The sequence below is a fragment of the Bradyrhizobium sp. 1 genome (assembly GCF_023073315.1).
Taxonomy (GTDB): Bacteria; Pseudomonadota; Alphaproteobacteria; order Rhizobiales; family Xanthobacteraceae; genus Bradyrhizobium.
In genome coordinates this window covers 1-226,579 of sequence record NZ_JADPJH010000014.1, presented here as the reverse complement: position 1 = coordinate 226,579, position 226,579 = coordinate 1, and the positions used below count along the sequence as shown (strand labels likewise).

Annotated in this window: 214 protein-coding genes, 1 tRNA gene, 4 pseudogenes and 1 riboswitch (1 of these 220 cut by a window edge); of the genes and pseudogenes, 142 read left to right on the top strand and 77 right to left on the bottom strand. The window is 64.1% G+C overall.

Annotated elements, in window-relative coordinates:
• The 5 genes from IVB29_RS09670 to IVB29_RS09650 all read right to left on the bottom strand — a co-directional run.
• Positions 1–207: the 5' portion of an HU family DNA-binding protein gene (locus IVB29_RS09670; RefSeq protein WP_247503169.1), read on the bottom strand. It extends 108 nt beyond the left edge of the window; the window shows 207 of its 315 coding nt (coding positions 1–207); the start codon lies at positions 205–207; the stop codon falls past the left edge of the window.
• A gap of 198 nt (positions 208–405) precedes the next feature.
• Positions 406–482, bottom strand: a tRNA-Asp gene (locus IVB29_RS09665).
• Between the two features lie 183 nt (positions 483–665).
• Positions 666–2,171, bottom strand: coding sequence for a caspase family protein (locus IVB29_RS09660; protein WP_247503168.1), 1,506 nt, complete (start codon positions 2,169–2,171; stop codon positions 666–668).
• A 15-nt stretch (positions 2,172–2,186) separates the two neighbouring features.
• On the bottom strand, positions 2,187–4,433 hold the full coding sequence (locus tag IVB29_RS09655; RefSeq protein ID WP_247503167.1) for a caspase family protein: 2,247 nt from the start codon (positions 4,431–4,433) through the stop codon (positions 2,187–2,189).
• A gap of 564 nt (positions 4,434–4,997) precedes the next feature.
• A complete protein-coding gene (locus IVB29_RS09650; protein WP_247503166.1) occupies positions 4,998–6,092 on the bottom strand; it encodes a helix-turn-helix transcriptional regulator in 1,095 nt (364 codons plus the stop codon).
• A 279-nt stretch (positions 6,093–6,371) separates the two neighbouring features.
• On the opposite strand from IVB29_RS09650, the gene IVB29_RS09645 reads away from it, so the two are divergent.
• Positions 6,372–7,496 carry an autotransporter outer membrane beta-barrel domain-containing protein gene (locus IVB29_RS09645; RefSeq protein ID WP_247503165.1) on the top strand — a complete coding sequence of 375 codons (1,125 nt, stop codon included), beginning with the start codon at positions 6,372–6,374 and terminating at the stop codon, positions 7,494–7,496.
• Between the two features lie 147 nt (positions 7,497–7,643).
• Here the strand turns inward: IVB29_RS09645 and IVB29_RS09640 are convergent, their stop codons facing one another.
• From IVB29_RS09640 to IVB29_RS09630, 3 genes are all read right to left on the bottom strand, one after another.
• Positions 7,644–7,847, bottom strand: a complete 204-nt coding sequence (locus IVB29_RS09640) for a hypothetical protein (protein WP_247503164.1) — start codon at positions 7,845–7,847, stop codon at positions 7,644–7,646.
• Positions 7,848–7,990: 143 nt separating this feature from the next.
• Positions 7,991–9,283 carry an MFS transporter gene (locus IVB29_RS09635; protein ID WP_247503163.1) on the bottom strand — a complete coding sequence of 431 codons (1,293 nt, stop codon included), beginning with the start codon at positions 9,281–9,283 and terminating at the stop codon, positions 7,991–7,993.
• A 61-nt stretch (positions 9,284–9,344) separates the two neighbouring features.
• Entirely contained in the window at positions 9,345–10,535 is a 1,191-nt protein-coding gene (locus tag IVB29_RS09630; RefSeq protein ID WP_247503162.1) for an aromatic ring-hydroxylating dioxygenase subunit alpha, read from the bottom strand.
• Between the two features lie 182 nt (positions 10,536–10,717).
• Between IVB29_RS09630 and IVB29_RS09625 the strand changes: the two genes are divergently transcribed.
• The 26 genes from IVB29_RS09625 (at position 10,718) to mtnK (ending at position 35,847) form a co-directional block, all read left to right on the top strand.
• The gene (locus IVB29_RS09625) at positions 10,718–11,233 is read left to right on the top strand and encodes a MarR family transcriptional regulator (protein WP_247503161.1); all 516 of its coding nucleotides are present in this window, start codon (positions 10,718–10,720) and stop codon (positions 11,231–11,233) included.
• Positions 11,234–11,421: 188 nt separating this feature from the next.
• The gene (locus tag IVB29_RS09620; protein WP_247503160.1) at positions 11,422–13,686 is read left to right on the top strand and encodes a TonB-dependent siderophore receptor; all 2,265 of its coding nucleotides are present in this window, start codon (positions 11,422–11,424) and stop codon (positions 13,684–13,686) included.
• Positions 13,687–13,709: 23 nt separating this feature from the next.
• Positions 13,710–14,846 (top strand): PepSY-associated TM helix domain-containing protein, encoded by a 1,137-nt coding sequence (locus IVB29_RS09615; protein WP_247503159.1) that lies wholly within the window; start codon positions 13,710–13,712, stop codon positions 14,844–14,846.
• Entirely contained in the window at positions 14,846–15,055 is a 210-nt protein-coding gene (locus tag IVB29_RS09610; protein ID WP_247503158.1) for a hypothetical protein, read from the top strand. Before IVB29_RS09615 ends, IVB29_RS09610 begins: the two co-directional genes overlap by 1 nt.
• A 268-nt stretch (positions 15,056–15,323) precedes the next feature.
• On the top strand, positions 15,324–15,689 hold the full coding sequence (locus IVB29_RS09605; protein ID WP_007603535.1) for an NADH-quinone oxidoreductase subunit A: 366 nt from the start codon (positions 15,324–15,326) through the stop codon (positions 15,687–15,689).
• Positions 15,680–16,267 (top strand): NADH-quinone oxidoreductase subunit B, encoded by a 588-nt coding sequence (locus IVB29_RS09600; RefSeq protein ID WP_164988143.1) that lies wholly within the window; start codon positions 15,680–15,682, stop codon positions 16,265–16,267. The genes IVB29_RS09605 and IVB29_RS09600 overlap by 10 nt, the downstream gene beginning before the upstream one ends.
• 11 nt (positions 16,268–16,278) lie before the next feature.
• On the top strand, positions 16,279–16,893 hold the full coding sequence (locus IVB29_RS09595; RefSeq protein ID WP_247503157.1) for an NADH-quinone oxidoreductase subunit C: 615 nt from the start codon (positions 16,279–16,281) through the stop codon (positions 16,891–16,893).
• A gap of 2 nt (positions 16,894–16,895) precedes the next feature.
• Positions 16,896–18,092, top strand: coding sequence for an NADH-quinone oxidoreductase subunit D (locus IVB29_RS09590; RefSeq protein ID WP_247503156.1), 1,197 nt, complete (start codon positions 16,896–16,898; stop codon positions 18,090–18,092).
• Positions 18,092–19,054 (top strand): FkbM family methyltransferase, encoded by a 963-nt coding sequence (locus IVB29_RS09585; protein ID WP_247503155.1) that lies wholly within the window; start codon positions 18,092–18,094, stop codon positions 19,052–19,054. The genes IVB29_RS09590 and IVB29_RS09585 overlap by 1 nt, the downstream gene beginning before the upstream one ends.
• Before the next feature lie 10 nt (positions 19,055–19,064).
• The gene (gene nuoE, locus IVB29_RS09580; RefSeq protein ID WP_247503154.1) at positions 19,065–19,676 is read left to right on the top strand and encodes an NADH-quinone oxidoreductase subunit NuoE; all 612 of its coding nucleotides are present in this window, start codon (positions 19,065–19,067) and stop codon (positions 19,674–19,676) included.
• Complete coding sequence (locus IVB29_RS09575) at positions 19,676–19,882, top strand: hypothetical protein (protein ID WP_247503153.1); 207 nt, start codon at positions 19,676–19,678, stop codon at positions 19,880–19,882. Before nuoE ends, IVB29_RS09575 begins: the two co-directional genes overlap by 1 nt.
• Before the next feature lie 15 nt (positions 19,883–19,897).
• A complete protein-coding gene (gene nuoF, locus IVB29_RS09570; protein WP_247503152.1) occupies positions 19,898–21,223 on the top strand; it encodes an NADH-quinone oxidoreductase subunit NuoF in 1,326 nt (441 codons plus the stop codon).
• Positions 21,224–21,228: 5 nt separating this feature from the next.
• Positions 21,229–23,304 (top strand): NADH-quinone oxidoreductase subunit NuoG, encoded by a 2,076-nt coding sequence (gene nuoG, locus IVB29_RS09565; RefSeq protein ID WP_247503151.1) that lies wholly within the window; start codon positions 21,229–21,231, stop codon positions 23,302–23,304.
• Between the two features lie 4 nt (positions 23,305–23,308).
• Positions 23,309–24,376 (top strand): NADH-quinone oxidoreductase subunit NuoH, encoded by a 1,068-nt coding sequence (gene nuoH, locus IVB29_RS09560; protein ID WP_247503150.1) that lies wholly within the window; start codon positions 23,309–23,311, stop codon positions 24,374–24,376.
• 14 nt (positions 24,377–24,390) lie between these two features.
• A complete protein-coding gene (gene nuoI, locus IVB29_RS09555) occupies positions 24,391–24,879 on the top strand; it encodes an NADH-quinone oxidoreductase subunit NuoI (RefSeq protein WP_027529879.1) in 489 nt (162 codons plus the stop codon).
• A 9-nt stretch (positions 24,880–24,888) separates the two neighbouring features.
• Positions 24,889–25,527, top strand: a complete 639-nt coding sequence (locus tag IVB29_RS09550) for an NADH-quinone oxidoreductase subunit J (RefSeq protein WP_247503149.1) — start codon at positions 24,889–24,891, stop codon at positions 25,525–25,527.
• A complete protein-coding gene (gene nuoK, locus IVB29_RS09545) occupies positions 25,524–25,832 on the top strand; it encodes an NADH-quinone oxidoreductase subunit NuoK (protein ID WP_247503148.1) in 309 nt (102 codons plus the stop codon). The genes IVB29_RS09550 and nuoK overlap by 4 nt, the downstream gene beginning before the upstream one ends.
• An 8-nt stretch (positions 25,833–25,840) precedes the next feature.
• Positions 25,841–27,946: an NADH-quinone oxidoreductase subunit L gene (nuoL, locus tag IVB29_RS09540; protein ID WP_247503147.1), complete on the top strand. Its 2,106-nt coding sequence runs from the start codon at positions 25,841–25,843 to the stop codon at positions 27,944–27,946.
• Positions 27,947–29,455: an NADH-quinone oxidoreductase subunit M gene (locus IVB29_RS09535; RefSeq protein WP_247503146.1), complete on the top strand. Its 1,509-nt coding sequence runs from the start codon at positions 27,947–27,949 to the stop codon at positions 29,453–29,455.
• Positions 29,456–29,477: 22 nt separating this feature from the next.
• On the top strand, positions 29,478–30,914 hold the full coding sequence (nuoN, locus tag IVB29_RS09530) for an NADH-quinone oxidoreductase subunit NuoN (protein WP_247503145.1): 1,437 nt from the start codon (positions 29,478–29,480) through the stop codon (positions 30,912–30,914).
• Between the two features lies 1 nt (position 30,915).
• A complete protein-coding gene (locus IVB29_RS09525) occupies positions 30,916–31,722 on the top strand; it encodes a biotin--[acetyl-CoA-carboxylase] ligase (RefSeq protein ID WP_247503144.1) in 807 nt (268 codons plus the stop codon).
• A complete protein-coding gene (locus IVB29_RS09520) occupies positions 31,722–33,392 on the top strand; it encodes a ribonuclease J (protein WP_247503143.1) in 1,671 nt (556 codons plus the stop codon). The genes IVB29_RS09525 and IVB29_RS09520 overlap by 1 nt, the downstream gene beginning before the upstream one ends.
• Before the next feature lie 50 nt (positions 33,393–33,442).
• Complete coding sequence (mce, locus tag IVB29_RS09515; RefSeq protein ID WP_247503142.1) at positions 33,443–33,847, top strand: methylmalonyl-CoA epimerase; 405 nt, start codon at positions 33,443–33,445, stop codon at positions 33,845–33,847.
• A gap of 9 nt (positions 33,848–33,856) precedes the next feature.
• Complete coding sequence (locus IVB29_RS09510; RefSeq protein WP_247503141.1) at positions 33,857–34,132, top strand: DUF1467 family protein; 276 nt, start codon at positions 33,857–33,859, stop codon at positions 34,130–34,132.
• A gap of 46 nt (positions 34,133–34,178) precedes the next feature.
• Positions 34,179–34,526: a hypothetical protein gene (locus IVB29_RS09505; RefSeq protein ID WP_247503140.1), complete on the top strand. Its 348-nt coding sequence runs from the start codon at positions 34,179–34,181 to the stop codon at positions 34,524–34,526.
• 31 nt (positions 34,527–34,557) lie between these two features.
• On the top strand, positions 34,558–35,847 hold the full coding sequence (gene mtnK / locus IVB29_RS09500) for an S-methyl-5-thioribose kinase (RefSeq protein ID WP_247503139.1): 1,290 nt from the start codon (positions 34,558–34,560) through the stop codon (positions 35,845–35,847).
• A 117-nt stretch (positions 35,848–35,964) separates the two neighbouring features.
• On the opposite strand, the gene IVB29_RS09495 is transcribed toward mtnK, so the two are convergent.
• Positions 35,965–36,342: a hypothetical protein gene (locus IVB29_RS09495; RefSeq protein ID WP_247503138.1), complete on the bottom strand. Its 378-nt coding sequence runs from the start codon at positions 36,340–36,342 to the stop codon at positions 35,965–35,967.
• 205 nt (positions 36,343–36,547) lie between these two features.
• Here IVB29_RS09495 and IVB29_RS09490 point away from each other — a divergent pair, with 205 nt between their 5' ends.
• The 5 genes from IVB29_RS09490 to IVB29_RS09470 are packed head-to-tail and all read left to right on the top strand — an operon-like array spanning position 36,548 to position 41,985.
• On the top strand, positions 36,548–38,137 hold the full coding sequence (locus tag IVB29_RS09490; protein WP_247503137.1) for an ABC transporter substrate-binding protein: 1,590 nt from the start codon (positions 36,548–36,550) through the stop codon (positions 38,135–38,137).
• A 60-nt stretch (positions 38,138–38,197) separates the two neighbouring features.
• On the top strand, positions 38,198–39,121 hold the full coding sequence (locus tag IVB29_RS09485; RefSeq protein WP_247503136.1) for an ABC transporter permease: 924 nt from the start codon (positions 38,198–38,200) through the stop codon (positions 39,119–39,121).
• A complete protein-coding gene (locus IVB29_RS09480; RefSeq protein ID WP_247503135.1) occupies positions 39,118–39,939 on the top strand; it encodes an ABC transporter permease in 822 nt (273 codons plus the stop codon). The genes IVB29_RS09485 and IVB29_RS09480 overlap by 4 nt, the downstream gene beginning before the upstream one ends.
• Positions 39,936–40,916 (top strand): ABC transporter ATP-binding protein, encoded by a 981-nt coding sequence (locus IVB29_RS09475; RefSeq protein ID WP_247503134.1) that lies wholly within the window; start codon positions 39,936–39,938, stop codon positions 40,914–40,916. Before IVB29_RS09480 ends, IVB29_RS09475 begins: the two co-directional genes overlap by 4 nt.
• Positions 40,909–41,985 carry an oligopeptide/dipeptide ABC transporter ATP-binding protein gene (locus IVB29_RS09470; protein WP_276576849.1) on the top strand — a complete coding sequence of 359 codons (1,077 nt, stop codon included), beginning with the start codon at positions 40,909–40,911 and terminating at the stop codon, positions 41,983–41,985. The genes IVB29_RS09475 and IVB29_RS09470 overlap by 8 nt, the downstream gene beginning before the upstream one ends.
• Here the strand turns inward: IVB29_RS09470 and IVB29_RS09465 are convergent, their stop codons facing one another.
• From IVB29_RS09465 to IVB29_RS09435, 7 genes and pseudogenes are all read right to left on the bottom strand, one after another.
• Positions 41,986–42,558, bottom strand: a complete 573-nt coding sequence (locus IVB29_RS09465; protein WP_247503133.1) for a hypothetical protein — start codon at positions 42,556–42,558, stop codon at positions 41,986–41,988.
• 13 nt (positions 42,559–42,571) lie between these two features.
• Positions 42,572–42,790: a hypothetical protein gene (locus IVB29_RS09460; protein ID WP_247503132.1), complete on the bottom strand. Its 219-nt coding sequence runs from the start codon at positions 42,788–42,790 to the stop codon at positions 42,572–42,574.
• 53 nt (positions 42,791–42,843) lie between these two features.
• Positions 42,844–43,164, bottom strand: a pseudogene (locus IVB29_RS09455) (LysR family transcriptional regulator); the annotation flags it as partial.
• A gap of 164 nt (positions 43,165–43,328) precedes the next feature.
• Positions 43,329–44,357: an ABC transporter permease gene (locus IVB29_RS09450; RefSeq protein ID WP_247503131.1), complete on the bottom strand. Its 1,029-nt coding sequence runs from the start codon at positions 44,355–44,357 to the stop codon at positions 43,329–43,331.
• A gap of 12 nt (positions 44,358–44,369) precedes the next feature.
• On the bottom strand, positions 44,370–45,872 hold the full coding sequence (locus tag IVB29_RS09445; RefSeq protein ID WP_247503130.1) for a sugar ABC transporter ATP-binding protein: 1,503 nt from the start codon (positions 45,870–45,872) through the stop codon (positions 44,370–44,372).
• Positions 45,873–45,878: 6 nt separating this feature from the next.
• Positions 45,879–46,901: a sugar ABC transporter substrate-binding protein gene (locus IVB29_RS09440; protein WP_247503129.1), complete on the bottom strand. Its 1,023-nt coding sequence runs from the start codon at positions 46,899–46,901 to the stop codon at positions 45,879–45,881.
• A 138-nt stretch (positions 46,902–47,039) separates the two neighbouring features.
• On the bottom strand, positions 47,040–47,444 hold the full coding sequence (locus IVB29_RS09435; protein WP_247503128.1) for a globin: 405 nt from the start codon (positions 47,442–47,444) through the stop codon (positions 47,040–47,042).
• A gap of 470 nt (positions 47,445–47,914) precedes the next feature.
• On the opposite strand from IVB29_RS09435, the gene IVB29_RS09430 reads away from it, so the two are divergent.
• The 10 genes from IVB29_RS09430 to IVB29_RS09385 all read left to right on the top strand — a co-directional run bounded on the left by IVB29_RS09430 (position 47,915) and on the right by IVB29_RS09385 (position 58,717).
• A complete protein-coding gene (locus IVB29_RS09430; protein ID WP_247503127.1) occupies positions 47,915–48,301 on the top strand; it encodes a DUF2946 family protein in 387 nt (128 codons plus the stop codon).
• Between the two features lie 84 nt (positions 48,302–48,385).
• Positions 48,386–50,788 carry a TonB-dependent receptor gene (locus IVB29_RS09425; RefSeq protein WP_247503126.1) on the top strand — a complete coding sequence of 801 codons (2,403 nt, stop codon included), beginning with the start codon at positions 48,386–48,388 and terminating at the stop codon, positions 50,786–50,788.
• 26 nt (positions 50,789–50,814) lie between these two features.
• Positions 50,815–52,026, top strand: a complete 1,212-nt coding sequence (locus IVB29_RS09420; protein ID WP_247503125.1) for a sialidase family protein — start codon at positions 50,815–50,817, stop codon at positions 52,024–52,026.
• A complete protein-coding gene (locus tag IVB29_RS09415; protein ID WP_247503124.1) occupies positions 52,023–52,520 on the top strand; it encodes a TlpA disulfide reductase family protein in 498 nt (165 codons plus the stop codon). The genes IVB29_RS09420 and IVB29_RS09415 overlap by 4 nt, the downstream gene beginning before the upstream one ends.
• A gap of 28 nt (positions 52,521–52,548) precedes the next feature.
• Positions 52,549–53,073 (top strand): copper chaperone PCu(A)C, encoded by a 525-nt coding sequence (locus IVB29_RS09410; protein WP_247503123.1) that lies wholly within the window; start codon positions 52,549–52,551, stop codon positions 53,071–53,073.
• A 31-nt stretch (positions 53,074–53,104) separates the two neighbouring features.
• Entirely contained in the window at positions 53,105–53,623 is a 519-nt protein-coding gene (locus IVB29_RS09405; RefSeq protein ID WP_247503122.1) for a YcnI family protein, read from the top strand.
• Entirely contained in the window at positions 53,623–55,185 is a 1,563-nt protein-coding gene (locus IVB29_RS09400) for a CopD family protein (protein ID WP_247503121.1), read from the top strand. The genes IVB29_RS09405 and IVB29_RS09400 overlap by 1 nt, the downstream gene beginning before the upstream one ends.
• Before the next feature lie 147 nt (positions 55,186–55,332).
• Positions 55,333–56,652 (top strand): proline--tRNA ligase, encoded by a 1,320-nt coding sequence (gene proS / locus IVB29_RS09395; RefSeq protein WP_247503120.1) that lies wholly within the window; start codon positions 55,333–55,335, stop codon positions 56,650–56,652.
• Between the two features lie 72 nt (positions 56,653–56,724).
• Positions 56,725–58,005: a lipoprotein-releasing ABC transporter permease subunit gene (locus IVB29_RS09390; RefSeq protein ID WP_247503119.1), complete on the top strand. Its 1,281-nt coding sequence runs from the start codon at positions 56,725–56,727 to the stop codon at positions 58,003–58,005.
• 7 nt (positions 58,006–58,012) lie between these two features.
• The gene (locus IVB29_RS09385) at positions 58,013–58,717 is read left to right on the top strand and encodes an ABC transporter ATP-binding protein (protein WP_247503118.1); all 705 of its coding nucleotides are present in this window, start codon (positions 58,013–58,015) and stop codon (positions 58,715–58,717) included.
• 128 nt (positions 58,718–58,845) lie between these two features.
• Here the strand turns inward: IVB29_RS09385 and IVB29_RS09380 are convergent, their stop codons facing one another.
• Positions 58,846–59,925, bottom strand: coding sequence for a zinc-binding alcohol dehydrogenase family protein (locus IVB29_RS09380; RefSeq protein WP_247503117.1), 1,080 nt, complete (start codon positions 59,923–59,925; stop codon positions 58,846–58,848).
• 109 nt (positions 59,926–60,034) lie between these two features.
• Between IVB29_RS09380 and IVB29_RS09375 the strand changes: the two genes are divergently transcribed.
• A complete protein-coding gene (locus tag IVB29_RS09375; protein ID WP_247503116.1) occupies positions 60,035–60,808 on the top strand; it encodes a helix-turn-helix transcriptional regulator in 774 nt (257 codons plus the stop codon).
• 26 nt (positions 60,809–60,834) lie between these two features.
• Here the strand turns inward: IVB29_RS09375 and IVB29_RS09370 are convergent, their stop codons facing one another.
• Genes IVB29_RS09370 through IVB29_RS09360 form a run of 3 tightly spaced genes read right to left on the bottom strand, consistent with a single transcriptional unit; the run spans position 60,835 to position 64,186 of the window.
• The gene (locus tag IVB29_RS09370; protein WP_247503115.1) at positions 60,835–62,061 is read right to left on the bottom strand and encodes a cyclopropane-fatty-acyl-phospholipid synthase family protein; all 1,227 of its coding nucleotides are present in this window, start codon (positions 62,059–62,061) and stop codon (positions 60,835–60,837) included.
• Positions 62,058–62,846 (bottom strand): DUF1365 family protein, encoded by a 789-nt coding sequence (locus tag IVB29_RS09365; RefSeq protein ID WP_247503114.1) that lies wholly within the window; start codon positions 62,844–62,846, stop codon positions 62,058–62,060. The genes IVB29_RS09370 and IVB29_RS09365 overlap by 4 nt, the downstream gene beginning before the upstream one ends.
• The gene (locus IVB29_RS09360; RefSeq protein WP_247503113.1) at positions 62,843–64,186 is read right to left on the bottom strand and encodes an NAD(P)/FAD-dependent oxidoreductase; all 1,344 of its coding nucleotides are present in this window, start codon (positions 64,184–64,186) and stop codon (positions 62,843–62,845) included. Before IVB29_RS09360 ends, IVB29_RS09365 begins: the two co-directional genes overlap by 4 nt.
• A gap of 130 nt (positions 64,187–64,316) precedes the next feature.
• Between IVB29_RS09360 and IVB29_RS09355 the strand changes: the two genes are divergently transcribed.
• From IVB29_RS09355 to IVB29_RS09340, 4 genes are read left to right on the top strand one after another with little or no spacing between them, the layout of a single operon-like run.
• On the top strand, positions 64,317–64,985 hold the full coding sequence (locus IVB29_RS09355) for a sigma-70 family RNA polymerase sigma factor (RefSeq protein ID WP_247503112.1): 669 nt from the start codon (positions 64,317–64,319) through the stop codon (positions 64,983–64,985).
• Positions 64,982–65,614, top strand: a complete 633-nt coding sequence (locus IVB29_RS09350; RefSeq protein WP_247503111.1) for a ChrR family anti-sigma-E factor — start codon at positions 64,982–64,984, stop codon at positions 65,612–65,614. Before IVB29_RS09355 ends, IVB29_RS09350 begins: the two co-directional genes overlap by 4 nt.
• A 28-nt stretch (positions 65,615–65,642) precedes the next feature.
• Positions 65,643–66,455 (top strand): DUF1295 domain-containing protein, encoded by an 813-nt coding sequence (locus tag IVB29_RS09345; protein ID WP_247503110.1) that lies wholly within the window; start codon positions 65,643–65,645, stop codon positions 66,453–66,455.
• Position 66,456: 1 nt separating this feature from the next.
• Positions 66,457–67,491, top strand: a complete 1,035-nt coding sequence (locus IVB29_RS09340; RefSeq protein ID WP_247503109.1) for a cyclopropane-fatty-acyl-phospholipid synthase family protein — start codon at positions 66,457–66,459, stop codon at positions 67,489–67,491.
• A gap of 4 nt (positions 67,492–67,495) precedes the next feature.
• Here IVB29_RS09340 and IVB29_RS09335 read toward each other — a convergent pair whose 3' ends face one another.
• Both IVB29_RS09335 and IVB29_RS09330 read right to left on the bottom strand, forming a co-directional pair.
• Complete coding sequence (locus IVB29_RS09335) at positions 67,496–67,924, bottom strand: DUF2177 family protein (RefSeq protein WP_346731273.1); 429 nt, start codon at positions 67,922–67,924, stop codon at positions 67,496–67,498.
• A 167-nt stretch (positions 67,925–68,091) separates the two neighbouring features.
• On the bottom strand, positions 68,092–69,597 hold the full coding sequence (locus IVB29_RS09330; RefSeq protein WP_247503108.1) for a CYTH and CHAD domain-containing protein: 1,506 nt from the start codon (positions 69,595–69,597) through the stop codon (positions 68,092–68,094).
• Positions 69,598–69,767: 170 nt separating this feature from the next.
• Between IVB29_RS09330 and IVB29_RS09325 the strand changes: the two genes are divergently transcribed.
• Entirely contained in the window at positions 69,768–69,905 is a 138-nt protein-coding gene (locus IVB29_RS09325) for a hypothetical protein (RefSeq protein WP_247503107.1), read from the top strand.
• Positions 69,906–70,045: 140 nt separating this feature from the next.
• Here IVB29_RS09325 and IVB29_RS09320 read toward each other — a convergent pair whose 3' ends face one another.
• Positions 70,046–70,423, bottom strand: coding sequence for a response regulator (locus IVB29_RS09320; protein ID WP_247503106.1), 378 nt, complete (start codon positions 70,421–70,423; stop codon positions 70,046–70,048).
• A gap of 549 nt (positions 70,424–70,972) precedes the next feature.
• Between IVB29_RS09320 and IVB29_RS09315 the strand changes: the two genes are divergently transcribed.
• Positions 70,973–71,590 (top strand): Crp/Fnr family transcriptional regulator, encoded by a 618-nt coding sequence (locus IVB29_RS09315; RefSeq protein WP_247503105.1) that lies wholly within the window; start codon positions 70,973–70,975, stop codon positions 71,588–71,590.
• A 779-nt stretch (positions 71,591–72,369) separates the two neighbouring features.
• Here IVB29_RS09315 and IVB29_RS09310 read toward each other — a convergent pair.
• The 3 genes from IVB29_RS09310 to IVB29_RS09300 form a co-directional block, all read right to left on the bottom strand.
• Positions 72,370–73,230, bottom strand: a complete 861-nt coding sequence (locus tag IVB29_RS09310) for an EamA family transporter (RefSeq protein ID WP_247503104.1) — start codon at positions 73,228–73,230, stop codon at positions 72,370–72,372.
• Positions 73,231–73,300: 70 nt separating this feature from the next.
• Positions 73,301–73,861 (bottom strand): TetR/AcrR family transcriptional regulator, encoded by a 561-nt coding sequence (locus tag IVB29_RS09305; protein ID WP_247503103.1) that lies wholly within the window; start codon positions 73,859–73,861, stop codon positions 73,301–73,303.
• 109 nt (positions 73,862–73,970) lie between these two features.
• The gene (locus IVB29_RS09300; RefSeq protein WP_247503102.1) at positions 73,971–75,233 is read right to left on the bottom strand and encodes a hypothetical protein; all 1,263 of its coding nucleotides are present in this window, start codon (positions 75,231–75,233) and stop codon (positions 73,971–73,973) included.
• Positions 75,234–75,329: 96 nt separating this feature from the next.
• Between IVB29_RS09300 and IVB29_RS09295 the strand changes: the two genes are divergently transcribed.
• Together IVB29_RS09295 and map are read left to right on the top strand one after the other, a co-directional pair.
• The gene (locus IVB29_RS09295) at positions 75,330–76,163 is read left to right on the top strand and encodes a transglutaminase-like domain-containing protein (protein WP_247503101.1); all 834 of its coding nucleotides are present in this window, start codon (positions 75,330–75,332) and stop codon (positions 76,161–76,163) included.
• 150 nt (positions 76,164–76,313) lie between these two features.
• Positions 76,314–77,063 carry a type I methionyl aminopeptidase gene (map, locus tag IVB29_RS09290; RefSeq protein WP_247503100.1) on the top strand — a complete coding sequence of 250 codons (750 nt, stop codon included), beginning with the start codon at positions 76,314–76,316 and terminating at the stop codon, positions 77,061–77,063.
• Positions 77,064–77,124: 61 nt separating this feature from the next.
• Here the strand turns inward: map and IVB29_RS09285 are convergent, their stop codons facing one another.
• Positions 77,125–78,420, bottom strand: coding sequence for an MFS transporter (locus IVB29_RS09285; protein WP_247503099.1), 1,296 nt, complete (start codon positions 78,418–78,420; stop codon positions 77,125–77,127).
• Between the two features lie 407 nt (positions 78,421–78,827).
• Between IVB29_RS09285 and IVB29_RS09280 the strand changes: the two genes are divergently transcribed.
• From IVB29_RS09280 to IVB29_RS09260, 5 genes are all read left to right on the top strand, one after another.
• Positions 78,828–79,619: an AraC family transcriptional regulator gene (locus tag IVB29_RS09280; RefSeq protein WP_247503098.1), complete on the top strand. Its 792-nt coding sequence runs from the start codon at positions 78,828–78,830 to the stop codon at positions 79,617–79,619.
• 146 nt (positions 79,620–79,765) lie between these two features.
• Positions 79,766–80,632, top strand: coding sequence for an alpha/beta hydrolase (locus IVB29_RS09275; protein WP_247503097.1), 867 nt, complete (start codon positions 79,766–79,768; stop codon positions 80,630–80,632).
• Positions 80,633–80,663: 31 nt separating this feature from the next.
• A complete protein-coding gene (locus tag IVB29_RS09270) occupies positions 80,664–81,200 on the top strand; it encodes a hypothetical protein (RefSeq protein ID WP_247503096.1) in 537 nt (178 codons plus the stop codon).
• Between the two features lie 153 nt (positions 81,201–81,353).
• Positions 81,354–81,800, top strand: coding sequence for a hypothetical protein (locus tag IVB29_RS09265; RefSeq protein ID WP_346731272.1), 447 nt, complete (start codon positions 81,354–81,356; stop codon positions 81,798–81,800).
• Between the two features lie 2 nt (positions 81,801–81,802).
• The gene (locus IVB29_RS09260) at positions 81,803–82,210 is read left to right on the top strand and encodes an MAPEG family protein (protein WP_247503095.1); all 408 of its coding nucleotides are present in this window, start codon (positions 81,803–81,805) and stop codon (positions 82,208–82,210) included.
• Here IVB29_RS09260 and IVB29_RS09255 read toward each other — a convergent pair.
• Positions 82,207–82,467, bottom strand: a complete 261-nt coding sequence (locus IVB29_RS09255) for a DUF3551 domain-containing protein (protein ID WP_247503094.1) — start codon at positions 82,465–82,467, stop codon at positions 82,207–82,209. The genes IVB29_RS09260 and IVB29_RS09255 overlap by 4 nt on opposite strands.
• Before the next feature lies 1 nt (position 82,468).
• Positions 82,469–82,789 (bottom strand): DUF3551 domain-containing protein, encoded by a 321-nt coding sequence (locus IVB29_RS09250; RefSeq protein ID WP_247503093.1) that lies wholly within the window; start codon positions 82,787–82,789, stop codon positions 82,469–82,471.
• Between the two features lie 255 nt (positions 82,790–83,044).
• Here IVB29_RS09250 and IVB29_RS09245 point away from each other — a divergent pair, with 255 nt between their 5' ends.
• From IVB29_RS09245 to lpxB, 19 genes are all read left to right on the top strand, one after another.
• Complete coding sequence (locus IVB29_RS09245) at positions 83,045–83,764, top strand: outer membrane beta-barrel protein (protein ID WP_247503092.1); 720 nt, start codon at positions 83,045–83,047, stop codon at positions 83,762–83,764.
• Positions 83,765–84,224: 460 nt separating this feature from the next.
• Positions 84,225–87,728, top strand: coding sequence for a DNA polymerase III subunit alpha (gene dnaE / locus IVB29_RS09240; protein WP_247503091.1), 3,504 nt, complete (start codon positions 84,225–84,227; stop codon positions 87,726–87,728).
• 117 nt (positions 87,729–87,845) lie between these two features.
• The gene (locus tag IVB29_RS09235; RefSeq protein WP_247503090.1) at positions 87,846–88,367 is read left to right on the top strand and encodes a DUF2846 domain-containing protein; all 522 of its coding nucleotides are present in this window, start codon (positions 87,846–87,848) and stop codon (positions 88,365–88,367) included.
• Positions 88,368–88,444: 77 nt separating this feature from the next.
• The gene (locus IVB29_RS09230) at positions 88,445–89,185 is read left to right on the top strand and encodes a carbonic anhydrase (RefSeq protein WP_247503089.1); all 741 of its coding nucleotides are present in this window, start codon (positions 88,445–88,447) and stop codon (positions 89,183–89,185) included.
• A 184-nt stretch (positions 89,186–89,369) separates the two neighbouring features.
• On the top strand, positions 89,370–91,832 hold the full coding sequence (locus IVB29_RS09225) for a caspase family protein (RefSeq protein ID WP_247503088.1): 2,463 nt from the start codon (positions 89,370–89,372) through the stop codon (positions 91,830–91,832).
• A 210-nt stretch (positions 91,833–92,042) separates the two neighbouring features.
• Positions 92,043–93,032 carry a 30S ribosomal protein S2 gene (locus IVB29_RS09220; RefSeq protein WP_247503087.1) on the top strand — a complete coding sequence of 330 codons (990 nt, stop codon included), beginning with the start codon at positions 92,043–92,045 and terminating at the stop codon, positions 93,030–93,032.
• A 135-nt stretch (positions 93,033–93,167) separates the two neighbouring features.
• Positions 93,168–94,091: a translation elongation factor Ts gene (tsf, locus tag IVB29_RS09215; protein WP_247503086.1), complete on the top strand. Its 924-nt coding sequence runs from the start codon at positions 93,168–93,170 to the stop codon at positions 94,089–94,091.
• Between the two features lie 60 nt (positions 94,092–94,151).
• On the top strand, positions 94,152–94,868 hold the full coding sequence (pyrH, locus tag IVB29_RS09210) for a UMP kinase (protein WP_247503085.1): 717 nt from the start codon (positions 94,152–94,154) through the stop codon (positions 94,866–94,868).
• Between the two features lie 68 nt (positions 94,869–94,936).
• Entirely contained in the window at positions 94,937–95,500 is a 564-nt protein-coding gene (gene frr / locus IVB29_RS09205; RefSeq protein ID WP_247503520.1) for a ribosome recycling factor, read from the top strand.
• A gap of 96 nt (positions 95,501–95,596) precedes the next feature.
• Positions 95,597–96,355: an isoprenyl transferase gene (locus tag IVB29_RS09200; RefSeq protein WP_247503084.1), complete on the top strand. Its 759-nt coding sequence runs from the start codon at positions 95,597–95,599 to the stop codon at positions 96,353–96,355.
• Complete coding sequence (locus IVB29_RS09195; protein ID WP_247503083.1) at positions 96,352–97,194, top strand: phosphatidate cytidylyltransferase; 843 nt, start codon at positions 96,352–96,354, stop codon at positions 97,192–97,194. Before IVB29_RS09200 ends, IVB29_RS09195 begins: the two co-directional genes overlap by 4 nt.
• Positions 97,195–97,198: 4 nt before the next feature.
• Positions 97,199–98,422, top strand: a complete 1,224-nt coding sequence (gene dxr / locus IVB29_RS09190; protein WP_247503082.1) for a 1-deoxy-D-xylulose-5-phosphate reductoisomerase — start codon at positions 97,199–97,201, stop codon at positions 98,420–98,422.
• 44 nt (positions 98,423–98,466) lie between these two features.
• Positions 98,467–99,618, top strand: coding sequence for an RIP metalloprotease RseP (gene rseP / locus IVB29_RS09185; protein WP_247503081.1), 1,152 nt, complete (start codon positions 98,467–98,469; stop codon positions 99,616–99,618).
• Between the two features lie 175 nt (positions 99,619–99,793).
• Complete coding sequence (bamA, locus tag IVB29_RS09180) at positions 99,794–102,334, top strand: outer membrane protein assembly factor BamA (protein WP_247503080.1); 2,541 nt, start codon at positions 99,794–99,796, stop codon at positions 102,332–102,334.
• 136 nt (positions 102,335–102,470) lie between these two features.
• Positions 102,471–103,538 carry a UDP-3-O-(3-hydroxymyristoyl)glucosamine N-acyltransferase gene (gene lpxD, locus IVB29_RS09175; RefSeq protein ID WP_247503079.1) on the top strand — a complete coding sequence of 356 codons (1,068 nt, stop codon included), beginning with the start codon at positions 102,471–102,473 and terminating at the stop codon, positions 103,536–103,538.
• Positions 103,535–103,996, top strand: coding sequence for a 3-hydroxyacyl-ACP dehydratase FabZ (gene fabZ / locus IVB29_RS09170; RefSeq protein ID WP_247503078.1), 462 nt, complete (start codon positions 103,535–103,537; stop codon positions 103,994–103,996). Before lpxD ends, fabZ begins: the two co-directional genes overlap by 4 nt.
• A 169-nt stretch (positions 103,997–104,165) precedes the next feature.
• The gene (gene lpxA / locus IVB29_RS09165) at positions 104,166–104,957 is read left to right on the top strand and encodes an acyl-ACP--UDP-N-acetylglucosamine O-acyltransferase (protein WP_247503077.1); all 792 of its coding nucleotides are present in this window, start codon (positions 104,166–104,168) and stop codon (positions 104,955–104,957) included.
• A gap of 19 nt (positions 104,958–104,976) precedes the next feature.
• Entirely contained in the window at positions 104,977–105,834 is an 858-nt protein-coding gene (gene lpxI / locus IVB29_RS09160) for a UDP-2,3-diacylglucosamine diphosphatase LpxI (RefSeq protein ID WP_247503519.1), read from the top strand.
• Positions 105,831–107,009 (top strand): lipid-A-disaccharide synthase, encoded by a 1,179-nt coding sequence (gene lpxB, locus IVB29_RS09155; RefSeq protein ID WP_247503076.1) that lies wholly within the window; start codon positions 105,831–105,833, stop codon positions 107,007–107,009. Before lpxI ends, lpxB begins: the two co-directional genes overlap by 4 nt.
• Before the next feature lie 56 nt (positions 107,010–107,065).
• Here the strand turns inward: lpxB and IVB29_RS09150 are convergent, their stop codons facing one another.
• The 6 genes from IVB29_RS09150 to IVB29_RS09125 are packed head-to-tail and all read right to left on the bottom strand — an operon-like array spanning position 107,066 to position 113,243.
• Positions 107,066–107,830, bottom strand: coding sequence for an SDR family oxidoreductase (locus IVB29_RS09150; RefSeq protein ID WP_247503075.1), 765 nt, complete (start codon positions 107,828–107,830; stop codon positions 107,066–107,068).
• Complete coding sequence (gene ugpC / locus IVB29_RS09145) at positions 107,827–108,942, bottom strand: sn-glycerol-3-phosphate ABC transporter ATP-binding protein UgpC (protein ID WP_247503074.1); 1,116 nt, start codon at positions 108,940–108,942, stop codon at positions 107,827–107,829. Before ugpC ends, IVB29_RS09150 begins: the two co-directional genes overlap by 4 nt.
• Before the next feature lie 10 nt (positions 108,943–108,952).
• Positions 108,953–109,810, bottom strand: a complete 858-nt coding sequence (locus IVB29_RS09140) for a carbohydrate ABC transporter permease (protein WP_247503073.1) — start codon at positions 109,808–109,810, stop codon at positions 108,953–108,955.
• The gene (locus IVB29_RS09135) at positions 109,803–110,723 is read right to left on the bottom strand and encodes a sugar ABC transporter permease (RefSeq protein WP_247503072.1); all 921 of its coding nucleotides are present in this window, start codon (positions 110,721–110,723) and stop codon (positions 109,803–109,805) included. Before IVB29_RS09135 ends, IVB29_RS09140 begins: the two co-directional genes overlap by 8 nt.
• Positions 110,720–112,006, bottom strand: coding sequence for an ABC transporter substrate-binding protein (locus IVB29_RS09130; protein WP_247503071.1), 1,287 nt, complete (start codon positions 112,004–112,006; stop codon positions 110,720–110,722). The genes IVB29_RS09135 and IVB29_RS09130 overlap by 4 nt, the downstream gene beginning before the upstream one ends.
• Before the next feature lie 58 nt (positions 112,007–112,064).
• Positions 112,065–113,243, bottom strand: a complete 1,179-nt coding sequence (locus IVB29_RS09125; protein WP_247503518.1) for an ROK family transcriptional regulator — start codon at positions 113,241–113,243, stop codon at positions 112,065–112,067.
• 246 nt (positions 113,244–113,489) lie between these two features.
• Here IVB29_RS09125 and IVB29_RS09120 point away from each other — a divergent pair, with 246 nt between their 5' ends.
• Positions 113,490–113,657, top strand: coding sequence for a nuclear transport factor 2 family protein (locus IVB29_RS09120; RefSeq protein ID WP_346731278.1), 168 nt, complete (start codon positions 113,490–113,492; stop codon positions 113,655–113,657).
• A gap of 71 nt (positions 113,658–113,728) precedes the next feature.
• Here the strand turns inward: IVB29_RS09120 and gltA are convergent, their stop codons facing one another.
• Positions 113,729–115,033, bottom strand: coding sequence for a citrate synthase (gene gltA / locus IVB29_RS09115; RefSeq protein ID WP_247503069.1), 1,305 nt, complete (start codon positions 115,031–115,033; stop codon positions 113,729–113,731).
• A gap of 180 nt (positions 115,034–115,213) precedes the next feature.
• Positions 115,214–116,644 (bottom strand): glutamate--tRNA ligase, encoded by a 1,431-nt coding sequence (gene gltX, locus IVB29_RS09110; protein WP_247503068.1) that lies wholly within the window; start codon positions 116,642–116,644, stop codon positions 115,214–115,216.
• A 155-nt stretch (positions 116,645–116,799) separates the two neighbouring features.
• Between gltX and IVB29_RS09105 the strand changes: the two genes are divergently transcribed.
• The 4 genes and pseudogenes from IVB29_RS09105 to IVB29_RS09090 all read left to right on the top strand — a co-directional run bounded on the left by IVB29_RS09105 (position 116,800) and on the right by IVB29_RS09090 (position 121,618).
• Complete coding sequence (locus IVB29_RS09105; RefSeq protein WP_247503067.1) at positions 116,800–118,476, top strand: glutamine--tRNA ligase/YqeY domain fusion protein; 1,677 nt, start codon at positions 116,800–116,802, stop codon at positions 118,474–118,476.
• 22 nt (positions 118,477–118,498) lie between these two features.
• Positions 118,499–118,885 carry an SgcJ/EcaC family oxidoreductase gene (locus IVB29_RS09100; RefSeq protein WP_247503066.1) on the top strand — a complete coding sequence of 129 codons (387 nt, stop codon included), beginning with the start codon at positions 118,499–118,501 and terminating at the stop codon, positions 118,883–118,885.
• A 124-nt stretch (positions 118,886–119,009) separates the two neighbouring features.
• A complete protein-coding gene (locus IVB29_RS09095; RefSeq protein ID WP_015685840.1) occupies positions 119,010–119,243 on the top strand; it encodes a DUF2171 domain-containing protein in 234 nt (77 codons plus the stop codon).
• Positions 119,244–119,338: 95 nt separating this feature from the next.
• Positions 119,339–121,618 (top strand): annotated as a pseudogene (locus IVB29_RS09090) (ComEC/Rec2 family competence protein).
• A 9-nt stretch (positions 121,619–121,627) separates the two neighbouring features.
• Here the strand turns inward: IVB29_RS09090 and IVB29_RS09085 are convergent.
• The 8 genes from IVB29_RS09085 to IVB29_RS09050 form a co-directional block, all read right to left on the bottom strand.
• Positions 121,628–122,575 (bottom strand): GAF domain-containing protein, encoded by a 948-nt coding sequence (locus IVB29_RS09085; RefSeq protein ID WP_247503065.1) that lies wholly within the window; start codon positions 122,573–122,575, stop codon positions 121,628–121,630.
• A 235-nt stretch (positions 122,576–122,810) separates the two neighbouring features.
• On the bottom strand, positions 122,811–123,245 hold the full coding sequence (locus IVB29_RS09080) for a hypothetical protein (RefSeq protein ID WP_247503064.1): 435 nt from the start codon (positions 123,243–123,245) through the stop codon (positions 122,811–122,813).
• Positions 123,246–123,437: 192 nt separating this feature from the next.
• Entirely contained in the window at positions 123,438–123,641 is a 204-nt protein-coding gene (locus IVB29_RS09075) for a hypothetical protein (RefSeq protein ID WP_247503063.1), read from the bottom strand.
• A gap of 185 nt (positions 123,642–123,826) precedes the next feature.
• The gene (gene lexA, locus IVB29_RS09070) at positions 123,827–124,528 is read right to left on the bottom strand and encodes a transcriptional repressor LexA (protein ID WP_247503517.1); all 702 of its coding nucleotides are present in this window, start codon (positions 124,526–124,528) and stop codon (positions 123,827–123,829) included.
• Between the two features lie 176 nt (positions 124,529–124,704).
• A complete protein-coding gene (gene glp / locus IVB29_RS09065; protein ID WP_247503062.1) occupies positions 124,705–125,916 on the bottom strand; it encodes a gephyrin-like molybdotransferase Glp in 1,212 nt (403 codons plus the stop codon).
• Between the two features lie 227 nt (positions 125,917–126,143).
• On the bottom strand, positions 126,144–126,293 hold the full coding sequence (locus tag IVB29_RS09060; protein ID WP_247503061.1) for a hypothetical protein: 150 nt from the start codon (positions 126,291–126,293) through the stop codon (positions 126,144–126,146).
• Between the two features lie 186 nt (positions 126,294–126,479).
• Entirely contained in the window at positions 126,480–127,103 is a 624-nt protein-coding gene (locus IVB29_RS09055) for an HAD family phosphatase (RefSeq protein ID WP_247503060.1), read from the bottom strand.
• A gap of 14 nt (positions 127,104–127,117) precedes the next feature.
• Entirely contained in the window at positions 127,118–128,251 is a 1,134-nt protein-coding gene (locus IVB29_RS09050) for an alpha-hydroxy acid oxidase (protein WP_247503059.1), read from the bottom strand.
• A gap of 294 nt (positions 128,252–128,545) precedes the next feature.
• Between IVB29_RS09050 and IVB29_RS09045 the strand changes: the two genes are divergently transcribed.
• Positions 128,546–129,883: a S41 family peptidase gene (locus IVB29_RS09045; RefSeq protein WP_247503058.1), complete on the top strand. Its 1,338-nt coding sequence runs from the start codon at positions 128,546–128,548 to the stop codon at positions 129,881–129,883.
• A gap of 75 nt (positions 129,884–129,958) precedes the next feature.
• Here the strand turns inward: IVB29_RS09045 and IVB29_RS09040 are convergent, their stop codons facing one another.
• Positions 129,959–130,714, bottom strand: a complete 756-nt coding sequence (locus tag IVB29_RS09040; RefSeq protein ID WP_247503057.1) for an SDR family NAD(P)-dependent oxidoreductase — start codon at positions 130,712–130,714, stop codon at positions 129,959–129,961.
• A gap of 313 nt (positions 130,715–131,027) precedes the next feature.
• The gene (locus tag IVB29_RS09035; protein WP_247503516.1) at positions 131,028–133,748 is read right to left on the bottom strand and encodes an EAL domain-containing protein; all 2,721 of its coding nucleotides are present in this window, start codon (positions 133,746–133,748) and stop codon (positions 131,028–131,030) included.
• Positions 133,749–134,059: 311 nt separating this feature from the next.
• Between IVB29_RS09035 and IVB29_RS09030 the strand changes: the two genes are divergently transcribed.
• Positions 134,060–134,224: a Flp family type IVb pilin gene (locus IVB29_RS09030; protein ID WP_247503056.1), complete on the top strand. Its 165-nt coding sequence runs from the start codon at positions 134,060–134,062 to the stop codon at positions 134,222–134,224.
• Between the two features lie 105 nt (positions 134,225–134,329).
• Here the strand turns inward: IVB29_RS09030 and moaC are convergent, their stop codons facing one another.
• From moaC to IVB29_RS09010, 4 genes are read right to left on the bottom strand one after another with little or no spacing between them, the layout of a single operon-like run.
• Entirely contained in the window at positions 134,330–134,842 is a 513-nt protein-coding gene (gene moaC / locus IVB29_RS09025; protein ID WP_247503055.1) for a cyclic pyranopterin monophosphate synthase MoaC, read from the bottom strand.
• The gene (gene trpC, locus IVB29_RS09020) at positions 134,842–135,660 is read right to left on the bottom strand and encodes an indole-3-glycerol phosphate synthase TrpC (RefSeq protein WP_247503054.1); all 819 of its coding nucleotides are present in this window, start codon (positions 135,658–135,660) and stop codon (positions 134,842–134,844) included. Before trpC ends, moaC begins: the two co-directional genes overlap by 1 nt.
• 7 nt (positions 135,661–135,667) lie before the next feature.
• Complete coding sequence (gene trpD / locus IVB29_RS09015; protein WP_247503053.1) at positions 135,668–136,681, bottom strand: anthranilate phosphoribosyltransferase; 1,014 nt, start codon at positions 136,679–136,681, stop codon at positions 135,668–135,670.
• A gap of 14 nt (positions 136,682–136,695) precedes the next feature.
• Positions 136,696–138,594 (bottom strand): peptidylprolyl isomerase, encoded by a 1,899-nt coding sequence (locus IVB29_RS09010; RefSeq protein WP_247503052.1) that lies wholly within the window; start codon positions 138,592–138,594, stop codon positions 136,696–136,698.
• Positions 138,595–138,865: 271 nt separating this feature from the next.
• Here IVB29_RS09010 and tpiA point away from each other — a divergent pair, with 271 nt between their 5' ends.
• The 3 genes from tpiA (at position 138,866) to IVB29_RS08995 (ending at position 141,944) form a co-directional block, all read left to right on the top strand.
• The gene (gene tpiA / locus IVB29_RS09005) at positions 138,866–139,621 is read left to right on the top strand and encodes a triose-phosphate isomerase (RefSeq protein ID WP_247503051.1); all 756 of its coding nucleotides are present in this window, start codon (positions 138,866–138,868) and stop codon (positions 139,619–139,621) included.
• A gap of 138 nt (positions 139,622–139,759) precedes the next feature.
• Entirely contained in the window at positions 139,760–140,146 is a 387-nt protein-coding gene (gene secG / locus IVB29_RS09000; RefSeq protein ID WP_247503050.1) for a preprotein translocase subunit SecG, read from the top strand.
• 166 nt (positions 140,147–140,312) lie between these two features.
• Entirely contained in the window at positions 140,313–141,944 is a 1,632-nt protein-coding gene (locus IVB29_RS08995) for a CTP synthase (RefSeq protein ID WP_247503049.1), read from the top strand.
• Between the two features lie 5 nt (positions 141,945–141,949).
• Here the strand turns inward: IVB29_RS08995 and IVB29_RS08990 are convergent, their stop codons facing one another.
• The 3 genes from IVB29_RS08990 to IVB29_RS08980 form a co-directional block, all read right to left on the bottom strand.
• Positions 141,950–142,600, bottom strand: coding sequence for an rRNA adenine N-6-methyltransferase family protein (locus tag IVB29_RS08990; RefSeq protein WP_247503048.1), 651 nt, complete (start codon positions 142,598–142,600; stop codon positions 141,950–141,952).
• Positions 142,601–142,706: 106 nt separating this feature from the next.
• The gene (locus tag IVB29_RS08985; protein ID WP_247503047.1) at positions 142,707–144,083 is read right to left on the bottom strand and encodes a HAMP domain-containing sensor histidine kinase; all 1,377 of its coding nucleotides are present in this window, start codon (positions 144,081–144,083) and stop codon (positions 142,707–142,709) included.
• Positions 144,080–144,754 carry a response regulator transcription factor gene (locus IVB29_RS08980; protein WP_247503046.1) on the bottom strand — a complete coding sequence of 225 codons (675 nt, stop codon included), beginning with the start codon at positions 144,752–144,754 and terminating at the stop codon, positions 144,080–144,082. Before IVB29_RS08980 ends, IVB29_RS08985 begins: the two co-directional genes overlap by 4 nt.
• A gap of 194 nt (positions 144,755–144,948) precedes the next feature.
• Here IVB29_RS08980 and IVB29_RS08975 point away from each other — a divergent pair, with 194 nt between their 5' ends.
• The 5 genes from IVB29_RS08975 to glsA all read left to right on the top strand — a co-directional run bounded on the left by IVB29_RS08975 (position 144,949) and on the right by glsA (position 151,727).
• Entirely contained in the window at positions 144,949–145,275 is a 327-nt protein-coding gene (locus IVB29_RS08975) for an NIPSNAP family protein (protein WP_247503045.1), read from the top strand.
• 124 nt (positions 145,276–145,399) lie between these two features.
• A complete protein-coding gene (kdsA, locus tag IVB29_RS08970) occupies positions 145,400–146,263 on the top strand; it encodes a 3-deoxy-8-phosphooctulonate synthase (protein ID WP_247503044.1) in 864 nt (287 codons plus the stop codon).
• Positions 146,263–147,474, top strand: a complete 1,212-nt coding sequence (locus IVB29_RS08965; RefSeq protein WP_247503043.1) for an MFS transporter — start codon at positions 146,263–146,265, stop codon at positions 147,472–147,474. The genes kdsA and IVB29_RS08965 overlap by 1 nt, the downstream gene beginning before the upstream one ends.
• Before the next feature lie 141 nt (positions 147,475–147,615).
• Positions 147,616–149,709, top strand: a complete 2,094-nt coding sequence (locus tag IVB29_RS08960) for a methyl-accepting chemotaxis protein (protein ID WP_247503042.1) — start codon at positions 147,616–147,618, stop codon at positions 149,707–149,709.
• Between the two features lie 143 nt (positions 149,710–149,852).
• Entirely contained in the window at positions 149,853–151,727 is a 1,875-nt protein-coding gene (gene glsA, locus IVB29_RS08955; protein ID WP_247503041.1) for a glutaminase A, read from the top strand.
• A 34-nt stretch (positions 151,728–151,761) separates the two neighbouring features.
• On the opposite strand, the gene IVB29_RS08950 is transcribed toward glsA, so the two are convergent.
• Entirely contained in the window at positions 151,762–152,544 is a 783-nt protein-coding gene (locus IVB29_RS08950; protein ID WP_247503040.1) for a substrate-binding domain-containing protein, read from the bottom strand.
• Positions 152,545–152,560: 16 nt separating this feature from the next.
• Complete coding sequence (queF, locus tag IVB29_RS08945) at positions 152,561–153,049, bottom strand: preQ(1) synthase (protein WP_247503039.1); 489 nt, start codon at positions 153,047–153,049, stop codon at positions 152,561–152,563.
• 125 nt (positions 153,050–153,174) lie between these two features.
• On the opposite strand from queF, the gene eno reads away from it, so the two are divergent.
• From eno to IVB29_RS08875, 14 genes are all read left to right on the top strand, one after another.
• Positions 153,175–154,458 (top strand): phosphopyruvate hydratase, encoded by a 1,284-nt coding sequence (gene eno, locus IVB29_RS08940; RefSeq protein ID WP_247503038.1) that lies wholly within the window; start codon positions 153,175–153,177, stop codon positions 154,456–154,458.
• A 34-nt stretch (positions 154,459–154,492) separates the two neighbouring features.
• Positions 154,493–155,626, top strand: a complete 1,134-nt coding sequence (locus tag IVB29_RS08935) for a zinc-binding dehydrogenase (RefSeq protein WP_247503037.1) — start codon at positions 154,493–154,495, stop codon at positions 155,624–155,626.
• A 119-nt stretch (positions 155,627–155,745) separates the two neighbouring features.
• Positions 155,746–156,744 carry an MBL fold metallo-hydrolase gene (locus IVB29_RS08930; protein ID WP_247503036.1) on the top strand — a complete coding sequence of 333 codons (999 nt, stop codon included), beginning with the start codon at positions 155,746–155,748 and terminating at the stop codon, positions 156,742–156,744.
• Positions 156,745–157,109: 365 nt separating this feature from the next.
• Positions 157,110–157,661, top strand: coding sequence for an NAD(P)H-dependent oxidoreductase (locus tag IVB29_RS08925; RefSeq protein WP_247503035.1), 552 nt, complete (start codon positions 157,110–157,112; stop codon positions 157,659–157,661).
• Between the two features lie 237 nt (positions 157,662–157,898).
• Positions 157,899–158,216, top strand: a complete 318-nt coding sequence (locus IVB29_RS08920; protein ID WP_247503034.1) for a septum formation initiator family protein — start codon at positions 157,899–157,901, stop codon at positions 158,214–158,216.
• A 138-nt stretch (positions 158,217–158,354) separates the two neighbouring features.
• On the top strand, positions 158,355–159,743 hold the full coding sequence (locus tag IVB29_RS08915) for a glycerophosphodiester phosphodiesterase family protein (protein ID WP_247503033.1): 1,389 nt from the start codon (positions 158,355–158,357) through the stop codon (positions 159,741–159,743).
• A gap of 254 nt (positions 159,744–159,997) precedes the next feature.
• Complete coding sequence (pdhA, locus tag IVB29_RS08910; RefSeq protein ID WP_247503032.1) at positions 159,998–161,020, top strand: pyruvate dehydrogenase (acetyl-transferring) E1 component subunit alpha; 1,023 nt, start codon at positions 159,998–160,000, stop codon at positions 161,018–161,020.
• Positions 161,021–161,049: 29 nt separating this feature from the next.
• A complete protein-coding gene (locus IVB29_RS08905; protein ID WP_247503031.1) occupies positions 161,050–162,450 on the top strand; it encodes a pyruvate dehydrogenase complex E1 component subunit beta in 1,401 nt (466 codons plus the stop codon).
• 3 nt (positions 162,451–162,453) lie between these two features.
• The gene (locus tag IVB29_RS08900; protein WP_247503030.1) at positions 162,454–162,756 is read left to right on the top strand and encodes a DUF5076 domain-containing protein; all 303 of its coding nucleotides are present in this window, start codon (positions 162,454–162,456) and stop codon (positions 162,754–162,756) included.
• A 2-nt stretch (positions 162,757–162,758) separates the two neighbouring features.
• On the top strand, positions 162,759–163,211 hold the full coding sequence (locus IVB29_RS08895; protein ID WP_092028708.1) for a nucleoside deaminase: 453 nt from the start codon (positions 162,759–162,761) through the stop codon (positions 163,209–163,211).
• 62 nt (positions 163,212–163,273) lie between these two features.
• Positions 163,274–164,620 carry a pyruvate dehydrogenase complex dihydrolipoamide acetyltransferase gene (locus tag IVB29_RS08890; RefSeq protein ID WP_247503029.1) on the top strand — a complete coding sequence of 449 codons (1,347 nt, stop codon included), beginning with the start codon at positions 163,274–163,276 and terminating at the stop codon, positions 164,618–164,620.
• A 133-nt stretch (positions 164,621–164,753) separates the two neighbouring features.
• Positions 164,754–166,172 carry a dihydrolipoyl dehydrogenase gene (gene lpdA, locus IVB29_RS08885; RefSeq protein ID WP_247503028.1) on the top strand — a complete coding sequence of 473 codons (1,419 nt, stop codon included), beginning with the start codon at positions 164,754–164,756 and terminating at the stop codon, positions 166,170–166,172.
• A 138-nt stretch (positions 166,173–166,310) separates the two neighbouring features.
• Positions 166,311–167,552 carry a threonine synthase gene (locus IVB29_RS08880; protein ID WP_247503027.1) on the top strand — a complete coding sequence of 414 codons (1,242 nt, stop codon included), beginning with the start codon at positions 166,311–166,313 and terminating at the stop codon, positions 167,550–167,552.
• Between the two features lie 87 nt (positions 167,553–167,639).
• Entirely contained in the window at positions 167,640–168,611 is a 972-nt protein-coding gene (locus tag IVB29_RS08875; RefSeq protein ID WP_247503026.1) for a tripartite tricarboxylate transporter substrate binding protein BugD, read from the top strand.
• Positions 168,612–168,720: 109 nt separating this feature from the next.
• Here the strand turns inward: IVB29_RS08875 and IVB29_RS08870 are convergent, their stop codons facing one another.
• Positions 168,721–170,898, bottom strand: a complete 2,178-nt coding sequence (locus IVB29_RS08870; RefSeq protein ID WP_247503025.1) for a lytic transglycosylase domain-containing protein — start codon at positions 170,896–170,898, stop codon at positions 168,721–168,723.
• A 336-nt stretch (positions 170,899–171,234) separates the two neighbouring features.
• Here IVB29_RS08870 and IVB29_RS08865 point away from each other — a divergent pair, with 336 nt between their 5' ends.
• Positions 171,235–172,971: an adenylate/guanylate cyclase domain-containing protein gene (locus tag IVB29_RS08865; RefSeq protein ID WP_247503024.1), complete on the top strand. Its 1,737-nt coding sequence runs from the start codon at positions 171,235–171,237 to the stop codon at positions 172,969–172,971.
• Between the two features lie 42 nt (positions 172,972–173,013).
• Here the strand turns inward: IVB29_RS08865 and IVB29_RS08860 are convergent, their stop codons facing one another.
• Positions 173,014–175,146: a TonB-dependent receptor gene (locus IVB29_RS08860; protein WP_346731271.1), complete on the bottom strand. Its 2,133-nt coding sequence runs from the start codon at positions 175,144–175,146 to the stop codon at positions 173,014–173,016.
• A 413-nt stretch (positions 175,147–175,559) separates the two neighbouring features.
• A riboswitch (cobalamin riboswitch) is annotated at positions 175,560–175,768 on the bottom strand.
• Positions 175,769–175,932: 164 nt separating this feature from the next.
• Here IVB29_RS08860 and IVB29_RS08855 point away from each other — a divergent pair.
• From IVB29_RS08855 to IVB29_RS08835, 5 genes are all read left to right on the top strand, one after another.
• Positions 175,933–176,109, top strand: coding sequence for a hypothetical protein (locus IVB29_RS08855; RefSeq protein ID WP_247503022.1), 177 nt, complete (start codon positions 175,933–175,935; stop codon positions 176,107–176,109).
• A gap of 237 nt (positions 176,110–176,346) precedes the next feature.
• The gene (locus tag IVB29_RS08850; RefSeq protein WP_247503021.1) at positions 176,347–176,559 is read left to right on the top strand and encodes a hypothetical protein; all 213 of its coding nucleotides are present in this window, start codon (positions 176,347–176,349) and stop codon (positions 176,557–176,559) included.
• 113 nt (positions 176,560–176,672) lie between these two features.
• The gene (locus tag IVB29_RS08845; RefSeq protein ID WP_247503020.1) at positions 176,673–176,930 is read left to right on the top strand and encodes a hypothetical protein; all 258 of its coding nucleotides are present in this window, start codon (positions 176,673–176,675) and stop codon (positions 176,928–176,930) included.
• A gap of 78 nt (positions 176,931–177,008) precedes the next feature.
• Positions 177,009–177,230 (top strand): hypothetical protein, encoded by a 222-nt coding sequence (locus IVB29_RS08840; RefSeq protein WP_247503019.1) that lies wholly within the window; start codon positions 177,009–177,011, stop codon positions 177,228–177,230.
• Positions 177,231–177,310: 80 nt separating this feature from the next.
• Positions 177,311–177,892 carry a hypothetical protein gene (locus tag IVB29_RS08835; RefSeq protein WP_247503018.1) on the top strand — a complete coding sequence of 194 codons (582 nt, stop codon included), beginning with the start codon at positions 177,311–177,313 and terminating at the stop codon, positions 177,890–177,892.
• A 25-nt stretch (positions 177,893–177,917) separates the two neighbouring features.
• Here IVB29_RS08835 and IVB29_RS08830 read toward each other — a convergent pair whose 3' ends face one another.
• Both IVB29_RS08830 and IVB29_RS08825 read right to left on the bottom strand, forming a co-directional pair.
• Positions 177,918–178,139, bottom strand: coding sequence for a hypothetical protein (locus IVB29_RS08830; RefSeq protein WP_247503017.1), 222 nt, complete (start codon positions 178,137–178,139; stop codon positions 177,918–177,920).
• Positions 178,139–178,579, bottom strand: a complete 441-nt coding sequence (locus IVB29_RS08825) for a hypothetical protein (RefSeq protein WP_247503016.1) — start codon at positions 178,577–178,579, stop codon at positions 178,139–178,141. Before IVB29_RS08825 ends, IVB29_RS08830 begins: the two co-directional genes overlap by 1 nt.
• A gap of 85 nt (positions 178,580–178,664) precedes the next feature.
• On the opposite strand from IVB29_RS08825, the gene IVB29_RS08820 reads away from it, so the two are divergent.
• The 3 genes from IVB29_RS08820 to IVB29_RS08810 all read left to right on the top strand — a co-directional run bounded on the left by IVB29_RS08820 (position 178,665) and on the right by IVB29_RS08810 (position 182,042).
• Positions 178,665–179,051 (top strand): MerR family transcriptional regulator, encoded by a 387-nt coding sequence (locus IVB29_RS08820; RefSeq protein WP_247503015.1) that lies wholly within the window; start codon positions 178,665–178,667, stop codon positions 179,049–179,051.
• Positions 179,052–179,509: 458 nt separating this feature from the next.
• Positions 179,510–181,234: a dihydroxy-acid dehydratase gene (ilvD, locus tag IVB29_RS08815; protein ID WP_247503014.1), complete on the top strand. Its 1,725-nt coding sequence runs from the start codon at positions 179,510–179,512 to the stop codon at positions 181,232–181,234.
• Complete coding sequence (locus IVB29_RS08810) at positions 181,221–182,042, top strand: tetratricopeptide repeat protein (protein WP_247503013.1); 822 nt, start codon at positions 181,221–181,223, stop codon at positions 182,040–182,042. The genes ilvD and IVB29_RS08810 overlap by 14 nt, the downstream gene beginning before the upstream one ends.
• Before the next feature lie 66 nt (positions 182,043–182,108).
• On the opposite strand, the gene xth is transcribed toward IVB29_RS08810, so the two are convergent.
• The gene (gene xth, locus IVB29_RS08805; RefSeq protein WP_247503012.1) at positions 182,109–182,906 is read right to left on the bottom strand and encodes an exodeoxyribonuclease III; all 798 of its coding nucleotides are present in this window, start codon (positions 182,904–182,906) and stop codon (positions 182,109–182,111) included.
• A 134-nt stretch (positions 182,907–183,040) separates the two neighbouring features.
• Between xth and IVB29_RS08800 the strand changes: the two genes are divergently transcribed.
• Positions 183,041–185,371: an ATP-binding protein gene (locus IVB29_RS08800; RefSeq protein ID WP_247503011.1), complete on the top strand. Its 2,331-nt coding sequence runs from the start codon at positions 183,041–183,043 to the stop codon at positions 185,369–185,371.
• Positions 185,372–185,450: 79 nt separating this feature from the next.
• Positions 185,451–185,906, top strand: a pseudogene (locus IVB29_RS08795) (DUF4272 domain-containing protein); the annotation flags it as partial.
• A gap of 109 nt (positions 185,907–186,015) precedes the next feature.
• On the opposite strand, the gene erpA reads toward IVB29_RS08795, so the two are convergent.
• Entirely contained in the window at positions 186,016–186,345 is a 330-nt protein-coding gene (gene erpA / locus IVB29_RS08790) for an iron-sulfur cluster insertion protein ErpA (protein ID WP_247503010.1), read from the bottom strand.
• Positions 186,346–186,467: 122 nt separating this feature from the next.
• Between erpA and IVB29_RS08785 the strand changes: the two genes are divergently transcribed.
• The 11 genes from IVB29_RS08785 (at position 186,468) to IVB29_RS08735 (ending at position 197,601) form a co-directional block, all read left to right on the top strand.
• Positions 186,468–187,664: a deoxyguanosinetriphosphate triphosphohydrolase gene (locus IVB29_RS08785; protein ID WP_247503009.1), complete on the top strand. Its 1,197-nt coding sequence runs from the start codon at positions 186,468–186,470 to the stop codon at positions 187,662–187,664.
• Positions 187,665–187,673: 9 nt separating this feature from the next.
• A complete protein-coding gene (gene argS, locus IVB29_RS08780) occupies positions 187,674–189,464 on the top strand; it encodes an arginine--tRNA ligase (protein WP_247503008.1) in 1,791 nt (596 codons plus the stop codon).
• Positions 189,465–189,604: 140 nt separating this feature from the next.
• Positions 189,605–191,143, top strand: a complete 1,539-nt coding sequence (locus IVB29_RS08775) for an SPOR domain-containing protein (RefSeq protein WP_247503007.1) — start codon at positions 189,605–189,607, stop codon at positions 191,141–191,143.
• 52 nt (positions 191,144–191,195) lie between these two features.
• Entirely contained in the window at positions 191,196–192,224 is a 1,029-nt protein-coding gene (nagZ, locus tag IVB29_RS08770) for a beta-N-acetylhexosaminidase (RefSeq protein ID WP_247503006.1), read from the top strand.
• On the top strand, positions 192,221–193,060 hold the full coding sequence (locus IVB29_RS08765) for a ScpA family protein (RefSeq protein WP_092028687.1): 840 nt from the start codon (positions 192,221–192,223) through the stop codon (positions 193,058–193,060). Before nagZ ends, IVB29_RS08765 begins: the two co-directional genes overlap by 4 nt.
• 21 nt (positions 193,061–193,081) lie before the next feature.
• A complete protein-coding gene (gene scpB / locus IVB29_RS08760; RefSeq protein ID WP_247503005.1) occupies positions 193,082–193,843 on the top strand; it encodes an SMC-Scp complex subunit ScpB in 762 nt (253 codons plus the stop codon).
• 167 nt (positions 193,844–194,010) lie between these two features.
• Positions 194,011–194,247: a twin-arginine translocase TatA/TatE family subunit gene (locus IVB29_RS08755; RefSeq protein ID WP_092028685.1), complete on the top strand. Its 237-nt coding sequence runs from the start codon at positions 194,011–194,013 to the stop codon at positions 194,245–194,247.
• Positions 194,248–194,335: 88 nt separating this feature from the next.
• The gene (tatB, locus tag IVB29_RS08750) at positions 194,336–194,854 is read left to right on the top strand and encodes a Sec-independent protein translocase protein TatB (protein ID WP_247503004.1); all 519 of its coding nucleotides are present in this window, start codon (positions 194,336–194,338) and stop codon (positions 194,852–194,854) included.
• Complete coding sequence (gene tatC, locus IVB29_RS08745; protein ID WP_247503003.1) at positions 194,851–195,663, top strand: twin-arginine translocase subunit TatC; 813 nt, start codon at positions 194,851–194,853, stop codon at positions 195,661–195,663. Before tatB ends, tatC begins: the two co-directional genes overlap by 4 nt.
• A 137-nt stretch (positions 195,664–195,800) precedes the next feature.
• Complete coding sequence (serS, locus tag IVB29_RS08740) at positions 195,801–197,132, top strand: serine--tRNA ligase (protein WP_247503002.1); 1,332 nt, start codon at positions 195,801–195,803, stop codon at positions 197,130–197,132.
• Positions 197,133–197,226: 94 nt separating this feature from the next.
• Entirely contained in the window at positions 197,227–197,601 is a 375-nt protein-coding gene (locus IVB29_RS08735; protein WP_247503001.1) for a hypothetical protein, read from the top strand.
• Here the strand turns inward: IVB29_RS08735 and IVB29_RS08730 are convergent.
• Positions 197,598–198,323, bottom strand: coding sequence for a hypothetical protein (locus IVB29_RS08730; RefSeq protein ID WP_247503000.1), 726 nt, complete (start codon positions 198,321–198,323; stop codon positions 197,598–197,600). The two genes, IVB29_RS08735 and IVB29_RS08730, sit on opposite strands and share 4 nt — an antisense overlap.
• A gap of 170 nt (positions 198,324–198,493) precedes the next feature.
• Between IVB29_RS08730 and surE the strand changes: the two genes are divergently transcribed.
• On the top strand, positions 198,494–199,261 hold the full coding sequence (gene surE / locus IVB29_RS08725; protein ID WP_247502999.1) for a 5'/3'-nucleotidase SurE: 768 nt from the start codon (positions 198,494–198,496) through the stop codon (positions 199,259–199,261).
• Between the two features lie 20 nt (positions 199,262–199,281).
• Here the strand turns inward: surE and IVB29_RS08720 are convergent, their stop codons facing one another.
• Positions 199,282–199,653, bottom strand: coding sequence for a response regulator (locus IVB29_RS08720; RefSeq protein ID WP_247502998.1), 372 nt, complete (start codon positions 199,651–199,653; stop codon positions 199,282–199,284).
• Positions 199,654–199,893: 240 nt separating this feature from the next.
• Between IVB29_RS08720 and IVB29_RS08715 the strand changes: the two genes are divergently transcribed.
• A complete protein-coding gene (locus IVB29_RS08715) occupies positions 199,894–200,544 on the top strand; it encodes a protein-L-isoaspartate(D-aspartate) O-methyltransferase (RefSeq protein ID WP_247502997.1) in 651 nt (216 codons plus the stop codon).
• Positions 200,545–200,653: 109 nt separating this feature from the next.
• A complete protein-coding gene (locus IVB29_RS08710; protein ID WP_247502996.1) occupies positions 200,654–202,039 on the top strand; it encodes a LysM peptidoglycan-binding domain-containing M23 family metallopeptidase in 1,386 nt (461 codons plus the stop codon).
• 180 nt (positions 202,040–202,219) lie between these two features.
• On the opposite strand, the gene IVB29_RS08705 is transcribed toward IVB29_RS08710, so the two are convergent.
• A complete protein-coding gene (locus IVB29_RS08705; RefSeq protein ID WP_247502995.1) occupies positions 202,220–203,212 on the bottom strand; it encodes an ATP-binding protein in 993 nt (330 codons plus the stop codon).
• Positions 203,213–203,394: 182 nt separating this feature from the next.
• Between IVB29_RS08705 and yajC the strand changes: the two genes are divergently transcribed.
• The 6 genes from yajC to IVB29_RS08675 all read left to right on the top strand — a co-directional run bounded on the left by yajC (position 203,395) and on the right by IVB29_RS08675 (position 209,049).
• Positions 203,395–203,772 carry a preprotein translocase subunit YajC gene (gene yajC, locus IVB29_RS08700; protein WP_247502994.1) on the top strand — a complete coding sequence of 126 codons (378 nt, stop codon included), beginning with the start codon at positions 203,395–203,397 and terminating at the stop codon, positions 203,770–203,772.
• Positions 203,773–203,819: 47 nt separating this feature from the next.
• The gene (secD, locus tag IVB29_RS08695; RefSeq protein ID WP_247502993.1) at positions 203,820–205,424 is read left to right on the top strand and encodes a protein translocase subunit SecD; all 1,605 of its coding nucleotides are present in this window, start codon (positions 203,820–203,822) and stop codon (positions 205,422–205,424) included.
• Between the two features lie 10 nt (positions 205,425–205,434).
• Positions 205,435–206,454 (top strand): protein translocase subunit SecF, encoded by a 1,020-nt coding sequence (gene secF / locus IVB29_RS08690; RefSeq protein ID WP_247502992.1) that lies wholly within the window; start codon positions 205,435–205,437, stop codon positions 206,452–206,454.
• A 61-nt stretch (positions 206,455–206,515) separates the two neighbouring features.
• Positions 206,516–206,899, top strand: a complete 384-nt coding sequence (locus IVB29_RS08685) for an MTH938/NDUFAF3 family protein (protein ID WP_247502991.1) — start codon at positions 206,516–206,518, stop codon at positions 206,897–206,899.
• Positions 206,896–207,759 carry a phytoene/squalene synthase family protein gene (locus tag IVB29_RS08680; protein ID WP_247502990.1) on the top strand — a complete coding sequence of 288 codons (864 nt, stop codon included), beginning with the start codon at positions 206,896–206,898 and terminating at the stop codon, positions 207,757–207,759. The genes IVB29_RS08685 and IVB29_RS08680 overlap by 4 nt, the downstream gene beginning before the upstream one ends.
• 45 nt (positions 207,760–207,804) lie before the next feature.
• Complete coding sequence (locus IVB29_RS08675) at positions 207,805–209,049, top strand: threonine ammonia-lyase (protein ID WP_247502989.1); 1,245 nt, start codon at positions 207,805–207,807, stop codon at positions 209,047–209,049.
• A 13-nt stretch (positions 209,050–209,062) separates the two neighbouring features.
• Here the strand turns inward: IVB29_RS08675 and IVB29_RS08670 are convergent, their stop codons facing one another.
• The 5 genes from IVB29_RS08670 to IVB29_RS08650 form a co-directional block, all read right to left on the bottom strand.
• Complete coding sequence (locus IVB29_RS08670; protein WP_247502988.1) at positions 209,063–210,241, bottom strand: aminotransferase class V-fold PLP-dependent enzyme; 1,179 nt, start codon at positions 210,239–210,241, stop codon at positions 209,063–209,065.
• 76 nt (positions 210,242–210,317) lie between these two features.
• On the bottom strand, positions 210,318–210,890 hold the full coding sequence (locus tag IVB29_RS08665; RefSeq protein ID WP_247503514.1) for a CAP domain-containing protein: 573 nt from the start codon (positions 210,888–210,890) through the stop codon (positions 210,318–210,320).
• Between the two features lie 75 nt (positions 210,891–210,965).
• Positions 210,966–212,060, bottom strand: coding sequence for a serine/threonine protein kinase (locus IVB29_RS08660; RefSeq protein ID WP_247502987.1), 1,095 nt, complete (start codon positions 212,058–212,060; stop codon positions 210,966–210,968).
• Entirely contained in the window at positions 212,060–213,487 is a 1,428-nt protein-coding gene (gene trmFO, locus IVB29_RS08655) for a methylenetetrahydrofolate--tRNA-(uracil(54)-C(5))-methyltransferase (FADH(2)-oxidizing) TrmFO (protein ID WP_247502986.1), read from the bottom strand. The genes IVB29_RS08660 and trmFO overlap by 1 nt, the downstream gene beginning before the upstream one ends.
• 126 nt (positions 213,488–213,613) lie before the next feature.
• Positions 213,614–213,766, bottom strand: coding sequence for a DUF1127 domain-containing protein (locus IVB29_RS08650; RefSeq protein ID WP_092028666.1), 153 nt, complete (start codon positions 213,764–213,766; stop codon positions 213,614–213,616).
• 642 nt (positions 213,767–214,408) lie between these two features.
• Here IVB29_RS08650 and IVB29_RS08645 point away from each other — a divergent pair.
• Positions 214,409–214,816, top strand: coding sequence for a hypothetical protein (locus IVB29_RS08645; RefSeq protein ID WP_247502985.1), 408 nt, complete (start codon positions 214,409–214,411; stop codon positions 214,814–214,816).
• Positions 214,817–214,914: 98 nt separating this feature from the next.
• Here the strand turns inward: IVB29_RS08645 and IVB29_RS08640 are convergent, their stop codons facing one another.
• Together IVB29_RS08640 and IVB29_RS08635 are read right to left on the bottom strand one after the other, a co-directional pair.
• Positions 214,915–215,739, bottom strand: coding sequence for a lytic murein transglycosylase (locus IVB29_RS08640; protein WP_247502984.1), 825 nt, complete (start codon positions 215,737–215,739; stop codon positions 214,915–214,917).
• A gap of 134 nt (positions 215,740–215,873) precedes the next feature.
• Complete coding sequence (locus tag IVB29_RS08635) at positions 215,874–216,782, bottom strand: DUF2189 domain-containing protein (protein ID WP_247502983.1); 909 nt, start codon at positions 216,780–216,782, stop codon at positions 215,874–215,876.
• A gap of 335 nt (positions 216,783–217,117) precedes the next feature.
• Between IVB29_RS08635 and IVB29_RS08630 the strand changes: the two genes are divergently transcribed.
• Positions 217,118–217,516 (top strand): DUF3597 domain-containing protein, encoded by a 399-nt coding sequence (locus tag IVB29_RS08630; RefSeq protein WP_247502982.1) that lies wholly within the window; start codon positions 217,118–217,120, stop codon positions 217,514–217,516.
• A gap of 52 nt (positions 217,517–217,568) precedes the next feature.
• Here the strand turns inward: IVB29_RS08630 and IVB29_RS08625 are convergent, their stop codons facing one another.
• The gene (locus tag IVB29_RS08625; RefSeq protein ID WP_092028662.1) at positions 217,569–217,844 is read right to left on the bottom strand and encodes a GNAT family N-acetyltransferase; all 276 of its coding nucleotides are present in this window, start codon (positions 217,842–217,844) and stop codon (positions 217,569–217,571) included.
• Positions 217,845–217,948: 104 nt separating this feature from the next.
• On the opposite strand from IVB29_RS08625, the gene IVB29_RS08620 reads away from it, so the two are divergent.
• Positions 217,949–218,878, top strand: a complete 930-nt coding sequence (locus tag IVB29_RS08620) for a tetratricopeptide repeat protein (RefSeq protein ID WP_247502981.1) — start codon at positions 217,949–217,951, stop codon at positions 218,876–218,878.
• Positions 218,879–218,951: 73 nt separating this feature from the next.
• Here IVB29_RS08620 and IVB29_RS08615 read toward each other — a convergent pair whose 3' ends face one another.
• The 3 genes from IVB29_RS08615 to IVB29_RS08605 form a co-directional block, all read right to left on the bottom strand.
• On the bottom strand, positions 218,952–219,227 hold the full coding sequence (locus IVB29_RS08615) for a GNAT family N-acetyltransferase (protein ID WP_247502980.1): 276 nt from the start codon (positions 219,225–219,227) through the stop codon (positions 218,952–218,954).
• 11 nt (positions 219,228–219,238) lie between these two features.
• Complete coding sequence (locus tag IVB29_RS08610) at positions 219,239–219,754, bottom strand: DUF3828 domain-containing protein (RefSeq protein WP_247502979.1); 516 nt, start codon at positions 219,752–219,754, stop codon at positions 219,239–219,241.
• Between the two features lie 92 nt (positions 219,755–219,846).
• Complete coding sequence (locus IVB29_RS08605) at positions 219,847–220,206, bottom strand: hypothetical protein (RefSeq protein ID WP_346731277.1); 360 nt, start codon at positions 220,204–220,206, stop codon at positions 219,847–219,849.
• Between the two features lie 94 nt (positions 220,207–220,300).
• On the opposite strand from IVB29_RS08605, the gene IVB29_RS08600 reads away from it, so the two are divergent.
• From IVB29_RS08600 to IVB29_RS08590, 3 genes are all read left to right on the top strand, one after another.
• Positions 220,301–220,498, top strand: a complete 198-nt coding sequence (locus tag IVB29_RS08600; protein ID WP_247502977.1) for a hypothetical protein — start codon at positions 220,301–220,303, stop codon at positions 220,496–220,498.
• A 165-nt stretch (positions 220,499–220,663) separates the two neighbouring features.
• Positions 220,664–222,271 (top strand): acyl-CoA synthetase, encoded by a 1,608-nt coding sequence (locus IVB29_RS08595; protein WP_247502976.1) that lies wholly within the window; start codon positions 220,664–220,666, stop codon positions 222,269–222,271.
• A gap of 9 nt (positions 222,272–222,280) precedes the next feature.
• On the top strand, positions 222,281–223,141 hold the full coding sequence (locus IVB29_RS08590; protein ID WP_247502975.1) for a DUF296 domain-containing protein: 861 nt from the start codon (positions 222,281–222,283) through the stop codon (positions 223,139–223,141).
• A gap of 16 nt (positions 223,142–223,157) precedes the next feature.
• Here the strand turns inward: IVB29_RS08590 and IVB29_RS08585 are convergent, their stop codons facing one another.
• Positions 223,158–225,230, bottom strand: a complete 2,073-nt coding sequence (locus IVB29_RS08585) for a DUF1217 domain-containing protein (RefSeq protein ID WP_247502974.1) — start codon at positions 225,228–225,230, stop codon at positions 223,158–223,160.
• A 273-nt stretch (positions 225,231–225,503) separates the two neighbouring features.
• Between IVB29_RS08585 and IVB29_RS08580 the strand changes: the two are divergent.
• A pseudogene (locus IVB29_RS08580) lies at positions 225,504–226,270 on the top strand (AAA family ATPase).
• Positions 226,271–226,579 lie beyond the last annotated feature (309 nt).

Below are 226,579 nucleotides of genomic sequence, written 5' to 3'. Positions count from 1 at the left end.
CTTGCGGACCTGGAGGATGCCCAAGCCCACGATCCGGACCCGGTCGCCCTTCTTCAGGTGCTTGGTGATCAAATCGACCATGTCGGTCAGGACTGCCTCGGCATGCTTCTTGGAGAGATCCTGGCTCTCTGCAATGTCGGCGGCGAGGTGCTTGAGCGTGATGGTGGCGGGAGCGGGTGCCTTCTTCGCCGAATCCTTCTTAGCCATGTGTGGCCTCCTCAATGACAGGGACGCCCCGGAAAAATCGGGAAAGCATGGGGATCCCTCTAAGTCCTGGCAGGCCTAGACGATTCGGGCGTGGGCTGACTATGCCGCGGATCGGGCCCAACAAACGTCATCAATGGCCGGCGCAAATACGCAGGACCTTGAGAAGTTCGGGCTAAGACTATGAAGGGATTGCCAAAATGGCGCGAGAGACGGGGCTCGAACCCGCGACCTCCGGCGTGACAGGCCGGCGCTCTAACCAACTGAGCTACTCCCGCGTGGTTCGCTCAAAGCGCGCGGAACGAGGGGGGACTTAAAGGCGGGGCTGGGTGAAGTCAAGGACGTTGCGCTTCGCCGGGATATCTCGGCTAAGCATTGCTCTGGAAAACGAAAAAGGCCCGGCCAATGGTTGCTGCCGGCGGCGATCTCGAAGCCGTCGCGCCCGTTCGCCCGGTACCATGCTATTTTGGCCTGGCATCTCCGATATGGGCAAGTATGCGCCTTGCGTCCGCACTTCCGGCCTCCGCCGCTTTGGCCAGGAGTCGCCTTGCCGCGGCAAGGTCTTGCCGTCCGCCGATACCGTTGGCGTTGCATCGGGCGAGATTGACCATGGCCTCCAGCGCACCCATGGTTGCGCTCTTTTCGTAAAAGGCGCGGGCCTGTTTCAGGTTCTGTGGGATCCCCAGTCCTTTCTCGGCAAGCTCGCCCATCTTGTTGATGGCGGCCGGATCGCCGAGATCGGCCGCGCGCTTGTAGAGCGCATAGGCCTTTGCGGGATCGCCGGCCGCATCTATTCCACGCTCTTGCTGCATGCCGAGACTGAAGATCGCCGGGGCGATCTTCTTCTCGGCTGCCATCTCGTAATAGAATCGCGCGCGCGCGGGGTCTTTCTCGACGCCATTGCCGCTGTCGTACATCCAGCCTAGTTCGTAGATCGCGCGCGCGTTGCCGAGTTCGGACGCCGTCCTGTAGCTCGCCAAGGCCCCGGTGAAGTCACGCGCGGCGAAGAGCGAACGTCCGAGCTGGTAGTGCAACTGATCGGCTCCGGGAGACTGATTGACTGCATCCGAGCAGGCCGCAGCCGCCTCCGCCGCCTTTGTAGCCTCGCGCACGTCATCCTGGCCGGCAGTGTGTTTCCTTGCGTCCGCCAACGCGGAGGCGAGGCTGTCGCAGCGCCGCGCCACCGTGGGATCGGCCTGCACGATGGCGGCCTGCTTGACCGGATTGAGATAGATTCTGTCCTTGGAGAGCTGGCCATACATGTATGGCGTTTGCTTCTGCTGCGTTGCCGCCCGCACGTCGTCGCGGATGTTGCGAAACACGAAGTTGATCTCGAGATCGGCCTGAGGGAGATATTTCAGCAGCGCCGCAGCGAACACACTGTTGCGGCCTTCGCCTTCTTCCGCGGTCCGGCCCGGCTCTGTCGGAAAGAACACCAGCGTGTTGCGGCTCGGCGCGCCTGCGGGAGCGGCGACGCGATCGCCGCCATTGCGGCCGTCGGGTTTGGCCGGGAAGGGATTTTCCCTCATGGCATCCAGGATCACCAGCCCGAGCCGACGGGCGCGGGCGGCTCCCGCGATCGCTATGGGCAACGGAATCGTATCGGGGCGGGATGATGGTACCGGGAGCCCCGCGTCGACCGGGATTAAATGGCCGCCGACGCCGGCGGCTGCGCTGTACCCCGCAAAATAGAAAATCGAAATGTCGGCCCCTGCGGACTTTTCGGTGAACGCGCGGATCCCCGTCCGCAGATCCTCGGCCGTCGCATCTTTTCGCAGATCAACGTCGAACCCGAGGCCGACCAGGGTGGTCGCGATGTCGTCGGCATCGTTGACAGGCGAGACGATCCGCGGCGCATTGAGGTAGTTGGAGTTTCCGACGACAAGGGCGACGCGGCCGCCGGCGGCCTTTGCATCCGTTCCAAGGAGAATTGCGGCGACGGCAATGAGCAGACCCGGCAGGCGCAAGGCGAGTCTCGTCCCTTAGTTGAGTTCTGACGCGGAATGTCGGGCGATCCAGTCGTGGTAGGTGAGGAATTCGAGACCGAGCCGGCCGTAGTCGACCTGCAGGTATCCATCCGGTGCTGGCGAAACCGCCGCAGGCAGGCGCTGTGCCACGTCCTGCGCCATCACGCCGACATAGTACGTTGCATCACCCTTGTATCTGTAGCGATAGAGACGAAGGCCGCTGCCGGTCCGGCCCAGTGCGGTGATGTCCTCCTTGAGGCGAACATCGGAGGGGATCGGGATGCGGCTGACGGCATTCGAAGCGGCCGCGGATGCTGCCCTGCTGGCCGCACTCGAGGCTGCGCTCGATGCCGACCTGCTGGCCGCGTTTGAAGCCGCGGAGGAGGCGGCTCTGCTGGCCGCCGATGAGGCGGCCTGCGAAGCAGCCCGGCTGGCGGCGCTCGATGCCGCGGTTGCTGCAGCGTTGCTGACCGCGGTCGAAACGGCATTGCTGACCACGTTGCCGACCACATTGCTGACCACCCCGCTCACCACATTGCCGACGTTCTGGTTCACGCGGGCAACCACGCGCCGATATTCGCGATTGCGAACCTTCTCCTGTTCCGAGCGGGTGTAAGCCGACACCAACAGGCCTCGCTTGCGCGCCTCGGTCACCGCATTGAGCATGCATCCCTTGGGATTGCCCTTGGAGCGGCAGAGCTGGAACTGAAGCTGGACGTAGTCCGGGTATTTCTTGATGGACCTGGCGCAAGCCCCGGCATCGCCGTCGAAGCAGGAGTTCACGTCGCCATCCTGTGCGGTGCTTAGCATCAATTCGGTGGAATTGACGGGGCGCAGCGTAAGGTCGCTTCCCGGCGGCAGGCGATTGCGACGCATGCTTGGATAGCGATCGGCAAACCGGCCGACCACGCTCTGATCATGCGACTCCTTCAGGACATCCCACGCTTTCTCGACCGACCCCGAGTTGCTGGTGGTCGTATCGGCTGAAGCGAGTTGATAGCTCGGCGGCGGCGGGCCGGGCATCTCGATCGGTCCACCGGCCTGACCAGGCCTGGCTGATTTGTCGAGCGAGGCTAAGGTGACGCGGGCGTTCTCCACATGCTCGCCGTACGGATAGAGGTCCAGATAGGCACGGTAGGCCGCAAGCGATTTCTGCCGCTCGACGATCGTCCATGCGTTTGCTTCGGCTGACGTCAGCTGCGCAATGCGCTCGTTGATCTCGGCCGTATGCGAACCGGCCGGAAACTGTTCGGCGAACCGGCGCAGCGTTGCGATCTCGTTGGTCGAGCGGACGAACTCCCAGGCGACCTGCTCGGCATCTGCCCCGCCATCGCTCGTTGCGGTGGCGGCATCGCCATTGAGATAGATGTCTCCCTTTGGAAGGGTCCCGTAGATTGCGGGTTCCTGGGTCCCGGTCTCCTTCCAGACTTCGTCGTGAACGATCCGGAAGAGATAGTTGATCTCGAGCTGAGGCGTTTCGACGTGGCGCAACAGCGAACCGGAGTAGGGGCTGTTGCGTCCTGAGCCGTCGCTGGCGGTCGTGCCGGCGGCGGCCGCGAATGCAACGAGCACGTTGTCGTTGACCTCGACGGGAGCGAGTCCGCGCGCGCCGGCGGAGGCCAGCGTCGGGGCGCCTGATGCGCGGGAGACCGGCTCGGCCGCTCCCTTTGCCGGCGGGGATCGCGCAGAGAGCGCGCGTCCGGCGGCTGCGACCTTGGTCGTCTCGAAGGGGTCGTTGCGGCAGGCGTCGAGCACCACGAGCCCAATGACCTTCGGTATCACCGAAATATCGATCAGGGTCTCCAGATTGATCGCCTCGGCGTAGACATCGATCTCGGATTTGATCTGAGCGTCCACCGGAATCAGCCAATTCTTTCCGTCGATCTCGACGCCATGGCCCGCGAAGAAGATCACAGCCTTGTCAGCCGTCTTTGCGGCGTTGCCAAACTCGATCAGGGCCTGGCGAAAGTGGTTGTAGTCGAGGTCGGCGAGGTGTTTGACGTTGTATCCGAGCCGCCCCAGCGACGTGGCCATGTCGGCCGCATCGTTGGCCGGATTGATCAGTTTCGGCGCCTTGCGGTAGTCGTTGTTGCCGACCACCAGCGCGATCTTCTCTCCGGCCACGGCCTGCGAGTGCACTGCGCCAGGGATCGAGAGGGTCGCAAGCCCGAAGAGAGCAATGCGCCGCACGAAGCTCAGGCAATGGGAAATGTCACGCCGTTTTCCACGGGCGCGGATTCCGAAACGACCAATTTCAAACATCAAGATCTCGGAAGTCGAAAAATACCAATCGGCGCACGAGCCAACCCCAACGGCTCATTCTATCGCAATATGAGGTGGGTGACGACATCAAAGGCGTTTCCACGACGGTTCTGTGAACCAATGCCGGTCTCGCTTTGACGAAGGAGCGGGCCATAAGCAGTGAAACCAATTGCGCTGCGGCCGGGTTGACGTGAGTAGCCTCGGCCGGACCAAATGTTTCGGAGAAGTCAAATTGACGCAATTATCTCGGCCCCTTCGCACGCTTGTTCTGGCCTTCGGGCTGCTTTTGACGTTGTCCGGCGCAGCCCGCTGCGACGACCCTGCCGAAGCGTCGCGGGAGTCCATCATTCAGGGCGTTCGGGACGACGTGCGGCGGCACATTCGGGAGAAGGCGATGCGCGAAGAGGCCGCGCGCTCTCAAAGAGCCGAGGTCAACCAAGCAATCACTCGTCGTGCCGCGAAGAAGCGAAGTAGGCTCGGACCGGGCGATAGCGAACTACGATCGCCCCAAAACTAGTCTGTTTGGCATCAGCCGTCTTCACCCAACTGGGTGAATGGTGCCCTCTAAATAATACCGTTCAGGAGGGTCGAAAGCACGGCTACGAGCTCGGCTTGTCGATGTACGCCCAGTTTCGCAAAAATGCTCTTGAGCTGCGTTCTCGACGTCTCCTTCGAGATGTTCAGCCGCTCGGCGACCGTGTCCAGCGATTCGCCCGTCGATAGTAGAATAGCCAGGCGCGCCTCTGCGCCGCTCAGCTTGTAGACCGAGCGGAGTGTGGTCTCGGTCGGGTTCTTTCTGGCATCGGGATCGACAAGAATGATGATGGCCTGGCAATCGGCGAAGGCATTGCTCACCGCACGCTGCAGCCGCGATGGATAAGCCAGCAGCGGTCCCCGCTCTTTTCGTGGCAGAGGCACGGGGAAGTGCAATCCCGCCTCAGGCTGGTTCAAGATTCGAGCAAGCGCTCGATCAAGGCCGGGGAATGACACCTCTGGGTCGTGGACGAGTTTCCCGTTCTTGAGGCGGATTTCGCCCGACAGGAGTTGCTCGGCAGATGCGTTGGCCTCGAATATCTTGCCGTAGCGGTCGACAAGGACCGCCGCCGTGCTGCTTGCTGCAAAAGCTTCCAGAGCTCCGGCGGTTGTGGCTTCGCCCAGGATCCGGGCCGTGGCCGCGCCCGTGCCAAGCGATCTGGACAGCTTCGCAAGTTCATTTTTTTCCGCGGCAGAGAAGGGACCCTGATCGATCGTTCGCTGGATCGATAGACACCAGATGTCGTCGTCGAAGAAAATTCCGACGCCGGCAAACCAACGCAACCCGTGCGGCGCCAAGAACTCTTGATAGTAGGGATGAGAGGCAATGGTTTCTGGACTGAAGATGTCGAGATCGTCGACCACGCCAGATCTTTGCATCAGCGGCACGCCGCGGTTCCGCTCGTCGCGAAGGTGCCACCCGTCCCGGACGAAGCTGTCGAATGCACCGGACATCGAATCCGTGAAAGGTAACGTGCGAAGAACGCCGCCCTTGACGGGGAGCAGCACCGCCCCGTGGCTGTGGGTCGTCGAGACGGTTGTTTCCAGGGCCTTCTTCCAGGCGGCGGGGTTTACGGCAGCTTCTCCGAAGCCGCGCTCAACGGCACTCAAATCCCATTGCGGCATGCAAACTGATCTCAAAATTCGTGTGGAATGAAAATTCGAAAACTACAGGTAGTTTATCCGTTTTCGACCGGCGAAGTGTGTCCCAGAGCACACGCCCCATCTTTGATCCCGATGAATGTTGCAAATAAGCAACAGGTGGAAACAGATGGTTAAGAATCACCCAATTGGGTCAAGACGCCTAGCCTACGCGCAAATAGCTTTGCGGCATGGCGTCTCGCAGGATTGATCCATCCCGGGACAGGCTGAGCCAAATTCGGATTGGGGGCATATTGAAATATCATGAAGCTAGGATTTTTCCGTCACGGCTTTGCCGTTGCTTTGCTTGCTGTTCTTTCTTTGTTTGCGGTCCGGCCTGCAGCGGCCCAGTCGGGCCCCAATATTCCGCAGGAAGTCATCAACAATGTCATCCAGAACATCATCCAGAATGTTCGTGACCAGATTCAGCACCGCAGGGTCATTGCCCCTCCGGGAACGCTGCGTTTCAGCGGCGAGGAGGCGAACTTCGATAACCGCGATCCCTTCGCTTCGAAGGGTGTAAGCAATCCGTTCAGCGCACTGGCCTACGCCAAGGCTCCGCCGCTTGCGGCACCGCCCCCGGCAGCCTGGCTCTACGGCGTGAACCTGGTCGGCAGCGGCGACAGGGCGCAATCCACCGGGGTCGATGTCAGCGTTGCGACGGTGACCGGCGCGGTCGATGTGACCAAGATCGGCATCTTCACCGCGACCGACGCGTTGACCTTCATCGGCACGGGGTCGCATTCATGGGCGCACAGCTTCTCCAGTCTCGGAGGCGCAGCGACCATTACTGATGGCTCCATTCCATCAACCTCCGGCACCCTGTCCTACATCAACGGCGGTTTCTCGGCTGACTTCACGACCCTCGCAAGCTGGACCCACAACACCACCAACGTGGCCGTTGTTGGCGTGGCCGGCGACGCCAGCGGCTTGGCCTACACTCTGAATGGTCAGTACCGCTTCGACTTCCCCTACACGGTGTGGATCGAGCCGACGGCTGGCGTGACCTATTCGGAGAGCTACACGGGCAATTTCGGCACCAAGACCGGCGACTCGACGGAAGTCCACGGCGGTGCGCGCGCAGGCTTTGAGACGAAGTGGTTGGGCTACACAGTCCAGCCGTCGATCTCGGGCCAGTATTATGAGATCGTCGACGCAAGCGGCGCCGCCGGCGCGGTTGTCGTCGGGGGCGTTCCCTTCGGAGGTACGGTCGGCACGTACGGCGTCCGTGGCTCAGGCAAGATCAACGTGCTGTGGACACCGCAGTTGTCGTCCTACCTCGAGGTACATGGCAGCAGCATCACCGCACCGAAGACGGGCCTTCCCGCGGTCGGCGGCGCTGGAACCTCGATCGTGGGTACGCAAGCGGGCCTTCGCTACACCTGGTAGCGCGCTTCGAGGTCTTTGAGACGTCTGGAGATGCCCGCCATGCCCGGCGGGCATCTGTCGCGTTTGGAAGGGCGGTCCGCGGTCGCCAACTGCAAAACGAAAAAGGCCGCCCGGCGGCGGCCTCTGGTCAACCCGAAACTGGGCGTATCAGCGTATCTCCGACGTGCCCGCGCTGGTCACCGCCACCGGCTTGCCGGCCTTGATGATGTGGGTCGACTGCGCGGTCTGGCTGTAATCGGCACCGGTGCGGGCTGCGATCCCGAAGGCGGCCACTGCGATGCCGGCCACCAGCGCCACCACCACGATCTTCAGGTGGGTACCACGGTCTGCTGAGTGAATTGAGTGGTTCATCCGAGCCTCCCGACGGGCTTTGGCGCCGTCTGTAGGCTCATGTCTTAAGGACCATCTGTTTCCGGATGGTTTCGCGGGTTCCGCAAAATGGTTTCATTTCTACGCGTGGTTGGTTGCGCCGGGCTTGCCTCGCCGCGACGGGCTCAGGCGGCCCGGCCGATATCATCCCGGATCGAGCGGGCGGCCCAGACGAACAGCAGGGCGCCCAGCGTCGTCGTGACCGCCGCCGACAGCAAGGAATAGCGCACGGCATCCGCGCCGTAAGCGCCCTTCAGGGCGTCGTTGACGACACCCACGGCAAGCGGGCCGACGCCCTGGCCGAAGCAGGTGGCGGTGAGTGCGATCAGCGCGGAGGCCAGCGCCCGCATGCTGGGCTTCGCCACCGTTTGCGCGATCGCAAAAATCGGCCCGAGATGGAAGCCGACCAGGAACGAGGTCAGCGCCAGCATGGCGACCATCATCTTGAAGTCCTGCGTCAGCATGCACAGCGCGAACACCGGACCGGCCAGCCCTGAGGTGATCGCAGGCGCCCACAGCTTCCAACGGTCGTCGCGGCGGCTGATCTGCGCCACCACGATGCCGCCGAGCAGGGTGCCGGCCATGCCGGCGAGCCCCTTGAAGGTGCCGGCATAGGTGCCGATCTCGGCGCTCGACAGATGATGCACGCGGGCCAGAAATGGCGGGATCCACGCCGCCGTCGCGTAATTGGTGTAGGTCGTGAGACAAAAGCCGATCAGGACGATGATGAAGCTCTGCTGCGAGGCGAGGAACCGCAGCGTCGGGCCGAGCGGTTCGGGCACGAAGCTCTCCTGCATCGCGCCGCGCTTCGGCTCGGAGACCGTCAGCCACAGCACGATTGCGAGCAGGATGCCCGGCAGGCCCGCGACATAGAACGCCATCCGCCAGCCATAGTGCTGGTTGACGTAGCCGCCGATGAAATAGCCGAGGAAGACGCCGAGATAGGTGCCGATTGCGTAGATACCAAGCGCGCGCGGGCGCTCGTTCTTGGCGAAGAGATCGGCAACGATCGACTGCGAGGCCGGCGAGCCCGCGGATTCGCCGATGCCGACGCCGATGCGCGCCAGTGCCAGCGAGGTCACGCTCGAAGCCGCGCCGCACAGCGCCGTCATCGCGCTCCAGAACGCAAGGGCGGCGGCGACGATGTTGCGCCGGTTGAGCCGGTCGGCGACGCGCGCGATGGGAATGCCGAGCAGGGAGTAGAACAGCGCGAAGCCGAAGCCTGCGAGCAGGCCCATCATGGTGTCGCTGAGTTGAAACTCTTTCTTGATCGGCTCGATCAGGACGTTGAAGATCGTGCGGTCGAGGAAGTTCAGCGCGTAGATGATCGTGAGCAGGCCCAGCACGTAATAGCGCCGCGCCGACGGCTTTTCCGCCGCAGTCGCTTGCACCGACATCTGTGACGTCACGTCGACCATCGCATCCCCCAATTTGTCTTTGTTATCGTTGTCGGTCCAGCCCTTATTGGAGCTGGTCGCTTCACGCGTCGCGGATGTAATTCCCCGCTTCGAATTCGACTGGAGCCGCGCTTGCGTCGAACGAGACGCCGGCAGGATCGCGATCCGCTTCCATCGCTTCCAATTGCTCGCTCAGCATGCGCCGGATCATCAGGATGCCGCGATCGCTCTGGCCGAAATGCTCCTCGGAATGAACCGTTACCTCGCCCTGGCCGACCTGGGCTTCGTAATCGCCCGGAAACTGCTGGTGCTCTTGCTCCGTCATGTCCCACCAGAATTTTCCGTTGAACTTCGAGCGCATGCGGCCGATGTCGCCGGAATTTTTCACGCGGCCGGCGACGTAGATGCGGAACGACGTATCGTCGATCGGCAGCGTCCAGCCGATCGACTCGACGCGGGCGAATTGCGCCACGCGCGGGTTCGGCACGACGCGCAGGGTGGGGAGGGCCGCTTCGGTGACGCGATAAAACACACGGCCGTCATCCTGCTTGCGGATCGAGCGCACGGCGATGCCGCGCGGCGTCTTGTCGAAGGTCACCTCCGGCATCGAGGCCATCATGTTGGTGAATTGCGGCCCCGAGAACGAGCCATGCAGCACCGGCACGTGATAGGGATCGACCACGTTCTCGAAATGCTGCAGCCAGTTGCAGGGGATGATGGCTGGCCCGCCGCCGCCGATCGAGGAATCGTCGGCTTCGACGAATTCGCCGTCGTCCATGTTTTCCAGGCACTCGTAAGCCGGCAGCACCGGGCGTTTCTCGGCCGGGCCCATATAGGCGAAGATCAGCCCGTAGCGCTCCTCGACCGGGTACCAGGGCTGGCGCACCTTGTCCTTGAACTGGCCGCCGTCGGGCTCGCATGGCTGTTCGAGGCAGTGACCCTCGGTGTCGAACTTCCAGCCGTGATAGCAGCAGCGGATGCCGTCTTCCTCGACCTTGCCGTAATAGAGCGTGGTGCCGCGGTGGCAGCAACGCGCATGCAGGAGGCCGACGCGGCCGTTCCTGTCGCGGAACAAAACCAAGTCTTCGCCGAGGGCACGCACCTTCTTCGGCGTGTCGGTGGCATCGCTGACAAGCCCGACCGGATGCCAGTAGCGGCGTAGCAATTCTCCCATCGGCGTTCCCCGCACGACCGAGGTGAGCTCGCTGCGCGTGTGTGCCGGCTTCATCGCATAGCCAGTGCCGAGATCGCGATCCCGCTCGGTCATCGTCATGTTGTTCCTCCCGCCGCGGGCCTTGGTGGCCGGGTCGCTTCTAGATGCGGTGCCCCAATGAAAAATAGTTCGATGACAATGTCAACGATCTTCTAAATGCTTCTTCGTCGCATTTCGATGAGACTGGGGAGGTTGCGCTACCAACACTTGGCACGCCTCGGCTTTCTTGGCAGAGGTGGATCATGAGCCATACATCGAGCAGGGACGGGCGCACATCGTCCGATGCGGACGAAAGCCACTCGCCGGCGCCGATCACCGTGATGCTGTCGTCGCGGCTGATGGTGCTGGCCAATCTGCTCAAGCGCGGCGCCATCCTCCGCTACAAGCGGCTTGCCGGATTATCCTCGGTCGAGTTCGGCCTGGTCGCTTCGCTCGGCCGCCGTCCGCCGATGAGCGTGGCGCGGCTCGCCGAAGCCGTCGGGCAGGACAAGGGACAGATCAGCCGCGCGCTTGCGGAACTCGTCTCGCGCAAGCTGATCGCGAAATCGGCGAACCCGAAGGACAGCCGCGAGGTGCTGGTCTCGCTCACACCGGCAGGGCTCGCCGCGCATGACGCGATCGTCGAAGGCGCGCAGGAGCGCAATCGACAATTGCTGGAACAGTTGAGCAAGGACGAGTTCCAGACGCTGCTGGCGCAGATCGATCGTCTCACGGCAACGGCCGAAAAACTGCTCGAAGCCGAGAAGACTCCGCGCTGATCTCGCAGCAATCTTCGGAAATGTTGGATCGCTTCTAAGAGACTCTCTAAGAGTCTTTCTAAGACCTTTTCAATTAGGGATTTCGCGCACCCTCCCATAAGCGTCACCGCAAGCGCATGCCGTTTGGGGGAACGACGGCATGACGTAACAAACATGCAGCTTTGGGGTGCGCGTTGAACAGTCTTGGTATGCTGCGGTCTGCCGTATTGGCGACCGCGTCCGCTTTGGTATTGGTGCCGCAGGCATCGCTCGCACAATCGTCTCCGCAGAGCGGCGCGCAGAACCTGCCGTCGGTGACCGTTGTCGTGCCGGAAGCGCGCCGTCGCGCACCTGCTGCGGCCACGCGCATCGCGCCGAGGCGGACGGTGCAAAGCGCAAGCCGCAAACCGCTGCCGCAGCGCAATGCCGGCTTCGTCGAAACACCGCGTGGACCGGTGAACGGCTACGTCGCCGGTCGCAGCTCGTCGGGCACCAAGACCAACACGCCGATCATGGAGACGCCGCAGTCGGTGTCGGTGATCGGCGCCGAGCAGATCCGCGACCAGAAGCCGAACAAGCTCGACGAGGTGCTGCGCTACACAGCCGGCGTGCGCGCCGGAACATTTGGTGCGGATACGCGCAATGACTGGTGGCTGATCCGCGGCTTCAAGTCCGACGACATCGGTCTGTTCCTCGACGGCATGCAGCTGTTCTACACGTCCTATGCGAGCTGGAAGCTCCAGACGCCCAACATGGAGCGGGTCGAGGTGCTGCGCGGCCCGTCGGCGGTGCTCTATGGCGGATCGAGCCCGAGCGGCATCGTCAACGTCATCAGCAAGCTGCCGCCGGCCGAGCCGATCCGCTATGTCGAGACCGGCGTCAACAATTTCGGCAACGCCTATGTCAGCTTCGATGTCGGCGGTCCCGTCGCGACGCAGCCCGGGAACGGCAAGCAGGACGGCAAGCTGTTCTATCGCGTCGTCGGCCAGGTCCAGAACGGCAATACGCAAGTCAACTTCACGCCCGACAACAATTACTTCATCGCGCCGTCGGTTACCTGGAAGCCGGATGCCGACACCACGTTCACGGTGCTGGCGTCGGCCTCGAAGCAGGACACTCGCGGCATCAACTTCTTGCCCTACCAGGGCACGGTGACCAACGCGCCGTTCGGCAAGATCTCGACCAGCTTCTTCACGGGCGATCCCAACGTCGACAAGTTTACGCGCGAGCAGGAGATGCTCGGCTATCAGTTCGAACGCAATCTCACCGACGATGTGACGTTCCGGCAGAATGCGCGCTTTGCCCATGTCGATGTGACCTATCGCGGCTACGTCGGCAATGGTTGGGCCGACGTGAACACGGCAACTCTCAACCGCTACAATTGGTATGCGAAGAACACCGCCAACCAGGCTGATCTCGACAATCAACTCGAGTACCGCGTCGACACCGGCCCCGTGAAGCACACGATGCTGTTCGGGGTGGATCTGAAGGGCTACCAGATCGACGATTTCCAACTGTTCGGGAGCGGCGTGCCCTCGATCAACGTCCTGAATCCGGTCTATGGCCTTAGCGACATTCCGTTCACGGGGGCTCCGTTCCGGAACTTCCGGATGACGCAGAAGCAGGCCGGCACTTATCTCCAGGACCAGATGAAGCTCGGTAACTTCACGCTGGTGTTGAGCGGCCGCAACGACTGGGTCGAGACGACGCAGGCCGCCCGGGACACCGGCGCGACTGTCAATCAACGCAACGACAGCAGGTTCAGCGGGCGCGCCGGACTGATCTACAATTTCGACAACGGCATCGCGCCCTACGTCTCTTACGCGACCAGCTACAATCCGATCATCGGCATCAATAGTGCAACCAATCGGTTGTTCCTGCCGGAAACCGGCAAGCAGGCCGAGGTCGGCGTAAAGGTCGCCCCGAAGGGGTTCGACGGATATTTCACCGCCTCGCTGTTCGACCTGAAGCGCCAGAACGTGGCCACCACTGATCCGTCGAATGCGCTGCTGCAGAACCAGACCGGCGAGGTGACCTCACGCGGCATCGAGCTCGAAGCGGTGGCCAACGCTACCAAGGAGCTGAAGCTGATCGGCGCCTTCACGGCCTATCATCTCTTCACCAGCAAGGATCTCGATCCGTCGCTGGTCGGCAAGACGCCGACCAACACGCCTGAAATGCTGGTGTCGGGCTGGGCGGACTACACTTTCAAAGACGGGCCGCTGGAGGGCTTCGGCTTCGGTGGCGGCGTGCGTTACATCGGGTCGTCCTGGGCGGACACTGCCAACACGCTCGAAGTTCCCGCGGTCGTGCTCGGCGACCTCGCGCTCCACTACGAATGGCAGAACTGGCGCACGGCCCTCAATGTCATCAACCTGACCGACAAGATCTATGTCGCCAGCTGCTCTACGGCCACGTCATGCTTCTACGGCGACCGGCGCCGTGTCACCGCCAGCGTATCCTACAGATGGTGAGGGCCGGGCGAGGGGAGGACGTCGTGAAGGCGCGCACGGTCAGGCTCTGGTCCGTGGTCCACACCTGGACCAGCCTGATCTCGACCGTGTTCCTGCTGCTGCTCTGCCTGACCGGCCTGCCGCTGATCTTCCATCACGAGATCGATGAGCTCCTGGGCTATGCCCCCCAGCCCGAAGCTCATGCGGGCGCGGCGCGCGCGACGACCCAGGCCGTCGCCGACGCCGCGCTCGCCGCCGATCCCGGCCGTGTGCTGCAATATATCTCCTGGGACAAGGACGAGCCCGGGATCGTCACCGCCTTCACCAACAGTGCGGTCGACGGGCTGCCCGACAATACCACCGTGCGCGCCTTCGATGCGGTCTCGACAAAACTGCTCGGACCGGTCGGCGTCGGGCCGATGCTGATCGTGCTCAAGCTGCACACCGACATGTTCCTCGGCCAGCCCGGAAAGCTGTTCCTCGGCGGAATGGGCCTGTTGTTTGCCGTCGCCATCGTCTCCGGCGTGGTGCTGTACTGGCCATTCACCCGCCGCCTGCGCTTTGCCACCATCCGCGACAGCACCTCGCGCCGGGTGCGCTGGCTCGACTGGCACAATCTGATCGGCGTCGTGACGGTCGCCTGGGCGCTGGTGGTGGGCCTGACCGGCGTCGTCAACACCTGGGCCGAGCTGATGCTCAACCAGTGGAAGACGACCGAGCTCGCCAGCATGGTCGCGCCCTATGCCGGCAAGCCGCCGCCGACGCATCTCGCCTCACTCGACGATGTCGTCGCGCGCGTCAGGCAGACCGCGCCCGGGATGGAGGTCGCCTTCATCGCGTTTCCGGGCACGCCGTTCACCTCCTCGCACCACTTTGCCGCGTTTATGCGCGGCGACACGGCTTTGACCGCGCGGCTGCTCAAGCCGGTGCTGCTCGACGGCGAGACCGGGGAGGTCGCCGACAGCCGGGCGCTGCCGGTCTATCTCCAGGCGCTGCTGATCTCGCAGCCGCTGCATTTCGGCGACTATGGCGGGATGCCGCTCAAGGTGATCTGGGCCGCGCTCGACGGGCTCACCATCGTTGTGATCGGCAGCGGCCTCTATCTCTGGCTGGCGCGGCGGCGCAAGCGCGCGCCCGGCCGGACCGACGCATTCGCCCGGCGAACCCCGGTCCCGTCTTGATGCATGGCTCCTCTGACCGCTCGCGCCTGTGGATACGTGTCTTTGCTGCACCCATCGTGCTCGCGGCCGCGACCATCACCGGCCTCTTGGCGGCGCTGCTGTGGGGAACGGTCGGCCAGTATGTCGCCTGGGTGACGGTGGGGGCCCCGGTGCTGGTCGTCTCATGGGTTTGGGTGCGCCGCCGCACGCAAAAAATCCGGGCATTTTGACCGGGGATGCGCAGCAGATAGCTGCCTCGGCGCGTGCGCCGCAATCTCGGAAGCGCTGCCCTGCAAAACTGTGGCCGCCCTTGCTGGCTTTTCCGATCTGCTCCATACCAGCGCGGGGTGATTCCGGGATTTCCACCGGTCTGGGAGCAGCAAAGGGCCTAAAAAGAGCGTGTCTTGCGCCCATTGGTGCACTGCGCTAAGGCTCAGAACAATTCCAAACTGGACGAATCCGTGGCTGTCCCGAGGCCGCGGGAAAAAGGGCTCGTCAATGAGCGGCATTCTACAGAACTATCTTCCACTCGTCGTCTTTATAGGGGTAGCGGGCCTCATTGGCCTGGTGCTGCTGATCGCGCCCTTCATCGTGGCGTTCCAGCAGCCGGACCCGGAAAAGCTGTCGGCGTATGAGTGCGGTTTCAACGCCTTCGACGACGCCCGCATGAAGTTCGATGTTCGCTTCTATCTGGTCGCCATTCTCTTCATCATCTTCGATCTCGAGGTGGCGTTCCTGTTTCCCTGGGCCGTGGCGTTCGGCAAGCTTGGCGCGACCGGCTTCTGGTCCATGGTGGTGTTCCTCGGCGTGCTGACCGTCGGGTTCGCCTATGAATGGAAGAAAGGAGCACTGGAATGGGATTGAACCCTGCATCGTCCGCTGGTCCGGTGATCGCGCCGGCTCCCAAGGGCATTTTGGATCCGTCGACCGGCCGTCCGGTCGGGGCCAATGATCCGTTCTTCCTCGAGGTCAATTCCGAGCTGTCCGACAAGGGCTTCTTCACGGCCGCGACCGATGACCTCATCACCTGGGCCCGCACCGGTTCGCTGATGTGGATGACCTTCGGTCTCGCCTGCTGCGCGGTCGAGATGATGCAGGTGTCGATGCCGCGCTACGACGTCGAGCGCTTCGGCTTCGCCCCGCGCGCCTCGCCGCGCCAGTCCGACGTGATGATCGTTGCGGGCACGCTGACCAACAAGATGGCGCCTGCGCTGCGCAAGGTCTACGACCAGATGCCGGAGCCGCGCTACGTCATCTCGATGGGCTCCTGTGCCAATGGCGGCGGCTATTATCACTATTCCTACTCGGTCGTGCGCGGCTGCGACCGCATCGTGCCGATCGACATCTACGTGCCGGGCTGCCCGCCCACGGCGGAAGCGCTGCTCTACGGCGTGCTGCTGCTGCAGAAGAAAATCCGCCGCACCGGCACCATCGAACGCTAAGGTTTTACGTCATGGACGACGCCAAGCTCGACGCCCTGGGGCAGACGATCGTGAGCGCGCTTCCGGGCGCCGCTCTCGGTCATTCGGTGGCCTTCAACCAGCTCACGGTTGACGTCGAGGTCAGCAAGATCGTCGAGGTGGCAAGATATCTGCGCGACGACCCGAATTGCCGGTTCGTCAGCTTCACCGACATCACCGCGGTGGACTATCCGCAGCGCGAGAAGCGCTTCGATGTGGTCTATCACCTGCTGTCGCCGACGCTGAACGCGCGTGTCCGGGTCAAGCTTCAGGCCGACGAGACCACCCAGGTGCCGTCGCTGATCGAGGTGTTTCCCGGTGCGGACTGGTTCGAGCGCGAGGCCTACGACCTCTATGGCGTGTTCTTCGTCGGCCATCCCGACATGCGCCGCATCCTCACCGATTACGGTTTCGAGGGCCATCCGCTGCGCAAGGACTTTCCGCTCACCGGCTTCGTCGAAGTCCGCTACGACGACGGGGAGAAGCGGGTGGTGTACGAGGAGGTCCGGCTCAGCCAGGAATTCCGCAAGTTCGACTTTCTCTCTCCCTGGGAGGGCGCCGACTATCCGGTGCTTCCGGGGGATGAAAAGGCGGAGCCGAAGAGCTGATCATGACCGAGCAACCGCAACATCTCCGTAACTTCACCATCAATTTCGGCCCGCAGCATCCGGCGGCACACGGCGTGCTACGTCTCGTGCTGGAACTCGACGGCGAGGTTGTCGAGCGCGTCGACCCGCATATCGGCCTGCTGCATCGTGGGACCGAGAAGCTGATCGAGGCCAAAACCTATCTGCAGGCGGTGCCGTATTTCGATCGGCTGGATTACGTTGCGCCCCTGACCCAGGAACATGCGTTCTGCCTCGCGATCGAAAAGCTGCTCGGCATCGAGGTGCCGCGCCGCGGCCAGTTGATCCGCGTACTCTACCATGAGATCAGCCGCATTCTGTCGCATCTTCTCAACGTCACCACGCAGGCGATGGACGTCGGTGCGCTGACCCCGCCGCTGTGGGGTTTCGAAGAGCGCGAGAAGCTGATGGTGTTCTACGAGCGCGCGTCGGGCAGCCGTATGCATGCCAACTATTATCGGCCGGGCGGCGTGCATCAGGATTTGCCGCCGAAACTGATCGACGACATCGAAGCCTGGTGCGATCCGTTCCTGAAGGTGGTCGACGATCTCGACCGGCTGCTCACCAACAACCGCATCTTCAAGCAGCGCAACGTCGATATCGGCGTGGTGTCGCTGCAGGAGGCGTGGGCCTGGGGCTTTTCCGGCGTGATGGTGCGCGGTTCCGGCGCCGCCTGGGATTTGCGCAAGGCCCAACCTTACGACTGCTACGCCGAAATGGACTTCGACATTCCGATCGGCAAGAACGGCGACTGCTACGACCGCTATCTGATCCGCATGGAAGAGATGCGTCAGTCGGTGCGCATCATGAAGCAGTGCATCCAGAAGCTCAAATCGCCGGACGGGCAGGGCCCGGTGCTGGTCCAGGACAACAAGGTATTGCCGCCCCGGCGCGGTGAGATGAAGCGCTCGATGGAAGCGCTCATCCATCATTTCAAGCTCTACACCGAAGGTTTCCATGTGCCGGCCGGCGAGGTCTACGCGCCGGTCGAAGCGCCAAAGGGCGAGTTCGGCGTCTATCTCGTCTCCGACGGCACCAACAAACCCTACAAGTGCAAGATCCGGTCGCCCGGCTTTGCGCATCTCCAGGCCATGGATCACATCTGCAAGGGTCATCTGCTCGCCGACGTCTCGGCGATCCTCGGTTCGCTCGACATCGTGTTCGGAGAGGTCGATCGGTGATGGCGCAGGCGCCAATCCAGTTTGACCGTGCCTCGGGGGCCCTTGAAGGGGCCAACCTGTGGGAGCGGACGGCTGCCTTGGCGCTGGTGACGGGATCGAAGATCTCCTCGCACTTCTCGCATATGGGCTACATCGCCTGCGCCAATCTGCTGGCGAAGACGCTGCCCAAGCGCGACATTGCGATCAAGCTCAACCCCGACGCCGTGTTCGAATTCCCTTACGGCGACGGTTACTGGAGCAAGCTGCTCAACCGTTCCTACAGCTACGAGGACGAGCTGGAGCTGCTGTTCGCCGACTCCATCGACGTCGACTACACCTTGCTCGATTGCGGCGCCAATTACGGCTACTGGTCGGTGCTGGTGTCGAGCAAGCCGTTCGGCTCGCACAAGGCGATCGCGATCGAGCCGTCGGGGCAGAACTATCCGAAGCTCGCCAACAACGCCCGCGTCAACGGCAACCGCTTCGAGACCCTGAAATGCGCGATCGGCGCCTCGCGCGGCACCGCGCGGCTGTCAGGCACCAAGCACGAAGCCTTCAGCATCGCTGGCGCTCCGTCTGACGGCGGCGAGGACGTGCCCGTGCTGGCGCTCGACAACCTCATCGACGACGGCAAGGTCTCCGCCAGCGGCAAGTACCTGATCAAGCTCGACGTCGAGGGCGTCGAGATCGAGGCGATCAAGGGCGGCGCCCGGCTGCTCCAGGCCGACAGCGTCATCATGTGCGAGGAGCACGGCAGCGACCGCTCTCATGCGGTGTCGCGCTACATCCTCGAGCAGACCCCGATGAAGCTGATCGTGCTCGATCCGCGCACCAACCGGCTGGAGACCGTGACCGAGCTGTCGATTCTCGATCGCATCAAGGTCTCGACCCACGTCGGCTACAACGTTTTCGGCACCGCAAGCGCATTCTGGCAGGACAGGATCGAAGCCCTGAATGCCAAATCCGCGCGCCGTATGCAGTGAGAGATAAGATATGTCCGTTCGCCGATTAGCACCGAAGGAAGTCCAGCCCGCGAGCTTTGCGTTCACGGACGAGAACGTCGCGTTCGCGAAGCAGCAGATCGCGAAATATCCGGCCGGGCGCCAGGCCTCCGCGGTGATCGCCATCCTCTGGCGTGCGCAGGAGCAGCACGATGGCTGGGTGTCGGAAGCCGCCATCCGCGTCGTCGCCGACATGCTCGACATGCCCTATATCCGCGTGCTTGAGGTCGCGACCTTCTATACGATGTTCCAGCTCGCTCCCGTCGGCAAGAAGGCCCACGTCCAGGTTTGCGGCACCACGCCGTGCCGCCTGCGCGGCGCCGAGGATCTGATCCACGTCTGCGAGAGCCGCATCCATCACGATCCCTTCCATCTCTCCAAGGACGGCGATTTCAGCTGGGAAGAGGTCGAGTGCCTGGGCGCCTGCGTGAACGCGCCGATGGTGATGATCGGCAAGGACACCTATGAGGACCTGACCAGGGAAAGCTTCGGCAAGGTGCTCGACGGCTTTGCTTCCGGCAATCCGCCAAAGCCCGGTCCGCAGAACGGCCGCCAGTTCTCGGCGCCGGCGGGCGGACCGACCACGCTGAAGGAGACCTCCTGATGCGTGATCTTTCGTCATCAATCGTGGAGGAGAGCGGCACCGTGCAGAAGTGGGGCTTCATCGCGATGCACGCCGCGGCCGCGGCCGTCTTCATGTTCCTGTTGCAGCGCTTCGCGATGCATGAATCGCAGGAAACCAGTCTGCTCTGGGCGCTGACCTTCGCCGTCTGCGCCGCCGGGCTTGCCTACAAGCAAGCCAATCGTTGATCGGAAAGCACTGATATGCTCGAGGACAAGGACCGCATCTTCAAGAACCTCTACGGCCTCCACGATTGGGGGCTCGAGGGCGCGCGGCGTCGCGGCGCCTGGGATGGCACCAAGAACATCATCGACAAGGGCCGCGACTGGATCATCAACGAGATGAAGGCGTCGGGCCTGCGCGGCCGCGGCGGCGCCGGCTTCCCGACCGGTCTCAAATGGTCCTTCATGCCGAAGGAATCGACCGACGGCCGTCCGAGCTATCTCGTCGTCAACGCCGACGAATCCGAGCCCGGCACCTGCAAGGATCGCGAGATCATGCGGCACGATCCGCATCTCCTGATCGAGGGCTGCCTGATCGCGAGCTGCGCGATGAACGCACATGCCTGCTACATCTATGTCCGCGGCGAGTTCATCAGGGAACGCGAGCATCTCCAGGCCGCGATCGACCAGGCCTATGAGGCGAAGCTGGTCGGCAAGGACAATGTCAACGGCTGGCCGTTCGACATCTACGTCGCGCACGGCGCCGGCGCCTATATCTGCGGCGAGGAAACCGCGCTGCTCGAAAGCCTCGAGGGCAAGAAGGGCCAGCCGCGGCTGAAGCCGCCGTTCCCGGCCAATGTCGGCCTGTACGGCTGCCCGACCACCGTCAACAACGTCGAGTCCATCGCGGTGGCTCCGGACATTCTGCGCCGTGGTGCGGCGTGGTTCGCCGGCATCGGCCGTCCGAACAATGTCGGCACCAAACTGTTCTGCATCTCCGGCCATGTCGAGCGGCCCTGCAACGTCGAAGAAGCCATGGGCATTCCGTTCCGTGAGCTGATCGACAAACATTGCGGCGGCATCCGCGGCGGCTGGGACAATCTCAAGGCCGTGATCCCCGGCGGCTCGTCGGTGCGCATGGTGCCGGCCGAGCAGATCATCGACACGCCGATGGATTTCGATAGCTTGAGCAAGCTGCGCTCGGGCCTCGGCACCGCGGCCGTGATCGTGATGGACAAATCGACCGATCTGATCCGCGCCATCGCCCGCATCTCCTATTTCTACAAGCACGAGAGCTGCGGCCAGTGCACGCCGTGCCGCGAGGGCACCGGCTGGATGTGGCGCGTGCTCACCCGCATGGCCGACGGCCGCGCCCACAAGCGCGAGATCGACATGCTGCTCGAAGTGACAAAACAGGTCGAAGGCCACACCATCTGCGCGCTTGGCGACGCAGCCGCATGGCCGATCCAGGGCCTGATCGCGCATTTCCGTCATGAGATCGAAGCGCGCATCGACCAGTATTCGCACAAGGCCGACATCGACGATGCCGGCGTCCGCGATCCCGTGAACATGGTCGCGGCGGAGTAGAGAGAATGACCAAGCTCATCATCGACGGCAAAGAGATCGATGTCCCCGCCGAGTACACGCTGCTTCAGGCGTGCGAGGCGGCTGGCGCCGAGATTCCGCGCTTCTGCTATCACGAGCGGCTGTCGATCGCCGGCAATTGCCGGATGTGCCTCGTCGAGGTGAAGGGCGGCCCGAAGCCGGTCGCAAGCTGCGCCTGGGGCGTGCGCGACTGCCGTCCGGGCCCGAAGGGCGAGCCGCCGGAAATCTCGACGCGTTCGCCGATGGTGAAGAAGGCACGCGAAGGCGTGATGGAATTCCTTCTCATCAATCATCCGCTGGATTGCCCGATCTGCGACCAGGGCGGCGAGTGCGACCTGCAAGACCAGGCGATGGGCTATGGTGTCGACACCAGCCGCTTCGCCGAGAACAAGCGTGCGGTCGAGGACAAATATCTCGGCGCGCTGGTCAAGACCTCGATGAACCGCTGCATCCAGTGCACGCGCTGCGTCCGCTTCTCGGCGGAAGTCGCCGGCGCGCCCGAGATGGGCGCCACCGGCCGTGGCGAGGACATGGAGATCACGACCTATCTCGAGCACGCGCTGACGTCGGAATTGCAGGGCAATCTCGTCGACATCTGCCCGGTCGGTGCGCTGACCTCGAAGCCCTATGCTTTCGCCGCGCGCCCGTGGGAGCTCGGCAAGACCCAGTCGATCGACGTCATGGACGGCCTGGGATCTGCGATCCGCGTCGACACCCGCGGCCGTGAAGTGATGCGCGTGCTGCCGCGCATCAACGAGGCCGTGAACGAGGAGTGGATCTCCGACAAGACACGCCACGTCGTCGACGGCCTGCGCACCCAGCGTCTCGACCGTCCTTATATCCGCGAAGCCGGCAAGCTGCGCGCGGCGAGCTGGCCTGAAGCCTTCGCCGCGATCGCGTCCAAGGCCGCGCGCACTGACGGCAAGCGCATCGGCGCGATCGCCGGCGACCTCGCCGGTGTCGAGGAGATGTTCGCGCTGAAGGATCTCTTGTCGAAGTACGGCTCGGGCAATCTGGCGGTGCAGGGCGGCGACGCCTTCGATCCCGCGCTCGGCCGCGGCTCCTACATCTTCAATCCGACGCTGGCGGGCGTCGAGCAGGCCGACGCGCTGCTCATCATTGGCGCCAATCCGCGCAAGGAAGCGGCCGTGTTCAACGCCCGCATCCGCAAGCGCTGGCGCATCGGCGGCTTCAAGGTCGGCGTGATCGGCGCCAAGGCCGATCTCACTTACGATTATGACCATCTCGGTGCGGGCACCGAGACGCTCGGCGAGCTCGCGGCGGGCAAGCACTCCTTCATGGACGTGTTGAAGAACGCCAAGAACCCGATCATCCTGGTCGGCGCGGGCGCGGCGTCGCGTCACGATGGCGCCGCCATTCTCGCCGCCGCAGCAAAACTCGCGCTCGATGTCGGCGCGCTCAAGGACGGCTGGAACGGTTTTGGCGTGCTGCACGAGACTGCCTCGCGCGTCGGCGCGCTCGATATCGGCTTCACGGCCGCTGCCGGTGGTCTGAACGCCGCGCAGATGACGACGTTCGGCACGCTCGATCTGCTGTTCCTGCTCGGCGCCGACGAAATCAAGCCGGCGGACGGGACGTTCGTCGTCTATATCGGCACCCATGGTGACCGCGGCGCGCATCGCGCCGACGTCATCCTGCCGGCCGCCGCCTATACCGAGAAATCCGCGATCTACGTCAACACCGAAGGCCGCGTGCAGATGACGGGCCGCGCCGCATTCCCGCCGGGCGAAGCTCGCGAAGACTGGGCGGTCGTGCGTGCGCTCTCGGAAGCGCTCGGCAAGAAGCTCGGCTACGACTCGCTGTCGGCGCTGCGCCAGGCGCTCTTCAAGGCCGTGCCGCATCTGATCCGTCTCGACCAGATCGAGGCCGGCTCCGCCGACCAGATCAAGAAGCTGGCGGGGAAGGGCGGCTCGCCCGAGAAGGCGCCGTTCAAGACCCTCGTCGAGGACTTCTATTTGACCAACCCAATCGCGCGTGCGTCCGCCGTGATGGCGGAATGCTCGCGGCTTGCCTCCGGGCAGATGCTGACCGCAGCGGAGTGAGCCGATGGAATTCTTCGCAAGCGCATTCTGGACCGGTTTCCTCTGGCCGCTGATCATCATGATCGCGGAGAGCGTGCTGGTGCTCGTGGTCCTGCTGATCGCGATCGCCTACATCCTGCTCGCCGACCGCAAGATCTGGGCGGCGGTGCAGATCCGCCGCGGCCCGAACGTGGTCGGCCCCTGGGGCCTGCTGCAATCCTTCGCCGACCTTCTCAAGTTCGTGCTGAAGGAGCCGATCATTCCGGCCGGCGCCAACAAGGGCGTGTTTCTCCTTGCTCCCTTGGTGTCATGCGTGCTCGCGCTCGCGGCTTGGGCTGTGATCCCGACCAATCTCGGCTGGGTGATCTCCGACATCAATGTCGGCGTCCTCTTCATCTTCGCGATTTCGTCGCTGTCGATCTACGGCATCATCATGGCCGGCTGGTCGTCGAACTCGAAGTACCCGTTCCTGGCAGCACTGCGCTCGGCGGCACAGATGGTGTCCTACGAAGTCTCGATCGGCTTCGTCATCATCACCGTGCTGCTCTGCGCCGGCACGCTGAACCTCTCGGGCGTGGTCGAAGCCCAGCATGTCCGCGGCTTTGCCAGCCTGATCGGTTTGCCGCAGCTGACCATCCTGAACTGGTACGTCTGGCCGCTGTTCCCGATGTTCGTGATCTTCTACGTCTCGGCGCTGGCGGAAACCAACCGTCCGCCCTTCGACCTCGTGGAAGCGGAATCCGAGCTAGTCGCCGGCTTCATGGTCGAGTACGGCTCGACGCCGTATCTGCTGTTCATGCTCGGCGAGTATGTCGCGATTGCCACGATGTGCGCGATGGCGACCATCCTGTTCCTGGGAGGCTGGCTGCCGCCGGTCGACCTGCCGCCCTTCAACTGGGTGCCGGGGATCATCTGGTTCTCGCTGAAGCTGTTCTTCATGTTCTTCCTGTTCGCGATGGCAAAGGCGATCGTGCCGCGCTACCGCTACGATCAACTGATGCGCCTCGGCTGGAAGGTGTTCCTGCCGCTGTCGCTGGCGATGGTGATCGTGGTGGCCGGCGTGCTGCATTTCGCCGACATCGCGCCGAAGTGAGGGCCATCATGGGTATCAACATCAACGCCACTGCACGCTCGCTTCTGCTGTCGGAGTTCGTTTCGGCGTTCTTCCTCGCCATGCGCTATTTCTTCCAGCCGAAGCCGACGCTGAACTATCCCTTCGAGAAGGGCCCGATCTCGCCGCGCTTCCGCGGCGAGCACGCGCTGCGCCGCTATCCGAACGGCGAAGAGCGCTGCATCGCCTGCAAGCTGTGCGAGGCGATTTGCCCGGCGCAGGCCATCACCATCGAGGCCGGCCCGCGCCGCAACGACGGCACCCGCCGTACCGTGCGCTACGACATCGACATGGTGAAGTGCATCTATTGCGGCCTCTGCCAGGAGGCATGTCCGGTCGACGCCATCGTCGAAGGTCCGAACTTCGAGTTCGCGACCGAGACCCGCGAGGAACTGTTCTATGACAAGGCCAAGCTGCTCGCCAATGGCGACCGCTGGGAACGCGAGATCGCGAAGGCGATCGAGCTCGACGCGCCTTACCGGTGAGATGAGAGCATGATCCTTCCCGCGCTGTTCTTCTATCTCTTCGCCGGCGTCTGCGTCGCCTCGGCGGTGATGGTGATTGTCTCGCGCAATCCCGTGCACTCCGTGCTGTACCTGATCCTCGCCTTCGTCAACGCCTCCGGCCTGTTCGTGCTGATGGGAGCCGAATTCCTGGCGATGATCCTGATCGTCGTCTATGTCGGCGCCGTCGCGGTGCTGTTCCTGTTCGTGATCATGATGCTCGACGTCGACTTCCTCGAGCTGCGCGAGGGCTTCATCCAGTACTTGCCGGTCGGTGTCGTGATCGGCGGCATCTTCCTGTTCGAGCTGCTGCTCACCGTCGGCGCCTGGGTCATCAATCCCGGTATCAGCAAGACCATCACGGCGCCGATCCCGACCAACGTCTCGAACACCGAGGCGCTCGGGCTGGTGCTCTATACGAAGTATGTCCACTACTTCCAGCTCTCGGGCATGGTGCTGCTGGTCGCCATGATCGGTGCCATCGTGCTGACGCTGCGCCACAAGGCGAGCGTGAAGCGGCAGGACATCAACGTTCAGAACGCGCGCACGCCCGAGATGGCGATGGCGATGCGCAAGGTGGCGCCGGGGCAGGGGCTGCAGGACAGCGATGCGGCGGAGTGGGTGAAATGACGGTCGGGCTCGGACATTATCTGGCGGTCGGCGCGATCCTGTTCACGCTCGGGATCCTCGGCATCTTCCTGAACCGCAAGAACATCATCGTCATCCTGATGTCGATCGAGCTGATCCTGCTCTCGGTCAACGTCAACCTCGTCGCGTTCTCGACCTTCCTCGGCGACATCGTCGGCCAGGTCTTCGCGCTTCTGGTGCTGACGGTCGCTGCCGCTGAAGCCGCGATCGGTCTCGCCATCCTGGTGGTCTATTTCCGCAACCGCGGCTCGATCGCGGTTGAGGACGTCAATTTGATGAAGGGCTGAGCTCAGTCATGGTTCAGGCAATCGTTTTTCTGCCGCTGCTGGGCGCCATTCTGGCCGGCCTGATCGCGCTGTTCGGCGCGCATGCCCGCAACCCCTCGGGCGACGAGGTGGAGCATCACGGCGATCACGGCCATGGCGCGCATGCTCATGCGTCCGATACGATCAACGAGGATGTCTCCGTCATCCACGAGAGCCACCACGAGCCGGGCGACGGACACGACGACCATGGCCACGGCCCGGTCGAGCCGGCCGCCGCGGGCTCGCGCGGCGCCGAGCTGATCACGACCGCGCTGTTGTTCGTCTCTGCGGCGCTGTCCTGGATGACGCTGGTCGATGTCGGCTTCATGCATCACGACATCAGGATCCAGCTTATGCCCTGGATCTTCTCCGGCGACCTCCAGGTCTGGTGGACGCTGCGCGTCGACACGCTCACCGCCGTGATGCTGGTGGTGGTGACGACCGTGTCCTCGCTCGTGCACCTCTATTCCATCGGTTACATGGACGAGGATCCGAACCGGCCGCGCTTCTTCGGTTATCTCTCGCTGTTCACCTTCGCCATGTTGATGCTGGTGACTGCGGACAACCTCGTGCAGCTGTTCTTCGGCTGGGAAGGCGTGGGTCTGGCGAGCTATTTGCTGATCGGCTTCTGGTACCAGAAGCCGTCGGCGAACGCCGCAGCCATCAAGGCCTTCGTGGTCAACCGCGTCGGCGACTTTGGTTTTGCGCTAGGCATCTTCGCGATCTTCCTGCTGACCAGCTCGACTGATTTCGAGACCATCTTCCATGCGGCTCCCAGCCTCACCGGCAAGACGATCGACTTCCTCGGCTGGCATGCCGATGCGCTGACCCTGACCTGCCTGTTGCTGTTCATGGGCGCGATGGGCAAGTCGGCGCAGTTCCTGCTGCACACCTGGTTGCCGGACGCGATGGAAGGCCCGACGCCCGTGTCGGCGCTGATCCATGCCGCGACCATGGTCACCGCCGGCGTCTTCATGGTGGCGCGCTTGTCACCGCTGTTCGAGCTCGCGCCGAACGCGCAGGCCGTCGTGATGTTCTTCGGCGCCACCACGGCGTTCTTCGCGGCGACCATCGGCCTCGTCCAGAACGACATCAAGCGCATCGTCGCCTACTCGACCTGTTCGCAGCTCGGCTACATGTTCGTGGCGATGGGAGCAGGGGCTTACTCCGTCGGCATGTTTCATCTGTTCACGCACGCCTTCTTCAAGGCGCTGCTGTTCTTGGGCTCCGGCTCGGTGATCTACGCGATGCACCACGAGCAGGACATCCGCAACATGGGCGGCCTGTGGAAGAAGATCCCGTACACCTACGCGGTGATGGTGATCGGCACGTTGGCGCTCACCGGCTTCCCGCTCACTGCCGGCTATTTCTCCAAGGACGCGATCATCGAAGCGGCCTACGCCTCGCACAATCCGTTCGCGACCTACGGCTTCCTGATGACGGTCGTCGCGGCCGGCCTGACCTCGTTCTACTCCTGGCGCCTGATCTTCAAGACCTTCCACGGCGAGGCGCATGACGAGCAGCACTACGAAGCTGCGCATGAGGCGCCGGTCTGGATGCTGATCCCGATTGGCGTGCTCGCGGTCGGCTCCATCTTCGCCGGCTTCCCGTTCAAGGAGCTGTTCGCCGGCCACGGCATCGAAGAGTTCTTCCGCGAGTCCGTGAAGATGAACCCGCACATCATCGAGGAGATGCACCACATCCCCGAGACCATCGCGTTGCTGCCGACGGTGATGATGGTGCTGGGCTTCCTCGTCTCGTACCTGTTCTACATCCGCCGGCCTTATCTGCCGGTCGAGCTCGCGAACACGCAGCCGATGCTCTACAAGTTCCTGCTCAACAAATGGTACTTCGACGAGCTCTACGATCTCATCTTCGTCCGCCCGGCGAAGTGGATCGGCTACCAGCTCTGGAAGAAGGGTGACGGTTTCATCATCGATGGTCTCGGCCCCGACGGTGTCTCGGCCCGCGTCCTGGACATCACCCGCAACGTCGTGAAGATCCAGACCGGCTATCTCTATCACTACGCCTTTGCCATGCTGATCGGCGCCGCCGGCCTGATCACCTGGTTCATGTTCGGCTTTGGAGGCCAGTAAATGACAACCTGGCCCATCCTTTCGGTCACGACGTTCCTGCCGCTGGTCGGTGCGCTGATCGTGTATCTGAGCCGCGGCGATGACGAGGCGGCCAAGCGCAATTCGCGCTGGATCGCGCTCTGGACCACGCTGATCACCTTCGCGGTGTCGGTGATCCTGGTCATGCGCTTCGATCCCAACAACGCCGACTTCCAGTTCGTCGAGAAGGCGAACTGGCTCGCCACCGGCATCACCTACCACATGGGCGTGGACGGCATTTCGCTGCCGCTCGTGATCCTCACCACCGCCGTGATGCCGTTCTGCATCATCGCGAGCTGGAAGGCGATCACCAACCGCGTCCGCGAATACATGATGGCGTTCCTGATCCTGGAAACGCTGATGATCGGCACCTTCTCGGCGCTTGATCTCGTGCTGTTCTATTTGTTCTTCGAAGGCGGCCTGATCCCGATGTTCCTGATCATCGGAGTCTGGGGTGGTCCGCGCCGGGTCTATGCATCGTTCAAGTTCTTCCTCTACACGCTGCTCGGCTCGGTGCTGATGCTGCTTGCCATCATGGCGCTGTACTGGAACGGCGGCACCACCGATATCCCGGCTCTGATGCACACCGCCGTGCCGCGGTCGTTGCAGACCTGGGCGTGGCTGGCCTTCTTCGCATCGTTTGCGGTGAAGATGCCGATGTGGCCGGTGCACACCTGGCTTCCCGACGCGCACGTCGAGGCGCCGACCGCTGGCTCCGTGGTCCTCGCCGCGATCCTCTTGAAGATGGGCGGCTACGGCTTCCTGCGCTTCTCGCTGCCGATGTTCCCGCTGGCTTCGCACGACTTCGCGCCGCTGGTGTTCACGCTCTCGGCCATCGCCATCGTCTACACCTCGCTGGTGGCGCTGATGCAGGAGGACATGAAGAAGCTGATCGCGTATTCGTCAGTGGCGCATATGGGCTTCGTCACCATGGGCATCTTCGCCGGCACCATGCAGGGCGTCGCCGGCGGCGTATTCCAGATGATCTCGCACGGCATCGTCTCCGGCGCGCTGTTCCTCTGCGTCGGCGTCGTCTACGACCGCCTGCACACCCGCGAGATCGCGGCCTATGGCGGCCTCGTCAACCGGATGCCGCTCTACGCGCTGACCTTCATGGTCTTCACCATGGCCAATGTCGGTCTGCCCGGCACGAGCGGCTTCGTCGGCGAGTTCATGACGCTGCTCGGCACCTTCAAGGTTTCGGTCCCGACCGCATTCTTCGCCACTTTCGGCGTGATCCTGTCGGCGTGCTACGCGCTGTGGCTCTACCGCAAGGTCGTGTTCGGAGCGCTGGTCAAGCCGTCGCTGGCGAGCATGAAGGATCTCACCTTGCGCGAATGCGTGACGCTGTTCCCGATGATCGCACTGACGATCCTGTTCGGCGTCTATCCGAAGCCGGTGCTCGACATGTCGGCCGCCTCGGTCCAGCAACTCGTCAACAATTACAACACCGCTGTGACGGCCGTGAAGGCCGCCGCACTGCTCCATTGATCGGGCAGGTCAGGATATCGCCATGAGCTTTTCGACTGCAGGTTATCAACTGGCGCCGGTGCTGCCCGAGCTCGTGCTCGCGATCGGCGCCATGGCGCTCCTGATGCTGGGCGCCTATCGCGGGCAGGAGACCACCAAGGCGGTCACCTCGCTTGCGGTGCTGCTCATGGTCGTGGTCGGCGTGCTCGAATACATGCTGCCCTCGGGCAAGCAGGTGACCTTCGGCGGCAGCTTCATCGTCGACGATTTTGCCCGCTTCATGAAGATCCTTGCCCTGATCGGCTCGGCGGTGACGCTGGTCCTGTCGACCGAATTCCTGTCCGATCCGTCCCGCCGCATCTTCGAATACGCCATCCTGGTTCTGCTCTCGACGCTCGGCATGATGGTGCTGATCTCGGCGGGCGATCTGATCTCGCTCTATCTCGGTCTCGAATTGATGTCGCTCGCGCTCTACGTCGTGGCGGCCTCGAACCGCGACAACGCCAAGTCGACCGAAGCCGGCCTGAAGTACTTTGTGCTCGGCGCGCTGTCCTCGGGCATGCTGCTGTACGGTTCCTCGCTGATCTATGGCTTTACCGGCACGGTGAGCTTCACCGGCATCGCCGCGGCGGCCACGGCGTCGAATGTCGGTCTGGTGTTCGGCCTGGTGTTCCTGCTCGCCGGCCTCTGCTTCAAGGTTTCGGCCGTGCCGTTCCACATGTGGACGCCGGATGTCTATGAGGGCGCCCCGACCCCGGTCACCGCCTTCTTCGCCTCGGCGCCGAAGGTCGCGGCTCTCGCCGTCTTCACCCGCGTCACGCTGACCGCATTCCCGGGCATCGTCTCGCAGTGGCAGCAGATCCTGGTGTTTGTGGCGATCGCCTCGATGGTGCTGGGTTCGTTCGCCGCGATCGGCCAGAGCAACATCAAGCGTCTGATGGCCTATTCCTCGATCGGCCACATGGGCTTCGCGCTCGTCGGTCTTGCCGCCGGCACGGTCGAGGGCGCGCAGGGCGTGCTGATGTATATCGTAATCTATGTCGCGATGACGCTCGGCTCGTTCTCGGTCATCCTGTCGATGAAGCGCAACGGCCATGCCGTGGAGCAGATCAGCGATTTCGCTGGCCTGTCGCGCACCAATCCGCTGCTCGCCTTCATGTTCGCGATGCTGCTGTTCTCGCTGGCCGGTATCCCGCCGCTCGCCGGCTTCTTCGCCAAATGGTACGTCTTCGTCGCCGCCATCAAGGCGAATTTGTTCACGCTGGCCGTGGTCGGCGTGCTCTCCAGCGTCGTGGGCGCCTACTACTACCTCACCATCGTCAAGACGATGTATTTCGACGAGCCGGCCGGCCAGGTCGATTCTGTCAGGGTCGAGGTGAAGACGGTGCTGGCGGTCTTTGGCCTGTTCAACATTCTGTTCGCGCTGTTTGCAGGGCCGGTGGTGAGCGTCGCCTCCGCCGCGGCAAAGTCGCTGTTTTAGGATGGGATTCGCGCTCGGTCCTCGCGCCCTGTCGGCGGGCTACAAGCTCGCGGCTTTCGAACGGACCGGCTCGACCAATACCGATGCGATCGAACACGCTCGGGCCGGCGAACGCGGGCCGATGTGGTTCGTCACGTCCGAGCAGACCGCCGGCCGCGGCCGTCGCCAGCGCCCCTGGATCGCGCCGAAGGGAAATTTAGCGGCCAGCCTCCTCGAGGTCATGGACGTGGCGCCTGCGGTCGCCGCCACCATCGGTTTTGCGGCGGGGCTGGCGGAAGAGGCCGCCCTGGAGAAGGTCAGCCTCGAGGCCGCGCTGCGGCTCGGTCCTGACAGGCCCCGCTACGCCCTGAAATGGCCGAATGACGTCCTCGCCAACGGCAGGAAACTCGTTGGTATCGGCCTGGAAGCGGAGGCCGTCGGCGATCGCCTGGCCATCGTCGTCGGCATCGGCACCAACGTCGTGGCGGCGCCCGAGGGGACGCCCACGCCCGCCGTGTCGCTGGCTACACTCGGCGTCCAGATCAGCGCGGAAGAGCTGTTCTCGGCGCTATCGGATGCCTGGGTCGAGTTCCGCGGCATCTGGGACAACGGCCGCGGTTTTGCCGAGATCCGTAAACTTTGGCTGGAGCGCGCCGCGGGCCTCGGCGAGCGGGTCGCAATCAACACGGGGACGATGACGCTGGAAGGCATTTTTGACACCATCGACGACAGCGGTTGCCTGATCGTCCGCACCGCTGACGGCCGACGCCTGCCGGTGGCGGCCGGCGAGGTGTTCTTTGGCTCGGCCGCCTCCGTGGGAGCTGCGTGATGGCGAAGCCTGACGAACTGGTATTTGCGCCGCTTGGCGGCGTCGGCGAGATCGGCATGAATTTGTCGATCTATGGCCTCGGCAATCGCCAGCAGCGGTCTTGGCTGGCGGTCGATCTCGGCGTTTCCTTCGGCGACGAGGAGCATCTGCCGGGCATCGATCTGATCATGCCCGACATCAGCTTCCTGGAGAAGGAACGCAAGAACCTGATGGGCCTGGTGCTGACGCACGCCCATGAGGACCACTTTGGCGCCATCATCGACCTCTGGCCCAGGCTGAAATGTCCGATCTATGCGACACAGTTCAGCGCGGCGCTGTTCGAGGCCAAACTTGCGGCCGAGCGCAATGCGCCAAAAATCCCGGTGACGGTGGTGCAATCGGGCGGCCGCGTCGATATCGGCCCATTCAATGTCGAGTTCATCCCCGTCGCGCATTCGATTCCGGAAGCGCACGCGCTGGCGATCCACACCGAAGTCGGTATCGTGCTGCACACCGGCGACTGGAAGATCGACCCGACCCCGACGCTGGGCAAGCCGACCGATGAAAAGCGGCTGCGCGAGCTCGGCGAGGAGGGCGTCCTCGCCTTGATCGGCGATTCCACCAACGCGGTGCGCGACGGCCGTTCGCCCTCGGAAGCCGAGGTTGCCCGGACCATCATCGACCTCGTGAAGGCCGCCAAGGGCCGCGTCGCGGTCACGACCTTTGCTTCCAACGTCGCCCGCATCAAGGCGGTCGCCGACGCCGCCAAGGCCGCCGACCGCGAGGTCGTCGTGGTCGGCCGCGCCATGGAGCGCGTCACGCAGGTCGCGCGCGAGACCGGTTTTCTCGACGGCGTGCAGAACTTTCGCTCGGCCGAGGTCTACGGCCATCTGCCGCAGGACAAGGTGCTGGCGCTGTGCACCGGCAGTCAGGGCGAAGCCCGCGCCGCGCTCGCCCGCATCGCCAATGACGACCATCCCGAGATCACGCTGAACCGCGGCGACAGCGTGATCTTCTCCTCGCGCACCATTCCCGGCAACGAGAAGGCGGTCGGTGCGATCATCAACAATCTGGTGCTCCAGGGCGTCGAGGTGATCACCGATCGCGACCATCTGGTCCACGTCTCCGGCCATCCCCGCCGCGACGAGTTGCGCGACATGATCTCCTGGGTGAAGCCGCAGCTCCTGATCCCGGTCCACGGCGAGGCGCTGCATCTGCACGAGCACGCCAAACTCGCGCGCGCCGCCGGCGTGCCGCGCGTGCTGGTCGTCCGCAATGGCGACTTGGTCAAGCTCGGCCCCGGCGATCCCGGTGTGGTCGGCGAGGTGCCATCGGGCCGTCTCTACAAGGACGGCAACATCCTGGAGGATTCCAAGTCCCGTGCCGTGACTGAGCGGCGCCGCATGGCGTTCTCCGGCTGTGCCTTCGTCGCCTTCGCCATGAACGCGCAAGGCGAGCTCGCCGACGATCCCGAGGTCGATCTGGTCGGAATCCCCGAGAAAAACAAGGCCGGCGAGCCTTTCGACGACCTCGTGTTCGACGCCGTGGTCTCCACCATCGAGGGACTGCCGAAGGCGCGCCGCCGCGATCCGGATGCCCTGGCCGAGTCGGTGCGACGCGCTGTCCGGTCCGTCATCAACGAACATTGGGGCAAAAAGCCCCCCTGTCTGGTACACGTCCTGACAGTATGAAGTTTGAGCATGATCACACTTTTCCGGATCATGCTCTAAGGGAGAAGAACATGCTGGGTCGGCTCAACCATGTGGCGATCGCCACAAAGGATGCCATCAAGGCCGCCAGGATTTACGGCGCCGCGTTCGGGGCGCAGATTTCAGAGGCGGTCCCGCTGCCCGACCACGGCGTGATCACCGTGTTCGCCATGCTCCCCAACACCAAGATCGAGTTCATCGAGCCGCTCGGCGAGACTTCGCCGATCGCAAAATTCCTCGAGCGCAATGCCGACGGCGGCATCCACCACATCTGCTACGAGGTCGTCGACATCATCGCCTCGCGCGACACGCTGGTGAAGGAGGGCGCGCGGGTGCTCGGCGACGGCGTGCCGAAGATCGGCGCCCACGGCAAGCCGGTGCTGTTCCTGCACCCGAAGGATTTTTCCGGCGCGCTCGTCGAAATCGAGCAGGCATAAGGCCGCCCCATGGCCATCCAGATATCGACCGCGATCGCGATCTACTTCGTCATCTGGTGGATCGCACTGTTCCTGACGCTGCCGTTCGGCGTGCGCAGCCAGCATGAGGACGGCGTCGGTGCCCCCGGCACCGATCCCGGCGCGCCGATCCTGACGCGGATGAGGAGCAAGCTGATCTGGACCACGATCATCTCGGCGGTCATCTACGGGATCGCCATGGTCGCCTATCACGCCGGCTATCTCTCGATCGAGCGCCTGTCGAAGCTGATGGGAATGCCGTTCTAAGTTTGTTGCTGGAATTTCGGTGTTGCGTCGTTGTTGAGGGAAACAAATGACTTTTCAGAGGATCGTCATCGCGCTTCTGGTGCTGATCGTCGCCGGTCTTGGCGCCATCGGCTATGTCGAGTGGAGGATGGCGGTGCAGGTGCGGACGCTGAAGGCGTTCGTCGAGGGCTATGTCTTCAACGAGGCCGTGCTGGCCTGCGAACAGGCCAAGAGCTCGACGCCGTTCAAATGGAACGGCGGCAAGAGCACCTCGGTGATCGGCCTGAACTCTGTCAAGCTGGACAAATACACTGTCAGCGCCAGCTACACGCTGGTGGCGGATAGCGTCTATTGCGATTACGATCCCATCAAAAGAAAGGTCGAGATCGGCTCGAGCTTCCTGGAGCGGGAGTAACGATCCGGCCCATACATGGGATGGGATCGTCATGGCCGGAGACCGGGCAGGGGATTATCGGATTCTGCATGAGGCGGCCTTGCGGGACTATCTCGCAGGCATCCCCGACCTCAAGGCGATTCTTGGTGGCGACCCTGCCGCGTGGCCGATCACCGAAGTCGGCGACGGCAATCTCAACCTCGTCTTTATCGTCAAGGGCGCGAAGGGCGGCGTCGCCGTGAAGCAGGCGCTGCCTTACGTCCGCCTCGTCGGCGAGAGCTGGCCATTGCCGCTGTCGCGAGCCCATTACGAGCACCTCGCCCTGTCCCGGCAGGCCGAGCTCGCCCCCGGCCTCGTGCCGGCGCTGCTGCACCACAACGAAGCGCTGGCGCTGACGGTGATGGAGCTGCTCGAGCCCCACATCATCATGCGCAGGGGGCTGGTCGCGGCAGCGCAATATCCGCGCTTCGTGGACGACATCACCACCTTCATGGCGCGCACCCTGTTCTTCACCTCCGACCTCGCGCTCTCGGCGGTCGAGAAGAAGGAGGCCATCGCGGCCTTCGCCGGCAACCATGCGCTCTGCAAGATTACCGAAGATTTGATCTTCACCGATCCCTACCGGATCGCCGAGCAGAACCGCTGGACCGCGCCGTATCTCGACGGCCTGGCAGCTAACCTCCGCGATGACATGGACCTGCATGTCGCGGTCTCCCGGCTGAAGCTGAAATTCATGGCAAGCCCGGAAGCGCTGCTCCATGGCGACCTTCATACCGGATCGATCATGGTCACGGAGAGCCAGACGCGGGTGATTGATCCCGAATTCGCGTTCTACGGTCCGATGGGATTCGACGTCGGCGCCGTGCTGGCGAACCTGCTGATGGCCTATTTTGCCTCCGCCGGTCACGAGCGCGCGCCGGGCGACCGGCAGGTCTTCGAGGGCTGGGTGCTCGGGACGGTCGAGCAGGTCTGGAACGAGTTCGCGCGAAAATTCCTCGACCTCTGGCGGTCGGACGCGCGCGGCGATGCATATCCGGTCTCGCTCTTTGCCGGCGAGAAGGGCGCCGCGCGGCTGGAGGCCGAGCGGCAAGCCTACATGCAACGGCTGTTCATGGACACGGTCGGCTTCGCCGCCGCCAAAACCATCCGTCGTATCTTCGGCCTTGCCCACAACATCGATTTCGAGCTGATCGAGGATCCGGAGAGGCGAGCCGTCAGCGAAGCCCGCGCCGTGCGGCTTGCGCGGGGATTGATGGTGGAGGCTGCGGCGTTTCGGACGATCGCTGACGTCACCGGCGCCGCACGAAAATTGCGGGATTGGATGCCGGAACTGACCGGCTGAGGAGCGCGCTTCCGCGCTCCGTCATTGCGAGCGGAGCGAAGCAATCCAGAGTCTTTCCGCGGAGGGACTCTGGATTGCTTCGTCGCAAGAGCTCCTCGCAATGACGAGGAGAGGACGTCAAAACAGCCGTACCGGCAACAAGACGCCATTCGTCTCGACCAGCAGACCCCAGGTCTCGTTGGCCGCAACCTCGAACTCCCGGCTGCGTGCCACGCTGCCGTTCACCGTCAGGCTGACCTTGTACTTGCCCGGCGGTAGATCGAGCTTTTGGCCGTCCGGCAATTCGCCGGCTGTGTTGTCTGAATTCGCCAAATTCTCTCCGGCGTGCGCCGCCAGCTTGGTGGTCCGCTCGTTGACGGTGACGACTGCCGCGTCGTCCGTCTTGTTGCAGCCGCTTTTGGCGAGTGCGGCGGGATAGAAGCCGAGCACAATCGTGAGATCGAGCCGCGTCTCGACGTGAGCCGAGCGGATGAAGGGCGAGTTGTTCGCGGTCATCAGGCCCAGCCGCCGGGGAGCGGCAGGCCGTCCCTTCTATGACGCACCGCGTCAATCGGCGACTCGCATCGCTGGAGCCGGCAACCTCACCCATGCGGCCGTCACTGCCTCAGGAACCGCCGTCAATTGCCATCAAACGAAGCTTGCTTTCGACGGGCGACGAATGGTCAACTCCCTGATCGGAATACGCGTTGCCGGAGGGCCTATGATGTTGAGAACAGTGGCGATCGTCGCCGGTTTGGGACTGGCGCTCGTCGCCACGGCGCAGGCGGAGACGCCGCGCAAGGGCGGAACCATCCGCATGACCGCGCCTTATGGTTCGAGCTTCACCAGCCTGGACATTCACACCACCCAGCGCGCCCAGGACGAGATCTACGCCAAGGCCCTGCATCGCTCGCTCTACATCTGGAATTCCGCGGAAGGCAAACCGGTTCTGGAACTCGCGAAGGAGGACGTGATCTCGGACGAAGGTCTCGTTCACACCTTCAAGCTGCGCGACGACGCCTATTTTCACAACGGCCGCAAGATGACGGCCGACGACGTCATCTGGTCCTACAACCGCATCATGGACGGCACCAAGGCCTATCCCGGCGCGCGCTATGTCCGCGTGATCGAAGGCGCGGCTGCGGTGGAAAAGGGCCAGGCCAAGGAGATCTCCGGCCTGAAGAAGATCGACGACTTCACCATCGAGATGAAGCTGACCGAGAAAGTCGATCCCGGCTTCTATTTCTTCACCGCGCTGACCTCGATCTATCCTGCCGACGAGGCCGCCAAGGACAGTTTCATCCAGAAGCCGATCGGTCTTGGTCCGTTCAAATTCGTCGAGCACGTGCCGGGATCGCGCATCGTCCTGGAGCGGTGGGACCGGTTCTACAAGCCCGGCAAGCCCTATGCCGACAAGGTCATCGTGTTGGTCATGGGCGAGGCCGCGGCACGCGATGTCGCCTTCCGCAACAAGGAGATCGACACCTCGGTGCTCGGGCCGGCGCAGTACGTCGCCTATCAGGCCGACGCCAATCTCAAGGGCACCGTCGTCGAGGTCGCCGAGGTCTTCACGCGTTACATGGGGATGAATACCGCTTTCAAGCCGTTCGCCGACAAACGCGTCCGGCAGGCGATCAACTACGCGATCGATACCGATTTGATCATCAACAAGCTGGTCAAGGGCAAGGCCTATCGCGCCACCAGCTGGCTGCCACTGACCTCGCCCGCCTACGACAAGGCCATGAAGCCCTACGCCTACGATCCGGCCAAGGCCAAGCAGCTGCTCGCGGAGGCCGGCTATCCCCAAGGCTTCGAATTCGAATGGACCACCAGCCAGAACGAGAGCTGGGGCCTGCCGATCGTCTCGGCCGTGATCCCGATGCTGGACAAGGTCGGCATCAAGGCGAAGGTCAAGCAGGTCGAGACCGCCGTGCTGGCGGAGGTGGTGCGCAGCGGCGACTATCAGGCCTTCATCTATTCCCAGGCCACCGGCCCGGATCCCCAGGCCGCGCTCAAATGCTTCCACTCGTCGACGCCGCAGCCGGCTTGCAATTACATGAAATTCAGCAATGCCGAGTTCGACAAGCTGATCGACGAGGCAGGGCAGGTCGACGACGCCGCAAAGCGCACCCAGCTGCTGCAAAAGGCCAATGCGCTGCTCTATGAGGAGGCGCCGGTCTGGTTCTTCAACTACAACAAGGCGGTCATGGCCGTGCAGCCCTGGCTCAGGGGGATTCAGTTGAATGCGACGGAGCTGACCCATCAGAGCGTCGAAGACCTCTGGGTCGACGAGACCTCGCCCGCGAAGTGACACGCGCTCTCGCGCTCCCTTCATCACGACGAGTAATGGAGGGAGCGAGGAAAAGTTGAGATGCTCTCCTTCCTGATCCGCCGTCTCCTGCAGACCATTCCGACCGTGCTTGCCGTCGTGCTGCTGGTCTTCGTGTTGTTCAGCGTCGTTCCCGGCAGCATCGTCTCCTCCATGAGCGACGACAGCGATCCGCAGGTCGAGCTGCGCATGAAGAAGCAGCTCGGCCTCGACGATCCCCTTTATGTGCGTTTCGGCGCCTATATCGCCAAGCTCGCGACCGGTGATTTCGGGACGTCGTTCCGGACCCGCGAGCCTGTCACGGCCATGATCGCCAAACGGATATGGCCGACGCTGCAGCTGATCTTCGCAGCCATGGCGTTTTCCGTCGTGATCGGTGTGCCGCTTGGCTTTATCGCAGCGCTGAAACCCGGCGGCATCGTCGATACGCTTGCAATGATCGTCGCGGTGTCGGGCCTTTCCATCGCCAAATTCTGGCTCGGGCTGGTGCTGATGTATCTGTTTGCGTTGAAGCTCGGCTGGCTGCCGAGTTTCGGCTATGGCGATGGCGGCCTGAAATATCTGGTCCTGCCGGCTGTGACGCTCGGCGTCTCGCCGATGGCGCTGTTTGCCCGGACGACGCGCGCCGCCGTCCTTGAGATCATGACCGCTGATTTCGTCCGCACGGCGCGCTCCAAGGGCATGAGCGAAACGCGGGTCGTGAAGTGGCACGTCATGCGCAACGCGCTCGTCATCATTCTCACCACGGTCGGCCTGCAGTTCGGCGCGCTGATGGGGCAGGCGGTCGTGGTCGAGAAACTGTTCTCCTGGCCGGGCATCGGATCGCTGCTCGTCGACAGCGTCCTGCAGCGCGACATTCCCGCCGTCCAGGGCTCCATTCTCGTGGTGGTGCTGGCCTTTCTCGCGATCAATCTGCTGATCGACGTGCTCTACGGGGTGATCGATCCCAGGATCAGATACGCATGAAGCTCCGCGCCAATCTCATCATCGGCGGCGCGCTGTTCGCGCTGGCCATCCTGGTCGGGCTGCTGGCGCCCTGGCTGGCGCACACCGATCCCGTCCTGGACGCCAACCTCATGAATGCGGAGGAGCCTCCGAGCTGGACCTGGTGGTTCGGCACCGACGACCAGGGCCGCGACATCTATTCCCGCGTCGTGTACGGCGCACGCGTCTCGCTGACCGTCGGCATCGTCTCGCAGCTGATCAACAGCGTCATCGGCGTGGCGCTGGGGCTGAGCGCCGGCTATTGGGGCGGCTGGTGGGATGATGTCGTCAACGGCCTCACCAATCTCATGCTCGCGATCCCCTCGCTGATCTTTGCGCTCGCCATCATGGCGGTGCTGGGACCCGGCCTGACCAGCCTGCTGATCGCGCTCGGGCTGACCAACTGGTCCTTTACGTGCCGGATCGCGCGGGCCTCGGCGCTGTCGCTCAGGAGCCAGGGCTATGTGCAGGCGGCCACCGTGCTCGGCTACGGCGATCTGCGCATCATGATCACGCAGCTGTTGCCGAACATGCTCGGGCCCATCATCGTCATCGGGACGCTCGGCATGGGCAGCGCGGTCCTGTCCGAAGCCGCATTGTCGTTCCTGGGTCTCGGCGTTCGCCCGCCGTTTCCAAGCTGGGGCAGCATGTTGTCGGACGCCCGCGACCAGATCACGACGGCGCCGTGGCTCTCGGTGTTTCCGGGCCTTGCCATCTTCCTCACGGTGCTCGGCCTCAATCTGCTCGGCGACGGCCTGCGCGACATTCTCGATCCACAGTCGCGGAGCCGGCGGTCATGACAGGCGTGCCGCTGATTGAAGTCGAGGATTTGCGCATCGATCTCGACGATGGATCGCGGCGCGTTGCGGCGGCCGAAGGCATTTCATTCCGCATCGATCGTGGCGAGACCTTTGGCCTCGTCGGCGAATCCGGCTGCGGCAAGAGCATCACGGCGCTCGCCTTGATCGGCCTGTTGCGGCAGCCGCTGTCGATCGGCAGTGGCGTCATCCGGTTCGAGGGGCGGGAGATCCAGCACCTTTCCGCGGCCAAACAGCGCGAGCTGCGTGGCAATCGTATCGCCATGATCTTCCAGGAGCCGATGACGGCGCTGAACCCGGTCTCGCCCGTGGGCAGGCAGATCGCCGAGATGTTCGTGCTGCACAAGGGCAAGAGCTGGCGGGAGGCCAATCAGTTGGCGGTCGAGGCGCTGGCGAGCGTCCGCGTCCCCGCGCCCGAACGGCGCGTGAAGGACTACCCGCACCAGCTGTCCGGCGGCATGCGCCAGCGCGTGATGATCGCCATCGCGCTCGCCTGCGGTCCGGATCTGCTGATCGCCGACGAGCCGACCACCGCGCTCGACGTGACCGTGCAGGCCGAGATCATCGAGCTGATGCGCAATCTGTGCGCCGAGCGAGGCACGGCGATCCTGATGATCAGCCACGATCTTGGCCTGGTCGCCAATGTCTGCCGCCGCGTTGCCGTCATGTATGCCGGCCGCATCGTCGAGGAGCGCGGCTCGGCCGATGTTTTTCGCAGCCCCTCGCACCCCTATACGCAAGGCCTGGTCGCTTCGCTGCCGCGTCTGGGGAGCCGCGCTGCGCTTGGCAGGACCAGGCTCAAGGAGATCGCGGGCGTCGTCCCCGCGATCACGGCTTTCCCTGATGGCTGCCGGTTCAATCCGCGCTGCGCGCAGGCGACCGGTATTTGCCGGACCGTCGCACCGGTGGCGGATCTGCTGGAGGCGGGCGGTCTGGTGAGGTGCCATCACCATGCATGAGCCCCAAGACCGGCTGGATGAAGACAGGCCGGGTGAAGACAGGCTGGGTGAAGGCAGGCCGGACGACGATCTCATCCTCAGCGTCGAGGATCTCGCGGTTCATTTTCCGATGGGCGGCGGCTGGCTCGGCCGCGACCGGCGGCTGCTCCGTGCCGTTGACGGCGTCGACCTCAAGCTGAAGCGCGGCGAATGCCTCGGCCTGGTCGGCGAGTCCGGCTCCGGCAAGTCGACGGTCGCGCTGTCGATTCTGGGCCTGCTGGCGCCGACCCGTGGCCGCGTCGTGGTGGACGGGCAGGTCGTGACGAACAGGCCATCCGGCGATCGCAAGGCGCTGGCCCGCATTGTGCAAATGGTGTTTCAGGATCCCTACGCCTCGCTCAATCCCCGCCAGACCGTTCGCCGGACGTTAGAGGATCCCCTGCGTGTGCACGGCGTGACCGCAACAAGCGAGATCGGGGACCGCGTCGCGACCATGCTGCGGCATGTCGGCCTGCGGCCCGAACAGGCGGGCCGCTACCCGCACGAATTCTCGGGCGGCCAGCGGCAGCGCATCGGCATTGCCCGCGCCCTGATCCTCAATCCCAAGATCGTCATCTGCGACGAGCCCGTCTCGGCGCTCGACGTCTCGATCCGCGCCCAGATCATCAATCTGCTGCTGGAATTGAAGGACACGCTCGGTCTCTCCTACATCATGATCAGCCACGACCTCGGCGTCGTCGAGCACATGAGCGACAAGGTCGCCGTGATGTATCTCGGCCGCATCGTCGAGAACGGCGACTGGCGCGAGATTTTCGAGCGGCCGGCGCACCCGTACACGCAGGCGCTGATCGCCGCGATCCCCGATCCGCTGCACCATGCACCGCTGGCGACGACAGGCGGCGATCTCCCCAATCCGCTCAATCCGCCGAATGGGTGTGCGTTCAGCCCGCGGTGTCGGTACGCCGAGGCGGTGTGTCGAGGCGAGCCTGGGCCGGTGCTGGAGACGCGTGCTGATGGACACGCGGTGAGGTGTTGGCGAGCTGACGAGATTGCGGTGCAGGCGACGTTGGCCGCGACCGGGGGCGGATAGCTACGCGCCACCCTTGGGACGTATGTTGCGGTTGTCCAGCCCGTCTCTCCAACGTGTCATGACCTTTTCTTCGTAGCGCGAGCGATCAAAGACGACGCGATTGCTGTCCTCGATGCGGAAAATGTCGTCTTGAGCCGCAACAGAATCCACGAAGCGGGGCGATCGAATGGCGAGATTGACGAGGTCCCCGGCACGTTTGAAATGGTAGTGCAGATATTCAAGGGAGAACATCGCAACGCAATAGTTGTCAAAGGTCTCGAAATTCGAGAAGTCGGCAGCACTGCATTCGGCCAAGGTCATCACAGGGTAGGAGAAGTCATTCCTTGGCATCGAAGTTGGTCCAGCCCATGGAGGTGGAGGTGGCTGCTGCAGGGCCTTCAGGACGCCAACTTGTCCCAACACCCTGCCAATCCATTCCCACTGGCCCATCGCTTCGTGGTAGAAGGCCTCCCGCTGTGTGCCATTTTCATCGGGTCGGGATTGGATAAACCCGGTCGTTCGATCGTGATCCATTTTTCGATAAACCTCAAAGAGGAATTCGTAGGTGATCGCGCCGACTGTCGCGTTTCGCATTCATCGACCTCAACTATGCCGGCACCACGCCTTGAGACATCGCTCTCCCGAGAGTTAACGCTGTCGGCGCAGGCGGCTGGCGCGGCTCCTCTTGACGACCGGCCGCGACCGCAAACCAGAGTCCGGTCATCGTCCGGACACCCGCGATCAGGTTCCTGTTGAGCTTGAAGAAGTATCCGGCAGCCTCGATCATGGTAGCGCCCGCGAAGGTCAGCGCGAAAGCAAAAAACATTGCGCCTCCGGTTGTGCGGGGGGATAATGTTAGGCATCTCCTAAAAGACGATTAGCCGGATGCAGCACCCGCAAGCCGATCTCCGCATGCGCGCTACGAAACGCCGCCAGATCGAGACGGCGCAGGTCGAAGCTGCCATGGACTCCCAATTGCAGCAGCACCGCTCCTGCCGGTTTCAATTGCGAGGTCGCCTCCGCGATGTGGCGAAAGCCTTCGGAGACGCCGGGCAGATAGGCCTGACCGGCCGCGGTGAGGATGAGCTGCTTGTGCAGGCGCTCGAACAGCTGCACGCCCAGGCGCGCCTCCAGCGCCTTCACCTGCTGCCCGACGGCGGCCGGCGTCACGTGCAGTTCGTGCGCGGCCAGCTTGAAGCTGCCCACCGACGCCCATCATGACATCCTACCCCTGTTTTGCCCGACGCGTCAAATGAAAATTCGAAAAATCAGCAATTGCGCGGCGTCGCCTGCAAGCCATTGATTTCGCTGATTCCGGCTACTGTGCATGGGGTTGTTTTCACAGTTTTTGTTTTGACGACTATCTACTCCGCCGCTTTTTCCCGCAGCCGCTGCGCGTAGACGTTGATGACCAGCGCCGCAAGCAGGATCAGGCCGCGGATCAGGATCTTCAAAAAACTGTCGATGTTGACGTGGTCGAGGCCGTTGTTGAGAACACCGAGAACGAAGAGCCCGACGATGGTGTTGCCGATGCCGCCGCGGCCACCGAACAGGCTGGTGCCGCCGACGACGACGGCGGCGATGGAGTCGAGCAGATAGGTATCGAACTCGTTCTGCTGCGCGCTGCCGAAATGGGCGACGCCGAGCATGCCGCCGATGCCGGAGCACACCGCCGAGATCACCATGACCGCGCCAAGGATGAGCTTGACGTTGAGGCCGGCATATTCGGCCGCCTCGCGATTTCCGCCAACCATGTAGACGTAGCGGCCGAAGCGCGTGTAGGTCAGCACCAGATGTCCCGACAGCAGCATGATGGCGGCGACGATGACGATCCAGGGAATGCCGCCGATCGATCCCGAGCCGAGCGTCGTGATCAATTCAGGCACCTTGTAGGCGATCTGGCCGCGCACCAGCATCGCGGAGATGCCGGCGGCGATCTGCATCATGGCCAAGGTCATGATGAAGGAGGGGATGCCGATCAGTGTCAATCCCAGCGCGTTGACGAGGCCGAGAGCCGCGCAGAGCAGGATCGCCAGCAGGATCGCGGCTGCACCGGGGAGGGGAATGTTGGGAATGTTGACATAGGATTCCTGCAGCGTGAAGTAGGCGACGGCGATGCCCGTGACGTTGGCGATGCTGGCGATCGAGAGGTCGATCTCGGCGCAGAGGATCACGAAGGTGAGGCCGACGGCGATGACGCCTGTGACCGACACTTGCGTCAGGATATTGCCGAGATTGTCCAGCGTCGCGAAGGAGGGGCTGGCGAGCGCGAAGAAGCCGGAGAGGAAGATCAGCGTCAGGAACGGCGCGATGTTGCGCATCTGCGAGCGCAGGAACGGCGCAAGGCCTCGCGCTCGGCTACCCGCCGCCGAAGCCGTCTCACTGCTCGCCATGGTGCTTCTCCGTCACGCCGCTTCCAGCAGGCGGTCCTTGCTGACCGGCTCGTTCTTGAATTCCCGCACCACTGCGCCGCGCTTGAGCACGAGGATGCGGTCGGCCAGCGACAGCACCGTTTCCGGCTCGGTCGACAGCACGATGATGGCAAGCCCCTTGGCGCGGAGGTCGCGAATGATGTTGATGACGTCGTTCTTGGCACCGACATCCATGCCGCGGGTCGGCTCGCACAGCACCAGCAGCTTCGGCGGATAGGTCAGCCATTTTGCCAGCGCGACCTTCTGCTGGTTGCCGCCGGAGAGCATGCCGAGATCGAGGCCGACCACCGGCGGCCTGATCTGCAACTGCTCGACCTGGCGCTTGGCAATGTCGCGCTCCTGCGCCGGCTTGAGGAGGAGCGACGAGATGCGATCGAGAATGCTGATCGAGATGTTCTTGTAGACCGGCTCCTGGTGGAACAGCATGGCGCGCCGGCTCTCCGGCACCAGCGCCACGCCGGCACGCCGCGCGGCTGCCGTGCTGGCGAAGGTCTTTGGCTTGCCCTCGACGGCGAGGGTGCCGCTATCGGGTTTCAGCTTGCCGAACAGGATGCGCGACAGCTCCTGCTGGCCGCAGCCCATGAATCCGTAGATGCCGAGCACCTCGCCGGCGCGGGCCTCGAAGGAGACGTCCTTCAGGCTGCGGGCGAGCGAGAGCTGGTCGACCTTCAGCACCACCGAGCCGTCCGCGGGCTGCGGCAGCATCAGGTCGTCGCTGTAGCTGTGCTCGAGCGCTTCGCCGCCGCGGCCGATCATCGCCTCGATCAGCGCGCCCTTACTGGTTGCGGCGGATGCAGTCTCGGCAACCTTCCGTCCGTTGCGGAACACGGTGACGGTGTCGGACACGCGAAGAATGTCCTCGATGAAATGCGAGATGAAGACGATGGCCGTGCCTTCCTCGCGGAGCCGCCGGAGCGTCCCGAACAGGCGCTCGACCTCGGGCGGGGAGAGGGCGGAAGTCGGTTCGTCCAGGATGACGATGCGGGCGCCGGAGAACAGCACGCGGGCGATCTCGATCAGCTGCTGCAGCCCGATCGGGAGATCGCCGAGCCGCGACATCGGATCGACGTCGATACCGAATCGAGAAAGCTGCTCGCCGGCCTCGCGCGCCATGCGCCGCCATTGCACGAGGCCGAGGGCGTTGGTCGGCTGGTTGCCGAGGAAGACGTTCTCTGCGACCGTGAGGTCGGGCGCGACAGAAAGCTCCTGATGCACCATGGCGATCCCGGCCGTATGCGCATCGCGTGCCGAACGAAAATGCGCCTCCGTTCCGTCGATCAGAAAGCGGCCGGAGAACTCGGTGTGCACGCCGGCGATGATCTTCATCAGCGTGCTTTTTCCCGCGCCGTTCTCGCCGACGAGACCGTGGATCTCGCCGGGGAAAAGCGCGAAGTCGACACCACGAAGCGCTTCGACGCCGCCAAAGCTCTTCGTGATGCCCTGCAGTTCCAGGATGGGCGTACGTACCTCAGGCATGGAGGCTCAGATCAGGAAGTGATCTTCCATCCACTGCATCCCAGGTGCGTTTGCCTTGGTCACCACCGGGCCGTCGGTGACGACGTTCTTCGGAATGCCCTGGCCGCTCTTCTCGCCGCCGACCACAGCGGAGACGCCCGCGATGATGGCGCCGCCATGGATGCGGCATGACGGATTGCGCACGGTCGCAAACATCCGGCCCTCGCTGACCGCCTGGATCGCGGGCGGCATGGCGTCGACGCCGCCGATCAGGATGTTGGTGCGGCCCCGCGCCTTCATGATGTTGGCGGCGGCCAGCGCCATGTCGTCATTGTGGAAGAACGCCGCGTCGATCTGCGGATATTTTGTCAGATAGGTTTCCCAGAGCCGCGCGGTCTTGGAGACGTCCCAGTCGGCCGGTTGGGTGTCGAGCACCTCGATGGCCGGGAATTGCTTCACGACGTTGTTGAAGCCCTTGGCGCGGCCTTGCGCGCCGGTATGGCCTAGCGCGCCTTGCGTCATGATGATCTTGCCCTTGCCGCCCATGGCGTTGCACAGCGCCTGCGTTACCGAGGCCCCCATGAACTCGTTGTCGGGGGCGAGGAAGGAGTGCACGTTGATCTGATCGAGCGGTGCGATCAGCGTGTCCATGTCGATCACGGGCGTGCCGGCGTCGATCATCTTCTGCACGGGCTGGGTGAGGGTGCCGATGCCGAACGCCTGGATCGCGACGAAATCCCACTTCTGCGAGGCCATGTTGTCGATCGCGGCGCGCTGCTTCACCGCATCGAGCTGGCCGTCGAACCAGGTCACTTCAACGTTGAACAGCTTGCCCCAGAATTCCGCGGCCTGCTTGCCCTGCGCACACCAGGTCGCCTGGAGGCCCGCGTTGGAGAACGCCGCCTTCAGCGGCTTCTCGCTGCGTCCGACTTCGGCTGCCAATGCGGGGTTTATGCCCATGCTGCCGAAAAGGGCAGCCCCGGCGCCGGCAGCCGCTGCCGCCTGAAGAAGATCGCGCCTCGTCGTCGAGAAATCTTTCGTCCCGGACATCGCTCGCTCCCATATATTTTATCTCGGCGCGTCATTGATTGCGCGACCGATCTCCGAAAGTCTCTCACAAGAGTTGATGCCACTCAATCTGCAATCAACGTGAGATCGCCGCAGTTCGCTTTGGTGCAGCGCAAAGTGTCAGGCTGGAACGGCAGCGAAGGCGTCGATCTCGATGAGCAGCGCGTCCCAGGCCTGCGCAATGTCAGTCGACCATTCATCGCCGAGCAAATCGCACAGCGTATCCCTGATCACGGCGAAGAACGCGATGAACAACTCGCGCGGCGTGCCATAGGCATCATGCGACGACACTTCGCAGGCGATCAGCCGGAAATGCCCGCGACGCTCGCCCGCCAAGTCGAGGATCGCCTCGATCGTCAGCGCCAGCATCGAGCCCTTCACGAGCTCGCTGCCTTGCGTGCGGAACATCGCCCGCGTTTCCGGATGCTGGTCGAACAGCCGTTGGTAGACGAGCGGCGTGAGATCCGCGCAGCGCGCGGCCGCGAGTTCGAAGCTCTCTTCGATTGGATTAGATGAAGCGCTCATCAGCATCGATGCCACGCAGGCAAAAAAAGAGCGGGGCCCTAGCCCCGCTCGAAAATTGTGTCGACCCTATTATCCCCGATTCTAAGATTTGCTCTTAATTGACGGGGCGACGCTGCGTTTTGCGCGCCAGGGGCTCCTCCCGAGACTTGGACCACCAGACTTCAACCTCGCGGTTCAGCCTGAGCAAGAGGGATGCTAGATCAACTTTTCTCACTTGTCATCATTTTCGGCAACGATTGTTCAAAATAAGAGCAACGAACGAAATGATCGGGCTATTTACCAGGTAAACATATGACAAATATGAGAAATCTGTGGATGAGGCAGGGTTGCCCGACTGCCTCAAATGCCGGACGTCTCCTCCCGCGGGGCGCTCCGACCACAGTTTTCGAGAAATTTGCGCTGGGCCAAGAAGGCGGTGGAACCGACCTCGACTCAGGACCGGGCGAGGTGTTTAGTTAGCGCACGAACGAATGGTTCGGTGGATGCGCTCACGGCTGCAAAAATTCCTACCCCTGGTCCTGCTCGCCTTGGCGATGCAGGTGCTGGCGCCGATTGCCGCCTGTCTGGCGGCCGGCCAGGCCGTGGCCGATCCGCTGTCCGCCGCCGTCATCTGCCACAGCGCGAGTGAGCAGGGTGGTCTGAACGATCAGACCGGCACACCGGCCGCACATGCCGGTGCCTGTGCGCTCTGCTGTCTGGCGCAGGCGGCTGCCTCGCTCGATTCGCCGCCGCAGCTTGCGCTCGCTGTTCCCTTCCGCCACGCCGAACGCGTGGTGTGGCATCAGGCGGATGCCTCGACTGCTTCCGTCCCCAAGGGCTCCCACGCCCAGGCACGCGCGCCTCCACACATTTCCTGACGACCCCCAGGGTCGCCGCGGTTCGTCCGCTGGCGATTGATGCTGTCGAATGGCCGGTAAGAAAGCCGGCGTCAGGAATGGCCCATGTTGAATTGTCATGCTCGCCGTGGCGTGAGTGTCGTTGCCATCCAGGCGGCGCTGCTTGTGTCGTCGAGTGGAGCCTTTGCCCAAAGCAGCAATACTGCGCTTCCCCCGGTAACCGTCGAGGCGCCGCAGGCCGCCCGTCCCAAGCCGATAGCCCGGCCCACGCGACAGCGCTCCACTGCGGCAAGCCGACCGACGCGGCCCGTCGCAGGGAACGTGAGCGCCAGCGCGCCGACCCAAAACTGGGAGGTGACCGCCGGCGCAGCGCGAGATAGCCTCAATCAGGCGCCGGCTGGCCAGACCGCGACGACCATCGATCGCAGCCAGTTCGACAACCGGCCGGCGTTTTCGGTCGGCGACGTGCTGCGGGACAGTCCGGGCATCTCGATCAAGCAGGGCAACGGTCCGCGCGATTTCGGGATCTCGATTCGCGGATCCAACGCCCGGAACGGCTTTGGTATCCGCAATCTCGTGATCTTCGACGACGGCTTCCCAGTGACGCAGCCTGACGGCCTGTCGCGCAGCGACCTGATCGATCCCCACGCCTATGGTGCCATCGACGTCGTGCGCGGCCCTTCGTCGGCGCTCTACGGGAACTACGCGACCGGCGGCGCGCTCAATTTCCGGACGCGGCCGGGCGGCACGATCGACGGCGTCGAATATGGCGTCGACGGCGGCAGCTACGGCTATCTCAACAACTATCTTGCGGCCGGCAAGAAGGTCGGCAATTTCGAGGGCTCGCTGTTCGCAAGCGACACGCGGGGCGACGGCTATACCGGCAACAGCTGGTTCAATACGCAGACCGTCAACTTCCTCGGCACGCTCAAGGCGACGCCGGACGATCGCTTCACGGTCAAGATCATCAACAACGACCTCAGCGCGCGGTTACCGCTTCGCTCTACGCTGAGCCAGTATTATCAAAACCCATTTCAGCAGGGCTGCGCAACCGGTCTGACGGCGGCAGCCGGATGTGGAACGATCTTGCTAAACAACAACGGCTTCAACCCGACCGCCGGAACCGACAAGGAGACGGCCGTGCAGGCCGGGCTCGGCCGTAACGACCGCCGGACCATCGTCGGCGGCCGGTGGGAGCACGATTTCGACAATATCACGACATGGCGAAATCAGTTCACCTTCGACGACAGGAACATTAGCCAGCCGACGGGGACGACCAGCGCGATTGGCGATTTTCCGTCGTACAATTACATGAGCGACCTGACCAAGCGCGGCGAGATTCTCGGGATGGAGTCGACCGCGTTCTTCGGCGCCTTCTACAACACGCTGACGGCGTCGAGCGACACGCGAAACGTGATGCCGGGGGGCAACGCGACGCTCGGCAGACTGTCGAGCAATCTCTACAGCGAAACGACCAATTATGGTGTTCGCGCACGGGAAGAACTCAAGCTGACCACTTCGCTGACGGCCGTCGCCGGCGTCGGTTGGGAGACAACCGTTCTCAAGGGCATCAACACGGCTTATTCGTACATTGGACCCACCGGTATTACTGCGACAACACCCACGACGGCGGACCGGCAGTTTCAAAACACCGCACCTGAGCTGGCGCTTCTTTACAATCTCAACAACGAGTGGCTGTTCCGGGGACGAGTTGCCACGGGATACGGCACGCCGCAGGTTTCGAATCTTTTCGTCGTTCAGACGGGATTATCGGGCAACAATACCCAACTCCAGACTCAGAAGAATCTTGGCTACGATCTCGGTTTTGATTGGACGCCGAACAACACACTCAAGCTCAGCGCCACCGGCTTCTACGAGTTCTTCCGCAACGAGATCGTCACTCAGTCTACTCAGACACCTGGCGTAACCTATTCCTTCAACGCACCGCGATCCGAGCATCGTGGCATCGAGCTCGCGGCTGACTGGAAGTTCTATCCGGGCTGGCGGTTCATGGCGGCATACACCTATCTCGACGAGGTCTACACCGAGTATGTCGAGGACATCGCAAAGGGGGCCGTGTTCAGCTTCAATCGGGCAGGTAACAAGATCCCCGGTGTCTCGCCCAACGAGCTCACGGCCAGGGTCGGCTACGATGAGTTCGCCGGGCCGCTGACCGGCCTCGGAGGTTTCGTGGAGTTCCAGTGGAAGGACTCCTTCTACATGGACAATGCAAATTTGCTGAAGGCGCCGGGTTACGAGTTGGTCAACGTCAACGTTCACTACAAGACCGATCTGGTGTCCGACACCTTCCGATCCTTGAACCTGTTCCTCGAAGTCAGAAACGTGTTCGACCGGACCTATATTGCTTCGGCAAATAATATCACCAACACGGTCTCGCCGGCCGGCATTCAGGATTCTGCAAGCGCGCTCGCAAGCTTGTCGCCGGGATCGATCTATGCCGGCTCGCCGCGCGCCTTCGTTGCAGGTATGAAGGTGGCGTTCAGATGATCCGGGCTCTCGAAGGGAGTAGGACCATGGTCCGAAATGGCTTGCTCGGGATAGCCGCTCTCGCGCTTCTGCAAGGTACGGCGCTCGCGCAGATGCACGGTCAGCATGCCTCCGAATCGGCCTGCGAAGAGCCGACGCTGCGCTGCGCAACCAAGGTGACGCCTGCCTTCGGTCCGGACGGAACGTTGTGGCTGGTCTGGATGGCGGGCGGGCAGGTCTCGGTTGCGAGTTCGCAGGATGCGGGACGCAGTTTCTCGGCTCCCATCCAGGTCACGACGAAGCGGCTGAACCTTGATTGGGGGCCGGATGCCCGGCCGAAGATCGTCGTCGATCGCAAGGGCGGCATCGCCCTCGCATTCTCGATCTTCAGGGATGAAGCGTTCAACGGGCAGGTGCTCTACTCACGATCCGGCGATGGCGGGAGGAGCTTCGCGGACCTGAAGCCCATCACGGCAAACAACGAGAGCCAGCGGTTTGAGGCGCTGGCGCTCGATCAGGACGGAACGGTCTTCGCGGCGTGGCTCGACAAGCGCAATCGCGTTCCCGCGAAGGAAGCGGGACGGAAGTACGAGGGAGCAGGGCTGTTCTTTGCCTCGTCGCGCGACGGCGGCGCCAACTACGGGGAGGCAGGTCTCGCGCGTGACAACACCTGCGAATGTTGCCGGTTGGGGCTGACATTCGCGGCGCCGGGGCGGCCGGCCGTGATCTTCAGAAACATTTTCGACGGGGGTGTGCGCGATCACGCGGTCATGACGTTCACCGATGTCTCGACGTCGGGCGAAATCCATCGGGTCAGCAACGACGACTGGCAGATCAATGCCTGTCCGCACCACGGGCCGAGCCTCACCGTTGCGCCGAACGGGACTTATCACGTCGCCTGGTACACGAACGGAAAGGCGCGGAAGGGATTGTTCTACGCGCACTCGCGCGACGAAGGCCGGACCTTCTCCGCGCCCATGGCGATCGGGCAGCCGGGCCGCAACCCGACGCGACCCTTCGTGCTTGCGGGCGGGACGGGAACGGTGATGGTGTGGAAGGAGTTCGATGGCGAGAAGACTTCGGTTCAGATGACGATTTCGCGTGACGATGGCGAGACCTGGTCGCCGCCGAAGACGATATCGAGCACGACCGATACTTCCGACCATCCCTTGCTGGTCTCCAATGGCCGGCAGACCTACCTGTCATGGATGACGAAGGCGGATGGCTACCGCCTCACAGCGATCGAGGACCAACCATGAAACGTCGATTTGCAGGCATGCTGGGTCTGTCTATCCTGATCGCATCGGCGTCTGCGCTTGGAGCGCGGCCGGCCCTCAAACCGTTCGAGCGCGGCACCTGGCAAAGCGTGCTGAAGGGCCATGCAGGCCGCCCGACCCTCGTGCATTTCTGGGGTGTGACCTGCGGGCCATGCAAGGTCGAGCTGCCGCTGCTCGGGCAGTTTGCGAAGGACCATCCCGGGATTGACGTGATCACGATCAGCGCCGATCTCGTGCCGAACCTTCCGGCTGCGACGCAATCGATGCTTGATAAAGCGGGGTTGTCGTCGACCGAGAACTTCATCTTCAGCGACGGCTTTGTCGAGCGTTTGCGGTTCGAGATCGATCCTGCCTGGCAGGGAGACATTCCCCGGACCATGCTCATCTCGCGGGACCAGACCATCACGACGATCGAAGGCTCGGCCGAGATGGTTGATCTCGAAAAATGGTCGGACCAACAGCTCGCCGCACACTGAAATTCAATCTGCAACCGGGAAGACCGATATGAAGAAAATGTTGAAAGATACGATGTTCGCGGCGTTCGCTCTCGCGCTCTGCGCGGCACCGGCGGCGGCCGACGACGTCAAGGCCGGCGATCTCGTCATCTCGCAGGCCTGGAGTCGGGCGACGCCTGGTGGCGCCAAGGTGGCGGGCGGCTACCTGACCATCGAGAACAAGGGGACGGCGGCGGATAAGCTGGTCAGCGTTTCCGCCGATATCGCGGGAAAGGTCGAGGTCCATGAGATGACGATGGACAATGGCGTGATGAAGATGCGCCCGCTCGACAAGGGGCTCGTGATCGATCCCGGAAAGACGGTGAAGCTTGCGCCCGGTGGCTATCATTTGATGCTCCAGGAACTGAAGGGCGCGTTCAAGGAAGGCGAGAAGGTGCCGGTCACGCTGGAGTTCGAAAAGGCAGGCAAGATCGCCGTCTCTCTTGATGTCCAGGGCGTCGGCGCGCAGGCGCCCGGTGGCGGCGGAGGCATGATGATGAAGAAAATGCCGGATCATTCGGGAATGAAGATGTGACGCAGCCGATCTGGGCTTCAGGAGGTCAACCATGTCGAAGCGATTTTGCCTGATCGCGATTGCGGCACTCGCCGCATCGCCCGCGGTGGCGCACGTCTTTCTCGAGGGCAAGCAGGCCACGGTCGGCGCGTCCTACAAGGCCGTCTTCGCCGTGCCGCATGGCTGTGCCGGTTCGCCCACGGTGAAGATCCGCGTGCAGATCCCGGAAGGGGTGATCGCGGTGAAGCCGATGCCGAAGGCGGGTTGGAGCGTCGATGTGGTCGAGGGCAAATATGCCACTGAGTACGATTATCACGGCAACAAGCTCTCCTCCGGCGTCAAGGAGGTGGCGTGGTCCGGCGGCAAGCTGCCGGACAAGAACTATGACGAGTTCGTCATGCACACGGTGCTGACCGATGCGCTCAAGCCGAACACGACCCTGTACTTTCCCGTCGTCCAGGAATGCGAGACCGGCGTCAGCCGCTGGATCGAGATTCCGGCGGAAGGGGCAGGGCATTCGCATGAGGGCAAGTCGCCGGCGCCTGGCGTGAAATTGTTACCAAAGCCCTGATGCGCCTGCTCGCCGGGCTCGCGACGCTGCTCCTCGTTGTCGGCTTTGCGACCGGCGCCTCGGCGCATGCGGCGCTTGTCGCGGTCGAGCCGGCGAGCGGCAGCATGCTCGCAAGTGCGCCGAAGGCGGTGGAACTGCGTTTCAACGAAGCGGTGACGCCGGGCGCAATTCTGCTGATCGATGGCGCGGGCCGGGCGCGGCACGATGCGCGGGTCAACGCATCGGGCGAGACCATCTCGGTCGTGATGCCACCGGACCTGCCGCAGGGAACGTCCGTGGTCAGTTATCGCGTGATCTCCGAGGACGGCCATCCGGTCTCGGGCTCGGTGATCTTCTCGATCGGCATGCCGACGGCGACAACGCCTCCGGTCACGACGGATGGCGGGTTAAACGCGCTGATCTGGCTTGCCCGGATCGGTCTCTACCTCGGCCTGTTTGTCGGCGTCGGCGGCGTGTTCTTTGCGCGCTGGATCGCGTGGTCGATGATCGGGATGACCGTCCCGCGCTTGGCGCTCGCCATCGGCATTCCCTGCGCCATCGCGTCCCTTGGCGCACTGGGCCTCGATCTCCTCGGGCTGCCGCCAGCGGCGCTCGCGACGATAGCCCCCTGGAAGGTCGCGTTCGCGACCAGCGCCGGCCCCGCGCTGATGGTGGCCATCGCAGCGATGCTGCTCGCGCTGATGTCGCTGCGCAGCGCATGGTATGTGCGCGCGCTTGCGATCATCGCGTTTGTCGGCGTCGGTCTGTCGCTCGCCATGACCGGGCACGCTGCAACGGCCCCGCCGGAGGCGTTGATCCGGCCGGCGATTTTTCTCCACGGCCTCGGCGTCAGCATCTGGATCGGCGCCCTCGCGCCGCTCGTCGCGCTGGTGTCGAAGCCGACGAGCGCAACGCTTCCCGTCGTGAACCGCTTCTCCCGCATTGCTGCGCTGGCGGTCGGCGTGCTGGCCTTGACCGGCCTCGCACTCGCGATCGTTCAGCTCGACAAGCCGGCAGCGCTGGTCGAGACCCGCTACGGGATGATCCTCTCGATCAAGCTTGTGTTTGTCACGGGATTGCTGGCGCTTGCCGCGCTCAATCGGTTCCGGCTGACACCGGCCCTGGCTAGGGGCGAGAATGCGACGCCCGCGCTGAAGCGCTCGATCCTGCTGGAAGGTGCGATTGCACTCGCCATCCTTGCCGTCGTCGCCGGCTGGCGCTTCACGCCGCCGCCGCGGACGATCGTTCCCGAAACGCCGCTGGCGATCCACATCCACACCGACAAGGCGATGTTCCAGGTCCTGGTCTCGCCCGGCAAGGCGGGCGCTGATGACTTCGTGCTCCAGCTCATGACGGGCGAGGCGGCGCCGCTCACGGCCAAGGAGGTGACGCTGACCCTGAGCCTGCCCGAGCGCGGCATCGAGCCGATGGAGCGGGACGCTTCGCTCGGGCCTGACGGCTACTGGCATGTGCGCAAGGTCGAGCTGCCCTTCGCCGGCCGCTGGCGTGTGCGGATCGATGCGCTGGTCACCGATTTCGAGAAGATCACGCTCGAGGACGATCTTGAGGTGGCGCCGCCTTGAGGCGTACAGCGTTCAAGTCGAACCTGAAGGCAACGGAAAAATGACAGGAATTTCGCTGCGTTAGCGGCTTTTCCTCATTCCCGGTCTTGTGTTTTCGCTCTCAATCCGCTTTCACTGCAGGCCATCACTGATTCCTTGAGTATTGCCATGCGGTTGTCGCGGTTCTTTCTGCCCATTCTGAAGGAAAATCCGAAAGAGGCGGAGATCGTCTCGCATCGGCTGATGCTGCGGGCCGGCATGATCCGGCAGGAGGCCGCCGGCATCTATGCCTGGCTGCCGCTCGGCTTCCGCGTGCTCAAGAAGATCGAGCAGATCGTGCGCGAGGAGCAGGACCGCGCCGGCGCGCTGGAACTGTTGATGCCGACGCTCCAGCTCGCCGATCTCTGGCGCGAGAGCGGCCGTTATGACGCCTATGGCCCGGAGATGCTCCGCATCGCCGACCGCCACAAGCGCGAGCTGCTGTTCGGGCCGACCAACGAGGAAATGATCACCGAGATCTTTCGCGCTTACGTGAAATCCTACAAGAGCCTGCCGCTCAATCTCTATCATATCCAATGGAAATTCCGCGACGAGCAGCGTCCGCGTTTCGGCGTGATGCGTGGCCGCGAGTTTCTGATGAAGGACGCCTATTCCTTCGACCTCAACGAAGCTGCGGCGCGCGTCGCCTACAACAAGATGTTCGTCGCTTACCTGCGCACCTTCGCGCGGATGGGGCTGAAAGCGATCCCGATGCGCGCCGAGACCGGCCCGATTGGCGGCGATCTCAGCCACGAATTCATCGTGCTGGCTGAGACCGGCGAATCCGGCGTGTTCATCAATCGCGACGTGCTGGACCTGCCGGTGCCGGGCGAGGACGTCGATTATGAAGGCGACCTGACGCCGATTATCAAGCAATGGACTTCGGTCTATGCCGCCACCGAGGACGTCCATGACGCCGCGCGGTTCGAGCAGGAAGTGCCCGAAGACAAGCGGGTGAACACCCGCGGCATCGAGGTTGGCCAGATCTTCTATTTCGGCACGAAATATTCCGACGCCATGAAGGCGCTGGTGGCCGGGCCTGACGGCGTCGACGTGCCGATCCACGGCGGCTCCTACGGCGTCGGCGTCTCCCGCCTGCTCGGTGCCATCATCGAGGCCTGCCATGACGATGCTGGCATCAAATGGCCGGAGGCGGTGGCCCCATTCCGCGTGTCGATCCTCAATCTCAAGCAGGGCGATGCCGCAGTCGATGCGGCCTGCGAGAAGCTCTATGCCGAGCTCCAGGCCAAGGGCGTCGACGTGCTCTATGACGACACCGACCAGCGCGCCGGCGCCAAATTCGCCGCCGCAGACCTGATCGGCATTCCCTGGCAGATCATGATCGGCCCCAAGGGTCTCGCGGACGGCAAGGTCGAGATCAAGAAGCGCAGCGACGGCTCCCGCGAGACCATGTCGCCTGCGGACGCGGTCGCCCGGCTGGTCGGTTGAATAGTGTTCATCGCGCGATAGTGGGCCGGTAATCCGGCCACATTTGACCCCGAATCATGGGATTATCGAGCGATGGATGAAACCATGACAGAGACCAAGCCAACCGCGCCTTTCGCGCCCTTCGAGTGGATGTTGTCGGCGCGCTATTTGCGGGCACGCCGCAAGGAGGGATTCATCTCGGTGATCGCCGGGTTCTCCTTCCTCGGCATCATGCTGGGCGTGGCGACGCTGATCATCGTGATGGCCGTCATGAACGGCTTCCGGAAAGAACTGCTCGACAAGATTTTGGGCCTCAACGGCCACATCCTGGTGCAGCCGTTGGAATCGCCGCTGACGGACTGGAAAGACGTCGCCGACCGCCTCAGCCAGGTCCAGGGCATCCGCCTTGCGGCCCCCGTGGTCGATGGCCAAGCGCTGGCGTCCTCGCCGTGGAACGCCTCGGGCGTGCTGGTGCGCGGCATCCGCTCCGACGACCTCAACAACCTCACCTCGATCGCCAAGAACATCAAGCAGGGCTCGCTCGAGGGCTTTGACGACGGGCAGGGGGTCGCGATCGGCCGGCGCCTTGCCGACCAGCTGTCGCTGCACGCCGGCGACAGCATCACGCTGGTGGCGCCGAAGGGCGCGGTCACCCCGATGGGCACCACGCCACGCATCAAGCCGTACAAGATCGTCGCCGTGTTCGAGATCGGCATGTCCGAATACGATCTCGGCTTCGTATTCATGCCGCTCGCCGAAGCGCAGGCCTATTTCAACCGCAGCAACGACGTCACCTCGATCGAGGTGTTCACCACCAACCCCGATCGCATCGTCGCTTTTCGTCAGGCGGTGACGGAGGCCGCGGGCCGGCCTGTGTTCCTGGTCGACTGGCGGCAGCGCAACTCGACCTTCTTCAACGCGCTCCAGGTCGAGCGCAACGTGATGTTCCTGATCCTGACCATGATCGTGCTGGTCGCGGCGCTGAACATCGTCTCCGGCCTGATCATGCTGGTGAAGGACAAGGGCAGCGACATCGCGATCCTGCGCACGATGGGCGCCTCGCAAGGCTCGATCATGCGCATCTTCCTGATCACGGGCGCCTCGATCGGCGTGGTCGGCACGCTGGTCGGCTTCCTCGTTGGCCTCGTGATCTGTCTCAACATCGAATCGATCCGGCAATTCCTGTCCTGGCTCACCAGCACCGAGATATTCTCGCCGGAGCTCTACTTCCTGTCGAAACTGCCCGCCGAGATCGACGTCGGCGAGACCTCGGCCGTCGTCATCATGGCGCTGACGCTGTCGTTCCTGGCGACGCTCTACCCGTCGTGGCGCGCCGCGCGCCTCGATCCGGTCGAAGCGCTCCGGTACGAGTGAGGGGCTGATGGAGCAGCAGCATGGGGCTGAAGATGTACCGGTCATTTATCTCCACGAGATAAAGCGGCAGTACTTGCAGGGCGAGGTGCCGCTGACGATCCTCGACGGCGCCAAGCTCGCGCTGTGGGCCGGGCAATCGGTCGCGCTGGTGGCGCCATCGGGCTCGGGCAAGTCGACGCTGCTGCACATTGCGGGCCTGCTCGAAGCGCCCGATTCCGGCGAGGTCTATGTCAACGGCGCGCCGACCTCGCAACTGCCCGACATCGAGCGCACCCAGTTGCGCCGCACCGATATCGGCTTCGTCTACCAGTCGCACCGGCTCTTGCCGGAGTTCTCGGCGCTGGAGAACGTGATGATGCCGCAGATGATCCGCGGCCTGAAGAAGTCCGAGAGCGTCAAGCGCGCCAAGGAGATCCTCGGCTATCTCGGGCTCGGCGACCGCATCACCCATCGCCCCGCGGAACTGTCGGGCGGCGAGCAGCAGCGCGTCGCCATCGCGCGGGCGGTTGCGAACGCGCCGCGCGTGCTGTTTGCGGACGAGCCGACCGGAAATCTCGATCCGCACACCGCGGACCATGTGTTCCAGGCCCTGATGCAGCTGGTCAAGGCCACGCAAGTTTCGATGCTGATCGCGACCCACAACATGGAGCTCGCCGGCCGCATGGACCGGCGCGTGTCGCTGTCGAACGGCCAGGTCGTCGAGCTCGAATAACAAAAACTGCGAAACAACCCCATGCACAGTAGCCGGACACCGGCGGCTATGATCGGGGTGACGCCTTCCAGCTATTTGATGGATCGGGCAAAACCGCTGCGACGGCGCATCGCCGCAGCGGCGGCCGCTTACGGCCTGATCACCGTCAATTTGAACGGTCCGCCATTGGCCGCGGCATGCTCCACGGCCTCGTTGGCGTGATCGAGACCGAAGGCCGTCGTCTCGTATTCGTCGAGCCGCAACAGCCCGGATCGCACCAGTGCGATCAGGCGGCTTGCTGCGTCCGGCGGATACATCCAGACGCCGTGGATGCTGATGCAGTTGCGCATGATCCAGGGGTAGGGCAGCTCGAGCCCCGGACCGCCCGCCATGCCGACGCCGCCCATGAGCACGACGCGGCCGTAGGCGCGCACGGTCATGACGGCCGCGCGCACCACGTTCGGGCTCACCGAGGGCGGCATGATGTCGAATACGCAATCGATCGGCCCGGGCGCGGCGCGCTTCATCGCCTCGCAGTCCTCGTCCTCGTTGCCACTGAGCCTGACCGGCCTCACGCGGCAGCCGAAGCGGCGGACGAGGTCGGCGAGGATCTTTTCGTTGCGGCCCGGCGTCACCACGCAGGCCGCGCCCATCGCCAGCGCGACCGACACCGCCGCGCTGCCGAAATTGCCGGTGGCCCCGCTCACCAGCACGGTTTCGCCCGGTTTCAGGTCGGCGGCGAGGAAACCGCCATAGGGCACCAGCAGCGTCCCCAGCGCACACCATTGCGTGGCCTGCTCCGACGTGATCGCGCCGAGGCGCTTGACGTTCTCGGTCGGCAGGCGCATCTGCTCGGCGAACGAGCCGTGACGAAAATGCTGCTGCAGACGCATGCCGCCTAGACCTGCGGCAGTCAGTCCTTGCAGCGCGATGTCGGGCGCAACGGCGTCGTCGCGCGACCGCACTGTCGGATCGCAGAATACCCAGTCGCCGATCGCGAGCCTGGTTGCGTCCGGGCCGATCGCGCGCACCCGGCCGATGCCGCCCGGGCCCGGGATGATCGGCAGGTCGAGGGCATAATTGCGCATCCCGCTGAAGACCTCGTTCATGTAGGACAGCACGCGCGTGGCGACGACATCGACGATGACCTCGCCGGTGCCGAGCACCGGTTCCGGGGCATTCTCGATCACCAGCGGCGTTCCGAAGGATTTGAGTACGGCGGCTTTCATGTGTTCACCTCAAGGTCGGGGTGAAGCCCATATGCGCCGCCCTTGAAGGGACAAGAAGGCCTGGTATTATCCTAGTATTACGAAATCCCTCCATCGTGGGAGTGACGTCATGGCCGATCCACGCCGCGTCGAGTTCGGGGACTTCCTCAGGTCGCGCCGCGAGAAGCTGTCGCCGAAGACCGTAGGTCTGCCCGCCGGCCGGCGGCGGCGTACCGCGGGCCTGCGCCGTGAGGAGGTCGCCCAGCTCGCCGGCATCGGCGTCGACTGGTACATTCGCCTCGAGCAGGGCCGCACCGTCAGCCCGTCGGTCACCACCGTCGATGCGCTGGCGCGTGCGCTGCGTCTGACGAAGACCGAGCACGCGCATCTGAAGGCGCTGGCGCGCGATGGCGCGAAGAGTGCCTTCGTGCCGGAGATCGTGCCACCGCCGATCCGGCGAATGATCGAAAGCCTCAATCATCCGGCCTACATCACCGGACGGCGCTGGGACGTGCTGGCGTGGAACGCCGCCGCCGAGCAGGTTTTTGCATTCGGGCGGCTAGCCCAGGAGGATCGCAACACACTGCTCCTGGTGATGACCAACAAGCAGACGCGAAAGGCTTACGGTGCGGGCTGGGCGGACGTGGCCAAGGGCATGGTGGCGATGTTTCGCGCCACCCACGACGTCTGGGCCGGCGATCCCGCCTTCGCCGAATTGCTGACGCGGCTGCGCCAGGGCAGTCCGGAGTTCGTCAAATGGTGGGAGGCCCACGAGATCCGCAGCACGTCGTCGGGCCGCAAGACCATGTCCCATCCGACCCTCGGCGTGCTGCATTTCGAGCACACGAGCTTTCAAGCCAATGACGACCCCGCGCTGAAGCTCGTGATTTATACGCCGGTTTAGCAAGAGACTGACGGGAGCCGGAACAATCAGTGCGTCAGCTTGAAGATGCTCACGTCGAGGGCGTCGTGTCGAAATCCAGTTTCGCAATAGGCCAGATAGTATTCCCACATGCGGCGAAACTGCGTGTCGAAGCCGCGGGTTTCGATTTCCGGCCACGATTCCATGAAACGGTCGCGCCAGTCCCGGAGGGTGCGGGCGTAGCTCAATCCGAAGGACTCCCGGCCCGTCACCTTGAGCGTGGCTTTGGCCGCCTGTTCCTCGACGATCTCGGCGGTCGGCAGCATGCCTCCCGGAAAGATGTGGCGCTGAATGAAATCCGGAGTGTTTCGATAGGCATTGAAGCGAGACGGCGCGATCGTGATGATTTGGAGCACGGCGACCCCGCCTTTGACGAGGCTCGACCGCAGCTTCTCGAAATAGAGCGGCCAGTATCGTTCACCGACGGCCTCGAACATCTCGATCGAGACGATCCGGTCAAAACGCCCGTCGATGTCGCGATAGTCCTGAAAGCGAATGGCAGCCTTACCGGCTTCGATCTCCCTCGACAGGCGCAGCTGCGCATAGTCTAGCTGCGATCGGGAAAGTGTAACCCCAGTGACGGCCGCATCGTGGCAGCGAACCAGATGCTCTGCGAGCGATCCCCATCCACACCCGATTTCGAGAACGCGCTCGCCGCCCTTGAGATCGAGGTAACGGGACACTCGTTCAAGTTTGTTTTGCTGCGCCGCCTCCAGCGAAACCTCCGAATCGTAGATCGCGGAAGAGTAGTTCATCCCTTGATCGAGCCATTGGCGGTAGAACTCGTTACCGAGGTCATAGTGGGCTGCGATGTTCCTTTTGCTACCGGCCCTGGTATTCGCTCGGGCGCGGTGCCGGAGCCAATCAAGGACGCGAGGGGCGCGGGAGGTTGCGACCTTGGCGAAAGCCGTCTCGTTTCGAACGATGAAGTCGAGCACGCCTACCAGATTGTTGGTGGACCAATCGCCGGCGATATAGCCGTCGGAGAATCCGACCTCGCCGGAAAGCAATACGCGCCGTAATGCTCGCCAGCGATGTACGGTTACGGAGATGTCGCTGCCTACATCCCGGGCGCCCGAATCTCGCCTGCCAAGTTCGAGCTGCTCGCCGTTCGGGAGAACCAGCCGCAGACGGCCCGATTGAATCGGTGGAAGTAGCCGGCCAATCATCCGGGTTACCAGCCCCGAGGGCTCGGCGACGACATCAGGCGCTAACGTGGACGAGCTGGACCTCATGGCTGGAGTCCTCGACCGTCCGCGGCCGTTACCGCGCGTTGCGCTTCGAGCTTACGGGGATGCAAGCGAAAGCCCTTAAGGATCATCCGCAACGCGTGCCAATGGATGGCCGCGATGACTTTCAATGTGAGCAGCGGATGGCTGAAAAAGGCCTTGATCAGAGCGCTGTCGGTCAATGGGTGGCGTCTCCCGGAAAGCGATGCGGTGATGACCGTCTTGTCGCCCTCCTTGCCGTGGATGGAAACCTCCACCTGCGCGGCCGGAGGCCGGACGCGAAATCCATAGGACATGTCCATGCCCAGGAATGGCGAGACGTAGAAATCCTTCGGGCAACTCTGCTCGATGATCTCTGTCGTGGCGCCATGGATCGGCATCACGTAGCTGTGCCGATCGCCGAAGGTATTGTGGACCTCGTAGATGATTGCCTCGAGCGAGCCGTCACGTCGGTAACAAAAATAGACACTCAGCGGATTGAAGCCGTGGCCGAGAATACGCGGCATGCAGAGCAGCCTGATCGTGAGCTGGTCGGCCTGACACCCTGCTTGTCGCAAAAGGCGCTGCATCTGCTCTAAAAGCGAGACGTCACTGCCGTCGCCATGGTCGCCGTCGTGGAAGCTGGAGAGATTGAAGCGATTGCGTGAAAAGAAACTGAGCTGCTTCGAGAGGCTGTCGATCTGGTTCAAATCGAGCAACATCCAGAACACCCGGTAGCGCAGCTGATGCGTCCGAGGCAGGAGGCGGCGGTGAACAACTTGGCCGGTGTAGAGGCACGAAGATGATATCATGCGGCAAGTGGCCTTGTCTGATCACGGCTCCCATCGTTCATGTAGATACGGCCGGACTCGTTTTCAACGCGCCACGGCCGCCGGACGCCGCCGAGCGCTTCTGCAACGGCGAGTCCTGATTGGAGCCCATCCTCGTGGAAACCGGCGCCGAAATAGGAACCGCAGAACCATGTGCGGCTCCTGCGTTGCAAGGACCACAGGCTGCGCTGTGCGCTCATGGCTTCGGCATCGAAGATCGGATGATCGTATTTCTCCTCGTGCAAAATTTCTCTTGGTTCAATCTGTGGATTGAGCGTCAGGAACAAATTCTTTGTTGTCGGCAACTGTTGAAGTGCGTTCATCCAATAGGTCACGGTTGGAATTTCCGTGGTGCCCTTGCCTCCGATGTAATTCCAGCTCGCCCACGCTGCCTTGCGTTGCGGCATCAAGACCGGATCGCTATGGAGAACGGCGCGGTTCCGGCTGTAGCGAAATGATCCGAGCAGGGTCCGCTCCTCTGCCGTCGGCTCCTGCAGCAGCGTCAGCGCCTGATCAGCATGCGTCGCGACGACGACATCATCGAAGTGGTTGGCGTGGCCGCCGCTATCGCTCACCTCGACACCATTCTCTTGGCGCTGGATGGCCGTCACGCCCCGGGGAAGATGGAGGCCCTCCCTGAACCGATGCGTGAGCGAATCGACGTAGCTACGGCTGCCGCCGACGACCGTCCGCCATTGCGGCCGGTTGCGCAGCTGCAGCAATCCGTGATTGTCGTGAAAGCGAATGAACGAGGCTGCCGGATATTGCAGCATCAGGCTGGGCGAGGACGACCAGATCGCTGCGGCCATCGGCAACAGATGGTCGCTGCGAAAGACCTGACCGTAATAACCAGCGTCGAGATATTGCTCCAGGGAGGAGAGATCGTCGAGCGTCGACAGATCCCGCGGTGCCTCGCGATAGAACCGCCACAGGTCGTTGAGCATGGACCAGAAGCGTGGACGAAAGACGTTGCTGCGTTGGGCGAACAGGCCGTTCAGGCTGGTACCTGAATATTCCAGCTCGCCATCCTCGAGCGAGACGGCGAACGACATGTCGGAGGCATGCGTCGGCACATTGAGGTAAGCAAAGAGCGCCGTCAGGTTCGGGTAGGTTTTCTCGTTGTAGACGATGAATCCGGTGTCGACGGGAACGACGCCATCCGACGTACGAACCTCGACGGTATTGGAGTGGCCGCCGACCCGGCGGTCGCGCTCATAGACTGTCACGTCATGCCGCTGGCTTAGGAGCCATGCCGCAGACATCCCGGATATGCCCGTGCCGATCACCGCAATCCGTTTTCGCGGTCCGTTCTCGCCCTGCATCCCGCCCCATCCTCGTGGTTGGCCCCATGGATGGGCACTTGGGTTCCGGTCACAGTTACGGGCGAGAAGCGACTTTGGATCACATCCGTTCGTGGTGATCCAAAGCCGGGCGGCGGACGTATCTGGATGTATGCAAACCACCGGTACAGTAGCTAGGCTAGGGTACGGCAGGCGTCAGCCGGGACCAGGGGAGAGACGGCGGCGATGGGACAGTCGGCCGGAAGCCATCATGCGTTGCGGGGTTGAGTCCATTACACCGCAAATAGCCGCAACCCTGGTTCGTGCCATAGCGTCGCGCGGTGATCGCGAGGCGTTCAAGGACCTGTTTGGCTTCTACGCACCGCGTATCAAGACCGTGCTGATGAGGGGCGGGGCAGCGGCCGAGATCGCCGAAGATCTGGCGCAGGAGACGCTGATCGCGGTCTGGCGCAAGGCCGCCAGCTACGATCCCCAGAAGGCGACTGTGTCCGCCTGGATATTTACCATCGCCAGGAACCTTCGCATCGACCGGTTTCGAAAAGATCAGCGCGCGCAGCTCCATCAGGTGTACGAGCTCATGCTTCCCGCCGAGACTGATCCGCCCGACGTGCCGTTCGAGGCCGTCGAGCGCGAACGCCGTGTGCGCGCCGCGCTGGAGGGCTTGCCGCAGGAGCAGGTCCGCGTGGTGGAGCTGTCATTCTTTGAAGGCAATGCCCATGGCGACATCGCGACGAAGCTCGGCATTCCGCTTGGAACGGTGAAGTCCCGGCTGCGGTTGGCTATGGCGCGCTTGCGCGATTTCCTCGGTGAGAACTCATGACGATCACGCATCATCCAGATGAGGAAACCCTGCTGGCTTTCGCATCGGGCTCGCTCGACGAGCCGCGCAGCGTCGTCGTGGCCGCCCATGTCGCGCTATGTCCTTGTTGCCGGGCGACAGTGGCGGCTTTCGAGCAGTTCGGTGGTGCATTGGTCGAGCGAGCGCCGCCGGCTGCCGCGCGCGCCGGCTCACTGGACGAGACTCTCGCACGGCTGGACGAGGCCGCGCCGCCGGCGCCGGCCCTGCATCAGCCGGAGCCCGATTGTCCTGGTGTCCTTGCCCCCTACGAGGTCGGCCGCTGGCGATGGATCGGCCCTGGCGTTCACTGGAGGAAGGTCGAGGTGCCCGAGAGCGAGGGCACGCGCGTCTTCATGCTGAAGGCTGCGCCCGGATCTTCGCTGCCACACCATGGCCATTCCGGGGTCGAATGGACCTGTGTGCTTCAGGGCGCATTTCGCCACGATCTCGGCCGCTATGGTCCAGGCGATTTTGACGCAGCCGACGATACTGTCGATCACACGCCGCTCGTCGAGGAGGGGGACATCTGCATTTGCCTGGTGGCCATGCAGGGCGACCTCGAGCTGCGCGGGTGGCTCGGACGGCTGCTGCAGCCATTCGTTCGGTTGTGAAGCCGTCGCTATTTGGCTGAGCTGCTGAATGACCGCTTCAACATTCATCATCGGTCTGATCGGCGTCTCGGCGGCGCTCTCGATCATCATGACCGCCGCCTGGCTGGTCTGGCGCGGGTCGCGTAATTCGGGATGGGTCGACACCATCTGGACATTCGGGCTTGGCCTGGTCGGCTTTGCCGGCGCCGTGACGGTCAAGCCGATGCAGCTTCAGAGCGTCCTCGTCGCGGCAATGGCGGCGATCTGGGCGCTCCGGCTCGGGTCGCACATTGCGCGCCGCACGCGGGGCATCACGGATGATCCGCGCTATGCCAAGCTCATTCGGGAGTGGGGCGCCGACGCAACATCGCGCATGCTCGGGTTGTTGCAAAAGCAGGCACTCGTCAGCATTCCACTCGCGCTGTCGATGTGGCTCGCGGCAGCCGCGCCCGGTCCGGTCCATCCGGTGCAAGCCGCGACCGCTCTTCTGATTTTTGTCGTGGCCATCGCCGGGGAAGCCGCCGCTGACGAGCAGCTGCGCCGATTCCGACATGACCCAGGCAACGAAGGGAGGATTTGCGACGTCGGGCTGTGGAGGTGGTCGCGTCATCCAAACTACTTCTTCGAATGGCTCGGCTGGCTCGCCTATCCCGTTCTGGCCATCGATCCCACGGGAAGCGACCTCTGGGGCTATTTTGCGCTTGTTGCCCCGCTCTGCATGTACTGGCTGCTCGTCTATGTCTCCGGCATTCCGCCGCTGAAAGAACACATGCTGGCCAGTCGGGGCGATGCATTTCGGAAGTACCAGACGGCAACGAACGTATTCTTTCTCGGGCCGCGGAAGACATCGACGGGAGGCTAGTTTGACATTGACGGAGATCGCGATCCGACTCGGCGAAGCGTTGCCGTGGCCGGACAGCGTCAGCGCAGCGGTCATCACTCGCCTGGTCGAATGCACGCAGCGTGACCTGGCGCAATCCTCGCGCTGTTCGGACGCGAGTTTCGCCCGTGAGATTGCCGCGCTTCCGATTGCGACCAACACCGCTGAAGCCAATGCCCAGCATTACGAGATTCCCGCGCGGTTCTTCGAGCTGATACTGGGCCCACAACGAAAATACTCCAGCTGCTTCTATGGCGACGATCTCGACACGCTGTCGCAGGCTGAAGCGCGCGCGCTGGATATGACTGCCGAGCACGCAAAATTGGCGGATGGGCAGGATGTTCTCGAACTGGGTTGCGGCTGGGGCTCGTTGTCTCTGTGGATGGCGCGGCGCTATCCCAATTCGCGCATCACGTCGGTGTCGAATTCGGCCTCGCAGCGGGAGTTCATCCTACGCCAGGCCGGTGCGGCCAACATTCGCAACCTGTCGGTGATCACAGCCGACATGAACGAATTCGTGCCCCAGGGCCAATTCGACCGAATCGTCTCCGTGGAGATGTTCGAGCACATGCTCAATTGGCGGCTGCTGCTGACGCGCCTGCGCGCTGCGTTGGCTCCCGAAGGCCTGCTGTTCCTTCACATCTTCACCCACAAATACGGGTCTTATCGGTTTTCGCCTGAGAACCGCGCGGACTGGATTGCGCAGCATTTCTTCACCGGCGGCATCATGCCGAGCTACCGGCTGATCCGGCAGTTTGAGGATCTCTTCATCGTGGATGCCGAGTGGCAGTGGAACGGCCGGCATTACGCAAAGACGGCCCGGGACTGGCTGGCCAATTACGATCGATATCGAGCCGAAATTTTCGAGGTGCTGAGACAGGTCTACGGCAAGGACGCGCGTCTTTGGCAGCGGCGATGGCGCTTGTTCTTTCTCGCCACCATCGGCCTGTTTGGTCACGCCGGCGGCGAGGAGTGGCAAGTCGGCCACTATCGGCTGTCGCCGACACGTCCAGCCTGAGCCTTCAGTCGTGCGCAACGGCGCGAACGACGAGAAAGCTGACGAAGGCTGCAAAAGCGGAGGCCGCCGCGCCGTAGGCGATGTCGAGCGCCGTAATCTGCAGCGTCCAATTGCGCAGCGTTGCAAAATTGGTCAGGTCGTAGGTGGCGTAGGCGATCGCTCCGAACAGCGCGGCCAACCCGGCGACGGAGGCCATTGAATCCGACTTCAGTCCCGGCATGACGGCGAAGGCGAGAAGTCCAATGGGATAAATCGCATAGAACGTCACGGCTGGGACCACCCGGAGATCGGTCAGCAGGATATCGCCAAGCGTCGGACGATAGAGCGCAGGCCCCACCAAGCTCAGCCAGATGACGTCGATCGCGCCAAAGGCGATCAGCGCGGTGATATAGCCGACCACATAGGCCATCGTGCTCTCCGAAATTGCCGTCATCCCGTATACGTCCGCCAGAGGGGCTTGGATCAGTGCTGTGGCAGCCCGGAATTCGTCAAGCGGTGGGACGAGCGCGAGATCGGCAGAGCTTGGCAGTTTGGAGGTCGGGAACCCAAGAGCTGTCAGGATCGCCCGTGGCAGAGGAGCCCACGGCGGTGCTCCAAAAGTCACTTGCCCGGTTCGATACTCAGGCGACGCAATCTGTGCAGCTGCTTCGATGCGTCCGCGATCAAGTCCTGAGCCGCCTCGCGTTCCTGGCCCACGATGAATCCCGATGCAAAAGCCTGTGCGCGGCGGTTCGCGGGAGGCGCCGACAACGCGGCCTCGGTCGCCAACTCGCGATGCGCCGCGAAATCGTTCAACGATCCCAAGGCGGATTGAATCCGCTTCAGCCGGTCGGAAAGGCCGGCGAGCTCGTCCTGGTCGCGATCCCGGTAGAGGTTTCTGAAGAAGTCGACGGCATAGCGGATTTTCTTGATCTTGATCCGCAATTTGTGGCGCTGCCCTGGATCGAGGTCGCTCAGCTGCTTGCCTTGCTTTCGCGCCTTCTTCACCCGCCGGTCGAGCACGGCCCCGGCATAGGCGGCGATGGTTCGATCATCAGCGCTGCGGGGGCGTTCGCGGTCTATCCACTCGGCCGCATCAATCAAAAGGCGGCGGTAACGGGCCGAATCGACCGCGTCACGGGCGCGCCGGAAGGCCGCCGTTCGCTGCCTGGAAAACTCCTTCCGGATTGCGCGAGAGCCGCGTTTCGGGACGTCCTGGTCGGCAATCGGCTGAATGCTCTCCTTCAGGAAAACGTCGATTTCTCGCGCCGGCGCGAGCTCGCCCGTAAGCCATTTGAGTTCAGCCTTGATCCGGGCCGTGCTCGCGCGCAGCAGGATGTCGTCGAAGAGCGAGATGGCCGCTCGCAGCCGCCGCAGGCCGACCCGCATCTGATGGACTCCTTCGGAGTCCATCTTGCGCACTGGATCGGCGTTGGCGGTGATGTGCCGAAGCGTCGAATGGGCGATCACACGGAAGGCATCTTGCGGTGAAAGCTCGTGCTTCAATCCGATCGGCTCGGCGCGTTGTGCGCCTTCGCCCTCTCGCGCGAGGAGCTGGTAACCTCGCTCGGATTTCGAGCGCAGATCAAGCTCCGCGCCCGTCTTGCGTTCGATATCTCGCGCCAAACGAAACAGATCTGCGACGTGCCCGGACTTCAGCTCAAGTTCAAGCTCGGCGATAGGTCGCGAGCGACGGCCGGCGCCGATCCGGCCGCGGTCGACCGCAAGCTCGATCCGGCTCCTGCGGACCCGCCGTTCCTCAGCCGTCCGATGCACGTCGGTCTGAAACACCGACCTGAGCTTGCGAGGCAGTTTTTTGGTGGCCACGCGCTCGAGCGCGGTATTTTTCATTTGCTTGAGGTCAGGCTTTGCGCCGCTGACCTCATGCTCCCATTCGCCACGCGTCACGCTCCCCATGCCGCTCGCCTTCACGGTTTGTACGTAGCGGTCTTCGATCTTGCGGACCCGAAGCGTGAGGCCATTTCGTCTGAGCTTGTGCTTGCTCGTATCGTAGTAATTCGACACCAGCGTTTGCTCGGACCGATGGCGCCGCCCACTGCCGTTCCGCAACAAGGATGCCAGCTTTCGTGGCGCAACCTGAAATTTGAGTTCCGTTTCTGTGTTCATGAAGGGCGCTTTCGTGATTCGATTTCAAAGTAGCGCGATGGGGAGAAGTTCCGCGTGCGGCCGCATTTCGGTCCGAGGATGAAGGCCGCGCAGCGGTCTTGAAAATTTCACGGAACCTCGTATGCGCGCGGTCGATTGATGGCTCGACATCTCATCCGCCGGAGGCTTTCGTGAGCAGAACGAACATTCTCGCGATCCTCGTCATCCCGCTCGTCCTGGCCGGCGGTGCCGCCGCCCTCTATCGTTTGGATACCGGTCAAGGAACCCGTACCAGCCGGACGATCTCGGCAAAGACGGCGTCGGACTGAAGCTATCCATCAATGTTCGCAATGCAGAGCGTGTCACCGCCGAGGAGGTCTTCGCGTTCGATCGGCCCAGGGAGGACGGTCGCAACATGCTGCTCCTGAGGATGACCGACAAACCGAGGCGCAACGCCGGCGCCATGTTTTCATTTTCCCATCATCTCGCCCAGCAGGTCGGTGAGGTCGGCCACGGGATACGGCTTTCGCAGATAGCGCCCGCCCTGCGGTAAGTCGTCGTCGCGCAATTTGACCTGACCGGACGTGGCGATGATCCTGATGGGCGGCCAACGGAAGCTGATGAGGTGGGCAAGCTTCAGGCCGTCGATCGAGCCTGGCATCTGAATATCGGTAAAGACCGCGCGGATATCCGATCGCTTTTCGAGTATCGAGATGGCTTCGGTTGCACTGCCGGCCTCGACAACGTCAAACCCCGCCTCCTGAAGGGCTTCGGCGGCCGTCCACCGCAGCAGAACCTCGTCCTCGACAACGAGCACGAGGGGTCGAGTGCAGGCGTGATGCTGCATGACGTGGCTTCCTCGGCAATATCGCAGAATGCGCCGGTGTGCCCGCTTCCTCGGGCAGATGCGCTTCACCCTGTTCCTTTGTCGGATACCGAACAAAGGCGGTGTCACGTGAACGAACAACGAATTCCGTCGTTAGTTCCGGCCCCGAGGCAAATTATGGCCGAGCAGGGGTGTTTTTCCTGATCGGCGAGCCCGCTCCAGTTGCGCGCAGCTGGCGCGGCTTTGTCGTGCAACGTACATATGGAGATTGGAGACGCGAATAGTTCACACCAACGCGCCAGAAAGGACTATATTTACGGGAGTATCCGCGGAAATGGCCGAAGACTGGCCCAAGACGGATACCGGACCGACAAGGGCTTGTGCCGATCCTAGTATCAGGCAAATCCCCGCGGAGCGCCCCCTCGGAGTGCGCAATCATCCCCCTGCGGTATCACGCCCGACCGATCGGGCCGAAAGCCGCATTTGCACGCACCTTCGCCCAGTTCGCTGGATAACAGGCTACTTGCGTCGTTGCCACGCAAGGATTTCGACGCGCTCGAGCCGCATTTGGTGACGAGGTCGTTGGTGCAAGGCGAAGTCATCTACGAGGCCGGCGCCGAGGTCGACCACGTTTATTTCCCTCACAATGGCATGCTCTCGATGCTCGCGGTGATGCGGGACGGCAAGGCAATCGAAACCGCGACGGTCGGGCGCGAAGGCGTGGTCGGTGCAATGGCCGGACTGGGTCTATACACGTCGCTCGTTCGCGTGGTCGTCCAGTTGCCGCTTCAGCTCAGCAAGATCGGTGCGGCGCCGTTCAGGAAAGCGGTCGGTACCAGCGATGCGCTTCGCGATCTGTGCGTGCGCTACAACGAAGTCATGCTGACGCAGGCCCGCATCACCGCCGCCTGCAATGCGCTGCATCAGGTCGACGAGCGCTTCTGCCGCTGGCTGCTGCAATCCTCCGATCGCGCCGCGAGCGATACGGTTGCCCTGACCCAGGAACTGCTCGCCGAAATGCTGGGCGTCCGCAGGACCTCCGTCACGGAAGTCGCGCGCAGGATGCAAGACAAGGGCGTGATCACATATGCGCGCGGCGTCATCAAAATCCTGGATCGGGACGCACTGAGGCTATTGTCCTGCGAGTGCTACGAGACCCTGCTGGAGCATGAGGCAACCCTCACCTGAAACCCTTGGTCCCGGCCACGGCAGGCGGCGATACCAGAGGACCGGTGGCCGTTCGCCTGGTTTCGATATGTCCGCAACCGATGCACTGGAGGGTTCTGTCCTCGAAACCATTGGCCTCGACGACCACGTCGGTGCTGATCATCCGCATCTGACATTTGGGGCACCGTGGACGTATCGGCAACAGCTCGGGATCTGGTTTCGACATAACGGCCTCAGCCCGTCTTTCCGATTTCGCGGAACGCCGCCTCGACCCGCCGCACCGTCTCCGGCGCGCCGCGCCGCTCGAGCCAGAGCAGCCCCATCGCCATTTGCCTCAGATCGTTTCTCGCATGCCCAACCGGCAATTTTCGTGCCCTGCGGAGCGCGTCCGTGGCCTGTTTCCTGAGGGGCGAAGGTGCGTCGGGTTGGCCGGTGGACATGGCGGTTACCTGTCGGCAGACAACAACGTGTTCATGGCGGCAGCAGTCTCGAGCTGTCTGATCTTTTCGCGCAGATACTCTCGTTCAGGACCGTCCGAAAGCTGAGAGGCCTCTGCCTCGAGACGCGCTTTGGAGGCGGCAATATAGCTTTCAAATGTGTGCGGTTCGGATCGTCGCCGTCTCTTCATGACCGTAAACTCGCGCGGACCAGGCGCCGGACAGCCTTGAAGGAAATTTAGCGCTCCCGATCGCTCGATGTCTGTCCGCTACCGGACTCCTCGACGGTATTTTCCGGTCCGGGCCGATTGCGACGGGGGGCCCCGTCGGCGCACTTACGAAGCTTGTGATCTACACGCCGGTCTAGGTTATGCGAACACCCGGTCTCAGTTGCGTCATGGCGACGCCCGCGATCGCGAGCAGCCCACCGGCAATCAACTTCGGCGTCACGCGGTCGCCGAGGAACACTACGCTCGACATCAGGGCGAACACCGGAAGCAGCAGACCGAAGGGCGCGACGCGGCCCATGGAGCAACGGGCGATCAGCCAGAACCAAAGGCCAAACCCGACAATTCCTCCGATGAAGATCGTGTAGGCGAGTGCCAGCCAACCGCGTTGATCCGCCGTGGCAAGGCTCGCCAGCTGTCCATGTTCAAGCAGCAGCGACATCACCATGACCTGCGGCACCGTGAGCAGCGACGACCACCCCATCAACATCAGGGGATCAAAAGGGCCGTAGCGCTTCGTCAAGACGTTGGACACCGCGAACGCGAAGGCTGCCCCGACCACAAGCAGCAGCGGAAGCGCGTTTGCCGACAGGCCAGGCTCCGCCGCCAACACCACCACACCGGCGAAGGCAAGTGCCACGCCGGCAGACGTGGTGAGAGACGGCCGCTCCGCGAGCAGCGGCCAGGCCAGCAGGACGGTGAAGGGCGTGGCGAGTTGAATTGCGACGGCCGACATGCTTCCCGAGCCGAGGCCGAGGCCAACATAGAAGAGCCCGAAGTTCAGTCCACCAAGGAAAAACGAAATCGCTGCGATCGGGCCAAACTGCTGACGTGTGGGCCTTTTGACAAAGGGAACAAGCAACAGCGCCATGGCCAGGAAGCGCAATGCGAGGAAGAAGAGCGGCGGAAACTCCATAACGCCAACTTTGATCGCCACAAATTGATAACCCCAGAGCAAGGGGACGACCACCGCGCAGACGATCTGAATGGCAGACATGGCATCGTTCTTTTCAAGACCATTCGGTCTAGATATAGGCGTGCGAACAGCGGAAACGTCCATGGTTTGTCTACCTGATGAAGCGGTCGAGAAAAGCGTCAACGGTCGCTTGCGAAATGATCCGTGTCGGTGCCGTTTTACCGACCACCCGCAGGCCCTCGACGAAACAGACGAGAATTCGGGCGGCACTCGAAGGCTCGACACCATCGGCCAGCTTGCCAGCCGCCTTCGCACGGGAAAGCGCATCAGCCACCCTGGCCTCCATGGCTTTGAAGAAGCTCCCGATGCGACGATCAACGTCGGCATCACGTCCAGCCAGTTCCATGGCCGTGGCTACCAGCAGGCATCCGCGCCGACCATTGGCACCGCTGTTGCGCTCAACATAGCCGGCAAGGTAGGCCCGCAGGCCGTCGACCGGCTCTCTGCGGGGGTCAAGTTCGATATCCATCCGTGTCAAAGCAATGGCAATGTAACGGTCGAGCGCCAGCAAGAACAGCGAGTGCTTGTCACCGAACGCGGCGTAAAGGCTGCCGCGCGAGAGCTTCGTCGCACGAAGAAGGTCCGGCAGCGCCGTGGCGTGATAGCCGTGCGACCAGAACACATTCATCGCGCGTTCGACAGCGGCGTCCATGTCGAAACTTCGGGGGCGGCCGCGGGGCAATGGCGCGGGAGTCTGGCGGTTCATTGTTGATATATAGACCCATTGGTCGTTAAATCGCAAGGGACAGGTTCTAGGCAGCTTACGGCGTCGGTGCCGTCGGTGCCGTCGGCGGCGTGGTGCCGAGGTTCGGCACCGTGGCCGGCCAGGGGCCGATCGGGTTGAGCGTCGACAGAGCGCAGGATGATTTGAGCTGCGTCCACGCCGCAGTCAGACCCGTCATGTCGATGTCGAATTTCGTCGTGTCGGTCTTGTCGTCCGGCATTGTCGTGGTTTCGCGGACATGCAGGACGCGGGACGCCAGCATTGCCTTGACCGTGTCGGCGTCGGTGCTGCCGCGCCAGACCTCGTACTTGCCGGACCGCACCGGAGATCCTCCGGCCTGCTTGCCCGCTTCGGCATCCGCCGTCATCAGGATCGTGCTCTTGCCGGCGGTCGCCTCGTCGATCTCGCCCGCGAATGTCAGCGGCACCCGCGTCCTGTTTTCGCAAGACAGCCGCCACTCCATCATACGGAACGAGGTGCCGTTCTCCTTCTTCAGCACCGCGAACTTGCGGACGAACGGCCGCGCTTCCTTCTCCAGCTTCCACGTCGTCTCGGCCAGCGGCCGCGTGTCGATGCCGAAACGATAGAGCTCCGGCCGCGTCAGCACGTGCAGGTTTTCGAACTTCACTGTCTGGATGAGGTCATCGAGCTCGCGGCTGATTCCCATTGCCGCGATGAACGCGGTGCGGTCGCGCTCGCCGCTCGCGATCCGGCGCCGCCGGGCCTCTGCAACCACCTGCGGAGGCGGATTGCCGTGAAAAAGGAGCGTCAGCCTGGAATTATGCACCGCCACTGCGGCGTCGGGGGCCACCTCGCGAGATGTCGCTCCGATCAACAGAAAGCCGCAGGCCGAGTTGCACATGGCGCGGTAGGTGGTGAGTTCGGCCTCGACCTCACCGCTTGTATTCTTGACCTTCAGGCAGGCAGCGTCCACCTGCGTGCCCGAGGCGCATGCCGTCACAATCGTCCGGCCGACGCGCGCGACCGCCTTGCGGCTGCGCAGCAGCCGTCCGATCGCGTAGGATTGGTCCACATTGCCGCCGGGCGAATGAAAATAGATCGGACGCTGCATGTCCTTGACGCCGGCGAGGAAGCGGCGAATGCGCGGCGCGGCCTCCTGATCGATCTGGCCCTCGATGGCGATCCAGCGGTCGCAGCCCGGCCCGCACGCGTCGGGAGCTCCCTTGGCAAGATAGATCGTGAGCTTCGATACAAATCCGGCTTTCTCGGCCGGAGTTTCTGCACGCAATGCGCCGGGAAGCAACAGCGAGACAATAAGAAGCAGGATACGGACGGGCATGAAACGGTCGACTACCACGCAGTGCATAATCGAGACTGAGGCTATGCGACGATCGGCGCTTTCACAACTTGCGGTGGCACCAAGGTGTGTGTTTATTTGGCCGACATCCGGGTGGGCAAGGTTGCTGTCCTGGACTTGTCGGCCTGGGGCGCAGAGCAGTCGGGCATTCGTCAGCATGTGCAAATGACCGAACTCGCGACTCCCGATCGTTATGCCAGCCACAGCGTGTTCACCGATCCCGGCGCTTACGCGACCCTGATCGGTGGCCTGCCGCGGGACATTGCAGCGTTGTGCCGCACCTTGCAGGGCCTCCTGATCCACGAAGCATGGATCGAGAGGCAGGGATTGGACCCCGCCGACTTCTCCGGCCAAAGCCGAGCCACGTTGCCTGTGGCCCGGCGCCTGGAGCAACTTCTGACGATTGCCCCGGGGCCACTGAGCATCGCCCGGCCGGGTGCGTCGAGGGCATTGGCGACGTGCCGGGACTTTTCGCTGATGATGTGCGCTGTGCTGCGGCATCACGGCAGGCCGGCCCGCCTACGCTGCGGCTTCGGCAAATATTTTACCGGGCATCCCCTCCACGATCATTGGGTTTGCGAATATTGGGCCCGGGATGCGCAGCGCTGGGTGCTGGTCGATGCCGAGCTCGACGAGCTGCACCGCAGCCTGCTCAAGTTCGATTTCGATCCGACGGATGTGCCTCGCACCGAGTTCATCACGGGCATCGAGGCGTGGAAGCGATGCCGCAGCGGCGCCATCGACCCGGCGCAGCTCGGTCACGGCTCGACGACCCGGTCTGTTCTTTGCCCGCGTCAACTTGGCGCGCGATCTGCTCGCACTCGCGGGGATCGAGACCTCGGCATGGGATACATGGCGCGCGGCGGACGAGCCGAACCGGGCATTGGACGACGCTGCCTTGTCGCTCTGTGACGGCATGGCGCAGCGTGGTGAGGAGGGGGCCATCGAAATCGCGCCGTCGCTGGCCGCGCCACCCTGGCAGTAGACATTCAAGATCGGCCCTCGCGTTTGCAAGCCGGGTTCACAAGCGCTATGTCCGGTCCTTTCGGAAAGAGCCCTGATATGACGATCTCTGATGACAACGATCTCACGCGCCTCAAGGAGATAGGCTGCATCGTCGCCAATACCCTGGAGGCGATGGGGAAGGCGCTCGAGCCGGGCATCACCACGGGCGAGCTGGACCAGATCGGACGAAAGCTCCTGGAGGCCGCAGGCGCCCGTTCGGCGCCGGAGCTGGCCTATGACTTCCCCGGGGCGACCTGCATCAGCGTGAATGAGGAGATCGCTCACGGCATCCCGGGTGACCGGCGGATCGCGCGCGGCGATCTCGTCAATATCGACGTGTCAGCCGAGAAGAACGGCTTCTTTGCGGACACGGGCGCCTCGTTCGCCGTTCCGCCCGTGACCCGCGCGATCGAACGCCTTTGCAGGGATGGTAGGCGGGCGATGTGGACGGGTCTGCAGCAGGTCGGCGCCGGCAAACCGATCGCCGGCATCGGCAAGGCCATCGGGACCTTTGCGCAGAAGAACGGTTACAGCCTGGTCAGGAATCTCGCCAGCCACGGTGTCGGCCGGTCGCTCCATGAGGAGCCGACGGAGATCGCAACATGGCCCGACCGCTCCGAACGCCGCGTCATGAGCGACGGCCTGGTGTTCACCGTCGAGCCGTTCCTGTCCCTGGGCGCCGAGTGGGCCCAGGATGGCGACGATCCGTGGACGCTCTACAGCAGCCCCGAAGCGCCGACCGTCCAGTTCGAGCACACCGTGATCGCAACCCGAAACGGACCTTTGATCGTCACGCTGGCCGGTTAGGGCGACCGAGTCGGAATCTGGTCACGTAAGACGCCGTGGCAAAGCTGAGTGCACGTCGCCCTTACGCCACAGAATCCCTCGCGCGGCTGCGGCGATCCGGCGCCAACGCTGGCGCGAGCGGCGCAGTCTCGTGCGGCGAGGTGATATCGACCGGAGCAGGTCTGGCATCGCGCCAGGCGACGATCCAGATCAGGAAGCCCAGGAGCGCGAGCGCAGCGCCGACCGGACCGGTGGAGGTCCAGCCGAAGCCTTCGCGAATGGCGAGCCCGCCCAGGAACGGGCCGAGCGCATTGGCGGTGTTGAACGCCGAATGGTTCAACGCGGCGGCAAGTGCCTGTGCGTCTCCCGCGACGTCCATCAGCCGCGTCTGCAGGATGGCGCCGATCGAGACGCCGGTGCCGATCGCGAAAACGTCGATCGCCAGCAGCCAGGGATTGCCGGCGGCAAGCGGAAACACCAGCAGCGCGATTGCCGAGAACAACAGGATGATGCCCGCCGTCGGCATCAGCGCACGGTCGGCGAAGCGCGGCACGAACAGATTGCCGAGCGTGGCGCCGACGCCGAACACGGCCAGGAAGAGCGGGATGACCTCCGCGTTCACCTTGGTGACCTCAATCAGCGTCGTCGCCAGATAAGTGTAGACGGCGAACATGCCGCCGAAGCCGATGGCGCCGATCGCGAGCGTGATCCAGACGCGGCCGCTCTTGAGAGCGCCGAGCTCGCGCAGCGGATCCGACCGGCCGGCCTGGTCGCGCGGCGCGAACAGGGCGCACAGCAGCACCGTGAGCAGCGCAAGCACCGACACGAGGCCAAAGCTCGCGCGCCAGCCGACGGCCTGGCCGATCCAATTGGCCAGGGGCACGCCGATGATGGTGGCAATGGTCAGGCCGAGCATGACCTGACCGATCGCCTGCGAGCGGCGCTGTTGCGGAACCAGCGAGGCCGCGACCAGCGCGGCGACGCCGAAATAGGCGCCATGCGGCAAGCCCGACAGAAAGCGCGCCGCGATCATCCAGCCAAAGCCAGGTGCAAGCGCGGTGAGCGCATTGCCGATCGCGAACACGGCCATCAGCACCAGCAGCTGTGTGCGGCGGGCGAAGCGCGCGCCGAGCACCGCAATCAGGGGCGCGCCCAGCACGACGCCGAGCGCGTAGGCGCTGATGGCGTGCCCCGCGGTCGGCTCGTCGATGTGGAGGTCGGCCGCGAAAAACGGCAGCAGGCTCATCGATGCGAATTCGGTGGTTCCGATCGCAAAGCCGCCCATCGCGAGCGAGAACAGGACGATGGCTAGGTGAGGGGGCGCCGAGGCCGAAGTCGACTTTGCTCGGCGTGAGGTCGCGTGAGGCGAGATCGTCATATGTCCTGCAATGGTGGCGTCAACGGGAACCAGCCCAGTGAACGTCGCCACCCCCTGCAAGATTTGTCTGTCGTACTTAAACGCGGATCAGTCTGCGTCAACACCGGAGGCCCGATGCAGGGCTGACCGCATATCAGCTTCCCGATTTGCGTGTGGCCACCACGCGATCGCAGTTTGTCGATATTGCGACAATCCTCGATCGTGCGGCGTGACCGTTTTTCGTTCACGTGCCGTGCATGCCGCCGTGTATGCTATGGATACAGCGCCTTGCCGGTTTGGAATGGAGTACGCTCGATGCAGCAGCGCCTTGTAGGCGGCAGCTACGAAAGCGCGGTGATCGGAAGATTGGTCTGCCTCCGACGATTCTGGCGCGGACTGCGTCCGTTGCGCCGATCGGATTCACGCGGTTGGCGAGCGCGCAGGCGATGCAGGGCCCGGCCAAGAACGTCCCGCCCGAGCATGCGTTCTCGCTCCATGTTCCGCTTCTGCCGGTCGCCGTGGATCTCTGGATCGACGGGCGGCATCACCTGACGAAGCAGGTGAATCCAGGCGACACGTTCCTGTTCGACCTGCGCAGCAATCCGGTCTCCGAAATCCACGCACCGTTCGACATCATCCGATTCTACATTTCCCAGGCGTCACTCGATGAACTCGCCTTCGATCAAGGGATTTCGCGTACAAAGGGGCTGATCTCACCTGGTCAGGGCGTTTATGACAGGGTGATGTACGGGTTGGCCAACGCTCTCCTCGATCAGGTCGAGCGCGCCGACGAACGCAGCACTCTGTTCATCGACCACGTCGCGCTGGCGTTTTATGCCCACGTCATGAGGGCATACGGCAACGCCACCCTGCCGGACGCGCCGGTTTCGGGAGGATTGTCGCCCTGGCAACTTCGTCGGGTAATCGACTTCATCTCGGCGCACCTGGATGGCGATCCCACCATCGCGGAACTGGCACGCGAATGCGCACTGTCGCCGGGCTATTTCGCACGCGCCTTTCGACGGACCACCGGGATTACACCACACCAATGGCTGGTTCGAAAACGGGTCGAACGGGCGAAGGCGTTGTTGCTTGCGGGAACGCTGGGCCTTGCCGAGATCGCATTCATGTGCGGGTTCGTCGATCAAAGCCATTTCACGCGTGTCTTCACGAAGCTCGAGGGCGACAGCCCCGGACGATGGCGGCAGACGCATCGTTGATTTCGCCGGCGATGATGCGCGTGGCCATGTGCGCCTTCAGGTCGGTTTTTTGAAAAAGACGACGTCACGAATATCCAATCCAAACGGCTTGGCCTGACTGATCCTTGGCATCGAAACGCGGCGCTTCAAGCCGCGGCGAGGGTGTCATGGACGGCAAACCGGTTTTCAGCGAGCATCGGATTCCACGTGAACAGGGTAGCGTTTACGTCCGCGACTATGACGGCACGGGGCCGGCGTTCGTCCTCATGCACGGCTTTCCCGACAATCTTCATATCTACGACGATCTCATCCCTTATTTGACGGCTGCCGGCCGGCGCGTCGTCGCATTCGATTTCCTGGGCTTTGGCGGATCCGACAAGATAGCTGCGTCCTACAGTTTCGCGCAGCAACTCGGCGATCTCTCCGCGGTGATCCAGGCGCTGGGGCTCGGCCAGGTCGTTCCCGTCGGACATGATTCGTCGGGTGCTGCCGCGATCAATTTCGCGATCGAACATCCCTACAAGGTCGCCTCACTCTGCATTCTCAATTCGGCTTACGACAATTCGCCGCTCAACGCCTGGCCAGAGATGATCGTGCTGTTTGCCGATCCGGCGCTCAGGGCGCTCGCGCTCGCCACCGCGCAAAGTCCTGCGCAGTTCGGCTGGCTGCTGGACTGGCAGCGGGCGAAATTCGCCGAGCCGCTTCCGGCCGCTCAAAAGCAGCACTTCGAGCAGTTCATGGCCCCGTTGATCGCCGACAATTTCGTTCGGCCGCCGAGTTCTGGTCCTGCCTTCCTGCAGATGGGAGCGCAGTTCTACGAGGAATTGAGGCGCAACAGCACTCGCCTGCATCTGCTCGGGACGCTCGACCTTCCGGTGAAGGTCATCTGGGGAGAGCTCGATCCCTATTTCTCGACGGCGATGGGCAAGGAGCGGGCCGCTCATTTTAAGCACGGCTCGTTCCATCCGGTGCCGGCGGGACACTGGCTCCAGTCGGACATGCCGGAACGCGTCGCCGAACTGATGCTGTCGTGATCGTCCCTCCCACATCGAAGGATTAGCCATCATGAGCAAGACACGCGCGCGGGCTTCCCGATATCGCCGGGCGGTCCTGGGACTTGCAGCCGCAGCGACGGCGGCGGTGTTGCTGGCGCAGCCGGACGCTCGGGCCGCGTCGCGATCGGCTGATCCATTTGGCGAACGGCGCCACCAACACGCAACCAACGTAGAAAAGAAGGACTTGATCAAAATGTCAGAGAACAAGGCATCCCCAGGCTCGGCCGAGATGGTCGCGGCAAAGACCCTCACGACGAAGGTGCTTGCCATCGGCACGTGGACCGCCAAGGCAACGCCCCAGACCATTCCCGCTGTCATGCCGTCGGAGGCATACGACACGATGCGCCTGATGCTCGCCGGAAAGATCGATCAGTGGTTCGCCAAGAACGACGGGTCCGGTGCGGTTTTCCTGATGAATGTGACGGATTCCGCCGAGGCCCACACGCTGCTGGAGAAGCTGCCGCTGGGGCAGGCCGACATGATGACGTTCCAGCTCATTCCCGTCGGCCCGCTCTGGCCCCTGGGTCTGCTGGTGCCGGCGAAATAACAACGCCCAGATAGCGTCGAGCCGTCGGAAGCGATCACATCAAATGAGCTTCGCTCCGGCGGCCGCCAAATTCCGATCGACTACTCCAGTTGGGACACCATCATGTTGGGCATGAGTTTGGCCACTTTCACGTTCTTGCACGTGTTGATCAGTTTGATCGGCATCGCCGCCGGGGTGGTTGCAGCGGTTGGATGGTTGAAGGCCGATCCGTCGCGAACTTCGACGGCGGTCTTTCTGGCGGCTACGATATTGACGAGCGTCACGGGCTTCTTCTTCCCGGCGCCAAAATTGCTGCCGTCGCACATCGTCGGGCTGATTTCGCTGGCGATGCTGGCGCTCGCGACGTTCGCCTATTTTGGCAGGCACCTCTCGAGCATCTGGCGTCCGATCTTTGCGATCACCGCCGTGCTGTCATTGTACCTGAATGTGTTCGTCCTCCTCATTCAGTCCTTCCTGAAAATCCCGCTGTTGACATCGTGGGCTCCGACGCAGACTGAGCCCGCGTTCCTGGTGGTGCAGGGATCGGCGCTTGTCGTCTTCATCGTTCTGGCGATCCTGACCACCGTGCGGTTCCGGCCGACACAACTGGCTGCGATCTGACAGTGAAATTTACGCCCGAACTTTATTGTCTGACTCTGATCTCCGCGGCGACGGCGCTGATGTGGGTGCCTTACGTGCTCGCGCGCATGACGACGCACGGCGTGATGCGCGCAATCGGCACGCCTGGTGCCTGCTATCCCGTTGATGCGCCATGGGCCGACAGGGCGCGCCGAGCCCACATCAATGCAATCGAGAATCTGGTGGTGTTTGCACCATTGGTGCTCGTGGGCGCGATCATCGACGTCAGCAACAGAGCCACCGTGCTATCGGCTCAGGTCTACGTTGTTGCGCGCCTCGCTCACTATGTCATTTACGCTGCGGGCATTCCCGTCATCCGTACATTCGCGTTCCTGACCGGTGCATGCGCGACGATTGTTCTTGCCATCGCATTGCTGCTGAGCCGCACCTAGAGAGAATTTGTGCGCCTCGGCCGACGAGGAGCTGCCGGCTTTTTTTCCACAAAATACGGGTTCACTGCGCAACTCGCGGAACGGCCGGTGGCGAGATATCTGCACTGCTCGAGCGAGGCGTAGCGGCAGTCGAAATAGCCGACGGGACCGTAGATCTGCATGCAGACGGGGTAGCTCGGATCATAGGTCTGCGCGTGCGCGGACGCGCTCGCGAAGAGCAGGCCGATCGCGGCGAGCGCGAGGCCAGCGCGGCGCATCTCAGCGCGGGAGGTAATAGCCGGACGAATAGCCCGGCGACTGCGCGCGTGGACGGTTCTGATAGGCGTAGGGATCATCGCTCTCACCTCCGAAATAGGGATTCGCGAGGCAGGTGAGCGCGCGGCCCGACGCGCTCGCCTGGCACTGCGCATAAGTGTCGAACGTGCAATTGCTCAGTCCCGGCCATTCATTGCCGGTGAGGCAGAACGCGTGATGCGTCCCGAACGCGCGTGCGGGTGTGCTTGCGTGCAGCGTGAGCGCGAATGTGGCGATTGCGAGCGAAAATGTGGCAACAATGGGGAGGGTAAACAGTGCACGCATTTTCGATTCTCCAATCACACGATCGTGCGCGCGGCATCATTACGCGCGTTCGCAGTGTATGCCGTGCAGAAGACATTGGAACTGCTGAAAACTCATGTTTCAAAGGGTTTCTCGGGCGCGCATCTAAAATGTTCATTAATGAACACAGGGCCTTTGGTCCTGACTGTGGCGTCGAGGTTACAGCAATTCTGTCGCGCGCTGTTATGACGACGCCACGGCCCGGGGGCCTAACGACGAAACTGGAACGGGAATCAAATGAACAAGAATCTGTTGCTTGCTGCTGTGAGCCTCGTCGCGCTCGGCGCGACTGCGCCGGCGCTTGCTGCTGACCTCGCTGCGCGGCCTTACACCAAGGCGCCCGCGATGATCGCCACGGTCTATGACTGGAGCGGCTTCTACATCGGCATCAACGGCGGCGGTGCCTCGTCGCACGCGACCTGGGATCTGATCGGCGTCGGCCGTGAAGGTTCGCACGATGCGACCGGCGGCACGGTCGGTGGCCAGGTCGGCTACCGCATGCAGTCGGGCCAGTGGGTGTTCGGCGTGGAAGGCCAGGGCAACTGGGCCGACTTCTCCGGCAGCCACACCAGCGCGCTCACCGGCTTCAACAATCACACCAAGATCGATTCGTTCGGTCTGATCACCGGTCAGGTCGGCTACGCCTGGAACAACGTCCTGATCTACGCGAAGGGCGGCGCGGCGGTTGTCGGCACCAAGTACGACGTGTCCTTCGCGGGCGTGCAGACGGCTTCGGCCAGCGATACCCGTTGGGGCGGCACGATCGGCGCAGGCCTCGAATACGGCTTCGCTCCGAACTGGTCGGTCGGCGTCGAGTACAACCACATCTTCCTGAGCGGCCACGACCAAACCCTGACCGGTCTGCTGCCGCAGTTCGAGCACATCAAGCAGGACGTCGACATGGGTCTCGTCCGCCTGAACTACAAGTTCGGCGGCCCCATGATCGCCAGGTACTGAGACTGATCGCTCATTTCGAGCGGTTGTCGAAAGCCCCGGCCGCTGGCCGGGGCTTTTTTTATTGTTTGAATTCAGCGAGTTAACCATCGCATTTTGAGATAAGCGAGAGCGCTTGACTCCAAAGAACGAAATGAGAACAATGTTCTTCATACGTTCTAGTGATGGAGCAAGCCATGTTCAGGATTTTCGTGGAAGAAGCCGCAGCCCTGGCGTCGATCGCGCTGTTCGTCGGAATGATCGCGATCTGGGCCCAAGTCATACCGCAACTCTGATTCCCGGCTCTGGGGCAGGCCTGGGGAAAAGTGGGACGACGCGGCTGATCGGCTGCTCCGGCGTGGACTCTGGCAGCGCGACACCCCACCATTGTGAGGCGAGTCGGCCGGGTGGGGGCAGGGTGCTCCCATAATCTCCTGGAGCCGGCGACCGCTCCATCTCATCTGCAAGAGGCCGTCAGCCGACCATGCCGAGCGCCGGATTTGTCCACCTTCACGTTCACTCGGCCTATTCGCTGCTCAAGGGCTCGATCAAGATCGCCAAGCTCGCCGAGCTTGCCAAGAAAGACCACCAGCCGGCGCTGGCGCTGACCGACACCGACAATCTGTTCGGCGCGCTGGAGTTCTCCGACAAGATGGCGGGCTCCGGCATCCAGCCGATCGTCGGCTGCGAACTCGCGATCGATTTCGGCGACCAGGATCCTAACGCGCGCAACGCGCTTCCGCCCTCGCGCGTGGTGCTGCTCGCCGCGCAGGAGCGCGGTTACCGCAGCCTGATGCGGCTGAATTCCCGCGCGTTCCTCGAATCGCCCGACAGCCACGCGCCGTTCATCAAATTCGATTGGTTCGACGGCGAGACCGAAGGTCTGATCGCACTGACCGGCGGCCCGGACGGGCCAATCTCGCTCGCGCTTGCGAGCGGTCAGGCCGAGGTTGCGGCCGCGCGCTGCGAGCGACTCGCCGGCCTGTTCGGTGACCGGCTCTACATCGAATTGCAGCGGCACAATCTCGACAAGGAGCGGCGCGTCGAGAGCGCGCTGATCGACATCGCCTACGCCAAGGGCCTGCCGCTGGTCGCGACCAACGAGCCGTATTTCGCGTCGACCGACGATTACGAGGCGCATGATGCGCTGCTGTGCATCGCCGGCGGCCGGCTGATCGCCGAGACCGATCGCTTGCAGCTGACGCCCGATCACCGTTTCAAGACGCGTGCAGAAATGGCGGTGCTGTTCGCCGACATTCCGGAGGCGCTGGCCTCGACGGTCGAGATCGCCGAGCGCTGCTCGTTCCGCCCGATGACGCGCAAGCCGATCCTGCCGTTCTTCACGGTCGGCGCCGCCGCAAGCTCCGATGCCGCCGCGGTCGAGGCGGCCGAGTTGAAGCGCCAGGCGGAGGAGGGGCTTGCCAACCGCCTGCGCGTGCACGGCCTGTCGCAGGGCACGACGGACGAGGACTATAACAAGCGCCTGGCGTTCGAGCTCGACGTCATCATGCGCATGAAGTACGCGGGCTACTTCCTGATCGTGGCCGACTTCATCAAATGGGCGAAGGGCCAAGGCATTCCCGTCGGTCCGGGCCGCGGCTCCGGCGCAGGCTCGCTGGTGGCCTGGGCGCTGACCATCACCGACCTCGACCCGATCAAGTTCGGCCTGCTGTTCGAGCGCTTTCTCAATCCGGAACGCGTCTCGATGCCGGACTTCGACATCGACTTCTGCCAGGACCGCCGCGGCGAGGTGATCAAGTACGTCCAGGAGCGTTACGGCCGCGACCAGGTCGCGCAGATCATCACCTTCGGAACGCTGCAGGCGCGCGGCGTGCTGCGCGACGTCGGCCGCGTGCTGCAAATGCCTTACGGCCAGGTCGACAAGCTGACCAAGCTGGTGCCGCAGAATCCGGCCGCGCCCGTCACGCTGGCGGCCGCGATCGAGAGCGAGCCAAAGCTTCAGGCGTTTCGCGATGAAGATCCGGTGGTGGCGCGCGCCTTCGACATCGCGCAGCGCCTCGAGGGCCTGACCCGCCACGCCTCGACGCACGCGGCCGGCATCGTGATCGGCGATCGCCCCTTGAGCGAACTCGTGCCGATGTACCGCGATCCGAAGTCGGACATGCCGGTGACCCAGTTCAACATGAAATGGGTCGAACCGGCGGGCCTCGTGAAGTTCGACTTCCTCGGCCTGAAGACGCTGACGGTGCTCGACGTCGCCTGCAAACTGCTCAAGCCGCGCGACATCCATGTCGATCTGGCGACGCTGCCGATCGACGATGCCGACAGCTACCAGATGCTGGCGCGCGGCGAGGTGGTCGGCGTGTTCCAGGTTGAAAGCCAGGGCATGCGGCGCGCGCTGGTGGACATGCGGCCCGACCGTTTCGAGGACATCATCGCGCTGGTCGCGCTGTATCGCCCGGGTCCGATGGCGAACATCCCGACCTATTGTGCGCGCAAGCATGGTGACGAGGAGCCGGAATATCTGCATCCCGTGCTGGAGCCGATCCTCAAGGAAACCTTCGGCGTCATCATCTACCAGGAACAGGTGATGCAGATCGCGCAGGTGATGTCGGGCTATTCGCTCGGCGACGCCGACCTGCTGCGCCGCGCCATGGGCAAGAAGATCCGCGCCGAGATGGAGAAGCAGCGCGAGATCTTCGTTGCGGGCGCGGTGAAGAACGGCGTGCCGAAGGGGCAGGCCGACACCATCTTCGAGCTGCTGGCGAAATTCGCCGACTACGGCTTCAACAAGAGCCACGCGGCGGCCTACGCGCTGGTGTCCTATCACACCGCCTACATGAAGGCGCATTATCCGGTGGAGTTCATTGCGGCGTCGATGACGCTCGATCTGAACAACACGGACAAGCTCTCCGAATTCCGTTCCGAGGCGCAACGCCTCGGCATCAAGCTCGAGCCGCCGAACATCAACCGTTCGGGCGCGACCTTCGAGGTCGGCGAGAAGACGATCTATTACGCGCTCGCAGCGCTCAAGGGCGTCGGTATCCAGGCCGTCGAGCAGATCATCGAGGAGCGGACGAAGAAGGGGCTGTTCACCTCGCTCGCCGACTTCGCCGCGCGGGTCAATCCGCGCGCGGTCAACAAGCGCATCATCGAAAGTCTCGCCGCAGCCGGCGCCTTCGACACGCTGGAGCCGAACCGTGCCCGCGTCTTCGCCGGTGCGGATGCGATCCTTGCCGCCTGCCAGCGCGCGCATCAGGCCGAGACCATCGGCCAGAACGATATGTTCGGCAGCTCGGCGGATGCGCCGACCATCATGCTGCCGCAGATCGAGCCGTGGCTGGCGGCCGAGCGGTTGCGCCGCGAATATGATGCCATCGGCTTCTTCCTGTCGGGCCATCCGCTCGACGATTACGCGACCGTCCTGAAGCGCCTGCGCGTGCAGTCATGGGCCGAGTTCTCGCGCGCGGTGAAGACCGGCGCCACCGCCGGCAAGGTCGCTGCCACGGTCGTGTCGCGCATGGAGCGGCGCACCAAGACCGGCAACAAGATGGGCATCATGGGACTTTCCGATCCCACGGGCCACTTTGAGGCGGTGCTGTTCTCCGAGGGGCTCGCGCAATATCGCGACGTGCTGGAGCCGGGCGCCGCCGTGCTGCTTCAACTGGGGGCCGAGCTCCAGGGCGAGGACGTGCGTGCGCGCGTGCTGCATGCCGAGCCGCTGGATGATGCCGCCGCCAAGACACAGAAGGGCCTGCGCATCTTCGTGCGCGATACCAAGCCGCTGGACTCGATCGCCAAGCGTCTGGCCGGTCCCGAGGTCGCGGGCACGAACGGCGCCGCGCCAAAGATCGGCAGCCCCGGCATCGCGCCGCGCTCGAGCGGCGACGGCGAGGTCTCGCTGGTGATGATGCTCGATCTCGAGACCGAGGTGGAGATGAAGCTGCCCGGCCGTTTCAAGGTCTCGCCGCAGATCGCAGGCGCCATCAAGGCGGTTGCGGGCGTCGTGGATGTGCAGCAGCTGTAGCCGATCGGCGCGCGTTGCGGCCGGCCCGGTATTTATGAAGTTGTCATATTGGGACGGTTGCAACCTTTCGCTGATTCCGGCTAGCATGATCCCCGGGGAAGTTTCTGGGGGCGCTTGATGTTGCTGCGTGGGCTGGTGCTGCTGATGGCGGCGGCATTGCTGTGTGGTTGTGAGACCGCGAGGAGCGGGCTGGATTATTCGGAGACCTTGCGAAAGGTCGGGCCGCCGAAGGCGGGGCAGGCACGCGTCGTCGTGCTGCGCGAAAAAGGCTATGGCGGCCTCGCCGATGGGGCCTTTGATTTCACCCTCGATGGTACGCCGCTCACGGGCCTCAAGACCGGGACCTATGTCTACGTCGATCGTCCGGCCGGCCCGCACCAATTCGTGGCGCAGGAGATGGGTTTCCCGGGCGTCACGCGCGTCGATTTCGCAGCGCAATCGGGACAGACCGTGTTTTTCGTGGCGCGCTTCAGCGACCGGAAGAATGCGGTGATCGCGAATGCGAGCACGGGAGTGCTGGGCTATGGTCTCACGCTCGCGATGACGGCCGGTTACAAGAACCAGGGGCCGATGGATTTTCTGGCGCTCGATGAGACCGCCGCGCGAACGACGATCGCGGAGTTGCGGCTGGCGCAGTAAAGGCGCAGGGTTTCGTGACGCTAGCGCAGCCCGCAGGTCTGTGCTGATCGTCCAACCATTGAGGCGAGGAGCGAACCATGTGCGCCAAGTGCTCTGAGAGTCCGTTTGATTGTCGTGCCCCCTCGCGGCGGTCGGCAGTGTTTCTCACTGCATCCGCTCTCGGGCTGGCCTTTGCCGGCGAGGCCTTCGCCAAGGACACCAAAGCGCCACCAAAGCCGCAGAACGTGCTGTCGCCCGACGCGTCGCTGAAGCGATTGATGGAAGGCAACGCGCGCTACGTCTCGGGCGTATCACGGCGGCATGATTTCAAGCACGAGCGCGAGGCACTGGCCGGCGGACAGAACCCATTCGCCGCCGTGTTGAGCTGCGCCGATTCGCGCATCGCGCCGGAATACGCCTTCGACACCGGCCGCGGCGATCTCTTTGTCTGCCGCGTCGCCGGAAATTTTGCCGGCACCGAGACCATTGCCAGCATGGAATATGCGGTCGCGGTGCTGAGTGCGCCGCTGATCCTCGTGCTCGGCCATGATGCCTGCGGCGCGGTCGATGCGACGCTGAAGGCGATCAAGGACGACAAGCCGCCGCCGGGACATATTCCCTCGCTGGTCGACGCGATCGCACCCGCCGCCAAGGCTGCGATGCAGCAGGGCGGGGACGTCCTCGACAAGGCGATCCGGCAGAACGTGATCGACAACATCGCCAAGCTGAAGACGGCCGCGCCGATCCTCAATGCCGCCGTGGAGCAGGGCAAGCTGAAGGTCGTCGGCGGCATCTATCGGCTCACAACGGGCACGGTCGATCTGATCGCGCAGGGCTGAACGACCCGCGGGGGCTCGCGCCGCGAGTGCGGTCGCGAGGCTTACGCGCGTCTGACGCAGGGGTTTGATAGAAGGCGGGGGCGCCATGCCGCCGCCTCAATCGGCGCTTTTCGTTCAAGTGCCATTCAGCCAGCCGCGCGTCTTATGCGTGGTGGCACCTCAACGACAAAAGCGGGCACAAGCCATGCGTGGGACGCTCAAGGCCTTCCTCTGTTTTCTCCTGCCGATCCTGTTCCTCGCCGCAGGCGCGCCAGATCCGGCGCGTGCGCAGCAGCAGGAAAAGCGCATCGCGCTCGTGGTCGGCAACGGCGCCTATGCCAAGTCGCCGCTGGCGACGACCGCGAACGATGCCGGCCTGATCGCGCAGACGCTACAGGCGGCGGGCTTCGACGTCGTCGGCGCGCGCGATCTCGACGGCGACACGCTGCGCAAGAGTTTTCGCGACTTCATCCAGAAGGCGCAGGCCTCGGGACCCGGCACCGTCGCGATGATCTATCTCGCCGGCTACGGCGTACAGCTTGCCGGTGAGAACTATTTCGTTCCGGTCGATTCCAACGTCACCCGCGACACCGACATTCCGACCGAGGCCTTGCGCATCAGCGACTATGCGCGACAGCTTGCGGCGCTTCCGCTCAAGGCCAACATCCTCGTGCTCGATGCGGCCCGCGCGCAGCCCTTCATCGAGGGCGGCCAGCCGATCGCCAGCGGGCTCGCTCTGGTCGAGCCCGATCCGAACATGCTGATCGCATTCAATGCCGCGCCCGGCACGGTGGCGCCGGAAGAGCCCGGCCCGTACGGCATCTACGCGCAGTCGCTTGCCGAGATGATCCGCACCGGCGGCCTGCCGCTGGCTGAGGTGTTCGACCGGCTCCGGTTGCGCGTCAACGAGGCCAGCAAGGGCGCACAGGTACCCTGGAACGAGCAGAAGATATCGGCGCCGTTCTCCTTCTTCGAGCGCGGGCCCGACGCGCCTCCGCCGGCGACGGCACCCGACCAGGTCGCCGCCATCAGGAGCAAGCCGATCCGCGATCTCGGCGTGCAGGATGCCTATGCCGCGGCGCTCCAACGCGACACGCTGCCGGCCTATGAGGAGTTTCTTGCAACCTATCCGAATGATCCGATGTCCGGGCGCGTGATGGCGATCGTCGCCGCGCGGCGCGAGGCGATCACCTGGCGGCGGACCTATCGTACCGACACGCCCGAAGCTTACTGGTCGTATCTGCGCCGCTATTCGCGCGGCCCGCACGCGGGCGATGCGCGTCGCCGCCTCGCCATCCTCACCGCGCCGGTCGAGCCGCCGCCGACTTTTGCGATGATCGACTATGACGTGCCGCCTCCGCCGCCGGAGGAGATCGTCTATGTCGATCGTCCGGTGCTGCTGTTCGGCGATCCCGTGTTCGGCTTCGCGCCGCCACCGCCGCCGCCGGTCTATTACCTGCCGCCGCCACCGCCGGATTTCATCGTGCTGGAGCCGCCGCTGCCCGTGGTCGGATTGTTCGTGCTGCCGCAGCCGCTGTTCGTGCCGATCCCGGTGTTCGTCAGGCCGCCGATCTATGTCGCGCCGCCGCCGAACAACATCATCTACCAGAACATCCATAATACGACGGTCATCAACACCGTGATCAACCGGCCGCTGGCACCGCCGCCGGGCGGGGGACCGGGGACCGGACCAGCTAGCCTCGCGCCAGCCGTTGCCGGCCGCGCCAATCCGGTGGGGCCGGCCGTGCCGCAGGCGGTCGCGCAGCGCGCCGCCCTGATCCAGCAGGGCAAGGCACCGATGCCGCCGAGCGCGACGATCCAGCCGACGGCGCGGCCCGGGATACCGCCGGTGACGCCGGCGAATGTCGCGCCAAATGCGGTGCCAAATGCGGGACCACGTACCGTACCAGGTGCCGTGCCAAGCGCTGCCCCAAGTGCCGCACCGGCTGCCGTGCCGGGTGCGGCGCCGAGCGCTGCGCCACAGGCCAAGCTGCCCGCCGCCAATACGCTGCCGGTTCCCGGAGCTCGTGGCGGTCCGCCAGCGCCACCGGCGGGGGCAGGGCCTTTGCCGGGCGGCAGGCCCGCGCCGACCGCGACGGCCCCCGGTGCAACGCCGCCGGCGCATCCGGGCGCGCCGATTGCTGCAGCTCCGGCAACTGCCTCGCCCAATGCGACAAACCCGGCCGCTGTGCCCGGCCAGCCGCCGAAGCCGCCGGTTGCGCAGACCGCGCCTGGAGCCGGGCCCGCTGATCGTGCCAAGTCGGCAACCCGTGGGCCGGCCGGGACACCGCCCGCCGCTGCAGCGGGAAAACCGGTCGCGCCAGCACCCTTGGCCGCGCGCGAGCCGGTCAGGCCGCAGACCCGTCCGCCCGTCCCGCCGCAGGCGGCCAGACCAGTTGCACCGCCACCGCGGCCCCAGGCTGTGGCGCGGCCCACGCCGCCACCTCCGCCGCGGGTGTCAGCGCCTCCGCCACGTGTGGCTGCGCCTCCGCCGCCAAGACCGGCTCCGGTTGCTGTGGCCCGGCCCGCGCCGCCGCCGGTGGCCCGGCCGGCTCCGCCACCACCGCCGCCCCGGGTGGCCGTCGCCCCGCCGCGTCCGGCAGCCCCGCCACCGCGTCCCGCGGCGCCGGCGCCCAAGAAGTGCCCACCCAACCAGCCGAGGTGCTAGGGGGCAGGGCGGTCTTTACGGAAAGGGCCTCTCGCGGGCGAAAACCGCCCCCGAAAGGCCCTTATTTCCTTGCTTCTGGCCGAAATGGCGCTATACACCGCGCCATCTCACACGGAAGCATGGCTCACAAGGCCGTCCGGTGGCAGCCGGGGCGACAACGCTCCGTTTTGCTCACACGCTTCCGGAGGAACCAACCGGAGAATTAGAACGATGGCAGTACCCGATTTCACTATGCGTCAGCTCCTCGAAGCTGGCGTGCACTTTGGTCACCAGTCTCACCGCTGGAATCCGAAAATGGCACCGTTCATTTTCGGCGCCCGCAACAACATTCACATCGTCGACCTTGCCCAGACCGTGCCGCTGCTGCACACGGCCTTGCAGGCGGTCAGCGACACCGTTGCCAAGGGCGGCCGCATCCTGTTCGTCGGCACCAAGCGCCAGGCGCAGGACGGCGTCGCGGACGCTGCCAAGCGCTGCGCGCAGTACTTCGTCAATTCGCGCTGGCTCGGCGGCACGCTGACCAACTGGAAGACGATCTCGGGCTCGATCAAGCGCCTGCGTCACCTCGACGACGTGCTCGCCGGCGGTGATGCCTCCTCCTACACCAAGAAGGAGCGCCTGACGCTTCAGCGCGAGCGCGACAAGCTCGACCGTTCGCTCGGTGGCATCAAGGACATGGGCGGTCTGCCCGACCTGATCTTCGTGATCGACACCAACAAGGAAGACATCGCGATCCAGGAAGCCCAGCGGCTCAACATCCCGGTCGCCGCGATCGTCGACACCAATTCGGATCCGAAGGGCATCACCTATGTGGTGCCGGGCAATGACGACGCCGGCCGCGCCATCGCGCTGTATTGCGATCTGATCGCGCGCGCCGCGATCGACGGCATTTCGCGCGCCCAGGGCGATTCGGGCATCGACGTCGGCGCATCGGTTCGGCCGGTCGCGGAAGAGCTGCCGGCCACGAGCGGCTTCCAGGGCCTTGCCGGTCCGCGCGGCACCTCCGACGACCTCAAGAAGCTCCCCGGCGTGTCGGGCGAGATCGAGAAAAAGTTCAACGACCTCGGTATTTTCCACTTCTGGCAGCTCGCCGAGCTCGATCACGCCACCGCGCACAAGATCGGCGAAGAGGTTGGTCTCCCCAGCCGTGCCGACGCGTGGGTCGCCAAGGCCAAGGCGCTAACCGCGGAAGCGGAATAGTCAAAAAGAGCGATGGGTTGGCCGGATAGGATCCGGCCACCATTTCATTCAGTTGACGCGAATTCCTGAGATGGACCGCGGCGGGGCGATCGGGCCGCGCCGCGGCGAACCGGCAGGCAAAAAGGATTTTCAACGATGGCAACGATCACAGCTGCGATGGTCAAGGAGCTGCGCGAGTCGACCGGCGCCGGCATGATGGACTGCAAGGCCGCGCTGACCGAAAACGACGGCAACATGGAAGCGGCGCAGGATTGGCTCCGCAAGAAGGGCCTGTCCAAGGCCGCCAAGAAGTCGGGCCGCGTCGCGGCCGAGGGCCTGATCGGTGCGCTCACCAAGGGCACCAAGGGCGTATTGGTCGAGGTCAACTCCGAGACCGACTTCGTCGCGCGTAACGGCCAGTTCCAGGGCCTCGTCAAGATGATCGCCCAGGTCGCCTTCGACGTCGGCGCCGATGTCGAGAAGATCAAGGCCGCCAAGGTCGGCGACGTCACGATCGAGACCGCGATCAACGACGCGATTGCCACCATCGGCGAGAACATGACGCTGCGCCGCGCAGCCTCCCTCGAAGTGAGCCAGGGCGTGGTGTCGCACTACGTCCACGGTGCCGTCATCGACGGCGCCGGCAAGATGGGCGTGATCGTGGCGCTGGAATCGCCGGGCAAGGCCGACGAGCTCGCAACGCTGGGCCGCCAGATCGCGATGCATATCGCGGCCACCAACCCGCTCGCGCTCGACCCGACCGGCCTCGATCCGGCGGTCGTCAAGCGCGAGAAGGACGTGCTCGCCGACAAATATCGCCAGCAGGGCAAGCCGGAGAACGTGATCGAGAAGATCGTCGAGTCCGGCCTGAAGACCTACTACAAGGAAGTCTGCCTGCTCGAGCAGGCCTTCATTCACGACACCGGCAAGTCGGTGGCGCAGGCGGTGAAGGAAGCCGAAGGCAGGGTCGGCGGCGCGGTGAAGATCGCAGGCTTTGTGCGCTATGCTCTCGGTGAGGGAATCGAGAAGCAGGAAACCGACTTCGCGGCCGAGGTCGCCGCGGTCAGCGGCAAGAAGTAAGCGCCGGAACGTTCCTTCCGGCGTGCTGCCGGAAGCGGCGCCCGGACGAGGAAAGTGCTCATGACTGATCCGGTCTATCGTCGCGTCGTGATCAAGCTGTCCGGCGAATATCTCGCGGGACAGCAGGGGTTTGGCATCGATCAGCCGACCATGGACCGGGTTGCGGACGATCTGATCGCGGCCCGTCAGCTCGGATGCGAGGTTGCGGTCGTGATCGGCGGCGGCAACATCTTTCGCGGTGTCGAGGTCTCGTCGCGCGGCGTATCGCGTACCACCGGCGACACCATGGGCATGCTGGCCACCATGATGAACTGCCTCGCGCTCGAAGCCACGATCGAGCGCAAGGGCGCGCCAGCGAGGGCGTTGTCGGCCTTCGTCATGCCAGAGATTTCCGAGCTGTTCACCCGCACTGCGGCGCACAAATACCTCGCCGACGGCCGGATCTTGCTGCTCGGCGGCGGAACCGGCAATCCGTTCTTCACCACCGACACCACCGCCGTGCTGCGCGCGGCCGAAATCGGCGCCCAGGTGGTGCTGAAGGCGACCAATGTCGACGGCGTCTACTCGGCCGACCCGAAGAAGGATCCGACCGCCACGCGGTTCGACCGCCTGACGCATTCGCAGGCGATCGAGGGTGGCTACAAGGTGATGGATGCGACCGCCTTCGCGCTTGCCCGCGAGACGTCGCTGCCTATCATCGTGTTCTCGATCGCGGAGCCGGGCTCGATCGGCGCTGTACTGCGTGGCGTCGGCCACGGAACCATCGTCGCCGGCTGACGGCTGATCTGGCGCGCCCCAAAAGGAGGGGTGCGGAGAAGTCGCCGGGATTTTGAAGGAGAAACATGATGGCCACGGGTAATTTCGACCTCAACGAAGTCAAGCGCCGCATGCAGGGCGCCGTCGCATCGCTCAAGCACGAGCTTGGCGGCTTGCGCACGGGCCGCGCCTCGGCCTCGATGCTCGACCCGGTCCAGGTCGAAGCTTACGGCAGTCACATGCCGCTGAACCAGCTCGCCACCGTCAGCGTGCCGGAGCCGCGCATGATCTCGGTGCAGGTCTGGGACAAGTCGATGGTCAAGCCGGTCGAGAAGGCGATCGTCGATTCCAATCTCGGCCTGTCGCCGGCGACCGAAGGCCAGGTGCTGCGCCTGCGCATTCCCGAGCTCAACGAGGAACGCCGCAAGGAACTGGTGAAGGTCGCGCACAAATACGCCGAAGCTGCCAAGGTCGCCGTGCGCCATGTCCGCCGCGACGGGCTCGACGTGATCAAGAAGCTCGAGAAGAATCACGAGATGTCGGAGGACGATCAGAAGCGTCACGCCGACGAGGTGCAGAAGGCGACCGACGGCACCATCACCGAGATCGACCAGCTGCTGGCCACCAAGGAAAAAGAAATCCTGACCGTCTAAAGCGCGATTGTCATCGCGCTTTAGGTTATTGTTCGCGCATGATCTTTTCGGAAAACCGCTGCGCACTTATCCGGATCATGCTTTGAGGCCGCTTCCATGTCCAACGCCGCCGCGCCTGCAACGGAAGGACCCGACCGGTCTGACGCGCCTGCGCATGTCGCCATCATCATGGATGGCAACGGGCGCTGGGCGGCTGCGCGCGGTCTGCCGCGTGCGGAGGGGCATCGCCGTGGCGTCGAGGCGCTGCGCCGCGTGGTGCGCGCCTCGCACGAGCTCGGCATTCGCTATCTCACCATCTTCTCCTTCAGCTCGGAGAACTGGTCGCGTCCGGCAAGCGAGATCGGCGATCTCTTCGGTCTGCTCAAGCGCTTCATCCGCAACGATCTGGCGAGCCTGCATCGTGACGGCGTCAAGGTCCGCATCATCGGCGAGCGGGAGGGACTCGAGAGCGACATCTGCGCGCTGCTCAACGAGGCCGAGGAACTGACGCGCGGCAACACGCGCCTGACGCTCGTTGTCGCCTTCAATTACGGCTCGCGGCAGGAGATCGCGAAAGCGGCACAAAAGCTCGCGCGCGAGGTCGCCGAGGGCAGGCGCGATCCCGCCTCGATCGACGCCGACACGCTGGGAGCGCATCTCGATGCGTCCGACATTCCCGATCCCGATCTCATCATCCGCACCAGCGGCGAGCAGCGGCTGTCCAACTTCCTGATGTGGCAGGCCGCCTATAGCGAACTCGTCTTCGTGCCGATCCACTGGCCCGATTTCGACAAGGCGGCGCTGGAAAGCGCGATCGCCGAATTTGCCAGGCGAGAACGCCGTTTCGGCGGCCTCGTCGCGAAAACCGCCTCGTGAGCGAACCCGATACCGCATCGGCGGGCGCCAAGCCTGCCCCGAGCAATCTCGTGATGCGAGTTCTCGCAGCGCTGGTGCTGGCGCCGCTCGTCATCGCGGTTGCCTATGTGGGCGGCTGGCTGTGGGCGCTGCTTGTGACTTTGGTGTCGATCGGGCTGTTCGCGGAATGGCTGATGGTGGTGGGCGCAGCTTCGACCGCGCTGACCGGGGCAGGAACGATCGTCATCGCCACGATGGGCTTGTGCGTTGCCTTCGGCGCGCTCAAGACCGCAATCATCGTCGGCTGTGTCGGCGGCGCGATCGTGACGCTGATTGCGCGCGGTAAGTTCGTCTGGGCCGCGACGGGCTTTGCCTATGCGTCGGCGGCGCTGCTGGCCTCGATCCTGGTGCGAAAGGATCTCGCCAACGGTTTTGCGGCGCTGATGTTCGTGCTGCTGGTGGTATGGGCGACCGATATCGGCGGCTATTTTGCCGGCCGCAGCATCGGCGGGCCGAAGCTCTGGCCGCGCGTGAGTCCGAAGAAGACCTGGTCCGGAGCCCTCGGCGGCTTCACGGCGAGCCTTGCGGTTGCTGCGGGCTTTGCGGCTTGCGGGCTCGGAAAAGCGCTTCCACTGCTGCTTGTCAGCGCCATCCTGTCGGTGGTGTCGGCATGCGGTGATCTGTTCGAATCCGCGGTGAAGCGGCGCTTCGATGTCAAGGATTCCAGTCACTTAATTCCCGGCCACGGCGGGTTAATGGACCGTCTGGACGGTTTTGTCGCCGCCATCCTGGTGGCATGGATTATCGGCTTCCTCCGCCATGGTGTGCATAGCGCCGGAAGCGGTCTTATGGTTTGGTGAGGACATGAGCGCCGTTCCCTTGCGTAATAACAGGCTTGCTGCGTCCGACATCCGCAGCGTCACAGTCCTCGGTGCCACCGGCTCGATCGGCGACAGCACGATGGATTTGCTGCGCGCTTCTCCCGAGCGCTATCGCGTCGAGGCGTTGACCGCGAACAGCAATGTCGAGGCGCTGGCAAAGCTCGCGAAGGAGTTTTCCGCGCGCTTCGTTGCGATCGCCGACACATCGAAGTTCGCCGAGCTCAAGGCCGCACTTGCGGGAACGAGCACCGAATGCGGCGCCGGCGAAAGCGCGGTGATCGAGGCCGGTGCGCGTCCCGCCGATTGGGTGATGGCGGCGGTCAGCGGCGCTGCCGGACTGAAGCCGGCGCTGGCGGCGGTCGATCGCGGCGCGCATGTCGCGCTCGCCAACAAGGAATGCCTGGTTTGCGCCGGCGATTTCTTCATGCAGCGCGCGGCGAAAGCCGGGGCCTGCATCCTGCCGGCCGATTCCGAGCACAACGCGCTATTCCAGGCGCTGGCATCGGGCAATCGTGACGAGCTGGTCCGCGTCATCATCACCGCTTCGGGCGGTCCGTTCCGCACCTGGAAGCCCGCTGACATCGAGAAGGCGACCCTCGAGCAGGCCCTGAAGCATCCGAACTGGAGCATGGGCCAGAAGATCACGATCGATTCCGCCTCGATGATGAACAAGGGCCTCGAAGTGATCGAGGCGTCCTATCTGTTCGCGCTCTCTCCCGACGAGATCGACGTCCTCGTGCATCCGCAGTCGATCATCCACGGCATGGTGGAATTCTCCGATCGCTCGGTGATGGCCCAGCTCGGCTCGCCCGACATGCGCACGCCTATCGCCCATTGCCTCGGCTGGCCCGACCGGATCAAGGGACCGGCTGCCAAGCTGGACCTCGCCAAGATCGGCCAGCTGACCTTCGAGGCGCCGGATTTCGAGCGGTTCCCGGGACTGCGGCTGGCCTACGATTCGCTCCGGACCGGGAAGGGGGCGACCACTGTCTACAACGCGGCCAACGAGGTCGCGGTCGCCGCCTTCATCGCCGGCAAGATCCGGTTCGGCGCGATCGCCCGGCTGGTGGAGGCGACGCTCGAGGACTGGATCCGGGGCGGGAACCGGGCCCCCATGACCTCAGCGGATGATGCAATCGCCGTTGACCATGTTTCGCGAAATAGAGCTGCCGCCCTATTGCCTCAAATTGCCTTAAAGGCATCCTAGATGGTTCGGGGCCAGGGCCTTGCGGCGCTGGATGAGGGAATTCGATGATCGACTTTTTCGTCCATAGTTTCAATACGTTGAGCCATGGGCTCCTCGGCTACGCTGTTCCCTTCCTGTTCGTCCTGACGATCGTCGTGTTCTTCCATGAGCTCGGCCATTTCCTGGTCGCGCGCTGGGCCGGTGTTCGCGTGTTAACTTTCTCGCTCGGCTTCGGACCTGAGCTGGTCGGTTTCAACGACCGCCATGGCACCCGCTGGAAGGTCTCGGCGATCCCGCTCGGCGGCTACGTCAAGTTCTTCGGCGACGAGAGTGAGGCCTCGACCCCGTCGTCCGAGACGCTTGCGGCCATGACGGCCGAAGAGCGTGCCGGCAGCTTCCACCACAAGAAGGTCGGCCCGCGCGCGGCCATCGTCGCTGCCGGTCCGATCGCCAATTTTATCCTTGGCGCGCTGATCTTCGCCGGCATGGCGCTGTACTACGGCAAGCCGAGCACGATCGCGCGCGTCGACGGCGTCGTTGTCGACGGCGCTGCGGCTGCGGCCGGCTTCAAGATCGGGGACGTTGTGGTCCAGATCGACGGCAAGCCGATCGAGAGCTTTGCCGACATGCAGCGAATCGTTGCCATGAACGCTGGTTCGGCGCTTACGTTCCAGGTGAAGCGGGACGACGCCATCGTGGCGCTGACCGCGACGCCGGCGCTGCTCGAGCGCAAGGATCCGTTCGGCAACAGCCACCGTGTCGGTGTGCTCGGTGTCGAGCACAAGTCGCAGGCAGGCGAGACCTCGACCGCTCCGGTCGGCGTCGGTGAGGCGCTCAAGATCGGTGTCGAGCAGGTCTGGTTCATCATCACCAGCACCTTCAAGTTCCTCGGCTCGCTGTTTGTCGGAAACGGCAATCCTAACGAGGTCAGCGGCGTTCTCGGTATCGCCAAGATGTCGGGGCAGGCGGCCAGCGCCGGGTTCCAGTTCGTGATCAACCTCTGTGCGGTGCTGTCGGTCTCGATCGGCCTCTTGAACCTGTTCCCGATCCCGCTGCTCGATGGCGGTCACCTTATGTTCTATGCGGCGGAAGTGGTTCGCGGCCGGCCCTTGTCCGAGCGGACTCAGGAGATGGGGTTCCGGATCGGGCTGGGTTTGGTGCTGATGCTGATGGTGTTCGCCACCTACAACGACATCCTGCGGATGGCCGCTTCCTGATAGGGGCTTTTTTGTGGCGTTGCTCTTGGGCAACGTCTTGGAATGAAATTGAAATTACGGTGTCTGCTGCCGTTTGCGGCACCGAGGAAATTGGCTACAAGCGGCTTCGAACTTGGGGAATCTCCGGACCGGCGTTGGGGTGGGTCTGGCACGGAATGATAAGGGCGCGTTGCGCATGAAGTTTGGACTGCGACTCCGGGGGGGCTTGCTTGCAACCCTGATCATGTTCGGCGCGCCGGTGCTTGCCCCGGTTGGGGCTGCTTTTGTGTCTTCGTCTGCGGTAGCTCAGACCGTCCAGTCGATTTCCGTCGAAGGAAATCGCCGTGTCGAGGTGGAGACCATCCGCTCCTATTTCAAGCCCGGCCCGGGTGGCCGCCTGGATCAGGGCGCCATCGATGACGGCCTCAAGGCGCTGATCGAGACCGGCCTGTTTCAGGACGTCCGAATCAATCGCGGCGCCGGTGGCCAGATCGTCGTCTCCGTGGTGGAAAACCCGGTGATCGGCCGGATTGCCTTCGAGGGCAACAAGAAGATCAAGGACGAGCAGCTCACCTCCGAAGTCCAGTCCAAGGCGCGCGGCACCTTCTCCCGCGCCATGGTGCAGTCCGACACGCTGCGAATCGCCGAGATCTATCGCCGTTCCGGTCGCTACGACGTGCGCGTCACCCCCGAGATCATCGAGCAGCCGAACAACCGCGTCGACCTCGTCTTCACGGTCGAGGAGGGCGCCAAGACCGGCGTCAAGTCGATCGAGTTCGTCGGTAATAACGCGTACTCGTCCTATCGTCTGCGCGACATCATCAAGACCCACGAATCGAATCTGCTGAGCTTCCTCGCCAGCAGCGACATCTACGATCCCGATCGCGTCGAAGCCGACCGCGACCTGATCCGCCGCTTCTACCTCAAGAACGGCTTCGCCGACGTCCAGGTCGTCGCCGCGCTCACCGAATACGATCCGGAGAAGAAGGGCTTCAACGTTACCTTCAAGATCGAAGAAGGCTCGCAGTATCGCGTCGGTGCGCTTGATTTCCGCTCCAGTATTCCGAACTTCGATCCCTCTTCGATGCGCAACTATTCGCGCGTCAATGTCGGCTCGCTCTACAACGTCGAAGCGGTCGAGAAGTCGGTCGAGGAAATGCAGATCGAGGCCTCGCGCCGCGGCTATGCCTTCGCCGTGGTCCGTCCCGGTGGCGACCGCAACTTCGAGGCGCACACTGTCTCCGTCGTGTTCAACATCGACGAGGGCCCGCGCACCTATATCGAGCGCATCAATCTGCGCGGCAACACCCGCACGCGCGACTACGTGATCCGTCGCGAGTTCGACCTCTCCGAGGGCGATGCCTACAACCGCGCGCTGGTCGATCGTGCCGAGCGGCGCCTGAAGAACCTCGACTACTTCAAGACCGTCAAGATCACGACGGAGCCAGGCTCCTCGAGCGACCGCGTCATCCTGATCGTCGACATGGAAGAGAAATCGACCGGCGACTTCTCGGTCTCGGGCGGTTACTCCACGACCGACGGTGCGCTTGCCGAAGTCTCGGTCTCCGAGCGCAACCTGCTTGGCCGCGGCCTGTTCGCCAAGGCGGCGGTGACCTATGGCCAGTACGCGCGCGGCTACTCGCTGTCGTTCGTCGAGCCGTACCTGCTCGACTACCGCATCGCGCTGGGCCTCGACTTCTATCAACGCCAGCAGCTGTCCAACAGCTACATCTCCTACGGCACCAAGACGCTCGGCTTCTCGCCGCGCCTCGGCTTCTCCTTGCGTGAAGACCTGGCGCTGCAGCTGCGCTACTCGGTCTACCAGCAGGAAATCACGCTGCCGTACTACCTGGCGAACTGTAACAATAATTTTGGCACGGCGGCGTTCAACCCGAGCCCGGCTTTCTCGGCGGCGAGCGGTATTCCCCTCGATCCATCAACCAATGGTCTCGGCTGCTACAGCGACGGCGAAGCATCGCTGCCGGTGCGCAAGGAGCTTGCCAGCGGCAAGACCCTGACCTCGGCGCTCGGCTACACGCTGACCTACAACACGCTGGACAACAACAAGAACCCCACCGACGGCCTGCTCGTCGATTTCCGGCAGGACTTCGCCGGCGTCGGCGGCGACGTCTCCTACCTGAAGTCGGTCATCGACGCGAAGTACTACGCTCCGCTGGTGTCTGACATCGTCGGCCTCGTGCACGTCCAGAGCGGCATGCTGAACAAGATCGGCAGCAACGAGCTGCGCATGCTCGATCAATTCCAGATGGGTCCGAACCTCGTCCGCGGCTTTGCCCCGAACGGCATCGGCCCGCGTGATTTGAATCCCTACGGCACGCAGGACGCGCTTGGTGGCACCAAATATTGGGGCGCTTCGCTCGAATTGCAGATGCCGTTCTGGTTCCTTCCGAAGGAAGTGGGTCTGAAGGGCGCTGTCTATGCCGATGCCGGCGGCCTGTACGACTATCAGGGCCCGACGACGTGGTCGGTGACCAACGAAATGACCACGACCAAGAATTCGAACTGTACGCCATCGACGATCACCCCGGCTGTCTCGCCTGGAACGTGTACCGGCTTGGTGTATGACAACGGCAATGTCGTCCGCTCGTCGGTCGGTGTCGGTCTGATCTGGCAGTCACCGTTTGGCCCGCTGCGCTTCGACTACGCCGTGCCGCTCACGAAGGGCAAGAATGATCGCACGCAGGAATTCCGGTTCGGCGGCGGCACCTCGTTCTAATTCGATCAGCAGGGCATGATCCGTCCCCCAGAGTCACTCCCGGGGGCGGTTTCCAAAAAGATCGTGCTCAATCCATGAGATGAGGCATGATGCGGCTAGGCCGCTTCATGCCGAAGCCGGACCGCGACGGGGTGGAATGGCGCAGCCGACCTTCTTCAAAAAACCGCCTGCCTCAGCGCTGGCCGACATCGCCACGCTGACCAAGGCGGAGCTCGTCGATCCCGCCAGGGGCGGCCATATCATCACGGGTCTCGCTTCGCTCGACGAAGCCGGCCCGATGCATTTGGCGTTCTTCGACAATCTCAAATATGCCGACGAGCTCAAGGCAACCAAGGCCGGGGCTTGCCTGGTCAGCCCGCGTTTCGAGGCCCAGGTGCCCGCGCATGTGGCCGTGCTGCGGGTGGCGCAGCCGTTCCGGGCCTTCGTCAGGATCTCGAGGGAATGGCACGGCGATGCGCTGCGCCCGCAGTCCTGGTTCGGCAATGACGGTATTGCGCCGTCGGCCATCATCGATCCCTCGGCGCGGCTCGAGGACGACGTCGTCGTCGAGCCTCTGACCGTCATTGGTCCTGATGTCGAGATCGGCAGCGGCACCGTGATCGGCGCCGGTGCGGTCATCGGCCCCGGCGTCAAGATCGGCCGGGACTGCAATGTCGGCGCCCGCACGGCCATCCAGTGCTCGCTGATCGGCAACAACGTGCTGATCCATCCCGGCTGCTCGATCGGCCAGGACGGCTACGGCTTCATCTTCTTCGGTCCCGAAGGCCATCTGAAGGTGCCGCAGACCGGGCGCGTTCTGATCCAGAACGACGTCGAGGTCGGCGCCGGCACCACCATCGATCGCGGCTCGCTGCGCGACACCGTGATCGGCGAGGGCACCAAAATCGACAATCAGGTCCAGATCGGCCACAATGTGACGATCGGCCGGAACTGCCTGCTGGCGGCCCAGATCGGGCTCGCCGGCAGTTTGACGATCGGCGACAACGTGGCGCTGGGAGCCAAGGTTGGCATCAACAACCACCTCAAGATCGGCGACGGGGCCCAGGTCACCGCGATGAGCGGCGTTAAGGACGACATCCCGCCGAACGGTCGCTGGGGTGGTTTTTTTGCCAAACCGACCAAGCAGTGGTTCAAGGAAATTATCGCGGTGGAGCGCCTGGTACGCGACAGCAAGGCCGATCCGAAGAACGAGGGACGGGAATGACGGCGGAATCACCAATCAAGTTCGAGCTGGTGGATATCAATGCGATCCTCCGAACGCTGCCGCACCGTTTTCCGATGCTGCTGATCGACCGCGTGATCAACATCCGCGCCGATTACAGCGGCATCGGCATCAAGAACGTCACCTTCAACGAGCCGGCCTTCCAGGGGCATTTCCCGGAGCGCCCAGTCTATCCCGGCGTCATGATGATCGAAGCGATGGCGCAGACCGCCGGCGTCATCGGCATCACCTCGGTCGAGGGCACCGCGAAGCCGCGCGCGGTGTACTTTCTCACCATCGACAAGTGCAAGTTTCGTAAGCCCGTGCTGCCCGGCGATACCATCGAGTATCACATGCATTCGATCGGACGCCGCAAGGCGATGTGGTGGTTTCACGGCGACGCCAAGGTCAACGGCCAGGTCGTCGCGGAAGCCGACGTCGGCGCCATGCTGACGGACTGAGGCGGCGCTCCCGCACTTAACGTGCTGGATGAAGTCGTTGAAGTCGCGGGGCGGTTGGCTCGACCGGCATCTGAAACACGCCGAGATGATACGTCACTGGACAGATCGGGCGAAGTCGCGCTAACCACCGGAAAAGCAAGCGACTTCAACATATAAGCAGACCTTTTTGATGAGCAGGATTGATCCCACCGCACGCGTCGCGGACGGCGCCGTGATCGGCGAGGGCACCGAGATCGGACCCTTTTGCATCATCGGCCCGAATGCCGTGATCGGCGCGAACTGCAAGCTGATCGGGCAGGTCACGATCATCGGCCATACCTCGGTCGGGGACGGCTGCGTGATCTCGCCGTTCGCGGTGCTCGGCGGCGCGCCCCAGGATCTCAGCTACAAGGGCGAGCCGACCACGCTCGAGATCGGTTCGGGCTGCACCATCCGCGAAGGCGCGACGATGAACGTCGGCACCGTCAAGGGCGGCGGGAAAACGCGCGTCGGCAACGACGGCTATTTCATGAACAACAGCCATGTCGGCCATGACTGCATGGTCGGCAACAACGCGATCTTCGCGACCTCGGCGACGCTCGGCGGTCACTGCGAGATCGGCGACGCCGTCTATATCGGCGGCCTGTCGGCGGTGCACCAGTTCACCCGCATCGGCTCGTACGTGATGGTCGGCGGCCTCTCGGGCGTTCGCGACGACATCATCCCGTATGGGCTCGCCAACGGCCAGTATGCGGTACTGGAGAGCCTCAACCTCATCGGCATGAAGCGGCGCAAGTTCACCAGGCAGCGGCTCGCGACCGTGCGCGCGTTCTACCAGAAGCTCTTCCACGGGCCCGGCACCTTCGCCGAGCGGCTCGACTCGGCGCGGCCGCTCGCGGGCGAGGATCCGGCGATCGCCGAGATCCTCGGCTTCATCGGCAAGGGCAAGCGCCCGCTCTGTCTTCCCGCCATCGAGAAATGAATTCGGGATGGCCGCGGACATGACATCGGCGGCTTCGGAGATTTCACCACCGGTCGGCGTGGTCGCAGGCGGCGGCGCCATGCCGTTCGCGGTTGCCGACTCGCTGGCCGCGCGCGGCATCGCGCCGGTGCTGTTTCCGCTACGCGGCGCCTGCGATCCGGCGCAGGTGGAGAAATTCCGACACCGCTGGATCTCGGTCGGCCAGCTCGGCCGCGCCATGCGGCTGTTCCGCGAGGAGGGCTGCCGCGACCTGATCTTCATCGGCACCTTGGTACGGCCCGCGCTGTCCGAGATCCGGTTCGACGTCACGACGCTGCGCCTGCTCGGTAACGTCATCCGCGCCTTCCGCGGCGGTGACGATCATTTGCTGTCCGGGGTCGGTCGCATCCTCGAGCAGGGCGGCTTTCGTATGGTCGGCATCAAGGATGTCGCGCCTGACCTCTTGATGCCCGAGGGCTGCATCAGCCGCGCCTGGCCGAATGACAACAGCAAGGCCGATATCGAGCGCGGCCGCGCGGTGCTGACCGCGCTCGGCCCGTTCGACATTGGCCAGGCCGTTGTGGTGATTGATGGCCATGTGGTGGCGGTCGAGGACATCGAGGGCACCGACGCGCTGCTGGCGCGGGTCGCGCGGCTGCGCGAGGAAGGCCGCATTCGCGCAGCCGCCGGCCGTGGCGTGCTGGTGAAGGCGCCGAAGAGCGGCCAGGATCTGCGCTTCGATTTGCCGACGATTGGCCCGCGCACGCTCGACGGCGTCGCCAAGGCTGGCCTTGCCGGCATCGCCGTCATCGCCGGCAACACCATCGCCGCCGAGCCGCAGGCGATGATCTCATTCGCGGACGCCAAATATCTCTTCGTCATCGGTCTGCCGGCGTGATGCAGACCCGCGACCCCAAGCGAAAGATCTTCCTGATCGCCACGGAGGAATCCGGCGACCGGCTCGGCAGCGCGCTGATGAAGGTGCTGCGCCAGCGACTCGGAGACGGCGTGCAGTTCATCGGCGTCGGCGGCCGCACCATGGCGCGCGAAGGGCTCGAGACGCTGTTTCCGATCGAGGAGCTGTCGATCGTCGGCTTCGCGGCGGTGGTGCAGCAATTGCCAAAGATCCTGCGGCTGATCCGCCAGACCGTGGACGCCGTGCTGGAGACCGCGCCCGATGCGCTCGTCATCATCGACAGTCCCGACTTCACCCACCGCGTCGCCCGCCGCGTGCGCGCGAAGAATCCCGCGATCCCTGTCATCGACTATGTCTCGCCGCAGCTCTGGGCCTGGCGGCCGGGACGGGCGCGGACCATGCTCGGCTATGTCGATCACGTACTCGGCCTGCTGCCGTTCGAGCCGGAGGAATACCGTAAGCTCGGCGGGCCGCCATGCAGCTATGTCGGCCATCCCCTGATCGAGCAATTGACTTCGCTGCGGCCGAACGCGGAGGAGCAGAAGCGCCGCGAGGGCGAGCCGCCGGTGTTGCTGGTGCTGCCCGGCAGCCGCCGTAGCGAGGTCAGGCATCATCTCGAAATATTTGGCGCGACGCTCGGCCGCTTGCAGGCCGAGGGCCGCGCGTTCGAATTGGTGCTGCCGACCATGCCGCATCTCGAAGCCACCGTGGGCGAGGGCATCGCGAGCTGGCCGGTCAAGCCGCAGATCGTGATCGGCGAAAACGAGAGGCGCGCCGCCTTCCGTGTCGCGCATGCCGCGCTGGCCAAATCCGGCACGGTGACGCTGGAGCTCGCGCTGTCGGGCATTCCGATGGTGACGGCCTATCGCGTCGGCGCGATCGAGGCCTTCATCCTGCGCCGCGCGATCCGGGTGTCCTCGGTGATCCTGGCCAATCTCGTGATCGGTGAGGATGTGATCCCTGAATATTTGCAGGAGGACTGCACGCCGGAGAAGCTCGCGCAGGCGCTGTCCGACGTGCTGACGGATTCGCCGTTGCGGAAGCGGCAGGTCGAAGCGTTCGCCCGGCTCGATACCATCATGTCAACCGGAAACAAGTCGCCAAGCGTGCTCGCCGCCGACGTCGTGCTCGCGACGATGCGGAAGGGCCGGCGGTAGGCGAGGTTTCGGAGGGTGGGCAAAACGAACTGTGCCCACCCTACAAGACTACAATACTAAGCAAGTCCCCCGTCGACCCGGAAGCACTGGCTGGTGATACGCTGGCTCTCGTCGGATGCGAGAAACAGCGCCATGCTGGCGATGTCGTCGGGCGTCACCGCATCGGGAACGGCCTGCCGGGTGCGAAGCTCGGAGATTTTCTGCTCGTCCGGATACCAGAGGCGGCGCTGCCGCTCGGTGATCACCATGCCCGGCGCGATCGCGTTGACGCGGATGCGGTCGGCGCCGACCGATCGTGCCAGCGAATTGGTGAAGCCGACGATCGCCGCCTTCGCCGCGGCATAGACCGGCAGCGCCGGCGCGCCGCGCATCCACGCGATCGACGACATGTTGATGATCGAGCCGCCGCCGCGCGCCTGCATCTGTGGCACCACCGCCTGGGCGGCAAAGAAGACGTGCTTGAGATTGACGCCGATCGTCCAGTCGAACTCGGCCGGCGTCACCTCGGCCAGCATCTGGCGCTGGTCGTTGGCGGCGTTGTTGACGAGGACCGCGGCATCGCCGAGCGTTCGGTGGACCTGCGTCATGGCTGCACGCAAGGCATCGATATCAAGGAGATCGCAGGGCATGAACAGCGGTGTGGTGCCCGATGCAGCCACCTCCGCGGCCAGCGCCGTGCCGGCGGCATCGTCGATATCGAGGAAAGCGACACGCGCGCCCTGGGCAGCGAAAGCGCGCACGAAGGCGGCGCCGATGCCGCTGGCGCCCCCGGTGATCAGTACCACGCGGTCGGCGAGGCCGGCATAGTTCGTCTGGGTCATGCGATCAGTCGCTCCGTCTCGGGGTCGAACAGGCAAAGGCGGCGGGTATCAAGGGCGAAGGAAGCCGGGGCGCCCGGCGTGGGACGGACATCGGGCGAGATGCGCGCCTGCGCCGGCTCGCCGCCAAGCCGCAGCAGGACGATGGTCTCGGCACCGGTAGGCTCGACCAGCTCGACAGGCGCGGTGAGGATGACGGGGGCGCTGGTCGCTCCGGAGAACACGCGGTCTCCCTCGGCGATGCATTCCGGCCTGATCCCGAGCACCACCTCGCGGCCGATATAGGACGCCGCAGCGTCATAACCCTGGAGGAGGAGACGGACCTCGTCCGGGCGTCCCGCGCCGATCACGGCGACCGGCCCGCCAGCATCGGCCTCAAGCCGTGCCGGCATCGTGTTCATCGGTGGCGAGCCCATGAAGCGAGCGACGAAGAGATTAGCCGGATAGCGATAGACGGTGTCGGGGTCGGCGAATTGCTGCACCACGCCGCGATGCATCACTGCGATGCGGGTTGCCATCGTCATCGCCTCGATCTGGTCGTGGGTGACATAAACGATGGTGGCGCCGATGCGCTGGTGCAGCCGCTTGATCTCCATCCGCATCTCGACCCGGAGTTTTGCATCGAGGTTGGAGAGTGGCTCGTCGAACAAAAAGAGCAGGGGATCGCGCACCAGCGCCCGGCCCATCGCCACGCGCTGGCGCTGGCCGCCGGAGAGTTGCGACGGCTTGCGGCCGAGCAGGGGCTCGATCTGAAGCAGCCTGGCGACGTTCGCCAGCGCCTTTTCCTGCTCCGCTTTCGGGACGTGGCGGCATTCCATGCCGAAGGTGATGTTCTGGCGCACCGTCATCGACGGATAGAGCGCGTAGGACTGGAACACCATGGCGATGTCGCGATCCTTGGGTGGCACGTCGTTGACGACGCGCCCACCGATCTCGATCGTGCCGTCGCTCGCGCGATCGAGCCCGGCGATGATGTTGAGCAGCGTGGATTTGCCGCAGCCGGACGGCCCGACCAGCACGGTGAACTCACCGCTCTCGATGTCGAGATCGATGCCCTTCAACACCTCCAGATTGGCGTAGCGCTTCGACAGGGCGCGAATGCTCAGTGCTGCCATGATAATCCCATCATTTCACAGCCCCGGCAGTGAGGCCGCGTACAAAATACCTGCCGCCGAGGAGATAGATCAGCAAGGTCGGCAGCGCTGCGATGATCACCGCAGCGCTCTGCACGCCATGCTGCGGGATATCTGCGATGGCCGCAGACAGCGCGATGAGCGCGGCCGTGACGGGCTGCTGCTGGCCGGTCGTGAATGTCACGCCATAAAGGAACTCGTTCCAGATATGCGTGAACTGCCAGATCACGGTGACGATCAGGATCGGAGACGACAGCGGCAGGATGATGCGCCAGAAGATACGAAAGAACCCGGCGCCGTCGATGCGCGCGGCCCTGATCAGTTCATGAGGAATGGCGACGTAATAGTTCCGGCAGAACAGCACGGTGAAGGACAGCCCCTGGATGGTGTGAATCAGCACGAGACCCGAGAGCGTGTTGATGAGCCCGATGTCACGCAGCACGAAGGTCCAGGGCAGCAGGCGCATCTGCTGGGGCAGGAACAGGCCGAGGGTCACGATGCCGTAGATCCAGCTGTCGCCGCGAAAACGCCAGAGCGACACCGCGTAACCGGCGACAGCACCGAGCATGGTCGAGAAAATGGTCGCGGGAATCGTGATGAGTGCGGAGTTCAGCATGTACGGCCGGATGCCGGCGCAGGTCTCGGCGACGCAGAAGCCGCTCCAGGCCAGCGCGTAATTGCTCCACGCCAGATGTTGCGGCCAGCCGATCATCGACCCCTGCGCGATCTCCTCGTTGGTCCGGAGCGAGTTCAGAACGACGACAACGAGCGGCGCGAGATAGGCTGCCGCGAACAATGTCACGACGAGATAGATCAGGATCCGGCTCGGGGCGAAGCTTCGGTCACGCATGGGTGGCCTGCCGTCGCTGGACATAGCGCCACGCTGCATAGGGCAGCAGCACCGCGAGAAGGATGAGCAACATCAGCACCGCCGCGGCCGCACCGCGGCCGAGCTGGCTGCGCTGGAACATCAAATCGTAGACGACAAGGGCCGGCAGCTGGGTCGCGATGCCCGGCCCGCCATTGGTGAGCGCGCGGACGAGGTCGAAGGCCGAAATCGCGAATTGCAGCTGGATGACGACGACGGTGATGGTGATCGGCCACAGCGTCGGCAGAATGACGCGCCAATAGGTTCGGATCGGACCGGCGCCGTCGATCTGCGCGGCCTTGATGATGTCGGCGTCGACGGACCGCAGGCCGGCAAGGAATAGCGCCATGGCGAAGCCCGACGATTGCCAGATCGCCGCGATGACGATCGTCCAGATCGCCATGTCGCGGTTGACCAGCCAGTCGAAGTGGAAGGAGGCCCAGCCGAGGTCATGGGCGAGCTTCTCGATCCCGATTCCGGGATTGAGCAGCCAGCTCCAGACCGTGCCGGTGACGACGAACGACACCGCCAGCGGGTACAGGAAGATCGATCGCAGCACATTCTCGCCGCGAATGCGCTGATCGAGCAGGATCGCGAGCAGGAGGCCGGTGATCAAGCTGAGCAGCACGAAAGCGCTGCCGAACAGCAGCAGATTGTCGAAGGCGATCTGCCAGTTCCGCGACGCCAGGACAGAGGTGTAGTTGCGCAAGCCCACCCAGCCCGTAACAGGGACGAGCGTTGACGGTGTGAACGAAATCCAGATCGTCCAGATCGAAAACGAGATGAGGTGCGCTGCGGACAGCAGCAGCGGCACCCAGATCATCAGATATTCGGGCAGCCGGCGCACCATGTCGGAGGCCGCCGGCCGCGTTGCTGTCGAGACGGCGTCGGTCAACGCGAGCCCTCGACGGCCTCGGCGAGGCGGGTGACGGCCTCCTCCGGCTTGATCGTCTTGTTCTTCACATACTCCGTAATGACGTCGATCATCGCGGCGGTCAGGCCGTTTTCCTGCGCCATGTTGTGCGCGAGACTCAGGACGGCCTGATTGCTGGCGATCGCGTCCTTCAGAGCTGCAGCCGTCCGCCGTTGGCCATCCGACCAGCCTTCACCGGAGAGGTCGACATCGGTGCGCACGGGGATCGATCCCGTGATCTGCGAATACATGGTCTGGATCGCGGGATCCATGACCAGCTGGGCCATCAGGGCCTGACCGGCCTGCAGATCGGCCTCCTTGCGCTGCCAGAAGATGAAGGCATCGGCATTCAACAGGAACACCGGCTTGCCGTTGTCGCTGGGGCCCGGCGCGATCATGTAGTCGTCGAACTTGAAACCGGCGTTGCGCAAGACGCCCTGGGCCCAGCCGCCCATGATCATCATGCCCATGTCGCCGTCGACGAAGCGCTTCAAATTGGTGGCGTAAGGTTGGGCGCCGACGTTGGGATCCATCCAGTTGGAAATTTTGCGTGTCTGTGCGAAGGCCGCCTTGATCTCGGGGCCTTCCAGGGCCTTCTTGTCGAGATTCATGATGGCTGCGCGGTAGGCCGCAGGACTGATGCCGGCCAGGGACGCTTCGAATTTTTGGCCATCGTCGGGGCGGGTGCCGCCGTTGGCGATTGGGTAAGTGATCCCGCCCGCTTTCATCTTCTCGGCGAGATCATTGAAATCAGCCCAGGTAACGGGGACCTTGTCGGCCTTGGCCTTGTCCATCGCGCGTTTGGAGAGAAACAGCATGTTGGTGCTGTAGATCTGCAACGGCAGCGCGATCCACTTGCCGCCCGGCTTGTGCAATTTGGCAAGATCTGGCGCGACGACCTTTTCATAACCGGCGGCCGCGACAACGGCGTCGAGATCGACGGTCGGGGCAATCTTCGACCAGGCCGCGATCTCGGGTCCCTTGAGTTGCGAGCAGGCCGGCGGGTCGCCGGCGATGATTTGGGCGCGCAGCTTGTTCATCATCTCGGTGGTGAAACCGGGGACGGGCGAGTGCTGCCAGGTGCCGCCCTTCTCCTCGAATTTCCTGCCGAGCGCGGTGATGGCCGCCCCGTCGCTGCCTGCGGACCATTGCGAGATCGCGGTCAGGCGCGGCTTGACCGCGCCTTGCGCCCGGGCAAAGGCCGGCAGCGCGAGCGCGGCAGCAGATCCAGCGAGCAGACGGCGCCTTGTTGTGGTGATCGGCATGGCAAGTTCCTCCCGGTGTGAACTCTTTTGCGCGAGAGCCGCGCGGTATCAGGGCGTCTCAGGCTGCCTCCGTCGATGCGGCCGGCATGCCGCCGCGGCAAGCGAGGCAGAAAGCCGCGAATGCCAGTGCGGCCTGCGGATCATTGCCGTTCGACGGCGGCACGAAAGCGAGCGACACCTGCGCATGCTTGCGGCCGCCGAGCAGGCTGGCGTCGACGCCGTCGACCAGCGCCTTCCGATCGTCCTCCGCAAGGAGCGACGGCCAGCCGGAGATGGCGACGCCGTGACTGGGCTTGACGTTCAGCGTGTTGCCGACCGAGAGGCCAAGGCGATACAGGCGATGCCGCAGCTCCTGCCGCACGCGCGAGGAGATTGGGATCGCGGTCGCCCAATCGTTGCCAAGCTGGAGCAGCTCCTGTTCGGACACGCCGAGCAGCTCGGCGAGCGCCGGAAGCGACGTATAGGCTTCGACGCAGCCATGATGGCCACAGCGGCACCGTGGTCCGTCGGTGCCGAACACCATGTGTCCGAGCTCGACCGGCTGGAGCGCCTCGTCCTCGATCGGATCGTCCATCCAGGCGCCCGCGACGCCCTGGCCGACAAAGACGAATAGATGCGCGCCGCTGAACGGATAGTTTTCCGTGCGGCAGCGGTGAAAGATGGCGTGCGCCACCACCGAGTTGGTGAACTCGACCGGCACGCCCGCAAAGATCTCGCCGAACATGTCGCTGATACGTCCGACATGGCAGGGAATGATCGGATTGCCAAACTCGCTCAGGCGGCCGAGGCCTGGAATCGTGATGCCGATCTGCGCCAGCGTGAGGCGGCGCCGCCGCGTCCAGTCGCGCAGCAAGGTCAGTGCTTCTCGAAACGCGCGGCCGACGGTCTCGACGGTCGGCTTCTTCGGCAGCGGCACACGCTCGGTGTAATGCAGTTCGCCCGACAGGCCGCCGACGCCGACGCTAAGCCACTGACTGTTCAGCTCGAGGGCTGCAAGCGCTACGGTGCCATCGAGCGACACGAGACCAGTCGGGCCGCCGACATAAGGGGCGGGGCGCCGCACTTCCTCGATCAGACCTTCGGCCTTGAGATCAAACAGGATGCGCGACAGGCTCGCTTCCGACAGGCGCACGGCCTTGGCCAGCGGCGGGCGAAACGAGCCGCCCGACTGGAGCAGATGAGTCAAAATGGCAGCACGCGTCTGCCGCCGACTTCTCGGCTGCTCCGGCATTTCCATCCCTGTCGTCATTCTTACTTAGAGTAAGAATGCGCGCGGAGGGTTTCGACTGTCAAGCGACTGCGGGCGCGCCGAGTCGACTTGTTGTTGTGCGCGGCAGCAAATCGGAGCGGCAGTTTGCGACGCCAGCAGCTCGGCGGCGGCTGCAGGTCGCACCGGAACTTAATTCAGTCGCTCCCTTCATCTCGCTGGCTAATCGCTACGTTCTGCACTCCGGTCGGCCGCATCGACACGTCCACGATCTAGATCGATTGCCGCACGGCGAGCCGCGTCGGTACGTGGACCGTATCGCTCACTGATCCCGCGAGCGGCAGCAAATTGGACGTGAAGGCGCGCTACTCCTTCATCTATCGCTATGAGGATGGCGCCTGGAAGATCGACCATCTCCACTCATCGATGATGCCCGAGAAGTAGCGATCGGCAGATAAACGAAAGCGGCGCCATCTTGCGATGGCGCCGCTTCGAGAGCCGTATTGGCTCAAGCCTTACTTGCGATCCTTGATCGCGACGTAGTCGCGGCTGGTGACGCCGGTGTAGAGCTGGCGCGGACGGCCGATCTTCTGCTGCGGGTCCTCGATCATCTCGCTCCACTGGCTGATCCAGCCGACGGTGCGGGCGACCGCGAACAGCACGGTGAACATCGAGACCGGGAAGCCCATCGCCTTCAGCGTGATGCCCGAATAGAAGTCGACGTTCGGGTAGAGCTTGCGGTCGATGAAGTACGGGTCGCTGAGCGCGATCTTCTCGAGCTCGAGCGCCACCTTCAGCATCGGATCGTCGCCATGGCCGGTCTCCTTGAGCACGGCGTGACACATCTTCTGCATGATCTTGGCGCGCGGATCGTAGTTCTTGTAGACGCGATGACCGAAGCCCATCAGGCGGACTTCAGAGTTCTTGTCCTTCACCTTGGCGATGAACTCGGGGATCTTGTCCACGGTGCCGATCTCGGCGAGCATCGCAAGCGCTGCTTCGTTGGCACCGCCATGCGCCGGGCCCCACAGGCAGGCGATGCCGGCGGCGATGCAGGCGAACGGGTTGGCGCCGGAGGAGCCGGCGATGCGCACCGTCGAGGTCGAGGCGTTCTGCTCGTGGTCGGCGTGCAGGATGAAGATCTTGTCCAGCGCTTCAGCCAGCACCGGGTTGATCTTGTAGTCCTCGCACGGGACGGCGAAGCACATGTTGAGGAAGTTCTCGGCGAAGGAGAGCGAGTTCTTCGGATACACGAAGGGCTGGCCGACCGTGTACTTATAGGCCATTGCCGCGAGCGTCGGGATCTTCGCGATCATCCGCATGGAAGCGATCATGCGCTGCTTGGGATCGTTGATGTCGGTGCTGTCGTGGTAGAACGCGGCGAGCGCGCCGACGGACGCCACCATCACCGCCATCGGATGGGCGTCGCGGCGGAAGCCCTGGAAGAAGCGGGCCATCTGCTCGTGCACCATCGTGTGATGGATCACGCGGTCGTCGAAATCCTTCTTCTGCGCGGCGGTCGGGAGCTCCCCGTAGAGCAGCAGGTAGCAGGTCTCGAGGAAGTCGCCGTTCTCGGCGAGCTGCTCGATCGGATAGCCGCGGTATTCCAGCACGCCCGCGTCACCGTCGATATAGGTGATCTTGGACTGGCAGCTGGCGGTCGAGGTGAAGCCGGGATCGTAGGTGAACAGGCCGGACTGGCCATAGAGCTTGCCGATATCGATGACGTCAGGCCCGACGCTGCCGCTGTGGATCGGGAGATCGTAATTCTTGTTTCCGACCGTCAGCGTGGCGGTCTTATTGCTTGATTTTGCGTCCATCAGAGGTCCCCGATGTAAGGTGAAACGGGCCGGACCCGGAAGGCCCCGATGACATAATGGGGCAGGCCGGATGTTCCAGAAGGTACGGGTCAGATGGGTATATTATTGCTGTGTGCGCTGCAAGATGGCGCCGCGCATGGTCGCCTTACGTCGTAGCCAGTGCTTGGCCTAGTCCTTGGCCTAGCCTTTGGCCTGATCCTCGAGCCGGCCCAGGCTTTCCTGGCGTCCCAGCACGTCCAAAACCTCAAATATGCCAGGTGAGGTCGTCCGTCCGGTCAGAGCTGCACGAAGTGGTTGGGCGACCGCACCGAGCTTGAGACTATTTTCCTCGGCAAAAGCGCGCAGCGCGGCTTCCGCGTTGGCTGCACTCCACGTCTCGACTTTCTCCAGCGCGGAATGAAGCTGGCCGATCAGCTTGCGGTTCTCGGGCGTCAACAGGGCTGCCGCCTTCGGATCGAGCTCCAGCGGCCGGTCGGCGAAGATGAAATAGGCGCCGTCGATCAACTCGATCAGCGTCTTGGCGCGCTCCTTCAGGGCCGGCATGGCCTTGAGCAGCTGGGCGCGCGTGGTGTCGTTTAACTTGGCCTTAATCTCGTCGCGGCTGGGCACGACGTGGTCGAGCACGTCCTCGAACGCCTTCACGAGTGATTGATCATCGGCGTGGCGGATGTAGTGGCCGTTGAGGTTTTCCAGCTTGGCGAAATCGAAGCGGGCCGCGCCGCGACCGACGCTGGAAAGGTCGAACGCCGCGATCATCTCCTCGGTCGAGAAGATCTCCTGGTCGCCATGGCTCCAGCCGAGTCGGACGAGGTAATTGCGTAGCGCCGCCGGCAAATAGCCCAGGGCGCGGTAGGCATCGACGCCGAGCGCGCCGTGGCGCTTTGACAGCTTTGAGCCGTCCGGGCCATGGATCAGAGGGATATGGGACATGTTCGGCAGCGTCCATCCCATCGCGTCGTAGATCTGCTTCTGGCGGGCGGCGTTGATCAGATGGTCGTCGCCGCGGATGACGTGGGTGACGGCCATGTCGTGGTCGTCCACCACCACCGCGAGCATGTAGGTCGGGTTGCCATCGCCGCGCAGCAGGACGAGGTCGTCGAGGTTCTCGTTCTGCCAGACCACGCGGCCCTGGACCTGGTCCTCGATCACGGTCTCGCCGGTTTGCGACGCCCGCAGCCGGATGGTCGGCTTGACGTTGGATGATGGTGCCGTGGCCGGGTCGCGGTCGCGCCACATTCCGTCATAGAGGCGGGTGCGGCCCTCAGCGCGCGCCTTCTCGCGCATGGCGGTGAGCTCCTCGGCGGTGGCGTAGCAGCGATAGGCCTTGCCGTCGGCGAGCAGCTGCTCGGCGACCTCGCGGTGGCGGGCGGCGCGGCTGAACTGGTAGATGACGTCGCCATCCCAGCCGAGCTCCAGCCATTTCAGCCCGTCCAGAATCGCGCCAATCGCAGCTTCCGTGGAGCGCTCCCGGTCGGTGTCCTCGATCCGGAGCAGCATCTTGCCGCCATGCTTCTTCGCATAGAGCCAGTTGAACAGCGCCGTGCGGGCGCCCCCGATATGGAGGAAGCCGGTCGGGGAGGGAGCAAAGCGGGTGACGACGGAATCGGTCATTCTTGGCAGGGCCTATGCATTGGAAGCGGTGGTATATAACAGGACCCGCGCATAACTAAAGCCCATCGGCGGACCTGCTAGGCCTTGCTTAAGCTCTTGGCTCAGCCACGCGAATTTGGCAGAAGGACCGCTGATTTCCCTACAGGATTTTCGTAATGACAGAACCGGTGGCGACTGAGGTTGGGCGCGATTTCATTCGTGACATCATCCAGGCCGACCTCGATCAGGCCAAGTACAAGGAGATCGTGACCCGGTTCCCGCCGGAGCCGAACGGCTACCTGCATATCGGCCACGCCAAATCGATCGCGCTCAATTTCGGCATCGCCCAGGAATTTCCGGGCCGCTGCCATCTGCGCTTCGACGACACCAATCCGGTCAAGGAAGAGCAGGAATATATCGATTCCATCCAGGCCGACGTGCATTGGCTCGGCTACGACTGGGGCAAGAACCTGTTCTACGCCTCGGACTATTTCGACCGCCTCTATGAATGGGCGGAGAAGCTGATCCGTGACGGGCTCGCCTATGTCGACGACCAGTCCCAGGAGGAGATCCGTCTCGCGCGCGGCACGCTGACCGAGCCCGGCAAGAACTCGCCGTTCCGCGATCGCACGGTTGAGGAGAATCTCGACCTGTTCCGCCGCATGAAATCAGGCGAATTCCCGAACGGCGCGCGCGTGCTGCGGGCCAAGATCGACATGTCCTCGGGCAACATCAATTTGCGCGACCCCGTGCTGTATCGGATCCTGCACGCGCATCATCCGCGCACCGGGACCAAGTGGAGCATCTATCCGAGCTACGATTACGCCCACGGCCAGTCCGATGCGATCGAAGGCATCACGCACTCGATCTGCACGCTGGAGTTCGAGGACCACCGGCCGCTCTACGATTGGTTCATCGATAAGCTGCCGGTGCCGTCAAAGCCGCACCAGTACGAAATGGCGCGGCTCAACATCACTTACACGCTGCTGTCGAAGCGCGTGCTGACCCAGCTCGTCCGCGACGGCCATGTCGCCGGCTGGGATGATCCGCGCATGCCGACCATGGCGGGCATGCGCCGCCGCGGCGTGCCGCCCGCCGCCCTGCGCGAATTCATCAAACGCATCGGCGTGGCCAAGGCCAACAGCGTGGTCGACGTCGGCATGCTCGAGTTTTGCATCCGCGAGGAATTGAACCGCACGTCGCAGCGGCGCATGGGCGTGCTGAAGCCGCTGAAAGTGGTGATCGAGAATTATCCGGAAGGGCAGACCGAGGAGCTCGAGGCGATCAACCATCCGGACGATCCGTCGGCGGGCACGCGCAAGATTATTTTCGGCCGCGAGCTCTATATCGAGCAGGACGATTTCATGGAGAGCCCTCCGAAGAAGTTCTTCCGTCTGTCGCCGGGCAACGAGGTGAGGCTGCGCTACGCCTATTTCGTCAAGTGCACGGGCGTGATCAAGAACGACGCAGGCGAAGTCGTGGAGCTGCGCTGCACCTACGACCCCGCGACCAAGGGCGGCAACGCGCCCGACGGCCGCAAGGTCAAGGCAACCATGCACTGGCTGCCGGCGGCGACATCGGTGCCTGCGGAAATCCGCATCTACAACCAGCTGTTTGCCAACCCGAGCCCGGATGCCTCGAATTTTGCGGCCGATCTCAATCCGCAGTCGCTGGAGATTTTGGCGGACGCGCGGATCGAAGCATCGGTTGCCGAGAGCAACGCGACCGAGCCGATGCAGTTCGAGCGCCAGGGCTACTTTGTACGCGATAAGGACTCGACGCCGGGCAGGCCGGTCTTCTCGCGGACCATCGGCCTGCGCGACACGTTCGCGAAGGAAGTCGCCAAAGGCTGAGGCAAAGGGTCGAGCAACGACAATGAGCAGCGAAGCCGACGCCATCGTTTCCGCCATCATCGCGAAATGGTGCGCCGGCTTCGCGACGCTCGATGCGGCCGCACTGTCTTCGCTCTATGCGAGGAACGCGTTCTTCTTCGGCTCCAACCCAAAGCTCTACCGGGGCAGGGACGGCGTCGCCGATTACTTCAACGGCCTGCCGCGCTGGCGCAAGCCGAGCGCAGTGTTTTCCGAGGTGCAGGCCGCGCAGGCCGGCCCTGATATGATCAACATGGCCGCGACCATCTCGTTCGACCTTGCTGGCGAGCGCCCCGATCTCATCGTCAAGATGAGCTGGGTCATCGTTCGCGAGGACGACGACTGGAAGATCGTCAATCACCATGCCTCGGCGAAAGCACCGTTGATTTAGCGGCATCATATTCCACCGGCTCCGTCATTCCGGGCTCGCGCCAAGTGGCGCGCCCCGGAATGACGGCAGAAAACGAACCCGACCGTGTCTCGCGCGTTGTGTGGGTCCAGAAGAGGATCCCCCCATGCAAAACATCGCAGAGCATATGGAAGTCATCGGCGCCGACGGCGTCCATGTCGGCACCGTCGACAAGGTCGAAGGCAACCGCATCAAGCTGACCAAGAAGGACAGCGGCGAGGGCAGCCACAAGGGCCATCACCATTTCATCGACAAGGGCTTGGTCGCGGGGGTCGAGGGGAACAAGGTGCGGCTCTCGGCCAAGGCGGATGTGGCCGTGACGATGGAAGAGGAAAAGTAGGGCTGTCTCCTGTTCGTTCCTGATCCGTACCGCTATTCGCGCGCCTGCACGTTCCGGTAGCTTCGGTCTCCGTTGCGTATCATCGGGTGCAGGGAATGGCGGAGCCGGGCCGGTCGGTACGGTCCCAGGGGTTAGCGGGCACTTGGCCCGTGGGCCGTGCCACGTCCGCGGGCGGGCTCGCACCTGCAGGCTTCGACCTCTGGACATCGCTGGCCGAGACGTTGCGCGCCTGGGTCAGCGCCGAGGCCGGCGCCGGGCGGCTGCTGCCGTGGGTGCCCGTCGCCTTCGGCTGCGGGATTGCACTTTACTTTGCCGCCGATCACGAGCCGGTGCTGTGGGTTGTTGCCTCAACGGCCATCGCGCTCGTGCTTGTTGCGGTTCTGCTGCGGCGGAGCCGGCTGCTTGCGCCAGCGATCATGCTCGCGGCGGTCGCGGCCGGATTTGCCATGGCGACCTGGAAGACGACGCGCATCGCGCACACCGTCTTGGCGAAGCCGCTCTATTCCGTATCGCTGTCGGGCTTCGTCGAGACCCGCGACATCCGTGAGCGCACCGACCGGTTCGTGCTGCGGGTCACCGCCATGGAGGCGCAACGCGGCGACGTCAGGTTGGAGCGCGTGCGTCTGTCGGTGCGCAAGGGCACTGCGCCCGAGGTCGGCAGCTTCGTGCAGTTGAAGGCGCGGCTGATGCCGCCGCTCTCGCCCTTGCGGCCCGGCAGCTAAGATTTCTCGCGCGACATGTTCTTCCAGGGCATCGGCGCCTCCGGTTTTGCCATGGGCGCGATCACGGTGGCGCCACCGCCAGAGACCGGCGGCATCAGGCTGCGCTACGCCGCGATCATGCAGGGCCTGCGCGATGCGATCGATGCGCGCATCCGCGCCACGCTCGACGGCGACAACCGCGCGATCGCAACCGCACTGCTGACGGGGCGGCGCGATGCGATCACCACGCCTGTCAACGATGCAATGTTCATCTCAGGCCTCGGCCACGTGCTCTCGATCTCAGGCTACCACATGGCCGTCGTCGCCGGCGTCGTGTTCTTCGCGGTGCGCGCGCTGCTTGCTCTGGTGCCGGGACTGGCGGTCGGCTTCCCCATCAAGAAATGGTCCGCGGGCGCGGCGCTGGTTGCCGCCGCGTTCTATCTGCTGCTCTCTGGCGCCGAAGTCGCCACGCAACGCTCGTTCTTCATGACGGCGGTGGTGCTGATCGCGGTGATGGTCGATCGCCGCGCCATCACTTTTCGCACGCTGGCGGTGGCTGCCCTGATCGTGCTCGCGGTGGCGCCGGAATCGCTGGTGCATCCGAGCTTCCAGATGTCGTTCGCGGCAACGCTCGGGCTGGTCGCGCTGGTGCAGATCGGCATGCCGAACTTGTTCGCTTCCCCCGATCACTCCGCGACGGCGCGCATTGCGATGTGGGGCGGGCGCGAGATCGCCATGCTGTTTTTTGCTTCGCTGATCGCGGGGCTTGCGACCACGCCCTATGCCGCTTTCCATTTCCACCGCGTCACGCCGTATGGCGTGCTTGCCAATCTCGGTGCAATGCCGGTGGTCTCGGCGCTGGTGATGCCGGCGGGGCTGTTGGGATTGCTCGCCGCGCCGTTCGGGCTGGATAGCCCGTTCTGGTGGCTGATGGGGATCGGCATCGACTGGATGATCGCGGTCACGCGCTGGGTCGCGGCGTTGCCCGGCGCGGTCGGCAGCCTGCCGGCTTTCGGCATCGCGCCGCTGATCGCGGCGAGCCTCGGTATCATCGTGATGGGCCTGCTGCGCACGCCGTTGCGCTGGTCCGGCGCGCTGGTGCTGCTGGTGGCGATCGTCTGGGGGCTGTCGGTGCGGCAGCCCGACATCCTGATCGCCGGCGACGGCCAGAGCGTCGCGGTGCGGGGCAGGGATGGGCACCTGCATCTGATCAGGGCGAGCAAGGACGGCTTTCTGCTGAAGGAGTGGTTAGCCGCCGACGCCGATCGGCGCGATGCCGGTAGTTCCGCGCTCGCCGATGGCGTGTCGTGCGACGAGGCCGGCTGCGTGACACCGCTCGCCGACGGGCGGCTGGTCGCGCTGGCCTTGCGCGTCGACGCGCTGGCGGACGATTGCAACCGCGCCGCGCTGGTGGTGACGGCGCGCCCGGCGCCGCCGGATTGCGCGGCAATGGTCGTCGACCGGCAGCGTCTCGCCGCGCAGGGCGCGCTCGCGCTGACACGGCGCGGCGACGGTTTTGCAGTTCAGGCGGTGAAAGCTGGAGGCACTGATCGCCCGTGGTCGCCGGCTACCGCCGGCGAGGCCGATTTCGGCGCGAGCCTTGCGCCGCAGGCGGCGGTGCCCCGCAACCGGGACGCGACACCATCGGAGGTCGATTTGCACGCCGAGGATTGAGCGGATCGGCTACAGGTACCAGGCCAGCACGGCATCGAGCCCGGCGCTTCCAATCACCGGCAGGGCCACCATCTGGCTCAGCCCGGCTGCGCGGGCCTCAGCCGCTGCGATCGAACCATCATGCGCGAGATCGTCGTTGAGCGCGGGCATGCCGGTCGCCCAGGCGCCGCCGATGCTGCCGTCGCCTTTGGCGATGGATTTGTTCGCATAGAGCGCGGCAAGGTCGGTCTGCGCGCTGCAATCGCCGTCGCGATAGACCAGCATCGAGCGGGTCTCGTTCGGGACCCAGATCTCGAAGCGCCGCGCAATTGGCGTTGCCTGCGCAGAGAGAAAGGTCAGCACCCAGGTCTGCTCGCCGCCGGTCCGATAGGGCACGCCGACGCCGAGATTGATCCCGACCTCGGCGGCCTCTTCCCAGCGCAGGAAACTCTTGGCGTTGTGCAGATCCCTGATGATCAGCGGCAGGCCGGCCTTCCAGGTGCGTCCGGGCAGACCGAAGCCGCGCGGAAATCTGGTGTGGCGGGAGTTGAACTCGAACATGTCGGCGGTGCCATAGTAGCCGTCGACGAGCCCCATCTCGTGCGAGGTATCGGGATCGTTGTGCCAGAGCTCGATCGCGCCGATATGCGCCTCGTCGTCGCCGCAGAACAGCACCATCACGGCTTGCAGGAATTCGCCTGCAAATACCGGCACCGCCACGCCGCAGGTGAGGCCTGCCGCGAGCGCCTGGTCGGTCCGCTTGAAGTAGGAGTTGGCGAATTTGGTGAGGATCACGGGGTGGCCGGAGGCCCAGGCCTTGCCGGGAAGTCCCTCGTCATAGCCGAAGTGCAAGCCCTCGCTCACGGACTTGAACGCCGAGAGGCCGCCCTCGTCGCCGTAGAGGCCGCCGCCGAATTCCAGCCGCGTGCGCGTGCGGTCAGGCACCCAGAGTTCAACGACGCGAATGAAGGTTTTCATCGAACGTGCCCGCCGCCTCAAGCCCAAGACACTAGCCACGACACTGGCCGAGGCAGCATCGGGCATTTGCTCGCGGAACGGACGTTCAAAATTCAGGCAGGGCCGCGCAAACTTCGTGCGACGGGGCGGCGCGGCGGATCGGATGTCTGGAGACACAAACTACAGGACCTCGCCGGCCACGGCCGGCGATGGCGATTTCAATCCTGGCTCCGACCTCTCGGCCGGAGATGCTGTCTCAGCCGATCGGCAGGCGGCGCGTGATCGTCGGCCTGTCGGCAATGATGTCAGGCTTTTGCTCGCGCTCGCCAAGTGGCAGGGTCACCGGCAATTGCAGCACGGTTGCGCGCTGGCCTTCGACGAGTTGCGTGATCAGCACGTATTTGCCGTCGGGGAATTCGATCGCATCGTGATGGCGATCGGGAATGTGCGGATCGATCTTGCCGAACTTGCCGACGCGCGAGTTGATGGTGCGCGTCCAGATCCAGCGATTGTCGTAGCGGACGTTGTCGGCGAAAGCGAGCTCCGTTCCCGGCAGCAGGCAGACCGCGACGGACATGTCGGCTTCGGACGCGAAGCCGCGCGTCGAGGTGCCGCGGAAGGTTGTCGTGACGATGGTCTCGCCGACTTCCGCGGGACGCGTCGCGACGGCGTGCAGGCTGTAGTCACACATCGGGTGCTCCTCATTCGAAGATAGCAACCCGCGCCTCCTCTGAGGCGCAGGCCTCTATCAGAGTGGTAGCCCGTCAGCGTCTGCTTGGTTGTGGGCAAATCTGCGGCCTGGATCCGCAGGCTGCCATCACAATATCTTTTTCAAATGCACTGGGAACAAAGCCCGCTCCCGTGCATTCCGCAGGCCTGTTCGTCAGCGGCCGGCAGGTGCCGACCAGCCTGAATACGGCCAGACCGGTTGCGACGGCTGCGCCATGGCGTCGCGGGCATTGCGGAATTGCTCGCTCCTCGTTGCCGGCGTTGCCTTGCGGGCATGATGCGACTGTGCGGCGAAGGCTTGCGGCGCTGATGCTGCGATCAGCGCCATCGTGACTGCGCTCAAGACGATCTTGCGCATATTTGTCTCCTCGGTTTTTCAAACACCCACGATGCGATGAGTGCTTCGCGCGGCGTGCCGAGGATGTAGCGCTGGAGGGGTGGCCGGATAATCTATGCAAAACCAGAAAGACTATCCAGCCGAAGCGGACAATCATCCGCTCCAATTTTGGATCGGCGATGCCGATCGAAAGCGCGGGGACGCGCTCAGTACTTCCGGTACAGCCCGATCAGCTTGCCCTGAATCTTGACCCGGTTGGGCGGCAGGATGCGAACCTCGTAAGCGGAGTTGGCAGGCTCGAGCGCGATCGAGGCACCACGGCGGCGGAAGCGCTTCAGCGTTGCTTCCTCGTCGTCGATCAGCGCCACCACGATGTCGCCGGTGTCGGCGCTCTCATTGCGCTGGATCAGCGCCATGTCACCGTCGAGGATACCGGCCTCGACCATGGAATCGCCGCGCACTTCGAGCGCGTAATGCTCGCCCGAGCCGAGCATGTCAGGCGGGACGCTGATGGTGTGGCTGCGGGTCTGCAACGCCTCGATCGGAGTGCCGGCCGCGATGCGGCCCATGACGGGCACGGCGACGGGACGCTCGCCCTCGTCAGCGGACGGACTGGAGGTCGTGCGTACCTTGCCGAGATTGCCTTCGATGACGCTCGGCGTGAAGCCGCGGCGGCTGCCGGCGGCGGCCTGGAGCTCGGGCAGCTTGATGACTTCGATCGCGCGGGCACGGTTGGGCAGGCGGCGGATGAAGCCGCGCTCCTCGAGCGCGGTGATCAGGCGATGGATGCCCGACTTCGAGCGCAGGTCGAGTGCGTCCTTCATCTCGTCGAAGGAGGGCGGCACGCCGCTTTCCTTCAGCCGTTCGCTGATGAACCGCAGGAGCTCGTATTGTTTGCGCGTTAACATCTCGACCAAAATCCCCCGGTTGATGTCGTTCGATTCCGAGACGCTGAATTCGGCCATAAGCCGCTACAAGCTCGAAACAAATCATGAACGGACACTATATGTTCGATACATGTTCCGCAACTGCTTAATTTACCGTGAACGCGACAAAGTTCGCGGAACGCACGCGAACGAAGCGTTCAGACGGGCAGGCGCAGCACCTCGCAAGGCGTGCCGGCCGCGGCCTTGGGCGCGAACGGTGCGCGCACGAGAAGTGCCTGTGCCGCAGCGAGATTCGCAAGCAGCGAAGAATCCTGGTGACTGACGGGAAGGGCCATGAGCGTGCCGTCGTCGCGCAGCTCCAGGCGCGCGCGCAGATAGTCCTCGCGCTGATCGTTGGCGCCGACGTCGCGGCCGAGCACCGCCCGCTCGCGGCGATGATGAATCACTGAGCGGCCCGACAGCGCGCGAATCAGCGGCACCATGAACAGGAAGCCGCACACATAGGATGACACGGGATTGCCGGGCAGGCCGATCACGCGCATGGCGCCGAGGCGGCCGTGCATCATCGGCTTGCCCGGCCGCATCGCGATCTTCCAGAACGCCATCGCGGTGCCTTCGTCCCTGAGCGCCTGCTGGACCAGATCGTGGTCGCCGACCGAGGCGCCGCCGGTCGTGACCAGGATGTCGGCGCCACCCTCGCGGGCGCGGCGGATGCCGGCGGTGGTGGCGTCCAGCGTGTCGGCGGCCACGCCGAGGTCGATGGTGTCGGCGCCCTCGCTACGGGCGAGCGCGTGCAGGGCATAGCCGTTGGAATAGACGATCTGGCCGGGACCCGGCGTGGTGCCCGGCATCACCAGCTCATCCCCGGTGGCCAGGATCGCGACCTTCGGGCGGCAGTGGACGTGCAGCCGCGGGTGGTTCATCCCGGCAGCGAGGGCTAGGTCGCGCTCGGTCAGCCGGGTTCCCTGGCGCAGGAGCACGTCGCCTTCCGAGAAATCGACGCCGGCGGGGCGGATGTGCCGCCCGGTCACGGCAGCTTCCTTGATGGTGACGCGCTTGCCGTCGGCGACCGTGTCCTCCTGGATCACAACCGCGTCGGCGCCGGCGGGAACGACGCCGCCGGTGAAGATCCGCACGGCTTCGCCGACGTTGACCGATCCTGCAAACGGCCGCCCGGCCGCGACCTCTCCGATCACCGTCAGTTGAGAATCGATCTTCGCAGCATCGGCCGCGCGCACGGCATAGCCGTCCATCGCCGACATCGCCTCCGGCGGCTGCGTGCGCCGCGCCGCCACGTCGCGCGCGAGCACGCGGTGGAAAGCCGCGTCGAGGGCGATCGTCTCTTCAGGCAACAGCTGTGCGCCGGCCAGCACCGCGGCAAGCGCGTCAGAAACCGGCATCAGCGCCACGGGTGAAAACTCCTGCTTGGCCCGTTCGGGCAAATCGGCGGCGAGAGTTCTAGCCGAGTGCAGGCTTGGAGGCAAAACGGCGCGCAGGATGATCTATCCTGCGTCATCCGCTCTGCGATGAAGGGTGAGGGTCAGCTTCGCCGCGGCATGACCCGGAAGGCGAGACGGACTGGTACGAGGATGGCAATGGCGAGGACGAGAATGACGAGTGCCACCGCCAGCATCGGTCAGCCCGTCGTCCTGTTCGGACTGACGTCGGGCGCCGCCGGACCCTGATCCCTGTCGGGCATCGGATCGGCCTGGGCTTTCAGGTCGGCGGCCTTGCTGATCAATTTTGCGGAGAGTTCAGAATCCGAAGTGGTTCTGGCGAATTTCATCAGCAGGGAGGCCTGCTTGGTAAGGTAGGTTTTGCCCAACACGTCGATATACCCGATGTAGAATTCCCAACGGAATCATGAGTCCTGAGGCGGGCATTCGTTCCCGGAATTTGGTACAAAAATGCACAAAGTAGGTTGGTTCCATAATTTCAGATGAAAAGTTCCTGAATCGACCAGGTATGCCCATCAGATGCCTAGCGATTTGAGCGCGTTCCCGACGTCGTTCGGCGAGGTCACATGCACCGCGGTCAAGCCACGTGCCCGTGCGCCCTCGATGTTCTCGGCGAGGTCGTCGAAGAACACGATCCGGTTTGCCGGCACGCCCATGGCAGCTACGACATGGTCGAACGCCGCCGCATCCGGTTTGCGCAGGCCGATGCTGGACGACAGATACAGCTCGCGGAAATGGCCGAGCAGACCGGCATATTCCCTGGAGAAATGGTCCACATGCGGTCGGTTGGTATTGGAGAAGGCGTAGAGCGGCATTTGCTTCGCCGCACGCGGCAGCAGCTCGGCGATGTCAGGCATCTCGCCGGCGAAGATCGCGTTCCACCCCTCCAGAAATTGCGCATCCGAGATGCCGATTCCGAGCGAAGAGCGAAGCGAGGCGAAATAATCCGCATCGCTGATCTTGCCGACCTCGTGCAGCCGGTAAGCCTCCTCGCGCACGAACCGCGCGACGATTGATTCCGGCTTGCAACCGGCATGTCCTGCCCAGCAGGCAATCGCCTTGGAGAAATCGATGTCGAGCACGACGCGCCCGAGATCGAACAGAAGTGCGTCCGCGCTGCCGGGAGAAAGCGATGTCACCTGCGTCCTTTCACTCAGTATCGGTACGGGTCGTGATCGAACAGCGGGAACGCGCTGAACACGCTTGGCGCGTTCGTCGCGGTCGCCGGGTGCAGGCAGGATTTGTTGACCTCGGCGAATGAGGTGGCCCCTAACAGGCCGAGGCAACGCAGCACTTCGTCCTCGAGCAGCTCCAGCATCCGCATCACGCCGGCTTCGCCGTTGGCCGCAAGGGCCCAGCATTGCAGCCGGCCGATGCCGACGAGGTCGGCACCCGCGGCGATCGCTTTGACAATGTCGGTGCCGCGGCAGATGCCGCCATCGACCATGATCTTGGCGCGGCCCTTCACCGCATCGACGATTTCAGGCAACACATGCATGGCGCCGCGGCCGTGATCGAGTTGGCGGCCGCCATGGTTGGAGACGTAGATCCACTCGACGCCGTGATCGACCGCGATCTGGGCGTCCTCGGCGGTGGCGATGCCCTTCAGGATCAGCGGGATCTTGAACTTGTCCTTGACCATCTTCACGGTCCGCCATTCCAGGCCCTTCTGGTAGTCGCCGCCGGTGGCGCGCAGGCGGCTCTCGCGAACGTAGCGCTTGGCGATGTCACGTTCGCGACGGCTGTAATGGGCGGTGTCGACGGTCAGGCAGAAGGCGGCATAGGCGTTCTTCTCGGCGCGGCTGACGACATCGGCGACGAAGTCGTCGTCGCCGCGGACATAGAGCTGGTAGAGGCGCAGCGCATCGGGGGCGGCCCCGGCGGTCTTTTCCAGGCCCGGCTCGGACACCGAGCTCAGCATGTGCGCCGCACCGAAGGTACCGCAGGCGCGCGCGACGCTGGCGGCGCCATCGGGATCGAAGATCTCGAGCGCGCCGACCGGGGCCAGCACCACCGGCAGGCGCATCTTGCGGCCGAACTGCTCGACCGAGCCGTCGATCTTGCGCACGTCACGCAACACGCGGGGCCGGAAGGCAATCTCGTCCAGTGCCATGCGGTTGCGGCGCATCGTGGTCTCGGTCTCGGCGGCGCCGACGATATAGTCCCAGGCGTTCTGGTTGAGGTTGGAGCGCGCTTTCCGGATGAATTCGTGCAGGTTCTGGAACGGCTCGGCGCTGGCGCCAAGCTCGACATTCCTTTCCGGCTGGATGCGGGGTGCTTCGTTCATTGTTATCCTCCCGAGAATTTGAAGCCTTGTCTCATCGCCTAACCCGTCCGGATCTCCAAAACCATCCTAATATCGCATAGCTGCGAGGCGTGGGCCGGCCGACCGATTCCCGCCTGGCGCGAGACGGTTTCGGAACGTTGCCAAAAGTTTAGGTCAAGGCGAAGGGATTTTTGCGGTGTACCCGCCAGCGTGGCATCCCGGCCTTGAAGAAACCAGAATGGTATTGTGAGAAGCGGGCTGGATCGCCATTTGCATGGCGGCTCCCGAGCCCCGAGCAAGAAGGCTAACTGTTCCATGCGGAAAACCCTGCTGTTCCCCCTGGGCGCGCTCACCGGAGTGTGTCTGACCCTTCTGGTATCCGGTCCGCAGGGCGGACTATGGGCGGCGAGGGCGGCGGCAGGCGCGGACGATGCCTATTCCCGGCTCAATTTGTTCGGCGAAGTGTTCGAGCGGGTGAAGGCCAGCTACGTCGAGAAGCCCGATAATTCCAAGCTGATCGAAGGCGCCATCACCGGCATGGTGACCTCGCTCGATCCGCATTCGCGTTACATGAACGACAAGGCCTGGACCGAGATGCAGGAGACCACCTCCGGCGAGTTCGGCGGGCTCGGCATCGAGGTCACGATGGAGGACGGCCTGGTCAAGGTCGTCTCGCCGATCGACGAGACGCCGGCCTCGAAGGCCGGCATCATGTCCGGCGACCTCATCAGCAAGATCGATGGCGACGCCGTGCAGGGCATGACGCTTGAACAGGCCGTCAACAAGATGAAGGGCCCGGTCGATACCCAGACCAAGCTCACCATCGTGCGCAAGGGCGCCGACGCCCCGCTCGATGTCGCGATCAAGCGCGAGATCATCCATGTGCGCCCGGTGCGCTTCCATGTCGAGAACGGCGACATCGGCTATATCCGCGTCACCTCCTTCAATGAGCAGACCACCGACGGCCTGAAGAAGGCGATCGCCTCGATCTCCAAGGATATTCCGCCGGAGAAGCTCGTCGGCTATGTCATGGACCTGCGCAACAACCCGGGCGGCTTGCTCGACCAGGCCGTGTCGGTGTCGAGTGCGTTCCTGCAGCGGGGCGAGGTCGTCTCGACCCGCGGCCGCAATCCTGAAGAGACCCAGCGCTTTACCGCGCATGGCGGCGACCTCACCAAGGGCAAGCCGCTGGTGATTCTGGTCAACGGCGGCTCTGCTTCGGCCTCCGAGATCGTGGCAGGCGCGCTGCATGACCACAAGCGCGCGACCATCATCGGCACGCGGTCGTTCGGCAAGGGCTCGGTGCAGACCATCATCCCGCTCGGCGCCGGCAATGGCGCGCTGGCGCTGACCACGGCGCGCTACTACACGCCGTCGGGCCGCTCGATCCAGGCCCAGGGCATCGCGCCCGACATCGAGATCCTCCAGGACGTGCCGGCTGAGCTGAAGGGCCGCATGGACACCATGGCGGAGTCCCAGATGCGCGGCCATCTGCAGGCTGCCGACGGCACCGAGCAGACCGGATCGCAGTCCTACGTCCCGCCGGAAGAGAAGGACGACAAGGCCCTGCATACGGCCTACGACTTCCTGCACGGCCAGACCGCGAATGCGGTTGCCGCAAAGCCCGCGGCGAAGGCCACGGTGCCGAACTAAGCTTTTCGGCTTTGAGACGCCGATCGCCCGGGAGTGGATCGCCGCTCCCGGGCGAATTCGTTTCGTGACGCTGTCTCAGCTCGGGTTCATGGCTGCGAAGGTGGCCTCGTAGCGGCCGTCGCGCTCGGCCCATCGCCGGGCACGGTCGCGTTCGACCAGCACCTCCTCGCGGGGATGACCCCGCAGCTCCAGCAATTGCATCACCTCCGCAATATAGGCGGCCAGCGGCATGGCGCGCGTATCGCTCGCCTGCTGCGTGCCTGTCAGTTCGGTCTGCACATAAGGCGGCGCAAGCTCCAGCACCTCGACCGGGATCTTGCGGAGCTGATGCCGCAGCGACTGCAGCCAGGAATGCAGGAACGCCTTGCTGGCGCAGTAGGTTGGGAAGTCTGCGCGCGGCACGAAAGCGAGGTTCGAGCTGGTCGCGACGATCGTCGCGTTCGGCTGTCCCTTGAGAAAAGGCAGGAACGCTGCCGCCACGCGCAGCACGCCGAGAATGTTGGTCTCGACGATAGCTTCCGCGTCCGCGGCATCCCAGCCGTCCGCGGTCATGTCCTCCGCCCGCGAGATGCCGGCATTGGCGATCAGCACGTTGAGTTCGGGGAAGCCTGTGCGGATTTCGGCCGACAAGCACGGCAGGCTTGCGGGATCGTCGAGATCGAGCGGCAGGCCGATCAGGCCGGGGCGTTCAGCCGTGATCTGATCAAGCAGGGACTGCCGTCGCCCCGTGACGATGACGCGATTGCCGCGGTCGTGGAAAGCCTCGGCCAGTGCGCGGCCGATGCCGCTTGTCGCGCCGGTGATGAGGATCGTGTTGCCGGTCATCTTCATGGTTGTCTCTCAATGGAGTTGAGAGCCGCGGCAACCTTGGAAAACCTGGTGGCGAGCCATTCCGACAGGACAGCAGACATCGCGGCGCGGGCGAGGCGTGCCGGAAGAGGCGTCTTGAACGGATGCGTGTTCGCAAACAGGGAGAGTGATGGCATGACCGTGGCGTCTCGTGAATCGAGAACTCCCAGCTGGGATCCTCTCGACAAAGGACGCGTTGGATGACGGTAACGCCTACGGCAGCGGCGTCGCGGCAGCTGCGAGGCCGGAGATACGTCGGTCGGCCGTGATCGTCAAGTCCGCCTTGGCCGAAGACCTAACCCGCCTCGCGGCGGCGGCTCTCGTTGCCATCGCGCTGCGCGAGCCGGCTGCGATGCAGTGCGAACAGCTCCAGCACCTTGTCCGCGGGTTTTGCGGCGCTGAACAGGTAGCCCTGCATCTCGGAACAACCGAGCGCGCGCAAGAGCCGCTGCTGCTCCTCGGTCTCGACGCCTTCGGCCGTGGTTGTCATGCGGCGCGCGGCCGCCAGATTGACGACGGCCTGGACGATGCTGGCGGAGCCGTCGGGGCCGGCGATGTCGCTGACGAAGCAACGGTCGATCTTGATCTTGTCGAACGGGAAGCGGTGCAGATAGCTTAGCGAGGAATAGCCGGTGCCGAAATCGTCGAGCGCGATGCGCACGCCGATGGCGCGGAGCTGGTGCAGGATTGCCAATGCGGTGTCGTCGTCGCGGATCAGCACCGCCTCGGTGATCTCGAGTTCGAGGCGGCTTGCCGGCAAATTGGACGCGGCGAGCGCCGCCATGATCTTGAGCGCCAGCGTGCCGCTCTTGAACTGCACCGGCGAGACGTTGACGGCGAGACGGATGTCGTCGGGCCAGTTTGCTGCGTCCCGGCAGGCGGTCGCCAGCACCCATTCGCCGATCTGGTTGATCAGGCCGGTGTCCTCGGCGATCGGGATGAACTCGGCCGGCGAGACCATGCCGCGCTCGGGATGGCGCCAGCGCACCAGCGCCTCGCAGCCGGTGATGCGGTCGTCCTTCAGGCTGAGGCAGGGCTGGTAATAGACCTCGAGCGCGCCTTGGGCGATGGCGTGGCGCAGGTCGATCTCGAGTTGCCGCCGTTCGTGGACCTTGGCGTCCATCTCCGGCTCGAAGAAGCGGTAGGTGCGGCGTCCGGCGGCCTTGGCGGCGTACATCGCCATATCGGCGTTCTTCAGGATCTGATCGAGCGCGGTGCCGTGCCCCGGCGCCAGCGCGATACCGATGCTGGCGTCGGTGGTGAGATGATGACCCATGCAGTCGAAGGGTGTGCGGATGGCATGGAAGACCCGGGCGACGAGATCGGTGACTTCCTCCGGCGACGTCACCGCGCTTTGCACGATGGCAAATTCGTCGCCGCCGAGCCGCGCCACGAAATCCGCCGGGCCAGCGCAGTGGCGCAGGCTCGTTGCGATCGATTTCAGAAGCTCGTCGCCGACGAGATGGCCGAGCGCGTCGTTGACGCCCTTGAACTCGTCGATGTCGATGTAGTGTACCGCGATCTCTTCGCCGCCGGCGATCGAGGCGAGCGCCTGCCGCAGATGCTCGTGGAACATGGTGCGGTTGGGCAGATCGGTCAGCGCGTCGTAATGGGCGAGGTGGGTGATGCGTTCCTCGCTCCGCCGGCGTTCGGTGATGTCCTCGTGCGTCGCGACCCAGCCGCCGTCCGCGAGCGGCTCGTTGAGGATGTGGATCGAGCGTCCATCGGAGGTGTCGACCACCATGGAATTGCGCACATGGATGTCGCGCAGCACGCGGACGACATAGTCGTCGACATCGCCGGTGAACGAGCCGGTCGTCTTGCGATGGGCGATGATGTCGTGGAAGGTGGAGCCGGGCTTCACCACTTCCGGCGACAGTCCGTACATCTCGATGTAGCGCTGGTTGCAGACCACGAGCCGCCGCTCGGCGTCGAACAGCAGCAGGCCCTGCGTCATGTTGTTGACGGCGCGGTCGAGACGTTGCTTCTCCAGCGTCAGCCGCTCGCGGGAAGCGCGGTGCTGCTCCAGGAGCTTGCGCACGATCGCAATCAGAACGCCCGCAATGGCGAGCGCGGAGGCGCCCGCGACCGAGATCAGGATGCCGATCTGTTCGCGCCAGTCCGTCAGCGCCGCCGCGCGCGTCGTTGTGGCCATCATCAGGATCGGGAAGTGGGGCAGGGAGCGCGCCGAGATGAGCCGATCCTCGCCGTCTATAGGGCTCATGAAGCGTCCGGCGAAATGGTCGAGCCCGAAGACCCGCTGCTGCTCGAACGGGCCGTTCCTGAAGTTGCGTCCCATCAGCTCGCTGGAATGCGGATAGCGTGCGAGCAGCGTGCCGTCACGATGCAGCATGGAGATCGTCGCGCCTTCGCCGAGAACGACGGACTCGAAGAATTTCTCGAAATTGGCCGGCTCGATGCCGCGTCCGACCACGCCCATGAACTCGCCGCCCGGCCCCACGATCTTGCGGACGATCAGGATGGTCCAGGCGCCGGAAATGCGGCTGTGCACCGGTTCGATCAGGATTTCGGGCGCATTGGGGTCATAGCGGAAGGTGCGGAAATAGGCGCGGTCGGCCACGTTGACCTTCGGGGCCGGCCATGCCGTCGACGAGTTGATCACATTGCCGTCGGCATCGATGATGTTGACGCCGCCCATGTAGGGCAGCGCCTCGATCTTCGCGCGCAGCATCAGGTGGATGTTCTGACCGGAAAGGCGCTTGCGATAGTCCTCTGCGCTGTTGATGCCGGTCGCACGGACGTAGTCGACGAAATCCTTCTGGATGACCGCGAAATCCTGCAATTGCTGATCGAAATGATGGGCGAGCATCAGCACGGTGTTTTCCAGCTCGCGCCCGGTGTTGCGCAGCGCGCGCTCGCGGAAATTCTGCGCCATCAGGACTGCGCCGACGGCGATCGCGGCGATCAGGAGCGTGCCGCCCACAACCAGCCAGCGGATAGGTCCGCTGCGCACGAAGGCCTGGTCAAAGAGGCGACTGCCGTATTTCGTCATCATGTCGATCGTTGCTGCGCACACGCCAGGATCAATTCTTGATCCTCAAAACATCCGTTGGTTTACGGGAACGATGTGGAGGCAAAGTTAGGAAGCGCGGTTAATGCGACATGAACTGAAATGAGCAAATGCGATCGACGCGCGGGATGGAGTAAGTGCAGCAATTGCCGTGAGTTGCGGCGATGCCGGTCAATTCCTGCCGGTCGCGCGGCGATCAACCAAGGCTTAACCATCTAACGTGCTGGTGATGCTCACGCCGGCGTTGGCACGTGATTTGCGAGCAAGCCTGCGAACGACGCAGAGAGGATACGATCATGAAAAACCTTTTGAAGAATTTCATTGCAGACGAATCCGGTGCGACCGCGATCGAATACGGCCTGATCGCCGCAGGCATCGCGCTTGCGATCATCGCTGTGGTCAACAATCTCGGCTCGACGCTGAAGCTGAAATTCGGATCGATCAGCACGTCGCTGAAGTGACCGCGGCACCAGAGTGTTTTCGAGCGAAGTGGGTACCGGTTCGCGTCAGGAAAACGCGTCAAAACAAAATCTAGAGTTCCGTTCCGATGCAATCGGAATGGGGCTCTAGGCGCGGTAATGGCCGGACTTGCCGCCGAGCTTCTCGACGAGATGGATGCCCTCGATGCGCACGCCGCGTTCGACTGCCTTGATCATGTCGTAGATGGTCAGGCAGGCGACCGACACCGCGGTCAGCGCCTCCATCTCGACGCCGGTCGGGCCCGTGACCTTCACGCTGGCCCGGATCAGGCAGCCTGGCAGCTTGGTGTCGGGCTCGATGTCCACCGTGACCTTCGACAGCGCAAGGGGATGACAGAGCGGGATCAGCTCGGAGGTACGCTTGGCGGCCATGATGCCGGCGATGCGCGCGGTGCCGAGCACGTCACCCTTCTTGGCATTGCCCGAGACGATCAGATCGAGCGTCGCCCTGGTCATGACGACGCGGCCTTCCGCAACCGCAACCCGTTCGGTTGCCGCCTTGTCCGAGACGTCGACCATCCGTGCCTCGCCGGAAGCGCCGATATGGGTGAGGGCAGGGCCGGCCTTGGTCGGTTTGGCCTTTGCGGGCTTACGCGCCATCAGCGCGTGCCCGCGGCGCGCGTGGTCTCGCGTGCAAGCAGCGTGCGTGTGGCGGCAGTGACGTCGGCCTGCCGCATCAGGCTCTCGCCGACCAGGAAGGTCGACATGCCGACGCGCTCGAGCCGGGCGATATCAGCTGGCGTGAAGATGCCGCTCTCGCCGACCATCAGCCGCTCGCCTGGGATCAGGGGCGCCAGCGCTTCGCTGGTCGCAAGCGTGGTCTCGAAGGTGCGCAAATTGCGGTTGTTGACGCCGATCATCGGCGAACGCAGTTTTAGCGCGCGGTCGAGCTCGGCACGGTCGTGGATCTCGATCAGCACATCCATGCCATAGGCGATGGCAGCGTCTTCCAGATCCCTGGCGGTGGCATCGTCGAGCGCATCCATGATGATCAGGATGCAGTCGGCGCCATGCGCGCGGGCCTCGACCACCTGATAGGTGTCGAACATGAAGTCCTTGCGCAGCACGGGCAGCGACGTCGCTGCGCGCGCGGTCACCATGAAGTCGAGATGGCCCTGGAACGAGGGCGTATCCGTCAACACCGAGAGGCAGGCGGCGCCGCCGGCCTCATAGGCCATGGCGAGCTGTGGCGGATCGAAATCCGCGCGGATCAGCCCCTTCGACGGCGAGGCCTTCTTGACCTCGGCAATCAGCGCGTAGTCGCCATTGGCATGCTTGGCCTTGATGGCGCGCACGAAGCCGCGGGGCGCGGGTTGGGCCTTGGCCTGGGCCTCGACGGCGGCGAGCGGCTGCGCGCGCTTGGCCGCCGCGATCTCCTCGCGCTTATAGGCTTCGATCTTGGTCAGGATGTCCGACATGTCAGGCTCAGCCGTTCGAGACTGCGATCAGGTGCTTGAGCCGCGCGCTGGCAGCACCGCTGTCGAGCGACTTTGCGCCGATCGCAACACCTTCCCTGAGATCCTTGGCGCGGCCGGCCACGACCAGCGCGGCGGCGGCGTTTATCAGGGCGACGTCACGATAGGGGCTCGGCTTGCCGTCGAGCACGCTTTGCAGCGCGATCGCATTGGCATCGGCGTCGCCGCCCTTCAGCGCCCCGGCCTCGCAGCGCGGCAGGCCCGCATCCTCCGGCGTGACCTCGAAATTCCGGATCTCGCCATTGTGGAGCGCGGATACGAAAGTCGGGCCGGTGAGCGTGATCTCGTCGAGGCCGTCGGAGCCGTGCACGACCCAGGCGGATTCGGAGCCGAGGTTCTTGAGCACCTGCGCCAGAGGCTGCACCCACTGCCTGGAGAATACGCCGACCATTTGCCGCTTCACGCCCGCCGGGTTGGACAGCGGACCGAGCAGGTTGAAGATCGTGCGCGTCGCAAGCTCGACCCGGGTCGGGCCAACGTTCTTCATGGCGGGATGATGCGCGGGGGCGAACATGAAGCCGATGCCGCATTCGCGCACGCAGCCCCCGACCTGCTCCGGCCGGAGGTCGATCTTCACGCCCAGAGATGCCAGCACGTCGGCGGCGCCCGAGCGCGACGACAGCGCGCGGTTGCCGTGCTTGGCCACCGGCAGGCCTGTGCCCGCGACGATGAAGGAGGCGCAGGTCGAGACGTTGACCGAGCCGGAGCCGTCGCCGCCGGTGCCGACGATATCGACGGCGTTCGCGGGCGCCTCGACCGTGAGCATCTTGGAGCGCATCGCCGTAACAGCGCCGGTGATCTCGTCCACGGTCTCGCCGCGTACCCGCAGCGCCATCAACAGGCCGCCCATCTGCGAGGGCGTGGCCTCGCCGGACATCATGGCGTCGAAAGCGGAAGCAGCTTCCTCACGCGACAGGCTGGCGCCGGTCGCCACTTTTCCAATGATCGATTTCAGGTCGTCCATCGCGTGCTTTCAACTTACTGGTTCGCGCCCGTCACCTGCGCGAAGGCGGCCTGATTAATGGTGGTCCCGATGTCGGTCTGGAGCTTGTTGACGTAGGAGGCGACCTGCTCCTCGGTCAGCGCCTGGTCGATGCTGTCCTTGAGCTTCTTGAACGCTTCGGAGGCGGTGTCGATCGCGGGATCGACGATGTCGGTGACGCGGAAGACGATCATTTCGGTGCCGCCGGTCACCGGCGTCTGTCCGACGCCGTCCTTGGCGGTGCGGAAGGCCGCCGCCACGACGGCGGCGGGCACGCTGGCGGGCGTATCGTCGCGCTTGAAGCCGGTCGCGGTCTCGACCTTGGCGCCGATCGCTGCGGCTTCATCGGCGAGCTTGCCGCCCGCTTCGAGCTTCTGCGCCATCTCGGTCGCCTTGGTCTTCAGCTTGGTCGCGATCTGGTCCTGACGCCAGCGCGCCTCGACCTGGTCGCGGACCTCGTCGAGATTGCGGTCGCGCGAGGGCGTGATGGCGAGCACGTCGTACCAGACATAGCCGCCCTTGAACGAGATCGCGTCATTGTCGACGCCGACATCGGTGTTGAAGGCCTGCGACACCACATCGAGGCCCTGCGGGATGTTGGCGACTGGCTGGCCGTTCGGGGCGCGGCCGGAGCGGTCGACGGCGTCGATGGTGACGGCGGTGAGGCCGAGCTTCTGCGCTGCGTCGATCACGCTGGCGCCGCCGCCGCGCTCGTCTTCCATCTTGTCGCGGAGATCAGCGACCTTGACGCGCGCGCGCTCGGTGGCGATCTCGCGCTTGAGGTCGCCGGCAACGCTGGCGTAGGTCACCTCATTGCCCGGCTCGATCTTGCTGACCTTGACGATGGACGTGCCAAGGGCGCCCTGGATCGGCTGGCTGATCTCGCCCGCGGGAAGCGCGAAGGCGGCATTTCCGACTGCGGCGTCGAGCGAGGATTTGGTCACGAGCCCGAGGTCGACGTCAGAGGCGCTGAGCCCGCGCTCCTTGCCGAGGTCCTCGAACGACATCCCGCCGGCCAGGCGCTCGCGCGCGGCCTGCGCCTCGGTGGCGTTCGGGAACACAAGCTGTTGGATCTGGCGCTTCTCCGGCGTGCCGAGCCGGTCCTTGCGCTGCTCGAACGCCTTCTTGGCGTCCTCGTCGGAGACCTCGGTCCATTTGCCGATTTCTTCCGGCGAGATCACGGTGAAGGCGATCTTGCGATATTCGGGCGCGCGGAACTGGACCTTGTGATCCTCGAAATAGGCGGCGAGTGCCTCGGGCGAGGGCGCCTCGATGGTGCCGGCCTGGGCTGCGTCGAGCCTGACGAACTCGATCGCGCGCTGCTCGTTCTGGAAGCGCGTCAGCATGTCGAGCATCGCCTTCGGCGGCTCGAGGCCAGCGCCGATCGTGCCGGTGATCTGCCGGCGCAGCGACACCTTGCGCTGCTCGGAGACGTAGCGCTGCTCGGTGTAGCCGAAATTGCGGATCACGGCCTGGAAGCGGTTCGGGTCGAAGTTGCCGTTGACGCCCTTGAAGTTGGGATCGTTCATGATGAACTGGCGGATCTGATCGTCAGACTGACCGAGCCCGAGCCGGCGCGCCTCTTCGTCGAGGGCGGCTTCCGCGATTGTCTGCTGGAGCACCTGGCGGTCTAGGCCGAAAGCGCGCGCTTGGTCAGGCGTCAGCGGCCGGCCGACCTGGCGGCTGATCTGCTGCAGGCGGTCGGTGTAGATCTGGCGGAACTCGTTCAGCGAAATCTCGGTGCTGCCGACCTTGGCGACGGTGGACTGCCCAAAGCCCTTGAAGATGTCGGCGATGCCCCAAACGCCGAAACTGATGATCAACACGCCCATCACGATGGCCATGATGGTCTTGCCGACCCAGTTTGATGAGGCCTTGCGCATTCCTCGAAGCATTTGGTCCAACTTGTTTTGGCAGGAGGGGAACGGGAGCGCGTCTTAATGCAGATTCCGCGCGTCACCAAATTGATATGCCATCATAAAGTGGCGGCTTTCCCCCCGCAACCTCAGGTCCGGCAGGTAGCCGGTCCTGCGGTTAAAAGCCCCAAAGCGTTTTCCAGCGAAGTGGACCCCGGTTCGCGTCAAGAAAACGCGTCAAAACAAGAATCTGGAACTGCCGCGGCAGCTCTGCTAGCGCTGCACAAACCTCATTCTGCTGGAAATTGACATGACCGACGCCATCCGACCGCTGATCGCCGGCAACTGGAAAATGAACGGACTGAAGGGCTCGACTGCTGAATTCGACGCCATGCTCAATGGCGCGGCAGATGTGGCCGCGAAGGCCGATCTCCTGGTCTGCCCGCCGGCGACCCTGATAGCGGCCTTTGCGAACCAGGCGCGCGGCAAGACGGTCGCGGTGGGCGCCCAGGATTGCCACCCCAAGGCCTCCGGCGCCCATACCGGCGATATCGCCGCCGAAATGTTGGCGGATGCGGGCGCGACCGCCATTATCGTCGGCCATTCCGAGCGCCGCGCCGACCACGGAGAGGGCGATGCCCTGATCCGGCAGAAGGCCGAAGCCGCTTGGCGCGCCGGGGTGGTCGCGATCGTCTGCATCGGTGAGACGCAAGGCCAGCGGGACGCCGGCCAGACCCTGGATATCCTGCGCGGCCAGCTCGAAGGCTCGCTGCCGGACGCCTCGACCGCCGCGAATCTGGTCGTGGCCTATGAGCCGGTCTGGGCGATCGGCACCGGCCTGACCCCCACGACCCAGGATGTCGAGCAAATTCATGGCTTTATCCGGGAGTTCCTGACCTCCCGGTTTAGGGCTGAGGGGGCGAAGATGCGGATCCTCTACGGCGGCTCGGTGAAGCCCTCGAACGCGGCCGAGCTGATGGCGGTCAAGAACGTCAACGGTGCCCTGGTCGGTGGTGCCAGCCTGAAAGCGGCCGATTTCCTTGCGATTGCGAAGGGCTGCCCCTAGCTAATCTCCAAACGCGGCGGAGCTGATCGGGGGTGGCAATGCCGTTTCCGATCGTGTAACACCGCGCAACTTCAGGAAAACCCGCGAAGCGCGATCGGCCGCCGTCTCGGCGCTGTCGGCTTGTGACGGAAGGACATTATGCAGACTGTTGTCATCGTCATTCACCTCATGATCGTCTCCATCATGATTGGCGCCGTTCTGCTCCAGAAGTCGGAAGGCGGCGGCCTCGGTATGGGCGGCGGCGCCGGCTTCATGTCGAGCCGCGGCACCGCGAACCTGTTGACGCGGACCACAGCGATCCTGGCCGGCGGCTTCTTCCTGACCAGCCTGTTCCTGTCATGGCACGCCGGCTACAACCGCGCGCCCACATCGATCATTGGCACGCCTGCGTCGCAGGGCCAGCCGGCCGGTGGGTCGCCGCTCGCGCCGCCGACTTCGGGCGGCATCCTGGATTCGCTGAAGAAGGCCGACGAACAGCAGCAGGCGCCGGCTCCGAGCGGCCCGCAGGTGCCGCGCTCGCAATAAAGCTGGGGGGCCATGCAGGACGGCTGCTAGCGTCCTGCATCAACAATCCCCATCAAGGCACTGTCACCACACTTAGTTTTGGCTCACCCACAGGCCCGCAAAATCTTTGGGGCGGAATACGAATCGCTTTGGCGAATCGAATTCGAGGGATTAGAGGTTAAGCCCCATGGCGCGGTACATATTCATCACCGGCGGCGTGGTTTCCTCGCTCGGCAAGGGTCTGGCTTCAGCGGCACTGGGTGCCCTGTTGCAAGCCCGGGGCTACAAGGTCCGCCTCCGCAAGCTCGACCCCTATCTCAACCTCGATCCCGGAACGATGTCGCCGTATCAGCACGGCGAAGTGTTCGTGACCGATGACGGCGCGGAGACCGATCTCGATCTCGGTCACTATGAGCGCTTCACGGGCCGGCCTGCGACCAAGCAGGACAACATCACCACGGGGCGCATCTATCAGGACATCATCTCCAAAGAGCGCCGCGGCGATTATCTCGGCGCGACCATCCAGGTGGTTCCGCACGTCACCAACGCCATCAAGGATTTCGTCCTCGACGGCAATGACGATTACGATTTCGTGCTGGTCGAAATCGGCGGCACCGTCGGCGACATCGAGGGCCTGCCGTTCTTCGAGGCGATCCGCCAGCTCAAAAACGAACTGCCGCGCGATCATGCCATCTACATTCACCTCACGCTGCTGCCTTACATTCCGAGCGCCGGTGAGTTGAAGACGAAGCCGACGCAGCACTCGGTCAAGGAGCTGCGCTCGATCGGCATCCAGCCGGACATCCTGCTCTGCCGGACCGACCGCGAGATCCCGAAGGAAGAGCGGCGCAAGCTCGGACTGTTCTGTAACGTGCGCGAGAGCGCCGTGATCGAGGCGCGTGACGCCGACAGCATCTACGCCGTGCCCGAAGCCTATCACAATGCGGGCCTCGACGACGAAGTGCTCGCCGCCTTCGGCATCGGCTCGCGGATTCCGCCGGTGCTGCAGAGCTGGCAGAAAATCAACGAACGCATCCGTAATCCCGAGGGCAACGTCACCATTGCCATCGTCGGCAAATATACCGGCATGAAGGATGCGTATAAGTCGCTGATCGAGGCACTTTCGCATGGCGGCATCGCCAACAAGGTGAAGGTCAATCTCGACTGGATCGAGAGCGAGATCTTCGAGAAGGAAGATCCGGCGCCGTTCCTCGAGCACGTCAACGGCATTTTGGTGCCCGGCGGCTTCGGCCAGCGCGGCGCCGAAGGCAAGATTCGCGCGGCGCAATTCGCGCGCGAGCGCAATGTGCCGTATTTCGGTATCTGCTTCGGCATGCAAATGGCGGTGATCGAGGCTGCGCGAAATCTCGTCGGTATCGAGGAGGCCAACTCCACCGAGTTCGGCCCGACCAAGGAGCCATTGGTTGGCCTGATGACCGAATGGTTGCGCGGCAACGAGCTCGAGAAGCGCTCCAACGCCGGCGATCTCGGCGGCACGATGCGTCTGGGCGCCTATCCCGCCGCGCTCACCCGCGGCAGCCGCGTCTCCCAGGTCTATGGCGACGCCACCGAGATTTCCGAGCGCCACCGCCACCGCTACGAGGTCAACACCGCCTACAAGGACCGCCTCGAACAGCACGGGTTGAAATTCTCAGGCCTGTCGCCCGACGGCGTGCTGCCCGAAATCGTCGAATACGAGGATCACCCCTGGTTCATCGGCGTCCAGTTCCACCCCGAGCTGAAGTCCCGGCCGTTCGAGCCGCACCCGCTGTTCGCCTCGTTCATCCAGGCGGCAATGGTGCAGAGCCGGTTGGTATGATCGGCTCAGCTTGCCGTCTCGGCGAGCGTCGGCCCCGGCACGAGCGGCATTGAAGCCTGGGGCGCCAGCGATCCCGCGATGAGCTTCATCTGCGGCCGCCGCGTCAGCCTGTAGACGGCGGCGGGGGGCACGTTGAGGAAGGCGCGATCTATCAATGTTGCGCGCAGGCCGAGGCGGTCGAGCACCGGCCGTGGGATCGGGCAGCTCATGCCGTAGGTGAACTGGTAGAACGCGCCACCCGGGCGGAGATAGCTGAACGCGCCGCTGATGATCGAGATGACCTTGCGCGTCGACATGGTGAGCAGCGGCAGGCCGCTCACGACCGCGCCGACCGGCGCACCGTCATAGAGGCGTTCTGACGCAAGCCGCGACGCGTCCATCCACAGCACGCGTGCGCCGGGAAAGCGCATTTGCAGGAGCTTCGTGAAGTCGGAGCCGTATTCGATCAGCGTGAGATCCTGCGGCCGGACGCCGCGCTTGAGCAGCTTGTAGGTGAACGCGCCGGTGCCGGGACCGAGCTCGAGGATCGGACCTGTCGTTGCACTGATCTCGCGCGTGATGAGCTCGGCGAGCGCCGCACCCGATGGGGCGATCGCGCCGACCCGGCGTGGGGACGACATCCAGGACAGGAAGAACGAAAGAAAATCGTTGGGCATGCGCGCTCCGGCATCTTGGTTTGCACCTCCAGAGACCAGAGGTGAGACGGATGCAGTGTCGCGTGAGCGCATTGCGACAGCATTGCGCTGTCGGAGGCGGATTGCATCAACTCTGTCGTATCGGCGGCAACGTCATCCTGAAACAGGCCCCGCCATCCGGCCCGTCCGCGACCGAGACGTGGCCGCCATGCAGCAGCACGATCTCGCGCACCATGTTGAGGCCGAGGCCGGCACCGCGATCGAGCGGCGTCAGCCGATAGAACGGCTCGAAGATCTGTTCGCGCTGATCGGCGGGAATGCCGGCGCCTTCATCGGTGACCTCGATGCTCGCGGCTCTGCTGACGCGAATCCCGATCGTGCCGCGGCGAGGGCCGTGCTGGATTGCATTCTGCACGAGATTGGTCAGTGCGCGCTCCAGCGCCGCCGCATCGCCGATCGTCTCGATCGGCGTCTCCGGCGCATCGAGCGTCAGCTCATAGCCGGCGGCAATCGCCAGCGGTGCGAGGTCGGCGGCGACGCTTTGCGCCACCGCGGCGAGATTGACGTTGGTGAAGGGATGGCCGCAGCGGTCGAGACGCTGGATGTCGAGCAATTGCTCGGCGAGCGTCGCCAGCCGCGCGGCATCCTCCAGCAGGCGGGTCTTGTCCGGCCCAGGGGCAAGCGATTCAAGTCGCGTGTTCAGGATCGCGATCGGCGTGCGTAGCTCGTGCGCGGCGTCGGCGACGAAGCGCTTGTGGCGGGCATAGCCCTGGTCGAGCCGCGCCAGCGCGTCGTTGATCGCGGCCACCAATGGCACGACCTCCAGCGGAATTCCCTCAACCGAGAGCCGCGCGCCGCGCTGGTGGATATCGATGCGCCGCGCCTCGTCCGCCGTGGTATCGAGCCCCCGGAACGCGCGCTTCACGATCATCGGTGTCGCAATGAACGTCGCCGTTCCCATCATGAGCAGGCCGGGCAGGGCAATGCCGAGGAACGCAAGTGACGTCATGAACAGCGCCTTGGCGCCAGTGAGCCGTCCCTGCGTCGCCGTGATGATCTGTACGTTGCCGGCGTCGGTATCGACCCGCTTCAGCCGCGCCGCCGGCTTGCGCGGATCGTCCTCGAACATCTGCCAGCCGAGCCGTGCCTGGCTGATCTGGTCGAGGCCGCCGCCGATCGCGGCGAATTCGGCCGGCACCGGGCCTTCGCTGAGCGAATGTCCCTGCTTGTCGCGGACCAGGAACCAGAGATCGGGCGTTTCGCCGCGCAGTTGCTTCAATTCCGGCGTCTGCCGCATCGTCAGGTCGCCTTGCGCATCACGCGCGAGCGCGCGCTGCACGACGTCAATGACGCGATCCTCGTCCCGGTCGGCCAGCATGAAGCCGGACGCGCACAGTCCGGCGAGGACGACCGCAATCAGCGCGACCAGAATTGCGGCCTGGAGCGAGAGCAGGCGCCAGCTCAGCCGCGAGCGCAGGCAATAGGGATCGGCGTGCTTGCTCATGGCAGCTTCCTGAGGAGATAGCCGACGCCGCGAATGCCATGGATCTCCACGCCTGCGTTGGCCTCGGCGAGCTTGCGCCGCAGCCGTGAAATATGGGTGTCCAGCGCGTTCGACTGGATCTCGTCGTCGAAATTGTAGACGGCCTCCTCGAGCGCCGAGCGCAGCACGGTCCGGCCGATGCGGCGGATCAGGGCTTCGAGCACCAGCAGTTCGCGGCGCGGCAGCTCTAACTGCTGGTCGTCGATGCTGGCTTCGCGATGGCCGACATCGAAGGCGAGGCGGCCTGCGCGGATGATTTCGGGGGAGAGGCCGGCGGGCCGCCGCAGCACCGCACGCAGCCGTGCCAGCAACTCCTCGACCGCGAACGGTTTTGCAAGATAATCATCGGCGCCGCTGTCGAGCCCGGCAATGCGGTCGGCGAGCTCGCCGCGCGCGGTCAGGACGATGATCGGCACGCCTTCGGCGCGCGCGCGAAGCTTTGGGATCAAGGTGAGGCCGTCGCCGTCAGGAAGCTGGCGGTCGAGCAGGACGGCGGCATGGACGTCGGCGGAAATAGCCTCCTCCGCCTCGGCGAGCGTCGGGGCATGGTCCACCACCATGTCGTAGCGCTTCAGCGCCGAGGCCAGCGCACCGGCCATCTCCATCTCATCCTCGACGAGCAAAATCCGCATGATCTGCACCTGAACCGCAACTGAGCCATTCTAGCGGCCCGATCATTGCGGCAGCATTGCGGGAGCCGGACGTAGCGTGTTGCAGGAGCCCGCCCAGCCATGCGCAAAACGCCACAGGGGCGGCCGGGCAGGGCTCAAGACACCATCAAGGCCAGCCGTTATAACCGCTCGACCTGTTCAGGGAGGAAACGAAAATGATCTACGAAATGCGCATCTATCGCTGCGTGCCCGGCCGCCTGCCGGCGCTGCTGAAGCGGTTCGAGACGGTGACGCTGAAGCTGTGGGAGAAACACGGCATCAAGCAGGCCGGGTTCTTCACCACGCTGATCGGCGAATCCAACCAGGAGCTGACCTATTTCCTGGCCTGGGGGTCGCTCGCCGACCGCGAAGCGAAGTGGGGCAAGTTCATGACCGACCCGGACTGGATGAAGGCTCGCGCGGAGAGCGAAGCTGACGGCCAGATCGTCGGCAACATCGTCAGCCAGTTCCTGACGCCGACGGCCTTCTCCTCGGTCAAATAGCAGCTCCCGTCTCATGGCGCGCCGGGGAAACCCGGCGCAACCCTGATATTCTGAGAGCCCGGGGCGAATGGGGTTGATCGGACCCCGATGGCGGCTATGGTCGCGCCGAAACGAGGGATTTGCCTTGAGCTCTTCGACATCAGCAGCGCCAGTCGTCACCATTGGCACGGTCAAGTTCGGCAATGATCTGCCGATCTCGATCATTGCCGGGCCCTGCCAGCTCGAAAGCCGCCAGCATGCGCTGGAGGTGGCCTCGGCGTTGAAGGAGATCGCCGCGCGGCTGAGCATCGGCCTCGTCTACAAGACCTCCTTCGACAAGGCCAACCGCACCAGTGCGTCGGCTGCACGCGGCCTCGGGCTCGCGCAGTCGCTGCCGATCTTCGCCGAGATCCGTTCCTCGCTCGGCCTGCCCGTGCTGACCGACGTGCATGACGCCGCGCAATGCGCCGAGGTGGCGCAGGCCGTGGACGTGCTGCAAATCCCCGCCTTCCTGTGCCGGCAGACCGATCTGCTGCTGGCCGCGGCCGCAACCGGCAAGGTCATCAACGTCAAGAAGGGGCAATTCCTGGCGCCCTGGGACATGGCCAATGTCGTCGCCAAGATCACGGCTGCGAACAATCCCAACGTGCTCGTCACCGAGCGCGGCGCCTCCTTCGGCTACAACACGCTGGTCTCCGACATGCGCGCGCTGCCGATCCTGGCGCGTACCACCGGCGCACCGGTGATCTTCGATGCCACGCATTCGGTGCAGCAGCCGGGCGGCAAGGGAGCGTCTTCGGGCGGTGAGCGCGAATTCGTGCCGGTGCTCGCACGCGCGGCTGTTGCGGTCGGTGTCGCCGGCGTGTTCATCGAGACGCATCCCGATCCTGATCGCGCGCCGTCCGACGGACCCAACATGGTGCCGCTGCGCGAGTTCGAAGGGCTCATCGCCAAGCTGATGGCGTTCGACGCGCTGGCCAAGGGCACGTCAAAGGGCGCCACGCGCTGATGCACCAGCCTGTGACCAGGCCGCCCCAAGACCAGAAGTTTCCGCCCGCGATCAACATCATCGCGCTCGCTGGATTCTCGGCGGCCTTGTCGACGCGGGCGCTCGATCCGGTCCTTCCGCATGTCGCAGACGATTTTGCGATCAGCATCACCACGGCTGCGAGCATCGCGGCCGGCTTTGCCTTGATCTACGCGCTGGTCCAGCCGGCGATCGGAGCGGCCGCCGATATGTTCGGCAAGGCGCGATTGATGACAGCATGCCTGGCGCTGCTCGGCGTCGCCTGCATTCTCGGAGCGCTCGCCACATCCTTCGCGGGCCTGTTCGCAAGCCGCATCCTGGCCGGCATCGCCGCCGGTGGCGTGTTTCCCGTTGCGCTTGGCCTCACCGCCGATCTCGTTGCGCCCGCCAAGCGGCAGGTCGCGATCGGGCGCACGATGGCGGGTTCGATGACCGGTAATCTGCTCGGCTCATCCGCCAGTGGAATCATCGGCGATTTCATCGGCTGGCGCGGCGTGCTCGTGATCCTCGGCGCGCTTGGTCTGATCGCGGCCGTTGCGGTTGCGGCAGGCTTTCGCGGCGCCGCGCTGACCGCGCCGCCGAAAACCGATCTGAAAACCCTCAAGCAGGGCTACCGCACCATCTTCGCCAATCCCAACACGCGCTTTTGCTATTCGGCCGTGTTCGTCGAGGGCTGCTGCGTGTTCGGCCTGTTTCCCTTCATCGCCGCGTTCCTGTTCGATCTCGGCGAGAAGTCGCTCTCGATCGCGGGCATCGTGATCGCGGGGTTTGCTGTCGGCGGTTTGCTCTACACCCTCACCGTATCGCGCATGCTGCCGCGGCTCGGCGTCAAGGGCATGATGATCGCGGGGGCGATCATCGTGGCGCTGCAACTCGCCGCACTCGCTTTCGGTCCCGGCTGGAAGCTGCAATTCGTCAGCATGCTGGCGATGGGTTGGGGCTTCTACATGATCCATGGCTGCTTGCAGGTGTTCGCCAGCGAGCTGTCGATCGGGGCGCGGGCGACCGCGATGTCGCTGCATTCGTTCTTCTTCTTCATGGGGCAGACGGTCGGACCGCTCGCCTATGGCTTCGGGCTCCACCATGGCGGCAAGGGACCGACCTTGCTCGTAAGCGCTGCGATCATGGTGGTGCTGGGCCTGGTCTGCGCCCGGCTGCTCAAGCAGCGTGCACCATCCGACGCTCTGGCCTGACGGAAGTATCGAATTACCGATTACCCGTAGTTTCCCGTGGAGGAACGGTGGCCAAATCCGTTCAATCTTAAATCAAACCTCACCCTTCGCTCCGTAGATTGTCCCCAAATTGAACTGGCGGAAACATCTATGGATCAATCGATGCAAAAGCAGCGTTCGGTCGCCCGTATCCTCGGGGCGGTGGTTGGGTCTCTCGGTCTCATCCTTGTCGTCATCTGTGCCTACGCCCTGAAGCTGGCGGTGACGCGCTATTCGGACAGCAACCGCATCGTCTCGCTTGCGGTCGCCAGCCGCGATCTGACCAACACGCTGGTGATCTTTCGCCTGGAGCGTGGTGACACGCTGAGCTATCTCGCGGCGGCCGCTCCCGCGCCCGACAGCGTCATGAGCAGCATCGCCGGGCAGCGGACCACCGTGCAGAAGAATTACGCGCAGGCCTTGCAGAGCCTCGCTTCGGTCGATGCACCGGGCCTCACTGAGAAGCTCGACAAGCTCCGTGGCATCTGGACGCAGCTCGAGGAGCTGCGGCCGCGCGCGATCATTGCACTGAAGCAGGAGAAAAGCGCGCGTGAAACCAGCCTGACGCCGGGCTGGGCCAAGGTCAGCGACGCCTATATGGACGCGATCGGCGACATCACCGCCCATGTCGACAATGCGATGACGCTGATCGACCCCGTGGTCGATCGCTTATTGATCGCCAAGCAGGCCTCCTGGCAGGCCCGTGCCAATGCCGGCCAGACCATTCTCGTCCAGTTCTCCTCGATCCTGGCCAACAAGACCTGGACCGCCGCCGATGGCGTTGCCTTCGCCGATCTGCGCGGCCGCATCCAGCAGTCCTGGCTGGTGGTGCGCGACATCAGCCCGAATGTGGCCTCGCCCGAGCTGCTCCAGGCGATCCGCAACGCCGAGCCGGAAATCACCGGCGCGCTCAGCGACGAGCGCAATGCCATTGCGACCAGGCTGCTCGCGGGTGAGCCCGCCGGCGTCGCCGGCCTCGACTACCGCGATCGCCAGCTGGTCGGCGCTAACAATGTCGTCATCGTCACCCAGACGGCGCTTGCCGACATGATCTCGCGGTCCGAAGACGGCGCCTCGCGCGCCCGCGTCACGCTGATCCTGTTCGGCCTGCTGGTGCCGGCCTCGCTGGCGCTGACGATCGGCGGGATGATGCTGATGCGTAACCGGGTGACGCGCCCGCTCACCGCGATCACCGGAATCATGACCCGTTTCGCTGCGCATGATTTTGCCGGCGAAGTGCCGAGCCTCGATCGCAATGACGAGATCGGCCGCATGGCTGCCGCCTTGAAAGTCTTCAAGGACGCCATGATCAACGCCGAGCGCCTGTCCGGCGATCAGGCCGTCGAACGCGCCGACAAGGAGAAGCGGGCGTCCGAAATGTCCGGCCTCGTGCGGCAGTTCGAAAGCCGGATCGGCCAGATGGTGCAGGCGCTGTCGAGCGCCTCGGGCGAGCTGGAGACGACGGCGCGCTCGATGTCGGGCACGGCAGCCGAAGCCCAGGCCCAGGCCGCCTCGGCTTCGACCCTAGCCGACCAGGTCGGCAGCGGCGTGCAGACCGTCGCGGCCGCAGCCGAGGAGCTCAACGCCTCCATTCGCGAGATCAACCGCCAGGTCGAGCAGGCGACGCGCGCCACCGAGCAGGCGGTCGTCACCGTCAAGGAAACCGACAGCACCATGCGTGCGCTCGCCGACGGCGCCGATCGCATCGGCGAGGTCATCGGCCTCATCACCTCGATCGCAGGCCAGACCAATCTGCTGGCGCTGAACGCGACCATCGAAGCCGCCCGCGCCGGTGAATCCGGCCGGGGCTTTGCGGTCGTGGCAAGCGAAGTGAAGAACCTGGCGTCGCAGACGGCGAAGGCGACCGAAGAGATCAGCGCCCAGATCACGGAAATCCAGGGCGCGACGCAGAAGGCGGTCTCCGCGATCGACGGCATCGTCAAGACCATCGAGGAAGTCTCGAGCATCAACCGCGTCATCGCCGCGGCGATCGAAGAGCAGAACAAGGCCACTGCCGAAATCGCCAACACCGTGCAGCACACGGCGGAAGCGACCTCGACGGTGACGCGCAACATCGCGACCGTGTCGTCAGCCGCGGACGAGACCGGCCGTGCCGCATCCGACGTGCTGAAGGCGGCTGCGAACCTGTCGAGCCAGTCGACGTCGCTGACGTCGGAGGTCGATGGCTTCATCAGCCAGGTGAGGGCGGTGGCGTAAGCCTGACGGGAGAGGCGGCAGGTTCGAGGGCGTCACAGCCAGGCCGCGGCTGGGCTTTCTTTTCGCGTCACCGTGTCACGTTGGCCTCCGGTATACATGGCACACGAATTGCTTCGATTTTGGGCGAATCGAGGTGTGAGATCGTGGACGCCCAGACCAGCCGTTCGCCCAGTACGGCCAGCGCGCGCCGATCGACCGGATATCCCACCAAGCCTCCGCTCCGGCGTTTCCTGACCGATTGCCACGCGGAATTCCGCACCGACAATTCGGGCGAGCTTGCCGACTACATCCCCGAGCTGAAGCGCGCCAACCCCGATCATTTCGGCATCGCGCTCGTCACCATCGACGGCCACGTCTATGAAGTCGGCGACAGCGCCGTGCCGTTCACGATCCAGTCGGTCTCGAAAGCCTTCGTGTTCGCGCTGGCGCTGGAGATGGTCGGCGAGGAGCGGGTCGCTGCCACCATCGGGGTCGAGCCGAGCGGCGAGGCCTTCAATTCGATCCGGCTCACCAACGACAACCGCCCGTTCAACCCGATGGTCAACGCCGGCGCCATTGCCTGCTCGGGCCTGGTCTACGAAGTCGACGGGAAGGGCGCCTTCGAGCGCGTCCGCTCAAAGCTCAGCGAGTTCGCTGGCCGCGAGCTCGGCGTCGACGAGGCCGTGCACGCCTCGGAGACCGCGACCGGCCATCGTAACCGGGCGATTGCCTGGCTGCTGCGGAATTACGCGGTGCTGCCCGACGACGTCGATGCCGTGCTCGACGTTTACTTCCGCCAATGCGCGATCCTGGTCACCGCGCGCGATCTCGCGGTGATGGCGGCAACGCTCGCCAACCGCGGCATCAATCCTGTGACAGGCGTGCAGGTGATCACGCCGCACATCGTCGCGCGCACGCTGTCGGTGATGACGAGCTCGGGCATGTACGATTATGCCGGCGAGTGGACCTATCGCGTTGGCATCCCCGCCAAGAGCGGTGTCGGCGGCGGCATCGTCGCAGCGCTACCCTCGCAGCTTGGGCTCGGCACGTTCGCGCCACTGCTCGACAATCACTTCAACAGTGTGCGTGGTTTGAAGGTCTGCGAGGCGTTGTCGGAGCGCTTCGACCTGCACATGCTCAACCGCAACGCCGATGTCCGTACCAGCATCATGGCGGATTACGACATCTACGGCATCTCCTCGCGCCGCAGCCGCCAGCCGCGCGAGCAGCAGATCCTCGACGAGCGCCACAGCGACATCCGCGTTCTCGAGCTGGTCGGCGCGATGAATTTTGGCACCATCGACTACGTTTCGCGAAGGCTCACCAGCGAACCACCGAACGCGCCGCTCCTGATCATCGATTTTCGCCGCGTCCCCGACATCACCGCGGCCGGCGCGGAGCTGCTCGGCGAGACTCTGACCGCGCTCGGCAATGCCGATGTCACCGCCATTCTCTCAGGCTTCGAGGAGACCTCCGCAGTGTGGGCGGCGATCTCCGCACGCACGGCCGACCCGCGCCGGCTGCGCCGCTTCGCGTTGCTCGACGATGCCATCGAATGGGCCGAGGACCAGGTCATCTACCGCTTCGGCGGCTTCACCGATGTCAAGGAGAGCGCGCATCTCGGCGAACAGGCGCTGCTGGCCGGACTCGACGCGGACGAGATCGCCGCGATCGTCAAACTGTCCACCACGCGCCATTACGCCCCCGGCCAGCGCATCATCGCCGCCGGAGAGCTCGCCAATTCGCTGTTCTTCCTCCAGAGCGGCATGGTCAGCGTCAAGCTGCGGAGCGGCGTGCGGCTCGCTTCCCTCGGCCCCGGCATGGAATTCGGCGAGATGGCGATCCTCGAGCAAAGCCGCAGCGCCGACGTCTTCGCCGACACACCCGCCACCTGCCTGGAATTGCCGCTCGACAGTTTTGCCGATTATCGTCGCGTGCATCCGGAGACGTCGCTGAAGATCATGCGCAACCTCGCTGCCATATTGGCGCGCCGGCTGGTCGCCGCCAACGCCAAGGTTGACCTGCTGAGCGCGTACTAAGAACGCGACCGCACAGCGGGCTGCGCCCATTCGCTCAGGGAATCGGCTCCATGCCGCTCGCGATGATCGTATCGCGCGCGGCGGGGGAGGCGAGGAATTTGATTAGGGCGCGGCCGGCTTCAGGCTCCTTCGATCCGGTGGCGATCCCCGCCGAGAAGATTGTGATCTTCTGCAATTCGTTCGGCAGCGGTCCGACGATGTCGATGCCCTTCACCGGCTTCAGCTCGCTGATCTGCTGAAAGCCGAGTTCGGCCTCGCCGTGGGCGACGATCTCGCCGACGGGCGTCGCCGGAATCTTGCGCGCCTTGTCCTTCATGACATCGGCAATGCCGAGCTTTTCGAACATCGCGGTCGAGACGTAGACGCCGCTGGCGCTGTCGGAATAAGCGATCGTCTTTGCCGCGAGCAGCGCGCGCTTGACCGCGTCCACCGAGCTGATGTCCGGCTTCGGCGCACCCGATTTCACGGCGACGCCGATCGGCGATTTGGTGAGGTCGACCTGGCTGCCGGCAACGACCTTGCCCTTGCTGGCGAGGTCGGTGAGGGCATAGCCCACCATGATCAGGACGTCGGCGGGTTCGCCGCGCTCCAGCCGGACCGGGATCGCATTGGTGGTGGTGCCCATCGACGGCCCGTAGGCGGTCAGCACCCTGTTGCCGGTGGCTTTCTCGAACTCCGGGACGAGCGCCTGATAGGCAGCGGTCAAGCCGCCCGAGATCATCACGCGGACCTCGGCAGCGTAGGATGCGCCAGTCAGCGAGAGGACGCCCAGAAGGCCCAAGGCAAGGTTACGGAATGTTGCTGACATCGCCGCCATCGTCATTGGTCTCCTTCTAGCCCCGTCCGCGATAGGGCGCGACGCCTTGCTCGGGCACCCACATGCCCTTCGGTACGCGGCCGGTCTGCCAGAACACGTCGATCGGGATGCCGCCGCGCGGATACCAGTAGCCGCCGATGCGGAGCCATTTCGGCTTGATCTCGCTCGCGATGCGCTTGCCGATCATCACGGTGCAGTCCTCGTGGAAGGCGCCATGATTGCGGAAGCTGGCGATGTAGAGTTTGAGCGACTTCGACTCCAGCAGCCATTGGCCAGGCGCGTAGTCGATCATCAGATGGGCGAAATCCGGTTGTCCCGTGACCGGGCAGAGCGAGGTGAATTCCGGTACGGTGAAACGGACCAGATAGTCGGTGCCCGCTTGTGGATTGGGCACGCGGTCGAGCTTGGCCTTCTCGGGCGTATCGGGCCATTCCACGGCGCGGCCGAGCTGCAGGGCAGGTGAGCTGCCAGGTGAGTTGTTCGATTTGCTGGGTTTTTTCGACATGAGGCCGCCTCCGGTGCGGCCCTCATAGCCAATCCTCACGCGAACGTCACCCGGCCTTTTCCACTTCGATGCATTGCGGTAGAAGCACCGCCAACTGCCCCCTTGTTCCCCGGAAAGAGGCTCCCATGACCGCCATCATCGACATCATCGGCCGCGAAATTCTCGATAGCCGTGGCAATCCCACCGTCGAGGTCGACGTCGTGCTGGAGGATGGCGCGCTCGGCCGCGCTGCCGTGCCCTCAGGCGCCTCGACCGGTGCCCATGAGGCGGTGGAACTGCGCGACGGCGACAAGGCCCGTTATCTCGGCAAGGGCGTCTTGAAGGCGGTCGGCGCCGTCAATGGCGAGATTTTCGAGGCCCTGAGCGGTCTCGATGTCGAGCAGCAGGCCCAGCTCGACCAGATCATGATCGACCTCGACGGCACGCCGAACAAGAGCCGGCTCGGCGCCAACGCCATCCTCGGCGTCTCGCTCGCCTGCGCGAAGGCTGCCGCGAACTCGCTCGACATGCCGCTCTACCGTTACGTCGGTGGCACCTCGGCGCGGCTGCTGCCGGTGCCGATGATGAACATCATCAATGGCGGCGTGCATGCCGACAACCCGATCGACTTCCAGGAGTTCATGATCCTCCCGGTCGGCGCGTCTTCCTTCGCCGAAGGCCTGCGCTACGGCGCGGAAGTCTTCCACACCCTGAAGTCGGAGCTGAAGAAGGCCGGCCACAACACCAATGTCGGCGACGAGGGCGGCTTTGCGCCGAACCTGCCGTCGGCGGATGCCGCGCTCGAATTCGTCATGAACGCGATCGGCAAGGCCGGCTACAAGGCGGGCACCGATATCGTGATCGGCCTCGACTGCGCCTCGACCGAGTTCTTCAAGGACGGCAAGTATGTCTATGAAGGCGAGGGTAAGACCCGCTCGATCTCCGAGCAGGCCAAATATCTCGCCGACCTCGTCGGCCGCTATCCGATCGTCACCATCGAGGACGGCATGTCGGAAGACGACATGGACGGCTGGAAAGAGATCACGGATCTGATCGGCAAGAAGTGCCAGCTGGTCGGCGACGATCTCTTCGTCACCAACGTCAAGCGCCTCGCCGAAGGCATCAAGGCCGGCCGCGCCAACTCGATCCTGATCAAGGTCAACCAGATTGGCACGCTGACCGAGACGCTCGCCGCCGTCGAGATGGCCCACAAATCGGGCTACACCTCCGTAATGTCGCACCGCTCGGGCGAGACCGAGGATTCCACCATCGCCGACCTCGCGGTCGCCACCAACTGCGGTCAGATCAAGACCGGCTCCCTTGCGCGTTCCGATCGCACCGCCAAATACAACCAGCTCCTTCGCATCGAGCAACAGCTCGGCAAGCAGGCGCTCTACGGCGGCAAGGCGGCACTGAAGGCGCTGGCATAAGCCAGCGCTTTAACAAAGACAGGGGAGGATCGACATGAGCGACGGCAACACCGGCCTGCAACTGCGTTCGCTGATCAAGAAAAGCGGCGAGCTCGAAATCTCGCTTCTGGAGGTGCCGACCCCCGAGCCCGCGGACGACGAGGTCGTCGTCCGCATCGAGGCGGCGCCGATCAACCCGTCCGACCTCGGCCTGCTTGTCGGCGCCGCCGACATGAGCACGGCGAAGGCCTCGGGCGGCAAGGACGCGCCGGTCATCACCGCGAAGGTGCCTGACGGTGCGATGCGTGCGATGGGGGCGCGGCTCGACCAGTCCCTGCCGGTCGGCAATGAAGGTGCAGGCGTCGTCATCAAGACCGGGGCGTCGGATGCTGCGAAGGCACTGATGGGCAAGACGGTCGCGATGATCGGCGGCGCCATGTACGCGCAATATCGGACCCTGAAGGCGAGGGACTGCCAGCCGCTGCCCGAGGGCACCACGGCGGCGGAGGGCGCGTCCTGGTTCGTCAATCCGCTGACCGCGCTCGGCATGACCGAGACGATGCGGCGTGAAGGCCACAAGGCCCTGGTGCATACCGCGGCTGCCTCCAACCTCGGTCAGATGCTGAACAAGATCTGCATCAAGGACGGCATTGGACTCGTCAACATCGTGCGCAGCAAGGAGCAGGCGGAGATCCTGAAGAAGATCGGCGCCAAGCACGTCGTCGATTCCAGTGCGCCCAGCTTCCTCGACGATCTCACGGCCGCGCTGGTCGACACCGGTGCCACCATCGCCTTCGATGCCATCGGCGGCGGCAAGCTCGCCGGCGACATCCTCAACTGCATGGAAATCGCGATCAACAAGACCGCCAAGGAATACAGCCGCTACGGCTCCAACGTGCACAAGCAGGTCTATGTCTATGGCGGGCTCGATATCCGTCCGATCGAACTGCCGCGCGGCTTCGGCATGGCCTGGGGCGTCGGCGGCTGGCTGCTGACCCCGTTCCTCCAGAAGATCGGACCCGCCGATATCGGACGGCTGCGTCAGCGTGTCGTGAGTGAACTGAAGACCACTTTTGCCAGCCACTACACCAAGGTAGTCTCGCTTCCCGAGGCGCTCGATCCCGCCAACATCGCGGCGTACGCCAAACGCGCCACCGGTGAAAAATTCCTCATCAACCCAAATAAATAATCGGGACGTGCGACGGCACGTCACCGAAAGAAGGTCTTGCCTTCTGAGCGAAGCGGGAGATTATTCCGCCGCCATTTGAAAGCGGAAAACCGCGAAGGCGCTCAGAAGGGGACCTCTCCATGACCGATCTCAATCGCCGTCATCTGCTCGCAGGCGCCGCCGCCGTCGGTGCGGCTGCCGCCACCGGCCTCCGGCCGACCACCGCCAATGCCGCAGTGCCGCAAGCCGGCACGCAGGCGCCGGGCTTCTACCGCTACAAGGTCGGCAGCTTCGAGTGCACCTCGATCAATGACGGCGCGCGCACCTTCCCGATGCCGGACAAGTTCGTCGTCAACGCGCCGAAGGAGGAAGCGCTGGCCGCGGGCGAGGCGGCCTACATGCCGAAGGGCATGGTCACCGTGCCGTTCAACCCGCAGCTCATCAACACCGGCTCCAAGCTCGTTCTGATCGATGCGGGCAACGGCGTCGCCAATCTCGAGGCGAGCAAAGGCGCGGTCGGTCGCACGCTGCAAAATCTCCAGGCTGCCGGCGTCGATCCCAAGAGCATCGACGTCGTGCTGCTGTCGCATCTGCATCCTGACCATACCAATGGCATCCGCCTCGCCGATGGCGCGCTCGCCTTCCCGAATGCGGAGATCATGGTGCCGGGCAAGGACTGGGAGTTCTGGACCAGCGAGGACAACACGGCCAAGGCCGAGTCCAATCCGATGATGAAGAATTACTTCGCCAACGTGAAGAAGACCTTTGCCGGCCTCGAGTCCAAGGTCACCAAATACGAGTGGGGCAAGGAGGTCGCGCCGGGCATCACCTCGATCGCGACGCCGGGCCACACGCCTGGCCACACCTCGTTCGCGGTCGCCTCGGGCGATGCGAAGGTGCTGATCCAGTCGGACGTCACCAACATTCCGGAATTCTTCCTGCGCAATCCGGACTGGCACGTGGTGTTCGACACCGACGCTGCGATGGCGCAGGAGACGCGCCACAAGTTTTACGACATGGCGGCAGCCGAGAAGGCGACCGTGATCGGATTCCACTTCACCTTCCCCTCGGTCGGCCATGTCGAGAAGGACGGCGCGAAATATCGCCTGATCCCGTCGGCGTGGAATCCGACGATCTGAGCGGGCCACAAATTTGCGCTGAAGATCAGGCCGCCGCTTGGCGGCCTGATTGTTTTTACGGGCTCGGCATTCTGCGGAACTGCCTGTCGAAACAAAAAAGTCGAAAACAACCCCATGCACAGTAGAAATCGGTAGCGATTTCAGTTATTCGGCGAAACCGAATAAAACTTGCGCCGTCGGGCAAAACAGGGGTATGGTGGCATGGTGGGCAGATGCGGCGCTGCGCTCCATCCGGGCTATGGTTCGACCATCTGCTTTCGCGAAACTCAGCGTTTCCAAATCGGACCGGTTCATGCACTTGCATCCATTGGTCCGGATCGTTTAAGTGCCGCCGGCACTCCCACTCAAGCCCCCGAGGACAATCCATGGCCTACAACATCGTCGTGATCGCCGGCAGCCTGCGCAAGGACAGCTTTTCGCTGAAGATCGCCAATGCGCTGGCAAAGCTCGCGCCGGCCTCGCTCAAGCTCGAGGTCATCACGCCGGCGGGCATCTCGTTCTTCAACCAGGACCTCGAGGGCGCGCCGCCCGCCGACTGGCTGGCCTTCCGCGAGAAGCTCCAGAAATCCGACGGCGTCGTCTTCGTGACCCCCGAATACAACCGCGCCATTCCGGGCGTGCTCAAGAACGCCATCGACGTCGCCTCGCGCCCCTATGGCAAGAGCTCGTTTAACGGCAAGCCGGTCGGCATCATCTCGAACTCACCGAGCCCGCTCGGTGGCGTCAGCGCCGCCAAGACGCTGCAGAACATCCTGCCGGGCATCACCGGCCCGATCATGCAGCAGCCGGAGATTTACCTGAACGCGATCGGCGACGCCTTCGATGCGGACGGCAATCTGACCAAGGACTCCCTGAAGCCGGTGCTCCAGGCCTATATCGACGCCTTCGCCGCGCACGTCGCGAAGCACCACGGCTGAGGCCGAATCCCCCGCGGCCACACGAGAGATCCTCATCCTGAGGAGGCGCGTTAGCGCCGTCTCGAAGGACGGCCGCGGGGACCGTCGGGCTGCATGGTTCTCCCGGCGATGCGAAGCATCGTCCGGAGACGGCGCTACGCGCCCCCTCACCATGAGGGATGAGTGTTACGAGCCCGAGAGGCGGGGAAGGGGCCGCCAGTTAGCACGCCCTTAACCAAGCTGCCCCATCTTCCCAGGATGGTCTCCCGCGCGCGCCTGAAATCGATCCTGACCGGCCTTGCCCTCTATGCGATGGCGGCCGCCATCGTCGGCTATTTCGGCGTCAACGCCTATACCGGCAAATACGGCCTCAACGCCCGCCAGGAGCTCGACCAGGAGATCATCGCACTGACCAGTGAGCTGGCGCAGCTCAAGCGCGAGCGCGCCCGGAGCGAGCAGCGCGTCTCGCTGCTGCGTTCCGCGCGGATCGATCCCGATATGTTGGACGAGCGGGCGCGGTTCCAGCTCGACTATGTCAATCCGCACGATGTCGTCCGGATGATCCCGACGAATTAATCAACGCGTCGCGAGGCCGGCATCGCCGCATGCAGGTGAGAAATCACCTTCGCTTTTCGTCATCCGCCTGTCAGAGAATTGGGACAAGACGGCAAGTTCGGCATTCGACGCAATGCTGCGCAAAGACGGAGACTGGTTATGCGGGACAATCGTTCACGACAGACGGTGCGTATGGGAGCGATGCTGCTCGGTGCGGCTGCCCTGGCATTCGTTCCGCTATCGTCGGCCGTCGCGCAGACCGGCCCGGCGCCATCAGGCGCAAAACCCTTCCTGACCGTCGACGGAAAGGCACCGCTGATCCTCGGACATCGTGGCCTGCCGGGACTGGTGCCGGAAGAGACCGAGGCCTCGTATGACCTCGCGGCTGCCGTCGGGACCGATGCGCTCGAAGAGGATTTGCACCTGACCAAGGATTGCGTCCTGGTCGTGCGACATAACCCCTGGCTCGCCGACAACACCAATGTCGCCGAGGTGGCGAAGACCAATGCGGCCGTGGCGGCGCGCAAGCGCACGGTGCCAGGTGTGCGCGTCAAGGCTCCAGCTGCGGCCAGCACGCCGGCCGACTATCTGACCGATCTCACCGATGCGGCCGACCCCAAATCAGTGCTGAAGTCATTGATCGTCGATGGTGAGGACCACACCAACGACTGGTCGATCACCGATTTCACCATGGCCGAGCTGAAGGGCTGGATCGGCGGCACCACCTATGATGCGGCCAACGAGCGGCCCAAAGTCTTCAACGGCAAATTCCCTGTTATCAGCTTCCAGGACGTCATCGACATCGCCAAGGCCAGGAGCAAGGAGACCGGGCGTTCCATCCTCGTCTATCCCGAGACCAAGAACCCGACCTGGAACAATGCCCAGGCGATTGCGAATGGCTGCGGCGCCGCCGGCAGCCGTCCGCTCGAAGATGCCCTGATCAAGATCATTGGGGATAACGGTCTCAACACCAAGGACGCGCCGATCCTGGTTCAGAGCTTCGAGCCCGCCAGCCTGAAATATATGCGCAGCCACGGCCTTCAGACGCGGCAGGTGCAGCTCATTGACGGCAACGGCATCGACTTCAAGACTGGAAAAGTTCTGCTCAACAACATCACCAACTCCCGTCCGTTCGACTGGACGGTTGCGGGCGACGCGCGCCTGTATGATGCGATGCTGACGCCTGAGGGCCTGGCCGAGATCAAGACCTATGCCGACGGCATCGGTCCGTGGAAGGCCTACATCGTTCCGCTCAAGATCGCGCCGTGGAAGGACAGCAACGCCGACGGCACGCCTTACAAGGGATCGACGCCGGACGCTTCGACGCAGGACGCAACCAGCCTGATTGCCGATGCGCACAAGCTCGGCCTGTTCGTGCACGTCTTCACGTTCCGTAACGAGAAGAAATATCTCGCTGCCGATTATCGCGGCGATCCCGGCCTTGAATATCTCAAATTCTTCCGTCTCGGCGTTGACGGGGTCTTCACCGATTTCACGCATACCGGCGTTGCCGCCCGCGCAGCGTATTTGCGTGAGCTCGGCTGGTAGGAAGGCTGCGAATCGGACTCGCGCGAGGGTTCGGACCCCTCGATCAGCGCGTCCGAATTTCGTCGGCTCGGCTGCTCGTGCCTGCTTCGTTGGCGGCCGAGCTAAAGTTGCCTGATCAAGCCCAAAGGTTTTGCAAAATTTCGGTCACGTTGCAGTGCGGCATAATGAAAGTCGTGCCATGCCGCCGTGGTGCTTTCCAACGGCGTTTGAACTGGGTTAGAGAGGACGAAAGTTTTCTCTGACCCGGAATTCCCATGGCCGCACCCAAGAAAGCCGCCGCAGGCGCTGCACAGGACAAAACCGACGGCGGCTCGCCCCCGGAATTCACCAAGGAGCAGGAGCTCAAGGCGTTCCGCGAGATGCTCCTGATCCGGCGGTTCGAGGAAAAGGCCGGCCAGCTCTACGGCATGGGTGCGATCGGCGGTTTCTGCCATCTCTATATCGGCCAGGAGGCCGTGGTGGTCGGTATGCAGATGGCCCTGAAGCTGGGCGATCAGGTCATCACCGGCTATCGCGATCACGGCCATATGCTTGCCACCGGCATGGAGGCCAAAGGCGTCATGGCCGAGCTCACGGGCCGCCGCGGCGGCTATTCCAAGGGCAAGGGCGGCTCCATGCACATGTTCAGCAAGGAGAAGCACTTTTACGGCGGCCACGGCATCGTCGGTGCCCAGGTTTCGCTCGGCACGGGTCTGGCCTTCGCCAACCACTATCGTGGTAACGACAATGTCAGCGTCGCCTATTTCGGCGACGGCGCGGCCAACCAGGGCCAGGTCTATGAGAGCTTCAACATGGCGGAGCTCTGGAAGCTGCCGGTGATCTACGTCATCGAGAACAACCGCTACGCCATGGGCACCTCGGTCTCGCGCGCCTCGGCGCAGCAGGATTTTTCGAAGCGCGGCGCGTCCTTCAATATTCCCGGCCTGCAAGTCGACGGCATGGACGTCCGCGCCGTCAAGGCCGCCGGCGACGAAGCCGCAGCCTGGTGCCGCTCCGGCAAAGGGCCGATGATTCTGGAAATGCAGACCTATCGCTATCGCGGTCACTCGATGTCCGACCCTGCGAAATATCGCACCCGCGAGGAGGTCGAGAAGGTTCGCCATGACCAGGATCCGATCGAGCAGGTGCGCAACCGCCTGCTCGCGGCCAAGGTCAGCGAGCAGGACCTGAAGGCGATCGACGCGGAAGTGCGCGACATCGTCAACGCATCCGCCGACTTTGCCCAGCATGATCCCGAGCCGGAAGCCGCCGAGCTCTGGACCGACGTTTATCGCTGAACGCGCGCAAGCTTTCTTTTGGAGCCGATATGCCAATTCAAGTGCTGATGCCCGCGTTGTCGCCCACGATGGAAAAGGGCAACCTTGCCAAATGGCTGAAAAAAGAGGGCGAGACGATCAAGTCGGGTGACGTGATCGCCGAGATCGAGACCGACAAGGCGACCATGGAGGTCGAGGCGACCGACGAGGGGACGCTTGGCAAGATCCTGATCCCCGAGGGCACCGCAGACGTCGCGGTGAATACGCCGATCGCGACCATCCTCGCCGACGGCGAGAGCGCCGCCGATCTGGCCAAAGCGGCCGCGCCGGCCAAGCAGGAGAAGGCCGCGGAGTCCGCTCCGCCCGCCGCTGCAAAGGCCGAGGCACCTGCGCCCAAGGCTTCCGAGAAGGCCGCGCCCGCGCCGCAGGCTGTCGCCGAGCCCGATCCGGAAGTGCCCGCCGGCACCGAGATGATCACCCAAACCATCCGCGAAGCGCTGCGCGACGCGATGGCCGAAGAGATGCGCCGCGACCCCGACGTCTTCGTGATGGGCGAAGAGGTCGCGGAATATCAGGGCGCCTACAAGGTAACCCAGGGCCTGCTGCAGGAGTTCGGCGCCAAGCGCGTGATCGACACCCCGATCACCGAGCACGGCTTTGCCGGCGTCGGCGTCGGTGCCGCCATGACCGGGTTGAAGCCGATCGTCGAGTTCATGACCTTCAACTTCGCCATGCAGGCGATCGACCAGATCATCAACTCCGCGGCCAAGACGCTCTACATGTCCGGTGGCCAGATGGGCTGTTCGATCGTGTTCCGCGGGCCGAACGGTGCGGCTGCGCGCGTCGCCGCCCAGCACAGCCAGGACTACTCGGCCTGGTATTCGAGCGTTCCCGGCCTCAAAGTCGTCGCGCCGTTCTCGGCCGCCGATTACAAGGGCCTGCTCAAGGCCGCGATCCGCGATCCCAATCCGGTGATCTTCCTCGAGAACGAGATGCTGTACGGGCACACCGGCGAAGTGCCCAAGCTCGACGACTTTGTCATCCCGATCGGCAAGGCCCGCATCGTGCGCTCCGGCAGCCACGTCACCATCATCTCGTGGTCGAACGGCATGAGCTACGCGCTGAAGGCCGCCGACGAGCTTGCCAAGGAGGGCATCGAGGCCGAGGTGATCGATCTGCGCACGCTGCGTCCGATGGACACCGAGACCCTCGTCAACTCCGTCAAGAAGACCGGCCGTGCCGTGACGGTGGAAGAGGGCTGGGCCCAGAGCGGCGTCGGCGCCGAGATCGCCGCGCGCATCATGGAGAACGCCTTCGACTATCTGGATGCGCCTGTTACGCGCGTCTCCGGCAAGGACGTGCCGATGCCTTATGCCGCGAACCTGGAGAAGCTCGCGCTGCCCTCCGTCGCGGAAGTGGTCGAGGCCGCCAAAGCCGTCTGTTACAGGTAGGCCATGACGGGCCCGAAGGAGCAGCCATTGCCACCCGACGTTCTCGACCGCGATGATGCAGTTGAGATCCTGCGCGTATTCGTGCTGGACGGCGGGCTGTCGATGGCGTTCCAGCGGGCTTTCGAGGAGCCCGACATGTGGGGGCTCTTGCTCGTCGATCTCGCCCGCCACGCCGCGCGCGCCTATGCCCGCGAGAGCGAATACACCGAGGAAGACGCCATGAGCCGAATCCTCGAGATGTTCCAGGCCGAGATCGAGCGTCCCACGGACACCGGCACCACGACGCCGCGCAGCAAGGGGCACTGACCGTGGCGATCGAATCCTACCATTTCGACTTCATGCTCGAGGCGATCCGCGAGGCGCAGGACTCGATCGCGCAGGGCGGTCTGCCGATCGGCGCCGTGTTGACACGCGAGAACAAAATCATCGCCCGCGGCCACAACAATCGCGTGCAGGAAAACAACGTCATCCTGCACGGAGAGATGAGCTGCCTGCGCGAGGCCGGCGCGATCTCGTTCCACGACACAATCATGTACACCACGCTGTCGCCATGCTCGATGTGTGCCGGCGCGCTCGCTCTGTTCAAGGTCAAGCTGGTGGTGATCGGAGAATCCGTCACCTTCGAGGGCTCCAAGGACATTCTCGACAAGTTCGGGATTCCCTGGATTGATCTTGCCGACGACCGCTCCATCACCATGATGAAGAATTGGCGTTCCGTTCCTGCCAATGAGCGCCTGTGGCAAGGCGACATCGGCAACTAAACCTGGTCTGTTCGTTCTCACTTTCGGGGACGAATTTTTGCAAAGTTCTTCTTGAGGTCAGCATGCCCATCAACATCCTGATGCCCGCTCTCTCGCCGACGATGGAGAAGGGCAACCTCGCCAAATGGCTGAAGAAGGAAGGCGACAAGGTCAAATCCGGCGATATCATCGCCGAGATCGAGACCGACAAGGCGACTATGGAGGTCGAGGCCATCGACGAGGGCACGATCGCCAGGATCCTCGTGCCCGAGGGCACGCAGGATGTGCCGGTCAACGACGTGATCGCGGTGCTCGCCGGCGAGGGTGAGGATGTGAAGGCCGCTGGCGCTGCGAAGCCCAGCGCTTCGGCCGCGCCTCCGAAAGCTGCGGAGGCTCCCGCTGCTGCGCCGGCGCCTGCCGCCCCCAAGGCCGCTCCGGCGCCCGCTGCTGCCCCGGCACCTCGGGTCGCGGCACCGGCGGCGCAGAGCAACGGCCATGCTGGCGGCGTATTCTCCTCGCCGCTGGCGCGCCGTCTCGCCAAGGAAGCCGGCGTCGATGTTGCGATGGTGTCAGGCACCGGCCCGCACGGCCGTGTCGTCGCCCGCGACGTCGAGCAGGCCAAGTCCGGCAAGGGCCTCAAGGCACCAGCCGCGGCCCCGTCCGCCGGCGCCTCCTCGATCGCGCCGACCATGTCGGACAAGCAGATCCTGTCGCTGTTCGAGCCGGGCTCTTACGATATCGTCCCGCATGACGGCATGCGCCGCACCATCGCGCAGCGCCTGACCGCGTCGATCCAGAACGTCCCGCATTTCTTCCTCACCATCGACTGCGACATCGGCAAGCTGATGTCCGCGCGCGAGGAGATCAACGCGGCTGCGCCGAAGGACAAGGAGAAGAAGCCGCTCTATAAGATCTCGGTCAACGACTTCGTCATCAAGGCGATGGCGGTGGCGCTGCAGCGGATTCCGAACTGCAATGTGAGCTGGACCGAAAGCGGCATGGTCAAGCACCACCATTCCGACGTTGGCGTCGCGGTAGCGATGCCCGGCGGCCTGATCACGCCGATCATCCGCAAGGCCGAGACCAAGACGCTCTCCACCATCTCCAACGAGATGAAGGATTTTGCCGCCCGCGCCCGCTCGCGCAAGCTGAAGCCGGAAGAGTACCAGGGCGGGACCACCGCGGTTTCCAACCTCGGCATGTTCGGCATCAGCCACTTCACGGCCGTGATCAACCCGCCGCATGCGACCATCCTCGCGGTCGGCACCAGCGAGGAGCGTCCTGTCGTGCGCGCAGGCAAGATCGAGATCGCGCACATGATGAGCGTGACGCTGTCGTGCGATCACCGCGCCATCGACGGCGCACTCGGCGCCGAGCTGATCGGCGCGTTCAAGCAGCTGATCGAAAACCCCGTCATGATGATGGTGTGAGAAGCGAGCCGTGAATATGTAGGGTGGGCAGAGGCGCGAAACGCGCCGTGCCCACCTTATTTCATAGTGTTGGAAGGCGGTGGGCACGCTTCGCTTTGCACACCCTACGAAGTTCAGTTGAATGGGAGCCGGAATGGCCGACACATCCTTCGACGTCATCATCATCGGCTCCGGTCCCGGCGGCTATGTCACCGCGATCCGGGCGGCGCAGCTCGGCTTCAAGGTCGCGATCGTCGAGAAATCCTATCTCGGCGGCATCTGCCTGAACTGGGGCTGTATCCCGACCAAGGCGCTCTTACGCTCCGCCGAGATCTATCACTACATGCAGCACGCCAAGGATTACGGCCTGTCTGCCGATAACGTCTCGTTCGATCCGAAGGCCGTGGTGCAGCGCTCGCGCGGCGTCTCCAAGCGATTGAACGACGGCGTCGGCTTCCTGATGAAGAAGAACAAGGTGAGCGTGATCTGGGGCGCCGCCTCGATCGATGCGCCGGGCAAGGTCACCGTGAAGAAGTCCGACGTCGAGGGCCCGAAGGGCGCGCTCGGCGAGGGGGCTTATCAGGCCAAGCACATCATCGTGGCGACCGGCGCGCGGCCGCGTGTGCTGCCGGGGCTCGAGCCCGACAAGAAGCTGATCTGGACCTATTTTGAAGCGATGGTTCCTGAGAAGATGCCGAAATCGCTGCTGGTGATGGGCTCGGGCGCAATCGGGATCGAGTTTGCGTCGTTCTTCAAGACGATGGGCTCGGATGTCACTGTGGTCGAGGTGCTGCCGCAAATCCTGCCCGTCGAGGACGCCGAGATCGCGGGCCTTGCGCGCAAGCGTCTCGAGAAGCAGGGCATCAAAATTCTGACCAACACCGGCGTCGTCAAGCTCGAGAAGAAGAGCGACAGCGTCGTCGCAACGCTGGACGACGGCAAGACAAAGCAGACAGCCGAGTTCGAGCGCGTGATCTCGGCCGTCGGCGTGGTCGGCAACATCGAGAATCTCGGCCTGGAAAAGCTCGGCGTGAAGACCGACCGCGGCTGCATCGTGATCGACGGCTACGGCAAGACCAATGTCCCCGGCATCTACGCCATCGGCGATGTCGCAGGTCCCCCCATGCTCGCGCACAAGGCCGAGCATGAGGGCGTGATCTGCGTCGAGGCGATCAAGGGCCTGCATCCGCATCCCATGGACAAGCTGATGATCCCCGGCTGCACCTATTGCAACCCGCAGGTCGCCTCGGTCGGCCTGACCGAAGCCAAGGCCAAGGAGAACGGCCGCGAGATCCGCGTCGGCCGCTTCCCCTTCGTCGGCAACGGCAAGGCGATCGCGCTCGGCGAGGACCAGGGCCTGGTCAAGGTGATCTTCGACAAGAAGACCGGCCAGCTGCTCGGCGCCCATATGGTCGGCGCTGAAGTCACCGAGCTGATCCAGGGCTACGTTGTCGCCATGAACCTGGAGACGACGGAAGAGGAACTGATGCACACCGTGTTCCCGCATCCGACGTTGTCGGAGATGATGAAGGAAGCGGTGCTGGATGCGTATGGACGGGTGTTGAATATTTGATGGCCGCCGTCGTTGCGAGCGAAGCGAAGCAATCCAGAATGCCTCCGCGGACATAGTCTGGATTGCTTCGTCGCAAGAGCTCCTCGCAATGACGCGTGGAAACAGCGGTTTCAATAAACAAGAAGAAAGAAGCGAGCCATGCAAGACAACGACAACCTCACCATCGAACGCCCAACCTTCGTCACCCATCTCGAATGCGCGATGGAGGGCGATCATTACGCCGCGGACGAGGTCCACAACCTCTCCAAGGCCGGCAAGCCGCTGCTGGTGCGCTACGACCTCGCCGGTGTGAAGAAAGCGCTGACCAAGGATGCGCTCGCACAGCGTCCCGCCGACATGTGGCGCTACCGTGAGCTGCTGCCGGTGCGCAAATGCAAGGATATCGTCTCGCTTGGCGAGGTCACCACGCCGCTGATCCGGCTGCCGAAGCTCGGCAAGAAGCTCGGCGGCGGCGAGATCATCGTCAAGGACGAGGGGCGGCTGCCGACCGGCTCGTTCAAGGCGCGCGGGCTGGTGATGGCGGTGTCGATGGGCAAGGCGCTCGGCATCAAGCACATGGCGATGCCGACCAACGGCAATGCCGGCGCGGCGCTTGCGGCCTATGCGACGTCCTGCGGCATCAAGACCACGATCTTCTGTCCGGCCGATACGCCTGAAGTGAATGTCAGCGAGATCGAGCTTCAGGGCGCGACCGTCTACCGCGTCAACGGCTATATCGACGATTGCGGCAAGATCGTCGGCGAGGGCAAGGCGAAAGTCGGCTGGTTCGACACCTCGACGCTGAAGGAGCCGTACCGCATCGAGGGCAAGAAGACGATGGGCCTCGAACTCGCCGAGCAGCTCGGCTGGGACGTGCCCGACGTGATCTTCTATCCGACCGGCGGCGGCACCGGCCTGATCGGCATGTGGAAGGCCTTTGACGAACTCGAGAAGATCGGCTTCATCGGCAGCAAGCGCCCGCGCATGGTCGCGGTGCAGGCCTCCGGCTGTGCGCCGATGGTGCGGGCCTATGACGCCGGCACCGAGCATGCGACGCGCTGGGAGGACGCCCACACCATCGCATCCGGCATCCGCGTGCCGCAGGCGATCGGCGATTTTCTCATTCTGCGCGCGGTGCGGCAGAGCAAGGGCTTTGCCATCGCGGTCGACGACGACAAGATATCGGCGGCGCTGAGCGAGGTTGCGCGCGAGGAGGGGCTTCTGCTCTGCCCCGAGGGCGCCGCGACCTACGCTGCCTATAAGGACAGCCTCGCCGACGGCCGCGTCAGCAAGACCGAACGCGTGATGCTGTTCAACTGCGCGACCGGGCTGAAGTACCCGCTGCCGAAGGTCGACCGCGCGCTCGATCGCCACAAGCCGATCGACTACACGCAGTTCTAGCGCGTCATTTCGTCTCTTCACGAACGATCCCTCTTCCCGTACGCGGGAAGAGACAAAAACAAAAACGACATCGTCGAGGAGACCACAATGAAGAAGGCCATCTGGGCCGGGCTGATCGGTATTCTCGCGCTCTCCAGCGCCGCGCGCGCCGACGACTATCCGTCACATCCCATCACCATCATCGTGCCTTTTGCCGCTGGCGGCCCGTCGGATGCGATGGCGCGTGTGCTTGCCGAGCGGATGCGGACCTCGCTCGGCCAGCCGCTGGTGATCGAGAATGTCACCGGCGCCGGCGGCTCGATCGGCGTCGGCCGCGCCGTGCAATCGCCGCCGGATGGATACACCATCTCGTTCGGCCATCTCGGCACCCATGTCGCCAACGGCGCCGTCTACAAGCTCAAATATGACCTTGTCGCCGATCTCGAGCCGGTGGTGCTGCTGCCGAGCAACCCGATGATCATCGTCAGCAAGACCGCGGTGCCCGCGACCTCGCTGAAGGAGCTGATCGAATGGCTGAAGTCGCGGCCGTCGCCGCCGACCGCCGGCACCGCCGGCGCGGGCTCGGGCAGCCACATCGCCGGCGTCTATTTCGAGAGCGTCTCCGGCATCAAACTGCAATACGTGCCGTATCGCGGCACCGCGCCCGCGCTGAACGATCTCATCGCCGGCCAGATCGACGTCATCATCGACCAGACCTCCAACTCCATCAACCAGGTCCGTGCCGGCACCATCCGCGCCTACGCCATCACCGACGACAAGCGCCTCGCCTCCGCGCCCGATGTTCCGACCGCGGAGGAGGCGGGCCTGAAGGGCTTCAACATGACGCTGTGGTCGGGGCTGTGGGTGCCGAAGGGCACGCCGAAGGAGATCGTCACCAAACTCAACGCCGCCGCCGTGGAAGCGCTGAACGATCCCGCCGTGAAGAAGCAGCTCGAAAGCCAGGGCCTTGAGATGACGCCGCGGGATCAGCTCACGCCGGAGGCGCTCGGCGCGCGGCAAAAGGCCGAGATCGCAAAATGGTGGCCGATGATCAAGGCGGCGAATATTACGGTCGAGTGAGGGGGTCTCGTAGGGTGGGCAAAGCGCAGCGTGCCCACCATTTCTATCGAGGTATTTGGAAAGATGGTGGGCACAGCGCTTGCGCGCCTTTGCCCACCCTACGAGACCTCTAATCCGGCCCCATAAATCCCACCGGCGTCGCCTTGGCGCTCGCATCCTTCGCCACCACGCGCTGGTCGCTCTTGCCGGCCACCGCGCCGCTGCCCTCGAACCTTGCGCGATACACCAGCACGTTCTCCATCACCCGCTGGACGTAGTTGCGCGTCTCCGAGAGCGGGATGCGCTCGACCCAGTCGACCGGATCGACCTTGGGGTCGCGAGGGTCGCCGTGCACCTGCACCCATTCGCGCACCCGGCCGCGGCCGGCATTGTAGCCGGCGAAGGTCATGATCTGGTCGCCGCGATATTCCGACAAGAGCGCGCTGAGTTCGGCCGCACCCATCTGCGTGTTGTAGACGGGATCGGAAACCATCTTGTCCCAATCGTAAGTCAGGCCGAAGCGTTTTGCGGTATCGCGGCCCGCTTCCGGCGTCACCTGCATCAGGCCGACCGCATTGGCGGCCGACTTGTCGCGCTGGTCGAACGAGCTTTCGGTGCGCGCCACCGAATAGATCACGCTGGTCTCGATCGCGGGTGCGACCTGCTTGTGTTCGGGAATGCCGATGGTCGGGAAGGCGTAATGATCGAGCGCGAGCCCGCGCGCCAGCGCCGATTTGCCGACCTCCAGCATCACGCGCGCATCGTTGCGCCGGCCGGCGAGTTCGCCGAGCGCTTCGAGCGCTGCGACGTCGGTGCTCTCCTTGGCGAAATCCTCGGCGTAGTAGAACACCATGTCGCGCTCGCCGATGCCGTAGAGCATGTCGGCGGCGCGCACGCGCTCATCCGATGGCAGCGTGTCGGCCGAGGCCAGCACGGGCGAGGGCGGGCGCAGCTCGATCCGGTCGAGGCCGAGTCTCGCGCGGGCGAGCTGGCCGTAATAGGCGGTCGGATAGCGCGCCGCGGTCTGATAGCTCAGCTGCGCATCAGCCGTTGCGCCCATGGCTTCGGCGGCGCGGCCGCGCCAGTAATGGGCGCGCGACAGCGCGATCGGATTGGCCGAGCCCTCGTCGATCGCGGCGAAATGCATGATCGCCGCCTTGGGATCGTCGAGATAGCGCAGCGCGATCCAGCCGCACATGAAATGATAGTCGACGCGGTAGACCTCCATCGCCGGGATCGCTGCGGCGCGCACCACGTCGTAAGCCGTCCTGGCCTTGCCCTGGTCGAGCAGCTTTCGCGCCAGCAGGCGGCGCTCGCGCCACCACGCATCCGTGTCCTGCGCCGCCATCATGTCGGGTGCGGCAGCCAAAATCACCTCGGCCGCGTCGTCGATGCGGTCGTTCTGGAGATGCCATTGCGCCCGGCAGAGGACGTAGCCGAGATCGCGCCGCGCCTCGGTCGAGACGTCATCCAGATAGTCCTTGGCCTTGCTCGCCTTGCCGGTGACGGCGGAGCAGGCTTTCACGATCGCGAGCGCATCCTCGCCGAGCCGCTTGGCCGCGCGCCTTGCGCCGGCATAGTCCTTGGCGCCGAGCCGCTTGTCCATGCGGGCGCGATGGTCGTCGGCGGTCAGGAGATCGCGGAACGCCTCGTAGGACTCCTCCTCGCTGCGCTCGGACAATTCGTCGGTGCGCCAGGCCTCGCGGACGAGGCGCGTTGCCCTGTCGCTGTCGCCTTCAGCGAGCAATACCCGAGCCAGCGCGAACTTACCCTTGGCGCTGGTCGGCCGATCCATCGTGAATTTGTGCACGGTCGCCGCGTCGCTCTTTTCCTGCCACAGCCGCGCCTCGGCACGCCGGCGGAGCAGGGCGCTGCTCGGCCAAGCCGGATTCGCGGCGACGAAAGCGGCGTAACGCTTGAAGTTCGCGGTGCTCTCGGAATGGCGCAGCATGAACCAGTCGGCGAGCTTCTGTCCGGCGGGATCCGTGATGCGGTCGCGTGCGGCGGTCGCATCGTCGGTCTTGCCCTTGCGCGCGAGATCGATCGCGTCCTTCAGCGCGGCGAGGTCCCCGGTGAGCGGCGGCGCGGCCGGCTTGTCCGCGGCTTCGTCATCCTGCTTCTTCGGCTTGCGTTTGGCCTCGGCATGTTTGCCGTGCTTGCCCGCCGCAGCGTGGCGCTGCTTGCCGGCTTTCGCCTCATGCGTCTTCTTCGGCGCCGATGACTTGCTCTTCGCTGCCAGCTCCGCCGGAAGGAGCGCCAGCGCGGCCATGGCAACGAGACACGCGAGCGAGCGTAGGCACTGGTTCATGTCCATGGTCCCCCTGCGAAACCACTACAAACCAAGGTCCGCGACCGTATGCGGCTTGAGACTCAATCGATACGAGAATCGATGCCTGAGATGATGGCACGGCATCGTTTCGCATTTGTCACGCTGTCGCAACAATGCGGCAAAATACGGATGAGGCGCGGGAACTTCCGAAATGGCGGACAAGTCAGCGCTCTTAACCTTTGTTAACGAATAGGACTCGCGCGACGGTTGTGTGCGGTCAGAGGCGCCGTAAACGGCGAGATTGCGCGTGTTCCCGCCGTCCAATCCGGTGTATTGAGGTTCCAAGCCGTCCCCTCAGCTCCTTGCCCGACGCCCATGCCGCTTTTCAACCAGTCGATCCGGCGCAAGATCGTCGGCATCGCCCTCGGATTGATCGTCCTGATGCTCGTCACCTCGATCCTGTCGATGGTGATGTCGGGCCGCGTCGGCCGCCTCCTGGACGAACTGACCGAGCGGTATATTCCCGCCTACGGCCATCTGGCGCGGTCCAATGTCCGCTCGCTGGAGCGGGCGCTGGCGATGAGGCGCATGGTGATCGCAAAAATGCAGACGCCGCCGGACGAGGAGGGGTTTGCGGCTCGGCTGAAGACATTCAGGGACACGGACGCCCAGGTCGAGCAGGAGGCCGAAGCCGCGCGAAAGCTGATCAACGCGATCATCGATGACGAGAGCACGCCGTCGGACAATGCCGCGCTCGCCCGGATCGAGACGCGGATCGAGAATGCGGTCAAAGAGCTCCGCCGCGAACTGGACGACCAGGATACCAAGCTGCTGAAGCAGCTCGATGCCAAGGACTTTGCGGGCGCCCGCGACACGCTTGTCCATGTGGACGCGCTACGCGACCTCTTCACCCAGCGGATCGACGCGATCCGCGCTGACATGCTGTCCCAGGTATTCGTGAGCACGGCGCAGGTGATCCGACATCAGCGGCAGGCGATCATCGTCTCGGGCATCGTGACCATTCTCGCGGCGATCGTCGGGCTTGCCTTTTCGATCATGGTCTCCACCGGCATCACTCGTCCGGTCCGGCTGTTGCTGGCGGGCACCCGCCAGGTCGAGGCGGGCCACTTCGACAAGCCCATCAGCGTCTCGACGCAGGATGAGATCGGCGAGCTCGCCGCCGCCTTCAACCGCATGGTCGAGCAGTTGCGTCAGAACGAGCGCATTCGCGAGACCTTTGGCCGCTATATCGATCCCAAGGTGGTGCAGGGACTGATCGACAAGCCCGAGGTCGCCATCGACGGCCAGCGCCGGGTGATGACGATCATGTTCTGCGACATGAGCGGCTTTACCGCGATGAGCGAGGGCATGACCCCGCGCGGCCTCGTCAAGGTGATGAATCACTATTTCACGATGATGTCCGGTCCGATCAGGAGCAATCGCGGCGTCATCGACAAATATATCGGCGACGCCATCATGTCCTATTGGGGGCCGCCCTTCATTGAGGAGGAGGAGCAGGCCCAGCTTGCCTGCCTCGCCGCGCTCGACATGACCGACCAGGTACCCGCGCTCCAGAGGCAGCTCCCGGATCTCCTCGGTATCCGCGCCATGCCTGTGCCGTGCGACTTGCGGATCGGGATCGCCACCGGCGAGGTTTTGACCGGCAGCATCGGCTCCGAGCTGATGATGAGCTTTACTGTGATGGGCGATGCCGTGAACCTCGCCTCGCGCCTGGAAGCCGTCAACAAGGTCTACGGCACCCGCATCCTGATCTCGCAGGCGACGGCGGACGCGATCGGATCTCGCCTCGAATTGCGCGAGATCGATCGTCTCGCGGTCGTGGGCCAGAGCGTAGCGCAACCCATGTTCGAGGTGATGGGGAAGGCCGGCTCGCTCGCGAAGCCGCAGGAGAGCCTGCGCGCGCATTATATTGAAGGTCTCGCCGCCTATCGCGCCCGCCGCTTCGACGACGCGCGCGCCGCGTTCAACGCCGGGCTGGAGAGCGTCCCCGGCGACGGTCCGTCACTCGCCATGCTGGCCCGCATATCCCACTTCGAGGCTACTCCGCCGGACGCCGATTGGGACGGCGCCTGGCGGCTGGAGCAGAAATAGCGGTCGTTCTCCAGGTTTTGGTTCTTCACGTCTTGCGCGGCGTCACCATTTGAAGGACGCGGCCACCTCATAGCTGCGCGGCGCGCCCAGGATGATCTGGTCGTTGTAACCGGGGTCGCCCCAGGCGGCGTAGAGCTTGTTGGTCAGGTTCTTCACGCGGAAGCTGATCCGGGTCTGGTCGACGCCGGGGAAATACGCCTTCGGGATGTCGACGAACGCGAAGGCGTCGAAGATCGTGTAGGCGTTCATGGTGACCAGATTGTCCTGGAAGTTGAAGCGGTCGCCGACGTGACGGACGAGACCGCCGATCTCGACCGGCAGTTTGGTGTCAAAGCGATAGGACGCGCCGGCATTGGCGATGAAGTTCGGGACGTTCGGCGGCGTCTTGCCTGAATAGGACTGAAGCACGCCGCCGCCGTCGACATAGCTGAAGTCGATGAAGCGCGACTGCACGAAGGCGACGTTGCCCCACAATTTCAGACCGGCGACCGGGTTGACCGCGGCGGCGATCTCGACACCCTTCGACGCCATCTTGCCGGCGACGTTGAAGACGATGCCGCTCTCGGGCACGTAGACGTTCTTGCGCGCGATGTCGAAGGCGGAGAACGTCGCTTCCGCGCGCTTGTCGGCCGATTGCAGCTTGACGCCGGTCTCGTAGGTCCGTGACGTCGTCAGCAGCAGCGGCACTTGCGGGGCAAGGATGAAGATGTTGGCGACGGTCGGGTCCGCCGCCGTCGCATACTGGCTGTACAGCATGACCCCCGGCGTGACCTCCCAGGTGGTGCCGATGCGGCCGGTGACGGGATTGAACGTCTTCGAGAAGGGATAACCGCGGTCGGTGCGAAGCACGCCGTCAGGCGAGAAGCGCGTGCGTGACAGCTCGATGTCCTCGAAGCGGATGCCGCCGATCAGCGCGAAGGTCGACGTCAGCTTCAGCCGGTCCTCGAACGACAGCGAGGTGGTGTTCAGATGCGTATAGATCTTTTCGTCGCTGCGCGGGCCGTAGAGGCCGCGGTCTGGATTGACCAGGTCGACCGTGTCCGAGAAGAAAAGCGTGTCCTGCGAGACGTTGAACTGCGAGCTGCTCGCCATGACGGTGGCGACGAAGCGGTTGTCCATCCCGCCGAGGTTGGAGTTGACGGTGAGGTCGGTGATGTTGCCGTAGAGCCGCTGGGCGTGGTCCAGCGCCAGCCGCTCGCGATAGACGTTGTTCGGCCCGGAATCGTCGAACGAGGAGATCTCGTTGTTGAACCAGTGCCGGTGCGCATCGTAGCCGTAGACCTGGCTGCGCAGCGAGACGTTGTTGGTGATGTCCCACTGAAAACCGCTGCGCAGCCAGAGCTCGCTGGCGCCGCTGTGATTGTCGAGCACGTTGTAGCTGGTGGTCAGCGTGCGCGCGTCGATGGTGACGGGGTTGAGCGTTCCGGTATGGCCGTTGAGATAGTAGTTGGTCCACTGGCCCGAGACGATGCCGTTCGTGGGCACGATGCCCGGTGCGTTCGCCGGTACCAGCGGCGTGCCCCAGTAGAAGCGGTCCTTGTCCTGCTTGTATTCGGCCGCACCCCAGATTTTGAAGCTGTCGTTGACGCGGTAGTTCAGCTGGCCCGAGACGTTGCTGAGCTTCGAATAGGTATCGTCGATAAAGCTCTTGTCGTTGGAATGGCTGATGTCGAAGCGGTAGTCGAGACCGTTGATCAGCGTGCTGCCGCCCGATCCATAACCGGCGCGGTAGCCGTTGAAGGAATCGTATGACGTGAAGGCCTCATTGATAACAGGCCCGGTGTGCGGGGCCTTGGTCACGTAGTTGACGGCGCCGCCGGTCGCGCCGAGGCCCGCCACCAGCGAGTCCGGTCCCTTGATGATATCGACCTGCTGCAGATTGGCAGTGTCCATCGGACGGCCGGTCATGGTGGACGGACCGATCGGGATGCCGTTGTAGAGCGTGGTGAGCTGGTCGCCGGAAAAGCCGCGCATCGAGAAGATCGCGGGCGCGCCCGGCGCATCGCCGCCGGTGACGCCGACGGCCGCCTTGGCGATTTCGGTCGTCGTCCTGACGCCCAGATCCTGCATCGTCTGCTGGCCGATAACCTCGACCGTTGCCGGCGTTTCCCGTGCGGTGATCCCGAGCCGCGAGCCGACGCCGGTCACGACGGCCGTGTTGAGCGGCGTTTGCACCGGAGTATACGGTGGTTGGGTTACCGGAGCAGCAACGACGGGAGCGGCGCGAGCGCGTCCCGGAGCGCGCCGGGCCGCTCGCGGCTTCTGGGTGCCGGGGCTTATGGCTGGGGCCTGTCTCTGAGCAGGTGGGGTGACGATCACCGGATCGACCTCCCGGGAGCGGCTATCCTGCGTCGCGCTTTGCGCGAACGCCGCGGACGACAGCGATGCCGACGAGAGCACAGCAATCAGGAAAGCACGAGATAACGCTGGCGCAACGCCAGAATGGAAATGAAGATCTTGCACGACAACGCTCTGCGGCGACGCAAACAGACCGTCACCGCGGTTGCCTTAGCAGACTGCCTTCGCCCCTGGCGGCAGATGCACCGGCTACTCTTCCGACACCGGGGCACCCCGCCCAATGCGTTCGCGCGTGACTCATGGCTGGCAGCAGGTTTCCTGGCTCGCGGGTCATCGCCTTCGACCACCTTCCCAGAGGCCCAAGCGGGGCTCCAGTGGTTTGTTTGGTCGTCGGCTATCCGCCTACAGTTGCGGGGGCAGCCGCGGAATTGCCCGCCGAGACGGACGCACCACATTCCCTTGGAGAGCCCTTGCGGGCACTACCGTTCACGAAACTGGCATCAGGCGGGAGGCGCGTCAATATACTACCGGTCCGATAGGGCAAAGCGCGCAACGAGTGTGTCTTTCCGATCAAAAAAAATTCTACTCCATAACGATGTTCGCCGTGACCTATTTCCCGGGCTTAGGTTACGTGTCCTTGAGGCGTTTGATGGGGATACGCCGATGACAGAACTTGAGGACAGGCTGGAACGGTTCGAGACGCTCACCGCCGAATGCGAGCTGATCACCAAGCTCGCCACCGACAGCACCAAGCGCGAATTCTATCTCAAGCTCGCCGAGCACTATCACGAGCTGGCGAACGAGACGCGGCGCGCGGTTGCGACCAGAGCTGCTGCTTAAAAGGCCGCTGCTTGAGGGGTGACGTAAGCCTCGGACATGCAAACCGCGGCATGATGCGTGGAACCATTGCAGGGCCGCGCGGCTGAAAGCCGTTTTTAACGTTTGGCGCGCATCCTTGATCTGGATGCGTGGCACGCCGTGTGGCGTCGTTCCTCGCGATGGGAATGCCGGGGCTCGTTGCAGCGCAACTTGCCCTTGAGAACGTCGCTTTGACGGTGGCTTTTGCAGGGCGATCCCATGCGTGTCGTTGCGGTCCTCATCCTCGCGCTCATGACAGCGGCCTGCAACCAGGAGCAGGACATCACGGGCTCGACCGCAGCCTGCCTGGCGCGGAATTACAGCGCCTACAATCCCCGCGACATGAATCAGTGCGTGGCCGCCTGCAAGTCGTGTGGCCACGGCAACACCGTGACCTGCACCACCGCCTGCACCCTCAAGGGCGCGCACTGAGCGGCCTGCGGTTGGCAGGGATCGTTGGCTCGAGAGCTGACGGTGCCGGGGCACCGGAACGATTTATATGACATGACCATTGAGTGAGCGGGCACGGCGCGGAGTCCGATTGAATGGGTATGCTCGATCCCGGTCGCTTTCTGGTGTCATGCTCGCATTGCGAGGCCTGGCCGATGGCCGCCAATGTGAAACGTTCGAGTTGGTCGGCGTCCCCGCACGAGGTTCGTTTCGTATGTCCGCGCTGCCGCCGCGAGGAGACCGCGATCGTCTCGGCCTCTGGCGAATTGACGCCGATCCGGCGCCTGGACGTCGCGCCGCGCGACGTCAGCAAGGCTTGGGCTCAGGCCCAGCGCCTGCGAGGACGAACGTAAGTCACCGTGATCCCGATTTGGAACCCTGCCTTTCCCAAGGCGTTTCCGCCCCGACATCAACGTATCGAGGCCGGGCGCATGATCAGCGAGCATTTCGACACCCGCACACGGATCAACATGAAGCTGGCGCTGGACCGGGTCTGCCGCGATCGTCCCGACGGCGAGGCTCATGGCTTCCGCAGGTCGGTGGCCGAAAACATCATCCGGTGCGCGCTCGCAGGCAGGACCGGCATCGGCCAGCTCGTCGACGCCGGCGAGCGGGCGATGATCCGGACGCATGCGGAGCGGGAGCCGGCCTAGGCCCAATTGGGGCCGCTGCTCGCGTGCATGTCATATCGAGGCCATCAGGCGAATGTGCTAGGATCACTGCGAGGAGATCCATGATGCCTGCTGATATGCCTTCGCCCCATACCGACCGCTTTCGTCTTCATCCGGTCGCGCCGCGCCTTGCGCCGATGTTCGGTTTTGCGCTGCTGACGGTGTCGTGCGCGCTCGCGAGTTTCGCGCTTGCCTGCGCAACGCCGTTTGCGGCCTTCGCCGTCGTTGCGGCCGCGATGCTGCCGCTGCGTCCGGCGCTGCTCGTCGTCACCGGTGCCTGGCTCGTGAACCAGAGCATCGGTTTTGGCGTGCTGCATTATCCCGTCGATGGCAGCACCATCGCCTGGGGTTTTGTCCTCGGCGCGGCGGCACTTCTTGCGACCGCCGCAGCATCGACCGTGCTCCGCATGCTGCCGCAAGGCCGTACGCCGCTGATGCTGGCGATCACGTTCGTCGCCGCCTACGCGGTCTATGAGCTCGCGCTGCTCGCCGCGACGCCGTTCCTGGGCGGAGAGGGCGCCTTCACCGCGGCCATCGTCACGCGCATCGGGCTGACCAGCGCCGTCTGGCTCGCCGGCCTCGTCGCCGCCTGTGAGGTCGTGCGGCTTGTCGATCCGTTCGGTCGTGCGATGCGGAACGCATAAGCGCCGACCAACGTACGGAGTCCGGTCATTGCGATGACCGGACTTTGCTCCATCGCCGCAAGGCGACCGCCGTCCACACCATCTCGATAAATCCGAACGGCCAGGCGCCCTGGAGAAAGCCGTAAATCCCGCTGAGCGCGCATGCCGCTGCGAAGGCCAGCACATAATGCGGCCCGCGCGGCTCGTGTGCGTAGAACAGCAGCATCGCGCTGACCGACAGCATTCCGAAGATCGTGAGGGCGTCCATCAGCTCGCCGGCGGCTTCGGCTTCTTGACGGCGCCGAGGGCGTGGAAGACGGTGGACTCCATCACCGGCCACAGCGCAGCCGTCGCGGTCAGCACCGTCGCGGCGCACATCGCCGCCAGCACGGACGAACGGATTTTCAAGCCGCTCATCCGCGATCGCCACACGATCCAGCCCCAGGCACAGGCCACGACGGCGACCGACAATTTCGTCGTCAGACCGTGCGCGTGGTCGAGCACGGCGATGAGGCTTCCCGCGCTGGCGAGCGCCACAGCCGGCAATGTGAAGGGCAGCACGCAGCATGCCGTGCAGGCTGCAGCGACCACGGCCGTCGCGACCGCGGTGCCCGCGGCCTTGCCGCCGCCCGGCTCGGTTCTGCCTGCGCAGCCACAACCGGGCGACGTTTCGGAGGGCAGGTTGCAGGACGGTCCAATAACGCTCATGTCATTCTCCTCGAGCTTGTGCGTCATGGACCGGATCGCTACGCCCTCAAGCCACTTGAGGTTCAAGCGCAAAGTGAGAGCTTCCATGAGAATTGGCGTCCTCGCTAAAGCGGCCAGCGTCTCTGTCCCGACCATCCGCTATTACGAGAGCATTGGTCTTCTCGCGCCACCGGCGCGCCAGGGCGGCGAGCGCATCTACGGCAGCGAAGCCCTCAAGGCGCTCAATCTCGTCAGACACTGCCGCGAGCTCGACTTCTCCATCGACGAGACGCGCGACATCCTCGCCTCAGTGCAGCGGCGATTGCCCTGCAGCGACACCAAGACTTTCGCGGAGAAGCACCTCGGCTCGATCAGGAAGAAAATCGCCGAGCTGCGTGCGCTGGAAGCGACGGTGGCCGCGCTGGTCAGCGGATGCGAGACGACATGCTGCGGCAGCGCCGCGCCGGACTGCGTGATCTTGCAGGCGCGATGAACGCGCGCTGCGCTCGTAATGACGTGGAGAGATCTGCGCCAGTCCATCTCCGTCACCTGAGGTGGCTGCTTCTTCAGTGGCCCTCGAAGGGCGACGGGGGAGAGGGGACGACTCACTTTGCGGTGCGCCCGTGGTCGCCGGCCAACATGGGTGCGCGGCATCCGTCGTAAAATCTCAAGTTGTGGATTGTCATCTTCGCGAAGGTATTGCAGTAGCCTTACCCGTGTCTTCCCGGTAACGATTGTGCCGTCTTCGCAACACTCACGGCGGATTTAACCCTCATCACCGGTCGTTCGCATCAACGCCGCTTTTTGGCCACACCAGAACGTGAATAAAATCGCTCTAAGTTTTAGGGCAGCGGCGGTCTCTCAGGCGGCGACGGGAAATCCCAAGGTCGATTCAAATCTTGGCTTTGATTTTCCGGGTCTGACAAGGGTTCGCCAAGGAAACTGGTCGCGATGGACGCGAAGACCAACATCAAGCAGAGGCTGCCGAGCCGTCATGTGACGGAAGGCCCGACGCGCGCGCCCCATCGCTCCTACTTCTACGCCATGGGTCTGACTACCGAGCAGATCCACCAGCCCTTCGTCGGCGTCGCCTCATGCTGGAACGAGGCCGCTCCCTGCAACATCTCGCTGATGCGCCAGGCGCAGGCGGTGAAGAAGGGCGTCGCGTCGGCCGGCGGCACACCCCGCGAATTCTGCACCATCACCGTCACCGATGGCATCGCCATGGGCCATGACGGCATGCGCTCCTCGCTGCCGTCGCGCGAATGCATCGCCGACTCGGTCGAGCTGACCGTGCGCGGCCATGCCTATGACGCCCTTGTTGGCCTTGCAGGCTGCGACAAGTCGCTGCCGGGCATGATGATGGCGATGGTCCGCCTCAACGTGCCCTCGATCTTCATTTACGGCGGCTCGATCCTGCCCGGCAATTTCCGCGGGCAGCAGGTCACCGTGCAGGACATGTTCGAGGCGGTCGGCAAGCACTCGGTCGGCGCCATGTCGGACGAGGACCTCGACGAGATCGAGCGCGTGGCGTGCCCCTCGGCGGGCGCATGCGGCGCGCAGTTCACGGCGAACACCATGGCGACCGTCTCGGAAGCCATCGGCCTCGCGCTGCCTTACTCGGCCGGTGCTCCGGCACCGTATGAAATCCGCGACGCTTTCTGCACGACCGCGGGCGAGAAGGTGATGGACCTGATCGCCCAGAACATCCGGCCGCGCGACATCGTCACGCGCAAGGCGCTGGAGAATGCCGCTGCCGTCGTCGCCGCATCCGGCGGCTCGACCAATGCTGCACTGCACCTGCCGGCGATCGCGCATGAGTGCGGCATCAAGTTCGATTTGTTCGACGTCGCCGAAATCTTCAAAAAGACACCATATGTCGCGGATTTGAAGCCGGGTGGCCGTTATGTCGCCAAAGACATGTTTGAAGTAGGTGGCATACCGCTTCTGATGAAGACGCTGCTCGACAACGGATTTCTCCACGGCGACTGCATTACGGTCACCGGTCGAACGATCGCCGAAAACCTCAAGAGCGTGAAATGGAATCCGCACCAGGATGTGGTGCACCCGGCAGACAAGCCCATCACCGTCACAGGCGGTGTGGTCGGTCTGAAGGGCAATTTGGCGCCAGAAGGTGCGATCGTGAAAGTCGCGGGCATGTCCAACCTCAAGTTTACCGGTCCGGCGCGATGCTTCGACCGGGAGGAAGACGCGTTCGAGGCGGTCCAGAAGCGCACCTACAAGGAAGGCGAAGTCATCGTGATCCGCTACGAGGGCCCCAAGGGCGGCCCCGGCATGCGGGAAATGCTGCAGACCACCGCGGCGCTGACCGGCCAGGGCATGGGCGGCAAGATCGCCCTCATCACCGACGGCCGCTTCTCCGGCGCCACCCGCGGCTTCTGCATCGGCCATGTCGGGCCGGAAGCCGCCATCGGCGGCCCGATCGGGCTGCTCGAGGACGGCGACATCATCGAGATTGATGCGGACGCAGGTACCCTTAACGTAAAATTGAGCGACCAGGAGCTTGCCCAGCGCAAGACCAAATGGACCGCTCGCGCGACTAACCACACGACGGGCGCGCTCTGGAAATATGCTCAGCAGGTTGGACCGGCGGTCGGGGGGGCAGTGACCCATCCGGGCGGCGCGCACGAGAAACAGTGTTATGCGGACATCTAGGCGTGCCATAGTTGCGTTTGTGTTGGGGGCCAGTGCGCTGGCCGTTCCGGCGTTTGCCTTTGACGGCTCGCCGGCCAACAACAAGGACGCCACCATCCCCGTCGTGACGACCTTGCCGGGCGCTGTTGGAACCGTGCGCAGCAAGGTGCCGGCGGTGCCCCAGGAAACCTCTCTCAGCGCCCTGCAATATGCGGCCGAGGGCGGCCATCCCGGCGCGCAGTTCAAGCTCGGCCGCATGTACGCCAATGGCGACGGCGTCGCCCAGGACGATCTGCGCGCGTTCGACTATTTCAATCGGATCGCCAATGCGCATGCCGATGACAGCCCGTCGGCGCCGCAGGCGCAGGTCGTGGCCAACGCCTTCGTCGCGCTCGGCCGCTATTATCTGGCCGGCATCCCGAACTCGAAGATCAAGGCCGACCCTGATAGGGCGCGGGAGATGTTCTCCTATGCGGCCTCCTATTTCGGCAATGCGGATGCGCAGTACGATCTCGCCCGGCTGTACCTGAAGACGCCGGACGCCTCGCGCGAGGACTTCCGCTATGGCGCCCGCTGGCTCGGCCTTGCCGCGCAGAAGGGCCAGCACGAAGCCCAGGCTCTGCTCGGCCAGATGCTGTTCGCCGGCGACCGCCTGCCGCGGCAGGCCGCACGCGGCCTGATGTGGCTGACCTTGGCCCGCGACAGCGCCGGCAGCGACGAGACCTGGATCAAGGAAAGCTACAACCGCGCCTTCTCCAAGGCCTCGGACGACGACCGCGCCATGTGCCTGCAAATGCTGGAACAGTGGGTGCAGGGCCGCCGCGACTAATCGCGGCGCGACCGGTGCCGTAGGTGGATTAGTCGAAGGCGTCATCCACCACGTCCGGGCTCAGGCTCACGCTGCCTCCAGATCCAGATCCGCCCACACCGGTACGTGGTCCGACGGCTTCTCCCAAGCCCGCACATAGCTGTCGATCCCGACATTGGCGAGCTTGTCGCTGGCCTGCGGCGACAGCAGCAGATGGTCGATCCGAAGGCCATGGTTCTTCTGCCAGGCGCCGGCCTGATAGTCCCAGAAGGTGTAGAGCCCGGGCTCGTCGGTGACGGCCCGCAGGGCGTCGGTCAGGCCGAGGCCGAGCAGGGACTGAAAGCTCTCCCGCGTCTCGGGCTTGAACAGGGCGTCCTCGGTCCAGGCCGAGGGATTGTGGACGTCGCGGGCGTGCGGGATGACGTTGAAGTCGCCTGCGAGGATCAGCGGCTCCTCGGTCTTAAGGCGCTCCTTCGAATACTCAAGAAGCCGCGACATCCATTTGAGCTTGTAGGGGTATTTCTCGGTCCCGACCGGGTTGCCATTGGGCAGATAGAGGCAGGCGATGCGCAGCACGCCAGACTTGAGCGTCACCACGCCCTCGAGGAAGCGGGCATGGGCATCCTCGTCGTCGCCGGCCAGCCCCGATTTGGTCTCGTCGAACTTGAGCTTCGAGAGCAGGGCGACGCCGTTGAACGTCTTCTGCCCGTGGGTGACCACGTTGTAGCCGAGCGCCTCGATCTCCAGCCGCGGGAAGGCCTCGTCGACGCATTTGATCTCCTGGAGGCAGACGACGTCGGGCTGGCACTCCCTGAGCCAGGTCAGGAGCAGATCGATCCGCTGCCGGACGGAGTTTACGTTCCAGGTGGCAACTCTGATGGGCATGTCGGCAGGCTCCGGGCAGGGGCAACCGTTAGAACAAACTGCAAACGTGCCCGTCAAGCGCGCCGCAAAATCTCCCACAAAATTAACCCGGCTTAAGCAGGCCGCAGGCCATTGATACGGAAAAGGTTCTGCGGATGGGATGGCCGGTCGAAACTTCACAACGAGCTGAGCCGCGCGACGGCCTGATCGGCGCGTTCCTGTACTGGCTCGGCGGCTTCGAGATCGAGGACGGCCTGACCGCCGATCTCGGCGAGCGTGAGCTCGGCCGGATCCGCGCCAAGCAGATCGACGCGGTGACGCAGCTGATCCCGGTGACGATGGCCGTCACCATGCTCAACGTCGCCATCGTGCTGATCTTGTTCTGGGGCAGGGGCTGGAACGACTTCCTCGCGATCTGGGGCATGACGCTTGCCGTCACCGCCTCGCTCGCGGTGCGCGCGTGGCGGCGGTCGCACCAGAACCCGCCGCAGGAGGCGTCACCGCGCGCCGCGCGGCAGATGCTGCGGCAGGCGTTTTTCCTCGCGGCGATCTGGGGCACGCTGCCGCTGGCGCTGTTCAGCCGGGTCGAGCCGACCAGCCAGCTCATTCTGGCCTGCCTGATGGTCGGCATGATGTCGGGCGGCGCCTTCACGCTGTCGACCTTCCCGCGCGCCGGCCTCGTCTATCTCGCCACCGTGACCGTCGCCTGCACCGGCGCGCTAATGTTGTGCGGCACCGGGCCGTATCTGGTGACGGCGGTGTTCCTGCTGCTGTTCGCATTCTTCATGGCGCGCAACATCGTCTCGCAAGGCAATCTGTTCCTCGGCAATCTCAAGGCCCGGCTCGACCTCGAGCGCCAGACCGAGATCATCTCGCTGCTGCTGAAGGATTTTCAGGAGAACGCCAGCGACTGGCTGTGGCAGACCGACGCCGAAGGACACCTCGTCGATGTGCCGCAACGCTTCGCCGACGTCGCGCAACTGCCGCTTCCGCTGCTGAAGGGTTCGCACTTCGCCGACGTGCTCGACATGCTCTGTCCCGACGACAAGAGCGCGGCCTACAATGTCGTCGGCCTGATGGAGCACGCCGAGCCGCTGCACGAGATGAACCTCAGGGTCGTCGCCGGCGGCGAGGCGCGGCTGTGGTCGCTGACCGCGAAGCCGGCCTATGACCGCGACGGCCAGTTCCTCGGCTATCGCGGCTTCGGCCGCGACGTCACCGAGCGCTGGCGTGCCGAAAAGGCCGAGGCCGAGAGCCGCGCCAAATCGGATTTTCTCGCAGTCATGAGCCACGAGATCCGCACGCCCATGAACGGCGTGCTCGGGCTCGCCAGCATGCTGCTGGAGACGAAACTCGATCCGGAGCAGCACGAGGCCGTCACCACGATCCGCGAGTCCGGCGACAATCTCCAGCGCATCCTCAACGATATTCTCGACCTCTCCAAGCTCGAGGCCGGCCGCTTCCAATTCGAGGCGATCGACTTCGCGCCGCAGACGCTGGTCGAGACGGTCGCGACCGTCGTGCGTGCGAGCGCCAAGAGCAAAGGACTCGCGGTCAAGGTCGAGCTCGATCCGAACCTGCCGCCGACGCTGCGCGGCGACGTCGCGCGCATCCGCCAGGTCCTGCTCAATCTCGCTTCCAACGCGGTGAAGTTCACCGACCAGGGCGAGGTGACAATCTCAGCGACGTGTCAGGCGCGCCGCGATCTGCTCGCGACAGTCGAATGGGCCGTGACCGACAGCGGCATCGGCATCGCGCCCGAGAAGGTTGGCCAGCTGTTCTCTGACTTCGCGCAGGCCGACGCCTCGATCAGCCGCCGCTTCGGCGGCACCGGGCTGGGCTTGGCGATCTCCCGGCGCATCATCGAGCAGATGGGCGGCACCATCGGCGTCACCTCGACGCCGGGCGAGGGCTCGACCTTCCGCTTCACGCTGGTGCTGCCCTGGAGCCAGGCGCAGGCCTCCGACCAGGCGGACGGCCGCGACGAAGCCGACGAACTCAAGGCGCGGATCGCCGGGCTCGACCGGCCGCTGAAGGTGCTGGTCGCCGAGGACGACGCCGTCAACCGCATGGTGGTGAGCAAGATGCTGGGCGCCTTCGACGTCGAGCTTCGGGTCGTCACTGACGGCGTCCAGGCCGTCGAGGCGGTGTCCGAGGGCGATTACGATGTGGTGCTGATGGATGTGCGCATGCCCGACATGGACGGCCTTGCCGCGACCCGCGCGATCCGCGCACAAGGCGGGCGCTTCGACGCCTTGCCGATCATCGCGCTGACCGCCAACGCCTTCTCCGAAGACGTCAAGATCTGCCGCGAGGCGGGCATGTCGGATTTTCTGGCAAAGCCGCTACGCAAGCCCGCACTGGCCGCCGCGCTGCTGCGGGCGCTGGACGGTCACACGATGTCGGAGGACGCACCGCTTCAGCCGAAGCTGATGCCTGATGACGTCGAGTGGACGGACGAGGAAAGGCAGATGACCGGCGCCTAAAGCGCCCGTCAGATGATGCTGATCACGGTGTCGCGCGACATGGAGACTACCGCAACCCAAGGGCGAAGGACTTGATCAAGAAATAGTTGAAGGAGTTCTGGAATTCCACGAACTCCGGCCACATCTGACGCCGAAGGAACTCGCCTTCGTGTTCGACCATTCGCCCTCGCAGCACGACCGGGTTCAATTCACTTGGAGGCATGAAGCTGCCTGGGCTCTACTTTGGGCATTGGGCTTCGTGGCTCAACTAGGCAAGCCGGCAGAGATTTGCGACGTGGAATTCGCCGCGAGGACGATGACCGAACGGACAACTACTCAGTTCATCGAAGAGTCCGAACTTCGTCCGATCGCCGACATTCTTGATCAGGCCGATCTGATCTACAGGTACCACTGGGCTGTTAGAAACGCCCGCATGAAGGGACAGCAGGTACAGGCAGATCTCGATCCTGGCGTGACAAAAGAGAGACATTACGCTTTGAACTGGCTCATCGGATACAATGAACAAGCGTGGGACCACGTCACGACTGACACCTAACCCTCCATTGAGGGTGAGCGGGCGACTCTCAGTTTAGCGCAAAGCAGCGGGAAGACGCGATTTCAGCGTGCCCAGTACGGCGAATGGGGGTCTTCGAATTTCGAGCGCGTCAGATCGAGAAGCTGGTCCCGCAGCCGCAGGACGCCGTCGCGTTCGGATTGTTGACGCGGAACGAGGCGCCGATCAGATCGTCGACGAAATCGACCTGCGAGCCCGCCAGGAACGGCTGCGAGGCAGAATCGACCAGCACCACCGCGCTCTCCTGCTCGATCACGAGATCGTCGTCGGTGCGGTCGCGGTCGATGTCGAACTTGTACTGGAAGCCGGAACAGCCGCCGCCCTCGACCGAGATGCGCAACATCGCGCCTGTGCCTTCGCCCTTGAGGATCTCCCCAATCCGGCGTGCGGCGCGGTCACTGATGGTCACGTCAGTCGTCATGGCTCGTCTCCGATAGTCCCGCGGTCATATCCAATTCATTTGGTATCGCGCGTCCGGCATAGTTAAGTGCCACCATACGCAGAATCAAATGGATAGGGACTAAATTCGCCGTGTCCGTCGGAATGGCAGCCCCCCGCGCGCCCTTTGCCTGCGATCCCGACCGCAGCCGCGGCCGGCTGGTCGCGGAGCCGCCGAGCCGGACCCGGAGCCCGTTCCGGCGGGATTGCGACCGGGTGATCCATTCCACCGCGTTCCGCCGCCTCAAATACAAGACCCAGGTGTTCGTGTTCCATGAGGGTGACCACTACCGCACCCGGCTGACCCATTCGCTGGAGGTGGCGCAGATCGCCCGCGCGCTGGCCCGGCAGCTTGGGCTGGACGAGGACCTCACGGAGACGCTGGCGCTCGCCCATGATCTCGGCCATCCCCCGTTCGGGCACGCCGGCGAGCGGGCGTTGGATGCCTGCATGAAGGATTTTGGCGGTTTCGACCACAACGCCCAGACGCTTCGCGTCGTCGCGTCGCTGGAGCACCGGTATCCCGAGTTCGACGGGCTCAACCTGACCTGGGAGTCGCTCGAGGGCATCGTCAAGCACAACGGCCCGCTGACCGATCGCAGCGGCGCGCCGGTCGGACGCTATCGAGAGCACGGCATTCCCGTCGGCATCGCCGACTACATCAAGACCTACGATCTCGAATTGTGGAGTTTTGCTTCGCTCGAAGCGCAAGTGGCTGCGATCGCGGACGACATTGCCTATGACGCCCACGACATCGACGACGGCCTGCGCGCCGGGCTGTTCCAGCTCGATGATCTCAAGGTGATGCCGCTCACCGCGGAGATCATCGCCGAAACCTCGGCGCATTATCCCGATCTCGAAGATTTCAGGCGCGGCGCTGAACTCGTGCGTGAGCTGATCTCGCATCTGATCGGCGCGGTGTTTGCGGAAGCCGAGAGGAACCTCGCCGCCGTGAAACCGCAATCGGCCCAGGACGTCCGGCAGCAGAGCCGGGCGCTGATCGCGTTCCCGCCTGAAGTCGCCGAGGAGGAGGCCGCCATCAAGCGCTTCCTCTACCAGCACATGTACCGCCACAAGCGGGTGATGCGGGTGATGGGGGAGGCGGAACAGATCCTGTTCGACCTGTTCGCAAAATACCTGAAATCGCCGGACGAGCTGCCGCCGGAATGGCTGCTCGGGGCGGAGGCTGATCATGAGGGCGACCGGGCCCGGCGGATCGGCAATTTCATTGCCGGAATGACCGACCGTTTCGCCCTGACCGAGCACCAGCGGCTCTTTGACTCGACCCCGGATTTGCGTTAGGCGGCGACCATGCCCGACACATCCTCAGCACCGCATTTGTTCGCCGACGTGCTCGCACGCGTGCACGCTGCCTGCCGCGCGCTCGCGGCCGAAGCCAACTGGCCCGAGGGCATCGATTTCTCGCGCGTGGTGGTCGAGCCGCCGCGCGATGCCTCCCATGGCGACATGGCGACCAACGCCGCCATGGTGCTTGCGAAAGAGGCAAAGGCAAAGCCCCGTGACCTCGCCGAGCAGATCGCCGAGCGGCTGCGCGCTGACGCATTGATCACCAAGGTCGATATCGCCGGTCCCGGCTTTATCAATTTGACGCTGCAGCCGGCCGCCTGGGCCGAGGCGCTGCGGACAGTGCTGCGCGAGGGCGCCGATTACGGCCGCGTCCGCGGCGGCTCGAAGGTCAACGTCGAATACGTCTCGGCCAATCCGACCGGGCCGATGCATGTCGGCCATTGCCGCGGCGCCGTGTTCGGCGATGCGCTGGCCAGCCTGCTCGAGTTCGGCGGCCACGATGTCACCCGCGAATATTACATCAACGATGCCGGTGCGCAGGTCGACGTGCTCGCGCGCTCTGCCTTTCTCAGGTATCGCGAGGCGCTGGGCGAGGATATCGGCGCGATCCCGGAAGGGCTCTATCCCGGCGACTATCTCAAGCCGGTGGGCGAGGCGCTTGCCAAGGAGCATGGCGACAAGCTCCGCGCGATGAGCGAGGCGCAATGGCTGCCGACAGTGCGCGCCAAGGCGATCGCAATGATGATGGACGAGATCAAGGGCGATCTCGCCGCCCTCAACATCCGTCACGACGTGTTTTTCTCGGAGCGCTCGCTGATCGAGAGCGGCAACAACAAGGTTGCCGAGACCATCGATTTCCTGAAGGCCAAGGGCGACATCTACGAGGGACGCCTGCCGCCGCCGAAGGGCGCGCCGATCGAGGACTGGGAAGACCGCGAGCAGCTGCTGTTCAAGGCGACCGCTTATGGCGACGACGTCGATCGTCCGCTGATCAAGTCGGACAATTCCTACACCTACTTCGCCTCCGACATCGCCTACCACAAGAACAAGTTCGACCGTGGTTTTGCGGAGATGATCGACGTCTGGGGCGCCGATCATGGCGGCTACATCAAGCGCATGCAGGCGGCGGTGAAGGCGACGACGTCAGGCAAGGGCGCGCTCGACGTCAAGATCGTCCAGCTCGTGAAGCTGCTGCGCAACGGCGAGCCGGTGAAAATGTCGAAGCGGAGCGGGGACTTCGTCACCTTGCGTGAGGTGGTGGATGAGGTCGGCCAGGACGCCGTCCGCTTCATGATGCTCTACCGCAAGAACGACGCGGTGCTCGACTTCGACCTTGCCAAGGTCATGGAGCAGTCGCGCGAAAATCCGGTGTTCTACGTCCAGTACGGCCACGCCCGCGGCCACTCGATCTTCCGCAACGCCCGGGCTGAGGTGTTCCCGGAACTGCCGGAGGATGCCGGCAAGCGTATCGCCTGGCTCGGTGAGTCGGCGGTAGAGCGGCTGTCGGACCCGGTGGAGCTTGATCTCCTCAAGCGCCTCGCAATTTTTCCGCGGATGCTGGAAGCCGCCGCCGCGGCCCACGAGCCGCACCGAATTGCCTTCTATCTCTATGACTTAGCGAGCGAATTTCATGCACTTTGGACGAAGGGGCGCGATTTGCCCTATTTACGCTTCATTATCAATAATGATGCAGATCTAACAAAGGCGCGACTGGCCATGGTCCAGGGCGTCGTCTCGGTTCTGGCATCGGGCCTCGCCATCCTCGGCGTCCATGCCCCGGACGAGATGCGGTAGTTTGGGGCGAACTACCTAAGGGGAATTTGGGGGTAACCGGCAGAAGCCGGATCGCTTAGACTTGGTTGACAGCCTTGTGGGTCGAAGGCCGTGCCTTGGTCGAGGGGCGCGCGGCTTTCCCGAAGGGACGCATCATTACGATGGCCGAACGATATCAGGACAGACCGTTTCCTTCCGACGACTATGGTCGCGGTAGCGATCAGCATGGCAAGGCGGACAATGATCCCCTGGCCGAACTCGCCCGCCTGATCGGACAGACCGATCCATTCGCAGCGCAGGGGCGGCCGAGCGCGCAGCCGCCGGCAGCGCCCGCTCAGAGCTATCAAGGCGACGACTATCCGCAGGACGATTATCAGCAGGACTATGCCGAGCAGGCCTCGCCGCCTCCGCCCGGGCCGCCCTCATGGATGCGGCGCGCCAACGTGCAGCCGCAGCCGGCCCCCGCGCCGGAGCCCGACTATCCCGTCTCAGTAAACCCGGTTCACCCGTTGCATCGCTATTCCGCCCAGCCGACCGCGCCCGAGGTCCAACAGCCGCAGGCCTATCAGGATCACGCTTACCAGGCTCAAGCCTATCAGGATCAGGCTTACCAGCAGCCCGATCAGGCGTACCAGGACCAGGCCTATCAGGAGCCGCATCAGCAGCCCGATCCGGCGCGTTACGACGATGCGCTCTACGGACGGCTGGAGGCGGGCGAGCAGGACTATCAGCGCGATCCCGCCTATCCGGACGATCCCTACGCGTTCCAGAGCGATTATCCCGAAGCCGATCTCGAGGAGCCGAAGAAGCAGCGCGGCGGCCTGATGACGGTCGCGGCGATCCTGGCGCTTGCCGTGGTCGGGACGGGGGCTGCCTTCGCCTACAAGACCTATGTGGGCTCGCCCCGCAGCGGCGAGCCGCCGGTCATCAAGGCCGACAACACCCCGACCAAGATCGTGCCGGCGCCGACGGATTCCTCGGCCAAGGTGCCGGATCGGATGGTCACCGGCGACGGCACCGAGAAGATCGTGCCGCGCGAGGAAGCGCCTGTCGACGTCAATGCCAGGGCGAGCGGTCCGCGCGTCGTGTTCCCGCCGCTGAACCCGAATGCGAACCCGCCGCCGGTGGCGAGCGTGTCGTCGTCCACTTTGCCGCCGTCAAGCGCGGGTCCGGTCCCGAGCAACGGCACGATGCCGGCCACAACGCCGCGCCCGGTTCGGACTGTCGCCGTGAAGGGCGATCAGACCGATAGTGGCACGCCGCAATCGGCGGCCAGGCCGGCAGCTCCGCCGAAGCCGGTCGCAGCACCCGCCGCGCCGCGTACACCGCCGACCTCGGCCAATGCCAGCGCCAACCAGCCGCTCTCGCTGGCGCCGCAGGCATCGCCCGCCGAGCCGCAGCAGCGGATGGCTGCCACCAATCCCACCCAGATCGCGCCAAGCGCTGCTCCCGAGACCCAAGGCGTCATGGTGTCGGTTTCGTCTCAGGACACCGAAGCCGCGGCCAAGGAATCGTACCGCGTGACGCAGGGCAAATATCCGTCGGTTCTGGGCTCACGCTCGGCGGTGATCAGGCGGACCGAATTGTCCGACGGCAAGGTCAAGTACCGTGCGTTGGTCGGCCCCTACCGGTCGCGCCAGGAGGCCTCGCAGTTCTGTAAGGAGCTGATGGCCGCCGGCGGGCAGTGCTTTATCCCGTAGTATTATCCGCCGATTCCTTGACCCTCTGACGGGGCAGGGTTAATCGGCCGTTATGAGCATGCGGGCCTTCATAACAGGCGTTTCCGGAACGGAACTGACCGCCGCCGAGCGGGAGTTTATCCGCAGCCAGCGCCCATGGGGCTTCATCCTGTTCAAGCGCAATGTCGCGACCCCGGCTCAAGTTGCTGCATTGGTTGCGGAATTGCGGGCGGTTGCGAATGCTCCCGACGCACCTGTCCTGATCGACCAGGAGGGCGGACGGGTGCAGCGGCTGGGGCCGCCGCACTGGCCGGCCTATCCGCCGGGCGCCGTATTCTCGACCCTGTACGACACTGATTCGGCGCTCGGGCTCACCGCCGCGCGTCTCAGCGCCCGGCTGATCGCGGCCGATCTCACTGATCTCGGCATTACCGTGGATTGCTTGCCGCTGGCCGACGTGCCGGTGGCGGGCGCTAATGCCGTCATCGGGAACCGGGCTTACGGCACCGAACCGGGCAAGGTCGCGGCGATCGCGCGCGCGGTCACCGAGGGGCTGGAGCAGGGCGGCGTGCTGCCGGTGCTCAAGCACATTCCCGGCCATGGAAGGGCTACCGCCGACACCCACTTCACGCTGCCGACGGTCGATACGCCGAGGGATGAGCTGGAACGGACCGACTTCGCCGCGTTCAAGCCGCTGGCCGATCTGCCGATGGCCATGACTGCACATGTTGTGTTTAGCGCGGTCGACCCCGCCCATCCGGCGACGACTTCTGCGACAATGATCGCTCAGGTGATTCGTGGCGTGATCGGGTTCCAGGGTTTGTTAATGAGTGATGACGTGTCGATGAACGCGCTGTCGGGGGATATCGCCGAACGGACCCGCGCCATCTTCGCGGCCGGTTGCGACGTGGCCCTGCATTGCAACGGCGACATCGAGGAGATGCGCGAGGTCGCCGCCCAGACACCTGAATTGTCTGATAGGGCGCTGGAGCGGGCGAACGCCGCGCTCGCGGCACGCAAGGCGCCGCAGCCGTTCGACCGCGCGGCCGCGCGCATGGAGCTGGACGCATTGATCGCACGGGCAAACACGGCATCCGCATGACCGCAGAAATCCTATCGTTCGAGACCGGGCGGCCCGCAGAGCTCGCCGAGGATGAGCCGGCGTTGGTGGTGGACGTCGAGGGCTATGAGGGCCCGCTCGACCTGTTGCTCGCGCTTGCTCGCAATCAGAAGGTCGATCTCGCCAAGATCTCGATCCTGGCGCTGGCGGACCAGTATCTCCACTTCATCGAAGCCGCGCGAAAGATCCGGCTTGAGCTTGCCGCCGACTATCTCGTGATGGCGGCGTGGCTCGCCTTCCTGAAGTCGCGCCTGCTGCTGCCGGAGCCGCCGAGCGCGGAAGGTCCGAGCGCCGAAGAGATGGCGACCGCGCTTGCCAACCGGCTGCGCCGGCTGGAGGCCATTCGTGAAGCCGCCAACCGGCTGATGAACCGGCAGCAATTGCTGCGCGACATTTTTCCGCGCGGCGAGCCCGAGCAGATCGCCGAGATCAGGCATCCGAAATACACCGCGACGCTGTACGATTTGCTCACCGCCTATGCCTCGCAGCGCCAGTCGCGCGTGCTGGCGAGCGTGCATCTGGCCAAGCGCACCGTGTGGTCGCTCGCCGAGGCGCGCGCCACGCTGGAGCGGCTGGTTGGCAGCATCAGCGAGCAGGACGACTGGGGCGTTCTCGACGACTATCTGCTCCGGCACGTCGCCGATCCGACGCAGCGCGCGACGGTGCTTGCCTCGAGCTTCGCTGCCGCGCTCGAACTGGTGCGTGAAGGTCAGCTCGAGCTGAACCAGAAAGAGGCGTTTGCGCCCATCTATTTCCGGAAGGGGCGCTCCAAGCCGGTCATGGACGCAGCTCCTGCGCCCGATGCGCCGGTCGCTTAAGTGCAACAAGGAGAATCTGCCATGGCAAGCCTGGCTGAAGTGCGGGTAGAAGAGGCCGAGCCGATGGAGAACGAGTCCCAGGCACGTCCCGAAGAATTGCGGCTGCTGGAAGCGCTGCTGTTTGCTTCGAATGAACCGCTGGATACCGCGACGCTGGCCAAGCGCATGCCTGACGGCGTCGACGTCAAGGCCGCGCTCGAGCAGCTCCAGGCCGACTATTCGTTGCGCGGCGTGAACCTCGTGCGGGTCGCCAACAAATGGACCTTTCGTACCGCCGGCGATCTCGCCTGGCTGATGACGCGCGAGAGCACCGAGACCCGCCGCCTGTCGCGCGCCGCGATCGAAGTGCTGGCGATCATCGCCTATCACCAGCCGGTGACGCGCGCTGAGATCGAGGAGATCCGCGGCGTCATCACCTCGAAGGGCACGCTCGACGTGCTGCTGGAGACCGGCTGGATCAAGCCGCGCGGCCGTCGCAAGACGCCCGGCCGTCCCTTGACCTTCGGAACCACCGAGGACTTCCTGTCGCAGTTCACGCTGGAACAGCTCGGTGACCTGCCGGGCCTGGAAGAGCTGAAGGGCACAGGCCTCTTGGATTCGCGCCTGCCGACCGGATTCAGCGTTCCGACGCCGTCCGATGACCCGCAACTGCGCGAGGACGAGGATCCGCTGGAACCCGGCGATGACCTCGATCTGGCGTTGGCGCCTGCGGTTGAGCCCGAGACGCCGGAAGCGGCGCCGGAAGGCGGCAATGAGGGCGGCGAAGGCGGCAGCGAGGACTGACGTCCGGCCTTTCAGGTGCCCCCTGCGACCAGTTAACGCTTAGCAAGATTACGTAGCGCCAACAGCGAATTGGCGCTGCCTTGGTCCTTGTTTTTGAGGCCTGCCGCGCCTAGGTTTCCGGGAAGATCGGCCGGGTCCCCGGCCACGTGTGTTTGGAGGGTTGCAGGATGGGTTCGCTTAGCATTTGGCACTGGATCCTGGTGATCGCAGTCGTCCTGCTGCTGTTCGGCCGCGGCAAGATTTCGGATCTGATGGGCGACGTGGCGCAGGGCATCAAGGCCTTCAAGAAGGGCATGCAGGACGACGACAAGGTCGCCGACAAGCCCGCCGAGCCGTCCAAGTCGATCGAGCACAATGCCGCGCCGACCGCGGCGCGGTCCGACGTCGGCAGCAAGGCCGTCTGAACCAGGAGCACGCGAGACGCGGGTAGCGGCCTCGATCCTGCGCGTGAGGGATTGGGCCGGTCGTGGCTTCGCGTGAACGGAAGACGTCATGTTCGACATCGGGTGGAGTGAACTGCTTCTGATCGGGGTTGTGGCCTTGGTCGCCATCGGCCCGAAAGAGCTGCCGGGCGTGCTGCGCATGGTCGGCCAGTGGATGGGCAAGGCCCGCAAGATGGCCGCCGAATTCCAGGGCCAGTTCCAGGAAGCGATGCGCGAGGCCGAGATGGCCGACCTCAAGAAGAGCTTTGACGAGGTCAAGGAAGCGGCGTCCGGCTTCGCCGGCAACAATCTGATGACCTCGCTCCAGAAGGACGTCAGCGACGCACTCCGCGTCGATGCGCTGGACAAGCCGGCCGAGACAACGACCACCACTGCTGTCGAGCCGCCGGCGACCCCCACGACGCCGGAAGCGCCGACGCCCGAGACTTTTGTGGAAGCCGAGGCGCATGCCGCGCTGAACGAACCGCTCGCCATCACCCGTGAGATCGAGCCGGCACCGGTCGCGCAGGATACTGCGATACAAGACACCGCACCATCCGAGGCGATCAAGGACGTCAAAGCGTCATGAGCGACGCCGATATCGAGGCCAGCAAAGCCCCATTGATGGACCATCTGATCGAGCTGCGGTCGCGGCTGATCAAGGCGCTGCTTGGCTTCGGCCTCGCCTTCATCTTGTGCTTCTTCTTCGCCAAGCAGATCTACAACGTGCTGGTCTGGCCGTTCGTGTGGGTCGCGGGTCCGGAGAATTCGAAATTCATCTACACGGCGCTGCTGGAATATTTCATCACCCAGCTCAAGCTCGCGCTGTTTGGTGCCGGCTTCATCTCGTTCCCGATCGTCGCAACCCAGATCTACAAATTCGTCGCGCCGGGCCTCTACAAGCACGAGAAGAACGCCTTCGTACCCTATCTGGTCGCGACGCCGTTCTTCTTCGTGCTGGGAGCAGCGCTGGTCTATTTCGTCGTGCTGCCGATGCTGGTCCGCTTCTCGCTCGGCATGCAGCAGGCCGGCAGCGATGAGACCGCGCAGATCCAGCTGCTGCCCAAGGTCGGCGAATATCTGTCGCTGATGATGTCGCTGATCTTCGCCTTCGGCATCGCCTTCCAGCTTCCGGTGATCCTGACGCTGCTCGGCCGCATCGGTATCGTCACCTCGAAAATGCTGCGCGAGAAGCGCCGCTATTTCATCGTCATCGCCTTCGTCATCGCGGCAGTGCTGACGCCGCCTGATGTGCTGAGCCAGTGCTCGCTCGCGATTCCCTTGCTCTTGCTCTACGAGGGCTCGATTATCGCGGTCGCGATCGTGGAGAAGAAGGCGGCGGCCTCGAGCGCCACCACCGGCACCGACGTGTCGACGCCCGCCAATCCGGCGGAGTAGGGCGCTTTCGTTCTATCATGTTGCTGCTCAGCCCATGATTCGTCATGCCCGGGCTTGACCCGGGCATCCACGACTTGATCTAAGGCGGCAGAGACGTGGATGGCCGGGATAAACCCGGCCATGACGGGAAATCAGCCATGCACGACATCAAATCGATCCGCGACAATCCGCAAGCCTTCGACGCCGGCCTTGCCCGGCGTGGCCTGAAGCCGTTGTCGGCCTCGCTGCTCGCGATCGACGAGAAACGGCGTGCGGCGATCCTGGCCTCCGAGCAGGCGCAGGCGCGGCGCAATGCGGCCTCGAAGGAAATCGGCGACGCCAAGAAGGCCAAGGACGACGCGCGCGCGGCCAAGCTGATGGCCGAGGTCGCCGAGCTCAAGACCACGATGCCCGAGCTCGAAGCCGCCGCAAAGACCGCTGACGAAGAGCTCATGAAAGAGCTGTCCGCAATTCCGAACATTCCGTTCGACGAAGTGCCCGACGGCGTCGACGAGCACGGTAACGTGCAACACCATGTGTTCGGCAACAAGCGCAACTACAGCTTTGCGCCAAAACTGCATGACGATCTCGGCACCGCGCTCGGCTACATGGATTTCGAGGCGGCGGCAAAGCTCTCCGGCGCGCGCTTCGTCGTGCTGAAGAAGGGGCTGGCGCGATTGGAGCGCGCGATCGGCCAGTTCATGCTCGACCTGCACACCAACGAGCACGGCTATACCGAGATCAACCCGCCGCTGCTGGTGCGCAACGAGGTGATGTTCGGCACCGGACAATTGCCGAAATTCGAGGACGATCAGTTCTGGGCGATCAGCGGCGAGCTCCTTGCAGCCCCCGATCTCGAGCGGCTGAAAACCGAACGCCTCGGGCTCATCCCGACCGCGGAAGTCGCACTCACCAACCTCGTCCGCGAATCCATCCTCGACGAGAAACAGCTGCCGATGCGGCTCACCGCGCTGACGCCGTGCTTCCGCGCCGAGGCGGGGGCCGCAGGCCGCGATACTCGCGGCATGATCCGCCAGCATCAGTTCACCAAGGTCGAGCTGGTCTCGATCACGACGCCTGAAATCAGCAAGGACGAGCTGGAGCGGATGCTGTCCTGCGCCGAGCAGGTGCTGCAGAAGCTCGACCTGCATTACCGCGTGATGACGCTCTGCGCAGGCGATATGGGTTTCTCGTCGCAAAAAACCTATGACATCGAGGTCTGGATGCCCGGGCAGGGCGACGGCGGCATGTTCCGCGAGATCTCGAGCTGCTCGGTCTGCGGCGACTTCCAGGCGCGGCGCATGGATGCGCGCTCGCGCGGGCCTGACGGCAAGCCGCGCTTCGTGCACACGCTGAACGGCTCCGGCACCGCGGTCGGGCGCGCGCTGATCGCCGTGATGGAGACCTATCAGCAGGAGGACGGCTCGATCGCGGTCCCCGACGTGCTCCAGCCCTATATGGGCGGGCTCAAGGTGGTCGCGCGCGACTAAGCGCGATTGCTCGCCTGTAACGGTAGAAACGTTTGGTTGCGAAGATCGGGCGGCAGGTTATCTTGCGGCCACTCGACAACGCGAACCAATGTTCATGGCCTTGCACAGCGACGTCTTCTGGGTCGGCAGACAATGGGCCGTGACGGGTGCCGGCATCCAGGCCGTCGATCAGCGTCTGCGCGGCGTGCTCGACATCGATGTCACTCGGCTGTGGGATGATGCTCTCGTGCAGAGCCGGCGGGCCAAGCCCGGCGTGAATGCCGCGGACTTCGACACGGCGCTGACGATGGCACGCGAACGTTTTCCCATGATGCCGGTCGAGGCGCCGGAATCGGACCCGATCGTGGCGCAACTGAAGGCGCTCGGCGTGATCGAGGCGCCCATCGTGAGCGCGGTCTTGCCGGCGATGCAGCTGCGCGCCGAAGGCCGGCTCGCGCGCTTCCTGCCGCAATGGCGCATCCGCCGCTAATGGTGCATTGGGCTCGGATAGTTCGGTGTCACTCTAAAGAACGTGCCTGGATCAATCGTCTGCGATCGATGCCGTGCCGACACGCAGCCGTGGCGCGTCGCGACCATGCCTTTGGCGCAATTGCGCGGCCGCTCAGGCTCGTCCGATGACAACCGTGGCGAAGCCTCACCCTCCGGCTTCGTTGCTGCCGTGAGGCAAGGACCCTCGCGCGGACAGCGTTTCGGCACGCATTTGCCGCGCGACAATTCGAGTTCGTAGACCTGTCCGGACATGGTGACCTGGCCGTCGCACAGGCATTCGCCGGCGACCGTCAACGCGCCGCCTTGGCAGTTCACCGCATTGGTTCGCACACAGGTGCCGCCGGGATCCGTGCCTGAGGGCATCAACTGGAAGCCGGCCGGGCAGGCGCATTGGCCGTCGCTCGCCGTGCCGCCGATGCAGGTGATGGCGATCAGCGCACGCGGCGGCGCAGGAGCTGGCGGAGCGGTCGTTTCGCTGCGTTCCGGCAAAGGGGGCGGGCTCGGGAGCGGCGTTCCCGCAGGCGGCGGATCAAGAGGAGCCGCCTTCGCCACGCAGTTGCCGCCACGAAACTCCTGCCAGGGAAAGCAGCGGTCCGAGCCCCCTGAATCCTGCGCCTGTGCCGGCTCTGGCGCGAGCGCGCTCAGTCCGAGCCCGAGCCCAAGTTCAAGACCAAGAGAGATGAGGGCAGCAAAGCGGGTCATTCGGTGTCCCGTCGCCTCGGAATATGGACCAAAAATAGGGCTTCGTGCTGCGCCGCCGCAATGAGCTAGATCACAGATGCGCTCTGCCCAAATCCCGGCGGCGTCCGGTTTGCCTGATCGGCCCCAGCCGGATAAGACGGCTCAAACGGCTTCAGGAATCGACCTTTCACATGCGCATCCTCTGCACCAATGACGACGGCATCCACGCTCCCGGCCTCAAGGTCGTGGAGGAGATCGCCAGGGCGCTATCCGAGGACGTCTGGGTGGTCGCGCCCGAGCTCGACCAGTCCGGGGTGTCGCATTCGCTGTCGCTGAACGACCCCTTGCGGCTGCGCGATGTCGGAGAGCGGCACTTCGCCGTGCGCGGCACGCCAACCGACTGCGTCATCATGGGCGCGCGGCACATCCTGGGCACCAAGCCGCCGGACCTCGTGCTGTCGGGCGTCAACAAGGGCCGCAACGTTGCCGAGGACGTGGTCTATTCCGGCACCATCGCCGGCGCGCTGGAAGGCACCATTTTGGGGCTGCCGTCGTTCGCGCTGTCGCAGGAATTCAGCGTCGAGACCCGCGACCGGCCGCTCTGGGACACTGCGCGCAAATTCGGGCCCGACATCCTGCGCAAGGTGATCAAGGCCGGCATCCCCAGGGACACCGTCATCAACGTCAACTTCCCGGCCTGCGCGCCGGAGGATGTGCTCGGCATTCGCGTCACCCGCCAGGGCAAGCGCAATCTCGGCTTCCTCAGGATCGACGAGCGCAGGGACGGCCGCAACAATCCCTATTTCTGGATCGGTTTTGAGCGCGCAGCGATGATGGACACGCCCGCGGACGGCACGGATCTGGCGGCGCTGCGCGAGCGCTACGTCTCGGTCACGCCGCTCCGGCTCGACCGTACCAATGAGGCGTTTTCGGAAGCGCTGAGTGCGACGCTGAAATAGCGGCTGGCCACGGAAATCGGCTAGCTGCTGCGAAGCGCGGCTTCGATTGTCCTCGCAAGCGCGTCGAGCTGAAACGGCTTCTGCAGCGCCGGACGGTCGCGGTATTGCTCGGGCAGGCCGGAGGAGCCATAGCCGGTGGCAAAGATGAAGGGGCAGCCCTTCGCCTTGATCAGGTCGGCGACCGGGGAGATGACCTTGCCGTTGACGTTGACGTCGAGGATGGCGATGTCGAACTCGGTCGCATCGGCGAGCCGTAGAGCTTCGGTAATATCGCCGGCTTCGGCTGCGACCTTGTAGCCGAGCTCTTCGAGCATGTCCGCGACCATCATCCTGATCATGACCTCGTCCTCGACGAGGAATACAGAGCGGCCCGAAAGCCCTGTTGCGGTCATAGTCGTTGAGTCCTTGCCCATTCGCGAAAAACGTTCGCAGATAACACGAATCGACGCAATGCGCGTTTCGGCGAACGGACACCCGAAATTGGCATTGGCAGTCAGCCCGCAGCGAGCCAATTTGTGGTCCGGTAACGCAGCCGAAAGGCTATCATGGGTTCCTGTGCAGGAACAAGATTCTTGCCTCCGGCCTGACTGCGCAAGCGGCAATCCAGACCTGACGAGACGACACAAGCAGCGATGATCTTCAACCAGCACCCACCGGAAAAGATGATGTTTCAGCTCACGCTGAGGCGTCGGGGCATCAGCGATCAGGCGGTGCTGCGGACCATGGAGGAGGTGCCGCGCGACCAGTTCGTCGATGAGGCCGATCGCGAGGGCGCTTATCGCGATAGCGCGCTGCCGATCGCTTGCGGGCAGACCATCAGCCAGCCCTTCGTCGTCGCCTACATGACCGAGCAGCTCCAGCTCCGGAAGCAGCACCGCGTGCTCGAGATCGGCGCGGGCTCCGGCTATCAGGCGGCGGTGTTGTCGCGGCTGGCGGGCCAGGTGCTGACGGTCGAGCGCTACCGCAAGCTTGCGGACACCGCGCGCGCCAGGCTCGAAAAGCTGAACTGTCACAATGTCGAGGTGATGCTCGGCGACGGGCTCAATTTGCCGCCCAATATCGGCCCGTTCGACCGCATCATCGTCACCGCCGCGGTCGAGCAGCTTCCGGAGAATCTGGTCGAGCGGCTCGAGGTCGGCGGCATCCTGATCGCCCCGGTTGGCCCGCATCAGGGCGTGCAGACGCTGATCCGGCTCGTCCGGACCGAGACCGGGATCGAGCGTAGGGAACTCGTCGAGGTCCGCTTCGTGCCGGCGCTGCCCGGGGTGGCGCGGGAGCTGTAGAATTCCGGATCAGCTGTGCTGCCAACGTCTTATTGGGAGGGTTAAGCCGTTATTTACTCGCGACGTGTTTACTTAAAAGACCAGTTTTGTTGCGTACGAGTGAGTAACCATGTCTGTTGTCGCCGAGTTGCTTTACTCGCGCCGCGTGCCGCAGGTTGCGGTCTTGGCGCTGATCTCGTTCAGCTTTGCAGGGTGCAGCGCCGACATGCAGTCGCGGCTGTCCCAGTCGAACTTCTCCAACCCCTTCTCCTCCGAGCAGACCGGGTCGGTGCAGCAGGCACCGCCGCCGCAGCAGCAACGTGAGCTGCCGCAATATGCGCGGCCTCAGACCCAGTCCGGTTATTATCAGTCTCAGCCGTTGCCGCCGCCCGCGGTGTCCGCGCCGCAATCCTATCCCGTTGCGACAGGTGGCGGCGTATCCGGAGGCGGGCGCGGCGTCAGCTCCTACGCGCCCCCGGCACAGCCGCATCTCGAAACCACGGCCACCGTGCCGCTGCGCTCGGTCGCGGCTGCCCAGCCGGCCGGCGGGACCAAGATCATCGTCGGCACCAGCGATACGCTCGATGTGCTCGCCAAGCGCTATCACGTCGCGCCGCAGGCGATCATGGCCGCCAACGGCTACAAGGGGCCGCGCGCGCTGTCGCCCGGCCAGCAGCTGATCATCCCGCATCCGGGCGCAACTGCCGCTGCACCTGCGCCGTTGATGGCTCCCGTCGCGGCGGCGCCTGCCGCGAAGCCGGTCGCGGTGATGGCTGTGCCTTCGAGCTCCCACTTCGTCAATCGTGGCGATACGCTCGCCAGCATCGCCCGCAAGAACCATATCTCGTCGGCCGAGCTCGCCCGCGCCAACGGCCTCGGCCCGTCTGCAAAACTCAAGCTCGGTACCAAGCTGACCGTACCCGGTGCGAAGACCGCCGCCCTCGCGGCGCCGGTTGCTCCCGTCACGGCTGCCCCGCTCGCGGGGACACTCCAGCCCGTTGCGGCCGCGCCTGCGCCTGCCACCAAGATGGCCGCTATCGCGCCGGCGCAGAGCGCGCGCCTGGCCCAGGCCACGACCAATGTCGAAGAGAAGCCCGCCGAGACACCGGCGAAGGCTGCGGAGACCACCAGCGCGCTGCCGACCTTCCGTTGGCCGGTGCGCGGCAAGGTGGTCACGACCTACGGCGCCAAGACCAACGGCAAATCCAATGACGGCATCAATCTCGCGGTGCCCGAGGGTACGCCGGTCAAGGCGGCTGAAGACGGCGTCGTTGCCTATTCCGGCAACGAGCTGAAAGGCTACGGCAATCTGGTCCTGGTTCGGCACTCCAACGGCTACGTCACCGCATATGCCCATGCGAGTGAGCTGTTGGTGAAGCGCGGCGATACCATCAAGCGCGGTCAGGTCATTGCCAAGTCGGGTCAATCCGGGGAGGTGGCGTCGCCGCAGCTCCACTTCGAGATCCGCAAGGGATCGAGCCCGGTTGACCCGCTTCAATTCCTGAACGGGGCGTGAGGCGCGGGCTCCCGTTCGGAGCGCACGCCATCAGCATTAGAACGCTGTCATCGCCCGGCTTCGACCGGGCGATTCAGTATTCCAGAGACAGCAATTATTGAGCCGAGAAGCCGCAGCGTACTGGATTCCCCGCCTGCGCGGGGAATGACAGTGGTGTGCTGGGCGATAGCTTCCGACTGGCTACTTCCCCGTCAGCTTCACGCCGAGCCGTCCCGCCAGCTCCTGCACGAACTGCCAGGCGACGCGGCCCGAGCGGGAGCCGCGCGTGGTCGACCATTCCAGCGCCTCGCGCTCCAGCGCCTCGTCATCGATCTCGATGCCGAAATGGCTGCAATAGCCGCGCACCATCGCGAGATATTCGTCCTGGCTGCAGCGGTGGAAGCCGAGCCACAGGCCGAAGCGATCCGACAGCGACACCTTCTCCTCGACCGCTTCGCCGGGATTGATCGCGGTCGAGCGCTCGTTCTCGATCATCTCGCGCGCGAGCAAATGGCGGCGATTTGACGTGGCGTAGAGGATGACGTTCTCGGGCCGGCCCTCGATGCCGCCTTCGAGCACGGCCTTGAGCGACTTGTATGACGCATCATTGCCGTCGAAGGAGAGATCGTCGCAGAACACGATGAAGCGGAAGGACGAGGCGCGCAGCTGTTCCATCAGCGCCGGCAGGCTCTCGATGTCTTCGCGATGGATCTCGATCAGCTTCAGTCTGTCGGCCGGTTTGCGGTCCGCGTTGATGCTGGCATGCGCGGCCTTCACCAGCGATGACTTGCCCATGCCGCGCGCGCCCCAGAGCAGGGCATTGTTGGCGGGTAGCCCATTGGTGAAGCGCTCGGTGTTCTCCATCAGGATGTCGCGCATCCTGTCGACGCCCTTCAGCAGGAACAGTTCGACGCGGCTGACCCGCGGCACCGCCGCAAGGCGCCCATCGGGGTGCCAGATATAGGCGTCGGCCTGCTTGAACGACTCGCGCTCCTCGGCCGGCTTGCCTTGGGCGGCAAGGTGCGCCGCAATGGTCTCCAGGGCGCGGACGATGCGCTCCTGGGAGAGGTCCGGGGCTGCCTTGAGGGCTGCCTTGGTGACCGCCGTGGGGCGTTTTGCCGCGACGCGGGCAGGCTTCCTGGCAGGGGTAAGTGGGCCTTTGCCGGCCGGGCTTTTGCTTGGTTTTTTGGGCATGTCCGAAGTTCCTGAGAATGCAGCCTTTATCGGGCCTGAGGGCGCGCCGCAAGGTGGCCAAATCGACGGTCTGGCAGCGTTGCAATTGGGGCAATGGCCGCTATAGTCCGCGCGAATTTGACCGAGCCGGTCGCCTTTGAGGGCCTGACCGGCCTTCCCCCGTTTCCACGAGGATCGTCCGAATGTTCATTACTCCTGCGTATGCCCAGGCTGCGGGCGCCGGTGACACCAACAGCATGTTGATGTCGCTGCTGCCGTTCGCCCTGATCTTCGTGATCATGTACTTCCTGATTCTGCGTCCTCAGCAGAAGAAGGTGAAGGACCACGCCGATCTCGTGAAGAACATCCGCCGCGGCGACACCGTCGTGACCTCGGGCGGCCTCGTCGGCAAGGTCACCAAGGTCGTCGATGACGACCAGATCGAGTTCGAGATCGCCGATGGCGTGCGCGTGCGGCAGATGCGCTCGATGGTCTCGGGCGTGCGCGCCAAGGGCGAGCCGGCCAAGGAATCCAAGGATAGCGCCAAGGAAACCGCCAAGGACGACGCCGCGTCGAAGTGAGCGCTTCCGCGAGTCTCTCCAGTCTCCTGATCTGACAGGTCCAGTCGATGTTGTATTTCACGCGGTGGAAGGCGCTCGGGATTATCCTGACGGCGCTGATCGTGTGCCTCTGTGCGGTCCCGAACTTCTTCCCGGAGTCGCAGGTCAAGACCTGGCCCGCTTGGGCGCAGCGTCGGCTCGTGCTCGGCCTCGACCTCCAGGGCGGCTCCTATCTGCTGCTCGAGGTCGATTCCAACTATGTGAAGAAGGAGCGGCTGGACCAGATCCGCGACGACGTTCGCCGGACGCTGCGCGATGCCAAGATCGGCTTCACCGGCGGCGTCATCGTGCGCAACGACGCCGTCGAAGTCCGTATCACCAAGGAATCCGACGGGCCGACCGCGTTGTCCAAGCTGCGGGAGATGGCCCAGCCACTCGGCGGCCTGATGGGCTCCAGCGGCCAGCGCGACCTTGAGGTGACTGATGCCGGCGGCGGCCTGATTCGCCTGAGCGTCCCGCAGGCCGCTATCCTCGATCGCCTGCGCAAGACCATCGAGCAGTCGATCCAGATCGTCGAGCGCCGCGTCAACGAACTCGGCACCGTTGAGCCCGTGATCCAGCGCCAGGGCAACGATCGCATCCTGGTGCAGGTCCCCGGTCTTCAGGACCCGACACGCCTGAAGAAGCTGCTCGGCGAGACCGCGAAGATGGAATTCCGCATGGTCGACACGACCGTGTCGCCGGACCAGGCGCAACAGGGCAGGTTGCCGCCGGACTCCGAGTTGCTGATGAGCGCTTCGCCGCCGCCTACGCCCTACGTGGTCAAGAAGCAGGTGCTGGTCGCCGGCGGCGATTTGATCGATGCTCAGGCAACCTTCGACCAGCGTACGAGTGAGCCGGTCGTCAGCTTCAAGTTCAATACGTCGGGTGCGCGCAAGTTCGCGCAGGCCACACAAGAGAATGTCGGGCTGCCATTCGCGATCGTGCTCGACAACAAGGTGATCTCAGCGCCAAGGATCAATGAGCCCATCACGGGCGGGCAGGGACAGATCTCGGGCAGCTTCACGGTTCAATCCGCCAACGATCTCGCGATCCTGATGCGCGCCGGCGCGCTGCCGGCGCCGCTCACGGTGGTCGAGGAGCGCACCGTCGGTCCGGGCCTCGGCCAGGACTCGATCGAGAAGGGCGAGCTTGCGGCTTATGTCGGCTCGATCCTGGTCGTCGTTTTCATGCTGTTGACCTACCGGCTGTTCGGCGTGTTTGCCAACATCGCGGTCGCCATCAACGTCGCCATGATTTTCGGCCTGTTGTCGCTGCTCAACGCCACGCTGACGCTGCCCGGCATCGCCGGCATCGTGCTCACCGTCGGCATCGCGGTGGACTCCAACGTGCTGATCTACGAGCGTATCCGCGAGGAGCTGCGCGGCGGCCGCAATGCGATCTCGGCGATCGACGCCGGCTTCAAGCGGGCGCTCGCGACCATCCTCGATTCCAACATCACCACCTTCATTGCCGCCGCTGTGCTCTTCTACATCGGCACCGGCCCGGTGCGCGGCTTTGCCGTGACGCTCGGCATCGGCATCATCACCACGGTGTTCACTGCCTTCACCATGACCCGGCTGATCGTCGCCGGGTGGGTGCGGTGGAAGCGGCCGCAAAGCGTGCCGATCTAGGAGCCTGATCGTGACTCACACCGTTCTCATCGGGCTCGGCATTCTCATCGCCATTCTCACCGTGGTCGCGGCCATGGGCTGGCTGCCGTCGCTGCGCATCGTCCCGGACGATACGCATTTCGACTTCACGCGCTTCCGCCGCATCAGCTTCCCGATCTCGGCGGTGCTGTCGATCGTCGCCATCACGCTGTTCTTCACGCACGGGCTGAATTTGGGCATCGACTTCAAGGGCGGTACGCTGCTGGAGGTCAAGGTCAAGTCTGGCACCGCCGACATCGCGGCGATGCGCACCTCGCTCGACGCCTTGGGTCTCGGCGAAGTCCAGTTGCAGCAGTTCGGCGGCCCCGAGAACGTTCTGATCCGCGTTGCCGAGCAGCCGGGCGGTGACGCCGCGCAGCAGGCAGCCGTGCAGAAGCTTCGCAGCGCGCTTGGCGACAGCGTCGACATTCAGCGCGCCGAGGTGCTGGGTCCGCGCGTCGCCGGCGAACTTCTGGCTTACGGCATGCTCGGCCTGATGCTCGCGATCGTCTCGATCCTGATCTATCTCTGGTTCCGCTTCGAATGGCAGTTCGCACTCGGCGCCATGATCGCCAACGTGCACGACATCGTGCTGACGATCGGCTTCATGTCGATCAGTCAGGTCGATTTCGACCTGACCAGCATCGCCGCGCTTCTGACCATTCTCGGCTATTCCCTCAACGACACCGTCGTCATCTACGACCGTATCCGTGAAATGCTGCGGCGCTACAAGAAGATGCCGATGCCGCAGCTGCTCAACGAATCCATCAACTCGACGCTGTCGCGGTCGATCATCACCCACTTCACGGTGACGCTGGCACTGCTCGCGCTGCTGGTGTTCGGCGGTCATGCCATCCACAGCTTCACGGCGGTGATGATGTTCGGCGTGGTGCTGGTCGGCACCTACACCTCGATCTTCATCGCGGCGCCGATCCTGATCTATCTCGGCGTCGGCGAGCATCGCGAGGATGCGGTCGAGACGGCTCCGCCGGCGAAGAAAAACAAGGCATGATCCGAACCGCATTGCCCTCGCATGCGTTTGCGAGGGCGGTAAGCCAATTCGGACGACGCTAATGGCCGGCGATCCCAACGCACCGCATTTCCCGCGCTCGGCGCCAATTGATGCCTATGGCAAGGGCGGTTTTGCCTTCGCCGGCATGTCGCATCGGGGCTCGCTGCTGTGCCTGCCCGACGCAATCTGGGCCTGGGACGTGACCGATCCGACAAAGATCGACCGCTACTCGCTGGATCGGGTGTTCACGGCCGCCAACAGCATCGACACGCTCCTGGTCGGCACGGGGACCGGGCTCTGGTTGCCGCCGCCAGGGCTGCGGCAGGCACTCAAGGCGGCGAGGGTGGTGCTCGACACGATGCAGACCGGTCCCGCCGTTCGAACCTACAACATCATGATCGGCGAGCGGCGCCGCGTCGCTGCCGCGTTGATCGCCGTGCCATGAGCAGCGCTGCGCCGCCGCCCGATACGGTGACCTTCTGCACCGATCTCGTGCGCAGCCACGATTTTCCGCGCTATGCCGCGACGCTTTTTGCCCCCGCCGTCGAGCGCCGTGCGCTGCTGGCGCTCTCAGCCTTCAACGTCGAGATCGTCCGCGTGCGCGACCAGGTCAGCCAACCCTTGCCCGGCGAGATCCGCTTTCAATGGTGGACCGACCTGTTCTCGGGCCTCGTCCATGGCAGCGCCGAGGGCAATCCGGTCGCAGCCGAGCTGCTGCGCGCGATCCGCGATTTCGACCTGCCGGTCGAACCGCTGTCGCTGCTGGTCGATGAGCACCAGTTCGACCTCTACAACGATCCGATGCCGACGCTGACGGCGCTGGAGGGCTATCTGGCCGCGACCTCATCGGCGTTGTTTGGTCTCGCCGCCCGGATCATGGCGCCGCCGTCGGAGGCGGTCGAGCATCTCGCCCGCCATGCCGGGCTGGCCCAGGGCATCGTCCAGGTGATTGCCAATCTGCCGCGCGATGCCGCGCATCGGCAGCTGTTCCTGCCGCAGCAGGTGCTGGCGAGCCATGGCTGCCAGATGGAGGATGTGTTCGCCGGCAAGGAGACGCCGAACCTGCGTGCCGTGCTCGACCAGCTTGCAGGCGAGGCGCAGCAGCATTTGACCACGGCCTTGTCGCTGCTGGCAGAGGTGCCGGTGCCGGCACGTGCTGCGTTTCTGCCGCTGAGCCAGGTCCGGGCCGATCTCAAGCGGCTGTCGCAACCCGGGCGCAATCCGTTTACGCCGCAGCCGACGTCGCGGCTTCGTACGCTGTGGACGCTGTGGCGGGCTTCACGTTCCCAGGAATTTACCAAATAGCGGTTGGCTTATCGCCCGAGCCGGGCCAATGCTCTATGCTGTCCCATGGCTGAGTTGTCCCAAACCATATCGTCCGATCTCAGCGGCCTTCCGGTCGCACCTCGCGACATTCATGCCGCCGCTGACACCATTCGCGGCGCCGTCGTCGAGACGCCCTGTGGCTATAGCCGCACGCTGAGCAACATCTGCGGCTGCGATGTCTGGCTCAAATTCGAGAACCTCCAGTTCACCTCCTCGTTCAAGGAGCGCGGCGCGCTCAACCGGCTTACGGCCCTGACGCCGGAGGAGCGCGGCCGGGGCGTGATCGCGATGTCCGCGGGTAACCACGCGCAGGGCGTTGCCTATCACGCCAGGCGGCTCGGCATTCCCGCCACCATCGTGATGCCGGTCGGTACGCCCATGGTGAAGGTCGAGAACACCAGGCATCACGGCGCCGAGGTGGTCGTAACAGGCGCGACGCTTGAGGAATCCGCCGCCTATGCGCGCGGCCACGGCGAATCCCGTGGTATGATCTTCGTCCACCCCTACGACGATCCGCTGGTCATCGCGGGGCAGGGCACCGTCGGGCTCGAGATGATGAAGGCCGTGCCGGAGCTCGATACGCTGGTCGTTCCGATCGGCGGCGGCGGGCTCATCAGCGGCATCGGGATCGCGGCGAAATCAATCAAGCCGTCATTGCGAATTCTCGGTGTCGAGGCCTGGCTCTATCCCTCGATGTACAACGCCATCCATGACGGCAATCTGCCGGCGCGCGGCGATACGCTGGCCGAAGGCATCGCGGTGAAATCGCCGGGCAAGATCACCACCGAAATCGTCCGCCGCCTCGTCGACGACATTGCGCTGGTCAACGAAGCCGAGCTCGAACGCGCGCTTGCGACCCTGATCTCGATCGAGAAGACCGTCGTCGAGGGCGCCGGTGCCGCCGGCCTCGCCGCGCTGATGTCCGATCCCTCCCGCTTCGCCGGCCAGAAGGTCGGGCTGGTGCTGAGCGGCGGCAACATCGACACGCGGCTGATTGCCTCGGTGCTCACGCGAGAGCTGGCGCGGGAGGGACGGCTGACGCAGCTGTCGCTCGATATTCCTGATCGGCCCGGGCAGCTCGCCGCAGTGGCGGCGCTCTTGGCCGAGGCCGGCGCCAACATCATCGAGGTTTCGCATCAGCGGACCTTCTCCGACCTCCCGGCCAAGGCGACGCTGCTTCAGCTCGTCATCGAGACCCGCGACAGTGCTCATCTCGACGAGGTCATGGCCAAGCTCAGTGCATCCGGATTGAGTGCGCGCTGCACCTGAGTGGTGCGCGCCGCTATTGCGGCGCCAAGCCCGCGAGATGGGCGATCAGCCGATCGATCTCGGCTTCCATATTGTAGTAATGCGGGGATGCCCGCACGACCGGCGGCAGCGCGCGGATCTCGGCGTCGATGCGGGTGCTCGACGGATCCGATGCGCCGATCGTGATGCTTGCCGCGGCGGCGCTGCGAACGATGGCATCCGCCTCATACCCCTCCATCGTGAAGCTGACGATGGAGCCTGGCGTGCGGCCAAGGTCGCGAAGAGTGACGCCGCGAATGGAAGCGAGGCCGCTGCGAAGCCGGTCCGCAAGCATGCGGCAGCGCTGCTCGATCGGGCCGAGGCCGATGTCGAGCGCGTATTCGACAGCTGCGCCCAGCCCCAAGCGGGCTGCGTAATTGTTCTCCCAGGTCTCGAAACGGCGCGCGTCGTCCCGGAGCCGATATTCGTCCCGCGAGACCCAGGGCGCAGCGAAGTGGTCGATCATCGGCGGTTCGAGCTGCTGTAATAGCGCCCGGCGGACGTAGAGAAAGCCGGTGCCGCGCGGGCCGCGCAGGAATTTGCGCCCCGTCGCCGACAGCATGTCGCAGCCGATGGCTTCGACGTCGACCTCCATCTGGCCCACCGCTTGGCAGGCGTCGAGCAGATAGGGAATGTTGTGCGCCCGCGCGATCTTGCCGACCGCCGCCGCGGGATTGACCAGCCCGCCATTGGTTGGAACCCAGGTGATGGCGATCAGTTTGACGCGCTCGTCGATCATGCGCTCGAGCGCTTCGATATCGAGCTCGCCGCTGGCGTCGCTCGGCACCACGTCAATGACCGCACCCGTGCGCTTGGCGACCTGAAGAAACGCAACATAGTTGGCGGCGTATTCAGCCTCGGCCGTCAGGATCCGGTCGCCGTTGCGAAACGGAAGCGCGTAGAACGCCATCTGCCAGGCAACCGTCGCATTCTCCATGAGGGCGATCTCGTCAGGCGCTGCATTCACCAGCCTAGCCACAGAGCCGTAGACCGCCTCGAGTCGATCGGCTTGGCGGTCGGCGGCGGCATAGCCACCGATCTCGCTCTCCAGATCGATGTGCTGCTTCATTGCCGCGACAACGGCCGTCGGCATGAGGGCCGCGCCCGCGTTATGGAGATACGCAAGCCGAGCGACGGCCGGCGTGTCGGCACGGATTCGGTCGATGTCGATCAACAACGCCTCCATCTATCGCGATCTCTGCGCATGAATTAGACGCGTTGAGGCATGCGAACAAGATGTCGGCCAGCAATCAGATGCAGAGACCGAGCAGCTTGACGTGGCAGTTGGTCGATTTGGGCTTGCTTGCCGGCGCGGCCTCGCGCTTCACGGCAACTAGCGGCTCCTTGTCCTTGTTCCTCTTGCCTTTGGGCTCGTAATCGCCGGCAATCACCATGGCCCAATAGGTGCGCTTGCCGCTGGCATTTTTGGCGCTCGCGATGCCGACGCGGGAGGCGTTGTGCAGCAGCAGGTTCTTGCGGTGGCCGGAGGAGTCGATCCACTGACCCAGCGTCTTCTCGAAATTGTCGTAGCCGTAGGCGATGTTCTCCGCTGCGCGCCCGGCACCGGCCGGTGCGACGCGCCGGTTGAACGGGCCGAGGGCGTCGTGGCTGAGGTCGTCCTTCCCCGCCATCGCCTTCGCCTGGTCCATGGCGATGCGGTCGAGGGTTGAATCGCGGACGACCCGGACTTCACCGTGCTTGAGGCGGAAGCTGGAGATTTGCTCGGCCGGGGATTCAGCCCTGGCGGGCGTAGCGGCCAGCAGCAGAAGGCCGGCGATCAGGCCGCCAGCCACACCATGCATCATCGTCCCCCGAGTGCCCATCATCCCGCCAAGCCTGCCTTTGCGCCACCGCTTCTCTATCGTCAATGTGGACGCTTCAAGGCGCGGGGCCTCGTGCTAGCTGGTCGGCAGGTCGGCCTCGAAATTGAAGCGGTCGCGCAGGTTCTTGCGCTGCTCCAGGATGTCCTTGAGGAAGGCGCGGTCCTGGTCGCTCTTCATCATCGGCTCGATCAGGTCGAGCTGGTTCATGGCGACCAACTGGAGGATCTCGGTGCGCGGCTTGCCGCTGGTGTCACGCGGCAGCGCGTGCACGACCTGGATGTGTTCCGGCGGCTTCGGGCCCTTTGCGGCGGTGAGCTCGTTGCGGAGCTGGCCTTCGAGCGTGGCCTGATCCGCCTCGACGAAGGCGTAGAGCCCGACGCCGGAGCGCCGATCGGCAAACGCGACGATGGCGGTATCGCGCACGGCCGGGTTCTTGCGGATCAGTTCCGCCAGCACCGGCGCATCATTGACGAGCCGGCGGCCGCCGCCTTCGCGGTCGGTGAAGTTGAACAGGCCGCGCGTGATCGCGCGATAGACCTTCTTGCCGGTCGCAAGCCACAGGCTCGCGGCGAAGGACTTTTTGGCCAGGATTTTTCGCTCGCGCGGTGTCAGCGCCTCCGGCGCGTAGGAGCGCTTGTGCTTCAGCAGATGCCGGAGGTCTTCATAGGCGAGGGTACGATAGAGCCGGCCGCGGCGGTTGAAGCAGGCCGCGAGCTGGAAGTCGGTCACATAGGCCAGGCCGTCGCGGCCGACCAGCCAGTTCTGTTCCTTGGCGAGATCGTTGTGGCAGATGCCGGCGCGGCGCAGCCGGCGCAGCGCCGCCTTGGCCGAGCGGAAATAGGCGAGGTCGCCATGCGGCTTTGCCAGATGCAGTGCGACGCCGTCGACGAAGCCGCGCACGAGCGCCCGGCGGCCGGCCCACAGCAGCTCGGGGCCGACGTTCAGGCCCTTGGCGAGCACCAGCGCGTGCTTCTCGCGCGCGAACAGATGGCGCGCGAGCAGGAACGACCACCACGGCACCTCATCGAGTCGGCGCAGCACCGCGTCGACCTCGCCGCCATCGCTGCGGAAGCGGCCACGCTCGACGGTCGAGAACACGTCGCGCTTGAGCAGCACGCCCTCGGTCCAGCGCGCCGAGAGCAGCGCGGCGTCGTCTTTGGGAAGGTTCATCACGCGGCGGCAGCAATGCGCAAATGATCGGCGATCCAGCGATCGAGATCGGCGAGCGCCAGCGCGCTCATCGCCTGCTTCTTGGCCACCGTCTTCTCGTTGCCGCGCAGGCGCGTACCGTCCGGCTTCTTGGTCGGGGCGCTTGCGAGCGGCGGGAACAGGCCGAAATTGATGTTCATCGGCTGGAACGAGCGCGTGCCCGGCTCGATGGTCTCGATATGGCCGCCGGTGATATGGCCGAGCAGCGACCCGAGCGCTGTCGTACCCGGAGGACTCGCCAGCGTTTCGCCGCGCGCGTCGGCTGCGGCATAGAGACCGGCGATCAGACCAACGCTGGCTGACTCCACATAGCCCTCGCAGCCCGTCATCTGGCCGGCAAAGCGCAGCCGTGGCTGCGCGCGCAGGCGCAGCTGGCTATCGAGCAGCTTTGGCGAGTTGAGGAAGGTGTTGCGATGCAGGCCGCCGAGGCGGGCGAATTCGGCGTTCTGCAAGCCCGGAATGGTGCGGAAGATGCGCTGCTGCTCGCCGTACTTCAGCTTCGTCTGGAAACCGACGATGTTGTAGAGTGTGCCGAGCTTGTTGTCCTGACGCAGCTGCACGATTGCGTAGGCTTTCGTCGTGGGATCGTGCGGATTGGTGAGGCCGACCGGCTTCATCGGGCCGTGGCGCAGCGTCTCGGGGCCACGCTCCGCCATCACCTCGATCGGCAGGCAGCCGTCGAAATAGGGCGTGTTGGCCTCCCACTCCTTGAACTCGGTCTTCTCGCCTGACATCAGCGCCGCGACGAAGCCGTCATACTGCTCCTTGGTCATGGGGCAGTTGATGTAGTCGGCGCCGGTGCCGCCGGGGCCGACCTTGTCGTAGCGCGACTGGAACCAGGCCAGCGACATGTCGATGGATTCGCGATGCACGATCGGCGCGATCGCGTCGAAGAAGGCGAGCGCGTTCTCGTCGGTCAGCTCGCGGATGGCGTCGGCCAAGGCTGCGGAGGTGAGGGGGCCGGTGGCAACAATGACATTGCCCCAGTCGGCCGGCGGCAGGCCTGCGACCTCGCCGCGGGCGATCTCGATCAGGGGATGGTCATTTAGCGCCTTGGTGACGGCCGCCGAGAAGCCGTCACGGTCGACCGCGAGCGCGCCGCCGGCGGGCACCTGGTTGGCATCGGCTGCGCGCATGATCAGCGAGTCGAGCCGGCGCATCTCCGCATGAAGCAGGCCGACGGCATTGTTGGCGGCGTCGTCAGAGCGGAACGAATTGGAGCAGACGAGCTCGGCGAGCCCATCGGTGCGGTGCGCCTCGGTCATGCGGTCCGGCCGCATCTCGTGCAGCACCACGGGCACGCCTGATTTGGCGACCTGCCAGGCGGCTTCGGAGCCGGCAAGGCCTGCGCCGATCACGTGCACAATATTCGATTGGGGTCCTGTCATGGGGCGGACAGGTAGCGCTTTTCGGCGGCCAGTGAAATCGCCGAAATCGAGTTTTCTGCCGCTGAAAACGACAGCGCCCGCACGAGGCGGGCGTTATCGGTTCGACCGGCTAAGGGCTGAACGATATCAGCCCTGATACTGACCGGCGGCAACGCGCGGGATGTCCGAGCGATCGAGGCCGATGTCGGCCAGTTCGCGATCGCTGAGCTGGGACAGCTCGGCAACATTGCGCTGATAGTCGCGGAAAGCCTGAACCATGCGGATAAGCGAGAGCAGCATTTGTAGTCTCCTGTAGTTCGATTCAACCCTTGCCCGGGCCTCATCGTTGAAATGAATATAGATGAGAGTGGTGCAGTGCGAAAGTTCCGATGTTGCGATGCAGCTAGGCGGTGAGCGCATGGCATCGGTAAGGACCGATTAACCTCTTGGCAGTCCTGCCCAACGGCTGGGCGGAAGCCCCTGCATATTACAATAAAGGTCCGTGAAATCACGGGTTTATACCAATTCATACTGCTCCAACGATCGCGCAAATAAGTTACGTTCTCGTGATCCGCAAAGCGATGCGGCAGCTTGTAAGCCCAAGTCTCGCATGCGCGAATCGCATGAAGCGCCAATCATAAGAGTGAATATATATTCAATCATAAGATCGGTTCCGACTCGCGAGGGAAAAGGAGCCAACCGCGATTCGCCGGCCGGCGCTGACGGATCCATCGTAACGACGGCGGCGAAGCCGGATATTTTGGTCTACCCACGAGGCGCATGTGCGCCGTCGCGCGGCCGCCGGCCATACGTGGATCGACGAGGCCCGATGCGCGCATGGTCTCGCCCGAGATCGACCGGCTTGAATCGTTGGTGCGACGCACACACGCCGAGCGTGTAGTGGTCTGATTACAAAGCTGTAATGGAAATCAGAAATTTCGCATGCGGCTCTGCGCCGTGCGCAACATCACGCAATTCTCGCGGGGAATTTATTGCGGCAAGTTGCCGCATCGGCAGCAAAGTCATGTCGCAGATTCCGGCAATGTCGCTGGTCCTGTCCAAGAACAAGAGAAGGAAAGTAACATCATGACGAAGTTACTCGGGGTTATCGCAATTGCCGCCGTCGCATTCGCCGTCGCGCCGGCCCAGGCCGCCAAGCACGCCATGGGCGGTTGCAGCGGGGCCAATCTGGAGAAGACGGAGACCGCGATCGAGGCCATGGCCGATGGCGACGGCAAGTGGGTCGCCGAGAAGGAAATCACGGCTGCGCAGGACTCGCTGCTCAACGGCAAAATGGGTGCGTGCGGCATGCACCTGAACAAAGCGATGCAGGCCACAATGGCCAAGTAAACAGGTAGGCAAACGCAATCCAAGAGAGGGCCGGTCGCCGTGCGATCGGCCCTACGCGTTTTGCCGAACGCTATTTTACGCGTTTTGCCGAACGCTATTTAAGGGGCGCGCGCAAGCTGGGTTGCGAAATAGGCGATGGTCTTGGAGTAGACCTCGCTCTTGTTCCACTGCTGGATCACCGCAAAATTCGGAGCGCCGGGCTGCCAGTCCTTGCCCTTCTGCCAGCCATAACCGGCGAGATAATTGGCGGTGGAGGCGAGCACGTCGGGCGCGTTGTGCAGGAGATCGCGCTTGCCGTTGCCGTCGAAATCGACCGCGTACTTCATCCATGACGAGGGCATGAACTGGGTCTGGCCGAGCTCGCCGGCCCAGGCGCCCTTCATGTCGCCGGGCGTGAGATCGCCGCGCTGGACGATACGCAACGCATCCATCAGCTCGCCGCGAAACTGCTCGGAGCGGCGGCAGTCATAGGCCAGCGTCGCCAGCGAGCGGATGGTGGCGAACTTGCCGGTATTGACGCCGAAATCGGTCTCGAGGCCCCAGATCGCGACCAGCACTTCGCCGGGCACGCCATAGGTCTGCTCGATGCGCGACAGTACCGAGCCGTATTGCTTCATCATGTTGGAGCCGCGCGTCATCCGCGGCGGCACCATGCGGCCGGAAAACTCCTCAAAAGTCTGGGTGAAGACCTTTTGCGACTTGTCACGGTTGAGCACACTCTGGTCGAGCGTCACGCCGGCGAGCCCAGATGCAATGGCCTGCTGCGAGACGCCCTTGGCGGCGGCGTCGGTTTTGAAGTCCGCAAGCCAGGCGTCGAAATTGCCCGAGCCGCAGGCAACAGCGGCGAGCGCCGGCTGGGCGGACAGTATGGACGCGGCGAGGGTGAGGGCTGCGAAAGCGAGACGAGAAATCGTCGGGGTCATTAGATGAAATTGATTCCGTGAAGTGATCGGGCCGGCGGGTGCAATCTCGATTGTAACCGCGGCCAAAGCAAGGCGTATGACAGTGCGACCCCGCCCGAGGCCGAGCCCGGGCAGGGTCGCATGTCACGAGTTCGTCAGGCGTCCGTCCTGTTACGCCAGGGGAACAGGTTGGCGGGGAAGTCGGCGGCCGGCTTGCGCGGACGATGCGGCGGGGGCGGCACCGGACGTGCACCGGGATCGGAGACGATCACCTTGCGGTAGAGATGCCAGGTGGCGTGGCCGAGCAGGGGGATGACGACGGCGAGGCCGAGGAAGGCCGGGATGGTGCCCAGCGCCAGCAACACCGCCACGATCAGGCCCCAGGCCGCCATCGGCACCGGGTTCTTGGCGACGACGCGCAGCGACGTCACCATCGCCTCGAACGCGCCGGCATGGCGGTCCAGCATCAACGGGAACGACACGGCGCTGATACAGAGCGCGGCAAGCGCGAACAGGAAGCCCGTGCCGCAGCCGACCACGATCAGCCACCAGCCTTGCCGGGTTGTCAGCACGCGTGTCATGAAATCCGAAATCCCGGACGCGCCCTCATAGCCGAACGCCGCGACATAGATTGTCTGCGCGGTCGCGACCCAGGTCACGAACAGGGCGAGCAGCAGCGTGCCGAGGCCGAGCATCGCGCCGAACGACGGCGAGCGCAGCACCTCCATGGCATCCCAGGCGCTGGCCTCTTCATAACGTTCGCGCCGGCTGGAGAGCTCGTAGAGACCGAGTGCTGCGAACGGGCCGATCAGGGCGAAGCCGGCGGCCAGCGGAAACAGCAACGGCAGCACCGAATAGCCCATCGCTACGCGCGCGATCACGAGGCCCAGCACGGGATAGATCACGCAGAGGATAATGGCGTGGCTCGGAACCGCCTTGAAATCCTCCCAGCCGCGCTTGAGCGCGTCGTGCAGGTCGGACAGTTGGATGGTTCGGATCACAGGTCCAGCCGCATCAGTGGGCTGGCCTACAGTAGGGACATTGCCCTGGTAGAGTGTAGCCATAGTCGCTAGCTCCCTTGCCGGGCGGCCGAATCCGGCGCCAGCAAACGGCGCAAGCGGCCGCTCTTCTCTGAGTTTCGCGATTCCAACCAGACGCGAATTCCGGACGGGCTCGCGAGTTGAACGCAGAGGCTACTCCCAATTCCGAGTCCTGTCCCTCACGCTTGGGTGAAATTCGATGTCGCGGTGCAACCTCGAATATGTCATCCGGCCGTCATTTCGCCGCAGATAAGCTGATGCTGGTTGCGGGTCCGCAGAACTCCGCGGGCGCAATGCAGTAACTTCGTCTATAAGAGCCACTCAAGGCCCTTCCAACGGATCCTTTTCGGGGAGCATACATGAGCATTTTCGGGAAAATCATGGGCGCGATCTTCGGCAGCAGTCCTGCTTCCGCCGCGCCCGCAGGCAGCGCACCGTCGCCCAGCGCGGCGCCGAGCGGATCGGCGCCGTCGTCGGCCCCCGGCGCGGCGCCCGCCGCGACCGTGGACGTCGCGGCCATCGTCGACAAGCTGGTGGCTGCCCAGAAGGAGAAGCTGGAGTGGCGCACCTCGATCGTCGACCTCATGAAGGCGCTCGACATCGACTCCAGCCTTGCCGTGCGCAAGGACCTCGCCAAGGAGCTCGGCTACAGCGGCGACATGAACGACTCGGCCAGCATGAACGTCTGGCTGCACAAGCAGGTGATGTCCAAGCTCGCCGCCAACGGCGGCAAGCTGCCGCCGGAAATCAAGCACTGATTGACCTCTTGGTCGTTGCCAAGGGCCCGCGCTTGCGCGGGCCCTTTTGCGTTCAGGCGACGAGGTCCGCGTCCTCCGGATGCTTGTCGAGATAGTCGACCACGAAACCGCAACCGGCGATCACCTTGTTGCCGTCGCGGCGGATCAAGTCCAGCGCACCCTTGACCAGCTCGGAGGCGATGCCACGGCCGCGCAGCGCGCGCGGCGTCTCGGTATGGGTGATGATCACGGCCGACGGCGTTAGCCGGTAATTGGCGAAGGCAAGCTCGCTGCCGACATCGAGCTCGAAGCGGCTTCTGTCCTTGTTGTCGCGTACCGATGCCGCCATGCAAGATCCTTCCGAAGCGCTGCGTGTTCCCTGATCTAGGGGGCTGAACCCGCCCTTGCCAAGGTGCGACCAAGGGAGGTTGCCGCAGGGGAGATATCCGGAAAATGCGTGTCCCGCTCAGCCTCATGGCGCTGCTCGCCGCGCTTGCCTGGACGAGCCCGGCTGCGGCCGATGGCCGTCCGGCCTGGGAGGCCTGCGTGCGGCTGACCAGCACGCCAGACGAGCGCATCAAGGCCTGCTCGACCGTGGTCGAGACCAAGAGCGAGACGGGCCGCAGGCTCGCCAGCGCCTATTGCAACCGCGGATATGGCCTCACCGAGAAGCGCGAACTCGACGCCGCGCTGTCCGATCTCGACGAGGCTGTCAGGCTCGATCCGGCCTATGCCTGCGCCTACAACAACCGCGGTCGCGTCTACAGCTTCAAGCGCGACTATGATCGCGCCATTGCCGACTACGACCAGGCCATCAAGCTCGATCCGTTGCTGGCGCTGGCCTACAACAATCGCGGCGAGTCCCGCTTCAACAAGGCCGACCTCGATGGCGCCTTTGCCGACTTCGACGCCGCGATCACGCGCGATCCCAACTATGCCATGGCCTACGCCAATCGCGGCCTGATGTATTACCGCAGGCACGACATGGCGCATGCGCTCGCCGACTACAGCACGCGGATCAAGCTTGCGCCGGATCTGATTGGCTATATCGATCGCGGCAACGTCTATCGCGACAGCGAGCAGCTCGACCGCGCCGCCGCCGATTATGGCGAGGCGATCCGCATCGCGCCGACCGACGCGCGCGGCTGGCGTAACCGCGGCATGATCCGGCTGTTCCAAGGCGATACCAAGGGCGGCCTGTCCGACTACGACAAGGCAATCCAATACGATCCCTCCGACGTGTACTCGTGGAATAACCGTGGGCAGGCCCGCTTGAGGCTCGGCGACAAGCAGGGCGCGATCGTCGATTTCAGGAAGGCGCTGGAGTTGAAGCCGGGCCTGCCGACGGCTCAGGAACAGCTGCGGAAGCTGGGCGCGCTGTAGCCACTCGTCATTGCGAGCGCATCAGCGCAAAATTGCTCCGCAGTTTTGTCGCGAGCTCCTCGCAATGACGGTGTTAGGTCTTCACCAGATCCTGATACTCCGCGTGCTTCTCGATCCACGCCTTCACGAACGGGCACTCCGGGATCAGCTTCAATCCGGCGGCGCGGACCTGGTCAAGTGCCCCTTGCACCAGTCTTGAGCCGACGCCCTTGCCACCGAGCTCCTTCGGCACGTCGGTGTGCTCGAACGTGATGACATTGCCGTCCAGCTTGTAGTGTTCGGTTGCAAGATAGCCCTCGACCTCCAGTTCGAAGCGGTGATGGGCCCTGTTGTCGATGACGTCGCTCATGTTGTCTCCGGTCAGCTCTTCAGCGAGTCCGTCAGCATCTTGCGGATCGACCAGGCTTCGCCGTCGGAGGAGCCCTTGATGTCGTCGATCCGCCAGCTACCCGCCTCGCGCACGAAGTCGTAACGCACGATCTGATCAGCGGGTTTGCGGTCGTTGCGATGGCCGGTGATGGTCACCGCGATCGTCGCCTTGTCGGCCTCCATCTTCTCCGCGTCAACCTTGAACGATTTGACGTCCGGTTCCTGCGAATTGGTGACGGGGTCGAAATCGACCGGCCCGACGTCGCCCTTCGGTGTATGCGCATCGGCCTTGGCCCACAGCGCGACCAGCGCCTTCGAGAGATATTGTGCCTTGGCCGCTTTGTTCGCGATGACGAAGGCGCCGCCGCCATCACCCTTGCCCTTGGCCGCGCGGGTGTAGATCGCGGTCAGGATGGTGACGGGATCGCTCGCGGCAGGCATCACGGCGAATGCCGGGGAAGCGGTGGCAAGCAGAGACGCCGCGACGAAGGTACGACGGTTGAGCATGAGATGTCCCTGAGATGATGGCGCGCGACGGCAGGCAGGAGCAGCCCGCTGTCAGCGTGTATCTCTGTAGACCGAGGGAGCGGCCTTTCGGTTCAATCGCTCGCTTTGGCGAGCCTTGAATCTTCAGGCTGTGGTTGCGGGCGCAGGCAGCCCTGGCAGATGACGAGGGAGCGATTGACCCTGGCGTCGTGCTCGGCCTCGATGCCGTCCTGGGCCTGCCACGATTCCTTCGAATAGGGCTGGAGTCCTGCTTGCGATCTGTTGCGCTCGGATGTGGCGGCAGCGCGCGTTGCACGCGGTGTGTCGCCCGGCCGATTGGGATCCTTGCCGGCGCCATCCCAGGCGTAGCGCGCCGGCTTGAAGGCGGGATCGGAGGCGAAATGGGCTTGCGGGGCCACGGCACATCCGCCGAGCGCCAGCGACAACAGGAGGAAGGCGGGCGCTTTGACCATCATGCGGCACTCTGTACGCGAGAACTGATGGAGGTTGCGCCGATCATGTTTAAGATTCCCTGAACGCTACGGGCAGCGCCCGCGACAAACGCGCATGCGCTATCTGATGCTCCTGCTCATTCTGTTCGCCTCCGCCGCGCGGGCCGAAGAAGCGAAGCCGTTTAGTATCTCGGATTATCCACCGGCGTGCCTGCCGGATTCGGTTTTTGGCCTTGATTGCTTCTGGTGCATGGACGAGGCGCCGCAGGAGCTGTGGCCGCTTCTCGAAGATCTTCCACCTGCCGTTAGCTGAGAACGGGAACTGGCGGGGACGAGCGTCTGGTACCCGGCGGGCAGGGCCCATGCCGGCGATGGGAGGGGCTGTGCCGGCTGGCCTTGCGGTGGCCGATTGGAATGGCGATAAACAGGGCTCGAAGAGCGGCCCGCTTGCGTAGGCCGCACCCGAAAAGGAAGCCCCATGCAGCCCCTGCGCATGTCCCGCCGCGTCATGAATCTCGCCTACATGCTGACCCAGAATGCGCGGCGGCATGGGTCGCGTCCCGGGTTCGTCTGGGGAGACAAGTCCTGGACCTGGCGCGAGATCGATACGCAGGTTTCGGCATTGGCCGCAGCGCTCGCCGCACGCGGCATCGCGAAGGGTGACCGCATCCTCGTCCATTCCAAGAATGGCGACGAGATGTTCTTCTCGATGTTTGCCGCGTTCCGGCTCGGCGCGGTCTGGGTGCCCACCAATTTCCGCCTGATGCCCGACGAGGTCACCTATCTCGCAGAGGCTTCCGGCGCCAAGGCGTTTCTGTGCCATGTCGATTTTCCCGAGCATGCCGCGGCGGTGGCCGGCGGCGCGCTGGAATTCACCTGGAGCATCGATGGCAGGACCGCATTCGGCGAGCGCTCGGTGGCTGATGCCATCGCCTCGCAGGCCGGCGCAAGCGTTGCGAATATTGACGTCGAGCACGACGATCCCTGCTGGTTCTTCTTCACCTCCGGCACCACCGGCCGTTCCAAGGCCGCGGTGCTGACTCATGGCCAGATGGGCTTTGTCGTCACCAATCATCTCGCCGATCTGACGCCTGGAGCGACCGAGAACGATGCCTCGCTGGTGGTGGCGCCGTTGTCGCATGGCGCCGGCGTGCATCAATTGGTGCAGACCGCGCGCGGCGTCTGCACCGTGCTGCTGCCGACGGAAAAATTCGACATCGACGAAGCGTTCCGCCTGATCGCGGCGCATCGGGTCAGCAATCTCTTCACGGTGCCGACGATTTTGAAGATGATGGTCGAGCATCCCGCCGTCGACAAATACGATCATTCCTCGCTGCGTCACGTCATTTATGCGGGCGCACCGATGTATCGCGAGGATCAGAAGACCGCGCTGAAGAAGCTCGGCAAGGTCATCGTGCAGTATTTTGGATTGGGCGAGGTCACCGGCAACATCACCGTGCTGCCGGCAGCGCTGCACGATCCCGAGGATGGCCCGCATGCGAAGATCGGCACCTGCGGCTTTGAGCGCACCGGGATGCAGGTCTCGATCCAGGACGACGGGGGCCGCGAGCTTGGGGCGAACCAGAGCGGCGAGATCTGCGTGATCGGGCCGGCCGTGCTCGCCGGCTACTACGACAACCCCGAGGCCAATGCCAAGGCGTTCCGCAACGGCTGGTTCCGCACCGGCGATCTCGGCCATATGGACGAGGAGGGCTTTGTCTACATCACGGGACGCGCCTCCGACATGTACATCTCCGGCGGTTCCAACATCTATCCGCGCGAGATCGAGGAGAAGATCTTGACCCATCCCGCGGTCGGCGAGGTCGCGGTGCTCGGCGTGCCCGATGCGACCTGGGGCGAGGTCGGAATCGCCGTCTGCGTCGCGCGCGACGGAGAGAAAGCTGTGAGTGAAGCGGAGATGGCGGCGTTCCTCCTGCCTAAGGTCCCGCGCTACAAGATGCCAAAACGGTTCTTCTTCTGGGATGCGTTGCCGAAATCCGGCTATGGCAAGGTGCCGAAGCGCATGGTGCGCGATGAGCTCGAGGCGCGCGGCCTGCTCGATCTCGACAAGACGAAGACGGGCTGAGTTCAGGGCATGCGGAATATCAAGCAGCCGGGCGCGCCGGTCACAGAGCGTATTCAATGGGTGGAGGCGAGGGGACGCGCCTTCACATTCAGGCTTGAAGCAGGTTTGCCGCTGCTCGAAGCCGTACGCCGCGGTTTTGCCGCGGAAGGTTTTGCGAGTGGCGTGCTGAGTTTCGGCCACGGTGCACTTGGGCCGTTCGCCTATGTGATGCCGGCGCTGTCGAAGACGGACGAGAACGCCGCGTTCTACAGCGACACGTATCGGCCCGAGGGCGCCACGCGCACCAGGCTCGGCAGCATGACGCTCGGCATGCGCGACGGCGCGCCGTTCTTTCATTGCCATGGGCTTTGGACCGAGGCGGACGGCAAGACGAGCGGCGGCCACATGCTGCCGGATGAGACCGTTGTCGCCGAGCCTTTTGCTGTGGAGGCTTTCGGGACCGATGGTGCAATGTTCTCGGCTGATCCTGATCCCGAGACCAATTTCAAGCTGTTCGGGCCGGTGACTGCCGCGAACAACGGAACGCGCACGACGAGCCGGGCCATCGCGCTGCGGCTGCGGCCCAATCAGGATTTTGCCGGCTGCCTCGAACAGTTCTGCCGTGGGCACGGCATCACGCGCGCGAAGATTCACGGCGGCGTCGGCTCGACCATCGGCGCGCGCTTCACCCATGGCGGTGTGACCGAGCCGTTCGCGACAGAGCTCGCGATAACAGCCGGCACGATCGCGCCCGGCTCGTCCGGCGCGCCGGAAGCCGCGCTCGACGTTGCCCTGATCGACTACACCGGCGGCATTGCGGAGGGCCGTCTGATCCGTGGCGACAATCCCGTGCTGATGACCATGGAGCTGGTGCTCGAGGTGTTGGGCTAGTCTCGGCGAGCGATCATCAGCGAGTACCCAGCTTTGCGATGGCCAGGTACATCGAGTCACTTATCCCCGAGCTTGATCCCTGAAAGAGGTTGAGCAAGGGAGATTGTCCCTGATCCGTGGTCTGGCTGTTTCTGATGTCATACATGGCGGAGAAACGGTTCAACAGCTTTTCGACCTTCGCGGGATCGGACAGGTCCTTGATCTTCATGAATCTGTCCACAAACTTGGCCTGCTGATCGATCGGCATCGCAGCCATCGAATCCGGCAGATCGAAAGTGGTCCTGAACACCTCCGAAAGAGCCTTGTCAGCAAGGATGTCGTATGCGGACGTGATGTCGCCTGCCTTCCGCTGGAAATAGAGTGCAAGGCGCACGCCGGGATTCGTATCCCCCTGCTGCTGCTCCAGCCTTTGCTCGAGATAGTTCGATTGTGTTTCCTGGAATTGATCTCGCTTCTGCGGACCCATCATCGGAAGACGCGCGACGTTGCCCTTGCTGTCGAAATTGAACGACGCGACGATCTCGGCATAGCGAGGATCGCTCTGCGTGTTTACGAAGCTCTTCTTGTCGTTCAGGTCGGAAGCGAAGGCCTTCTTGAGGAAATCGGTGCTGACCTTCCTGGGGTCCAAACCCTTGGCCAGGAGAATCAAATCGACCATCGACCTGTTTGCGAGAAGATCGGAAACGCTGTCGATGCCCGCGATCGCCTGCTGATAGGCCGTCGCATCCTGCGTGGCTTGTGCCTGGACTGCCTTCTGCTGCTGAGGGGTCGCCGTGCTTGCGCTCTTCACCGCTTGAATGACGTAGGCCTTCGCAATCTGGAGGACTTCAGCAGAGTCCTGCGCCACCAGGGGCGTGGTCAGATTACCCTTTGCATCGAAGTTGAAGGCGTGGGCGAGCTGAACGTATCGATTGTCCTTGAGGGTATACACGTAGCTTTTGGGATCGCTGAGGTCGCTTTCGAGGACTTTCTTGATGATGTCCGGCGAGACCTTGTCGGGATCGAGGCCGACGGCGCCCAGCGCAAAATCATACACGCCCGGTGTCGACACGAACGCCTGGACCGAATTGATCTTGAGGAGGTCCGCCCTGAATTGCTTGATCGCTACGGCTTCGAAGATCGGGCTTGCTGCCTGGTAGACCTCGGCCTTGCTGTTGTCGAACCGATTTTTCGTCAGCGTGACGTTTGCTGCAGTCTGAGCGGAAACGCCTGGGGGGAGCGACCCGTCGGGCGAAAACTCGAACGCGCCGGCCAGGTCTACAAACGAGCCAATCGCCGCAATCTGGTCGTTGAGGCTGGCGATGCTCTTCGTATAGGACTCCAGGTGATATTTTTCGACCAGGATCTGGACGTTCAACTGGGCCACGTCAGCGCCCGGCTGCGAGAGCTGGGCCGTGTAGTTGGCAATATTCGAATTGGCGGTGCTGACGTCTGATTGGGCTTGAGCGACTTGGGCGTTGAGGCCAGGCAGCTGAGAAGCGAAGGTGGTGTTGACGTAGCTGTTCGGATCGGTGGGATCGCTGCGCAGGACCTGGCTGATCGTAGCAGCCGGCCACTTACTTTGATCGATCTCGTATGCCGAATAGACGTAGTTGCGAAGACGGTCGTCGTTCAGGAGTTGGTCTGCGCTGCTGATATTGCCGATTGCGGCGCTGTAGTAATTGGAGTCGCTGACTGCTGCATCGACCTGGCTCTTTTTGGTCGCCGTGTACAGACCGATCATCTCATCGGTTTGGGTCTCCGATTGCGCAACCGGCGTTGCACTGCCTTTGAAGGAAAATGCCGCGGCAAACTCCCGGTAACGCGGGTCGACCAACTTGTTGACGAAGCTTTTTGGGTCGGAGAGATCGCTCTCCAGCACTTTTTTCATGAAAGCCTTGGCGTATGCCATGTCCTCCAGGCCATATGCCTTCGTTGCATAGTGATACAGTCGATAATCCTTCATGAAATCGTCGACGGTCTTCACCTTGCCGATGTTGGCCTTGTAATAGGCGGCCTCTCGCGCCACGTCCGGTTGCTGTTCAACGTTCGTCAGGGACTGCTTGATATTGCGCGTAATGTAGTTGTAACTGAAATACGTCGTCACCATCGCGCATTCCTCGCGGCTTTACGGTCCCGGACGTCCGTCAATCATTGCCGGGTCGCGAGGTGGGGGCTGGCCTCATGCCAGCAGACGGTCTTTTAGCCAGGTTTCCTGGGGCGATTCTGGCCCACAATCTTCGATTTTAGTGTTCGTCCAAGCGACGCATTTTGAGTCTGTTTCTATTTGTTTCCGTCTGTGTCTCAGATGCAGCTTTCGCGAAGATTGTGTTCCTGATATGTTCCGCTCAAACGGTCGGTCGGAATAGGTTGGAAGCCGGGCATGAGCCGAAGAAGCGGTCGAACGATCAACCTGCCGGCGCCCTACCTGAAGCGAGTCTGGCTCGACCCGTCGCAAGTTCGCGATCGCGAGGGTATCCGTTTTGCCTGCCGATCTTTCCGGATGATTTCGAGCTCAACTTCGAGGCCGCCATCACGATCATCGTCGGAGAGAATGGCACCGGGAAGTCGACGATCCTCGAGGGCATCGCAGCGCTCGCCGGCTATGACGACGCCGGTGGCGGCAAGGGGTACATGCCGGTCGATCATTCCGAGGCGCATGAGAAGATGGGCGGCCAACTTTCCAGGGCCTTGCGCGCGAGCTGGCTGCCGAAGATCACCAATGGCTGGTTCTTTCGTGCCGAGAGCTTTTTCTCGGTCGCGCGATATCTCGACAAGGCCGCGCGTGATGTCGGCCGGGCCGGCCCCGATTTCCTGTCGCATTCCCATGGTGAGGGTTTCCTGCGCTTCTTCGAGGAGCGCTGCCAGCGCCAGGGCATCTTCATCTTCGACGAGCCTGAATCAGCGCTGTCGCCGGCGCGCCAGATCGAATTTCTGAAGCTGCTGCGACGCATGGACGGCTCCCGCATCTGCCAGGTCATCATGGCAACCCATTCGCCGATGCTGATGGCCTATCCCAACGCACAGCTGCTTCGACTGGGCAAATATGGCCTCGAGCCGACGACGGTGGAGGAGACGGATCATTACCGGCTGATGCGGGAATTTTGCGACGATCCGCGTGGGTTTGTGGAGACGACGCTGGGGGAATAGGCGAGGGACGCGACTGACGTTCACACTCGTGTCCCGGACAAGCTGCAACGCGTGAGCGTTGCGGCGCAGAGCCGGGACCCAGAAGCCCTGCATTTTGCCGCTGGATGGGCCCCGGCTCTGCGGCGCACCGCCGAAGGGGCGCTGCGCCGCGTCCGGGGCACGAGAGCCCGCATTCATCTCGCATTGCTGCCCACATCATACGCGCGGTTTCGCATTCTCGCGGCCTATGCGGCCCGAGCTTTGCTGTCATCACCGCCCCCGAAAGTGCCGAGGGCGCAGGGAAGACCGGGTGCCGGCTGGCACCCGCGG

Excerpts from the sequence above, each read along its gene's own strand:
- IVB29_RS09595 (WP_247503157.1), top strand. The coding sequence starts at position 16,279 with ATGGACGACGCCAAGCTCGACGCCCTGGGGCAGACGATCGTGAGCGCG.
- IVB29_RS08625 (WP_092028662.1), bottom strand. The coding sequence starts at position 217,844 with ATGGCGGCATCGGTACGCGACAACAAGGACAGAAGCCGCTTCGAGCTC.
- IVB29_RS09330 (WP_247503108.1), bottom strand. The coding sequence starts at position 69,597 with ATGAACACAGAAACGGAACTCAAATTTCAGGTTGCGCCACGAAAGCTG.
- IVB29_RS09285 (WP_247503099.1), bottom strand. The coding sequence starts at position 78,420 with ATGACGATCTCGCCTCACGCGACCTCACGCCGAGCAAAGTCGACTTCG.
- IVB29_RS09080 (WP_247503064.1), bottom strand. The coding sequence starts at position 123,245 with ATGTGTGACTACAGCCTGCACGCCGTCGCGACGCGTCCCGCGGAAGTC.
- IVB29_RS08665 (WP_247503514.1), bottom strand. The coding sequence starts at position 210,890 with ATGGGCACTCGGGGGACGATGATGCATGGTGTGGCTGGCGGCCTGATC.
- IVB29_RS09130 (WP_247503071.1), bottom strand. The coding sequence starts at position 112,006 with ATGCCGATCACCACAACAAGGCGCCGTCTGCTCGCTGGATCTGCTGCC.
- proS (WP_247503120.1), top strand. The coding sequence starts at position 55,333 with ATGCGGTTGTCGCGGTTCTTTCTGCCCATTCTGAAGGAAAATCCGAAA.
- nuoN (WP_247503145.1), top strand. The coding sequence starts at position 29,478 with ATGAGCTTTTCGACTGCAGGTTATCAACTGGCGCCGGTGCTGCCCGAG.
- lpdA (WP_247503028.1), top strand. The coding sequence starts at position 164,754 with ATGGCCGACACATCCTTCGACGTCATCATCATCGGCTCCGGTCCCGGC.
- secG (WP_247503050.1), top strand. The coding sequence starts at position 139,760 with ATGCAGACTGTTGTCATCGTCATTCACCTCATGATCGTCTCCATCATG.
- erpA (WP_247503010.1), bottom strand. The coding sequence starts at position 186,345 with ATGACGACTGACGTGACCATCAGTGACCGCGCCGCACGCCGGATTGGG.
- dnaE (WP_247503091.1), top strand. The coding sequence starts at position 84,225 with ATGCCGAGCGCCGGATTTGTCCACCTTCACGTTCACTCGGCCTATTCG.
- IVB29_RS09305 (WP_247503103.1), bottom strand. The coding sequence starts at position 73,861 with ATGGACGCCGCTGTCGAACGCGCGATGAATGTGTTCTGGTCGCACGGC.
- IVB29_RS08980 (WP_247503046.1), bottom strand. The coding sequence starts at position 144,754 with ATGCGGATTTTGCTCGTCGAGGATGAGATGGAGATGGCCGGTGCGCTG.
- IVB29_RS09425 (WP_247503126.1), top strand. The coding sequence starts at position 48,386 with ATGTTGAATTGTCATGCTCGCCGTGGCGTGAGTGTCGTTGCCATCCAG.
- IVB29_RS08755 (WP_092028685.1), top strand. The coding sequence starts at position 194,011 with ATGGGTTCGCTTAGCATTTGGCACTGGATCCTGGTGATCGCAGTCGTC.
- IVB29_RS09060 (WP_247503061.1), bottom strand. The coding sequence starts at position 126,293 with ATGAAATTCGCCAGAACCACTTCGGATTCTGAACTCTCCGCAAAATTG.
- IVB29_RS08950 (WP_247503040.1), bottom strand. The coding sequence starts at position 152,544 with ATGGCGGCGATGTCAGCAACATTCCGTAACCTTGCCTTGGGCCTTCTG.
- IVB29_RS08710 (WP_247502996.1), top strand. The coding sequence starts at position 200,654 with ATGTCTGTTGTCGCCGAGTTGCTTTACTCGCGCCGCGTGCCGCAGGTT.
- secD (WP_247502993.1), top strand. The coding sequence starts at position 203,820 with ATGTTGTATTTCACGCGGTGGAAGGCGCTCGGGATTATCCTGACGGCG.
- argS (WP_247503008.1), top strand. The coding sequence starts at position 187,674 with ATGCCCGACACATCCTCAGCACCGCATTTGTTCGCCGACGTGCTCGCA.
- IVB29_RS09415 (WP_247503124.1), top strand. The coding sequence starts at position 52,023 with ATGAAACGTCGATTTGCAGGCATGCTGGGTCTGTCTATCCTGATCGCA.
- IVB29_RS09360 (WP_247503113.1), bottom strand. The coding sequence starts at position 64,186 with ATGCAGGGCGAGAACGGACCGCGAAAACGGATTGCGGTGATCGGCACG.
- mce (WP_247503142.1), top strand. The coding sequence starts at position 33,443 with ATGCTGGGTCGGCTCAACCATGTGGCGATCGCCACAAAGGATGCCATC.
- frr (WP_247503520.1), top strand. The coding sequence starts at position 94,937 with ATGGCCACGGGTAATTTCGACCTCAACGAAGTCAAGCGCCGCATGCAG.
- tpiA (WP_247503051.1), top strand. The coding sequence starts at position 138,866 with ATGACCGACGCCATCCGACCGCTGATCGCCGGCAACTGGAAAATGAAC.
- IVB29_RS09320 (WP_247503106.1), bottom strand. The coding sequence starts at position 70,423 with ATGCAGCATCACGCCTGCACTCGACCCCTCGTGCTCGTTGTCGAGGAC.
- IVB29_RS09635 (WP_247503163.1), bottom strand. The coding sequence starts at position 9,283 with ATGGTCGACGTGACGTCACAGATGTCGGTGCAAGCGACTGCGGCGGAA.
- nuoL (WP_247503147.1), top strand. The coding sequence starts at position 25,841 with ATGGTTCAGGCAATCGTTTTTCTGCCGCTGCTGGGCGCCATTCTGGCC.
- IVB29_RS09310 (WP_247503104.1), bottom strand. The coding sequence starts at position 73,230 with ATGTCTGCCATTCAGATCGTCTGCGCGGTGGTCGTCCCCTTGCTCTGG.
- gltA (WP_247503069.1), bottom strand. The coding sequence starts at position 115,033 with ATGGACGCAAAATCAAGCAATAAGACCGCCACGCTGACGGTCGGAAAC.
- IVB29_RS08890 (WP_247503029.1), top strand. The coding sequence starts at position 163,274 with ATGCCCATCAACATCCTGATGCCCGCTCTCTCGCCGACGATGGAGAAG.
- fabZ (WP_247503078.1), top strand. The coding sequence starts at position 103,535 with ATGACGGCGGAATCACCAATCAAGTTCGAGCTGGTGGATATCAATGCG.
- IVB29_RS09220 (WP_247503087.1), top strand. The coding sequence starts at position 92,043 with ATGGCAGTACCCGATTTCACTATGCGTCAGCTCCTCGAAGCTGGCGTG.
- serS (WP_247503002.1), top strand. The coding sequence starts at position 195,801 with ATGCACGACATCAAATCGATCCGCGACAATCCGCAAGCCTTCGACGCC.
- IVB29_RS09655 (WP_247503167.1), bottom strand. The coding sequence starts at position 4,433 with ATGTTTGAAATTGGTCGTTTCGGAATCCGCGCCCGTGGAAAACGGCGT.
- IVB29_RS09475 (WP_247503134.1), top strand. The coding sequence starts at position 39,936 with ATGACAGGCGTGCCGCTGATTGAAGTCGAGGATTTGCGCATCGATCTC.
- IVB29_RS08730 (WP_247503000.1), bottom strand. The coding sequence starts at position 198,323 with ATGACCCGCTTTGCTGCCCTCATCTCTCTTGGTCTTGAACTTGGGCTC.
- IVB29_RS08800 (WP_247503011.1), top strand. The coding sequence starts at position 183,041 with ATGGGATGGCCGGTCGAAACTTCACAACGAGCTGAGCCGCGCGACGGC.
- IVB29_RS09505 (WP_247503140.1), top strand. The coding sequence starts at position 34,179 with ATGACTTTTCAGAGGATCGTCATCGCGCTTCTGGTGCTGATCGTCGCC.
- lexA (WP_247503517.1), bottom strand. The coding sequence starts at position 124,528 with ATGTTAACGCGCAAACAATACGAGCTCCTGCGGTTCATCAGCGAACGG.
- mtnK (WP_247503139.1), top strand. The coding sequence starts at position 34,558 with ATGGCCGGAGACCGGGCAGGGGATTATCGGATTCTGCATGAGGCGGCC.
- IVB29_RS08735 (WP_247503001.1), top strand. The coding sequence starts at position 197,227 with ATGGCCTTGCACAGCGACGTCTTCTGGGTCGGCAGACAATGGGCCGTG.
- IVB29_RS09405 (WP_247503122.1), top strand. The coding sequence starts at position 53,105 with ATGTCGAAGCGATTTTGCCTGATCGCGATTGCGGCACTCGCCGCATCG.
- IVB29_RS08985 (WP_247503047.1), bottom strand. The coding sequence starts at position 144,083 with ATGAGCAAGCACGCCGATCCCTATTGCCTGCGCTCGCGGCTGAGCTGG.
- IVB29_RS08810 (WP_247503013.1), top strand. The coding sequence starts at position 181,221 with ATGCGGACATCTAGGCGTGCCATAGTTGCGTTTGTGTTGGGGGCCAGT.
- IVB29_RS08965 (WP_247503043.1), top strand. The coding sequence starts at position 146,263 with ATGCACCAGCCTGTGACCAGGCCGCCCCAAGACCAGAAGTTTCCGCCC.
- IVB29_RS09495 (WP_247503138.1), bottom strand. The coding sequence starts at position 36,342 with ATGACCGCGAACAACTCGCCCTTCATCCGCTCGGCTCACGTCGAGACG.
- trmFO (WP_247502986.1), bottom strand. The coding sequence starts at position 213,487 with ATGACAGGACCCCAATCGAATATTGTGCACGTGATCGGCGCAGGCCTT.
- surE (WP_247502999.1), top strand. The coding sequence starts at position 198,494 with ATGCGCATCCTCTGCACCAATGACGACGGCATCCACGCTCCCGGCCTC.
- IVB29_RS09335 (WP_346731273.1), bottom strand. The coding sequence starts at position 67,924 with ATGACGGCAATTTCGGAGAGCACGATGGCCTATGTGGTCGGCTATATC.
- IVB29_RS08845 (WP_247503020.1), top strand. The coding sequence starts at position 176,673 with ATGGGTATGCTCGATCCCGGTCGCTTTCTGGTGTCATGCTCGCATTGC.
- IVB29_RS08930 (WP_247503036.1), top strand. The coding sequence starts at position 155,746 with ATGACCGATCTCAATCGCCGTCATCTGCTCGCAGGCGCCGCCGCCGTC.
- IVB29_RS08870 (WP_247503025.1), bottom strand. The coding sequence starts at position 170,898 with ATGAACCAGTGCCTACGCTCGCTCGCGTGTCTCGTTGCCATGGCCGCG.
- trpC (WP_247503054.1), bottom strand. The coding sequence starts at position 135,660 with ATGTCGGACATCCTGACCAAGATCGAAGCCTATAAGCGCGAGGAGATC.
- IVB29_RS09620 (WP_247503160.1), top strand. The coding sequence starts at position 11,422 with ATGCTGCGGTCTGCCGTATTGGCGACCGCGTCCGCTTTGGTATTGGTG.
- IVB29_RS09520 (WP_247503143.1), top strand. The coding sequence starts at position 31,722 with ATGGCGAAGCCTGACGAACTGGTATTTGCGCCGCTTGGCGGCGTCGGC.
- IVB29_RS09410 (WP_247503123.1), top strand. The coding sequence starts at position 52,549 with ATGAAGAAAATGTTGAAAGATACGATGTTCGCGGCGTTCGCTCTCGCG.
- IVB29_RS09650 (WP_247503166.1), bottom strand. The coding sequence starts at position 6,092 with ATGCCGCAATGGGATTTGAGTGCCGTTGAGCGCGGCTTCGGAGAAGCT.
- IVB29_RS08640 (WP_247502984.1), bottom strand. The coding sequence starts at position 215,739 with ATGACCCCGACGATTTCTCGTCTCGCTTTCGCAGCCCTCACCCTCGCC.
- IVB29_RS09365 (WP_247503114.1), bottom strand. The coding sequence starts at position 62,846 with ATGATATCATCTTCGTGCCTCTACACCGGCCAAGTTGTTCACCGCCGC.
- IVB29_RS08635 (WP_247502983.1), bottom strand. The coding sequence starts at position 216,782 with ATGGCTACACTCTACCAGGGCAATGTCCCTACTGTAGGCCAGCCCACT.
- IVB29_RS08990 (WP_247503048.1), bottom strand. The coding sequence starts at position 142,600 with ATGCCCAACGATTTTCTTTCGTTCTTCCTGTCCTGGATGTCGTCCCCA.
- IVB29_RS09585 (WP_247503155.1), top strand. The coding sequence starts at position 18,092 with ATGGCGCAGGCGCCAATCCAGTTTGACCGTGCCTCGGGGGCCCTTGAA.
- IVB29_RS08590 (WP_247502975.1), top strand. The coding sequence starts at position 222,281 with ATGCGGAATATCAAGCAGCCGGGCGCGCCGGTCACAGAGCGTATTCAA.
- IVB29_RS08680 (WP_247502990.1), top strand. The coding sequence starts at position 206,896 with ATGAGCAGCGCTGCGCCGCCGCCCGATACGGTGACCTTCTGCACCGAT.
- IVB29_RS09150 (WP_247503075.1), bottom strand. The coding sequence starts at position 107,830 with ATGACCCAGACGAACTATGCCGGCCTCGCCGACCGCGTGGTACTGATC.
- IVB29_RS08645 (WP_247502985.1), top strand. The coding sequence starts at position 214,409 with ATGCGGCTCTGCGCCGTGCGCAACATCACGCAATTCTCGCGGGGAATT.
- pdhA (WP_247503032.1), top strand. The coding sequence starts at position 159,998 with ATGGCCGCACCCAAGAAAGCCGCCGCAGGCGCTGCACAGGACAAAACC.
- IVB29_RS08620 (WP_247502981.1), top strand. The coding sequence starts at position 217,949 with ATGCGTGTCCCGCTCAGCCTCATGGCGCTGCTCGCCGCGCTTGCCTGG.
- IVB29_RS09270 (WP_247503096.1), top strand. The coding sequence starts at position 80,664 with ATGAGCAAGACACGCGCGCGGGCTTCCCGATATCGCCGGGCGGTCCTG.
- IVB29_RS09300 (WP_247503102.1), bottom strand. The coding sequence starts at position 75,233 with ATGCCCGTCCGTATCCTGCTTCTTATTGTCTCGCTGTTGCTTCCCGGC.
- IVB29_RS09095 (WP_015685840.1), top strand. The coding sequence starts at position 119,010 with ATGCAAAACATCGCAGAGCATATGGAAGTCATCGGCGCCGACGGCGTC.
- IVB29_RS08865 (WP_247503024.1), top strand. The coding sequence starts at position 171,235 with ATGCCGCTTTTCAACCAGTCGATCCGGCGCAAGATCGTCGGCATCGCC.
- IVB29_RS09510 (WP_247503141.1), top strand. The coding sequence starts at position 33,857 with ATGGCCATCCAGATATCGACCGCGATCGCGATCTACTTCGTCATCTGG.
- map (WP_247503100.1), top strand. The coding sequence starts at position 76,314 with ATGACGATCTCTGATGACAACGATCTCACGCGCCTCAAGGAGATAGGC.
- IVB29_RS09435 (WP_247503128.1), bottom strand. The coding sequence starts at position 47,444 with ATGAGCGCTTCATCTAATCCAATCGAAGAGAGCTTCGAACTCGCGGCC.
- IVB29_RS09245 (WP_247503092.1), top strand. The coding sequence starts at position 83,045 with ATGAACAAGAATCTGTTGCTTGCTGCTGTGAGCCTCGTCGCGCTCGGC.
- ilvD (WP_247503014.1), top strand. The coding sequence starts at position 179,510 with ATGGACGCGAAGACCAACATCAAGCAGAGGCTGCCGAGCCGTCATGTG.
- moaC (WP_247503055.1), bottom strand. The coding sequence starts at position 134,842 with ATGGCGCGTAAGCCCGCAAAGGCCAAACCGACCAAGGCCGGCCCTGCC.
- IVB29_RS09370 (WP_247503115.1), bottom strand. The coding sequence starts at position 62,061 with ATGAGGTCCAGCTCGTCCACGTTAGCGCCTGATGTCGTCGCCGAGCCC.
- IVB29_RS08840 (WP_247503019.1), top strand. The coding sequence starts at position 177,009 with ATGATCAGCGAGCATTTCGACACCCGCACACGGATCAACATGAAGCTG.
- IVB29_RS08855 (WP_247503022.1), top strand. The coding sequence starts at position 175,933 with ATGACAGAACTTGAGGACAGGCTGGAACGGTTCGAGACGCTCACCGCC.
- IVB29_RS09045 (WP_247503058.1), top strand. The coding sequence starts at position 128,546 with ATGCGGAAAACCCTGCTGTTCCCCCTGGGCGCGCTCACCGGAGTGTGT.
- IVB29_RS09535 (WP_247503146.1), top strand. The coding sequence starts at position 27,947 with ATGACAACCTGGCCCATCCTTTCGGTCACGACGTTCCTGCCGCTGGTC.
- IVB29_RS09200 (WP_247503084.1), top strand. The coding sequence starts at position 95,597 with ATGTCCAACGCCGCCGCGCCTGCAACGGAAGGACCCGACCGGTCTGAC.
- IVB29_RS09490 (WP_247503137.1), top strand. The coding sequence starts at position 36,548 with ATGATGTTGAGAACAGTGGCGATCGTCGCCGGTTTGGGACTGGCGCTC.
- IVB29_RS09610 (WP_247503158.1), top strand. The coding sequence starts at position 14,846 with ATGCATGGCTCCTCTGACCGCTCGCGCCTGTGGATACGTGTCTTTGCT.
- IVB29_RS09125 (WP_247503518.1), bottom strand. The coding sequence starts at position 113,243 with ATGGAAATGCCGGAGCAGCCGAGAAGTCGGCGGCAGACGCGTGCTGCC.
- IVB29_RS09625 (WP_247503161.1), top strand. The coding sequence starts at position 10,718 with ATGAGCCATACATCGAGCAGGGACGGGCGCACATCGTCCGATGCGGAC.
- IVB29_RS09235 (WP_247503090.1), top strand. The coding sequence starts at position 87,846 with ATGTTGCTGCGTGGGCTGGTGCTGCTGATGGCGGCGGCATTGCTGTGT.
- IVB29_RS09470 (WP_276576849.1), top strand. The coding sequence starts at position 40,909 with ATGCATGAGCCCCAAGACCGGCTGGATGAAGACAGGCCGGGTGAAGAC.
- lpxI (WP_247503519.1), top strand. The coding sequence starts at position 104,977 with ATGACATCGGCGGCTTCGGAGATTTCACCACCGGTCGGCGTGGTCGCA.
- IVB29_RS09380 (WP_247503117.1), bottom strand. The coding sequence starts at position 59,925 with ATGAAAGCCGCCGTACTCAAATCCTTCGGAACGCCGCTGGTGATCGAG.
- IVB29_RS09430 (WP_247503127.1), top strand. The coding sequence starts at position 47,915 with ATGGTTCGGTGGATGCGCTCACGGCTGCAAAAATTCCTACCCCTGGTC.
- IVB29_RS08825 (WP_247503016.1), bottom strand. The coding sequence starts at position 178,579 with ATGAGCGTTATTGGACCGTCCTGCAACCTGCCCTCCGAAACGTCGCCC.
- nuoG (WP_247503151.1), top strand. The coding sequence starts at position 21,229 with ATGACCAAGCTCATCATCGACGGCAAAGAGATCGATGTCCCCGCCGAG.
- IVB29_RS08915 (WP_247503033.1), top strand. The coding sequence starts at position 158,355 with ATGCGGGACAATCGTTCACGACAGACGGTGCGTATGGGAGCGATGCTG.
- IVB29_RS09255 (WP_247503094.1), bottom strand. The coding sequence starts at position 82,467 with ATGCGCCGCGCTGGCCTCGCGCTCGCCGCGATCGGCCTGCTCTTCGCG.
- IVB29_RS09550 (WP_247503149.1), top strand. The coding sequence starts at position 24,889 with ATGATCCTTCCCGCGCTGTTCTTCTATCTCTTCGCCGGCGTCTGCGTC.
- IVB29_RS08925 (WP_247503035.1), top strand. The coding sequence starts at position 157,110 with ATGGCCTACAACATCGTCGTGATCGCCGGCAGCCTGCGCAAGGACAGC.
- IVB29_RS08615 (WP_247502980.1), bottom strand. The coding sequence starts at position 219,227 with ATGAGCGACGTCATCGACAACAGGGCCCATCACCGCTTCGAACTGGAG.
- IVB29_RS09140 (WP_247503073.1), bottom strand. The coding sequence starts at position 109,810 with ATGCGTGACCGAAGCTTCGCCCCGAGCCGGATCCTGATCTATCTCGTC.
- IVB29_RS09355 (WP_247503112.1), top strand. The coding sequence starts at position 64,317 with ATGCAAACCACCGGTACAGTAGCTAGGCTAGGGTACGGCAGGCGTCAG.
- IVB29_RS09450 (WP_247503131.1), bottom strand. The coding sequence starts at position 44,357 with ATGGCGAGCAGTGAGACGGCTTCGGCGGCGGGTAGCCGAGCGCGAGGC.
- IVB29_RS08660 (WP_247502987.1), bottom strand. The coding sequence starts at position 212,060 with ATGAACCTTCCCAAAGACGACGCCGCGCTGCTCTCGGCGCGCTGGACC.
- IVB29_RS08900 (WP_247503030.1), top strand. The coding sequence starts at position 162,454 with ATGACGGGCCCGAAGGAGCAGCCATTGCCACCCGACGTTCTCGACCGC.
- IVB29_RS08610 (WP_247502979.1), bottom strand. The coding sequence starts at position 219,754 with ATGCTCAACCGTCGTACCTTCGTCGCGGCGTCTCTGCTTGCCACCGCT.
- IVB29_RS09050 (WP_247503059.1), bottom strand. The coding sequence starts at position 128,251 with ATGAACGAAGCACCCCGCATCCAGCCGGAAAGGAATGTCGAGCTTGGC.
- IVB29_RS09440 (WP_247503129.1), bottom strand. The coding sequence starts at position 46,901 with ATGTCCGGGACGAAAGATTTCTCGACGACGAGGCGCGATCTTCTTCAG.
- IVB29_RS09100 (WP_247503066.1), top strand. The coding sequence starts at position 118,499 with ATGAGCAGCGAAGCCGACGCCATCGTTTCCGCCATCATCGCGAAATGG.
- IVB29_RS08650 (WP_092028666.1), bottom strand. The coding sequence starts at position 213,766 with ATGCTGCTCTCGCTTATCCGCATGGTTCAGGCTTTCCGCGACTATCAG.
- IVB29_RS09035 (WP_247503516.1), bottom strand. The coding sequence starts at position 133,748 with ATGATGACGAAATACGGCAGTCGCCTCTTTGACCAGGCCTTCGTGCGC.
- IVB29_RS08875 (WP_247503026.1), top strand. The coding sequence starts at position 167,640 with ATGAAGAAGGCCATCTGGGCCGGGCTGATCGGTATTCTCGCGCTCTCC.
- trpD (WP_247503053.1), bottom strand. The coding sequence starts at position 136,681 with ATGGACGACCTGAAATCGATCATTGGAAAAGTGGCGACCGGCGCCAGC.
- IVB29_RS09630 (WP_247503162.1), bottom strand. The coding sequence starts at position 10,535 with ATGACGATGACCGAGCGGGATCGCGATCTCGGCACTGGCTATGCGATG.
- eno (WP_247503038.1), top strand. The coding sequence starts at position 153,175 with ATGACCGCCATCATCGACATCATCGGCCGCGAAATTCTCGATAGCCGT.
- IVB29_RS09040 (WP_247503057.1), bottom strand. The coding sequence starts at position 130,714 with ATGAAGATGACCGGCAACACGATCCTCATCACCGGCGCGACAAGCGGC.
- IVB29_RS08960 (WP_247503042.1), top strand. The coding sequence starts at position 147,616 with ATGCAAAAGCAGCGTTCGGTCGCCCGTATCCTCGGGGCGGTGGTTGGG.
- nuoE (WP_247503154.1), top strand. The coding sequence starts at position 19,065 with ATGTCCGTTCGCCGATTAGCACCGAAGGAAGTCCAGCCCGCGAGCTTT.
- IVB29_RS08605 (WP_346731277.1), bottom strand. The coding sequence starts at position 220,206 with ATGGTCAAAGCGCCCGCCTTCCTCCTGTTGTCGCTGGCGCTCGGCGGA.
- IVB29_RS08720 (WP_247502998.1), bottom strand. The coding sequence starts at position 199,653 with ATGACCGCAACAGGGCTTTCGGGCCGCTCTGTATTCCTCGTCGAGGAC.
- IVB29_RS09485 (WP_247503136.1), top strand. The coding sequence starts at position 38,198 with ATGCTCTCCTTCCTGATCCGCCGTCTCCTGCAGACCATTCCGACCGTG.
- xth (WP_247503012.1), bottom strand. The coding sequence starts at position 182,906 with ATGCCCATCAGAGTTGCCACCTGGAACGTAAACTCCGTCCGGCAGCGG.
- ugpC (WP_247503074.1), bottom strand. The coding sequence starts at position 108,942 with ATGGCAGCACTGAGCATTCGCGCCCTGTCGAAGCGCTACGCCAATCTG.
- scpB (WP_247503005.1), top strand. The coding sequence starts at position 193,082 with ATGGCAAGCCTGGCTGAAGTGCGGGTAGAAGAGGCCGAGCCGATGGAG.
- IVB29_RS09030 (WP_247503056.1), top strand. The coding sequence starts at position 134,060 with ATGAAAAACCTTTTGAAGAATTTCATTGCAGACGAATCCGGTGCGACC.
- IVB29_RS09460 (WP_247503132.1), bottom strand. The coding sequence starts at position 42,790 with ATGTTTTTTGCTTTCGCGCTGACCTTCGCGGGCGCTACCATGATCGAG.
- yajC (WP_247502994.1), top strand. The coding sequence starts at position 203,395 with ATGTTCATTACTCCTGCGTATGCCCAGGCTGCGGGCGCCGGTGACACC.
- tatB (WP_247503004.1), top strand. The coding sequence starts at position 194,336 with ATGTTCGACATCGGGTGGAGTGAACTGCTTCTGATCGGGGTTGTGGCC.
- IVB29_RS08675 (WP_247502989.1), top strand. The coding sequence starts at position 207,805 with ATGGCTGAGTTGTCCCAAACCATATCGTCCGATCTCAGCGGCCTTCCG.
- IVB29_RS09480 (WP_247503135.1), top strand. The coding sequence starts at position 39,118 with ATGAAGCTCCGCGCCAATCTCATCATCGGCGGCGCGCTGTTCGCGCTG.
- IVB29_RS08995 (WP_247503049.1), top strand. The coding sequence starts at position 140,313 with ATGGCGCGGTACATATTCATCACCGGCGGCGTGGTTTCCTCGCTCGGC.
- rseP (WP_247503081.1), top strand. The coding sequence starts at position 98,467 with ATGATCGACTTTTTCGTCCATAGTTTCAATACGTTGAGCCATGGGCTC.
- IVB29_RS09575 (WP_247503153.1), top strand. The coding sequence starts at position 19,676 with ATGCGTGATCTTTCGTCATCAATCGTGGAGGAGAGCGGCACCGTGCAG.
- IVB29_RS08850 (WP_247503021.1), top strand. The coding sequence starts at position 176,347 with ATGCGTGTCGTTGCGGTCCTCATCCTCGCGCTCATGACAGCGGCCTGC.
- tsf (WP_247503086.1), top strand. The coding sequence starts at position 93,168 with ATGGCAACGATCACAGCTGCGATGGTCAAGGAGCTGCGCGAGTCGACC.
- nagZ (WP_247503006.1), top strand. The coding sequence starts at position 191,196 with ATGAGCATGCGGGCCTTCATAACAGGCGTTTCCGGAACGGAACTGACC.
- IVB29_RS08685 (WP_247502991.1), top strand. The coding sequence starts at position 206,516 with ATGGCCGGCGATCCCAACGCACCGCATTTCCCGCGCTCGGCGCCAATT.
- IVB29_RS09420 (WP_247503125.1), top strand. The coding sequence starts at position 50,815 with ATGGTCCGAAATGGCTTGCTCGGGATAGCCGCTCTCGCGCTTCTGCAA.
- IVB29_RS08880 (WP_247503027.1), top strand. The coding sequence starts at position 166,311 with ATGCAAGACAACGACAACCTCACCATCGAACGCCCAACCTTCGTCACC.
- lpxD (WP_247503079.1), top strand. The coding sequence starts at position 102,471 with ATGGCGCAGCCGACCTTCTTCAAAAAACCGCCTGCCTCAGCGCTGGCC.
- IVB29_RS09465 (WP_247503133.1), bottom strand. The coding sequence starts at position 42,558 with ATGCGAAACGCGACAGTCGGCGCGATCACCTACGAATTCCTCTTTGAG.
- IVB29_RS09385 (WP_247503118.1), top strand. The coding sequence starts at position 58,013 with ATGGAGCAGCAGCATGGGGCTGAAGATGTACCGGTCATTTATCTCCAC.
- dxr (WP_247503082.1), top strand. The coding sequence starts at position 97,199 with ATGAGCGCCGTTCCCTTGCGTAATAACAGGCTTGCTGCGTCCGACATC.
- nuoH (WP_247503150.1), top strand. The coding sequence starts at position 23,309 with ATGGAATTCTTCGCAAGCGCATTCTGGACCGGTTTCCTCTGGCCGCTG.
- IVB29_RS09590 (WP_247503156.1), top strand. The coding sequence starts at position 16,896 with ATGACCGAGCAACCGCAACATCTCCGTAACTTCACCATCAATTTCGGC.
- IVB29_RS09375 (WP_247503116.1), top strand. The coding sequence starts at position 60,035 with ATGGCCGATCCACGCCGCGTCGAGTTCGGGGACTTCCTCAGGTCGCGC.
- IVB29_RS09400 (WP_247503121.1), top strand. The coding sequence starts at position 53,623 with ATGCGCCTGCTCGCCGGGCTCGCGACGCTGCTCCTCGTTGTCGGCTTT.
- IVB29_RS09640 (WP_247503164.1), bottom strand. The coding sequence starts at position 7,847 with ATGAACCACTCAATTCACTCAGCAGACCGTGGTACCCACCTGAAGATC.
- IVB29_RS09085 (WP_247503065.1), bottom strand. The coding sequence starts at position 122,575 with ATGAAAACCTTCATTCGCGTCGTTGAACTCTGGGTGCCTGACCGCACG.
- IVB29_RS09105 (WP_247503067.1), top strand. The coding sequence starts at position 116,800 with ATGACAGAACCGGTGGCGACTGAGGTTGGGCGCGATTTCATTCGTGAC.
- IVB29_RS08820 (WP_247503015.1), top strand. The coding sequence starts at position 178,665 with ATGAGAATTGGCGTCCTCGCTAAAGCGGCCAGCGTCTCTGTCCCGACC.
- lpxA (WP_247503077.1), top strand. The coding sequence starts at position 104,166 with ATGAGCAGGATTGATCCCACCGCACGCGTCGCGGACGGCGCCGTGATC.
- IVB29_RS08835 (WP_247503018.1), top strand. The coding sequence starts at position 177,311 with ATGATGCCTGCTGATATGCCTTCGCCCCATACCGACCGCTTTCGTCTT.
- tatC (WP_247503003.1), top strand. The coding sequence starts at position 194,851 with ATGAGCGACGCCGATATCGAGGCCAGCAAAGCCCCATTGATGGACCAT.
- IVB29_RS09445 (WP_247503130.1), bottom strand. The coding sequence starts at position 45,872 with ATGCCTGAGGTACGTACGCCCATCCTGGAACTGCAGGGCATCACGAAG.
- IVB29_RS09600 (WP_164988143.1), top strand. The coding sequence starts at position 15,680 with ATGGGATTGAACCCTGCATCGTCCGCTGGTCCGGTGATCGCGCCGGCT.
- pyrH (WP_247503085.1), top strand. The coding sequence starts at position 94,152 with ATGACTGATCCGGTCTATCGTCGCGTCGTGATCAAGCTGTCCGGCGAA.
- IVB29_RS08705 (WP_247502995.1), bottom strand. The coding sequence starts at position 203,212 with ATGCCCAAAAAACCAAGCAAAAGCCCGGCCGGCAAAGGCCCACTTACC.
- IVB29_RS08905 (WP_247503031.1), top strand. The coding sequence starts at position 161,050 with ATGCCAATTCAAGTGCTGATGCCCGCGTTGTCGCCCACGATGGAAAAG.
- IVB29_RS09525 (WP_247503144.1), top strand. The coding sequence starts at position 30,916 with ATGGGATTCGCGCTCGGTCCTCGCGCCCTGTCGGCGGGCTACAAGCTC.
- IVB29_RS09250 (WP_247503093.1), bottom strand. The coding sequence starts at position 82,789 with ATGCGTGCACTGTTTACCCTCCCCATTGTTGCCACATTTTCGCTCGCA.
- IVB29_RS09225 (WP_247503088.1), top strand. The coding sequence starts at position 89,370 with ATGCGTGGGACGCTCAAGGCCTTCCTCTGTTTTCTCCTGCCGATCCTG.
- IVB29_RS08765 (WP_092028687.1), top strand. The coding sequence starts at position 192,221 with ATGACCGCAGAAATCCTATCGTTCGAGACCGGGCGGCCCGCAGAGCTC.
- IVB29_RS08920 (WP_247503034.1), top strand. The coding sequence starts at position 157,899 with ATGGTCTCCCGCGCGCGCCTGAAATCGATCCTGACCGGCCTTGCCCTC.
- IVB29_RS08595 (WP_247502976.1), top strand. The coding sequence starts at position 220,664 with ATGCAGCCCCTGCGCATGTCCCGCCGCGTCATGAATCTCGCCTACATG.
- IVB29_RS08785 (WP_247503009.1), top strand. The coding sequence starts at position 186,468 with ATGGCAGCCCCCCGCGCGCCCTTTGCCTGCGATCCCGACCGCAGCCGC.
- nuoF (WP_247503152.1), top strand. The coding sequence starts at position 19,898 with ATGCTCGAGGACAAGGACCGCATCTTCAAGAACCTCTACGGCCTCCAC.
- IVB29_RS08935 (WP_247503037.1), top strand. The coding sequence starts at position 154,493 with ATGAGCGACGGCAACACCGGCCTGCAACTGCGTTCGCTGATCAAGAAA.
- queF (WP_247503039.1), bottom strand. The coding sequence starts at position 153,049 with ATGTCGAAAAAACCCAGCAAATCGAACAACTCACCTGGCAGCTCACCT.
- IVB29_RS08775 (WP_247503007.1), top strand. The coding sequence starts at position 189,605 with ATGGCCGAACGATATCAGGACAGACCGTTTCCTTCCGACGACTATGGT.
- IVB29_RS08585 (WP_247502974.1), bottom strand. The coding sequence starts at position 225,230 with ATGGTGACGACGTATTTCAGTTACAACTACATTACGCGCAATATCAAG.
- IVB29_RS09645 (WP_247503165.1), top strand. The coding sequence starts at position 6,372 with ATGAAGCTAGGATTTTTCCGTCACGGCTTTGCCGTTGCTTTGCTTGCT.
- nuoK (WP_247503148.1), top strand. The coding sequence starts at position 25,524 with ATGACGGTCGGGCTCGGACATTATCTGGCGGTCGGCGCGATCCTGTTC.
- bamA (WP_247503080.1), top strand. The coding sequence starts at position 99,794 with ATGAAGTTTGGACTGCGACTCCGGGGGGGCTTGCTTGCAACCCTGATC.
- IVB29_RS08715 (WP_247502997.1), top strand. The coding sequence starts at position 199,894 with ATGATCTTCAACCAGCACCCACCGGAAAAGATGATGTTTCAGCTCACG.
- IVB29_RS09275 (WP_247503097.1), top strand. The coding sequence starts at position 79,766 with ATGGACGGCAAACCGGTTTTCAGCGAGCATCGGATTCCACGTGAACAG.
- IVB29_RS08600 (WP_247502977.1), top strand. The coding sequence starts at position 220,301 with ATGCGCTATCTGATGCTCCTGCTCATTCTGTTCGCCTCCGCCGCGCGG.
- IVB29_RS08630 (WP_247502982.1), top strand. The coding sequence starts at position 217,118 with ATGAGCATTTTCGGGAAAATCATGGGCGCGATCTTCGGCAGCAGTCCT.
- gltX (WP_247503068.1), bottom strand. The coding sequence starts at position 116,644 with ATGACCGATTCCGTCGTCACCCGCTTTGCTCCCTCCCCGACCGGCTTC.
- IVB29_RS09010 (WP_247503052.1), bottom strand. The coding sequence starts at position 138,594 with ATGCTTCGAGGAATGCGCAAGGCCTCATCAAACTGGGTCGGCAAGACC.
- IVB29_RS09075 (WP_247503063.1), bottom strand. The coding sequence starts at position 123,641 with ATGCGCAAGATCGTCTTGAGCGCAGTCACGATGGCGCTGATCGCAGCA.
- IVB29_RS08830 (WP_247503017.1), bottom strand. The coding sequence starts at position 178,139 with ATGGACGCCCTCACGATCTTCGGAATGCTGTCGGTCAGCGCGATGCTG.
- IVB29_RS09230 (WP_247503089.1), top strand. The coding sequence starts at position 88,445 with ATGTGCGCCAAGTGCTCTGAGAGTCCGTTTGATTGTCGTGCCCCCTCG.
- IVB29_RS09345 (WP_247503110.1), top strand. The coding sequence starts at position 65,643 with ATGACCGCTTCAACATTCATCATCGGTCTGATCGGCGTCTCGGCGGCG.
- IVB29_RS09390 (WP_247503119.1), top strand. The coding sequence starts at position 56,725 with ATGGATGAAACCATGACAGAGACCAAGCCAACCGCGCCTTTCGCGCCC.
- IVB29_RS08975 (WP_247503045.1), top strand. The coding sequence starts at position 144,949 with ATGATCTACGAAATGCGCATCTATCGCTGCGTGCCCGGCCGCCTGCCG.
- IVB29_RS09350 (WP_247503111.1), top strand. The coding sequence starts at position 64,982 with ATGACGATCACGCATCATCCAGATGAGGAAACCCTGCTGGCTTTCGCA.
- IVB29_RS09605 (WP_007603535.1), top strand. The coding sequence starts at position 15,324 with ATGAGCGGCATTCTACAGAACTATCTTCCACTCGTCGTCTTTATAGGG.